Source organism: Parasphingomonas frigoris, from assembly GCF_036663815.1.
GTDB lineage: Bacteria > Pseudomonadota > Alphaproteobacteria > Sphingomonadales > Sphingomonadaceae > Sphingomonas.
Map to the genome: position 1 here is coordinate 55,926 of NZ_JAXOJQ010000006.1, position 188,099 is coordinate 244,024.

The following is a 188,099-nucleotide window of genomic DNA, read 5'->3' on the forward strand; positions in this document are numbered from 1 at the left end:
GGAACGCGACGCAACTGGCGATCTCGCTGCGGACGTTGGTCGAGGCGGAGCCGCTGATCGCGGTGCTCGATACGTTCGCCGAGCGCTATCAGAGTGCGGTATCGGCGGCGATCCTGTGGCGGCTCGGTGTGAAGCCGCGCGAACCCGACGGCGACCGCGCACTGGTCCAGGCGATCGAGCGCGGGTTGCGGACGAGTGGGCTGGGGATCGACCGCTTCTATTTCGACGCCTTTGGCGGCGTCGCCCCCGAAGGCGAAGCGTTCGCCGAGCTCCGCACGGCGCTCGAGCCCTATGCCCCGCGCAAGGCGCACGATCACGCCTATTGGCAGGGCGAACCGTGCGCGATGCTGATCGACGAGGTCGAGGCGATCTGGGCGGCGATCGACCAGCGCGACGACTGGGCGCCGTTCGTGGCCAAAATCGCCGGCATCCGCGCGATGGGCGAGGCGCTGCTGTAATCCTCCCCCCCGGCGGGGAGGCATTTGGGAAGTGGATTCCCGTCCCGATCTAAGGCAAAGACACCGGTAAATGTCCTCCGAACTCCTCTCTTTCGAGCCCGCCACCGGCGCCACGTTGTGGCGCGGCGTGGTCGGCGATGTCGATGCCGAAGTCGCCGCCGCGCGCGCCAGCTGGGCGGCATGGGCGGCGCGACCGCTCGCCTATCGCGTCGAGGCGCTGCGCCGTGTCGCCAATGTCGTGCGCGCCCGCGCCGATGCCTTTGCCGACCTGATCGCGCGCGAGACCGGCAAGCCGCTGTGGGAAGCGCGCACCGAAGTCGAATCGGTGGTCGCCAAGGTCGACATCTCGGTCTCGGCTTATGCCGAGCGCACCCCGCAACGCCGGCTCGAGGCACAGATGGGCAGCCGCATGGCGCTGCGCCACAAACCGCACGGCGTGCTCGCGGTGCTCGGCCCGTATAATTTTCCGGCGCATCTGCCCAACGGCCACATCGTCCCGGCCTTGCTCGCGGGCAATGCGGTGGTGTTCAAGCCGTCCGAAAAGACGCCGGCGACCGGCGAGTTCCTCGTTGCCTGCTTCCATGCCGGCGGTGTGCCCGAAGGCTGTATCCGCCTGCTGATCGGCGCCGCGGCCGAGGGCAAGGCGCTTGCCGCGCACGACGGGATCGACGGGCTGCTGTTCACCGGATCGGCGCATACCGGCATCGCGCTCAACCGCGCATTCGCGACGCGCCCAGAGAAGATCCTCGCGCTCGAAATGGGCGGCAACAATCCCATCATCGTGTGGGATTCGCCCGATCTCCACGCGGCGGCCGTCGTCATCGTGCAGTCGGCCTTCACCAGCGCGGGGCAACGCTGCACCGCGGCGCGCCGGCTGATCGTCGACCAGAAGCTCTACGACCCGCTGATGGCCGAGGTGACCAAGCTCGTCGCACGGATCATCGTCGACGAGCCGCACGCCAACCCGGCACCGTTCATGGGTCCGGTCATCGACAATGACAGTGCCGACCAGCTGAGCGAGAGCTTCTTCGAGCTGATGATGCGCGGCGGTCGCCCGATCTCGCATCTCGAGCGGCCGCTCGCCGATCGCCCGTTCCTGCGCCCGGCGATCATCGACACGACCGAGCTGAACGACCGCCCCGACATCGAGCTGTTCGGCCCGATCCTTCAGGTGATCCGCAAGACCAGCTTCGAGGATGCGATCGTCGAGGCCAACAACACGCGCTACGGCCTGTCGGCGTCGCTGCTCAGCCAGGATCCCAAGCTCTACGACCAGTTCTGGGCCAATGCCCGCGCCGGCATCGTCAACTGGAACAAGCCGACCAACGGCGCGAGCTCGGGCGCGCCGTTCGGCGGGATCGGCTGGTCGGGCAATCATCGGCCAAGCGCCTATTACGCGGCGGACTATTGCGCCTACCCTGTGGTATCGAGTGAAGCCGACCAGGCACGGGCCAGCATCGGGGTCGGATTGCGCGATGGATGAACATGCATCCGGCGTGCGCCCGTTGCGGGAGGATCCTGCGATCGCGGCGATGCTGGAGCAAGTTTGCGTCGCCACCGAGATGGGCTTTGCCGCAGTCGCGCACGTGACCGATACGCGCTGGATCGCGTGGCAAGTGCTCGACCGGATCGAGTTTGGGCTCGATGCCGGCGACGAGCTCGACCTGAAATCGACGATCTGCGACGATATTCGGCAGAGCGGCCGCGCGAAGATCATCGACCAGGTCTCGGGCGACGAGAATTGGCGGACGCATCCGACTCCAATACTGTACGGCTTCGAAAGCTATATCTCTTTTCCGATATTCCGACCCGACGGTCGCTTTTTCGGGACGCTGTGCGCGCTCGATCCGGCGCCGCGAAGGCTCGACACGCCCGCCATCGTCGCCATGTTCGAGCGCTTTTCCGACGAAATCGGGGCGTTGCTGGACTGAGCCAGGCGGTTGGTCGCAAAGCATTGGAACCGACCGCCTTCCAATGCTTTGGGCCTCGCGTGACCCATGACAAACATGCCGACGCTCCCAATCCCCGTGCCCGCAAACTCAAGCTCGAGTCGGACAATTGCCTCGCGATCGCGATCCGTGAGCGCGAGCCCGAAGTCGCCGCGATGCTGATCGACGAAGCCGCCAAGCTCGCGCGCCGCGTCAACGAATTGCGCGGCAAACGCTGATCCCCCACCGATCGACTGGGGAATAGTTTGGCTTCCCCGATCCAAAGCAAGCTTGAATTGAAGCGCGTGCTGGTCCAGCCCATCTGACAGCGATGGCCACACTGCTTGATCCAACCGCGCGCGGACGCGTCATTCTCGTCGGCGCAGGCCCAGGCGATCCGGGATTGCTGACGGTGCGCGCGGTCGAAGCGCTCGCCCAGGCCGACGTCGTCGTTCATGACGGGCTGATCGATCCGCGCGTGCTCGATCTCGCGCCCGCCGCGGCGCAGCGCATTTCGGTCGCCAAGCAGCGCGCCCGCCACACGCTGCCGCAGGAGGCGATCAACGCGCTGATCATCGCGCATGTGAAGACCGGCGCGATCGTCGTCCGGTTGAAGGGCGGCGATCCGTTCATCTTCGGACGCGGCGGCGAAGAGGTCGAAGCGGTGCGCGCCGCCGGCCTGCCAGTCGAGGTGATCCCCGGCGTCTCCGCTGCACTCGGCTGCGCGGCCGAGGCGATGCTGCCGCTCACCCACCGCAACCATGCGAGCGCGGTCAGCTTCGTCGCGGGCCAGTGCAAGGGGCTGACCGACCAGGATTGGTCTGGCCTCGCCGGCAAGGGCCGTACGCTCGTCATCTACATGGGCGTGGCGACCGCCGACGACATTGCCGACAAACTGATGCGCGACGGCGTGGCGCCCGAAATGCCGGTCGCAGTGCTCGAGCGCGGAACGCTTTCGGGCGCGCGCGCGATACGCACCTTGCTGGCCGATCTCGGCCATATGGTGAAGCGCGAAACCGTGGCGAGCCCGGCGATCATCGTCGTCGGCGAAGTCGTCGAACTGTCCGATGCCGAGGATAAGCTCGGCGCCTGGGCCAAGATTGCGGAGTCCGTTGCGTGAGACTGTTGACCGGGAACGATTTGCCGACGGGCGACGTGGTGTGGTGGACCGGCTCGGGCTGGTCGCGCCATATCGAGGATGCAGGCGACGTCGCCGACCAGGGCGAGAGCATCGCGCGCGCCGAGGAAGGCGCGCGGCGCGTCAACGTCCCCTATGTCATCGACGCGACGCTCACCGCCGAAGGCCCCCGCCCCGCCCACATCAAGGACCGCGTCCGCGCGCTGGGGCCGACCGTGCGCCCCGATCTGACGTTGAAGCCCGCCGATCCGACGGCGGGAAGCTGGGTAATCTGAAATGTACAAATACGACCAATACGACCAGCAGATCGTCGACACCCGCGTCGAGGAATTCCGCGACCAGGTAAAGCGCCGCCTCGCCGGCCAGATCACCGAGGACCAGTTCAAGCCGCTGCGGCTGATGAACGGGCTGTATCTACAGCTCCACGCCTATATGCTGCGCGTCGCGATCCCCTATGGCACGCTCGACAGCCGCCAGATGCGCATGCTCGCGCACATCGCGCGCAAGTACGACCGCGACTATGGCCATTTCACCACGCGGCAGAACCTCCAGTTCAACTGGATCAAGCTCGAGGACGCGCCCGACATCCTCGCCGAGCTCGCCACGGTCGAGATGCATGCGATCCAGACGAGCGGCAATTGCATCCGCAACATCTCGTCTGACCAATATGCCGGTGCCGCCGCGGACGAAGTGACCGATCCGCGCGTCTGGGCCGAGCTGCTGCGCCAGTGGAGCACCTTTCACCCCGAATTCACCTACCTGCCGCGCAAGTTCAAGATCGCGGTGATCGGCGCCGACGAGGATCGCGCCGCGATGCGCCTCCACGACATCGGCATCCAGATGGTCCGCCGCGACGGCGAGCTCGGCGGCAAGATCTTCGTCGGTGGCGGCATGGGCCGCACGCCGATGATCAGCCACGAGATCCGCGACTTCGTCGGCAGCGACGACCTGCTGAGCTATCTCGAGGCGTGCCTGCGCGTCTACAATCGCTACGGCCGGCGCGACAATATCTACAAGGCGCGGATCAAGATCCTGCTCCACGAGATCGGACCCGACGAATATCGCCGCCAGGTCGAGGAAGAGTTCGTCGCGGTCAAGGCACTCGGACTCGATCCGCCCAAGGCCGAGTTCGACCGGATTACCGCCTTCTTCGCCGACCCAGGCTTCGAGCCGGACGCGCCCGAGGCGATCGATCGCAGCGACCCCGATTTCGCTCTGTGGGTCGACCAGAACACCGCCGCGCACAAGCAGCCGGGCTATGCGATCGTCACGATCAGCCTGAAGCCGACCGGCGGCATCCCGGGCGACGCAACCTCGGCGCAGATCGACCTGATGGCCGATCTCGGCGAGCGCTACAGCTTCGACGAACTGCGCGTCACGCATGCGCAGAACATCGTCCTGCCGCACGTCCGCAAGGCCGATCTCTACACGATCTGGCAGCAGCTCGACGCGGCCGGCCTCGCGCCCGCCAACCTCGATTTGATCAGCGACATCATCGCCTGCCCCGGCCTCGATTATTGCAGCCTCGCCAATGCGCGCTCGATCCCGCTCGCGCAGAAGATCACCGAGCGCTTCGCCGATCCCGCACGACAGCGCGATATCGGCGAACTGAAGCTCAAGATCAGCGGCTGCATCAATGCCTGCGGACATCACCATGCCGGCCACATCGGCATTCTCGGCGTCGACAAGAAGGGCGTCGAAAATTACCAGCTCTCGCTCGGCGGATCGGGTGCGGAGGATGTCAGCCTCGCCAAGATCACCGGCCCGGGGTTCGACGAGGATGGCGTGGTCGATGCCGTCGAAAAGGTCACCGACGTCTATCTGGCGCAGCGCGAGGGCGGCGAACGCTTCCTCGATACCTATCGCCGCATCGGCATGGAGCCGTTCAAGGAAGCGCTTTATGGTTGAGGTCCAGCACGACGAACCCGCGGTGACGCTCGACGCGTTTCTCGATGCGCAAACCAACGCGACCGCGGTGCGGCTCGAGGCGGGCGACGATGCGCGCGCATTGCTCCCCTATCTCGACCGGATCGCGCTGGTCGAGGTGAGCTTCCCGAGCTTCCGCGACGGCCGCGGCTATTCGGCGGCGCGGATCCTGCGCGAGGCCGGCTATACCGGTGAGCTGCGCGCGCAGGGTGACGTGCTGGTCGACCAGATGCCGCTGATGCAGCGCTGCGGCTTCGACAGCTTCGCGCCCGAGTCGGAGATCGATCCGGCAACGCTCGAGGCATCGCTCCAGCGCTACGAGACCGTCTATCAGAAGGCCGCCGATGGCCGCGTGCCGATCTGGGCGCTGCGGCATGGGTAACGCGCTTCGCAAACCCGACCTGATCGACGTCGCGCCCTTCTCGCCAGCCGATGCCGCGGCAATGGAGGCGCGCTTCGCGGGCGTCGACACGCGCGACATGCTCAGCGAACTGCTGACCGGCGAGCTCAAGGGGCGCGTCGCGGCGGTCTCGTCGTTCGGCGCGGAGAGTGCGGTCCTGCTCCACCTGATCTCGCAGGTAGACAAGGATATTCCGGTCATCTTCCTCAACACGCAGAAGATCTTCGGCGCGACGCTCGCTTACCGTGACGAGTTGTCGGAAACGCTCGGCTTCACCGACCTGCGCGTGTTCCGCCCTGACCCGCGCCTGCTCGCGGCGAAGGACGCGACCGGCTTGCGCTGGAATTACGACCCCGACGGCTGCTGCGACATCCGCAAGGTCGAGCCGCTCCGGCGGGCGTTGGCGCCGTTCGATGCCTGGATCTCGGGCCGCAAGGGCTTCCAGGCGGGCACGCGCCAGGCGATGCCGCGCTTCGAGGAGGATGAGGGCCGGTTGAAGCTCAATCCACTCGCGGCATGGGACAAGGCGAAGCTCGACGCCTATTTCGAAGAGCACAAGCTCCCGCGCCATCCGCTCGAAGCCGAAGGCTATCCCTCGATCGGCTGCGCGCCGTGCACGAGCAAGGTGCTCCCCGGCGAAGACCCCCGCTCGGGCCGCTGGCGCGGGTGGGAAAAGGTCGAGTGCGGGATTCATGTGCCCGAGAAGCCGGGCGAGGAGCCGGTGTTTTAGGCGTCCGACCGCCTGCATCGAATGCAAACAACTCTGGCGAGACCGCCGTTCTGACTCCCCTCCCTGGAAGGGAGGGGCTGGGGGTGGGTTGGCCTAGGGCGGGTGTTAGGCTCTCCAACGGGCCGACCCACCCCCGCCCCCTCCCTTCCAGGGAGGGGAGGAACAACGCGGCGCACCGGCACTTTGACTGTCCGTGAGCCGGTCCTATGATTCGTCGCGTCCCCGCATGAATTCGCCTTACGAAACCCGCTCGAACTGCAGCGTCCGCGCCGCGGTATCCGCCGCCACCAGTCGCACCGAAATCGCCTCCCCCGGCTTGCCCTCAGTCTTGACGCTCGTCAGCACCGCAAGGTCGCACAACTGAATCCGCGCGCCATGCGCATCCGCATCGACGATCACCGCGGGGAAAACCTCGCCCTCGCGCCCCTGCAGCACCGCGGTCTCGGCAAGGTCGATCACCGCGCGGTCGATCCGCCCGGCGATCGCATCGGCGCGCGCCATCACCGGCGGCAGCGTCTCGAACGCCTGCGTCACCACCGCGGGCACCGCCCGCCCGTTGGCGATGGCCAGCGCCGCACGCACGACATAGCGATCCGCCAGCCGTCGCAACGGCGCAGTGGCATGCGCATAGGTCGCCGCCATCGCCGCATGCCACGGCACCACGCCGTCGCGATACGGCGTGTAGGTCGCCCCGCCCCCGCTCCGCCGTTCGGCGACCATGAAGGCCGCCTGCGCCGGATTGGACGCGGATAGCGTCGACGCGAACTGCGGCAGCGACACAGCCGCGGGCCAGTCGAGCCCGAGCCCCAGCGCGACATTGCGCAGCCGCTGGACGGCACGATCGTCGGGCCCGGCCATCACGCGGAACAATCCGGTGCGATGCGCCTGCAACAGCCCTGCGACCGCCAGATTGGTCGCCAGCGACAAGGCGGCGTTACGGTCTTCGGAGAGCAGCCGTGGTTCGAACGCCAGCCGATAGCCGCCCTTGCCATCGGCGATGACATCCTGCTGCGGCGGATCGACGCGACTCGCGCCGCGCTTGTCCTCGGCCGCCGCGATCCGATTGGCGAGCTCGGCGAAGTCGGGCGGCAGATCGGCGTCGGTCACGCTGTCATAGGCTAGCTTCGCGCGGCTGCGGATCACCGCGCGCTCCGCGCCATCGAGCGTCGGCGTTCCGTCGGGCGTGACACGGACCGTGAACACCACCGCCGGCCGCGGCCCGCTCGGCAGCAGGCTCGCCGCGCCTTCCGCCAGCACCGGCGGATAAAGCCCCGCCTTGCCGTCGGGCAGATACAGTGTCGTGCCGCGCTTCCACGCCTCGACGTCGATCACCCCGCCATCGTCGACGAACCAGGCGACGTCAGCGATCGCATAGTGCAGCAACAGATCCGCCCCGCTCCACTCGATCGCGAACGCCTGGTCGAGATCGGTGGAACTCGCCGGGTCGAGCGTGACGAACGGCATCGCCGTGCGGTCAACATGCGCACTCGGCACGCGTTTGGCGGCGTCCTCCGCCGCGGCGAGCACCGCTGGCGGAAACGATGCGGGCACGCCGAACTGCGCCCGGATCAGTGGCAGCCCCGCCGCGAGCACGGCATTCGTATCGACGAGCGTCTTCAAGCGAACCGACTCAATAGCCGCCGCCGCCACCGCCGACCACGACGTCGCTGAAGCGCGTGATGTGCGGCTCGAACTTGAGCATCACCTTGCCCGTCGAGCCGTGGCGCTGCTTGGCGATGATCAGCTCGGCCAGGCCGTCGACGCGCGACAGATGCTCGGACCATTGCGCATGCTTGTCCTGCACCCCCGCCGGGCTGTTCGCGCTCGGGATCTCGGGCTGCGCCATGTTGAGATAATAGTCCTCGCGGTAGACGAACATCACCATGTCGGCGTCCTGCTCGATCGAGCCCGATTCGCGCAGATCCGACAGCAATGGCCGCTTGTCCTCGCGCTGCTCGACCGCGCGGCTGAGCTGCGACAGCGCCATCACCGGCACGTTGAGATCCTTTGCCACGCCCTTCAATCCGCGGCTGATCTCCGAGATTTCCTGCACGCGCCCGTCGCCCGACGCCTTGGCCGAGCCCGACAGCAGCTGGAGGTAATCGACGATAATCAGCCCGAGCTGGTTGTTGTGCCGCCGCTGCAACCGCCGCGCGCGCGTATGCAGCGAGGCGATCGACAGGTTCGCGGTATCGTCGATGAACAGCGGCAGATTCTCGAGCTCGGCCGCCGTCGTCGCCAGCGCCTGAAACTCATGCCGGCTGATCTTGCCCGAGCGCAACACGTCCGAATTGATCCGCGCCTGCTCGGACAGCACGCGCCCGGCCAACTGATCGGCCGACATTTCCAAGCTGAAGAACGCGACCTTGGCGCCGAGCGACCGCTCGGGGTCGATCCCGTCGGCCATGTCGCGCATCCAGCGCTGCGCCGCGTTGAATGCGATGTTGGTCGCGAGCGAGGTCTTGCCCATGCCCGGACGGCCGGCGAGGATCATCAAGTCGGAGCGGTGCATGCCGCCGATCTTGGTGTTGATACTCTCGATCCCCGTGGTGATGCCCGAAATGTGCCCGCCCGAATTGAGCGCGATCTCGGCCATCTTGAGCGTCGTCTTGGCGGCCTGGAGGAAGCTCTTGGTCTGGCTCTCGGTCGCACCGTCGGACGCGACCTTGTAGAGCTCCTCCTCGGCCGCCTCGATCTGCGCGCGCGGATTGACCTCCTCGGAGGTATCCATCGCGCGATCGACCAGCCCGCGACCGACCGTCACCAACGTGCGCAGCATCGCCAGATCGTAGATCTGCTGTGCGAACTGCCGCGCGCCGAGCAGCCCCGCGCCAGAGCCGGTGAGCTGCGCCAGATAACCCGGCCCGCCCAGCTCGCGCATCCCCGCATCCTGCTCGAACAGCGGGCGCAGCGTCACCGGCGTTGCGAGCATGTCGTTGCCGCGCAGCGTCTTGATCGCGGTGAAGATGCGGCCGTGGAGCGGTTCGAAGAAGTGATCGGCGTCGAGTCGGTCCATCAGATCGTCGGCGAGTCGGTTGTCGATCATCATCGCGCCGAGCATCGCGGCTTCGGCTTCGACATTCTGCGGCAGCGAGACGGCTTCGGGAGGTGCGGGCGGTGTGGGGAGGAATGCTGTGGCCATGGCGCTCTCTTTCCACTCGCCGCCCACGCACTCAAGCGGATTGCGCTGGCCCGGGTGTGAAACCTGTGGAGCATGTTGTCGCCCGCGCTCGCCCCCGCTACGGCTGCAACAATGGCCGATCCGCGCATCATTGCCGTCACGCTCGACGAACGCACCATCCTGTGGCGGTCGGCCGATATCGAGCAGGAACGGCGGATCGCGATCTTCGACCTGATCGAGGGCAACCATTTCGCGCCGCAGAAGGTCTATCCCGACGGCTATGCCGGCCCCTACAAGATCGACCTGACGGTCGAGGAGGGCCGGCTCGGCATCGCGCTGCACCGCGAGGACGGCAGTCATCTCGAGACCTATGTGCTGGCGATGGGGCGCTTCCGTCGGCCGATCAAAGATTATTTCGCGATCTGCGACAGCTATTATCAGGCGATTCGCAACGCCACGCCGGCGCAGATCGAGACGGTCGACATGGCGCGGCGGGGCATTCACAACGAAGCCGCAGAACTGCTGAAGGAACGGCTGGCGGGCAAGATCGAGATCGATTTCGACACTGCCCGCCGCCTCTTCACGCTGATCTGCGTGCTGCATATCAAGGGCTGAGGGGCCCGGTCGGGATTGGCGTGTTGAAGTTTCGCCTGTGGGGCATTCGAATCGGGCTGTTCGCCACGATCGCGGCGACGTTCGCGCTGCTCGGCGTCGTCGGCTGGACGGTCGCGCGGCAGTGGCGGCCGAGCGACCGCTTCCCGTTCCAGGGCCTCGACGTGTCCGCCCGCGACGGCGAGATCGACTGGTGGGCGGTCAAGCGCGGCGGCGCCGACTTCGCCTATGTCCGCGCGACCAGCGGCGACCAGCGCGATCCACGCTTCGAGGCAAACTGGAGGGCCGTCGCTGAAACGGGCATGCGCCGCGGCGCGACGCATCGCTATTCGCTGTGCCGCCTCGCCGCCGACCAGGCCAATGCCTTCAACACCACCGTGCCGCGCACCGACGAGGCGCTGCCCGCCGCGCTCGAGCTCGACTTCGACGATGGCTGCACCGCCCGCCCCGGTCCGGGGATCGTGCGCGACGAGTTGCGGCGCTATATCACGATGGTCGAGGGGCACACCGGCAAGCCGCTGCTGCTCAAAGTGAGCAAGCGCTTCGATGCCGCCTACGGCGTAACGCTGGCGATCGCGCGCCCGGTCTGGGCGATGCAGAATTTCTTTCCGCCCGATTATCCGGCACGCCGCTGGCGGATGTGGCAGGCGAGCGACATGCGGCGAATCGACGGTGTCGATGGGCCGGTACACTGGGACGTAGTAGCACCATGAGCATGCAGAACACGTTGATCGCCGCGGCACGCGACGCCGCGCTGAAGGCCCACGCGCCCTATTCGCGCTTCGCGGTGGGCGCCGCGGTGTTGCTCGCCGACGGCCGGATCGTCACCGGCGCGAATTTCGAGAATGCCAGCTACGGCCTGTCACTCTGCGCCGAGACGGTTGCGCTGGCGACGGTCAACAGCGCGGGCGATTTCCGCGACGTCGTCGAGATCGGCGTGATCGGCGGCGCCATGGATGCGACGGGTCGGCCGACCGGCACTACGCCGGTCGGGCCCTGCGGCCGCTGCCGGCAGGTGATCAACGAAGCCGCCCAGATCGGCGGACGCGATATCGTAGTATGGTGCGGCGCGGCCGAAGGCGACGCGGTCGAACGGTATTTGCTGAGCGAATTGCTGCCGCATGCGTTCGGACCAGCGGACCTGGGGTTGGGGCCGCAAGGCTGAGGTGCAGAGTGCGCGGGCGTCTGCACGCGCTGTGTCGCTTCCCCACCGAAGGCTGGAGAAGACAAGCGTCGCCGCTACTCCCCCTTCTTCACCGCCGCAAAAACTGCGTCGACCGAGCCCCCCTTAGCGCGCAGCATCTCCTCGACCCGCTTGCGACCGTCAAAATAGAGCAATGCCGGAACCGTTCGATGCTCGGCCTTGAGTCGCGCGGCGTCGGCATCCGACAGGCTGCCGCCGCCCGCGACGACGTCGCAATACCCTTCGCGCAGCCACGCCGGATAGGCGAAGTCGGCGAACAGCCCGTAGCGCTTGCGGATCAGGCCGTGCGTGCGCTCGTGCGCGATCACCCCTGATAGTCCGCGCGTCCCCGCAACGAGCGCGCCGTTCGTCACGCGATCGCGCGCCACCTCGCTGCGATTGATCACGATCGTATCGCGCCCCGGCCACGACAGCGCGAACGCCCCCGATGATTGCAACGCAAGCACGCGCCAGCGCCATCCGCCGTCGGTAAGGAACAGCCGGTGCCCATAGCTGGGCCCGTAGATCGCGCTCTTGCGCAGCAACGCGTCCGAACGCGCCACCACCCCCGGCAGCGTCGCGGGGAGCGGCGCATCCGAATAGACCACCGTGTCGCCGATCACCTGGCGATGCGGAAAGGCGAGCACCTCGGGCGCCAGTGCCGTCGCCCCGATTGCCACCACCAGCATCGCCCCGGCCCAAACTCCCAAACGCCGCAACCGCACCATCCGTCTCCCGTTTCTACCGTGTTATGGTATTAGCACACCCCGGCGATTGCAACAGTGCTTGCCCGCTTCGGGATTTCCGGCGACACGCTGGCCGCAGGCACAAAGGGGAGTTTCTCATGGCGATCATGTCCGACCGCTGGATTCGCGAGCAGGCGCTCACCACCGGCATGATCGAGCCGTTCGTCGACGGGCAGAAGCGCGACGGCTGCATCAGCTACGGCCTGTCGTCCTATGGATACGACGCGCGGGTCTCAGACGAGTTCAAGGTCTTCACCAACATCGACAGCGTGATCGTCGACCCGAAAGACTTCGCCGCCAACAGCTTCGTCGACCGCAAGACCGATTGCTGCATCATTCCGCCTAACAGCTTCGCGCTGGCGCGCACGGTCGAATATTTCCGGGTCCCCCGCGACGTGCTGGTGATCTGCCTCGGCAAGTCGACCTATGCGCGCTGCGGGATCATCGTCAACGTAACGCCCCTCGAGCCCGGCTGGGAGGGCCACGTCACGCTCGAATTCTCGAACACCACCCCCCTGCCCGCCAAGATCTACGCCAACGAAGGCGCGTGCCAGTTCCTGTTCCTCGAAGGCAACGAGCCGTGCGAGACGAGCTATGCCGACCGCGCGGGCAAATATATGGGCCAGCGCGGGGTGACGTTGCCGCGGTTGTAGGCGCGCCACCACGGACGAGTGCCGCACAACGCGGGCGCGCGCGTCGGCGATGGTCCGTGGAATACGGCGCGTCGGCTTTCGAACGCCTGGCGCCGGAAAGCTGCCCTTCAATTCGAGTCGGGTGATCGACCGGCCAGCTTCACTGGATATTGACACCAACGACCGACACCGACCGGACGTCCCACATGATCGACCCTGATCGATCGCATCGCGCGATCACTGGACGAGGCGGGACGTCTGGAGCGCAGTAGAGAACAGCTGCTGGAGTGCGGTAATGATACTGTCGTTGGCGGTGACCGTCTGCACAAGCGCGGCTCCGTTGATCCCGGGCGATGCGCACTGCTGCAACGCGGTCAAGACCTGGTCGGAGGTTCCCGCACCGCCGGCCGAATACGGCGCCGGAGGGGGTGGCAGGTACTTCGCTACATTGGTTTGCGACCACGCGTCATTGGCTAGCGCCTCCGGCAGATACTGGGTGTAAAGGATCGCGATCTTGATGCCCTTTGCCTTGATCGCCGTACAAATGGTCTGATCACTGCTCCGCAGCGGTCCAAAATAGCGACTGGGCTGGTCCACCATGCCATCTGTCACCAGGAAAAGGATTTTCTGTGGAGTGACCCCAGGCGCGCCTGAGCCAGCCGTCGGGATGAGGCCGTTCATCGTCGTCAGCATGTTGGATATTTCGGTGGCTTGATCGTTGTTGCTCGTCGTGCTGGTCGGCTGGCTATTCTGCCACCATAAATCGTCGTTCGGAAACAACGAGGCTGCCGAGAAATTGTTGCCGTACGATGCGACATTGGTGAGAGTATTGAGCGTTTTGACGGGCGAGGTGTTTCCCGACCGCGTCCAGTCGAACGAGAACATCTGCGCTTGGTAGGTGACTTTGAACTGCTGGGCCTGACTTGCGGCGAACGGGATCAATTGGCTGGCAGCGGAGACGACGTCATCCTTGCGCAACGTAATGCTGGCGGGGGTCCCATAGAGGCGCCCGTAATTGTGCGTCAGCCAATAGCCATCCGCCCAATATGCCGTATCATAGGTGGAAGACGATTTGGAGGTACTTCCCGTCGTAGTGGTCGTCGTCGAGTTACCAAATTGCGGCGTGGTCTTAGTTACCGTCGTTGGCGTAGACGATGCGGTTTTCGTGATTGTCACCGGCCCGCTGTTACTGTCGGTGATTGAATAATTGACCGTTGTTACCGTCGTCACCGTCGTGGTGGTGGTCGTCGGGGTTGCCTTGGTCCCGCCGGTCGTATTCGGACCAGAGACCGATGATGTAGGCGCAGGATTTAGTGGGTTCTGCGAACTGTCGAAAAGTATTTTCGTCGTCGGATTGTAGAGATAGTAGACATTTTGATTCGACGCACCGGCGGTATAAAAGCTGGACGACAGCAAGACCTGCAGCCCTGCGCTGTTCGTGACATTGATCGAATCATTGTGCGGCAAAGATTCATGGCAGGAAAATGCACAGCCGGTAACCTTCTGGACCTTGCTGATTCCATCCGAGGTGGCCGGCAGCAGCATGGATGGGGAATTGTCCATCGCCAGGTAGAAATCGACATTGGGCGGCTGCGCTGCATTTGCCGTTGCGGTGCCACGCACCGTCAGCGTGCTCGCGCCGAGAATGCCGCCAAAAATGTTGGTCGATTGTGCGGTGTAGGCGACGGTTGCCGTGCGGAGCGCCGCCAGCGTCTGGCCGCTGCCCGAAGCGCTGGCCGTTATGGTGACGGTTCGTTGCATCCCCTGATAGCCGCCGATCGCCAAAGCTTGTGCGTCGAACATGGCATAGGCTGCATCGGAGGAATCAGTGCCAACGCGCAGGATCATCGCGGGTGAAACCGCCGCCAGCGCCGCCGCATCGGCCGCGGAGTTCAAATGCGTCTGGAGCCGCATGGCGCGCGCATAGTCGATGCCGAAACCCGTCGCGAAGGTCAGCGGAATGATCGCAAACCCCATGATCATGAGAACGCCGCCCCTTTGGTCGGCGCTCAGCCGACGAAAGAGTTGGACCACGACGAACCAGGGCTGGAACATGCGAGCTCTCTTAATCATCTTTATACCTAGTAAAGGCGAGGAGACATGTAGATGGTGTCGGTCAGCACCGTCGTCGGCAAAGACACGAAGCTCACGCCCGGCGTATAGCTGTAGTTGACGGTTCCAACGAACAACCAGCCGCCTGCAGTGCCGACTTGGGTCTTGGTGCTGGTGCTCGGCGAGAAGTTGGTGCACACGTTCGAGCCGTCGGGCGAAACGGGTACCAGCGGAGCCGTGACCATCGTCGTCGGGATTGAGACCACATTGCTGGCGGACTGCGTCTGGTTCGCGGGGACCGTCCCGGCGGTGTAGGTCGAGGTCACCGCCGACACGGCGCTGCCATCGACGGCCTGCGTTTGAGCTTGGGTCCAAACGACATAAGCGTGCGTCGCGTCGCAGATTCGCAGGAGTGAGATTTGCTCGGTCGCCTTGTTTAGCCCGTACGGCGCCAACGCAACCGCGCTCGCGCTGAGGTACGACGTCGCGCTCGCGTCCTGGGGGTTGTTGTAGATGATCGCTGGCGACATGGCTCGACTGACAAGGTCGACCAACGAGCGCGTCGCGGTGGTAACCTTCCGCGTCGACGAGATCATATCCATCGCGGCGTACCCGCCGATATACAAAAAGATGAGCACGGGCAGGCACATCGCAAACTCGACGAGGGCGACCCCGCGCGTGCTATCGGATAGACGCCTCAGCACGAGGTCTGCCCCGAATTGCACGAATACGCCTCGGTCGTTGATACAGACGTCGCCACGAGCATGCGATTGCCATTGGGCTGATTTGTAAGGTCCAGACCCAACGGGCCGACTCCCGTCGGCCACAGATAGATGAGCTGCAGGACAACGATCTGGCTTTGCCCGTCGCCGCCGGACTGGGTGTTGTAGCCGGTATTGGTCGACGTTATGACACCTTGGCTGTTGTAGGTGAACGTCGGAGCCGCCGTGCTCGCGACATTGTACGTGTTGGCGGTGCGGACGTTTACCGTGAGCCGACTGCAGGAGAGCATTGGCGGCAGTAGCCGCGGGATAGTGACGGCAGCGCCGCTGGCATTGGTGCCAGTGGCCCCGTTGCAGATCGCATTCTTCAAGTCGCTCGCGGACATTCCGACGGTGCCGTTGGCCAGCCGGATCGTTTGCGCGGATCCTGTCAGCAGCAAACGTGCCGAGGCCAAGGCAGCCGTCTCCAGCATCTGCTGCGCAAGAAATATCAGCGCAGTATACAGTATGGCGAGCAAAAGGGCGATGAAGGCCGGTCCGACGATCGCAAATTCGACCGCGGCAGTCCCATCACAGCTTTTTGCAATGGCCCTCACCCGCGAAAGCCCGCGTGATGGCGGCCTATCCGCGCGCAATAGCTTCACCGTTGGTCCCCTCGCCTCGTCAATAGGAGAGGGCGGCTTCAAAATTCGTTAATTGCATTGGAAAGACACAAAAAATGGCCGGGGGCCGCCTGTCTTGCCGGGATTGGGCCTGATTTGTGCCAGCCTCAACCAGCATTGATTTTTCGTTTCCCGATGCCGACGCCGGCAACCCGCTTGGCAGGAAGTGTGGCCGGGCCAGCTCCGCGACTGGCTGCTGGCTCCGGGCAACTTGGTTAAAGCGACAGTTCGGTCAAAATCCACGAACAGACGATTTCGCGAGGACAAAACGCTCCGCCCGCGCCCGTGCGGTTGACCGCGAAATAAGCGCTGTCCTCTATCGATCCGGTCGTGGACTTTTGCCGCTGTTCTGGCTTTTCGTCGATCTCGCAGGCGCAGCTCCCCGTCCGCGCCAATGGCGTAGCCTTGGGATCAGCGGAGATCTGGAAACAATCGACTTTGTGAAACACGCGTCTCGGGGTCAATCGAGCCGTCCGCTCGCCCCGCCACATGTCCGCTTGGCTGGGTATTCCCGCCGCTGGCCAGCGCTATAGCGGTTCGCCGTCCCGCCTCGTGGCGCTGCCCACTGGAGGCCGGTCACCTCCAGGCGCCCACGGTTAGATCGCCATCCGAATCCGCCACCCCGGTCCGCATCTGGAATCGGGATACCCGGCACCTTCTCGGCCTGTCGCCGCGCCCAGGCCAAAAAAAGGCGGCCCCGAAGGACCGCCCTGATTGTGCGTCGATGCTAACGAACGACTTAGAAGTCGTTGCGATACTGCTCGTTGCCGATGAAGCCGAGCTTCGAGACGTTCGACCGCTTGATGATCGCGAGGATCTGGTCGACCTTCTCGTACTTTGCCGCCGGGTCGGGCTGGAAGTGCAGCTCGGGCTCGGGGTTCAGCTGCGTCGTCTGCGTCAGATACTGCTGCAGCGTCGCCGGGTCGGTCGCGGCACCGTTCCACAGCACGACGCCGTCGGGCTGGATCACGATCTTGTTCTTTTGCGGATCGATCAAGGGCTTGGTCTGGTTCGGGTCATTGATCGGAAGATCGACCTTCACCGCGTGCGTCTGGATCGGGATGGTGATGATGAACATGATGAGGAGCACGAGCATGACGTCGATCAACGGCGTCGTGTTCATGTCCATCATCGGCTGGTCATCGCCACGGCCTGCGCTCATTGCCATGTCAAATACTCCCTGCGGCGAGGCCGCAAATCAAATGCGCTGCTACAGCAACGATCACGAAGACGGACCGCCCGTGGGAGGGGGTTCCGAAATGAAGCCAACCTTGGCGAAACCGGCCGACTGCATCGTGTAGATCGCACCGCCAATGCAGCGATACGGGGTCTCGACGTCGCCGCGGATATGCGCCTCGGGAAGATCGTCGGTCGTCAAGTTCGCGGCACCGCCGGCCTTGTCGACGATTTCCTTGAGCTTGTCGGTCGCACGCTTGAGCAGTTCCTCATGCGTGACCGGGGTCTGGCCCCAGAACACCGCGCAGCTGCCGTCGGGCTTGCGCGTGATCGAGAGCGAAACGTTCTCGGGCTTGGTCACGGTCGGATCGTAGCGCACGTCCGGGAGCTTCAGCTTGACGGTCTGCACGATCGCCGGGATCGTGATGAGGAAGATGATGAGCAACACCAGCATGACGTCGACGAGCGGCGTCGTATTGATGTCGGACATCGGGGCGTCATCGCCGCCGCCACCTGTACTAATCGCCATGAAAGGCCATCCTATTCGTATCGGTCAGGCCGCCCGACAAACCGGGCGGCGAAGGAAGCGGGGCCGCCGGCAGGCGGCCCCGTTCGGTACTCTTAGACGCGGGTCTGCACGCCGCCGGCCTGGCCGGCCGTCGTGGTCGTCACAGCGGGCTTCGCTGCAGCAACCGGAGCCTTTTTGCCCGGCGCATGCGGACGGACCGCACCGTTCGATGCAAGGTAGCCGAGCACGTCGTTCGAGAAAGCCGAGAGATGCTCGGCGATCGCCTTGTTGCGACGCTGCAGCCAGTTGAAGGCGAGCACGGCCGGAACTGCGACGACCAGACCGAATGCGGTCATGATCAGCGACTCACCGACCGGGCCTGCGACCTTGTCGATCGATGCCTGGCCAGCCTGGCCGATGCCGATCAGCGCGCGGTAAATACCGAGAACCGTACCGAACAGACCGACGAACGGTGCGGTTGCGCCGACCGTCGCGAGGAAGGCGAGACCGCCACCAAGCTGCGAGTTGATGATCGCTTCCGAGCGAGCGAGCGAGCCGTGCAGCCAGTCATGCGCTTCGACCGGATCGGTCAGACGCGAATGCTGCTCCTGGGCTTCGATGCCGTCGTCGACGATCTGCTTGTAGGCCGAGTTCTTCTCGAGCTTGGCAGCGCCTTCGCGCAGCGAGTTCGACGCCCAGAAGGTCGCACGAACGCGACGGCCCTGGTTGATGATCTTCTGCTGCTCGAAGATCTTGGTGAACAAGATGTAGAGCGTGAAGAACAGGAAGATGGTGAGGATGGCAGCGGTCGTCCAGGTGACGGGCCCGCCCTGCTTCATGGCGTTCATGAAACCGAAATTGTCTGCGGCAGAGGCACCGGCAGCGAGGATGATGGTGGACATTACGGTGACTTCCTTCTCGATAAAATGACCGCGGAGTCCCCTTCCTCGGGGCTCCGCGGCAGGATGGTTTATTCAGGCAGGCGCCAAACAACGCGACGTGTCTGGCCAACCGTCCGCATCGGCGCACCGCCCTGGTCGAGCGCTGGCGTGTAGCGTCCACGACGGGTCAGCGCGCTGCAGGCAGCCCGATCCAGCGACGAATTGCCGCTCGACGAGGTCACCGTGCAATTCTCGACGCGACCGTTGGTCCCGATGTCCCACCGAATCGCGGTGGTACCCTGGGCCTCGGCGCTCAGCGCATCCGACGGATAATCGTCGTTGGTGATCCAGTCGGCCGGATTGCCCTTGGGCCCTGCAGCCTTGCTGACGACGGCTGCCGGGGGCGCGATCACGACGACCGGGGCAGGTCGCGCGAGCACGGTCACCGGTGCCGCAGGCGGCGGGGTGACGACGGTGGCGATCGGCGGCGGCGGCGACTGCACGCGCACGATCGGCGGCGGCGACACGACCGGCGGGGTCTGCAGCTGCGGCTGTTCGGGCGGCGGGGGCGGCGGCTTGTCTGGCGGCGGGGGTGGCGGTTCGACGACGTCGAAGGTGTTAAGCTTCTCGGTCACCTTTTTGATATATTTGAAGGTCAGCCCGTTCACGAATCCCCACGCGAACAGCGCGACAATGACCGAAACGATCACGATCGACACTACTTTGCTGCCACTCGTATTGCGATCAGCGTATGCCATTCAGAAACGAAACTCCTCTATTCCGGCACGACGGTCCAAGCCGATCCGTAACGTCCGCTCGTTATCCGGCCTGTCATGGGCTAGTGTATCCTGGACAGACCACAACCTCTATCGCGCCAAAAACCACGACGCAAACGCTTTGTCTCACGCAACAAACGTACAACAGGACGATGGCAGAATTATTTCTGTATAAAATTGGTCGGCTCGGGTAATCGCTCCTGATGCCAAGTTTGATGAAATATACTCTCGCCGCGGCGTGCCTGGCGCTGCCCGCAACGCTGCCGGCAGGGCAGCAACCCCGTGCAAATCCTCCGGAAACGCCCGGCCCTGCCCTGCCCTATGCCGATTATGCCGATCTCGTCGTCGCCGCCCCGCTGATCGTCGATGCGACGGTGCGAAGCGAACTTCGGCTCAAGCCGGCCGAGGCGCCGGACCTGCCTGCAAACATTGCACGTCTCTATATCGAAGCCGATGTGACCGCGCTGATTCGCGGCACCGGCGCGGTTCCGCCGCGGCTTGGCTATACGCTCGATGTGCCGGTCGGCGCCAACGGTCGCCCGCCACGCTATAAAAAGAGCCGTGTCCTGCTGTTCGCCCGTGCGGTGGCGGGCAATGCCGGGCAGTTGCAGCTGGTGCGTCCCGATGCACAGCGCAGCTGGACCCCGGCGGGCGACGCGCTGGCGCGGCGAATCACCGTCGAGGTGCTGGCGCCCGACGCGCCGCCGACCGTTACCGGGATCGGGAATGCATTCCACACCCCCGGCGACCTGCCGGGTGCGGGCCATACGCAGATCTTCCTCACTACCGCCGATGCGCGCCCAATCTCGCTCAATATCGAACGCAAGCCCGACGCGGAACCGCGCTGGAGCGTGGCGCTGAGCGAAGTGGTCGACCAAGCCGTCCCGCCGCCGCCGCGCGACACATTGTTATGGTATCGGCTCGCCTGCACGCTGCCGGCCGCACTGCCCGATACGTCGGTAACGCAGGATGGCGACGATGCCCGGATCGCGCGCGAGGATTACGCGCTGGTGGTGCGCTCGCTCGGTCCGTGCGACCGCGGGGCACGCTCCTGAGCTAGGTGTCAGATCTAGGCGTCCGGGGCGATTCGCACGATCTGCCCCGTCGTCGAGGATGCAGTCAGCAGATAGTGCGCTGCAGCGGCGGCCGCGGCGGAGTCCGCATCGTCGGCCAGATCGAGCGCGACGAGCCGGGTCTGCGGCGCAAGCGCCACGGCCAGCGGGCCGATCGCGGCGCACAGCATCGCGCGATCGAGCGGCGCAACCGTCGCCTCAATCACCACCAGCACCACCCCCGAATCGCGCGGTGCCGCGGCAATCGCGTCGACGTCGCGTGCGGTGTCGACAAAGACCAGCGCCGCGCGCGCGCCGACCGCCGCCTGCAGCGCCGCCCTCAACGGCGGTTCCGCACCAGCGTGATGCCGATCGCTTCGCCTGCCTCGGAGATGGCAAGCTTGACGATCGTCACCTCGACCCGCGTGACGCGCTTGTCCTGCAAAAACAGCGTCTCGCAGATATGATCGGCGACCGCCTCGACCAGCTTGAAGTGCACGCCGGTCGGCAGCGCGGTCGTCGCGGCATGCTTGAGGTCGAGATAATTCTTCGATTCGCTCAGCGGCGTGTCGGGATCGAAGCGATCTGGTACGACCAGATCGACCGTCAACGAGATGCGCAGCGGCTGTGGCAGGTGCGTCTCCTCGGAATAGATGCCGGTCAGCACCATCACTTCGAGGTCGTGCACGTTGAGCGTCAAGCGGTCGGTCAAATCAGGCCCTATCTTGGTCGTATCGGCGCGCGCCATAGCAGATGTGCGCCGCCAAGAAAGCTTTGCCGCCCGGCAGGCCTTGCGTTCGTGCGGCGCGGGTCTAAAGCGCGCGGCCCGCCCGACGTCGGTGGCTGACGAGGATATGTGCCCGTGATCGAGTTCGTGCCGATTGCCGATATCGCCCCCGCCGCGGTCGAGCAGCTGCTCGATCGCGCGTTCGGAGCCGATCGGCACCGCCGAACCGCCTACCGCATCCGCGAGGGGATGGCAGCAATTCCCGCGCTGAGCTTCGCCGCGCGCGACGCCGGCGCGCTGGTCGGCACGATCCAGTGCTGGCCGATCCGCTTCGCCGGCGACGACGGGATCGACGTTCCGCTGGTGCAGGTCGGCCCGGTCGCGGTCGAGCCAGGCCGGCAGCAGGGCGGCATCGGCCGCGCGCTGACCGCCCACGCGCTGGCGGCGGCCGAGCGCGAAGGCCTGGCCGAGGCGATCACGTTGATCGGCGATCCGCAATATTATGGCCGCTTCTTCGGCTTCGATGCCAGCCGCACCGCCGGCTGGCGCGTTCCCGGCCCGGTCGAGCCGCACCGCCTGCTCGCGCGCGGCGCGCTGGTGCCGCGCGGCACCGGATTGCTCGCACCGCGGATCGCCGCGCTGGCCTGAGGCCGCTGCGGCTTTACGCGCGCGGTCGCCTGCCGTACCGGCTGCTGGATGCCGATGGAGCCGATCCCCGATCTCGCCGCCTTGTCGCTCGCCGACATCGCCCGCCTGGCGCAAGAGCGCAAACTGCCACCGGTCGACCGCTGGAACCCGACGCATTGTGGCGACAGCGAGATGCGGATCGCGCGCGACGGTACCTGGTATCATCAGGGCTCGCCGATCGGCCGGCCGGCAATGGTCCAACTGTTCTCGACGATCCTGCGGCGCGAGAGCGATGGCAGCTATGTGCTCGTCACCCCGGTCGAGAAGCTCGACATCGTCGTCGAGGATGCGCCGTTCGTCGCGGTCGAGCTCAAGGCGTCGGGCGTGGGTAACGCCGCGACGCTGACCTTCCGCCTCAACACTGGCGACCTGGTGACCGCCGACGCTGAGCACCGCTTGCGCTTCGAGCCGCGCGAGGATGGCCCCCGCCCCTATCTCCACGTCCGCGGCGGGCTCGATGCCGTCGTCGCGCGCACGGTCTATTACGAACTCGCGCAGCGTGCGATCGACGGCGGCGACCAGCCCGCCGGCGTGTGGAGCGCGGGCGCGTTCTTCGCCTTCGAGCCGGTGGCATGATGCTGCTCGAACGGCTCCGCCAGGCACTCGAGATCGGCCATGCCGACACCGTGTTGCTGACCGGCGACCATGTCGATCTCGATGCCGCGGTCTCGCCGTTGGCACAGGCCGCGGTGCTGATCCCCGTCACCGATCGCGCCGAGCCCGGCGTGATCCTGACGCTGCGCACCGATACGCTGTCGCGCCATGCCGGGCAGGTCGCGTTTCCGGGCGGCCGAATCGATCCGGGTGACGCCGATGCGGTCGCGGCCGCGCTGCGCGAAGCCGAGGAGGAGATCGCGCTGCCACGCGGCAGCGTGACGATCGTCGGCGAAGTCGACCGTTATCGCACCGTCACCGGGTTCGAGGTCACCCCGGTGATCGGCATCGTGCCCCCCGACCTCGTGTTCACCCCCGCCGCGGCCGAGGTCGCAGAGGTATTCGAAGTGCCGCTCGGCTTCCTGCTCGATTCGGGCAACCACACCGAGGCGAGTGTCGAGTGGCAGGGCCGCAACCGCCATTATTACGAGATTTACTGGGACGGCCACCGCATCTGGGGCGCCACCGCGGCGATGATCGTCAACCTGTCGCGCCGGTTGCGATGGAACGGCTGATCCTGCCCGACGCCGCGTGGCGCACGCGGCCGGGGCTGCCGGAATTGTGCGAGGTGCTCGGCGCCGCGCGCGGCGAGACGCGTTTCGTCGGCGGGTCGGTGCGCGATACACTGCTGGGAATCGACGTCGCCGACGTCGACCTGGCGACGCGCCACGCGCCCGAGGACGTGCTCGACCTGCTCGCCCGCGCGCGGATCAAGGCGGTTCCGACCGGTATCGCGCACGGCACGATCACCGCGGTGCTCGCCGATGGCGTGCCGATCGAAGTGACCACCTTGCGCCGCGACACGTCGACCGACGGCCGCCACGCGACGGTCGCCTTCACCGACGATTGGCGCGAGGATGCGGCGCGGCGCGATTTCACGATCAACGCGCTCTATGCCGATCCCACGACCGGCGAGATCTTCGATTATTTCGGCGGGCTCGACGATCTGGCGGCGCGCTGCGTGCGCTTCATCGGCGATCCGTTGCAGCGCATTGCCGAGGATCATCTGCGCATCCTGCGCTTCTTCCGCTTCTTCGCGCGCTTCGGCCAACAGCCCGACGCCGCCGCGCTCGACGCCTGCACACAGCGCGCCAACGACCTGATGGCGCTCTCGCGCGAACGGATTTCAGCCGAATTCCTCAAGCTGCTCGTCGCGCCCAACGCGGTGGCGACGCTGCGCCTGATGATCGCGCGCGGCATCCTGCTGCCGGTGCTGCCCGAAATCACCGAAGCCGGCGCGGCACGGCTCGCGCGGCTGGTCGGATACGAAACCCAGGCGGAGCTCGCGCCCGATCCGCTACGGCATCTCGCCGCGGTATTGCCGCGCGATCCGGCGCTCGGTGAGAGTGTCGGTGCTCGGCTCAAACTGTCCAACGCGCAGCGCAAGCGGCTGGTCTCGGCGCTGACCGATTCACGCGGATCGCCGCACCCGCTCGCCTATCGCCTGGGCCGCGACGGGGCGCTCGATCGCTGGTTGCTGACGGTCGAGGAACCGTTCGACGCCGTGCTCGGCGCGCGCGACATTTTACACTGGCCGATCCCGACTTTTCCGCTGACCGGCGGAGCCTTGGTCGCGCGCGGGGTCGGCAAGGGCCCAGACGTGGCGCGGTTGCTTAGGCAGGTCGAGGATCGCTGGGTCGAGGAGAATTTCCCCGATGCGGCGCGTGCCGACGCGATCGCCGACGCCGCGGTCGATCAGTGGCGGGCCTCTTCCAGCATCGCATAGGCCAACTCGGCCTCGAGCGGCCGCGCATAGAGATAGCCCTGGCCGAAGGTGCAGCCGAGCGCCGCGAGCGTCTGCGCGAGTTCGTTGGTCTCGATCCCCTCGGCGGTGGTCTTCATGCCGAGCGCCTGCGCGAGCGACAGGATCGCGCGGACGATGGCGATCTTGTCGCGGTCGGCGAGCATGCCCGTCACGAAGCTGCGATCGATCTTGAGCACGTCGATCGGCAGTTTCTGGAGGTAGGCGAGGTTGGAATAGCCGGTACCGAAATCGTCCATCGCGATCGTCGTGCCAAGATCCTTCAGCGCATGCATGATCCCGGCGATGCGATCGGGATCGGTGACGAGCGCGCTCTCGGTCAGTTCGAGCGTGAAGCGTGATCCCTCGAGCCCATAGGCCGTCAGCGCCGACTGGACGACGGGTGCGATCGTATCGCGCTGCAGCTGGATCGCCGACAGGTTGACCGCGAGCTTGACCCCGCAATGGCCGCCCATCCGCGCATCCCATTGCGCCAGCGTCGCTGCCGCCTCCTGGATCGCCCAGCGGCCGAGCGGGACGATCAGTCCCGATTCCTCGGCGACGGGGATGAAATCGTTGGGTGAATATTCGATGCCGTCCTCGTCGCGCCAGCGCGCCAGCGATTCGAACGCCACCAGCTGCCCGGTCGAAAGGTCGCGGATCGGCTGATAGGTCAGCCGCATCTGCCCGCGCTCGATCGCGCGGCGCAGCGCGGTCTCCATCCCGAACTGCTCGCGCGCAATGTCGAACGCCTGCGTCTGATAGGCCTCCGACTTGCCCGTCACCTTCGAGCGCTTGACCGCGAATTGCGCGTGGCGAATCAGCTCCTCGGCGTCGTCGATCTCGGGCGCGCCAAAGGCGATGCCGATCGAGCAGGCGACGCGAATCTCGAAATCCGACAGGCGGAACGGCGTCGACAGCGCGCCCTGGATCCGTTTGGCGACATGCGCGGCATCGCCCAGGCCGTCCTCGAGCGTGAGCAGGATACCGAATTCGTCGCCGCCGGTGCGCGCCAGCACGTCCTGCGCGCGCAGCGCGCCCTTCAGGCGGCGCGCGACGGTGATCAGCAATTCGTCGCCCGCCATCGAACCGAGGCAGGCATTGACCCGGCTGAAACGATCGAGATCGACCACCAGCACTGCGTAGCGAACGCGTTGCGCGGGATCGTCGAGCAGGCTTTCGAGCCGATCGCTGAACCCGGCGCGGTTGGGCAGCCCGGTCAGGCTGTCGGTCAGCATCTCGCGCCGCAGATTATGTTCGGTGCGCAACTCAGCGGTCTGATCGACCAGCGCGAGGACGCAGCGTTGCTCGCTATTGCGCATCAGGCGCGCCAGCGTTGCCTGGAAGTAGCGGCAATCGACGGTGTCGCCATATTCGACCGCGAATTCGCAGCGCAGCGAATCGGAACGGATGAACTCGGCGATCCGCCCTTCGATCTGCGCGACGAGCGAGCGCCGCCGGTCGACCATGCCAAGCCCGGCCAGTTCGTAGGCGTTATTCGCGGCCTGCACCGTGACGCCCGATTCGCCCAGCGTGACGAGAGCGGCGGGGATCGGCATCAGGTCGATCACGCGTGCCGCCATCGCCGTCGACGGTGAAAAGGATTCCACCTCGGCGAACATCGTCGCAGCGGCCGGGATGGCCAGAACGGGTTTGGGCTTCGGCACCATCGTCTCAGCGATAGCGGCGATAGGTTAAAATCCCTCTCAACCTACGAAAAACGCGGGCGCTTGCCGAAAGCCGAGGAATTGCAGCACGCTGCCCCCCCGACGCGCCTAGAAACGGTTGTCGCGCGGGAAGCCGTTGGGCGGCATGCGCCCCGCCGCGCCGCGCGCCGCGCGCCACGGCGCGAGGTCCGATTCGGTGCGCGTCCGCCCGCTGTCGCCGCCCATCGGCCAGCTCAGCCCCTCGGCGAAGACGAAGGTGGTCGCATCCGACAGGCCGCCATCGCGGAAGCGCATCAGTTGCACCCCCTGCCCGCGCGACAGCTCGGCCAGTTCAGACAAGGGGAAGACCAGCAGGCGCCGATTGTCGCCGATCGCCGCGACATAATCGTCCTGCGGCGCAACCGGGCGCACGAGCTTGAGCTTGGCGCCGAGTCGCGGCGTCACCACCGTCTTGCCCTTGCGCGTTTCGGCGACGATGTCGGCGGTGCGCACCAGAAAGCCGCGCCCGTCGCTCGCCGCGACGAGCAGTTTCTCGGCGATACTCGCGCGGAAGATGTGGACGATGCCGACATCGCCATCGAGATCGATCATCAGCCGCACCGGTTCGCCGAACCCGCGCCCGCCGGGCAGTCGGTCGGCGGCGAGCGTGTAGAAGCGGCCGTTCTCGGCCGCGATCATGATCTTGTCGGTGGTCTGTGCGGTGAAGTCGAACGCGGCGGCGTCGCCATCCTTGAACTTCACCGCCGCCACGCCTGCGGCATCGAGATGCCCCTTCATCGCGCGAATCCAGCCGCGCTGCGACAGGATCACGGTGATCGGCTCGCGCTCGATCATCGCTTCGAGCGGAATGTCGCGCGCCGGCGCCGCCTCGGCGACGGTGGTGCGGCGGCGACCGAGCTTGGTGTCGGGGCCGTAGCGCTCGCGCAGCTTGCCGAAGTCCTTCTTGAGCCGCGTGCGCTGGCGCGCTTCGCTGCCGAGCAACGCCTCGAGCCCCGCGCGCTCGCTTTCGAGCCCGTCGCGCTCCTTGCGCAGCTCCATTTCCTCGAGCCGGCGCAGCGAGCGCAGCCGCATATTGAGGATCGCCTCGACCTGACGGTCGTTGAGCTCGAACTCAGCCATCATCACCGGCTTGGGTTCGTCCTCGGTGCGGATGATCTCGATCACGCGGTCGAGATTGAGATAGGCGATGATATAGCCGTCGAGCAGCTCGATCCGGTCGCGGATCTTGTGGAGCCGGTGCGCGGTGCGGCGCTGGAGCACGATGAACTGGTGCGCGATCCAAGCGAGCAACGCCTGACGGAGACTCATCACGCGCGGCGTCCGGTCGGCGTCGAGCAGATTGAGGTTCATGCTGAAGCGGACCTCGAGGTCCGACATCTTGAACAGGCTCTCCATCAGCATGTCGGGCTCGACCGTGCGGCTGCGCGGCTCGATCACGACGCGGATTTCCGAATCCGATTCGTCGCGGACGTCGGCCAGGATCGGCAGCTTCTTGTCATTGATCAGCGCGGCGATCTGCTCGATCAATTTTCCCTTTTGCACGCCGTACGGGATCTCGGTGATGATCGCGTTCCAGCCGCCACCTTTCTCCTTCTCGATGCTCCAGCGCGCGCGCAGCCGGAAGCCGCCGCGGCCGGTGGCATAGGCCTCCGCGATCGCCGCGGGCGAATCGACGACGAGCCCGCCAGTCGGGAAATCGGGCCCCTGGATATGCTGCAGCATCGCGGCGTCGTCGGCCTCGGGCTGGTCAATCAGCATGATCGCCGCGTCGTAGAGTTCGGCGACATTGTGCGGCGGGATGTTGGTGGCCATGCCGACCGCGATCCCCGCCGCGCCATTGGCGAGCAGATTGGGGAAGGCGCCGGGGAAGAGCTCAGGCTCCTGCTCTTCGTTATTATAGGTCGGCTTGTAGTTGACCGCGTCCTCGTCGAGGCCCGCCATCAGGTCCATCGCGACCTGCGTCAGCCGCGCCTCGGTATAGCGGAAGGCGGCGGCGCCATCGCCGTCGATATTGCCGAAATTGCCCTGCCCCTCGACCAGAGGATAGCGGACCGAGAAATCCTGCGCGAGGCGGACCATCGCGTCGTAAACCGACGCATCGCCGTGCGGATGGTATTTGCCGATCACCTCGCCGACGACGCGCGCCGATTTCTTGTACGGCGTGCTCGGGTCCATCCGCAGCTGGCGCATCGCCCACAGCAGGCGGCGGTGCACCGGCTTCATCCCGTCGCGCACGTCGGGCAGCGAGCGCGCGGTGATCGTCGAGAGCGCATAGACGAGATAGCGATCGCTCAGCGCGCTATCGAACGGCGCGTCGACGATGGCGTTGAAGGGATCGGTCACATCGGTGGGCATCGCACGGCGATAGCAGCGCTATTCGCTGGTGGCGAGATGCCAGCGCGGCGTTTACAGGCGAGGCATGCTGCGTCTTCTCCCGCTCGCCCTGATCGCTGTATCGACAGCGTCTATGTCTCAGACCCCACCACCCCCTCCCGCAGCGCCTGCGCCCGCCCCGCTGCTGACCTGGCCTGATCTGAGCAAGCGGACCCAGCCGGTCGCCGATGCGACGATCGATTATGGCGCCGACGCCTTGCAGAAGGTCGACGTCTGGCTGCCCGCCGGGCATGGCAAGCATCCCGTCGTGGTGATGGTGCATGGTGGCTGTTGGACGACGAGCATCGCCGATCGCCGGCTGATGAACTGGATCGCGGACGATCTACGGCGCGGCGGCATCGCGGTGTGGAACGTCGAGTATCGTGGCGTCGACCGGACCGGCGGCGGTTATCCGGGGACCTTCCTCGATACAGGCGCGGCGGCCGACGCGTTGCGGACGCATGCGGCGGAGTTCCATCTCGACACCAAGCGGATCGTCGCCGTCGGGCATTCAGCGGGCGGGCACCTCGCTTTGTGGCTTGCCGGGAGGTCGCGGATCGCGTCGACCAGCCCGCTCTACACGGCACACCCGCTGAAGATCGCGCATGTGGTCAGCCTTGGCGGCTTGCCCGATCTCGAGGCGACCGCGGCGAGCCCCGACAATGGCTGCGGCGTCGAGGTGGTCGCAAAGCTCGTCGGCACGCCCGGTGCGCGGGCGGATGTCTATGCCGACACTTCGGTCGCACGGCTGTTGCCGCTCGGCGTGCCGCAGGATCTGGTCAATGGGCGCGAGGACAAGATCATCCCGGTGCGACTCGGCACGGGCTATGTCGCGGCGGCGCAGGCCAAGGGCGACACGGCGACGCTGCATCTGGTCGAACGCACGGGGCATGTCGAACTGATCGCACCCGAAAGCGCGGCGTGGGCGCAAGCTAAGGCGCTGATCAAGGCAGGGCTGAAGAAGTGAACGCATCATCCTCCCGAATTTCGACCCCCGCCCGCCGCATCGCGCCTCCCCTCCCTGAAAGGGAGGGGTTGGGGGTGGGTCGGCCCGTTGCCGCGGGCAGCACCCACCCTAGGCCGACCCACCCCCTACCCCTCCCTTCCAGGGAGGGGAGTCGGTTGCGCTTCGCTTCGCGTTCCCCGTTCAAAAAACACCTCTCCGCCAAGGCCCCCGCATGACCCGCGACGAAGCCCGCGCCCTCGACGCCGCCGACCCGCTCCGCGCCTATCGCGACCGCTTCGCGCTCCCCGCAGGCGTGATCTACCTCGACGGCAACTCCCTCGGCCCGCTCCCCCGCGCGACCGCGCCTGCACTGGCCGACATGGCAGAGCGGCAATGGGGCGAGCGGCTGATCCGCAGCTGGAACGAAGGCTGGATCGACGCACCGCAGCGCATCGGCGGCAAGATCGCCGCGCTGATCGGCGCCGAGCCCGACGAGGTGATCGTCACCGATTCGACCTCGGTCAACCTGTTCAAACTGCTCGTCGCCGCGGTCCGTCACGCGGCGCCCCGAACGACGATCGTCAGCGAGACCGGCAACTTCCCGACAGATCTCCACATCGCCGAGGGCGCCACAGGCTGCGTTCCGGGTGCGCGCCTCAACGCGGTCGCGCGCGACGCCCTCCCCACGGCGATCGACGGCGACACCGCGCTGCTAATGCTCACCCACGTCCACTACAAGACCGCCGAACGCTTCGACATGGCGGCCTGGACCACCCGCGCGCACGACGCCGGCGCGCTCGCTTTGTGGGACCTCAGCCACAGCGTCGGCGCGGTTCCGGTCGATCTCAATGGCGCCGGCGCCGATCTGGCGATCGGCTGCGGCTACAAATATCTCAACGGCGGCCCCGGCGCGCCCGCCTTCCTGTTCGTCTCGCGCAGGCTGCAGGAAAAGCTCGCCAGCCCACTGTCGGGCTGGATGGGCCACGCCGCGCCGTTCGAGTTCGGCGACGCCTATACCCCCGCCCCCGGCATCAAGCGCTGGCTGGCGGGCACGCCTTCGATGCTGGCGATGGCCGGGCTCGAGGCCGGGATCGACCTGTGGCGCGACATCGACCAGCAGCAGGTCGCTGCCAAGAGCGCCGCCTTGTTCAACGCGCTCGCCGCTATTGGGGCGCGCCTAGGTCTCGAATGCGTTTCGCCTGCCGACCCGAGCGCGCGCGGCAGCCATATCAGCTTCCGCCACCCCAAGGCCTATGCGCTGTGCCAGGCGCTGATCGAGCGCGGCGTGATCGGCGATTTCCGCGCGCCCGACGTCGTCCGCTTCGGGCTGACCCCGCTGTACCTCGGCTTCGAGGACATCTGGCAGGCGGGCGAAGTCCTGCGCGACGTGCTGGAAAGCGGCGCCGCTGACGATCCCCGGTTCGCGACGCGCGCCGCCGTCACCTGATCGCCCGCTAAACCCGAAACGCTCTCCTCCGATCCGCAGCAACCGTTGCAGCGGTAGGGACGGCGCTGTGCCGCGCCCAAATGTGGCGAGAATGTGGCAAATCGCTTGACCGGATTTCCTTCCAATGTGATGGTGTATCGAAATCACGGGAGAGCGACGATGCGGAAGCTGGCGGCGGTAACCTTGTGCCTTGGCGTGGTGGCCTGTTCCAAATCGTCCGAGTCGAGCGAGCAACGGTCTGAGGCGGTAATGGTCACCGACGTCGCCGCGCCGACCGGATCGGCGGCACCGGGCATTTCGCTCACCGCCGCCCCCGGCGTGGCATTCGCCTATCGCTATGCCTTCCGCATGCCTGCCGCGAAGATCGCGCATGCCCAGGAAGCGCATGCACAGGCGTGCGAGAAGCTCGGCCCGGCGCGTTGCCGCATCACCGGCATGCGCTATCGCCTGATCGGCGAGAACAATGTCGAGGCGATGCTGGCATTCAAGCTCGATCCCGGCCTCGCGCGCGGCTTCGGACGCGATGCGATCGCGAGCATCACCGCCGAGTCGGGCAAGCTGGTCGATGCCGAGATCAGCGGCACCGATGCCGGCGCGACGATCAAGCGGCTCGACACCGACGCGGCGCGACTCGACGAGCAACGCAAACGCAACGCGGCGCTGCTCGACAATCCCAAGCTCAAGGCAGACCAGCGCTCCGAACTGTTCGCACGGCAAGCCGAGCTCGACCAGACCGCTGCCGCGACACGCGACACCAAGGCCGCGGAGCAGGAGAGTCTCGCGGTCACGCCGATGGTGTTCGAATATGGCGCGGGCCCCGCGGTGCGCGGCTTCGACCCGAGCGCGCCGCTGACCAGCGCCGCCGACACCGCGATCGGATCGGCGCAGTTCACGCTCGCGCTGCTGCTCGGTGCGCTGGCGTTGCTCGGCCCGCCCGGGCTGGTGGCGATCGTCGTCGTGCTGCTGTGGCGCCGCTGGCGGCCGCGGCCGCGAAAGATCGTGCCGGCAAGCGATTGATTGCGTGCCCGGCTGCGTTCCGGTATGGCCTGCAGCTTATCGCCCCGGCCCGCGTTTGCCCGCGTCGCCGGGGCCGCTCATTTGAGGGTTGCTGCATTTATGGCACGTCGCCGCCAGATTTACGAAGGCAAGGCCAAGATCCTTTACGAGGGTCCCGAGCCGGGTACGCTGATCCAATATTTCAAGGATGACGCCACCGCCTTCAACGCCCAGAAAAAGGGCACGATCAGCGGCAAGGGCGTGCTCAACAACCGGATTTCCGAGCACATCTTCACGCTGCTCGGGCTGATCGGCGTGCCGACGCACTTCATCCGCCGGCTCAACATGCGCGAGCAGCTGATCCGCCAGGTCGAGATCATCCCGATCGAAGTCGTCGTGCGCAACGTCGCGGCGGGCTCGATCTCGACTCGCCTCGGGATCGAGGAAGGCACGCAGCTGCCGCGCACGATCATCGAATATTATTACAAGGACGATGCGCTCGGCGATCCGATGATCACCGACGAGCATATCGCCGCGTTCGGCTGGGCGGGCCAGGAGGAGATGCACGACATCGCCGACCTCGCGATCCGCATCAACGATTTCCTGTGCGGGCTGTTCGCCGGGATCGGCATCCGGCTGGTCGACTTCAAGCTCGAATTCGGGCGGGTGTGGGACAATGATTTCCCGCGCATCCTGCTCGCCGACGAGATCAGCCCCGATGGCTGCCGTTTGTGGGACATGACCACCAACGAGAAGCTCGACAAGGATCGCTTCCGTCGTGATCTCGGCGGCGAAGTCGAGGCCTATCAGGAAGTCGCGCGCCGGCTCGGCCTGCTGACCGAGGAGACCGACGGCGCGGTGCTCGATCTCGAGCAGCATCGTCTGAACAAGGGCAAGTAAGCGCGAATGCGCGCGCGGGCGCTGGCGCGGACGGCCTGGCCGTTCGCGGCGCTCGCGTTCGCCTACGGGCTGACGCTGGTGCGTGTCGCCGGGTTGCCCGCGCTGCGCGACCCCGCCTTGCTCTATTGGCGCGACTGGCAGGACCAGGGGCTCTACGTCCGTTCGGCGAACGCGCTCGCGGCGGGGCATCTCGACCCGGCGCTGCATTATTATCCTCTGCTCTACCCCCTGCTCGGCCTGCCCTTCCTGCAGGCGTGGCCGAGCCAGCCGTTCTTCGTCGCCAACCTGCTCTGCTATCTGCTGGCGTTCGCCGGATTTCGCAGCGTTGCGCGCGGGTTTGGCGTGCCGGTGTGGGGCGCGGCTGTGCTGTTCGCGGCGACGACGCTCGCGCAGTTCGGGATTGCCAAGCTGTGGGTCGAGCCGTGGACGACGACGCCGTCGGCGGCATTGTTGTGGCTGGCCTTGGGGGCGATGGCGCGGCTGTGGGAAAGTGCGCCCACTCTTGCCTCCCCTCTTTTTCTTCCCCGGCGAAGGCCGGAGCCCAGTCGCGATGTCGGCGGTAACGAAGCGCTGCCCGAGCTTGGCAGCCGCTCGCTCCCGGGCCCCGGCCTTCTCCGGGGAAGCGGAGAAGGAGAAAACGGAGAAGAGGGAAGAGAAGAAGCGCACGAACGCCACGCCCACCGCTGGCCAGCCTTCACCCTCGGCCTCGCCCTCGGCCTGATCCCGTTCGCGCGGCCCGGCGATGCGGTCATCGGCGCGATCATCGCGGTTGCCGCGGCGCTCGCGCTCTACCGCGCGCGCGACCTGCGCGCCGCAGGATACGCCCTCGCCGGCGTGCTCCTCGCCCTAGCCTCGCTCGGCACGCTCTACACCGCGATCTACGGCTTCGCGCCGAGCCCCTACATGCTCTATTCCGCGCAATACGGCTTCACCTTCGGCTGGCTCGGCTGGAAGGCCTATGTCCTGCTGGTCGATCCGAGAGGCTGGTTCGGCGACGGAATCGGGCTGCTCGAATATGCACCGTGGCTGCTGCTCGGTGGCGCCGGGCTGATCGCCGCCTGCGCCGCCACCCCGATCGCGCGCCGCCCGGTGACGATCGCCGTCGCCGCTGCCGGGCTGACCTACGTCGCGCTGATGCTCACTTATGTCGACCTGCTGCCGAGCGGCCTGTGGCGCTTCAACAACCTGCACTATTTCAAATGGGTCTTCCCGCTGTTCGGCCTGTTCGCGCTGCGCTTCCTGCTCGACGCGTGGCGGCGCCCGGTGCTGCTGCTGGCGATCGTCCCGATCCTGCTCGCGCTGACGATCCGGCTCGAGCCGGTGCGCGTCGGGCCGAGCGAGCCAGCGCGGCTGGTGATCTTCCCTGCCCCGAACGGCGCGACCTGGCTGCCGACCTATTTCGCCACCGCCTGGATGACCGATTCCACCGGCGAGCTGCGCAATTCGTTCGACTATCACCAGATCCTCGACGGCCCGCAGGTGCGCGCGGTCGCGTTGCGCCGCGCCTTCACCGGCAACGAGCAATGGCTCGGCGACGACCGCGTCCGCGCGCAGCTCGCCGGCAAGGATGTCGGGGCGTTTGCGCCGCTCTATCTCACCGGACCGTGGCCGAAAGCGGCGGTCGCGCGCTATGGCCTCGCCGTCTCGATCGGGCTGCCGCACTGGTTCGCCGGCGATCCGGCCATGCCACCCGCGCCCTGACCCGTCGCTTGATGCTTGCCCGCGCGGCGCAGCAAGGCCATAGGCTGCGCGCTCACCGATCGTAGCCAGGACAAGCCCCATGAAGCTCCGCATTTTCGTCACGCTGAAGCCCGGCGTGCTCGATCCGCAGGGCCGCGCGATCCACAAGGCGCTCGGCAACCTCGGTTTCGCCGGCGTCAACGACGTTCGCGCGGGCAAGCTGATCGAACTCGACGTCGCCGACGACACCACCGACGAGCGAGTCGACGCGATGTGCCGCGAGCTGCTCGCCAACACCGTCATCGAAAATTATCGGGTCGAGCGCGTATGAAGACCGCCGTCATCGTCTTTCCGGGGTCGAACTGCGACCGCGACATCGCCACCGCGCTCGAGGCCGTCAGCGGCACCGCGCCGACGATGGTGTGGCACGCCGAGACCGAACTGCCCGACGGCATCGGGCTGGTCGCCGTCCCCGGCGGCTTTTCCTATGGCGACTATCTGCGCTCGGGCGCGATCGGCGCGCGATCGCCGATCATGCGCGCGGTGAGCGATGCGGCGGGCCGCGGAATGCCCGTGCTCGGCATCTGCAACGGCTTCCAGATCCTGACCGAGGCGGGGCTGCTGCCGGGCGCGCTGATGCGCAATGCCGGACTCGACTTCGTCTGCCGCGACGTGCCGCTGATCGTCGAGAACAGCCAGAGCGTCTTCACCAGCCGCTACGATGCCGGCGAGCAGATCGTCTATCCGGTCGCGCATCATGATGGCAATTACTCGGCCGACGAGGAAACGCTCGACCGGCTCGAGGGCGAGGGCCGTGTCGCGTTCCGCTATGCCGGCGCGGTCAATGGCTCTGCGCGCGGCATCGCCGGCGTGCTCAGCCCGGCGGGCAACGTACTCGGCCTGATGCCGCATCCCGAACGGCGGATCGAGACCGCCGCGCATGGCGGCAGTGACGGACGGCGGATGTTCGAGGGGCTGTTCGAGACCGTCGCGGCCTGAGACGGGTGCGATAACGGAGGCCGTGCCGGTCGCGATCGCTGCGGGTACTGCGCTAACCTAACCCCGTTCGTGCTGAGCTTGTCGAAGCACTGTTCTTTTTTTCGAGCATGGTAAGAAGAACAGCCCTTCGACAAGCTCAGGGCGAACGGGTTTTGTGTGTCGGGCTTTGCGTCCGGCGCGCGAGCCGAGCAACGCAGCCCGTTACACCCGCGCCCGGAATGGCGAGAAGTCGGTCCCGCGATCGTACACGTCGACCCCTTCCCCGCGCTTGAGGAAGTTCACCACGAGATAGGTGAACGGCGTGAGGATCACCTCCCACGACACCTTGAGCAAAAACTGGCTGACCATCACCGCGAGCATCGCTTCGACCGGCCAGTCGGGCGCGCCGTAGAAAGCGAGCGGGTAGAAGATCAGGCTGTCGAACCCCTGCGCGACAACGGTGCTGCCGATCGTGCGGGTCCACAGCATCCGCCCCTCGGTCAGGATCTTGAGCTTGGCGAGCACGAAGCTGTTGGCGAATTCGCCGACCCAGAAGGCGGTGACCGAGGCGAGGATGATGCGCAGGCCGGTCGCCGCGGCGGGATCGACGAAGATCGAGCGGCCGAAGACATATTCGTATGCCGCCTGCCCGTTCCACGCGGGCGCCGGCGGCAGCGCGACGACGATCTGCTCCATCACGGCGAGGAAGATCAGCGCCGCGAAGCCCGCCCACACGCAGCGCCGCGCGCGGGCATAGCCATACACCTCGGTCAGGATGTCGCCGATCACATAGCTGACCGGGAAGAACAGGATCCCCGCACCGAACGGCCACGGTCCGATCCATGGCAGGTCGATCGTCGAGCGTTTCCCCGCGCCGACGACGTTCGACAGCAGCAGGATCACGACGAAGGCGACCATCACGAAATCGAAATAGCGGAATTCGCGGCCGCTCGTTTCGGCGGCGGTGATCGTCTTGAGTGTCGCCATGTCGTTTCGCCCCCTGATCGAAGCGCCGCTATGAAGCCGGTTTCGCGACCGCGCAATCCGCGCTAATGGCAGACCCAGCGCGCGCCCGTAGCTCAGTTGGATAGAGCAAGGAGCTTCTACCTCCTCGGTCGGGGGTTCGACTCCCTCCGGGCGCGCCAATATCGTCGGCTATGCGTCGCGCACCCGCCCCACTTCGCGCGTCAACACCGCTTCTCCTTGCGGTTCGATGCCGGCAGCAACCGCAGGCGACGCTTGCCCCAATAGCTCAGGTCCATCGAGACCCGCACCGCGACGCCCGGCTTGGTGTAGATGATCTGGTCGCCGCGCTCGCCGTCGCCGGTGCTGCAGTTGCGCCAGCCGGTGCGGTCGAGCACGTCGGTGATCTTGTAGACGGCATATTGGTCGCCGTCGTGCCACAGCGTGAGCTCGTCGAAACCGCCGCCATCGGGCAGGTCGACCGCGGCCTCGTAGGGCCCGGCGCCGGCGAGATAGACGCCGTGGCGGCGGCAACGCTGGCTGCCCCAATTGGGGCTGACGCAATCGATGAAGCCCGCGCGCTTGGCATCGGCGAGGCTGCCGCTGACCGGCAGGCCGCCAAAGCTCACGCTGGCGGGTGGCGGTGGCGGTGCGCTGCAGCCGGCGAACAGCAGCGCCAGCAGCATGGCACCCCGCGCGGTCATGCGAACTTGTCGGCGCGGCGCCGCCCGACGAGCAGCCCGCGCTCGAGCCGGACGCACAAGGCGGCGTAATAATCGGCGAGGAATTCGCGATCGTCGGCGTCGTCGGGCAAATCCGCCTTGCGCCGGATCGTCGCGGCGACGGTGGCGATCGCGTCGTCGCGGCCGCTGCGCAGCACCTCCTCGAGCGTCTGCAGTTCGTAGACGCCGTACAGGCCGAGTGCTGCCTCGCTGAACACGCGGCGCTGGCGTTCGAGCGGGACGACCAGATCGTGGCCGAGCTCGCCGCGCACCGTGCGCACCACCCACGTCCCCGCGAGCAGATCGCCGACGCGCAGCCGGTCGCGGTTGAACAGCGGGAAGAACAGGAAGATGCCGCTCCACGCGAGCGCGAGGATCGTCTGGACACTGTCGGCGAGGCCTTGTGCTGTCTGGCTGAACAGGAAGGTCAGCGGCAGGAACACCTCGATCTCGCGCATCGCATTGCGCGCGATCACCGCGCCGCCGGTAAGCCGCGCACCGTCGCGCGCGACGACGCGCAGCCCCATCAGCCGCTTGCCCGGCGTGGCGCCGCGGCCGCCCATCTCGAACAGCGTGAACCAGCCGTTGCGCAGCACGAAGAACCCGACCAGCCACAGGATCGCAAAGGCGCTCTGCCGGCTGGCGATCAGCAGATAGGCGATCGCGATGCTGGCGACGATCAGGACCAGCAGCATCGCCACCGCGTCGAGCAGGAACGCCGCCGCGCGCACCCCGGCGCCGCCGAGCTCAATCTGCAGATCGACCCCCTCGGGCGTGACGAAGCTGCGCCGCAGCGACGTGGGCGCGCTACGCTTGGACCAGGCCATCGCGGCTCCTCGGCAGATAGAAATAGAGTAGCCAGCCGACCAGCATCGCAAAGCCGATGCCGTAGCGCGCGAGATCGTTGGTGACGGTCTGCCGCCCGATCCCCTCGAGCAGCCCGGCGATCGACAGCATCACCACCGTCCCCGCCATCGCGGTCGCGCCGGTCTTGCCCGCCTGCACCGCCGCATCGCCGCGCGACCGGCGCCCGGGAAAGGCGATCGCGGTGCCGATACGGAAACCCGCCGCGCCCGACACCATGATCGCGAACAGCTCGGTCGTGCCGTGGATCATCAGCCAGCCGGTGAACTGGAAGCCCAGCCCCTTGGGAATGAACACCGCGAGGAAGGCGCCGAGCATCAGGCCGTTGTAGGTGATCAGCAGCACCGTCGGCACCGCGAAGGCGAAGCCCAGCGCGAAGGCGAAGATCGCGATCTGCGCGTTGTGCGTGAAGAGATAGGCCGCGAAGGTCGCGAGCATCCCCTCCTGCTTGCCGTAGAGCGTCGCCCTGAGCGTGGCGACCGAGGCCGACGGATCGCGCCCGCCCGCCATCCCGTCGCCGACGATCCCGAAGAACCAGCTCGGATCGCCGCGCACCAGCAGGTAGCCGACGATCCCGCCCGCGACGGTCAGCAGGAAGGCGACCAGCGTCTCGCGCCACAGCGCCTGCATCGCGGCGGGCCAGCTGTGCGTGAAGAAGCGGCGCAGCTGGCTGAGCGGCGAGCTCGGCACGCCGTAGAGCTGGAAATAGGCCCGCGTGCAGAGCTGTTCGAGATATACGATCAGCGATCGGTCGAGCGAGGTCTCGCGCGCCACCGACAGCGACGACAAGGCGGCGCGATACAGCAACGGAAGCGCCAGCAGATCGTCGTCGCTCAGCGCGCGGATCGAGCGCTTTTCGATGCGGGTGACGAGCGCCTCGAGCCGCTCCCACTCGGCGGCGTGCGCCGCGCGGAAGCGGCTGGCGTTGACCAACATCGGCGTGCCGCCGGGCTGGGTCGAGAGGATCGCGGTGGCCATCACAGCAGGTTCCTGCGTTTGAGCGCGACATAACCTTCGACGAGCCGTTCGCCCACCCGGTCATGCTCGCTCTCGATGACATGCACGCCGAGATGCTGCAGCCGCGTCAGCACCAGCTTGCGATCGCGCAGCAAGGCGGCGGCGGTGACGGCGCGCGTCACGTCGTCGGCGGTCCGCGGCGCGGCATCGGCGATCCGCTCGACTTCCTCGTCGCGCAGCACGACGATCAGCAGCAGATGCGTGTCGAGCAAGCGTGCAGCGGCGCGCACGAGGAAATCGGCCGAAGTGAGATCGGTGAATTCGGTGAACAGCACGATCATCGAGCGCCGCGTCAGCCGCGCGGCGAGCGTCGTCAGCGCAAAGCTGTAATTGCTCTCCTCGCCGCTATAGTCGATCGCGGCGGCGAGCCGCTGGAGGTTGGCGAAGGCGGGCATTCCCGACACCAGCCCGCTGGCGATGCGCGGGCGCGAATCGAACGCGTGGAGCGACACGCGGTCCCCCAGCTTGAGCGCGATCCAGGCGGTGAGCAGCATCGCCGAGACCGCGCGATCGACGCGCGGCAGGCCGGCGACGGGCTCGGACATCTGCCGCCCGGCGTCGATCGCGAAGACGATCTGGTTGTTGCGCTCGCTGCGATATTCCTTGGCGTGGAGCTTGGTCTGCCGCGCCGACTGCTTCCAGTCGATCGCGCGGCGATCCATCCCCGAGCGGAACTCGACCAGCGCGTCGAAATCGGTGCCGTCGCCGCGGTCGATCTGCGCGAGCAGGCCCGACAAGGCGTAGCGCTGGAAAATCTGCGCGCCGCGCGTCTGCAGCGCGCGAATGTCGGGGAGGATCGGCAGCGCGACCGCGACATCGATCGCGCGCTGCTGCCAGGCGAGCCCGAACGGCCCGCGCCAGCGCAGCCACAACCGGTCGATCCGCGCGGTGCCGCGGCGCAGCGTGGTCAGCGGGAGCAAGGCGGCGCCGCGCCCGCCGGTCAGCGCAATCCACAGCCGGCCGTCATTCTCGATGTCGAGCAGCGGCCCGGCTTCAAGCGCGACCTCGGCGCTGCGCGGCGGCTGCGCGCCGCCGAGCGTGACGCTGACGGTCGCGTCGATCGTCGCGCCGACCGGAGCGGTCGGCGGCAGCGTGATCCCGACGGTGCCGGGCCGCATCCCGCGGAGCGCGTCGAGCGCGGTCAAGGCAAGTACCGCGATCGGCCAGGCGAGGCCGACGAACCAGCGATCGGGGATGGCGACGGCGATGAGCAAGGCGACGGGTCCGCCTGCCGCCGCCACCAGCACCGCAGTGCGGGTCGGGTAGATCATGTGACCTCTCCCCCGCCGTTGGAGCAGGCGCACCGCGTTCCACCGCGTTTCCTCAGAAGGGAAGCGCTCGACCAGATCACCGCGGCGCTTCGATCGTCTCGATGATGCTCGTCACGACATCCTCGATCGCGCGGCCGTCGATCTCTGCCGCCGGCGACAGGATCAGGCGGTGGCGCAGCAATGCCGGCGCCAGCGCCTTCACATCGTCGGGGATGACGAAATCGCGCCCGTCGAGCGCCGCCCGCGCGCGCGCCGCACCCGCCAGCATCGCGCCGGCACGCGGCGAAGCCCCGCTCTCGAGATCGGCGACGTCGCGCGTGCCGCGGATCAAGGTGGTAATATAGTCGACCACCTCGTCGGCGAGCCGGACGCGCGCGACCATCGCGACCGCGGCGGCGATGATCGCGGCATTCGCCATCGGCGCGACGCCCCATTCGGCCGGCTCCATCGCCTGCGCGTTCGAGCCGTGCGTGGCGATGATCCGCCGCTCCTCGGCAGCGCTCGGATAATCGACCGTCTGCTTGAACAGGAAGCGGTCGAGCTGCGCCTCGGGCAGCGGATAGACGCCCTGCTGCTCGATCGGATTCTGCGTCGCCACCACCATGAAGCGCTCGCCGAGCGACAGGCTCTCGCCGTCGATCGTCACGGTGCGCTCCTGCATCGCCTCGAGCAAAGCCGCCTGCGTCTTGGGCGGGGTCCGGTTGATCTCGTCGGCGAGCAGAAGATCGGTGAAGATCGGCCCGCGGGTGAGCGTGAAGCTGCTGGTCTGGAAGTTGAACAGATTGGCGCCGATGATGTCGCCCGGCATCAGATCGGGGGTGAACTGGATCCGCCCGAAATCGAGCCCGACGACGCGGGCGAAGCTGCGCGCGAGCAGTGTCTTGGCGGTTCCCGGCGGGCCTTCGAGCAGGACGTGCCCGCCAGAGAACAAAGCGACGAGCAGGATCTCGACGGTTGCTTCCTGCCCGACAACCGCCTTGCCGATCTCCCCGCGGATCGCCTCGGCCAGCGCTGCGACATCTTCCACCGACTCAATCGTCACCGTGTCTTCTCCCATAACCAGTGGTGCAGCGCCTGCGCCGCCGCGAGCATAGCGCGCGGATCGCGCGCGGCCTTCGCCCGTTCGGCGAGCTCGGTGAACCGCGCCCGCCCCGTCAATCCGTCAAGATAGGCATCCGCCGCGCCATCGCGCAGCCGCGCCGGCACGCCGAACACCCCGCCCGCGCGTTCGCGGATCAGGTCGGCATAGCGGCCCCCGAGCCGCCCCTGGCGGCGGGCCTTGCGCACCAAAGCGGCGGCATTGTCGATCAGCGCCGCCTTGCCGAACGCGATCGCGCGTTCGCGGCGGCGCGGTGCGCCGAAGCGCGCGGTCGCCTGGATTCCGGCGAGCACCGCCGCGACCGCTAGCGTCAGCGTCAGCGCGAGGAAGGGCGGGTCGAACATCAGCTTGAGCGGACTCGGCGCGCGGCCGAAGCCGTTGAGCGTGACGTCGAACAGGATCGTCTTGCCGCCGGTCGAATTGAGCCAGTCGAGCAGGTCGAGCGCGGCGCGCGCCTGGCGCGCATCGCGCATGCCGATGTTCGACAGCAGATCGGGATCGGCGAGCACGTAGAACGGCCCGGCGCCGACCTGCCCGAGCACGACATGCCCCTCACCGTCGGTGAGGATCGGGCGGAGATCTAAACCGGTGATCGTCTGGACTGGACGCGGCGCGGCGAAGCGGATCGTGTTCGGCATCCACGACAAGGCGTCCAGCGGCAGCCCCGCGCTGCGATAGCGCGTCACCTTCAATTTCATTGCCGGGGCGAGCACCGCTTCCGGGTCGCTCGGCGGGCGGAACGCGACGAAGCGCGCCCAGCCAGCGCGCACCGGATCGGCGCTGGTGATCCATTTCGGCAGGATGACGAGCGTCGGCTTCACGCGGCGCTGCGCGATCATCTTGGTCATGTCGGTCGTCCCAGCCTCGGGGGTGAGCACGACCAGATCCTCGCTATCGAGCCGGCGGACATCGCGCACGATCTGTGGATTGCGCCCGGTCGCCTCGGCCAGCCGGACGAGGCCGCTATAGCCGGTCGCCGCATTCGACAAAGCGTGCGCGCCACCGTTGCGGCCCGAGCGGAGATCGGGCGCGTAGGCGCCGAGCACGAGCATGCCGAGGAAGGCGAGGATGCCGACCGCGACGAGAATCGCGACGATGCGCACGCTGAAACTGCCTTCGCCACCCGGCGCTGCGCTGATCGAAACGTCGCTCATCCGCGCCACGTCCCCGGCAGCGCGAAGTCGCTGTAGGCGGCGCGTGCGGTGCGCCAGTCGGCAGCATCGACCGGGCGCCCGCCGAACAGGCTGCGCTCGACCAGCCGCGCGATCCCGGCGAACAGATCGCGCGCCGAGGGCGGGATGGCATCGGCCGCACTCAGCTCGCGGCTGGTCAGCGCGGGGCGGACGAGGCGCGGGCGGCGCCGGGCGATGTCGTCGATCGAGCGACGCAGCAGGTGGTGCACAGCCTCGGCATAATGGCCGTCGGCCGCGAGCGCATCGGCCTCGCGCAGCCATTCGTGCGCGGGGGCCGCCTCGGGCGCCCACTCCTGCGCCTCGTCGAGCGCGACCTGCGTGGCGCGGCGCCCGAAGCGACGCGGCCAGCGCCATTCACCGTGGCGCACCCGCTGATAGACGACCCACAGCAATGTGGCGACCGCGACCACCAGCACCGTCCACAACAGGATTCGCGCGTAGGGCAGACGCGGGAAGAAGCTGTCGATCCACATCAGGAAGCGCCCGACCGGTCGCAGCGCCCAGACGAGCCATTCGGCGAACTGCTTCAGCCAAAGCGGCGGCTGCGGCGGCGGTGGCGCGCGCTGCAGGGTGAATTGGACGCTCGGATCGGCAGTGAGCGCGGCGTGGGCGGCGGCAAATCGATCGGGGGCGGCATCTGCCACCGGCTGCGATGTCCCCCCGCTCACACAACATCCCCCGGACAGCAGCATCGCTACGACCTTGAGAATAAACCAACTCGGCAGCGGCGCAATCGCCAATTGCGCTGGACAGCACGGGAACCGCCCGGCACTTTGCCTGCCACTGGCATATTCGGGGGAAGAACGGACATGGCGAGCATCGCAGGCGGAGCGGATCGACAGATGTCGGTTGGGCGCGTGTTTAACCGCGCGTTCGGCACGATCGGTGCCAATCCGGTGACGATGTTCGGCATCGCCTTCCTGTTCGGTGCATTGCCGAGCCTGCTGCTCGGAACCGTCCTCCCGTCCGCCCGCGTCCCGCAGAATGCCGTGTTTACCGCGGCGTGGGTGCTGTCGGCATCGGGCGCCGGGTTGCTTGCGGTCGCGTGCACCTTTCTGGCGCAGGGCGCGCTGGTGCGCGTGACGGTCGCGCACAGCGAGGGGCGCCGCGCCAGCTTCGGCGAGGCGTCGCTGGCGGGCCTGCGCAAGATCTTACCGTTGCTGGTGCTGGGTATCCTGCTCGGGCTTGGTGTGATGGTCGGCCTGCTGTTCCTGATCGTGCCCGGCATCATCCTGTATCTCGTCTGGTCGGTCGCCACGCCGGCGCTGGTCGAGGAACGGATCGGCATCTTCGGCGCTTTTGGTCGCAGCGCCGACCTCACGCGCGGCGCGCGCTGGAGCGTGTTCGGCGTGCAGCTTGTCGCGCTGTTGCTCTATTGGATCGTCGCGGCGGCGACCGGCGCGGTGATGGTGATGATCCTCGGCGTGCAGGGGATGGTCGCGGCGGGCGAAGGGACCACCGTCACGCCGCTCGTCCTGCTCATCTCCGCAGTGCGCTCGACGCTCGTGCTCGCAATCATCGCCGCGATCCAGACCTCGCTCTATGTCGAGCTACGCGACTGGAAGGATGGCCCGGCGACCGAGGCGCTTACGGCGATCTTCGACTGAGCGGCTTCAGCCGGGGTTCAGCGCGGATCGGCGATGCGCTGCGCCCCGCGCCGGTTCCATTCCTGCCCCAATCTGGTCTAGAGGGCCGCCATGCATCCCCTTCGCACTCGCCTGCCCCGGCTCCTGCTCGCCACCGTCCCGCTGCTCGCTTTGACCGCCGGCCAATCGTCGAGCGGGCTGCTCCATGTTGCGGTCGACAATGTCCGGGCGACCAGCGGGCACGTCCATGTCGACATCTGCACGCAAGCGCAGTTCCTCAAGGATTGCCCGATCGCGGCCAATGCGCCGGCGCGCGTCGGGCTGACGACGGTGACGCTCGCCGGGCTCAAGCCCGGTCGCTACGCCGCGCAGGTGTTCTACGACCAGAATGGCAACAACAAGGTCGATCGCGCCTTGTTCGGCGTGCCCAAGGAAGGCGTCGGCTTCTCGAACGACGCCAAGATCAAGCTCGCCCCGCCCAAATGGGAGGAAGCGGTGTTCGATTATGACGGGCAGGAAAAGACGATCCGGCTGAAGCTGCGCTACTTCATCGGCCCGAACGCCCCCGGCCAATGATCGCACGCGCGCTCCAGCAGCTCGTAGCGCTCGGCGTGCGGCGCCCGTTCGCGGTGCTGGCGCTGTGCCTCGCGCTGGTCGCGGGCGCGGCGGTCTATGCCGCCGGCCATTTCGCGATGACGACCGACACCGCGGCGCTGATCTCGCCCAAGATCGCCTGGCGGCAGAATGAGAAAGCGGTCGAGACCGCCTTCCCGCAGCTCTCCGACGTGCTGCTGGTGATCGTCGACGGCCAGACGCCCGAGCTGGCCGAGGCGGCGACCGCGAAGCTGTCGGCCGCGCTGGCCGAGGATAAGACGCATTTCCGCAGCGTGCAGCGCCCCGACGGCGGCGGCTATTTCGCGCGCGAGGGGCTGCTGTTCGGCTCGACCGCCGAGGTGCAGGCGTCGACCAAGGCGCTGATCGGCGCGCAGCCTTTGCTCGGCCCGCTGGCGAGCGATCCGTCGCTGCGCGGGATCGCCGGCGCCTTCTCCACGATGCTGACCGGGGTCGAGCGCGGCGACGTGCCGCTGTCGCGGATCGAGCGGCCGATGCGGACGATGGCGGCTGCGCTCGACGCGTCGGCGGCGGGCAAGCCGGCCTATTTCTCGTGGCAGGAACTGTTCGCCGAGCCCGGACCGGGCGCCGCCGCCCCGCGCCGCCGGCTGATCCTCGCCCAGCCCAAACTCGATTACGGCGCGCTCCAGCCGGGCGAGGATGCGGTCGCCGCGATCGTCGCAAAAGCCGCCAAGCTCGGGCTCGATCCGGCGCATGGCGTGAGCGTGCGCACCACCGGCGAAGTCCCGCTCGCCGACGAGGAATTCGCGACGCTCGAGGAGAATATCGGCTTCGTCGGGCTGGTGATGGCGGCAGCGATGCTCGTCACCTTGTGGTTCGCGACGCGCTCAGTGAAGATCGTCGCGGGGATCGTGGTAACGATCGTCGCGGGGCTCGTGCTGACCACCGCGCTCGGGCTGCTCGCGGTCGGCGCGCTCAACCTCATCTCGGTCGCGTTCATTCCCTTGTTCGTCGGGCTGGGTGTCGATTTCGGCATCCAGATCGCGGTGCGCTTCAATGCCGAGCGGCTCGACGGGGCCGGCACGGGAATGGCGCTCGAACGCGCCGCGACTGCGCTCGGCGCGCCGCTCGCGCTCGCGGCGGGCGCCGTTTTCCTCGGCTTCGGTGCGTTCCTGCCGACCGATTATATCGGCATCGCCGAGCTCGGCATCATCGCCGGGCTCGGGATGGTCGTCGCGCTGGTGGCGAGCGTCACGCTGCTGCCCGCGATGCTGATGCTGCTCAAGCCCGGCACGCCACAGCGCGAGGTCGGCTTCAGCGCGGCGGCGCCGGTCGATCGCTGGCTGCACACGCATCGCAAGACCGTGCTGTGGGCGTTCGCCGCGTCGATGGCCGGGAGCATCGCCTTGCTGCCGTTCGTCCAGTTCGACTTCAACCCGCTCCACCTGCGCGCCAAGGACGGCCCGGCGATGGTCGCGCTGACCGATCTGATGCGCGACCCGCTGCGCACGCCCAACACGATCAACGTGCTCGCGCCCAACGCCGGTGCTGCGACCGCGCTGGCGGCGAAGCTGAGCGCGCTGCCCGAGGTCGCCGAGGCGGTATCGGTCGACAGCTTCGTTCCCGCCGACCAGCCGGCCAAGCTCGCGCTGGTGCAGGATGCGGCGCTGCTGCTCGATGCGACGGTCAATCCGTTCGACGTGACGCCGCCGCCGAGCGATGCCGAATCCGCCGCCGCGCTGATGAAGACCGCCGGCGAGCTGCGCGCGAGCGCCACCGCGCATCCCGGCCCTGCCGCAGCGGATGCGCGCCGGCTGGCGGCCGCGTTCGACCGGCTGGCCGCGGGGCCAGCCGAAAGGCGTTTGCGCGCCACGACCCTGCTCGTCACCCCGCTCGGCACGATGCTCGACCAGATCCGCGCGACGCTGCAGGCCGAGGCGGTGACGCGCGACACGCTGCCGCCCGAGATCGCCGGCAACTGGCTGTCCAAGGACGGCCGCGCGCTGGTGCAGGTCTTCCCCAAGGGCGACAGCAACGACAATGCGGTGCTGCGCCGCTTCACCAAGGCGGTGCGCGCGGTCGCGCCGACCGCGAGCGGTTTGCCGGTCGCGACGCAGGAAGCCGCCGGGACGGTCGCCTGGGCTTTTGTCGAAGCGGGGATCTTCGCGCTGCTGCTCGTCAGCGGGCTGCTGTTCGTCGTGCTGCGCGATGTGAAAGAGGTCGCCTTCACGCTCGCGCCGGTCGTGCTGTCGGGCTTCCTGACGCTGGGCAGTTGCGTGCTGATCGGGCAGCCGATCAACTTCGCCAACATCATCGCCTTCCCCTTGCTGTTCGGCGTGGGGGTCGCGTTCCACATCTATTTCGTGATGGCGTGGCGCGGCGGCGCGACCGACCTGCTGCAATCGAGCCTGGCGCGCGCGGTGCTGTTCAGCGCGCTCGCGACGGGCAGCGCATTCGGCAGCCTGTGGCTGTCGCACCATCCTGGCACCGCGAGCATGGGCAAGATCCTGATGATCTCGCTGGCATGGACGCTGGTGTGCGCGCTGATCTTCGAACCCGCGCTGCTCGGCCCGCCGCGGGAGAAGAAGGCGTAGCGCTGCAAAGCTCCCCTCCCGCAAGCGGGAGGGGTTGGGGGAGGGAACGACCTGGATCCCCTGCGCTGCGCCCGCCGCACGCCCCTCCCCTGACCCCTCCCGCAAGCAGGAGGGGGATTCTCTCGAGCGAGCGGGTCGTGCCGAGCGCGGCGGCGCTACTCCTGGGCCCCGGCCTTCGCCGGGGAAGAAGCGGATGCAGACGCAGGCTGAGCCGTCGCCGCAGGCGGAGCAGGATCGGCCGGCAGATCATCCACCGCCGGAGTGCTGCCCACAAGTTGCGCAGCCGCAGGCGGCGCAGCTGCAGCAGGCGCTGCCGGATCGGTCAGCGGGTCCTCCGCCGGGTCGACCGGCGCCTGCCCACCAGCCTGCCCCGCCGCCGGATCCTCCAACGGATCATCGAGCGGACTTGCCGCCGCCGCCCCAGCGCCGTGCGTCGCGGCCACGCTCGCCGCGCGGTCCTGCAGATAGGCCGAGCGCAGCGTCGCGTAAGGATCGACCGCGCCGCCGAGCAGCGCTTTGAGCGCGCCATCCGATTCGACGCGCAGATCGAGCCCGGTCAGCACCACTTCCGACACGCGATATTCGGCGCGGTCGAACGGCGTGCCGATCGTGAAGGCATAGGTCTGTCCCTGCGCGATCCCGGCGCCGAAATCGCGCAGGTCGCTCGGGCCGACCAGCGGCAGGAAGATGTAGGGGCCAGGCCGAACGCCGTAATGGCCGAGTGTATTGCCGAAATTATTGTCGTGATGCGGCAGGTTGAAGTCGCGCGTCTTGGCGACGTCGAGGATCCCGCCGATCCCGACGGTCGAATTGACCAGGAAGCGCCCGGCGGTCTTGATCGCGCGCTTGGGCTTCAACTGCAGCATGTCGTTGGCGAACACCAACGGCTCGCCGACATTCGAAAAGATGTGCCGGAGACCGGTGCGGATCGGCTTGGGGAACACCGCCTTGTAGACCATCGCCAGCGGCCGGAACGCGATCCGGTCGAGAAACTGGTGGATCGAGAACATCGTCCGGTTGAAGCCTTCGAGCGGATCGCCCTTGGCGTGATGCCGCCGCGGCTTAGCCTCCGCCACGGCGGGCGCGGAGGGCGCCGCGACCGCCGCAGGCGCCACCGCGCTCGCCGGCGCTGCGGGGACGGCGCTGCCCTGCGCCATCGCCACCGGCGCGGCGAGCAGCGCAATCGCCACCGCCGCCGCGCTGCTCGTCCCCCGCCAGCGCAAGCTCAGCGTCCGCCCTTGGCCGAGAGATCGTTGAGATGGCCGATCAGCGCCTTCGCCCCGCCCTTGGCGAAGACGCCCGCAAAGTCGGCGCGGCGCGTCGCGAGCTGGCTGATCGCATTCTTGTAATAGACGTCGACGATCCGCCACTTGCCGCCGCTCTCGCGCAGGCGATAGCCGATCGACACCGGATCGCCCTTCGGCGCGGCGAGCGTCGTGCGGACGAGCTTGTCGGCACCGCGCACCTCGACCTTGGGGTCGATCGTGAAGCTCTCGCCGCCATAGCTGTCGAAGTTCGACGCATATTGCGCGACGGTCAGCCGCCGCATCGCCGAGACGAGCGCGGTCTGGTCGGCCGGGGCGACCTTGAGCCAGTCGGGCCCAACCGACAGCCGCGTGATCAGGCCGATGTCGAAGGTCTGGTCGACCACCGGGCCGATCCGCGCCGCGCGCCCCGCGGTGCCGAGCGCCTTGCCGCCCTTCATGATCGTCAGCAGCCCGTCGTCGAGCGTCTGCACCGGCGCGCGCGCCGGATCGCTGGCCTGGGCGGAGAGCGGCGCCGCAAGGCCGAGGGCCACGGCGGACACGATAAAGCGCGAGGGAAAGGTCATCGAAAGCTCCTATTGGGACATTCCGGGATGGCCCGCTTCGGCACGCCCGGTATCACCGCCGCCGCGCTAGCACAAACGGCTGTAGGCGCGATGAACGCCCCGACCGGCGCGCGGTTGCACCACGCTGATCCCGCCGCGACACCGGCCCATCGGCTTTTTTGCGTTTCCCTCATGTTGCAACGCGGCTAAGATCGCTATCTGGGTGGCGTAGATGACGAAATCGCGGTGATGCTGTATGGCGTCGGCGCTTGCTTCGGCATTGAGCGGACGGAAGGAACGGTGCTTGCAGGTCATTCTCGCCAACCCGCGCGGTTTTTGCGCTGGGGTCGTACGGGCTATCGAAATCGTCGAGCGGGCGATCGATCGCTACGGCGCGCCGGTTTATGTGCGCCACGAGATCGTCCATAACCGCCACGTCGTCGACACGCTGCGCGCCAAGGGTGCGGTGTTCGTCGAGGAACTGGCCGACGTGCCCGAAGGCGCGATGACGGTCTTTTCCGCGCACGGCGTCGCGCGCTCGGTTGAGGAAGAGGCCAAGGCGCGCAAGCTGCCGGTGTTCGACGCGACCTGCCCGCTCGTCACCAAGGTCCACCTGCAGGGCCGCCGCTATGCCAAGGCCGGCCGCACGCTGGTGATGATCGGGCATGAAGGCCATGCCGAAGTCGTCGGCACGCGCGGCCAGGTCGATGCGCCGGTCCACCTCGTCTCGACCGAGGCCGATGTCGCCGCGCTCGATCTGCCGCTCGACACGCCGCTCGCTTACATCACGCAGACCACGCTCAGCGTCGACGACACCAAGAATGTCATCGCCGCGCTGGGCGAGCGCTTCACCGACCTGATCGGCCCCGACGTTTCGGAAATCTGCTACGCCACGCAGAACCGCCAGACCGCTGTGCGCGACCTGTGCAAGGTCGCCGATCTGATCCTCGTGGTCGGCTCGGAGAACAGCTCGAACTCGAGCCGGCTGCGCGATCTCGGCGCCGACGAGGGGCTTCCGAGCTATCTCGTCGCCGACGGCAGCGCGCTCGATCCGGCGTGGTTCGACGGGATCGAGCGCGTCGGCCTCACTGCGGGCGCCTCGGCCCCCGACGAACTTGTCGAAAGCGTGATCGCGGCACTGCGCAAGCTCGGGCCGGTCGAGGTGACGCAGCTCTCGGGCGTCGAGGAATCGCTCGAATTCGGCCTGCCGCGCGAGTTGCGCGGCCCCGCCCCTACCAAATTCGCCACCGTCGGCGCATAGGAACAGCCATGACGCTTCCCCTCGCTCCGCTGATGCGCATCGGTGCCTACACGCTCAAGAACCAGATCAAGGGCGGCAAATATCCGCTCGTGCTGATGCTCGAGCCGCTGCTGCGCTGTAATCTCGCCTGCCCCGGCTGCGGCAAGATCGACTATCCCGACGCGATCCTCAACCAGCGCCTGAGCTACGAGCAGTGCATGGAAGCGATCGACGATTGCGGCGCGCCCGCCGTCTCGATCGCGGGTGGCGAGCCGTTGCTCCACCGCGACATGCCGCGCATCGTCGAGGGCTATCTCGCGAAGAAGAAATTCGTGATCTTCTGCACCAACGCGCTGCTGCTCAAGAAGAAGATCGACGACTACAAGCCGTCGCCCTATTTCACCTGGTCGATCCATCTGGATGGCGACAAGGGCATGCACGATCACGCCGTCGACCAGGACGGAACGTACGAGATCGCGATCGACGCGATCAAGCTGGCCAAGTCGAAGGGCTTCCGCGTCCAGGTCAATTGCACCGTGTTCGAAGGCGCCTCGGCTGAGCGGCTCGCCGGGTTCTTCGACATCATGGAAGAGCTCGGCGTCGAGATCACCATCTCGCCGGGCTATTCGTACGAGCGCGCCGCCGACCAGGAGCATTTCCTCACGCGCGAGCGAACCAAGAATTTCTTCCGCGACGTCTTCTCTCGCGGCGATGGCGCGCGCGCGTGGAGCTTCACCAACTCGCCGCTGTTCCTCGATTTCCTCGCGGGCAACCAGACCTATGAGTGCACGCCGTGGTCGATGCCGCTGCGCACCGTCTTCGGCTGGCAGAAGCCGTGCTACCTCGTCGGCGAGGGCTATGTGCCTACGTTCGCCGAGCTGATGGAAGGCACCGACTGGGATCAGTACGGCGTCGGCAAGTATGAGAAATGTTCGAACTGCATGGTGCATTGCGGCTTCGAGGGCACCGCTGCGGCGGACGCCGTGCGCAACCCGCTCAAGATGTTCACCGTCGGCCGCAAGGGCATCCGCACCGAGGGACCGATGGCACCCGACATCGACCTCAGCCATGCGCGCCCGGCCGAGGACGTCCACTCAACGCATGTCGAGGCCGAGCTCGCGCGGATCAAGGCGGCCGATCCCGACGGCTTCAAGCGCACCCAGCGCGCGGCTTAAACTGCGGAACGCCGCACCGGCATCGCGGCCGGTGCGGATGAGCGCGGGGAGCTGTTGCGGCTCCCGCGCGAGCGACTTGAGGATCGCGCCGAGGGCGACGCTGCCGTCCGGGTTCATGCCGACGAGCGCTGCCGGCGGGAGGGCGTGGTCGGCGCTATCGGAAATGGTGCGCAGTATTGCGAAGGGCAGATTGTGGCGCGCGGCGACGCGAGCGGCGACGTGCGATTCCATGTCGACCGCGATCGCGCCGGTTTCCGCATAGAGCGCGGCTTTTGCGGCGGCCGAGGCGATGATGCTGTCGGCGCCGACGACGGTGCCGCGATGCACGTCGAGCAAGTGCTGCGCCAACCACTCCACCAAAGCGCTTCCCCGGCGAAGGCCGGGGTCCAGGAGCGAAGGTGGCTGTGGTGAAGTGCTGCGCCCAGCAACAGCCGACGTCCCTACTGGGCCCCGGCCTTCGCCGGGGAAGGAAGCAGAATGAAGGTCGCCGACTAGGACGTCACCTGCGCGCAAAGTCGGATCGAGCGCCCCCGCCACGCCACACGACAGAACAGCATCGAATTGCCATCCCTCACTGGCATATTCGGTGATCGTATCCTCGAGCCTATTCTCCAGCGCCGCGGCGTTCCCGCCCCCGACAACCGGAATGAACCCGGCGCGTTTGATGATCGCCGCCTCGCGCGTCAGCCCGCAGGCGACGAGCAGGCTCACATCCCGAACGCCGGCCGGCCCGCATTCGAGCGCTTCAGATTGCGATACCGCGCCACCGCCCACAGCGGGAAATACGCCGGATACCCATGATAGCGCAGGTAGAAGACGCGCGGGAAACCGCCGCCCGTATACTTCTCCTGCCCCCACAGCCCGTCGGCCGCTTGCGTCGCGATCAAATGCTTCACTCCGCGCTCGACCGCAGGATGATCGACCTTCCCCGCCGCCATCAGCGCGAGCAGCGCCCACCCCGTCTGCGATGCAGTCGAGGGCGCGGGCGTGTAGCCCTTGTAATCGAGCGCATAGCTCTCGCAATCCTCGCCCCAGCCGCCGTCGAGGTTCTGGATATGGAGCAGCCAGTCGGCCCCTTTCCGCACCATCGGATGCTTGGGATCGAGCCCCGCGGCGTTGAGCGCGCACAGCACCGACCAGGTGCCGTAGATGTAATTCACCCCCCAGCGCCCGAACCAGCTACCGTCCGCCATCTGCTCCTTTTCGAGGAACGCCAGAGCCGCCTTCATCCGCGGCGAATCGGTCTCGCCCAGCTGCGCCAGCATCGACACGACACGTGCCGTCACATCGCTCGTCGGCGGGTCGAGAAGCGCGCCATGATCGGCGAACGGAATGTTATTGAGGTAATGATAGCTGTTGTCAGCATCGAACGCCCCCCACCCGCCGTCCTTGCTCTGCAAACCGACGGTCCATTCCACCCCGCGCGCGATCGGCTCGTCATAGGCCGGGCCGCCACGATCCTTCGCGCGGTCCATCGCCATCACGACGACCGCGGTGTCGTCGAGATCGGGATAATGCGCGTTGTTGTACTGGAACGCCCAGCCGCCCGGGCGGACGTCGGGCTTTTCCTCGGCCCAGTCGCCCTTCACGTCGAGCACCTGGAGTGGCTTGAGCCACGCCAGCCCCGCCATCGCCCGAGCCTCGGCCTCGTCCCCGCCTGCCTCGAGCATGGCGTGCGCGGCGAGCGCGGTATCCCACACCGGCGAGACGCACGGCTGGCAATAGGCCTCGTCGTCCTTGATCACGAGCAACCGCTCGACCGACTCGCGCGCGATCATCCGCATCCGGTCGTCCGCCGGGCAGCCCAGGCAATCGAGCATCATCACGCTGTTCGCCATCGCCGGGTAGATCGCGCCCAGTCCGTCCTCGCCGTTCAACCGCTCCGTCACGAAATCGAGGCACGCGCGGATAGCGCGCCGCCGCGTCCGCTTGGGCCAGAGCGGGTCGGCCGCCTTGAGCACGATGTCGAACCCGTTGAAGAACGTCGTCCAGGCGCGCTTGGTCCCCGCCGCGCGGCTCTCGAGCGGCGCGCGCTTGTGCGTGTAGAGTTCTTCGACGCGCACGCCCGATACGTTGCGCGCGACGGGCTTCTTCGCCGCAAGCACCAACAACGGCACGATCACCGTCCGCGCCCAATACGACATCTTCGACAGATGCACCGGGAACCAGCGCGGCAGCAGGATCAATTCCACCGGGAGCGTCGGCACGGTCTTCCAATCGGCGCAATCGAACAAAGCGAGCTGGATCCGCGTGAACACATTGACCGCGGCCGCCCCGCCCGCCTTGTGGATGGCGGCACGCGCCTGCACCATGTGCGGGGCGTCGACCGGATCGCCGATCATCTTCAGCGCGAAATAGGCCTTCACGCTCGCGCTCACGTCGAACGCGCCGCCATGGAACAGCCCCCAGCCGTGATGGCTCGCCGACTGGATCCGCCGCAGATAGTTGCCGATCTTGCGCTCGATCTCGGCATCGCGCGGTTCGCCCAGATAATGCTTGAGCAGGACATATTCCGCCGGGATCGTCGCATCGGCCTCGAGCTCGAACACCCAATGCCCGTCAGCGCGTTGCAACCCGCCCAAGGCCGCCGCGGCACGGCTAGCGCTTGCGTCGGCCTCGTTCACCAGGCTCGCGCGGTCGATCGTCTCGATAGTCATGCCCCGCCCTTAGCCGACAGCGGTGCCACGCGCCAAGCGGGCAGCGGTCTCGCCCGACCGCAAGGCGCCCTCGATCGTCGCCGGGAGACCAGTCTGCGTCCAGTCGCCCGCGAGGAACAGATTGCGCCAGCGCGTGCGCGCGGGCGGGCGCTTGGCGTCCTGCTCGGGCGTGGCGGCGAAGGTGGCCCGCTTTTCCTTGACGATCTGCCACGGCGGCAACGTCGCAGGCAGCTTGTGGATCGCGGCGATATCGGCCCAGAAGGTCGCCGCGAGTTCGGCGCGATCGGTATCGACGAGATGATCCGCCGCGCTGACCGTCACCGACAGCCGGTCCGGAAAGGCGAAGATCCACTCCGCCGTCCCGCCGATCACCCCGAGCATCGGCGCGACGCCCGCCGGCGGGGTGAAAGCGAAGTGCGCGTTGACGATCGACCGGAAGGCATCGGGCACGACGAGATCGGGCACCAGCGACTCGGCAACCCAGGGCGGCACCGCGAGGATCACCGATTCGTCCGACGCCAGAAGCTCCTCGCCCGCGCCGAAATCGAGCGCGACGACGCGGTCGCCCGCAAATTTCAGCGCGCGCAACCGCCGTCCGAGCGTCAGCCGCGTCCCCTGCCCCTCGAGCCACGCCAAAGCTGGATCGACGAACGCCGCGGCCAGCGTCGGTTCGGCGATCCGCGGCCGGCTCGCGCGCCCGCCCATGGCGAGCGATTCGCGCATCACCGCCGCGGTCAGCCGCGCCGAGCCATCCGCAGCCGCGGTGTTGAGCACCGCGAGCAGGATCGGCTCGATCAATTTGTCCCACACCGCGCCGCGCGGTGCGACGCGGTCGCCGACGGTCTGCCCCGCGCCACCGCCGAGCAGCCTGCCGAACCGCAGATAGTCCCCCGCCCGCGTCCCCGGCACGCGCCGTCCGTCGCGAAAGATCCACCACGGCAGCCGCCCGTCGTTGACGCGCACCGCCCAGCGCGCGCCGGTCTGGCGATCGACAAAGGCGAAGTCGGCGTGGAGCGGCCCGCTCAGCCGATCGCTCGCGCCGATCGTCGCGAGGTAATCGTTGACCGCGCGATTGCCCGACAGGACGAGATGGTTGCCATTGTCGATCGTCCGGCCGAGTTGCGGATCGTGATAGCTGCGGCAGCGCCCGCCGGCCTGCGCCGCGCCGTCGATCAGCTCGGCGGCGATGCCGGCGCGCGCGAGATCGACCGCGGCGCCGAGCCCCGCCATCCCCGCGCCGATGATGCGGACGCGCGCGCTCAACGGAACAGCATCAGCCGGAACACGGTGAAGATCAAAGCGGGCTTGTTGACCTTGATCCGGCTGCGCGGCGGCGCCCAGCCGATCGCCTCCATCCGCACCAGGATCGGCGCGTACACCGCCGCCATCAGCCGCGGCGCGATGAGGTGCCCGCGCGGACGCGCGTCGAGGATCGCCTGCGCGGCGGCGAAATGCGTGTGCGCCTTGGCCGCGAGCACGCGCGCCGCGGCATCGACGCGCGGATCGCCGACCACGGTGATCGGATCGAGCAGCTCGATCCCTGCCGCCTGCAGCGCCTCGGCGGGCAGATAGACGCGCCCGATCGCGGCATCTTCGTCGATATCGCGCAGGATGTTGGTGAATTGCAGCGCGAGCCCGAGATGATGCGCGAGCGCGAGTCCGGTGTCGTGCTCCATTCCGAAGATCTTGACCGACAACCGCCCGACCGCCGACGCCACGCGGTCGCAATACAGTTCGAGCTCGGCCATCGGCGGCCAGCGAACGTCGCGTTCGACATCCATCGCCATGCCGTCGATCACCGCGAGGAAATCGGCCTTGTCGAGCGCGAAGCGGCGCACCGCTTCCGCGACCAGCGCCGCGCGCCCCGGATTGCCACCGGCATAGAGCGACTCGATGTCGGCGCGCCACGCTTCCAGCGCCACGGCGCGCGCGGGCCGGTCGCCGACCTCGTCATCGGCGATATCGTCGACTTCGCGGCAGAAGGCATAGACCGCGTACATCGCCTCGCGCTGCACCTTGGGCAGCACGCGCATGCCGGCATAGAAGGAGCTGCCCGAGACTTGCGCCTGGAGCTGCGCGGGAGTCGCCTTGGGGTTCATGAGCGCCCCTTAACCGTTTGCGACACCGCCGCCAACGCCGCGAGACCGAGCGCTTCGTACGGGCGGTGGTGGACGCGCTGCGACAGCGGGTCGCGCGTCTCGAGGCGCTGCGTCAAGCTGACCGCGAGCCGGTGGATGATCGCGACTTCGACGGCGAGGCGGCGATCGCGGATCTGCCCGGCAAACCCCGCCGACTCGTCGAGCAACTGCGCACTGCGCGCGGCAAGATCGCGGATCGTCGCGAGCAGGCCTGGCGTGGCAACGGGCCTTTCGAGGTCTTCGAGCGTGGCGCCGTGCTGCGCCATCAGGTCGAGCGGGAGATAGACTCGCCCGATCGCGCGATAATCCTTCGCGCAGTCCTGCGTGTGGTTGATGACCTGCAACGCCGTGCACAGTGCATCGGACGCGACCCAGGTCGCGTGATCCTCGCCGTGCACGTCGAGCACGTAGCGCCCGACCGGCATCGCCGAATAGCGGCAATAGTCCATCAGCGCCGCCCAGTCGGCGCAGCGGTCGACGGTGCAATCGCGCTCGAACGCGGTGAGCAGGTCGAGCGCGTGCTGCGGACTGATCCGGTGCGACTCCATCGTCGTGCGCAGCGCCACCGAGGCGGCGTCGGCATCGCGCGTCCCCAGGATCGTCGCGCGCATCGCGCCGAGCAACGCGAGCTTTTCGTCGGCCGAGACCGCCGGATTATCCGCGACGTCGTCCGCCCCGCGCGCGAAGCGGTAGAAGGCCATCACGGGCGCGCGATGCTCGGGCTTGAGCAGCACCGAGGCGACGGGGAAGTTCTCGTCCTTATGCCCCTTGCCCGAGGCGAGCGCATCGGCGGTGGTCGCGCCGCTCATACCGCGAGATCCGCCTGGACACGGCCCTTCCACAGCCCGCCACGTCCACGGACATGCTGCCACGCCGACAGCAAGGTGCATCCGGCATAGAAGGTCGCGATGGCAGGCAGGAGCGGTCCCCAAAGTGGTGAGCGGCGGTAGAAGCGCAACATCGGCTGAAACGCCAGCGCCATCAGCGCCCACGCGGCGACAGCAGCATATTGCGCCGGCCCGCGCGCGGCAATCGCCAGCACGGGCGGCGCGAGATAGGTGAGCGCGAGACCGAGCGTCGTGCCGGCGAGCAGCAGTGGCGAATAGTGCAGCTGCGCATAAGCCGAGCGCGAGATCATCGCCGCGACCGAGCCCCATGTGTCGTAGCGCCGGATGCTGAGCGCGCGGTCGGTCAGCCCGAGCCAGACCGACCCTTGCGTCTTGAGCAGCGCGCCGAACGCGCAATCGTCGATCAGCGCCGAGCGGACGGCTGCGATGCCACCGGCGGCGGCTAGCGCGCGACGTTCGACCAGCATGACCCCGCCCGCCGCCGCGCCGAGCCCGCGCCCACGCCGGTTTGCCGTCGCGAACGGGTAGAGCATCTGGAAGAACCACACGAACGCCGGGATCAGCGCGCGTTCGGCGAGGCTGTCGCAGCGCAGCCGCGCCATCAACGAGACGAGCACGCGGTCATCCTCGACCGCGCGCGTGACGAGGCTGCGCAGCGTCTCGGGGGCGTGCGCGATGTCGGCGTCGGTGAGGAGGAGATAGTCGGGGGCGTCGCCGGCGGCGGTAATGCCTTGCGATACCGCCCAAAGCTTGCCGGTCCAGCCGGGCGCGAGCGGGGCGCCTTGCACCACGCTCAGCCGTTCGGAGCCGAGTGCGCGCGCGATGTCGGCGGTGCCGTCGCTGCTCGAATCATCGACCAGCACGATGCGGAAATCGCCGGGATAGTCCTGCGCGGCCAGACTCCCGATCGACCGCGCAATCACCTCCGCCTCGTCGCGCGCCGGAACGATCGCGGTGACCGACGGCCAAGCCTGGGCTTCTCCCCTCCCTGGAAGGGAGGGGTTGGGGGTGGGTCGGCCTAGGGCAGGCGTCGAGCTCTCCACGGGCCGACCCACCCCCGGCCCCTCCCTTTCAGGGAGGGGAGGAAGCGAGTCGCGTTCCTTTGTCAGCCAAAACCCATCGCGCGCAAACACCAGCACCAGCCAGATCGCGAGCGACAGCAGCGCCACCCCCAGCACGATCACGCCAGCATCCCCGCTTGCGCGAACCACGCGATCGCCTCCGCCAGCGCCTCGCGATACGGCCGCGCGCGATACCCCAGCTCGGCCTCGGCCTTGGCGCTCGAATAGTACATGTCATGCGCCGCCATCCGCAGCGAATCGAGCGTCAGGAACGGGTCCTTCCCCGTCACGCGCGCAACCTGCTCATTGACCCATGCCAGCGGAAACAGCGGGGCGCGGGGGATCCGCACCGTCGGCGGCTTGCGCCCGACGATCCCGGCCACCGTCGCCAGCATCTCGCGCAACGCGACATCCTGCCCGCCGAGCACATAACGCTCGCCGATCCGCCCACGCGCCATCGCCGCGATATGCCCGTCGGCGACGTCGTCGACATGGACGAGGTTGAGGCCACTCTCGACGAACGCCGGCATCCGCCCGCTCGCCGCCTCGACGATGATCCGCCCGGTCGGCGTCGGTCGCGCATCGCGCGGGCCGATCGGCGTCGAGGGATTGACGATCACCGCGGGCAGTCCCTGCGTAGCGACCATCGCCTCGACCAGCCGCTCGGCGACCACCTTGCTGCGCTTGTACGCGCCGACTGCCTGCTCGGGCGTGGCGGGGCGAGTCTCGTCGGACGGGCGACCATGATCCGGCAGCAGCGTGGCGACGCTGCTGGTATAGACGATCCGCTCGACCCCTGCGGCCAGCGCCGCCTCCATCACCGTCCCGGCGCTTGCGCGGTTGTTGCGGACGATCTCCTCGGGATCGCGCGCCCAGATGCGATAGTCGGCGGCAACGTGGTACAGATGCTGCACGCCGACCATGGCCCGCGCCATCGCGACGGGATCGCGCGCATCGCCCTCGACCAGCTCGCCCGGAAAGTCGGCAAGGTTGGTCCGCGCGCTGCTCGCCCGCACCAGCCCGCGCACGCGCGCGCCCGACGCAGCGAGCTTGAGCGCGACCGCCGAGCCGACGAAGCCGGAAACGCCCGTTACCAGTGTGATGTCCGCGTTAGCCACCGTATCTCCTTGCCGCCGCGCTGTAGAACGCCGCGGCGTCCAGTCAAACCTCCGCGGTGCGTCCTGCGGCTCGCCAACGGCAATCCTCCCCCGCCAGGGGGGGGTGGCGCGTATGCGCCGGAAGGGGGGGCAAGCGAGCGCTCTATGAGCGGGCGCCACGCTTCCGCCCCCTCCGTCAGCCTGCGGCTGCCACCTCCCCCTGCCGGGGGAGGATGAAAGGCCAGCACCTCCGCACGCCCCCCCAAACTCAGCGTCACCCCGGCCTTGTGCCGGGGTCCACCGCGCCGCGCGCGCATCGCCACACGTCAGGGCGCAGCGTCGTTGCCCGGTGGGCCCCGGCACAAGGCCGGGGTGACGAAGGAGGTACCGTGACATGACGCGCTTTTCACACGCCCGCCGCCTAGCCCGCCTCTATCGAGCAGCGTAAAGGCCATCCTCGTGCAGCCTTTCCTGATCCTTTTCGGCGCAGCGCTCGGCTGGCTGGCGATCCTGCTCGCCGCGTGCGGGGTCGGCTTTCTGCTCTTCGCTGCACGCACGCTTCGCGGCTTCTTCGCCGCTGCGCGCCCGCACCCCGTGCGTCGCGAAGCCGTCACCTTGCTCAAGCCGCTCTACGGCGCCGAGCCGCGGCTGTTCGACAATCTCGCGACTTTCCTTGCGCAAGCGCATGACGGCCCGCTCCAGCTCGTCCTCGGCGTCCAGCGCGCCGACGATCCCGCGATCGCGGTGGTCAAAGCGCTGAAGGCAGCACACCCGGACGCTCACATCGACCTCGTCATCGACGCAACCAGCCACGGCGCGAGCGGCAAGCTGTCGAACCTGATCAACATGGACCGCGTCGCACGCCATCCGATCGTCATCCTCAGCGACAGCGATATCGCGGTCGCGCCCGATTACGTCGCGCACCTGCTCGCCGTGCTCGACGCCCCCGGTGTCGGCGCCGTCACCTGCCTGTATCGCGGGCGCGGCGATGCCGGTTTCTGGTCGCGCATGGCCGCCGCCGGCGTGAGCTATCAATTCCTGCTCGGCGCGACCTTCGGTGTCGCCAAGCGGCTCGCCACGCCGTGCATGGGATCGACGATCGCGCTGCGGCGCGAAACGCTCGACGCGATCGGCGGCTTCGCGCGCTTCGCCGACGTCCTCGCCGACGATTATGCGGTCGGCGAAAGCGTCCGCGCGCTCGGGCTGACCGTCGCGGTACCGCCTTTCCTCGTTACCCATGCCTGTGACGAAAGCAGCTTCGGCGCGGTATGGCGCCACGAGCTGCGCTGGGGCGCAACGGTGCGCGACCTGACCTTCTGGCCTTACGTCGGCAGCGTCGTCGGCCTGCCGCTGCCGGTCGCCCTGCTCGCCGCGCTCTACTGGCCGGCAGCGGGTCTATCGCTCGCACTTGCAGCAATTTTCGCGCGCTGGGTGGTTGTGCGAAGCGTCGATGAGGCGGTAGGGAGACCGGTCGCGTCGTTCGGAATCGCGTTGCTGCATGATTTCGCCGCTTTTGCGGTCTATATCGCCAGCTTCGTCGTCCGGTCGGTTGATTGGCGCGGGGCGACCCTTACAATGAAGCAGGACGGCCGCATCGCAGCGGTCCCAAGCGTGACGGCGGAGCACTAAGACATGTTGCGGACCCTTTTTCTCCAGGCTCCCTCGTTCGACGGCTATGATGGCGGCGCGGGCGCGCGCTACCAGATGAAGCGCGAAGTGAAGTCGTTCTGGTACCCGACCTGGCTCGCCCAGCCGGCCGCGATGGTCGAGGGCTCGAAGCTGATCGACGCCCCCGCGCACGACCAATCGTGGGACGACATCAAGCATGAGATGGACGAGCGCGATCTCGTCATCCTCCACACCTCGACGCCGAGCTTCGGGCAGGACGTCCGCACCGCCGAGCTGATCAAAGAGCGCAACCCGCGCATCAAGATCGGCTTCATCGGCGCCAAGGCCGCGGTCGAATCGACCAAGGTACTTGAAACCTCGACCGCGATCGACTTCGTCGCGCGCAACGAGTTCGATTTCACGATCGTCGATGTCGCCAACGGCATGCCGCTGCGCGAAGTCGAAGGGATCAGCTGGCGCGACGACGATGGCGCGATCATCCACAACAAGGACCGCAAGGTCATCGAGGACATGGACAGCCTCCCCTTCGTCTCGCCGATCTACAAGCGCGATCTGCAGATGGAGAAGTATTTCGGCGGCTACCTGCTCCACCCCTATGTATCGTTCTACACCGGCCGTGGCTGCAAGAGCCGCTGCACCTTCTGCCTGTGGCCGCAGACCGTCGGCGGGCATAACTACCGCACGCGCTCGATCGGCCATGTGATCGAGGAAGTGAAGTACGTGATGGAGGCTTTCCCGCAGAACAAGGAAATCTTCTTCGACGACGACACGCTGACCGACAATCTGCCCCGCGTCGAGGAGCTCGCGATCGAGCTCGGCAAGCTGGGTGTGACCTGGTCGTGCAACGCGAAGGCCAACGTGCCGTACAAGACACTCAAGATCCTGAAAGACAACGGCCTGCGCCTGCTGCTCGTCGGCTATGAGAGCGGCAACCAGCAGATCCTGCACAACATCAAGAAGGGCCTGCGCGTCGACGTCGCGCGGCAGTTCACCAAGGATTGCCACGAACTCGGCATCGTCATCCACGGCACCTTCATCCTCGGCCTGCCGGGCGAGACCGAAGAGACGATCGAGGAAACGATCAACTACGCCAAGGAGATCGATCCGCACACGATCCAGGTGTCGCTGGCGGCACCCTATCCGGGGACGTTCCTGTACAAGCAGGCGGTCGAGAACAATTGGTTCGACGGTGGCGATCACCTGTTGACCGATGGCGGCACGCAGATCGCACAGCTGTCCTACCCGCATCTCCCCGCGGCGCTGATCTTCGACAAGGTCGAGGAGTTCTACAAGCGCTTCTACTTCCGCCCGTCGAAGATCTGGGACATCGTCCGCGAGATGCTCACCGACTGGCAGATGATGAAGCGCCGCCTGCGCGAGGGCGTCGAGTTCTTCGACTTCCTGCGTCGTCGCAAAGAGGCCGTTTAAGCCGTTTCCATGACGACGACGCTTGCTGGAATGACGGTCAACGAGCGGCTTGCCGCGACGGGCCGCACCGAACTGTGGGAACGCGCGGTGTGCGCTGGGGATCGCGACGCGATGGTCTCGGTGCTGCGCCGCATTGCCGTGCCCAGCCCGGGCAACGTCGCCGACGCCGTGCTCGCCGATCCCGAATTCTACGGCTTCCCGCTGCGGTGAAGACCGCGATCATCACCGCGGACGATTTCGGCGTCTCGACCGAGGTCAATGTGGCGGTCGAGCAGGCGCACCGCGAGGGCGTGCTGACCGTCACCAGCCTGATGGTGACGGGCGCGGGCGCGGCCGATGCGGTCGAGCGGGCGCGGGCGTGCCCGACGCTCGGCGTGGGGCTCCACGTCGCGCTCGCCGAGACGCCGCCGGCGCTGCCCCCGGGCGAGATCCCGGCCTTGGTCGATGCGCAGGGCACGTTCCGGATCGAATCGCTCCCGGTCGCGCTGAAGCTCGTCGGGCTGAAATCGGTGCGCCGCCAGCTCGAGGCCGAGATCGAAGCGCAATTCGCGCTGTTCGCGGCGACCGGCCTGCCGCTCGACCACGTCAACACGCACAAGCACATGCATCTCCACCCGGTGATTGCCGGCGTTTTGCTCGAGGTCGGCCTGCGCCACGGCATGACTGCGATGCGCGCGCCCGTTGAGGACCGTGCACCGCTCGCGAAGTTCGAACCCGTCACCGGCCTCGACATCGCCCGGCCGTTCGCCAAGCTCGTCCAGGTCGCGGCGCGCAAGCGCGGCGTGAAGGTGCCCGATCGCGTGTTCGGCCTCGCCTGGTCGGGCGCGATGCATGGCGCGCGCCTGCGCGGCGTGCTCGAGCATCTGCCCGACGGGGTGAGCGAAATTTATCTGCATCCCGCGACCGGCCCCTATCCGCTTTCGGCCCCGGGCTACCAATATGAGGCCGAGCTCGCCGCGCTGCTGGAACCGGAAGCGCGCGCGATCGTCGCCCAGCGTGGCATAACCCTGGCGCGTTTCGCCGATCTGTAATCCGGGAGAGACCCGATGAATTTCATCCCCAAATCTATGGCCCCGGCGGGCCCCGCCCCCGGCACGCGCGTCGCGCTCGGCAGCGCGGCGCACAAGACGCTGTTCTGCCGCACGATGCTCGACACGCACGACCCGTATCGCCCCGCGCTGATCGACTGGCCGGTGCTCGACGAGGAAACGCGCGACCGCATCGTCTCTTTGCCGATCTGGGATATCGCGGTCGCGACCGAGGGTCGCGCGGGCATGAACGTGAAGACCTACGGCCAGCAGATCGCGGATCCGCTGCTGCGCGACGCGATCGACATGAACGCCTATGAGGAGAGCCGCCACAAGATCGTGCTCGCCGACATGGTGACCTTCTACGGCATCGAGCTCCAGCCCGAGGAAGAGTATAAGGTGCCGCGCGACCCTGAATTCGCCTTTATGCGAACGGGCTTTTCGGAGTGCATCGACAGCTTCTTCGGCTTCGGGCTGTTCAAGGTCGCCAAGGATACCGGCTTCTTCCCCGACGAACTGGTCGACACGTTCGAGCCGGTAATGCGCGAGGAAGGGCGCCACATCCTGTTCTTCGTCAACTGGGTCGCCTGGCACCGCCGCACTATGCCGCTGTGGCGCCGCCCGTGGTTCGAGCTGAAGGTGTGGGCGGTGTGGATCGCCTTGATCTGGGAGCGGATCGACATGGCCAAGGGCATGGGCGAGGACAACACCAAGGCCCAGGAGAACAATTTCACGCTCAACGGCTCGAAGGAGCTCGGCGTAGAGATTGAATTCCCCGAATTGGCCGCGATCTGCCTGGCCGAGAACGACCGGCGCCTGTCGGTCTATGACGAGCGGCTGATCCGTCCGAAGTTCGTGCCCGGGGCGATCCGGCTGGTCTTGCGCTTTATGGGAAAGAAGAAAGCTGCCACAGCGGCTTAAATCTTTCGGGGGTGGCGATACGTGGCTGTGGTTGAAGGGTTCGCGCAGAGGCGCAGAGGCGCAGAGGGATCGCGCGCGTCGCGGAGCGCCTCTGCCCTTTCTAGCCTGAAAGAAGGCGCCTCGCGCAAAACACGCGCGCCTTCTCTGCGCCTCTGCGCCTCTGCGCGAACCCTAGCCCGGCCAGCCCCTGCGGGCCGCACCGTAGACGGCCACCCCGCCCCCCCACATTCGTCACCCCGGCCCCGTGCCGGGGTCCACCGTGCCGCGCCCGCTGAGCCCGCAGGACGCGCATCCCGGTGGACCCCGGGACAAGCCCGGGGTGACGGAGCGGGGCGGATGCGGGTCGGCCCCGCTCCAGTATCGGCCGCGCGATGAACCGCTCAGCCCGCATCGGCCTGCTCCTCGCGACGATCATCGGTCTCGCCGTCGCCGCCGGGACCGTCGGCACCGTTGGCCTCGCGCAAGTTCTCGCCGCGATGGGCTCGATCGGCTGGATCGGCATGGCAACCTTCGTCCTCTGGTCGGGCGGCGTGCTCGGCCTGCTCGGCATGGCGTGGCTCGCGGTCGCGACCGACCAGCCGAGCGAGCGGCTGTGGCTGTTCGTCTGGGCCCGCACCACGCGCGAAGCGGCGACCGATATCCTCCCCTTCTCGCAGCTCGGCGGCCTCGTCGTCGGCGCGCGCACGCTCGCCGCGTTCGGCGTGCCGCAACCGGTCATCTACGCCTCGATGATCGCCGACATGACGACCGAGATGGCGGCGCAGCTGATCTTCACGCTCGGCGGCGTCGCGGTGTTGCTGATGGTCCTGTCGCATGCCCCGGTCCAGCAAGGCCTCGTGCCACTCGCGCTAGGCGGGGTGGCGGCGATGGTCGCGCTGATGGCGCTGTTCGTCTTCGCGCAGAAGCCAGTGCTGAAACTCGCCGGGTCGCTCGGCGCGCGGATGCTGCCGGGATCGGTCGCGGCGATGGCGGCGGTGCGCGACCAGCTCGATGCGATCTATCGCGAGCCCAGGCGCGTCGTACTGGCCTTCGCGTTCAACCTCGCCGCCTGGCTGGCGAGTGCTGCGGGTGCGTGGATTGCGCTGCAGTTCATGGGATCGACCGTCCCGCTCTGGGCGGTGCTGATGATCGAGGCGCTGATCTTCACGCTGCGCAGCGTCGCCTTCGCGATTCCCGGCGCGATCGGCGTGCAGGAGGCGGCCTATGTGCTGATCGGCCCGCTCGTCGGCCTGCCGCCCGCGACCGCGCTCGCGCTGTCGCTGCTCAAGCGCGCGCGCGACGTGATCATCGCGGTGCCGGCACTGCTCACCTGGCAGATCGGCGAGGCGCGGCGCGTCGTCTCGTGAATTGCCCGGCTTCTCGGGCAATCGTATAGCCTGTGCGATCCTCCGGCCAAGGCGACCACCCGATGCGTTCCCTGTTCCTGCTGTTCGCTCCCGTCCTCGTCGCCGCCCAAGCGGCACCGATGGAGCATGCGCCCGAAAGCTGCCCGACCCCTGCCGCGCCGCTCCCCGCCGATCTCGCGGCGTGGAAAACCGGCCCGAGCCTCGCCGCCGCGACCGATCGCAATACGCTCACCCGCACGCGGCTGACGATCGGCCGCCGCACCGAGCTGATGCTCGCGCCGAGCGACACCGTCCGCTACCCGTTCACGCCATCCAAGCCGGGCGAGCCGACCAGCCTAGGCGGCATGGCGAGCTTCACGATCGCGCGCGCCGGGACCTACCGCGTGCTGCTCGGCACCCCGGCGTGGATCGACGTGGTCAAGGGCCGCAAGGCACAGACCTCGACGGCGCATTCGCACGGCGAAGCATGCAGCGGCATCGCCAAGATGGTCGACTTCAAACTCGCGCCCGGCCGCTACGTGCTCCAGATCGCGGGCAGCAAGGCGACCGCCGCGCCGGTGCTGATCACGCGTCGTCCCTGACCGGCGGCAGCGGCACCGACCGCAGCAGCGCGTCGAGCTCGGCCATCGCCCCGCTCCCCGCCGATTCGGCCAGCGCCGCCTCCAACGCGCGATAGGCGGCGAGCACCGCCACTCCGGTCGGCGTGAGCGAGGCCCCCCGCCCCGCCCCGCCACCGGCGACGGTCTCGACCAGCCGCTCTACGAAACAGCGGTTCATACTGTCGACCAGCAGCCAGCTGCGCCGATAGCTCATCCCCATCGCCCGCCCCGCCGCCGAGATCGACCCTTCGCGCGCGATCGCGTCGAGCAGATCTGCCTTGCCCGGCCCCATCGCGAGCTCGTCGCCGCAATAAAGCTGCGCCTTGATCTTGAGGCGGCCGATCCGGCTCATCGCGCCAGCCCGAGGCGCGCGCGTACGCGGATCTTCATTGTCGAACCTCCTGGTGATGGCCAACCGACCGTGCAGGGTGTCGCTTTCAAAAGCAAAGCCCGTTAAGCGCTTGCGAATGGCGAAGGCACACCCGTTCCATTCGATCCACAGCCACGGGCTGATCCGCGTCGGCGCAGCGACCCCGCGCGCAACCGTCGGCGATTGCGCCGCCAATGCCGCAGCGACCATCGCGCTCGCCGAGCAGGGCCATGCGCAAGGCGCCGACCTGCTCGTCTTCCCCGAGCTCAACCTCACCTCCTACGCGATCGACGATCTCCATCTGCAGACCGCGCAACAGCGCGCAACCGAGGCAGCGATCGCCACGGTGGCGGAGGCGACCGCCAAGCTCCGCCCGGTGCTCGTGCTCGGCGCCGCGCTGGTCCGCAACGGGCGGCTCTACAATTGCGCGGTGGTGATGGCGCGCGGGCGGATCCTCGGCGTCGTGCCCAAGACCTTCCTGCCCAATTACCGCGAATATTATGAGAAGCGCTGGTTCGCGAGCGGCGCCGGCCTGCCGGTCAGCGAGATCACGCTCGCCGGACAGACTGCGGCGTTCGGCACCGACCTGCTCTTCGCCGCCGACGATCTCGCCGATTTCGTGCTCCACGCCGAAATCTGCGAGGATTATTGGGCGCCGACCCCGCCCTCCACCATGGGCGCGCTGGCGGGTGCGCTGATCTGCTGCAATTTGTCGGCATCGAACATCGTCGTCGGCAAGGCGCGCGAACGCGCGATGCTCTGCGCCTCGCAATCCGCCCGCGCGGTGTGCGCCTATGTCTTCTCCGCCGCCGGTTCGGGCGAAAGCACGACCGATCTCGCCTGGGACGGCCAGGGCATGGTCCACGAACTCGGCGACCTGCTCGCCGAATCGACGCGCTTCGGGCGCGAATCGGAGCTCGTCCTCGCCGATGTCGATGTCGGCCGAATCGCGCAGGAGCGGATGCGCGTCGGCACCTTCAACGATTCGGCGCGGCTCGCCGGCGACCCCGAGACGCGCTTCCGCCGCATCGGCTTCACCCACCAGCCCGATTTCGCCGACATCGGCCTGCTGCGCGAGCAGCGCCGCTTCCCGTTCGTCCCCAACACGCCCGAAAAGCTCGACGAGGATTGCTACGAGGCGTTCAACATCCAGGTCGAGGGCATCCTCAAGCGCTTCGAAGCTGCCCGCGCCGAACGCCTAGTCATCGGCGTGTCGGGCGGGCTCGATTCGACCCACGCGCTGATCGTCGCCGCCAAGGCGATGGACCGGCTCGGGCGCCCACGCGACCATATCCTCGGCTTCACCATGCCCGGCTTCGCGACGAGCGACGGGACCAAGGAAAACGCCTGGGCGCTGATGCGCGCGCTCGGCGTGACCGGCGCCGAGATCGATATCCGCCCCGCCGCACGCCAGATGCTCGGCGACATGGGCCACCCGTTCGCGGATGGCGAACCGACCTATGACGTGACCTTCGAGAACGTCCAGGCGGGCCTGCGCACCGATTATTTGTTCCGCCTCGCCAATCAGCGTGGCGGACTGGTGGTCGGCACCGGCGACCTGTCAGAGTTGGCGCTCGGCTGGTGCACCTATGGCGTCGGCGACCAGATGAGCCATTATGCGGTCAATGCCGGCGTCCCCAAGACGCTGATCCAGTTCCTGATCCGCTGGTGCATCCGCACGAATCAGTATGACGCCGCGACCGACGCGATCCTCGAGGCGATCCTTGCCACCGAGATTTCGCCCGAACTGGTGCCCGCAGGCGCCGACGGCGCGATCCAGAGCACCGAGGCGCGAATCGGACCGTATGCGCTCAACGATTTCTTCCTGCATCACGTCGTGCGCCACGGCATGGCACCGTCGAAGATCGCCTTCCTCGCACTGCACGCCTGGCGCGACGCGAGCGCAGGGCGCTGGCCGCGCGATTTCCCGGCGGGTGGCCAAGTCGCCTACGACCTGCCGACGATCGCCGGCTGGCTCGAGAAATTCCTCCACCGCTTCTTCATGACAAGCCAGTTCAAGCGCTCGGCCATCCCCAACGGCCCGAAGGTCTCGTCGGGTGGCGCGCTCAGCCCGCGTGGCGACTGGCGCGCGCCGTCGGATGGCACGGCGCGCGTCTGGCTCGATGAACTGGCGCGCGGCCTGCCCTGAGGCTCAGGCCGCCGCCGCGCCCACCCGCGGCGCGTGGCGATCGACCAGGCTGGCGCTCGCCGCATTCAGGCCCGTGACGGAAACGGCGATGCCGTGGTCGCGCAGCTTGCCCACGACGTCCGCCAGCGCACCGACCGCGGTGATGTCCCACAGATGCGCCGCCGTCAGATCAATCCGCACGTTCGCCGCCGAATCGCGCAGGTCGAAACGCTCGCGGAACAGGTCGGCGCTCGCAAAGAACAGCTGCCCCGTCACGGTGTAGACCCGCGTATCGGTGCGCTCGACATAGTCGGTCTCGACGCGCAGCATCTTGGTGACCTTGAAGGCGAAGAAGATGCCGCTGAGCAGAACGCCGACCGCGACGCCGGCGGAGAGATCGTGCGTCGCCACCGTCACCACGACGGTCGCCAGCATCACGAAGCCCGACACCTTGGGATGGCGCGCGAGATCGGCCAGCGAGCTCCACGAAAAAGTGCTGATCGACACCATGATCATCACCGCGACCAGCGCCGCGACCGGCACCTGCGCGACCCATGGGCGCAGCGGCACCATGATGATCAGCAGGAACACCCCGGCGACCAGCGTCGATAGCCGGCCGCGCCCGCCATAGCGGACATTGCCGACGGTCTGGCCGATCATCCCGCAGCCGGCGATCCCGCCGAACAGCCCGGCCGCGACATTGGCAAAGCCGAGCCCGGTGCACTCGCGCGCCTTCGAGCTGGTCGTCTCGGTCAGCTCGTCGACTACATCGGCGGTCATCATCGATTCGAGCAGACCGACCGCGGCCATCGCAAAGGCGAAGGGCAGCACGATTCGCAGCGTCTGCCACGTCAGTGGAACGCCCGGAAAGGCGAAGGACGGCAGCGACGAGGGCAGCCGCCCGAGATCGGCGACGGTGTGGATCGGCATCGGGAAGGCGACGCTGATGGCCGTCAGCACGACGATGCAGATCAGCGGCGACGGGATCGCGGTGGTGATTCGCGGCAGCAGGTAGATGATCGCAAGGCCGCCCGCGATCATCGCGTAGGTATGCCAGCTGACCCCGAGCATCTGCGGCACCTGCGCCGAGAAGATCAGGATGGCGAGCGCGTTGACGAAGCCGGTGCGCACCGAGCGCGAGACGAAGCGGAGCAGCACGTCGAGCTTCACTAGCCCGAAGACGATCTGCAGCACGCCCGTCAGCAGCGTCGCCGCGAGCAGATACGGCAGGCCGTGCGCGTGGACCAGCGCGGCCGCGACCAGCGCGACCGATCCTGCCGCGCCCGAGATCATCGCCGGCCGACCACCGGCGAAGGCGATGACGATGCCGATCACGAAGGAGGCGAACAGGCCGACTTCGGGATCGATGCCGGCAACGAAGGAAAAGGCGATGACTTCTGGAATCAGCGCGAAGGTGCCGACCATGCCGGCGAGAACGTCACGGCGCGCGGCGCCAATGCCGCCGAACCACTCGGCACGATAGCGAGCCAAAGATTGCGTAATCATATGGTTTGAAAATCCGCAGCGATCGCACGGGCGCCGGTCGCGAAGAGCGGCGTCAAATCTAACAGTGCGAGATGCGTTGCCCGGCGGATCGGCGGCCAGGATAGCCACCCGGAATTGCACCGGGTCCTAACGAATGTTGGTCGTCTAATCGATCAAATGCCGCAACGCAACATCATCTGAGCGTGGGAGCGGCGGGATTGAAGCGGCGGGGATTGCGAATCGCCTGCTTATGCGTCCGCAAAGAGGCGGGACGCAGGCCGGAGCGGCGCCGCGGCGTGGTCCGCCGCGCGCCGCAACTCAACTCGGCTTACTTGCGGCTCTTGCGGGCGGCGTAACGCGCGTCGCGGGCTGCCTTCTTGTCGATCTCGGCTTGGATCGCGGCCTGCTCGGCATCCTTGATCGCCTGCTCTGCAGCGGCGGCCTTGGCGAGCTTGTCGAGCCGGGCCTGCTCGAGCGCGGCCTTCTTCTCTTCGCGCTTCTTGGATTCGGCGGCTTCCTTCGCTTCGCGCGCGGCGGCGCGGGCGGCGACGACGGCCGGATCGACCGGCGGCTTGGCCTTCAATTTCTCGAGGGCGCGCTGCTTCGCGTCGGCCGAGAGGGCGGCGCGGTCTTTGAAGGAAGGTTCTTTGTACGATGCCATGTGGCGGGCTTTAGCCTTGTCCAACAGATAAGGAAATGGCGGAGAGGGTGGGATTCGAACCCACGGTACCCGTGAGGGCACGCCGCATTTCGAGTGCGGTACATTCGACCACTCTGCCACCTCTCCGCGAGGTCATATGATGCCGTCTGTGAGGGAGACCCACGAAGCGGCACCGGTCGGTGAGCGGGGGCCACTAACGCAGTCGCCTGCCTTGCGCAAGGCTTTGCCGCAGCATTCTCTTGTGCAGCGCAGAACAGGCCTTACGTTAGACCCATGCACCGCTCTCCGATTACCTCCCCGCCCTTCTCCGCCGAGATCCCGCTGGCCCCGATCAGCCATGCGCGATTCGCGATCGGCGACGTCGTGCGCCACCGCATGTTCGATTTTCGCGGCGTGGTGTTCGATGTCGATCCGGTCTTCGCCAACAGCGACGAATGGTATGACGCGATTCCCGAGAACATCCGGCCGCGCAAGGACCAGCCCTTCTACCATCTGCTCGCCGAGAATATGGAGTCGAGCTACGTCGCCTATGTCAGCCAGCAGAATCTGGTGCGCGACGATACCGACGAGCCGGTCGATCACCCCGCGATCTCGGGGCTGTTCGGCGAGTATGAGGACGGGAAATACCCGCTGCGGCGCGAACACCGGCATTGATGCCCGCCTGCGGGTAACGAAAAAAGGGGCGGTGGATCGTGCGATCCGCCGCCCCTTTTCGTTCGTCGTATCGGAACCCAGGCGTCCGAACCTTAGTATTTGATGCGGAGGCGGGCGTAGTAGAACCCGCCGTTCATGCCGAACGGTCCGCCCGAGCGTGGGTAGACCTGCCCGTCGTTCAGCCCGCCCGAAAGCGCATAGATCGGGTTGACCGGCGATGCCTTGATCTTGTCGGGGAAGGTGTTGAACAGGTTGTTCGCGCCCAAGGTCAGCGTGAAATGCTTGGCAAAGGTGTAGCTGACGTCGAGATCGAACAACGCCTTCCCCCCGAAGATCTGCGACGGCGGTGCCGTTGTTGCGCCGGCGACCGGGTCGACGAGGTTGTATTCGAGCGCGTTCGACCATTCGCCGAAATAATTTGCGCGGGCGTTGATCGTGAAGTCGTCGATCTGCCACCCCGCCGAGGCGGTAATGCGGTGTCGCGGGGCGAGGTTGGCGATATTATACTGCTGCTGCAGGCTGACCAGCGGCTGTCCGGTGGTCGTCAGCTTGACGTTCTTCGCCTTCAAATTGTTGTAGCTATAGGCCAGCGTGAAGCTGATCGGCCCGCCCAGCAGATTGGTGCGATAGTTCGCCACCGCCTCGATACCCTTTGACGAGACGTCGAAGCCGTTGGTGAAATAGTTCACCACGCCGCCCAGACCAACCGACGCCAGCGCCGGCAGGGCCGTAATGTTCGCCGGGGTCACCGTGAAGTTCTGCGAAATGCCGATGCGGTTCTTGATCTGGATGATGTAGCCGTCGACCGTCAGCGATAGCGCGCTGGTCGGCTTCAGCACGATACCCGCACCATAATTGGTCGAGCGCTCGGGCTTGAGCAGCCCTGCGCCATAGAATTGCGCGATCGCGCTTGACGTTGGATAGGTGCCGGTCTGCACCTGGTTGCCGCCGAGGAAGTTCGTCGTCACGACCTGCGTGTTGTTCTGGCCTGGCGAAGGCGCGTGGAAGCCATTGCCGACCGTTGCGCGCAGCGAGACCGCGTCGGTCACGCGGAACAGCGCGTTCGCCTTCCCGACCACCACGCTGCCGAAGGTGTTGTAGTTCTCGTACCGGCCCGCAACGCCGACCGTCAGCGCCTTGGTGATGTCGGTTTCGGCACCAGCGTAGAAGGCGTAGCTTTTCTGGGTCGACACGCCCGCAAAATTCGGACTGGTGCCACCATAGCCACTGGCCGCGGGCGACTGGGTCGCGGTGACCGGCTGGACGGCGCCGTTGAGCAGGACCGGCGCTCCCGTCGCGTCGCGCACGATCGTGCGCTGATACACGCCCGGTGCGATCTGGTCATAGAGCGGCTGCGAGGCGAAGGGCCCTGCTCCATAGGATTGCAGGTCACCGGTCGTCTTCTCATACCGCTCGCGGCGATACTCCGAACCTGCCGACAGCACGATCGGGCTGTCGAAGCCGACTTCGAGCGGATAGGTGAAATCGGCATTCAGCGTGATTTCGCTCTGGATCAGCTTGCCGAATTGAAAGCTCGTCTGGCTCTGCGGACCGTAGGAGGGCGACAGCGAGTTGGTCATCGACAGGTCGAGCGAGTTGCGGCTCAACGTCCCCGACAGGTCGTAGGTAAAGCCGCTGCCGGTCTTGCCCTTGAAGCCCAGCGTTCCATAGATCTGATCGACCTTACCGATGAAGCGCGGGGTAAAGCCGCCCGGATAGAGGCTCGCGAAGCTGTAGGTCGTGCCGTTGTTGATGTTGGCGAACGTCGCGTTCGGACTGTTGACAAAGCCACCCGTCGGGCAGGTCGCATTCCCTGCGGGGCATGCCGTCGTGAAGATCGGGTTGAACGATCCGTTGCGGCTCAATGTCACCGTTGTGTTGGCAGTGCCATCGCTGCGGACGAACCCACCGTTCGTCTGCGACGGACGATAGTTGAAGCTCTGGTCGGTGTCGCTGTGCGCCAGGTTTCCGGTGAAATAGAGCTGGCTCTGCGCGCCGACGTCGAGCGCCGCATTGAGGAACAGCTTGTAGCCATGGCCGGGCGACGTTCCCCAGATCTGCGCCGGGTTCGGCACGGCGACCGTCGGGTTGTTCGCCTGGATGGTGATCGCGCTGGCGCGCGTTACGCCGCGGCTGGTCTGTCCCTGGTCGTAATATTCACCCGCAAGGCTGACGAAGCCGCGGTCGCCGAGCTTCACCCCGCCATATCCCGAAAAAATCTTGCTTTCACCGTCGCCGCGATAGGTCTGTCCGTAAAGGGCCTGCGCCTCGAAGCCGATGTCCTTGCGGATCGAATAGTTGAGCACCCCCGCCAAAGCGTCGGCGCCATATTGCGCGGTCGCGCCGTCGCGCAGCACCTGCAGATTGCCAATCGCGATCGCGGGGATGTTGCCGATGTCGGCGCCCTGCGACCCGAACGACAGCGCCGTGTCGGCACCGGTGTAGACGTTGACGAGCGCCGAACGATTGTAGCGCTTGCCGTTGATCATGACCAGGATCTGGTCCGCACCCAGGCCGCGCAGCGACGGCGCGCGCACGAAGGTCGATGCGTCAGAGATGGTGTTCTGCGGGACGAAGAAGGACGGAACGAGGTTCCTGACGGCGTCGAGCATGTTCACGGCCGGCTGCGCAGCCAGCTCGGCTGAGCTGATCACATCGATCGGGGAGGCCGAATCGGTGACCGATCGATCGGTCCGGCGCGTGCCGATGACGACGATGTCGCTCGGCGCTTCCTGCGCAACGACGGCTTGAGCTGCGGCGGGTGGCGCCGGCGCCGGCGCCGCGGGCGCCGCCGCGGGTGCTGCGACCGCAGGCGCAGCAGCCAGACCGGCAGCAAGCGCTAGCAACGAAATGGACTGTCTGAATATCACGGCTAATCCCCCATGTTTTGATAGCTGCCACTGAATTCAATCACGTAATTTGCGCCGCCCATATCGGACGAACACAGTTCCACCTGCCGCAAAGACCAGCATTTTCAGATTTTCGCCAAACATCAGACACGCACTTCTTCGGCAAACACAAACACGTCTGCGTCGAACCCTACGTCGTGGAAACTTCGCGCTGCTGAAGACTCTCCGGCGATCGCGCAACGCCAGATTGATCTTCGCCTCGTCTGTTCCGAATCGGATTGCGCCACAGGTGGTTTGGCGATGCAACATAAAGTTCGCAATCGGGCGCTATCGCGTATCAATTAGGGCGATTGCGGCCCTACTATTGCGTTTGAGCAACGCTTTTGCAGCTGGTCGAGCGCACCTCGACAGTTGACAGCGCGCCCCGTCTCGCATAGCTGGCGCTTCTTTCCCGCGCTCGGCTTGCCGTTGCGTGGAGCACAGGTATTTTTGAAGGTGATGAGGGCCATGTTCGCAATCGTGCGCACAGGCGGCAAGCAGTATCGCGTTGCCGCCGGAGACAAGATCGTCGTCGAGAAGCTCGACGGTGAAGCTGGGGCGTCGATTACGCTCGGGGACATTCTGCTCGCGGGCGAAGGCTCGGAGATGGCATCGCTCGAGGGCCTGACGGTCACCGCAGAGATCATCGCGCAGGCGAAGGCCGACAAGGTCATCGTCTTCAAAAAGCGTCGTCGCCACAACTATCGCCGCAAGAACGGCCATCGCCAGCGTCACACGATCCTGCGCATCACCGCAATCGGCGACCACAAGGCAGCCGACAAGAAGTCCACCGAAGCAGCGGCGCCCGAAGCGTCGGCCGCTCAGGCGTAAGGAGTAATCCCAGATGGCACATAAGAAAGCAGGCGGCTCTTCGCGCAACGGTCGCGATTCGGCAGGCCGTCGCCTTGGCGTGAAGAAGTTCGGTGGCGAAGCCGTCATTCCGGGCAACATTCTCGTGCGTCAGCGCGGCACCAAATTCTACCCGGGCGTCAATGTCGGCATCGGCAAGGATCACACCCTGTTCGCGTTGACCGAAGGTCGCGTGACCTTCCACCAGGGCAAGCTCGGTCGCAAATTCTGCTCGGTAGAGATGCCGCAAGCGATTGCTGCCGAATAACATCGGGTAACCGGACGGGTTGCCCACCAGGGCGACCCGGGACCGCGCAAGCGGACCGAACAAGGGAGACGGGTCGCCCCGGCTCCCTTTTTTCATGCTCCCTCCCCACCCATTGTCCTTCGTTCGTCACGCAAGACGGGCAAAGGGCGGCGACGAGGAGAGTATCAATGTTCGCTCGGACCCCGAGACTGACGCTGCGGCCCGGCTGGCCCGAGGACGCCCCTGCCCTGACGCGCGCGATCGCGCATGAAAGCGTGGCGATGAAGCTGGCGCGGCTGCCCTGGCCCTATACCGAGGCCGACGCTGCAAAGTGGCTCGAATTGCCCCGCGCCTCCACCGACGCGACCTGCCTGATCCTGAGCCATGATTACGCTTACCCAACGGTGATCGGGGCGATGTCGATCGAAGCGCGCCAGCACGACCATGGGAACGGACATGAACTCGGCTATTGGCTGACGCCCGACGCCTGGGGGCGCGGCTATGCGACCGAGGCGGGTGAGGCGATGGTCGGCATGGCGCGCCATGCGCTGGGGCTGAAGCGGCTGCAGTCGGGCTATTTCCTCGACAATCCGGCCTCGGGCAAGGTGCTAACCAAGCTCGGCTTCGAGCGGACCGGCGAGGAAATGCGCCATAGCGTTGCGCGCGGCCACGCCGTGCCCTGCGCCACGCTGGAGCTCGACCTCACGATCGCGGTGCAAACCCCGGCTTTTAGCTTGGCGGCCTGAACCTACCCGTCACCCCGGCCTCGTGCCGGCGTCCACCGTCGCCCGAAACCGTCAGCCGCAGATCGGGCGGCCCGGTGGATGCCGGAACAAGCCCGGCATGACGGGGGGTGGGGTCAGGCCGCGACCGCCACGCGCGGCAACACGGCCGCGGCATAGTCGCTCTCGGCGAGCGCGATCAGCGCGCGATCGTCATGCTTCCACGGGTGGAAACCCGGCAGGAAGAAAGCGATCCACGCGCCAAGGATCTTGCGCGCCATCCCCGGCTTGCCGAGCGCGTACCACAGGATCCCGCGATGCGCGCGCCAACCGGTGATGCCGTCCTGCCGCAGCAGTTCGAGCATCCCCTTGTAGCGCCCGGCGAAGAACTTCTGCGTCGTGCCGATCATCACCAGCGCCTTGATCTTCCAGCGCATCCAGCGGCTCCAGTCGCGCGTCGCATGTAGCCAGGTATCGTAGGCGACGCCCTTATGCTCGATCTCCTCGGCGGCGTGCCAGCGCCACAAAGCGGCGGCCTGTTCGTCCCCGCCCGCCAGATGGCGCGGGTCGGCAATCAGTTCGTGCGCCAGCATCGCGGTGAAATGCTCGAGCGCCATCGTCGCGGCAAGGCTCGCGATCGGCGGATGCCCCTTGGTCAGCGCGAGCGCCTCGTCGATATGCTTTTCGAGCAGCTTGGTGTCGTAGCCCTGGTCGGTGACATGCCGATTGAACGCGACATGTTCGCGCGTGTGGATCACTTCCTGCTTGATGAAGGCCTGGATCTCGGCGTGGAGCCGCGGCGGCGTGCCCTCGCGAAAAGTGCGGACGCTGTCGACGAAGAACCCCTCGCCTTTCGGAAAGGTCACCGACAGCGCGTTGTAGAAAGCGGTGGCGAACGGATCATTGTTGAGCCACCACCGCCGCATCTGGACGCCGCGACCGAAGCGCAGATCGCGCGGGGTGATGGTGAGATCGGCGGGCCTGGTTGCTTTCGCCACGAAAACCTCCAAACAGCGGGAAGAACTGCATTTGAACTAGGCCTTACTTACACTCGTGTCAATAGTCCGCAAACGCCTCAGTCCGGAAGAGTCGCGCGATGCCGCGATCGAAGCTGCCCGCGCGCTGCTGGTCGAGCAGGGCCCGCAAGCCGTCACGCTGAAGGCCGTCGCCGCGCGAATCGGGCGGACGCACGCCAATCTGCTCCACCATTTCGGCTCCGCGGCGGACCTGCAGAAGGCGCTCATCACCCACCTCGCCGACACGATCACCGCGCAGATCGGCGCCGCGGCCAAGCGGGCGCGCGCCGGCGAGCAGGATCCGCGTATCGTCGTCGACATGACCTTCGACGCCTTCGCCCAGGGTGCGGGCGCGATGGCGAGCTGGATGATCCTCACCGGCAACGAGGATGCGCTCGACCCGATCCTCGAGGCGATCCACCGGCTGGTCGATGATCTCGCCGCCGATCCTGACATGGTCGGCGGCAAGCCGATCCACGAAGAGACGCTCCAATTGGTGCTGATGGCGCTCGGTGATTCGCTGCTCGGCGGACCGATGGCGAAGGCGCTTGGCCTGCCGCTCGGGACCGCGCGCGAGCTCGCGCTCGAACAGCTCATCTCGGCGCGCGCACCCACGCTCGCAGCGACTGGCTAAAAATCGCGCCTTCGGCTAAGGGCCGCCGATGCATTTTCTAGACCAAGCAAAGATCTTCGTCCGGTCGGGCGCGGGCGGCCAGGGCGCCGTCAGCTTCCGCCGCGAAAAGTTCATGGAATATGGCGGCCCCGACGGCGGCAACGGCGGCAAGGGCGGCGACATCGTGTTCGAGGCCGTGCCCGGGCTCAACACGCTGATCGACTTCCGCTACACGCAGCATTTCCGCGCGCCGCGCGGGCATGGCGGGTCGGGCTCGAACCGCACCGGCGCCGGCGGCGATGACCTGCTCATCCGCGTGCCGGTCGGCACCCAAGTGCTGTCCGAGGACAAGGAGGAAGTGCTCGCCGACTTCACCGTGCCGGGCGAGCGCATCGTGTTCCTGCGCGGCGGCGATGGCGGGCGCGGCAATGCGACCTACAAGACCTCGACCAATCGCGCGCCGCGCCAGCACGGCACCGGCTGGCCGTATCAGGAGATGTGGGTCTGGCTGCGGTTGAAGCTGCTCGCCGATGCCGGCCTGGTCGGACTGCCCAACGCGGGCAAATCGACCTTCATCAACGCGGTGACCAACGCGCAGGCCAAGGTCGGCGCCTATCCCTTCACCACCGTGCGCCCGCAATTGGGCGTGGTGAGCCGCCACAATCGCGAATTCGTCATCGCCGACATTCCCGGCCTGATCGAAGGCGCGGCCGACGGCGCCGGGATCGGCGATCGCTTCCTCGGGCATATCGAGCGCTGCAAGGTGCTGCTCCATCTCGTCGATGCGACCGAGGAAGACCCTGTGGGTAACTACAGGATCGTCCGTGGAGAACTCGACGCGTACGGCGGTGGGCTTGTGGATAAGCCGCAGGTGATCGGGCTCAACAAGATCGACGCGCTCGAGCCGGCCGAGGTGAAGAAGCTCGTCACGAAGTTGAAGCGTGCGAGCAAGGCCGACGTGTTGCCGATGTCGGGCGCGGGCGGCACGGGTATCGAAGCGGTGGTCGAGCGGCTGATCGAGGAAATCGGTCCGCCCGAAGGCGCGCCGGCGCGCGACGATGACACACCGGGGGAATGGTCGCCTGTTTGAACCGGGTGAGAGGTCTGGTATAAAACGAACATGGCAACGCACCCCGTCTATCCGCTGCTGACCGCCGAGCAATTTCTCGAGATCGACTTCGGCGATCAAAAGGCCGAACTCGACAACGGGGTCGTCCGCATGATGGCGGGCGGCACCGCCCGTCATGCACAAGTACAGTTGAATATTTCGGCAGCCCTTCGCGTGCGTTTGCGGGGCAGCGGGTGCAGCGCCTATGCATCGGACATGGCGGCGCGGACGCACGACAGGTCGGTGCGATATCCTGACGTCAGCGTTTATTGCGGACGTGGCGGCCCTTCCAACGACCGTGCCACCGCCTTTGATGACCCGCGCGTGGTGTTCGAAGTTCTGTCCGATGGAACGTCTCGGACAGATCTGCGCGTCAAACTGAACGAATATATGGCACTGCCGAGCATCGACACGATCGTGTTTGTCGATATCGGTGTCGAACGCCTGCGGATCGTTCAGCGGACAGGGCCAAGCGGGTGGAACGACGTGACTCACGACGCCCCGTTCGACCTCCGCCTACCGGCGCTCGGTCTGACAATCCCGCACGACGAGATCTTCGCGCGCGACTGAACGCGGTTGGCGGGGACGCACCCGCACGCTAACGCTCACGGCAATGTCCGCTTTCTCCCCCGCCACGGCCCCGCGCCTGATCGTAAAGGTCGGCTCGTCGCTGCTCGTCGCGCCCGATGGCACGGTGCGACGCGCCTGGCTGGCGAGCCTAGTCGCCGATATCGCCGCGCGCGCCCGTGCCGGACAGGAGATCGCCGTCGTATCCTCGGGAGCAATCGCGCTCGGTGCGCGGCGCCTGAAGCTGCCCAAGGGCGGGCGCGCTAGCCTCGAGGACGCACAGGCCGCCGCCGCGACCGGGCAGATCGCCCTCTCGCAGGTGTGGGCCGAACTGCTTGGCGCCGAAGGGCTGACCGCGGCGCAGATGCTCGTCACGCTCGACGATCTCGAGGATCGCCGCCGCTACCTCAACGCCTCGGCGACGCTCGGCCGGCTGCTGTCGCTCGGCGTGGTGCCGGTGATCAACGAGAATGACAGCGTCGCCACCGCCGAGATCCGCTTCGGCGACAATGACCGGCTCGCGGCGCGCGTCGCGCAGGCGGCGGGCGCGCATGGCGTGATCCTGCTGTCGGACATCGACGGGTTGTACGACGCCAACCCCAACACCAACCCGCACGCGACGCTGATTCCGCGCGTCGAGCGGATCGACGCGCGGATCGAGGCGATGGCCGATGGCGGATCGGGCTCGGGCATGGGATCGGGCGGGATGGTCTCGAAGATCGCCGCCGCCCGGATCGCGACCGCAGCGGGGGCGCATCTCGCGATCGTGTCGGGGCATGTCGGGCATCCCCTCGCCGCCTATGATGCGAGCGGCCGCGGCACGGTGTTCGTCGCTGAAAAGATGGCGCCTGCGCGCAAAGCCTGGCTCGCGGGCGGGTTGACCGCCAAGGGCGAAATCACGATCGATGCCGGCGCCGCCGCCGCGCTGGTCGGCGGCAAGAGCCTGCTCGCGGCCGGCGCGACGGCGGTTTCGGGCGGCTTCGTGCGCGGCGATCTGGTCGCGGTGATCGGTCCCGACGGGCGCACGCTCGCGCGCGGCTTGAGCGAATATGACATGGCCGACGCCGTAGCGATTACCGGCAAGCGCAGCACCGATCACGCCGCGATCCTCGGCTACGCGCCCCGCGCGGCGCTGATCCATCGCAACCACATGGCGCTGCTGTGACGCGCCCCGCCCTGCCGAAGGAACCCACTTCATGAGCGTCCTGGCCCTTACCGGCGGCACCGGCTTCGTCGGATCGCACGCCATCACGCTCGCGCTCGCCGCCGGACACGACGTCCGCGCGCTTACCCGCCGCCCGCAGCCACCGCGCGCAGGTGTGACGTGGGTCGAAGGCGCGCTCGACACGCCCGACGCGCTCGATCGCCTCGTCATGGGGTCGGACGCGGTCGTCCACATCGCCGGCGTGGTCAACGCGCCCGACCGCGCGGGTTTTGCCGCGGGTAATATCGCCGGCACGCAAGCGATGATCGATGCCGCGACCCGCGCCGGTGTGAAGCGCTTCGTCCACGTCTCCTCGATCGCCGGGCGTGAGCCCTTGCTGTCCAATTACGGCTGGTCGAAAGCCGAATCGGAACGCGTCCTCGCCGCGTCGCAGCTTGAGTGGGTGGTCGTGCGCCCGCCCGCCATTTACGGGCCCGGCGACATGGAGATGCGCGACCTGTTCCGCATGGCCAAGCGCGGCGTCGCTTTGCTGCCGCCCGGTGGCCGCGCGTCGATCATCGCCGCCGATGACATCGCCGATCTGCTGATCGTTCTCGCCACACACCCAACGCCGCGGCTGATTCTCGAACCCGACGACGGCCGCCCGGGTGGCTGGAGCCATTCCGAGATGGTCCGCGCGATGGGCGTCGCTGCCGGGCAACACCGCGTGCTGCCGATCGCGCTCCCCAAGGCGATCCTGACGCTCGGCGCGAAACTCGACGGAGCGTTTCGCGGCAACGGTGCGAAGCTCACCGCCGACCGCGTCGGCTATCTCTCTCATACCGACTGGGTCGCCGACCCGGCGAAACGCCCCGACCCCGCTTTGTGGCGCCCCAAGGTCGATACCACGACCGGCTTTGCCGAGACGGTGGCATGGTATCGCGCCAACGGCTTGCTATAGGCTTGCTGCAAAGCTGCCGCATTTATGCGGCATCGACGATGAGAGTTATCAAGGACCGACCATGAGCGACCGCCAGGCCATTTACGATACCGTCACCGCACAGATCGAACCCTTCAACAAAAAGGGCGTGACGCTGAGCGATGCGACGACCTTTCAGGGCGATCTCGAATGGGACAGCCTGACGGTGATGGATTTCGTCGCCGCGATCGAGGACAAATTCGAGATCATCATCACGATGAACATGCAGGCCGAGATCGAAACCGTCGGCCAGCTGGTCGACGCCGTTGCCAAGTTGAAGGGGTGATTCGATGACCGATGCTGGCCTTGTCGCAGAGAAGCTGCCCGTCGATCCCGTCGAGGTCGCGCCGGAACGCGACCTGATGTCGAAATTCGACGCGCTGATCGCCGAACGCCAGGCGCTGATCGACACTGGCGTGACTGATCCGTTCGCGATCGTGATGGAGCAGGTGAAGTCGCCAACCGAGGCGGTGATCGCCGGTCGCGACACGATCCTGCTCGGCACCTACAATTATATGGGCATGACCTTCGATCCGGACGTGATCGCGGCGGGCCACGCCGCGCTCGACCAGTTCGGCTCGGGCACCAATGGCAGCCGGATGCTCAACGGCACCTTCCGTGACCATATGGAAGTCGAGGACGCACTGCGCGATTTCTACGACGTGTCGGGCGCGATCGTCTTCTCGACGGGCTACATGGCCAATCTCGGGATGATCTCGACGCTTGTCGGCAAGGGCGAATATGTCATCCTCGACGCCGACAGCCACGCCTCGATCTATGACGGCTGCAAGCAGGGCAATGCCGAGATCGTCCGCTTCCGCCACAACGACGTGAACGATCTCGACAAGCGCCTCGGCCGCCTGCCCAAGGACGCCGGCAAGCTCGTCATCCTCGAGGGCGTCTATTCGATGCTCGGCGATATCGCGCCGCTCAAGGAAATGGTCGCGGTCGCCAAGAAGCATGGCGCGATGGTACTGAGCGACGAAGCGCATTCGATGGGCTTCTACGGCCCCAACGGCCGCGGCGTGTATGAGGAGCAGGGCTGCGAGGCCGATGTCGACTTCATCATCGGCACCTTCTCCAAGTCGGTCGGCACGGTCGGCGGTTTCTGCGTGTCGAACCACCCCAAGTTCGAGGCGATCCGCCTGGCGTGCCGTCCCTATATCTTCACCGCCTCGCTGCCGCCGTCGGTCGTCGCGACCGCGGCGACCTCGATCCGCAAGTTGAAGCACGCGCACAAGAAGCGCGCCCAGTTGTGGGACAATGCCCGTTCGCTCCACGGCGGCCTCAAGGCGCTCGGCTTCGAGCTCGGTACCGAGAAGCCCGACAGCGCGATCATCGCGATCATCCTCGACGATCAGGAACAGGCCGTGACGATGTGGCAGGCCCTGCTCGACGGCGGGCTGTACGTCAACATGGCGCGCCCGCCCGCGACGCCGGCAGGCACCTTCCTGCTGCGCTGTTCGCTCTGCGCCGAGCATACGCCGGCGCAGATCGCCACCGTGCTGCAGATGTTCGAAGCGGCGGGGCGGGCGACCGGGGTTATCGGCTGACGCGATCGCGCGGCCCTGTTCATGGGTCGTGCCTTGGGATAGACCAACCCGATGAGCGGGACAGCGGGCGAGACGACCGGCGGCATCATGCCGGGCACGGTTTGGCGCACCATCACGCTGGTCGTGATGGCCGCGCTCGGCGTTGCCGTGCTTGTCGGCCTGATCCTCACGCTCGGCGAGGCCAATCGTCAGCGCGACCGCGCGCTGCAGGCGCAGACCCACAGCTATGACGTGATGATCCTGTCGGCCAGCCTGTCGGGAACGATCGCGCGTGCCGAGGCCTCGCTCGGGCGCTATGTCATCAGCGCCGACACCAATCTCGGCCAGGCCTATTCGGCGGACTGGCAACTGGCGGGCCAGCAAATCGCCCGGCTCGGCCAGATCACCCGCGACAACCCCGAACAGCAGGCGCTGATCAAACCGCTCCACCGCGCCTTCGATGCGCGCGGCAGCGAATTGTCGACCATCGCGCTCAACACCTTTTACAAGCGCAATGCGCAGGCGGTGCCGCTCTATTACCAGGCCCGCGACAGTGCCGCGCTGGGCGAGATCGATTCGTTGCTCGACAAGATCGGCGTGCAGGAGCGCGTCCTGCTCGCGCGTCGGGCCGGCGATGCCCTGCACTCGGTCACGCGCTCGAGCGAACTGGCCAGCGCGCTTTCCGTGCTCGGCATCCTGCTGCTCCTCGGGGTGGTGGCGCTCGGCTGGCTGACGGTCAGCGCGCTCGGCCAGCGCGCGGTTGCCCGCGCCGAGGCCGAGGCCGAACGCGATCGCGCGATCCAGCTCGAGGCCGCCGTCGCGCGCGCCTCGGCGGTGCTGCTGGCGCAGGAGAGCAAGCTGCGGCAGGTGCAGAAGATGGAGGCAGTCGGTCAGCTTACCGGCGGCATCGCGCATGATTTCAACAATATGCTCGCGGTCGTTCTCGGCGGACTCGAACTCGCTAAGCGGCAGCTCGGGACCGATCCGGAAGCCGCGCACCGCCATATCGACAATGCCACCGAGGGTGCCAACCGCGCCGCCGCGCTGACCCGCCAGCTGCTCGCTTTCTCACGCGAGGAAGCCTTGCGCACCGAACCGATCGAGCCGGTCGGCCTGGTGCGTGGCATGTCCGACCTGCTCGACCGGACGCTCGGCGACGGTGTTTCGGTCGAGGTCCGGGCCGGTCCCAACGCCGAATGGCTGGTGCGCTCGGATCGGCACCAGCTCGAGAATGCGATGCTCAACCTCGCGGTCAACGCGCGCGATGCGATGAACGGGCGCGGACAATTGACGATCACGGCGGCGGGGGTGACGCTCGCCGAGGGGGCGATCGGGACCTGCGTGGCGGGCGAATATGTCGCGCTCAGCGTCGCCGATTCGGGCTGCGGCATGGCGCCCGACCTGCTCGATCGCGTCTTTGAACCGTTCTTCACGACCAAGCCCGCGGGCAAGGGCACCGGGCTCGGCCTCAGTCAGGTGTTCGCCTACGTCCGCCAGGCCGATGGCCAGGTCGGGCTGCAGTCGGTGGTCGGCGAAGGCACGACCGTCACTCTCTACCTGCCGCGCCATTCCGAGGCCGTGCCGACCGCGCCAAGCCCCGAGTCCGTGCCGGCCGAACCCGTGGTGCAGGCCACGCTCGACATCCTCGTCGTCGAGGACGATCCGCGCGTGCTCGCGGCGACGATAGGCGCGCTAGAGGAGCTCGGCCACCGCCCGATCTCGTGTGACGATCCGCTCGCCGCCGCGGCGCTGCTCGACCGGATCGGGCACGTCGATCTGCTGGTGTCGGACGTGCTCATGCCGGGGCAGACCGGCCCCGAAATGGTCGCGGCGCTGCTGACCCACCGCCCCGACATGGCGGTGCTGTTCGTCACCGGTTATGCCGGCGAAGCCGGTGGCGAAGCCGAATTCGGCGGACATCATGTGCTGCGCAAGCCGTTCACGCTGGTCGGGCTCGAGCGCGCCGTCGCCAACGCGGTGAAAGATCGCCCGCCGCACCCCGCCAAGGGTGCGGCGCAGCCCAGCGTCGCGGCGGCGTGATTTGGTAGCTGACGGCGCGCCTGCCCGCCGATATAGGCGGATGATGCGGGTCACCCCTCCCCTCCGGCCAGAAGCGCTGCTCCCTCGCCCATGAAATCCATCGACCGCTATTTCGCCCGATTGATCGCGGTGCCGCTCTTCTCGACGCTGGTGATCTTCGCGATGCTGCTGGTGCTCGACCGCATGCTGCGGTTGTTCGACTTCGTCGCGACCGAGGGCGGCCCGGTGAGCGTGGTGTGGCGGATGCTCGCCAACCTGCTCCCCGAATATTTCGGGCTCGGCATCCCGGTCGGGCTGCTGCTCGGCACGCTGCTCGCCTTCCGCAAGCTCTCCACCTCGTCCGAGCTCGACGTGATGCGCGCGGTCGGCATGAGCTATCCGCGGATGCTGCGCGTGCCCTACATCTATGCGATCACGCTCGGCCTGCTCAACCTGGCGATCGTCGGCTTCGTCCAGCCCGACGCGCGCTACAATTACGAGAAGCTGCGCTTCGAGCTGCGCACCGGTGCGCTCGGCGCGTCGATCAAGGTCGGCGAGTTCACCCACTTCGGCAACAACATGACGCTGCGGATCGAAGAGAGCCACGACAACGGCCGCAAGCTGTCGGGCATCTTCCTGCGCCGCGACGACGGCAAGGGCGGCTCGATCGCGGTGACCGCGGCGAGCGGGCAGTTCTTCGCGACCGACAATCCCGACGAGATCATCTTCCGCCTCACCAACGGCACGCTGATCCGCACCGAGGCCAAGGTCGCCACGCCGCGCGTGCTGCGCTTCAGCATCAACGACCTGCCGATCCCGCTGCCCAAGACCGAGAATTTCCGTGTCCGCGGCGGCGAGAATCTCGAACGCACGCTGCCCGAGCTCGCGCGGATCGGCAGCGATCGCTCGGCCGACAAGGAATTGCGCGACACCAGCCGCGCCGCCTTCCACTTCCGCACCGCCGAAGTGCTGTCGATCCTGCTGCTGCCGCTGCTCGCGCTCGCGCTCGGCGTGCCGCCCAAGCGCTCGACCTCGGCGCTCGGCGTGTTCCTCGCGATCATCATGATCGTCGCCTATCACAAGGTGAACGAATATGCGCAGGCGGTCGGCGGGCTCGGCAAGATCGATCCGCTGGTCGCGATCTGGGTGCCGTTCCTGGTCTTTGCCGGGCTGACGCTGTGGATGTTCTACACGATCGCCTTCGTCCCCGGCGGGCAACCGATCGGCGCGCTCGAACGCGTCTTCGCCAAGCTCGGCAAGGCGCTCGGCAAGCTTCTTCCCGGCCGTCGCGACAAGGGCGCCAAGGCATGATCTCGCTCGAACTGTTCCCGTCGCGCACCGTCTCGCTCTACATGGGCAAGATGTTCCTGATCCGCACCTTCGCGGTGCTGGCGATGCTCGTGCTCGTGCTGCAGGCGCTGGATCTGTTGACCGAATCGGGCCACATCCTCGCGCATGCCGGCAACGGGCAGCCCGAGATCCTGCGCTATCTGACGCTGCGCATCCCCGAGATCATCGCGCAGTTCCTGCCCTTCTCGGTGCTGCTCGGCACGATCGTGACGCTGTCGACGCTCAACCAGAATAGCGAAGTGATCGCGCTCAAGGCGTCGGGCCTGTCGGCGCATCAGGTGCTCGCGCCGCTGCTGATCGCCAGCCTCGGCGTGGCGATCATCTCCTTTGCGTTCAACGACCGCATCGTCAGCCGCGCGACCGCGACGCTCAACCAGTGGCAGAAGGTCGAATATGGCCCGATGCCGATCGACCGCGGCGACCGCGCCAACGTGTGGGTGCGCGACGGCGACGACCTGATCCAGGTCGACCAGGTGCGCGGACATGGCACTGCCGCCAGGCTCGGCGGGATCACGCTGTTCGATCGCGAAGGCGGCAATCTCGTCGCGATCATCTCGGCCAAGACCGGGGTGCGCGATCCCAACGGCTGGAAGGTCGGCCCGGCGACGCGCTTCGACGTGGCGAGCGGCAAGCTCACCAAGCTCGCGTCGGTCGTCATCGGGCGCGACGTACAGCCCGACCAGTTCACGCTCGCCACCATCGACGCCAACGGGCTGTCGTTCGGCGCGCTGCGCGCGGCAATCGCTGACCTGCGTGCCGGCGGCCGCCCGACCAAGGCGCTCGAGGGCGCGATGTGGCACAAACTGGCGGGCCCGCTCTCGTCGATCCTGATGCCGCTGCTCGGCGCGGTCGCCGCCTTCGGCCTCGCCCGTTCGGGCAAATTGTTCGTCCGCGCGGTGATCGGGATGATGCTCGGTTTCTTCTATTTCGTCGCCGACAATTTCGCGCTGGCGATGGGCAATCTCGGCGCCTACCCGCCCTTCCTTGCCGCTTGGGCGCCGTTCCTGCTGTTCCTGATGATCGGCGAGGCGGTGCTGATCCGCACCGAGGAATAGCGTCCCGATACGCTGGGGAGGGCTGATGACTCAGCTTGACCCTGAACGACGCCAGCAGACGGCGTATCGCGCTGGGGATGACATCTTCGTTTTCGCGGGATAGCCCAAATCCGTTCGGGCTGAGCCTATCGAAGCCCTGCCCTCATCATGCGGGCCCGTCGCCTGCTGACAGGTGCCCTTCGACAAGCTCAGGGCGAACGGTGGGTGGTATGGCCGGGTGAAGCGACGCCAGTCTGCCGTGCAAGAGCCGGACGATGTGCGCCGATCAGGATCAGGAGAACCCGCCGCTCACGCTAGAGGTCACCCGATGGCCTGAGCGCCTAGCCCCGCGCGCCCATCGTGCTGCGCACCAGCCGCGCCACCAGCCCCGGCAACCCCGAGTAGCTCGCCTTGTGATACGGCGATTCGGGCGCCAGCGCCGCCGACAGGCGCCGATGCGCCTCGGCCAGGCCGTGATACGGCACTGCTGGAATCAGGTGGTGCAGCGCGTGATAGCGCAAGCCGACCGGTGCCCACAGCACCGGCAGCACGGCCGGCGGCGGCACGTTGACCGAGTCGAGATATTGCGCGGTGACCGTCATCGTCTCGCCCTCATTCTCCCACAGGTGCGCGACCAGCGTGCGGACCTGGTTGAGAACGTAGACGCACGCGACGATTGCCGCGAGGATCGCGACCTTGCCGAGCGGGAAAACCCCGGTCGCGATCAGCGTGATCAGCGTGATCGCCCAGATGCTGCACGCAATCTCGAGCCCGACCATCTGGCGCGCGACGTCGCCCTCGGGCATCCGGCGCCGGAAGGCGGGATTGATCGACAGCGACGAGTAGCGCTCGATCAGCGTGCGGCGCAGGCCGGGAATGACGAGCGACAGCGGGCTGAGCACGCCGTAGCGCAGCAGCAACGCGATCGGCGCGAGGATCGAGGTCAGCAGGAAGACCGGCAGCGTCCACGGCTTCATCAGCGCGAGCGGCAAATATTCGGGATCCTCGGCGGTGCCGTAGCGCGTGCGAGCGTGGTGCAGATTGTGCACGCCTTCGTACATGAAGCTCGGCACCAGCAATGGAACCCCCGCGATCAGGTTCCACCCGAGCCTGAAGCCGGGCAGCGACGCATGCCGCATATGGGTGATTTCGTGGATGAAGCTGCCCGCGCGATACAATGCGAGCACCGCGACCAACCCCGCGACGAGCCCCAATCCGAGCGAGCCCGTCGTCAGCGCGACCGCGAGCGCGCCATAGCCGAGCCCGGCCGACAGCAAGAGATCGGTCCAATATATCGTCGGGTTTGGCGCGGTCAGGTCGCGCGTAAGCTCGGCGACGGTGCGCAGCATCGCGCGATCGTCGGCGATGCCGGGCGCCACGACGCGCCCGGCAGTCTGGGACGGCGCGGCCATGCGCGGATCGAGCGAGAGCGAGGGTGTGGTCATCAAAGGTGCCATTGCAAGAAGATAGTGGCTAGATGGTGGCAGTAACAGGGGGCGAAATGCCCATGGCTTGACAGCGCTCGGCGCAAGCGAGAGGGCTCCTCGACGCTTCTCCGGGGTATTTCTCAATGGCCAGTGCCGCATTCTCTGTCCGCCCGATCGACAGCAAGGCCGATCGCAAGCGCTTCGTCGACCTGCCTTTTCGCCTTTATGCCAACGATCCCAACTGGGTCCCGCCGCTCAAGGGCGAAGCGCTCGGGCTGATCACCCCGGCCAAGAACGGCTGGTTCAGCCACGCCAAGGCGCAGCTCTTCCTGGCCGAGCGCGGCGGCGTGGTGGTCGGACGGATCTCGGCACATATCGACACGCTCGCGCTGACGATGGACCCGGCGCAGGGCTTCGGTCCGGGTTGCGGCCAATGGGGGCTGCTCGACGCCGAGGACGCGACGATCGCGCAGGCGTTGATCGCGCAGGCCGAGGATTGGCTGCGCAGCCAGGGCATGACCCGCGCGCTCGGCCCGATCAGCATGTCGATCTGGGAAGAGCCGGGCCTGCTGGTCGAGGGCTTCGATCACCCGCCGACGATCATGATGGGCCACGCCAAGCCCGAGTATCGCGGCTGGATCGAGGCGGCGGGCTATCACAAGGTCAAGGAACTGCTGACCTACGAGCTCGACATCACCAAGGATTTCCCGCCGCTGCTGCAGCGGATCATCGCCTCGGGCGAGAAGAATCCGCGGATCAAGATCCGCTTGGTCGACAAGACCAAGTTCGAGGAGGAAGCAGCGATCATCCTCGCCATCCTCAACGACGCCTGGTCGGACAATTGGGGGTTCGTGCCCCTCACCCCGCCCGAGATCAAGGACGTCGGCGTGAAATTGAAGCCGATCGTGTTCAACGACCTGATCCGCATCGCCGAGCTCGACGGGCGGCCGGTCGCCTTCATGATCACGCTGCCCGATCTCAACGAGGCGATCATGCCGCTGAAGGGCAATCTGCTCCCGTTCGGCTGGGCGAAGTTGCTGCTGTTTCTGCGCCGCCCCAAGGTCAAGACGATGCGCGTGCCGCTGATGGGCGTGCTCAAGGAACTGCAATCGTCGCGGCTGGCAAGCCAGCTCGCCTTCATGCTGATCCAGTATATCAAGGACGCCTCTGTCGCGAACTATGGCGCGACGCGCGGCGAGATCGGCTGGATCCTCGAGGACAATCAGGGGATGCGCTCGATCGCCGAGGCGATCCAGTGCGACATCAACAAGCGCTACTGGATCTTCGAAAAGACGCTTTAACAGCCTCCCGCCAGTGCCGTGCCCCAATCGGCACGGCACTGGGTGCGGATCAGCGCGTCGCAAGCGGATCGAAGCCGTCCTTCAGCCAGTCGGCGCGCGTCTGGCACACCCGCCGCGCGATGCGCGATCCGGTGACGTCCGAAACCACGCAATAGCGCTGCGCCGCGGGGGCAGCTACGCGCGAGGTCGGCATCTCGGTGCCCGCCGCGACGGTGGCTGCGGCCGGACGCGCATCGCGCGTTGCGGGTGCCACGGGGGCGAGGCTCAGCAGCGTCGATGCGATCAGGAAAAGGTTGGTCATGGTCGGTCCTCCACAGGGTTGGCGGGTCCGATTATGTCGCCCGCACCTGTAGCAGTGCATTACTCATGCCAAACACTAAAATCCTTGTTTTACAGGGACTTATGGATTTTAGGCTCGCAAAATAGCGGTGCGAGACACCACAGATCGGCGTCCCGCACCAAAGGCTGGCGTCAGAAGCGCCGCGACACGCCGAGATAGAGTTCGACCGTGGGCGCCGACCGGTTGAGCCCCGCGACTGCGCCGATATCGAGCTGCAAATCGTCGGTCGGCTGCCACGCTAGCGAGGGCGAGGCAAGCAGCTGCGTCGTCTTGCCATCGGGATCCTCGTCGCGCAGCGCCTGGACCTCGATCGTCCCCTGCAGCTGCCGCGAGAGCTTGATGCCGAGCCCGACGACCTGCGACGCAGCGAAGTGGCGGCCATGGCCATCCTCGTCGACCGCGGCGTCGATCTCGCTCGTCATGGCGAGGTTGAGCGTGTCGCTCAGGTCGTACGTGACGGGCACGAGCAACGCGGCCCCCCAATCCCCTGCCCCGACGGGTGTGCGACCGACCGGCAGCGTCAGCATCGGCAACAGCGCGATCGACAGCCCCTTTCCATCGGGGTTCTGCAGATTGGCCTTGAAGCCCAGCGTCACGTCGCCAACGCGCCCGGCGCGATCGACCATGCCGCTCATCGTGTCGCGCGTGCGGACATGGCCGTAGGGCGACCAGCCGACCTGCGCCTCGATCGTGTCGGTCACGCCGACGCGCACGATCGTGTCGGCGAACAGCACGGTGTCGGTGCGCATGTCGCTCTGGTCCTCGAGCGTCCAGTCGGTCAGCGCGGTCTCGACCGAGACGCGCTTGGGCGAGATCGTGCACGGCGTCGTGTTGAGGCCCGGTCGGGTCGGGCAATAATCGCGGTCCTGCGCGTGCGCCGAAGCGCTGGCCAGCAGCGCGCCGATCGCGCCGAGCCAGTGATGGATCTTCATGTGCCCCCCTTATGCTTCGCTAGCGCAACGTCACCCAGGTCGGGGCGTGGTCGCTGGCCTTTTCGCGTGCGCGATAGTCCTTGTCGACCGCAGCGTCGATCAACCGGTCCGCCGCGATCGGGCTAAGCAGCAGATGGTCGATGCGGAACCCGGCGTCGCGCTGCCAAGCGCCCGCCTGATAGTCCCAGAAGGTCCACACCCCGCCGCCGGGATGCCGCGTGCGCAGCGCGTCGGTCCAGCCCTGTGCGACGAGCGTGCGAAAGGCGGCGCGGCTCTCGGGCTGCATCAGCGCATCCTCCTGCATCGCGCGCACCGAATAGGTGTCGTCATCATTCGGGATGACGTTGTAATCGCCCGCCAGCACGACCGGCGTCTCCTGCGCCAGCAGCACGCGCGCACGCGCCGCGAGCCGCTCCATCCAGCGCAATTTGTAATCGAATTTCGGCCCCGGCCGCGGGTTGCCGTTGGGCAGGTAGATCGACGCGATCGTCACGCCGTCGACCTCGGCCTCGAGATAGCGGCTCTGCTCGTCCTCGGGCTCGCCCTCCAGGCCGCGCTGCGTCTCGACCGGATCCTGCCCCTTGGCGAGGATCGCCACGCCGTTCCAGCTCTTCTGCCCGTGCCAGACGACACCGTAGCCCGCATTGCGGATATCGGCTTCGGGAAAGGTCTCGTCGCTGGTCTTGAGCTCCTGCAGGCACACCACGTCGGGCTGCTGCTCGGCAAGATATTCGAGCAGGCGCGGCAAGCGCGCCTTGATACCATTGATATTGAAAGTGACGATCTTCACGCGTGCAAGTCCCCGAGCCGAAATGCGGCTTCGGGGCGGACGTTACACCGAGAAGCTGGAACCGCAACCGCAACCCGAAGCTGCCTGCGGGTTGGTCACCTTGAACGCGGCGCCGCCAAGCTCCTCGACATAGTCGACCGCCGAACCGCGAACGAGATCGAGGCTGATCGAATCGACGACGAGGCGCACCCCGTCCTGTTCGGCGACGGAATCGTCGGCATCGACCGAATCGGCAAAACCGAACTTGTACTGGAAGCCCGAGCACCCCCCGCCATCGACCGACAGTCGCAGGATGGCAGGCTTGCCCTGCTTGGCCGCGATCGCCGCGACGCGCGCGGCGGCCGACGGGGTCAGGGCGATTTCGGGAGCGAGGATGGTGGCCATGTCAGCAAGATAGGCCTTCGCTTGGGCAACGGCAACCGATCGCGAAACTCAGTCGGCGGCAGCAGGTCCGCCGACCGAGACCGGGATCGTAGTGATCGACTTGTCCTGCGCCGCGACGAGATAGTCGGCGGTCTGCAGGAACGGCACCGGATTGACCGCATGACCGTCGATCCGGACCTCATAATGGAGATGCGGGCCGGTCGAGCGACCGGTCGAGCCCATCAGCGCGATCAGCTGGCCGCGGTGGACGCGCGTGCCCGGCTCGACCAGGATCTTCGAGAGATGGCCGTAGCGCGTCTGGATGCCCTTGCCGTGGTCGAGCTCGACCATGTTGCCATAGCCGCCGGCGCGCTCGGCGCGGTCGACCAGACCGTCGGCGGTGGCGTAGATCGGCGTGCCGACCGGGCCGGGGATGTCGACGCCGGCGTGCATCGCCGCAGTGCCGCGGAACGGATCCGAGCGGATCCCGTAATTGCTGGTGTAATTGAGATGCGCGACCGGCTGTGCCGAGGGGATCGCGATGACGCCCTGCTGGAGCGTGTCGAGCTTCTTCCAGGTCATGAACAGCGAGCGGAACTGCGTGTCGGCACGCAGGTCGGCCTCGGTCGCGGCGCTGTCGGCGGCTTCGAACGGGCCACCCATCGCCGGCTGCTGCTTGGCAACGATCCGCGCCGGGTTGAGCCCGAGGCTGCGGACATGCGCGACCGTCTTGGCGAAACGCTGGTCGACGACGCGACGCGCCTGCGCGGCGACGGCGACCTGCTGCTGCTCGACCTTCTTGAGCGGTGCGACGACGTCGGCGGCGAGCGCATCGGCCTTCGGATCGACACTCGGGGTCGGCTTGGACAGTGCGGCGACATCGCCCTTGCCCGAAACGACCGCGACGAGCAGCGCCTGGCGCTGGTCGATCCGTGCGGCATGCGCCTGCGCGGCGGCCTTGATGGTGGCGACATCGGCCTGCATCTTGCTGACGCGGACCTGCATCTGCGCGACCTTGGCTTCTGGGGAGAGCGGCGCGCCGACGATGCCGCTGAGCGCTGCTGCGCCAACCGCAGCCTGCGCCACGCCATATGCCGAGAAGCAGAGGGTGACGCCGGCCACACCGGCCATCATCGCCTGGGCGCGCGCGCCGAGGCTGAAACGCTTGAGGTCGCGGCCGTCGTGGAAAATGAAATCCCGGGTCTTGAAGTAAGTCTTAACCTGCGACACGAGCCGCACACCAGACGCGATAGAAATTCGGTTCATTGGACCCCGACGATCAAATTGCGATTGCCGGAATATGCCAGCGCCCGCCCCTCTATCGCCCGGGTACAGCCCCCCTGCCCCGGACGGTTAGTGTCTGACGGATCGGGTGCGACTCACGCAAGGCTTAGTTCCGCCCGGCGCGGCCAAGCGGCAGGGTGACACGGCGAGTCGTTGAAAATGACGTCAGCGCCAGTCGTAAAATCCGCAGATCGCACGGAATCACTTAGGTTAGCGCCCTAACTGCGGCGAGTACCTCGTCGACATGGCCGGGCACTTTCACTTTGCGCCAACTGCGCGCCAGCACGCCGGCGGCGTCGAACAGGAAGGTCGCGCGCTCGATCCCCATATAGGTCTTGCCGTACAATTTCTTTTCGCCCCAGACGCCGAACGCTTCGAGCACGGCCCCCTCCTCGTCGCTCGCCAGCGGCACGGCGAGAGCATATTTGGCGATGAACTTCTGGTGCTTAGCCGGCGTGTCGCGCGATACGCCGAGCACATCGGCGCCGAGGGCCTGGAACTCGGGATAGAGCGCGCTGAAATCCTGCGCCTCGCGCGTACAACCGCTCGTGTCGTCCTTCGGGTAGAAATAGAGCACGAAGGGGCGCCCGCGTCGCTCGGCCAGCGACATGCGCTCGCCCGCCGGCAGGACCAGGTCGATCGCTGGAAGCGGGTCACCGTGTTCGATCGTCATGCCGTCCTCCGTTCAACCTGCGCCAGCCACGCCGCCACCTCCTGCCGCGTCGTCGCCAACGAGGCAATCACCGCCGCCCAATCGCCCATCCCGAGCGCCTGCGCGACCAGCTCCTGCGTCGCGGCCCCCGGCGGCTGCGCGTCAGGCGCGACGAGCCGCAGCGTGACGAGCAGCCGGGTCAGCACGTCATGCGCCGCCAGCATCGCCGATGGCGCGCGCCCGGCGGCGATCAGCGCGACGATCGCGCGGCTCAGATTGGGGTCGACCCCGAGCCCGGTCTCGAGCTGGACCATGTGCACCGCAAATTCGAGATCGACGAGCCCGCCCGGCAGCAGCTTGGCATCGAGCGGACCGAGCGGCGGCTTGTGCGCCGCCATGTCAGCGCGCATCGCGGTTGCATCGGCGATGACGTCGCGCTGCGGGCGATCGCCGCGCAGCACGCGATCGATGATCGCGCCGACCGTCGCGGCGGCGTCGTCCCCGCCGAACACGACGCGCGCGCGCGTCACCGCCATATGCTCCCACGTCCAGGCGCTCTCGCGCTGATAGCGCGCGAAGCCGTCGATCGAGACGCAGAGCGGCCCCTGCGTACCCGACGGGCGCAGCCGCGTGTCGATCTCGTAGAGCGGCCCCGACGCGGTCGGCACCGACAAGGCGGCGCTGATCCGCTGCGCCAGCCGGTTGTAATAGAGCACCGCGCCGAGCGGTTTCGGCCCATCGGATTCAGCGAGATAGTCGCCGGTGAACAGATAGATCAGGTCGAGATCGGAGGCATGCGTCAACGCGCCCCCACCCATCCGCCCGAGCGCGAGGATCACCAGTTCGCTGCCTGGCACGCGGCCGTGCGCGCCGGCGAATTCGGCGATCGTCGCGGCGGCGAGCACGCGGATCGCCGCCTCGGCGACGCGGGCATAGCCGGCCGAGACGTCGAGCGGATCGGCGGCCCCGGCGATAATCTGCGTACCGAGCGCGAAGCGTTTCTCGCCGACCACGCGGCGGACATGGTCGAGTCGCGCCTGATAATCCGCCCCGCCCGCCATTTCCGCTGCGAGCGACGCGACATCACCCACCGGATCGAGCGCGGTCGAATCGATCAGGCCGTCGATCAGTTCGGGGCGCCGCGCCAGCTCCTCGGCGAGCGTCTCGGCATGGCTGAGGATCAGACCGAGCAATCGCGCCAGCGCCGGCCGCGCCTCGAGCAAGCGGAAGAAATTCACCGCGCTCGACAGTCGCGCGAGCATCCGATCGAGCCGCACGATCGCCCCCGCCGGGTCGGGCGCGCCACCGAGCGCGGCGATCAGGCCGGGCAGCACCGCCTCGAGCGCCGCGCGCGCCGCCGGACTGCGCAGCGCGGGATAGCCGCCGCCACGCCATTGCTCGATCCGCTGCGCCGCCGCGACGGGCTCGCCAAAGCCCGCCGCGGCCAGTTGCGCGACGAGATGGTCGTGGCCGAACGACAGCGCATCGCCATCGTCGGGGTCGAGCGCGTCGTAGCTGCGCGCCGTCGCCGCGACATGCGGCCGCAGCATTTCGAGCAGCGCGCCGGCATCGGAAAGCCCGTGTAACCTGGCCACCCCGTCGAGCGCATCGCCGCTCGGCAATTGATGCGTCTGGCGATCCTCGATCATCTGCACGCGGTGCTCGATCGTGCGGAACAGCGTGTAGGCCGCGATCAGCGCGGTCGCCTCGGCGGGGTCGACCCACCCCGCCTGCGCCAGTGCCGACAGCGCCGCGCGCGTGGCGGGATTGCGTAAAGCCGGATCACGCCCGCCGTGGATCAGCTGGTGGATCTGGGTGAAGAATTCGACCTCGCGGATCCCGCCGCGCCCGCGCTTGAGATCGAAGCCGGCGCCAAACGCCTGCCCGCGCGCATAATGGTCGCGGATCCTTCGCGAAATGCCGCGGATCTCGCCAATCGCGCCGAAATCGAGCGCGCGGCGCCACACGAACGGCTGGATCGCGGCGAGGAACCGCTCGCCCATCGCGATGTCGCCGGCGGCGGCGCGCGCGCGGATGAAGGCGGCGCGCTCCCACGGCAGCGCGAGCGATTCGTAATAGGAAATGGCCGCATCGACCGACAGCGCGATCGGCGTGATCTCGGGCGACGGGCGCAACCGCAGGTCGACGCGCACGACATAGCCGTCGCCGTCGCGCGCCTGGAGAATCTCAACCACACGCTTGCCGATCCGCACCGCGGCTTCGTCCGCGCTCTCGCGGGGGCGGTGGGGCAGCGTGGCGGGATCGAACAACAGGATCGGATCGATGTCCGACGAATAATTCAGCTCGCGGCTGCCTTGCTTGCCGAGCGCGAGCGCCACGAAGCCGAGCGGCGCCGCGCCCGGCGTGCGCTCCTCGATCGCGGTACGGATCGCGAGATCGAGCGCGCGATCGGCAAAGTCCGACAGCGCATGCGTCACCGCGGTAAGATCGTCCGCTCCGGCGAGATCGCCGATCGCGACGCGCAGCGCGAGCCGACGGCGTTCGATCCGCAACCGCCGCGCTGGCGGCATCGCGGGATCGGTGATGGCGAGCGATGCGGGCGCAGGCAAAATGCCGGCCTCCATCTGGGCCGTCAGTTCTGGCTCGCGATCGATGAGGAGCGAAAGAAACGGCGCCCAGGCACGCGCACGCGCGATCGCATCCTGTAGTGTGGCCGAGTCGACAGCCGCGTTCACCGTTTGAGCCAGGGACTGTCAAGTCCAAACAAATACCTAGCAACCAACAGATAGTTTAACCGTTGTATAGCCATGTCAAAGCGACAGTTCCTTGCGGCGGAAAACGCCAGCTCGTCCACATATGTGGTCCGTGCACCATGCCGGTCCGACATGATGTCGACAAGCCTGCGTCGTGCCTATGCGGTCGTTGCCGAAGACAACGATCCGTTTGCAGACCTCATGGCCGCGCTAGACAGGATCGATCGGGACCCGCAGCGGGTGCGATGAGGCGCTCGCCGCGGTCAGCGGCGCTCGCGGCTCAGATCGTCGACTTCACCCATGATCGTGTCAAGCGCCGACATGCCCGGCTCGTTGCTGTGCGTGCGGCGTGAGGCGAGCGTGTTGTCGTTCATCACAGCCTCGAGCGCGACGCGGCCACGCGCGACGCGGCTCTTGATCGTGCCGACCGCGACACCGCAGATTTCCGCAGCCTCTTCATAGGCGAAGCCGCCTGCGCCGACGAGGATCAACGCCTCGCGCTGCGGCTGCGGGAGATGCAGCAAAGCGCGCTGCATGTCGCCCAGTTCGACGTGCTTGTCCTGGCTGGCCGGCGCGGCAAGGATGCGGTCGGCGACCAGATCGTCCCACTCGCCCTTGAAGCGCGCACGGCGCATCTGGCTGAGATAAAGATTGCGCAGGATGATGAAGGTCCAAGCGCGCATGTTGGTTCCCGCCTGGAACCGCAGGCGCGCGGCCCACGCCTTCATCAGCGTCTCCTGGACGAGATCGTCCGCGAGATCGCGATTGCCCGACAGCGATCGACCGAAGGCGCGCAGATGCGGGATTACCTGCGCCAGCTGCGCCTTGAATTCGGTATCCGACAGCGGGACATGCTCGACGACCGCGTCCGCGATATCCTGTTCGTCTTGGTCGATCGCGTCGGTCATGAAATCCAGTCTCGGCTTAACGAAACACAAATGGGGACGTTGGACCGCAAAGTCCATCATCCGGTTCGCGTCAGGGGATCAGCGTTGGTAATACACCAGCAGCGCCGCGAAGATCACCACGACCAGCGTGAGCGAAATGGCGAGCACATAACGAGTCACGTGGGGGGTGGCGCCGGCACGGGCTTCCTGGCCGGTCACTTCGATCTGATCGTCGTCGGCCATTCGCGCCCCCCTGTCGTTTTGGTTCCGTATCGTATGGAACCCAAACACATGGAGGCGCGAATGGGTTCCCTTACAGGACCGGGACGGTCGCCTGGTCGAAGAACAGCGCCTGCGCGATCGCCGCTTTGACGGTCGAACGCTGGAACGGCTTGGTGATCAGGAAGGTCGGCTCGGGGCGCTCGCCGGTCAGCAGGCGCTCGGGGAAAGCGGTGATGAAGATCACCGGGACTTCGAACTCGGCCAGGATGTCCTTGACCGCGTCGATCCCCGAACTGTCGTCGGCGAGCTGGATGTCGGCGAGCACGAGGCCCGGACGATCTTCCATCGCCAGCGCGACGGCTTCGTCGCGGGTGACGGCGACGCCGGTCACCTCATGGCCGAGATCACGGACGATCGTCTCAATGTCCATCGCGATGATCGGCTCGTCCTCGATGATCAGGACGCGCGCGCGCGTCTGCTTCTCGATTTCGGCGAGCGCCTCAGTGACGAGCGATTCGACCTCGCTGGTGTCGACGTCGATCAAATAGGCGGCGTCTTCGGGCGTAAAGCCTTCCATCGCGGTGAGCAGCAGCGCCTGGCGCGACAACGGCGTCATCCGCGCGAGCCGTGCGCGCGCGATCGATTCCTGGCCGTCACCGTCGTCCGCGCTCATATTCTCGGGCGTCTCGTCATAGTTGGTCGACGTCCAGATCGCGTGGAACATGCGATACAGGCCGAGCCGTGGATCAACTTCGCGCGGGAATTCGTCGGGTGCGGCGACGATCGCCTCGAGCGTGGCCCGCACATAGCGGTCGCCGTGGGTCTGGCTGCCGGTCAGCGCGCGGCCATAGCGACGCAGAAAGGGAAGATGGGGGGCAAGCTGCTGTCCTAGCGACATGACTGTCGGGGTCTCCCTGAGGTAATGATCGGAGGGCGTTGTGGAAGCGACCCCCCGGCAATGCAACGCGTTTCATCGCTCCGACGCCGCCGGAATTTAATTCGCATCGGGGGTGGAACCATCGAAGGACAATTTGGTTTCATGCTGGAATATGGATCGTTGCGATTACCCCGCAAGCGATCTACGAGCCACATTGTTACGGCAGCATATCAACTGTACCGGCGCCGCCGGTGTGTTCCAGGGGGACGGCATTGCGTTCGGGCGACGAATCTTCGAAAAAGCCGGGTGCGGCGCGCGCGTCCAGTTCCGGCGCGAAGGTTCAGAGCAAGGACCGCGACATGGGGGCGGCGCTCCGCACCGTGTATCAGCGCACGGTCGAGGAATCGATTCCGCCCGAAATGCTCGACCTTCTGGGCAAGCTAGACTGAGTTTTCGATGACGGACAGTGTCGGCGCGCCCGCTTCGCCCCCAGTCGCGTTCGGGCGGACGAACGGTTTTCTCGACAGGCTTCCGACCGGCGCCAAGGTCTTCCTGATCCTCAGCATCTGCTTGCTGCCGCTCGCCATCATCGCCTTCTTTGCGACGGTGCGTACCGCCGAACTCGCCGACGAGTCTGCTCGCGCCCAGATGCGCGTCACCGCCACCGAAAGCGCGCGCAAGCTGGCCATCGAACTGGTTGGCGACATGACCGCGCTGCGCGTCTCGCTGACCGCGCTCGAGGAAGATCCCGCCGACGCGCCGAGCTGTGCGCGCGCCCAGGGCGTGTTCGCCCCGCAGGCGGCCGAGGGTACGCGCTTCGTCATCTCGGATGCCCGCGGCCGCGCAATCTGCGGCGATCCGCTGCCGCGCTACGCCGCCCCGGCGCGTGCCGCGACCAGCGGCGCGATCACCGCGCGGCTGATCCCCGGCCAGGGATTGACGCTGTCGACCACCAGCCCGAGCGGACGAACCAGCGCCGCGGCCTTCTTCCCGACGCGCGTGCTCGCCGCAACCGCCGCGCCCAGCAGCACGGCCCAGCCCTATGAAGCAGCGCTGCTGCTCGACCAGGAGCAGCTCGTGCTGCACGCCTTGCCGCCCAAGGGCCCGCTCGAGCGGCGCTCGACGATCAATAGCGGCATCGGGCTCGCCAACGTCGTGCTGTCGACCCGCGTCCAGAGCGCGCCGATCACCTCGCCCGTACTAATCGCCCTGCTGCTGCCGATCGTGATGTGGGCGGCAGCGGCCGGCATCAGCTGGTTCGTCGTCGACCGGTTGCTGATCCGCTCCCTGCGCGAACTCCACACGCGCGTCGCCAATTTCGTCCCCGGCGAGGAAATCGACTCCGGCGTGATGCGCGCCCTGCCCGCGCAGGAAATCCGCGAGCTGGGCGAGACCTTCCGCGCGATCAGCCGGACGGTCGCCGAGCATGAAGCGGGCCTCGCGGAGGGCCTGGTGCGCCAGACCAAGCTGACGCGGGAAGTGCATCACCGCGTGAAGAACAACCTCCAGGTGATCTCAAGCCTGATCAATTTCCACGCCCGCGCCGCGCGCAGCGTCGAGGCGACGCAGGCCTATGCCTCGATCCAGCGCCGCGTCGATGCGCTGGCGGTGGTGCATCGCAACCATTTCGCCGAGCTCGAGGTCAATCGCGGCCTGTCGCTGCGGTCGGTGCTGGGCGAACTCGCCTCGAACATCCGCGCGACCGCGCCCGAGGATGCGCCGATCGGCATCCAGCTCGACATCGCGCCCTACCTCGCCAACCAGGACGTCGCGATCGCAATCGCCTTCCTGCTCACCGAGATCGTCGAGCTCGCCATGACGGTCAACCCGACCGCCCAGCTGCGCATCTCGGTCGCCGCCGGCGAGACACCCGAGCGCGCGACGCTGCGGATCAATTCGCCCGCACTGATCGACGACGACCGCATGCGCGTGCTGGTCGCCGAACGCTATGGCCGCGTCATCGAAGGCCTCTCGCGCCAACTGCGCTCGAAATTGCATTACGATCCGATGGTCGGCGCCTATGAAATCGCGGTCGCGGTCACCGGTCGCGACTGATCGCACCCGTGCCGACAAAAAAAACGGCGAATACGCATTTTTTTCGGAACCCGTCGTCGCGATCGCCGTTCTACTCTTCGGATAGCGAATTTATGCCCCCCCGCTCTCGCTATCCAAGACATGGGCCCGGACGACGCTACCTCCCCCCCCCCGGTAGCGCGCCCGGGCCCAATTACGTTCCGCTCCATCGCATCGCTTCGTCCCGTAAGCCGTTCGGCAGGCGGAACGAAACCGTGCGTCGCGCATTGGGATGGCGAGGCGCGCCCCTGGTTCGCGCCCGTGTTTTCAGGAGACATTCAATGCGTAAGATCACCCCGTTCGCGATCCTCGCCGCTGCGCTGCTGGTCGGCGCGTGCAACACCGTCGAAGGCGTCGGCAAGGACGTGAAGTCGGCGGGCGACACCGTTGCCAAGACGGCTGACAGCGCGAAATAACGCCAAGCGCCTGGCGCTACGACAAAGGCCGCTCCCGGATCCCGGGAGCGGCCTTTTGCATGTCTGCGCCGTTCGCCCCGCCGCCGCCGCGGCGCAGGATCAGCTTTCGACCAGCTCGGTCGACGCATCCTTGACGCGCTTGCGCTCGGTGAACCAGATCGCGATCAGCGCCAGTTCGTAGAGCGCGACCAGCGGCACCGCGAGCATGATCATCGACCCCGCATCGGGCGGCGCAAGCACCAGCGCCAGCGCGAAGCAGCCGACGATCGCGTAGCGTCGGCCAGCCACAAGCTGCTTGCGCGACACCAGCCCCGCACGCTCGACCAGCATCAGCAGGATCGGCAGCAGGAAGGCGAGCCCGAAGGCGAACAGGAACTGCATCACGAAATCGAGATAGGAAGCGACCGAGGTCAGCGCTTCCTGCTGGACGCCGCCGAGATTGCCCTGGAAGCTGAGGAAGAAGTGCAGCGCCGAGGGGATAGCGACGAAATAGGCCATGCTCGCGCCGACGATGAACAACACCGGAGTCGCGAACAGGAACGGCAGCAGCGCGCGCTTTTCCTTGGTGTAGAGCCCGGGCGAGACGAACGCCCACAATTGGTTGGCGATCACCGGAAAGGCGATCATCAGCGCCGCGAACAGCGCGACCTTCAACTGGACGAAGAAGCCGTCGAACACGCCGACCGTGACGACCTTGGTCTGCCCCGCCAGCAGCAACGGATGCACCAGCACGGTGAAGATCTCGCGCGAATAGACATAGGTGCCGATGAACACGACCAGCACCGCGACGATGCAGAAAAACAGCCGCTTGCGCAGTTCCACCAGATGATCGAGCAGCGGCGCGCGGCTGGCTTCGAGGTCGTCGACGGGTGCGTTCACGGATGCGCCTTGGATACGGGTTCGGCGGCTGCGGGCAGCGCAGTTGCGGTGTGCGTCGGGGCGGCGTCGGTCGCGCCCTGCGGCGCGGGACCAAACGGCTCGGCGGTCCTCGGCGTCGCGGTCAGCGCCGGTGTCTCGACCATCGTCGGCGGTGCGGTGCCCTCGGTGCCGTCATAGCCGACGTCGATCGCATCGTGCGACGCGGGCAAATGCGTCGATTCTGGCGGATGCTCGCGCATGATCCGCTCATTCTCCGCCGCCCACTTCTTTTCCATGTCCTGCAGCTCGGCCTCGCGCACCATCGTGTCGAAGCCAGAGCGGAACTGGTTGGCGACGCCACGCACCTTGCCGAGCCAATGGCCGGCAAAGCGCATCGCCTTGGGCAGGTCCTTGGGCGGGATCACCAGCAAGGCGACCACCCCCAACAGGATCACTTCGGACGAGGCGACATCGAACATGGCAGCGCGATGCCGCTAATCAGACTTCGGTGTCGCGGATGCGATTGCCGTCACGGTCGAACACGGGGTCCGCCGCGGCCTTGGCTTCGATCCGGCTCGGCTCGCGCTTGGGCTCGTCCTCTTCGGCCATGCCCTTCTTGAACGACTTGATGCCCTTGGCGACATCACCCATCATGTTCGAGAAACGGCCGCCGCCCAGGACGAGGATCGCGATCCCGCCGAAGATCAGCCAGTGTACAATACTCAAACCACCCATGATCGATCTCCTAAGGTCCGCCCTATCTAGTCCTGCTCGCCGGAAACTTCCACCTCCGCGTCCATCTCCCGGTCCACTTCGTTACCGACCTCGCCGTCGGCATCGATGCGATCGAAAGCGAGATCGACCGGATCGAGCAGCCCCGCCGCGCGAAGATCGTCGATCCCCGGCAAGTCGCGGCGGCTCGCCAAGCCGAAATGGCCGAGGAACGCCGGCGTCGTCGCATAAAGCAGCGGCCGCCCGGGCACCTCGCGCCGTCCGGCGGGCCGAATCCACCCCGCCTCCATCAATACGTCCAGCGTGCCCTTAGAGATGCCGACCCCGCGAATCGCTTCGATTTCGGCGCGCGTCGTCGGCTCGTGATAGGCGATGATCGCGAGCGTCTCGATCCCCGCGCGGCTGAGCTTGCGCGGCTCCTCATGCGTGCGGCGCAGCAGGTGCGCCATGTCGGCGGCGGTCTGGAAATTCCAGCGCTCGCCGCGCTTCACGAGCTCGACCCCGCGCCCGGCATAGTCGGCCTGCAGCGCGAGCAGGGCCGCGCGCACCTCGACCCCCTCGAGCTGCGTGCGGATCGCGTCGGTCGTCATCGGCTCGGTCGCGGCGAACAACACCGCCTCGACCGCGCGGACGATCGCATCGGGCGGCGTCATGCCCCCTGCCCCGCCGGCGCGCGCAGATAGAGGGGCGCGAAGGGCGAATGCTGGCGCAGTTCGGCCTTGCCCTGCTTGGCGAGTTCGAGCGCGGCGACGAAGCTCGAGGCGAGCGCCGATTTGCGGAACACCCCGGTCGCGCTTTCGGGCAGGAAGCTCTCGATCGTCCGCCACTCGAGCGTGATGCCGAGCAACCGCGCGACCCGCTCGAGCGCGGCTTCGAGCGTCATCACGTCGCGGTGCGCGACGACGTGCATCACCGGCCGCGTCCGCGCGGTGATGACGCCATACGCGGCGATCAGGTCGAAGATCTCGGCCTGCCACAGCGCCTTTCGGTGCGTGCGCAGACCTTCGGGCGCACCGCGCAGGAAGACATCGCGCCCGATCCGGTCGCGCGCCACCAGCCGCGCGCCGGCCTCGCGCATCGCGCTCAGCCGTTCGAGCCGCAGCTGCAGCCGCAGCGCGAGGTCTTCCGGGCTCGGTTCGACCTCGGGGTCGCGCGGCAGCAGCAGGCCCGATTTGAGGTAGGCGAGCCACGCCGCCATTACCAGATAGTCCGCCGCCAGCTCGAGCTTGATCGCGCGTGCCTGCTCGACGAAATGGAGATATTGGTCGACCAGGGCGAGGATCGAGATCGCCTTCAGATCGACCTTCTGGCTCCGCGCAAGCGCGAGCAGCACGTCGAGCGGGCCTTCCCAGCCATCGAGGTCGAGCGTCAGGGTTTCGGGGACGTCGGTCATTAGGGAGACGCTACCAAATCGCGGGCGGCGCGAGAACCATCTCAATCCTCCCCCGGGAACCGGGGGAGGTGGCAGGCGTAGCCTGACGGAGGGGGCCCTCTCCGCGTGCGCAGCGCTTGTGGCTACGCCCCCTCCACCACCAGCCCGAAGAAGGCTGGCGGTCCCCCTCCTCCGGTTCCCGGGGGAGGATTTAGGTGAGCGCGAGCAGGGCGTCGCGCTTGGCAATGAGCGCGGCGAAATCGCCCGCGGGTTTCACCCCCGCCACGCTTGCCATCGCCCGATCCAGCCGCGCCCTCGAAACAACCGACATCTCGCCAAGCCGTGCGGCGATGTCCTCCATTTCGTCCATCCGCCCCCAGCAATCGAGCACCAGGTCGCATCCCGCCACGATCGCACTCGCGGCCTTGTCGCCTGCGGTTCCCGACAGCGCCTTCATGTCGATGTCGTCGGTCATCAGCAGCCCGTCGAAACCGATGCGGCGGCGGATGATGTCCTCGACCACCACCGGCGACAGCGTCGCGGGCCGCGCCGGATCCCATGCCTCGAACACGATGTGAGACGTCATCCCCATCGGCGCGTCCTTCAGTCGTACGAACGGCGCGAGATCGACGTCGAGCTCGGCATCCGACGCGGTGACCGTCGGCAGATGATAATGCGTGTCGACCAGCGCGCGGCCATGCCCCGGCATATGCTTGACCACGCCGACCACGCCGCCGCGCTGCAACCCCTGCAGGATCGCGCGGCCGAGCGCGGCGACGCGCATCGGCTCGGAGCCGAGCGCGCGCGTCGCGATCGCGTCGGTGGTGTCGGGCTGCGACACGTCGAGCAAGGGCAGGCAGTCGACGTTGATCCCGACCTCGGCGAGCATCAGCGCGATCGCCTCGGCATTGGCGCGCACCGCCTCGATCGCCGAAATCGGCGCAATGTCGTAGAGCGCGTCGAAGGCGGGACCAGCGGGAAAGGCCGGCCATTCGGGCGGCCCCATCCGCGCGACGCGGCCGCCTTCCTGGTCGATCAGGATCGGCACGTCATCGCGCCCCGACAGCGCGCGCAGGCTGTCGGTCAGCGCGCGGACCTGCGCCCGGTCCGCGATGTTGCGCTTGAACAGGATGTAGCCGGCCGGCTCGGCGGCAGTGAAAAAGCTGTGTTCGGCGGGCGTGAGGGCGAGGCCGGACAGGCCGAAGATGACGGGCTTCATGCGGGCGGCTTAGCAACAAGTGCCCGCTAAATTAAGCCCCTCCCCTGAAGGGGAGGGGCGAAATCCGTCAGCCGCGCGGGACGAAGCAGGCCTGCCCGGCGGCGGCGAGCTTGGCGCACAGGCTGGTCGCCTGGCCGGCGCTGCCGGCATTCACGCGCAGCCGATATACGGTCTTGCCGTTGACCTGTGCTGCCTGGACCGACTTGCCGAGCGGTGCGAGATACGCCTGCCGCTTCGAGATCGTCCGCCAGTTGGCATCGGCTTCGGCTTCGCTCGCGAACGATCCGAGCTGGACGAGCGCGCCACCCGACGTGCCCGACTTGGCCGCCGGGATCGCGGTGACCGCCTTGCTTGCCCCTGCATCGACCTTCGCCGGCGGCGCTTTCTTGCCGGCGACCGGCGCCTCGGGCAGCGCCTTCATGTCGATCGCGGCATTGCCGGTCGCGGAACCATTGCTGGTCGCGATCGCGCTGTCGCCCTCGCCTTCGACCTTGACGCCGCCGGGATCGTCGGGCTTGACCTTATAGTCGCCTTCCTGCGCCGCGATCAGCGCGCCGTTGCCGTCGCTCCCCTGATGCTTCTTGTAATATTGATACCCAAAGATCGCCGCAGCGACGACCAGCAGGGCCAGCACGATCAGGCCGATGATCTTTACGACCGACGGGCCGTCATCATAGTCGTCCTCGACCGTTTCCAGCCAGGGAAGGCGATCCTCGTCGCGCATGTCATACTCGCCTGCCATCAGTTCATCTCCTGGACCGCCTGGACGCCCATGATGCCCAACCCGTTGCGGATAATCTGCCCGATTGCATCCGCCAAGAAAAGCCGCGCGCACGTCATCGCCGGATTATCGGGCAGCAGGAAGCGCCGGTCGGGCCGGTCGTTGCCGACATTCCACAAAGCATGGAGCGAAGCAGCCAAGTCATAGAGATAGAAGGCAATCCGGTGCGGTTCGCGCGCCGCCGCAGCGGTGTCGACGATGCGCGGGAATTGCGCAGCGAACTTCACGAGCGCAAGGTCCTCCGTGTCAAGTTGGGACAAGTCGATCGTATCGCACACAATTCCCGCCTCGGCCGCGCGGCGGTGGAGCGATGCGACACGCGCGTGCGCATAGTTGACGTAAAAGACGGGGTTGTCCTTCGACGCCTCGACCACCTTGGCGAAGTCGAAGTCCATCTGCGCGTCGGCCTTGCGTGTCAGCATGGTGAAGCGGACGACGTCCTTGCCGACTTCGTTCACCACATCGGCGAGCGTGACGAAATTGCCCGCGCGCTTCGACATCTTGATTGGCTCGCCAGCGCGCATCAGGCGGACCATCTGGACGAGCTTGACGTCGAAGCGCGTCTTGCCACCGGTCAGCGCCTGCACCGCGGCGACGATCCGTTTCACCGTGCCGGCATGGTCGGCACCCCAGATGTCGATCAGCGCGTCGGCCGACTGCGCTTTCTGGAAGTGATAGGCGAGGTCGGCGCCGAAATAGGTCCATTGCCCGTTCGACTTCCTGATCGGCCGGTCCTGGTCGTCGCCGAACTGGGTCGAGCGGAACAGCGGGAGCACGACCGGCTCCCAATCCTCGAGCTCCTGCCCCTTGGGGGCCTCGAGCACGCCGTCGTAAATGAGGTCGCGCGAGCGCAATTCGGCCTCGGCCTCCTCGGGCTTGCCGGCTGCCTGCAGCTCGGCTTCGGACGAGAAGAGGTCGTGATGGATGCCGAGCAACGCGAGATCGGCCTTGATCAGCACGAGCATCGCCGCGACCGCCTTGGTGCGGAACAGCACGAGCCACTCTTCCTCGGGCTTGCCGACATAGGCGTCGCCAAATTCGGCGGCGAGCGCCTGGCCGACGGGCACCAGGTAATCGCCCGGATACAGGCCCTCGGGGATCTCGACGGTCTCGCCGAGCGCCTCGCGGTAGCGCAGGTGGACCGAGCGCGCGAGCACGTCGACCTGCCCGCCCGCGTCGTTGACGTAATATTCGCGGATCACCTTGTGCCCCGCGAATTCGAGCAAGGCGGCGAGCGCATCGCCGACCACCGCGCCACGGCAATGCCCCATGTGCATCGGACCCGTAGGATTGGCCGAGACATACTCGATGTTCACCGTGGTGCCCGCACCGCGGTTCGAGCGGCCGTAATCGTCGCCCCCGTCGCGGATCGCCGAGAGTTCGGCGCGCCACGTATCGTCGGTCAGGCTCATGTTGATGAAGCCCGGCCCGGCGATCGACACCGTCTCGACTTCGTCCAGCGAACCCAGATGCGCGACGATCTTCTCGGCGAGCGCACGCGGGTTGGTCTGCGCCGGCTTGGCCAGCACCATCGCGGCGTTGGTGGCGAGATCGCCATGCGTCGTGTCGCGCGGCGGCTCGACCGTGATGTTCGCGCGGTTGAGCCCGGCGGGCAGATCGCCGCTGGCTTCAAGGGCATCGAGCACCGCATCGATATGCGCGGCGAAACGGGTGTAGAGGGTCATTGGGGCACGTCCGGTGGTGTCTGCGAGCGCGCGCCTTAGCGGATACGGAAGGCGGCTTCAAATCACCTTCGTCCCTCCCCGTGCCGCGGAGGATTTTCGGTGGTTGATCGCGGCACGAAACTGCGCCTACCAACGGCGCATCTCCCTTCCGAAAGGTCGCCCATGAATCGCACCGCTCTTCTGCTCGCCACCGCCGCCGCTGCGCTTACGCTGGCGCCGGTCCATGCCCAGCAGAAGGCGTCGACCGCCGCCCCCGTCGGTGGCGATATCCCCGCCAAGTTCAGCCCGCCCGAAGCCGATCGCGATTACGTCAAGCGCGAGGTGATGATCCCGATGCGCGACGGGACCAAGCTCTACACCGTGATCGTCTACGCCAAGGGCCTGACCAACGCGCCGATCGTGCTGACGCGCACGCCGTACAACGCAAAAGGCCGCGCCAACCGCATGGACTCGGCGAGCGAGCTGTCGACGCTGCCGCTCGCCGACGAGATGTTCGTCAAGGGCGGCTACATCCGCGTCTATCAGGACATTCGCGGCAAATACGGCTCTGAAGGCGACTATGTCGTCACGCGCCCCGTCATCGGCCCGCTGAACCAGACCAAGGTCGATCACACCACCGACGCCTATGACACGATCGACTGGCTGGTGAACAAGGCGAACCTGCCGGAATCGAACGGCCGCGTCGGGATGATCGGATCGTCCTACGAGGGCTTCACCGTGGTGATGGCGCTGCTCCATCCCCATCCCGCGCTGAAAGTCGCCGCGCCGCAGAGCCCGATGATCGACGGCTGGATGGGCGACGACTGGTTCCATTACGGCGCGTTCCGCCTGCCCAACATCGGCTGGCTCGGCTCGCAGACCGGCTACAAGGGCGAGGGCAAGGCGCCCCCGTCGGGCGGCTATGACGATTACGACAATTTCCGCACCATCTCGGCTGGCGATTGGGCGAAGAAGTCGGGCTACGACCAGCTTCCCTATTGGAAGCGGATGGTCGAGCATCCCGCCTATGACGGCTTCTGGTCGGGCCAGGCGCTCGACACTTTGCTCGCGGCGAGCCCGTCGAACGTCCCCACGCTGTGGGAACAGGGCCTGTGGGATCATGAGGACATGTGGGGCGGGATCCACAGCTATGAGGCGCTGGTCAAGGCTGGGCACCAGTCGAACAATTATCTGGTGATGGGCCCGTGGCGCCACAGCCAGGTCAATCGCGAGGGCCGCACGCTCGGGCCGCTGACGTGGAACGGCGACACCGCGCAGCAATATCGCGAAGACATGGTGCTGCCCTTCTTCAACCAGTATTTGAAGGACGGCCCCGCGGTCACGCTGCCCGCCGCCGCAATCTACAACACTGGCGCGAACCATTGGGACAACTTCCCCAAATGGCCGCTGTCGTGCGACACCGGCTGCGACACGCCGCTCACCCCGCTCTATCTGCAGGCCGACAAGGGCCTCGGCTTCGAGCGCGCCGCGAGCGGCGGCGACAGCTATGTGTCCGATCCCGCCAACCCCGTCCCTTATCTGCCGCGTCCGATCAATTTCGACGATGGCCGCTGGGGCGACTGGCTGGTGTCGGACCAGCGCTCGGTCGACGGCCGCACCGACGTGATGAGCTATTCGACGCCGGCGCTGACCAAGACCGTCAAGGTCTCGGGCGTGCCGTGGGCCGACATCTTCGCCAAAACGACCGGCAGCGACGGCGACATCGTCGTCAAGCTGATCGACGTCTATCCCGACGAGGTGGCGAGCAACCCCAAGATGGGCGGCTATCAGCTGGCGATCAGCCTCGACATCTTCCGCGGCCGCTATCGCGAGAGCTTCGCCAAGCCGAGCGCGATCCCGGCTGGCAAGACGCAGCAATATCGCTTCCGTTTGCCGGCGGTGAACCATGAATTCCTGCCGGGGCACAAGATCATGGTGCAGGTGCAGTCGTCGCTGTTCCCGGTCTACGACCGCAACCCGCAGACCTTCGTGCCGAACATCTTCCTGGCGAAGCCCGCGGATTACAAGAAGGCGACCGTCACGATCGAGCATGGCGCCGCGGGGGCGAGCGCGGTGCTGCTGCCGGTGGTGGCGAAGTAACGGCTGCCGCCTTTTCGGCACCCTCTCCCGCCGTTCGCCCTGAGCCTGTCGAAGGGCTGTTCTTCTTGCGACCCGCGACAAGAAGGACAGTGCTTCGACACGCTCAGCACGAACGGAGCTAGGGTCGCGCGTCGGTCACACCAGCCCGCTGACCGCCTTGGTCCCCTTGCTCAGCGGGAACAGCGCCGCCATCGCGCGCGCCGGCTCGACGCCGAAATGCCCCGCCACCGCGCCGGCGATGAAGGCGTCGAGCTGCAGCGTCGGCTTGAGGTCGCGCCCCTCGAACAAGGCCGCCTGTTGCAGCCCCGGCCAGTCCGCCAGCACCCGCCCGCCGCGCACCGCACCGCCGAGCAGCATCGCCGAGCTCCCCGTCCCGTGATCGGTCCCGCCGGTGCCATTCACCGCGACGGTCCGCCCGAACTCGGTCGCGACAAGCACCATCGTGTCGCTCCACAGCGGTCCAAGCCCCGCCTGCAGCGCGCCGATCATCGCATCGAGCCCCTTCAACTGCGCGCCGAGCCGCTGGCGCTGCTGGGTATGCGTGTCCCAGCCGCCGGTCTCGATCATCGCGATCCGCGCACCGTTGGCGGGCGCGAGCAGGCGCGCGGCAAGCGCCCCCGTAGCCGCCGCATTGGCACCGCCCCCCGCCGCCAGATCGCTGGTCAGCTCGCGCGTGCTCATCGCCTCGCTCCACAGCCCGTGGAGCTGTGTGTCGCCCTGATAGAGCATCGCCACACGCTGCATTAAATCGTCCGAGGCTTGCGGCAGGTTCGACGGCGCGTAGGACGACACGTCGTGCGGCCCGCGTAACGCCAGCGGCACCGTCGCCGACACCGCGATTGCCTTTGCCTGCGTCGGCGGCAGCACGCCGAGCAGCCGATTGAGCCAGCCGTCCTTGACCTGATAGGCGCTCAGCCCGCCGCTCTCGAGCACATTCTGCCCGTCGAAATGCGAGCGATCGCGGTACGGCGAGGCGACGGCGTGCGCGAACAGCACCTGCTTTCGGCCGTACAGCCCCTGCAGCGTCGTCATCGTCGGGTGCAGCGCGAACATCCCATCGAGCTTGCCCGCAGTGGCGAAGTCGGCGGCGAGATCACCGCGCGCGCCGACGAATGCCGGATCGCCGACCGGCGCAACGATCCCCATGCCGTCGGCCGCACCGCGCTGGATGATGAAGACGAAGCGTTTGTCGGTCTCGGCCTTGGCGAAGGCCATGCGCGGCGCCAGCGCCAGCGCGAGCGCACCGGCGCCCAGGAAGGTACGACGATCGAGAAAGGGCATGTCCATGGCTTATCTCCGCATGAATTCTGGCGCGACGAGCAGCAAGGCGAGTCCCTGCGCCGGGCTCTCGCAATTGGCGAGCGCGGCGGTCGTCGCCGGGCTGACCGCGCCGGGCAGCAGTTTGGGCGCCAGCGCGCGCGCGTCGACGTTCGCCGCGCGCGAGGCGAAGCGTTCGGCCGCCTCGACGCGGCGCAGCACCGCATCAGGCCCCGCCCAGCTGCCGGCGATATCATCGTAGCCGATCGGCTGGCCCGGCTTCCACGTCGGCTGGCCGAGCTGGTTGAGCAGGCCGACCATGGCCTGCGGATCGGCGGTCTTGACGTTCAGCGCGCGCATCGACGAGATCGTCCATTCCCACGGCGTCTTGAACTTGAGCGGCTGCTCGACCCACGCCTCGGGCGAGGCGATCAGCGCGCGGTATACCGTCGGCAGGTCGCCACCCGATTTGAGGAACGCCGCCTGCAACCGCGCGACCATCGCCGGCGGCGGGGCGTCGCCCGCGAAGTGGCGCGCGAGCTTGCTGGCGATGTGCGTCGCGGTGGCGGGCGAGACCGCGACGTCGGCGAGCACCGCACTCGCCTGTTCGACCCCGCCGGCCGGATAGGTCTTGCCGATCACCAGCCGGTCGCCGGGCTCATGCAGCGGTGCCGCGAACACGAAATCGCCGGGCAGCCCGTCGGTCCCGGCAGCGCGCGCGCCCGGCCCCTGCCCGATCCCGGCGACGGTCCAGCCGGTCATCGCGCGGGCGAATTCGGTGACGTCGGCCTGGCTGTAGCCGGTGCGCACGCCGAGCGTATGCAGCTCGAGAATCTCACGCGCGAGGTTCTCGTTGAGCCCGACCTTGCGATTGCCGCGCGCGGCGATCTTGAGGCCGAGCGGCGAATTCGGACCGACCGAGACCGCCTGGTCGAGATACAGCAGCATTGCGGGGTGCTGCTCGACCGCCATCAGCATGTCGTGGAAGCGGCCGAGCACGTGCGGGCGGATCGCCTCGAACTCGAGCGTGCCGGCGAGCCCGACGACCTGCAGCTTGTCGGCCGACACCGCGAAATGATTCGCCCAGAAATGCACCAGCCGCTCGACGAACGGCGTGTCGCTGATAAGCGCCTGCGTCACCCGCGCGCCGACCGCGCCGGCATAATCCTCGCGGCCCGTGCGCGCAGCGAACTGGCGCGCCTGCTTCATCGCATCGTCGCGCGGCGGCTTTGCCGGCATGCTTGGCGCCATCCCCGGCGGCTGCACCGATTGTGCGCCCATCTGCATCCCGGCGGGGGCGGCACCGGGCATCGGCGCGACCGCGCCGGTTGCCGCCGGCGGATTGGGCCGGTTGCCCTGCTGCGCGCGAAGCGCGCGCTGCTGGCGGAAATAATCGGCGAGCTCGCCCGCCACCGCCGCGCTGCTCGCCGCGCCGGCGATCGCATCGGGATGGGGATCATATTTGGCGAACTGTCCGGTCAGCCAACCGACCGGGTCACTCGGCACCGGCTGATCGCCGCGCGCGCCCAGGCCGAAGCGGTTGAGCGCGATACTTGCCTTGCTCATCAAGCCTTCCTCACAACGCCCCCGATGTGTGCCCCTGCAGCGCTATCGCAACAAACTGTCGCAAGATTATGCCCGATGCGGAGCGACGCGTTCGTTTCGTGCAACTGGTCGCGCGTTCTTTGCGCTTGGGCTTATGCTGCACTGCAATAAAGACACTCCCAACAGCACAATCCATCTTTGGGGAGAGGATGCGCATCGGCTTTCGACCTTCGAAAGGAACGATCATGCTCAAGACTTTCTTCGCCGCCACCGCCCTCCTCGCCGTTTCGGTTGCACCTGCCGTCGCCAAGACCGGCGTGACCAAGACCTTCACGCGCGATGGCGAAACCTACACCTACAAGACGATCGACAAGGGTGATCACATCCTGATCAGCGGCCGCCATCAGTCGGGCAGCGCGTTCGAACTCAACGTCCGTGGCGATCAGGTCACCGGCGTGTCGGGTGGCGTTCCCGTTGCCTTCACCGTCGCCAATGCACAGTCCAAGCTGAGCTCGACCGAGCTGGCTTCGCGCTGATTTGAGCGGGACCCTGCACAGGGTCTAGTCCTCACGACCGTCACCTCGGTACAGCGCCGGGGTGACGGCGGAGGACGCAGCGCGTTCGACGCTCCAGGGCGTCCTTCAAAACCCTTCGGGCAGATCGATCGGCCCGACCACCTCGCGATAGCGCGCAACCGCATAATGATCGGTCATCCCGGCGATGAAGTCGGCGATGTGGCGGCTGCGCCACGGCTCTCCGTCCGGCATACGCGTCGCCCAATCCCCCGGCATCAGCCGCGCGTCGGCACGATAGGCCGCGAACAATCCCCCCACGATCCCCTCCGCCGCGCGTGCCGCCTCGAGCTGGCGCGGGTGGTGATAGAGATTGGCGTACATGAAGCGCTTCAGCACGCGCTCATCCTCGCGCATCTCGGGCGAAAAACCGACCAGGCAGCGCCCCGCGGCGCGCACATCCTCGGCATCGCCGATCCCGGCCAGCCGCGTCCGCGTCTCCGCGATCAGATCATTGACCATCGCGCCGATCTGCGAGCGAATCAGCTCGCCGACCAGCCGCGCCGGCGCGACATCGGGGAAGCGGGCACGCACCGCATCCCAGCCGCGCGCGACCAAGGGCACGCTCAGCAATTGGTCGAGCGTCAGCAGCCCGGCGCGCAGGCCGTCGTCGATGTCGTGATTGTCATAGGCGATGTCGTCGGCGATCGCCGCGACCTGCGCCTCGAGGCTCGACCAGCGCGGCAGGTCGAGCGGAAACGCCGCATCGCATTCCGCCAGCGCCCAACGCGGTTTCTTGATCGGGCCATTGTGCTTGGCGAGCCCCTCGAGCGTCTCCCACGTCAGGTTGAGCCCGTTCCAGCGCGGATAGGGGCTGTCGATCGTCATCAGCGCGCGCAGCGTGTTGCCGTTGTGATCGAACCCGCCCTGCCCGGCCAGGGCCGCCTCGAGCGCATCCTCGCCGGCATGGCCGAACGGCGGATGGCCGATGTCGTGCGCCAGCGCCAGCGCCTCGGTCAGATCCTCGTTGAGCCCGAGCGTCCGCGCGATCGTCCGCGCGATCTGTGCGACCTCGAGACTGTGCGTGAGCCGGACGCGGAAATGGTCGCCGTCGGGCGCCATGAACACCTGCGTCTTGTGACGCAGCCGGCGGAAGCTGATCGAATGGATGATGCGGTCGCGATCGCGCTGGAAGGCATCGCGTGGGCCCCGCGCCGTCTCGGGCGTGCTCCCCTTTTGTTCTTCATGGAGGCGACCGCGGCTGCGCTCCGGGTGAGAGGCCCAGGGCGAAGTTACGGTCATGACGGTCGGTATTCCACGAATCGAAAGGTCATTTGCCGCCGAGCTTGCTGATCTTCTGCCCAGCATCGCTGACGAAGACGAAGCCCGACAGGCCGTCCTTGGCGATCTTGTTGACGAACGCCTGGGCTTCTTCGTCGGTCTTGAACGGGCCGGTCAGGATGCGGTTGGTCGCGCGCAGCGGCGTCGTCCAGCCGCTACGCCCGGCGAGCTGCTTGTTGGCGCTGCGCAGCTTCGACCATTGCTTGGGCAGGTCGTTCTCGTTCGCGCCGCCCGCCACCTGCACCCACACGCGCGACGGTTCGAGCAGCTTGGGATCGTTCTTGCGCTTTTCCTCGGCGGCTTTCTTGGCGTCGGCGATCTTCTTGTCGGCGGCAGCCTTCTTCGCGTCGGCCAGCTTCTTGTCGGCGAGCGCCTTCTTGTCCGCCAGCGCCTTCTTGTCCGCCGCCGCTTTCTTGTCGGCGAGCTTCCGGGCGTCCGCCTCGGCCTTGCGCTCGGCAGCGGCTGCCGCGACGGCGGGATCGACCGCGGGCGTGGCGATTGGCGCGCGGGAGACCACGGCGGGTGCGGGCTCGGCCGGCAACTCGTTCCCCGGCACCTTGATGTCGGAAATGATCGCCGCGAGGATCGAATCCTCGCTGCGCACCGGCGCCGGCGTAACGGGCACGACCGCGACGGAGGCCGCCGACGGCGCGGGATACGTCGGGGTGGGTGTCGAGACGGTCGCAGGAACGGCCGTCGCGGGAACAGTCGGCGCCGCGCCGAAGGTCGTCGACGCACCCGTAGCCGGCGCAGCGCTGCCAGTGACGACCGGCGACGCTTCCGCCACGGCGCTCAGCGGCGGTGCGACGGTGGTGGTCGGCGTGGTCTGCTGGAGGATCGGCGCGCGGGGTCCGAACACGGTCTGCGGCTGTGAGGTCGTGGCGGCCGGCGGCGTCACGGTTGCGACGCTGCTCGGCGCGGACTGCGAAGTCGCGGGGGCGGTGTAGGGCGAACGGGCCGCCGTGTTTGCCGCGAACGTGGAAGACGGTGCAGTGGGCGCGGTCGACCGAACCGAACGCTGCGGGGTGACGCCGGTCGATGCCACGCCAGCAGGCGCGGATTGCGCCATGGGCGGCGCAATCGTCGGAGTCGCGCTCGTCCCCGGCACGCGCTGGACATAGGTGACCGGCGGCACACTCGTCGTTGGACGTGCCGCGGTGGCGTAAGGCGAGGTCCCGGATGACGCCGGGGTCTGCGACGGAACACGGATCGCGTTCGACGCCAGCGTCACCCCACTCGCGGGCGACGCATAGGTCGGACGCGCATAGGTCGGCGCGGCGTAAGGCGGCGTGCCAGACGTCGGGGCAGAATAGGTCGGCGTGCCATAGGCGGTGGTGCCATAGACCGGCGGCGCCGGCAGCGGCTGCGGTGGCGGGGTGGTCGCCGCGGCGATCGCGACGCGCCCACGGTTGCGCCGCGCCTCGCGCGCCTTGCGCCGCTCCTCGCGCGCGTCGACCTTGACCGGCACGACCGGCTTGGCGACCGCGGCCACCTCGACCGGGGCGGTCGGATCGGGGCCCAGCGCGGCGAGCGGCGGCACCAGCCGGGCGTCGTTGACGCGATCGATGCTCGGCCGCACCTCGCCGAAATGCACCGCAAAGGCACGGTCGGCGGGCCGCAGACTCGGCAGGATGGTGAAGAAGGGTTGCAGGCCCTGCGCCATGCCGGCGGGCATCATGCTCGTCGCGATCTTCTCGGCGCCGGCCCGGTCACCGCCCATCGCCAGGATGAACGCGCGCGCGCGCCACGCGCCGCGATCGCTCTTGCGCAGCAGCAGGTCGATCTGCGTCAGCGCCAGCTCGCGCTTGCCCGAAATGCCGAGCGACAGCGCATAGCGGCGCAGCGTTTCGTCGTTCGGCCCGGCCCGCAGCGCGACGCGATAGTCGCGCTGCGCCCGCTCCTGCTCGCCGACCAGATCATAAGCGAGGCCACGATCGGCGGCGAAACTGCGTGGGTCGGCGCCGAGCCGCTCGGCTTCGGCGAAATGGCGCAGCGCGTCGCCGGGCCGCTCGGCCGAGACGAGCAGGCTGCCCTCGCCCGCCTTGACGCGCGCATTGCGCGGATCGATCCGCTCGGCACGCGCGAAGAAGGCGGCAGAGGCGGTATCGTCGTCCAGCTTGAGCGCGAGTTCGCCAGCCCGGATCAGCGCCTGCAGATCCTGCGGGTTGGCCGCCAGCAGCCGGATCTGGCTCGCGAGCAGGTCGGCGTCGGACAGCGGCTGCACCGTATAAGGTGACGGCACGCTGGCATAAGGCGACGGATAGGTCTGGGCGGTCGCCCCGCCGGCCAGCCCCAGCGCGAGCGCGGAAATCGAAACGGAGAGACCAACGGCGCGCATGGACAATCCTAGAGCGGGTTGCAACGGACGCGGCAAGCAAACAGACAAAGGTGCTGCGACCAACCGACACCCATCGGCGGCGAGCGGCGCACGCAGGCCGCTCGCCCGTCCGACAGGCCGCTGTCCGAACCGCTTACTGGTTGTTCTGGCGGTGCAGGAAGCGCGGAATGTCGAGCGGGTCCTTGTCGGGCGCAGGCTCCTCGTCGCGCGCGGCGCCACGCGAAACGCTCGACATGCGCTCGAACAGGGTGCCGCCAAGCTTGACGCGCGGTGCGGGTGCGGCGGGCTCGGGCGTCGGCGCAGGGGCCGGCGCCGCTTCGGCGGCCGCAGCGGGCGAACCCGGCGAGAGCCAGCGGCGGCGGGTTGGCGCTTCGCTCGGCGTATCGTCGGCCGCTGGCTTGGAAGGCTCGCGCTCGTCGCCGAAGGTCGGGATCGGCGCAGGTGCGGGCGCCGGGCTCGGCTCGGGAGCGACGGCGGTGTCGCTGTCGAGCACCAGCTCGTCGACTTCGGCCGGCGCCGGTTCGGCGGCTGGCGCCTCCGCGACGGGCTCGGGCGCTGCCGTGTCGGTGGGGACGGGGGCTGGCCCCTCATTCTTCTTGGCACCCGAGAAGCTGAACGCGCGCGAGACCGGCGGTGCGACCGGGAGCGGGCGCGCTTCGGCCTCTATACCGGTGGCGACCACCGACACGCGGATCTTGCCCTCGAGCTCGGGATTGAACGCCGAACCCCAGATGATGTTGGCGTCCTCGTCGACCAGCTCGCGAATGTGGTTCGCGGCTTCGTCGACCTCGAGCAAGCGCATGTCGTCGCCGCCGGTAATCGAGACGATGACGCCCTTGGCGCCCTTCATCGACACGCCGTCGAGCAGCGGGTTGGCGATCGCCTTCGACGCCGCCTCGATCGCGCGATTGTCGCCCGAGGCCTCGCCCGTGCCCATCATCGCCTTGCCCATTTCCTGCATCACCGAGCGAACGTCGGCGAAGTCGAGGTTGATCAGGCCCGGCATGACCATCAGGTCGGTGATCCCGCGGACGCCCTGCTGGAGGACCTCGTCCGCCATCTGGAACGCTTCCTTGAAGGTCGTGTTCGCGTTCGCCACCAGGAACAAGTTCTGGTTCGGAATGACGATCAGCGTGTCGACATACTTCTGCAGTTCCTCGATGCCCGCCTCGGCGCTCTTGGCGCGACGCGTGCCCTCGAAGGCGAACGGCTTGGTGACGACGCCGACCGTCAGGATGCCCATGTCGCGCGCCGCCTTGGCGATGACCGGGGCCGCACCCGTGCCGGTGCCGCCGCCCATGCCGGCCGCGATGAAGCACATGTGCGAGCCTTCGAGCATCTTGGTGACCTGCTCGATCGTCTCTTCGGCGGCAGCGCGGCCGATCTCGGGGCGCGAACCGGCGCCGAGCCCTTGCGTGATCTTCGCGCCGAGCTGGATCTTGTGGCTCGCGGTCGATTGCTTGAGCGCCTGCGAGTCGGTGTTCGCGACGAGGAACTCGACGCCCTGCACGTCGGCGCGCATCATGTTCGCGATAGCGTTGCCGCCTGCGCCGCCGACGCCGATCACGGCGATGCGCGGCGTGAGCTCATCGACTTCTGGCGGCAAAAATTCGATGCTCATGTCCGGTCTCCAACCAGCGCCCACACCCCGGCGCGAAACTAATATCAACTGTTCTTGCACCATCGCTTGCGGTCGTTCCAGCGCGAACCGCATGTTCGAGTAGCAAATCTTTAATAATTCGCGCGGGCCGCCGCGATTAGGCGTCGGAACAGCGCAAAACCCTTAGGACGATGCACGAGCTGCTGCTTGCTCGACAGGGCGCGCAGATCGACGGGGTCTGCCGCCGCATAGAAAGCCAGGCCGGCGAGGGTGGCAAAGGCGGGCCCCGAATGGGCTTCCGGCAACGCGGTAAGCCCGCGCGGACGCCCGATCCGTACCGACCGGCCGAGTGCCTGCTGCGCATAATCGGCGATGCCCTTGAGCTCCGCCCCGCCGCCGGTCAGCACGACCTGGCGCCCGACCGGCCCTTCGAACTTCAGCTCGGCAAGCGCCTTGCCGACTTCGCCGATCAGGTGATCGAGCCGCTGGCGGATCACCGAGATGAGCTGCGCCTTGGTGATGCGCGTGCCGTCATGCGCGTCGTCCTCGGCCGAGATCGGCGCGACATCGATCATCTCGTGATTGTCGCGCGGGCTGGCGTTGGCAGAACCGTGGACGCACTTCATCCGCTCGGCCTGCGCGCGCCGCGTGCCGAACGCCGAGGCGATGTCGTCGGTAATGTCCTGCGCGCCGATCGGGATCGACATCAGGCCGACGAGCATACCGCCAGCGAACAGCGACACGTTGGTGATCCCCGCGCCCAGTTCGACCAAGGCGACGCCGAGCTCGCGCTCCTCGTCCGACAGGCAGGCCATCCCGGTCGCGACGGGCGAGGCGATGATCGACTTCACCTCGAGATGCGCATTGGCGACGCACAGGCCGAGGTTGCGCACCGGCGAGCCGTCGGCGGCGACGACATGGATGTGGACGCCGAGCCGATCGGCATGGAGCCCCAGCGGGCGCTTGACGCCGGTCAGCCCGTCGAGCGTGTAGAGCGCGGGCTGCGCGTGGAGCACCATCCGCCCGGCCGGATCGATCGAATCGCGCCCGGCCTGCAACAAGGCATCGATGTCCGATTGCTCGACGCGGTGGCCGCCCAGCTCGAACTCGATCGAGGCAACGTCGGACACCAGCCCGCCGGCCGAGAAACTGACCCAGACATTCTCGATATTGGTGCCGGCGATCCGCTCGGCCTGCTCGACCGCCTCGCGCACCGCAACCTCGGTCGCCGCCGCATCGGCGATATAGCCGCGCTTCACGCCCCGACTCTCGCGCTGGCCGGTGCCGAGCACGATCAGCTCGCCGCCGTCACCCTTCTGCGCGATCATCGCCGATACCTTCGACGACCCGATGTCGAGTGCGGTAATGAGACCTTCCGGTGCTGTCTTCGCCATCTGCCTTACCCCTGTTACGCCCGTCCTACGCTATCCTTGGCCAGCTGGCCCCGATTGTTTCGCTTCGATGCCTCCGGCCTTGGCGGTCGGCGTCGTTTCCGCCGTGCTCGGCGTGCCCGCTGCGCCCCCCGCCCCCGGTGCCGCTCCCGCTGCCGCCGGATCGGTGATCGCCTTGTTGTCGACCAGCCCCGGCTTGCGTGCCACCAGCCGGCTCGGGTCGCGCATGTCGAAACCGAGCCAGCCCTTGCCGAGCAGCGGCTTGACCCCGTCGAGCTGCGCGAACTTGATCAGCGCCCGGCCTGCCGCCTCGTCGCCCTCCGGCAAAGCGAGCGTCTCGCCGCTTTCGAAAGTGAGCGTCCAGCGGCGATTGCCGACCCAGGTCGCCGCCTTGACCTGGCCGCGCAGCGCCGGCGCCACGTCGAGCAACTGCCGATAGCCGAGCTCCTGCTCATTGGCATGCGCGCCGATGACGAGCGGCAGGTCGGGCATCGCCTCGGGATCGACCGGCTCGAGCCACGTCCCGTTCGACGAGATCAGCGCGAGCTGCCCCTTATTCTGCCAGATCGCGCTCGGCTGGCGCTCGATCACGTTGACGATCAGCGTATCGGGCAGCCGCCGCGAGACATGCGCATCCTCGATCCAGCCGCTGTGCGCAACCAGGTCCTGGCGGATCTTCTCGAGGCTGACGAGCGGCATCGCCATCGACGGCTGGTTCGCCGCGATCTTGTAGATGACGTTGTGATCCATCCGGTTGAGCCCGGTGATCTGGATATTGGTGACGCGGAAACCCGCATCGCCAATCCCCTCGCCGACCGCCGAGCCGATCGCGGCGGGCACGCCGAGATAGGTCGCCGCGCCGAGCGCCGCCGCGCCGACCAGTCCCATGATTGACCAGGTCGCGATCTTGTGCAGCGTCGCCTCGCTGACCGGCAGCAACGCGATCATCCGGTCGATTACCGACGCCTTGGGTGGCTTGCGGCGCTTGGGCTGGACCGGCCGGCGCGCGGTGCCGCGCTTGATCGTCCCGCTGCTCATTGCGGCTTCCGGTCCTTCAGCGCCTCGTCGACGATCGCCTGGACGAGCTGCGGATAGGAGATGCCGCAATGTTTGGCCTGCTCGGGCACCAGGCTGAGCGGCGTCATCCCCGGCTGGGTGTTGACCTCGAGCAGGAACAGCCCGTCGACTCCGGCCTCGTCGTCCCAGCGGAAATCGGAGCGCGACGCGCCCTTGCAACCGAGCAGGCGATGCGCGTCGAGCGCGATCTGCTGGCACGCCGCGGTGATCTCGTCGGGGATGGCGGCGGGGAAGACATGCTCGGTCTTGCCGTCGGTATATTTCGATTCGTAATCGTACCAACCGCTCAGCGGCTTCAACTCGGTCACGCCGAGCGCAGTGTCACCGAGCACTGCGGTGGTGAGTTCGCGGCCACGGATATACGGCTCCGCGAGCAGCTCGTCGAACTCGCTCCACGGGCCGGGCGTGGTCCGCGCAATCGGGTTGCCGTAATTGCCCTCGGCGGTGACGATCGCCACGCCGACCGACGAGCCTTCGTTGACGGGTTTCAGCACGTAGGGGCGCGGCAGCGGGTCGGCGTCGTACAGCGTCGCGCTCTTCACGATCCGCCCGCCCGGCATCGGGATGCCGGCGGGGACGAGCAGCAGCTTGGTAAGCTGCTTGTCGATCGCGATCACCGAGGTGGCGAGACCGGAATGGGTGTAGGTCAGCCCCATCAGGTCGAGCATCCCCTGCACCGACCCGTCCTCGCCGGGTGTCCCGTGGAGCGCGTTGAACACGATATCGGGCTTGGCCTCGGTCAGCCTTGCCGCGACGTCATGCCCCATGTCGATCCGCGTGACTTGGTGCCCCAGCGACTCAAGGGCTTCCGCAACGCCGGCGCCCGACATCAGCGACACTTCGCGCTCGGCCGACCAGCCGCCCATCAGGACTGCGACATGCAAGCTCACTTCGCTTCACCCACGCGCTGGATTTCCCACTCTAACGTAACACCAGACTGCGCCTTCACGCGCGCAATCACATCCTCGCCCAGCGCCTCGATGTCGGCGCTCGTCGCGCTGCCGAGGTTGAGCAGGAAGTTGCAATGCTTCTCGCTGACCTGCGCGTCGCCGCGCCGCAAGCCCCGGCAGCCGGCGGCGTCGATCAGCGCCCACGCCTTGTGGCCTTCCGGATTCTTGAAGGTCGATCCGCCGGTCTTCGAGCGCAGCGGCTGCGACGCCTCGCGCTCGGCGGCGATGCGGTCCATCTCGGCCTGGATCACCGCCGGCTCGTCGGGATGGCCGCGGAAGGTGGCGCTCACCACGACGCAGCCTTCGGGCAGCGTCGAGTGGCGATAGGTGTAGCCGAGCGCCGCGACCGCGAGCGTCTGTTGCTCGCCCGAGCGCAAGACGATCTCGCACTCGACGAGCACGTCCTTGGTCTCGCGCCCGTACGCGCCGCCATTCATCCGCACGAAGCCGCCGACCGTGCCGGGGATCGAGCGCAGGAACTCGACCCCGCCGATGCCGGCATCGCGCGCGCTCGACGAGACCAGGATCCCGCTCGCGCCGCCGCCGCAGCGCAGGGTGGTGGCGTCGAGCGTCTCGACCTTGGCGAAGGGCTTGCCGAGGCGGATCACCACGCCAGGCACGCCGCCGTCGCGGACGATCATGTTCGAGCCGAGGCCGAGCGGGAGGACGGGGATGCTGGGATCGAGCGCTGCGAGGAAGCCGCTGAGGTCGGCGATGTCCTTGGGTTCGAACAGCCACTGCGCGGTGCCGCCGGATTTGAACCAGACGAGCGGCGCGAGTGGGGCATTGTTCGTGACCCTGCCTTCTATTCCCCTCCCGCCTGCGGGAGGGGTTAGGGGAGGGAATGACCTGGAAGCTTGGGCGACGCTCGAAGAAGAAGGCCCTCCCCCAGCCCCTCCCGCGAGCGGGAGGGGGGAAGAAGAAGAAGCAGGAGAAGAGACGCTCGCGCTCATCGCGCCGCCTCGATGCCAGCCGCGAGCCCGGCCGCCCACTTGGTAATATCCCCTGCCCCAAGGCACACCACCATGTCGCCCGGCTGCACCACCTCGGCCAGCCGCGTCGCCAGCGACTCCGGGCCGGCGATCGTCGCCGCCGAGCGATGCCCGCGCCGCTTCAAGCCCTCGACCAAAGCATCGGCATCGACACCCTCGACCGGCGCCTCGCCCGCGGCATAGACCGGCGCCACGAACACCATATCGGCATCGTTGAACGCGCCCTGGAACTCCTCCATCAGATCGCCCAGTCGCGAGAAACGATGCGGCTGCACCACCGCGATCACGCGATTCTCGACGCCCTCGCGCGCCGCCGACAGCACCGCGCGGATCTCGACCGGATGATGACCGTAATCGTCGATGATCGTCACGCCACCGGTCTCACCAACTTTCGTGAAACGCCGCTTCACGCCGCCGAACTTGGCAAAACCCTGCTGGATTGTCGCATCGTCGATCCCCAGCTCGAGCGCGACGCCGATCGCGGCGAGTGCGTTCTGGACGTTGTGGCGCCCGGGCATCGGCATCTCGATCCCTTCGATCGACCGGCTCGTCCCGTCGCGGTGGCGAACGATCACCTCGAAGCGGTTGCCGCCCGGGATCGGCGTCACGTTCACACCGCGCACGTCGGATTGCGCCGAAAAACCGTAGGTCACCACACGCCGGTCGCGCACGCGCGGGATGATGTTCTGCACCTCGGGATGATCGAGGCAGAGCAATGCCGCGCCATAGAAGGGCACATTCTCGACGAACTCGACGAACGCATCCTTGACCGCGTCGAACGAGCCGTAGTGATCGAGATGCTCGGGATCGATATTGGTGACGACCGCGATTGTCCCGTCCAGACGAAGGAAGCTGCCGTCGCTCTCGTCGGCCTCGACCACCATCCAGTCGCTCGCGCCCAGCCGCGCGTTCGAACCGTAGGAATTGATGATCCCGCCGTTGATCACGGTCGGATCGACCCCGCCGGCATCGAGCAGCGCCGCGACCATCGAGGTCGTCGTCGTCTTGCCGTGCGTGCCCGCGACCGCGACGGTCGATTTCAGCCGCATCAGTTCGGCGAGCATTTCCGCGCGCCGCACCACCGGGATGCGCCGTTCGAGCGCTGCCTCGACTTCCGGGTTGCCGCGCTTGATCGCGGTCGACGTGACGATCACCGCGGCATCGCCGAGATTGTCGGCATGATGCCCGATCGCGACCGGAATGCCCTTCGCGCGCAGCCCTTCGACGACATAGCCCTCGGCGACGTCGGAACCCTGCACGGCATAACCGAGATTCTTCATCACCTCGGCGATGCCCGACATGCCAATTCCGCCGATGCCGACGAAATGGATCGTGCCGATGTCGGTTGCGACGCCTCTCATGCGAATGCCACCTTGGCTGGTTGGGGCTTGCCGATCGGCATGTCGCCGAGCGGATTGCCGAGATTCTCGACCAGATCGGCGAGGTCGCGCGCCGCATCGGGCCGCCCGCAGGCACGCGCCCGCCCGGCCGCATTCTGCAGCGCTTCGGGATCGAGCCCGAGCTTCTGCATCTGCTTGGCAAGCTCGACCGGCGTGAAGCTGCGCTGGTCGATCGTCCGAGCACCGCCGGCCTGTGTCATCTCGCGCGCATTGGCGGTCTGATGGTCGTCGGTCGCCGAGGGCAGCGGCACGAGGATCGCCGGCCGTCCCGCGCAGGTCAGCTCGGCCAGCGTCGAGGCCCCGGCCCGCGCGATCACGAGATGCGCCCAGGCGAGCTGCTCGGGCATGTCGGGCAGATAGGTGGCCAGATCGGCGGCAATCGACAGTTCGGCATATTTGGCGCGGCATGCATCGATATCCTCGATCCGCGCCTGGTGCGTCACCTGCAGCCGACGCCGGAACGCCACCGGCAAAAGCGACAGCCCGTCGGGTACGACCTGCGACAGCACGCTCGCGCCCTGGCTCCCGCCGGTGACGAGCACGCGGAAGATGCCGTCCTCCTCGAGCAACGGATAGGGCTTCGCGCGCAGTGCCAGCACCGCATCGCGCACCGGATTGCCGACCAGCCGGGTCTTCGCCTGCAGCTTGGGGCCGAGCCGCGCGACCTCGGCATAGGACGTCGCGATCGCGTCGACCTTGCCCGCGACCAGCCGGTTGACGCGGCCGAGCACCGCATTCTGCTCATGCACCGCGGTCGGAATGCCTTGGTTGAACGCGCCGAGCAGTGCGGGCAGCGCCGGATAACCACCGAAGCCGATCACCGCATCGGGGCGGAAGCTGCGGTACAGCGCGATCGCCATCGCGCGCCCGTTGATCATCGCGCGCGCCGCCTTCGCCCAGCCGAGCGGTCCCCCGCTGAGCCGCCCGGCGGGCAGGATATGCGTCTGGATTCCCTCAAACAGGCCGGGGAAGCGCACGCCACGCTCATCGCTGATGAGCGCGACATAATGTCCGCGCTTGATCAGCTCGGCCGCCAGCGCCGCGGCCGGCACCATGTGCCCGCCGGTTCCGCCCGCCGCCAATACAAAATGCCCCGCCTTGAACCGTCCTGCCGTCATATGCCGCTCCGATGCGCGATATACTTTGATCGCGTAACGAACGGATTGCGCCGGGTAAACGCCAGCAGCAACCCCATCCCGATCGACAGCGCGACCAAAGACGATCCGCCATAGCTGATGAAGGGCAGCGTCATGCCCTTCGACGGAGCGAGCCCGGTATTGACCGCCATCGAGATCAGCGCCTGGATGCCGAACTGCGTCGCGAGTCCGGCGGCCGCGAACAGCCGGAATTCATCCTGCTCGTCGAGCAGCTTGACGAACACGCGCACCACGATCGCGAGAAACAGCATGGCGATGATCATGCACGCGATCAGCCCGAATTCCTCGCCGATCACCGAGAAGATGTAATCGGTATGCCCCTCGGGCAGCCGGAACTTCATCGCGCCGCCGCCCGGCCCCGTGCCGCGCCAGCCGCCCGCGGTGATCGTGTCGTGCGCGGCATTGGTCTGGAAATGGTCGGCCGCGCCGACGCCGTCGGTCTCGGGGAACAGGAAGGCGTTGATCCGCGCGCGCGCCGTCCCGTAGAACATGTAGGCGGCCCCAAGCCCCAGCGGCACCGCGGCGATCAGCCCGCCGATCACCTTGGGCGACGTGCCCGAGATCATCAGCAGCGCCATCCACACCGCGCAGAACACCACGGTCTGCCCGAAATCGGGCTGGAGCATCAGTAGCACGGCGACGAGCGCGGTCATCCCGCCGGTGATCGTGACGACCGGCAGCGCCTCGTCCTGCCCGCGCATCGACAGTACCCAGGCCGCGGTGACGATGAAGAAGGGCTTGAGGAATTCGGACGGCTGGAGCAGCGACACACCGAGGTTGAGCCAGCGCGTCGCGCCATTTTTCTGCACGCCGATGACCGGCACCAGCATCAACAGCACCAGGCACGCGACCGTGCCGATCAGCGCCATCCGCCGCGCAACCGGCACCGGCAGCATCGACACGACCAGCAATACTGGCAGCGAGACGCTGACCCAGGCGAGCTGCCACCAGAGATAGAAGAGCGGCGGGACGATATGCTTGCCGTCGGAATAGCGCGTGGCGGCGGCGGGCGACGCCGCGCCGACCGCGACCAGGCCGACCGCAACGAGCAGCAGCGTGAGCAGCAGCAGCATCCGGTCGATGTCCCAGAACCACATGCCGAGCGCGGACCGGTCACCGCGTCCGCCGCGATGCTTCATGCCTTTCCACAGCTTTGGTGGAGGGGTGCGCGGCTCGCTCATGCCAGCGCCTCGACGGCCCGGCGGAACTGGTCGCCGCGATCCTCGAAATCGCGAAACTGATCGAACGAGGCGCAGGCAGGCGAAAGCAGCACGGTGTCGCCGGGCTGTGCGTTGGCGGCGGCCTGCGTGACGGCGGTGGCGAGATCGCCGCTGACGGTGACCGGCAGCTTGCCGTCGAGCAGCGCGGCGAAGCGCGGGGCAGCGTCGCCGATTGCGTAGGCGCGGACAACATGCCCGAACGACGGCGCGCAGGCGTCGAGATCGTCCGACTTGGCCTGTCCGCCGAGGATCCAGTGGATGCGCGGGAAGGCCGCTAGCGCCGGCGCGGTCGATTCGGGATTGGTCGCCTTGCTGTCGTTGACGAACGCCACGCCGCCCCGGACGGCGACGCGCTCCATGCGGTGCGGCAGGCCGGTGAAGCTTTCGAGCCCGCGGTCGATCATCGCCTCGGGGACGCCGAGCGCCTGGGCAACGGCGATCGCGGCGAGCGCGTTGTGCGCATTGTGCGGCCCTTGCAGGCTCGGCCAGCGCGACTGGTCCATGCACACGCCCGGCGCGATCTTGGTGAGATGCTCGCCGCGCGCCGACAGGCTGCGCGCAATCAGCGCCGAGGGCGTGTCGCCGATGCCGATCACCGCCGCGTGCGTCTTGGATTGCATCGCGAACAGCCGCGCTTTCGAGGCAGCATAGCCGTCGAAGCCCTCATAGCGATCGAGATGATCGGGGGTGAGGTTGAGCAGCACCGCGACATCGCAGTCGAGGCTGAAGGTCAGGTCGATCTGGTAGCTCGACAGTTCGAGCACATAGACGCCCCCCTCCGGCAGCGGGGCCTGTTCGAGGATCGGCAGCCCGATATTGCCGCCCATCAGGCTGGGGATGCCCGCAGTTTGCAGAATGTGATGGACGAGCGCGGTAGTGGTCGACTTGCCGTTGGTGCCGGTGATGCCGACTACCTTGTGTGGCGGGAGCGATCCGCGGGCTTGAGCGAAGAGTTCGATGTCGCCGATGATCGGGATGCCGGCGGCGCGCGCCTTCGCCGCGACCGGGTGGCGGTTGAGCGGCACGCCGGGCGAGACGACCAGCGCGTCGAACCCGGCGAGGTCGATCGCTTCGGGATCGGCAAACGCAACAGTCTCCCTCTCCCCTTCAGGGGAGAGGGTCGGGGAGAGGGGCTGTGCTGCGTTACCAAGCGGTCCGCCCGTTGCGGCGTCCCCCTCTCCCCGACCCTCTCCCCGCAAGCGGGTAGAGGGAGAAGAAAGTGCGTCGCGCTTCGCCGCATCCGAATCCCACGCGGTCACCCGCGCGCCACCGCCAAGCAACGCGCGAACGGTCGCTGCGCCCGAGCGTGCAAGCCCCAGCACAGCGAAGCTCTTGCCGCGCCAGAGGGGCGAGACGATCACCGGAGCTTCAACGTCGAGAGTCCTGCCAGCGCGAGCACCAGCGCGATGATCCAGAATCGGATCACGACAGTCGGCTCGCTCCAGCCGAGCTGTTCGAAATGGTGGTGGATCGGCGCCATCTTGAAGACGCGCTTGCCGGTGCGCTTGTAGAAGAACACCTGGATGATCACCGACATCGCCTCGACCACGAACAGCCCGCCGATGATGCCGAGCACTATCTCGTGATGCGCCACGACCGAAATCGCGCCGAGCGCGCCACCGAGCGCGAGGCTCCCGGTATCGCCCATGAAGACCGCCGCCGGTGGCGCGTTGAACCACAGGAAGGCGAGCCCCGCCCCGACGATCGCGCCGCAGAAGATCGCGAGATCACCGGCATGCGGCACGTGCGGGATGCCGAGATAATGCGCGAAATCGGCGCGGCCGACGAGATAGACGATCAGCATGAACGCGACGCTCGCGATGATCACCGGCATCGTCGCCAGGCCGTCGAGCCCGTCAGTCAGGTTCACCGCATTGCCGAACGCGACGATCGTGAACGCCGCGAAGACGATATAGAAATAGCCGAGATCGATCACCGAGCCGGTGTAGAACGGCAGATAGAGATGCGTGCCATTCTGGTGGACGATCAGCGTGGCCGCGATCCCGGCGATGACGAATTCACCGACCAGCCGCAGCCGGCTCGACACGCCGGCGGTGCTCGCCTTGCGGACCTTGTCATAGTCGTCGAGGAAACCGATCGCGCCGAAGCCCAGCGTCACGAAGGTGCACGCCCAGACATAGGGGCTCGACAGGTCCATCCACAGCAGGATCGAGGCGACCATAGAAGTCAGGATCATCAGCCCGCCCATCGTCGGCGTGCCGCGCTTGGCGAGGTGCGATTGCGGGCCGTCGGCGCGGATCGGCTGCCCCTTGCCCTGGCGCAGCCGCAGCCAGCCGATGAAGCGCGGGCCGATCAGCAGCCCGAGGAACAGCGACGTCGCGACCGCGGCGCCCGTGCGAAAGCTCTGATAGCGAATGAGATTGAGCAGTCCCGGAAAGCCCAGATACTCGGCGATGAAATAGAGCATTACAGTGTCCCGCTGCGCAGGGTTTCCGGTATCCTGCTTCGCAGGTCGGCGACGATTGCCGAAAGCCCCACGCCGTTCGATCCCTTGATGAGCACCGCATCGCCCGGCGCCAGCATCTCTGTGAGCTTGGCGCGCGCCGCGGCGGCGTCGGCGACATGGACGAAATTGCCCTGCCCCTCAAGCGCGTTCGCCAGCGGCGCGATCGCTTCACCGACAAGAATGCCCGCTTCGACCCCCGCGGCGAGAATCGGCTCGACCAGCGCGGCATGATAGACGTCGGACCGCTCGCCGAGTTCGCGCATTTCGCCGAGCACGACGATTTTGCGCGCGGCGGGTTCTGCGGCCAGCACCGCGAGCGTCGCGCGCATCGACGACGGGTTGGCGTTGTAGCTCTCGTCGATCACCAGCGCTTCGCCCCGGCTCTCGCCGTTGCCCACCCGCACGCCGAAGCGTGCGCCGCGCCCGGCGAGGCCGCCCAGGTCGGCCAGCGCCAGCCCCGCCGCGACCAGATCGCCGCCGACCGCGTCGACCGCGGCGAGCAACGCCAGGCTGTTCGACACCCAATGTGCGCCGGGCTGGCTGATCGTGAAGCTCAGTTCGCGTGTCCCCACCACCGCGGTGACGAAGGTGCCCCCAGCCGCCGTGCGCATTGCCTCGATCGCATGGACGTCGGCGCCCTTGTCGAGCCCGAAGGTCACGATTCGCGCAGCATAGGGCGTGGCGGCGGCGATCAGCCGGTCGCGGTGCGGGCTGTCATAGGGAACGATCGCCACCCCACCCGGCTCGAGCCCGGCGAAAATCTCGCCCTTGGCGTCGGCGATCGCGGCCTCGTCGCGGAAGAAGGCGGTGTGCGCCGGGGCGATCGTCGTGACGATGGCCACGTGCGGGCGGACAAGTTGCGTCAGCTGCGCGAGCTCGCCGGCATGGTTCATCCCCATTTCGAACACGCCGAAACGTGTCGCGGCGGGCATCCGCGAGAGGCTGAGCGGCACGCCGGTGTGGTTGTTGTAGCTCTTGACCGAACGATGGGCCGCGCCGGGCGCGCCGCGATCGAGCGCGGCGAACAGCGCCTCCTTGGTGCCGGTCTTGCCGACCGATCCGGTGACGCCGATGATTTTCGCAGCGGTCCGCGCGCGGGAGGCCCGGGCGAGCGCGTCGAGCGCGGCGGTCGTGTCGGCGACGAGGACGTGCGGATGCTCGACCGGCTGCGATACGATCGCGCCGGCGGCGCCCTGCGCGAAAGCTTGCGGCAGGAAGCGGTGGCCGTCGGTCGCCTCGCCGGTCAGCGCGATGAACAGGTCGCCGGGGCCGACCTCGCGCGAGTCGAAGGTGACGCCGGTGGCGGTGAAGAGTGTCGATGCGGTGCCGCCGGTGGCGGCGGCGATGTCGGCGGAGGTCCAGAGGCTCGCGTTCACTGCTCCCCTCCCGCCTGCGGTAGGGGCTGGGGGAGGGCAGTGCCTAACATTGAGAGCGCGCGACTTGAGGCACGCCCCTCCCCTAACCCCTCCCGCAAGCGGGAGGGGGATAAGAAGAAGGAGAAGGTCGTCACGCGGCCATCTCGCGCGCGACGCTGACATCATCGAACGGCAGCACCAGATCGCCGACGATCTGCCCCTGCTCATGCCCCTTGCCCGCGATCATCACGATATCGTTCGGCCCCGCCGCAGCGATCGCCGCGCCGATCGCGTCGCGGCGCGCGCCGATCTCGGTCGCGTCCGGCGCGCCTTCGAGCACCATCGCGCGGATCGTCGCCGGGTCTTCCGAGCGCGGATTGTCGTCGGTGACGATCACCGTGTCGGCCATGCCGTGCGCCACCGCGCCCATCGCCGCGCGCTTGCCCTGGTCGCGGTCGCCGCCCGCGCCGATCACGACGATCAGCTTGCCCGCCGCATGCGGCTTGAGCGCTGCGATCGCCGCCTCGAGCGCATCGGGCGTATGCGCATAATCGACATAGACCGGCGCACCGCTCCGCGCGATCACCGCGCGCTCGAGCCGTCCGCGCACCGGCTGCAACCGCGACAACGCCGCCAGCGTCGTCGCGACATCGCCGCCCGCCGCGATCACCAGCCCGGCCGAGGTCAGCGCATTCGCCGCCTGATACGCGCCGATCAGCGGCAGGTTGATCTTGAAGGTCTTCCCTGAAGCCTCGATTTCGAGCCCCTGCCCGAGCAACGTCGGCACGCGCCCGACCAGCTTGAGCGTCTCGCCATGCGTCCCGACCGACAGCACGCTGATGCCGCGCGCACGCGCAACCTCGGCGACGCGCGCTGCGGCGGGATCGTCGGCCCACACCACCGCAACGCCATCCTCGACCAGCACTTCGGAGAACAGCCGCAGCTTGGCCTCGAGATAGGCCTCCATCGTGCCGTGATAATCGAGATGGTCGCGGCTGAGATTGGTGAACGCCGCCGCCGAGACGCGCAGGCCCTCGGTGCGGTATTGCGACAGGCCATGGCTCGACGCCTCGAACGCGACATGGCTCACGCCTTCGCGCGCGAGGCCCGCGACGTTCGACAGGAAAGTGACGATGTCGGGCGTGGTCAGTCCGGTCGAGACGCGATCGTCGGCGGTGGTGACGCCGAGCGTGCCGATCGAGGCGGCATGGAAGCCCGCCATCCGCCACAGCTGCCGCACCATCTCGACGGTCGAGGTCTTACCGTTGGTCCCCGTCACCGCGACCGCCGTCGTCGGGAACGGTGCAAAGAAGCGCGCCGCGAGCTCGGCGAACTTCCGCCGCGGCTCGACATCGGAGATGTGGAGCGCGCCTTCGACCAGCGCCTCGGGCCGCGCGACGACGGCAATCGCGCCACCAGCGACTGCAGCCGGCACATAGTCCTCGCCATTGACGACCGCGCCCTGGAACGCCCCGAACACCACGCCCGGCGCGACCTTGCGATGGTCGATCGCGAAGCCGGTGATCGTCGTGTCCGGCGCGCCGGGGACCAGCGCGGAAAGCTTCATTGCTCTTCTCCGCCGGTCGGCGGCGCGGCGCCCGCGACCAGCGTCAGCATCGGCCGCAGATCGCCGAGCGCAACCTCGCGCCGCGTGTCGGGCATCACGCCGAGGATCGCACCGGTGCGCGCGATCACCCGCCCGACGACCGGCGCCGCGTTCCACGCCGCGGTCTTCCAGCCGCCCGTTTCCTTGGTGCCCAAAGGCGAATCGAGCATCGCCAGCACGACATAACGCGGCGCATCCATCGGGAAGGCCGCGACGAAGGTCGCGACGTTGCGGTGATGGTCGTACCCGCCGTTCGACGCCGCCTCGGCCGTCCCGGTCTTGCCGCCGACGCGGTAGCCCGGCGCGTCGCCCTTGCGCCCGGTGCCGTAGAGGCAGACGAGCCGCAGCAGCTGGCGCATGCGCGCGCTGGTCTGTTCGCTCAGCACGCGCCGACCGGCGGGCGCCTGGCCCGGCGCGACCTTCAGCAGCGTCGTCGGGCGCCACACGCCGCCATTGACCATCGTCGCATAGGCATTGGCGAGATGCAGCGGCGTCACCGCGATGCCGTGGCCGTAGGCCGTCGTCATCACCGTGGTGCGGCCCCAATAGCGCGGCCAGATCGGGCCGGCGCGCTCGCGCAGCTCGATCGACGGGCGCTCGCCAAAGCCCATCGCGGTGAACATCGCCGACAGCTTTTCCTTGCCGACTTCATCGGCGATCCGCGCGGTCGCGACGTTCGACGAATAGATCAGCGTCTCGGGGATGTTGAGCCAGCGCTTGGGATCGCCGCGTTCGTCGTGGATCGTATAGCTGCCGACCTTGAGCGGCGCGGTCGCATCGAAGCGGCGCGCCATCGAGGTGATCGTGCCCGTCTGGATCGCGGTGGCCATCGTGATCGGCTTGAAGGTCGAGCCGAGCTCATAAACCGACTGCGTCACGTTGTTGCGCAGCGCCTCGCTGCTCGTGCCGGTCAGCTTGTTGGGATTGTACACCGGCAGCGACACCATCGCGACGACCTCGCCGGTCTGCACGTTGAGCACGAGTCCGGTCGCCGCCCGCGCCTGGAAGGTCACCATCGCGCGGCCGAGTTCGCTTTCCATCGCGCCCTGCACGCGCGCGTCGATCGACAGCGCGATCGGCTCACCGCGACGGCGCGGGTCGGTGAGGCGTTCCTCGAAGGCGCGCTCGATCCCGGCACGGCCAAGGATCTTCTGGTCGGTGGCGGTCGGCCCGATATAGCCGAGCACGTGCGCCGCCATCGTCGATTGCGGATAAAGCCGCTCGGGCTCGCGCGCGAAGACGATGCCGGGCTCGCCGAGCGCGTGGATCTGGTTCACCATCGCCGGCGAGGCGTGCTTGTCGAGATAGGTGAACTTGGCCTTCATCGTCAGCCGCTCGAGAAACCAGGCGGCATCATGCTCGGGCATCAACCCCGCCAGCCGCGTCGCCAGGTCCTGTCGATCGCCGAGCAGTTCGGCCGGGCGCACGCCGATCGTCCACGCCTCGATCGTGCGCGCAAGCGGCTGGCCGTTGCGGTCGAGAATGTCGCCGCGGACCACCGGGTTGACGGTCAGCGTCGCCGCCCCCGCCGGTGCACCGAGCAGGCCGAGCAAGGCGAGCCGCCCGATCACCAGCACGAACCCCGCCGCGATCAGCAGCATCAGCATCATCAGTCGCACATGCGCCACCGCGACCAGCGCATGGCGCTGATCGTTCGAGCGGCGTGCCGGCAGCGGACGTGCGACGAGCGTGCTCATCGACCCGACTTGGTCTCGGCCCGGGCGGAACTGCGCAGATCACCGATCACGCTGTCGTCGAGCAGCGCGCGATCGAGCAGCGCGACCGCCGCGCGCGGACGCTGCGATGAAACTGCGGCCATCGCGGTGCGGGCGACCGGGGCGACACTCGGCTTGGCGACTGCGGCCGGCGGCGCCGACGGCGCGCGGACGACGGTCGGCAGTTTGGGCTGCGCGGCGACCTGCTGGCTGGTGATCGCCGCGACCGGACCGGCCGGAACGAACGACGCCAGCTGCGGGCCGACGCCGCGCTGCGTCGGCTCGATCGCGGCGAGCGCGGTCTCGTCCCCGACGAACTGGTCCGCCGCCGGCGCGACCAGGCCGAGCGATTCGGCGTTCCACTTGTCGAGCTGCGCGAGGTTGGCACGCGTGTCGAATTCGGTCTCGAGCGCGCGGATGTCGCGCCGCGCGCGCTGGATCTCGGCCGCAGTCCGGTCAAGCTTCTTGCGCTCGGCCGCGACCTGCAGCGGCACCAGCAGGAAGCCGAGCGCCACCGCGACACCGGCGAGAAACCATCCGAGACTCTTGCCCGCAAGACCAAGCATTACAAACTTCCTTCTGACCATGCGGCGGCACCGGTCCGTCGTGCCGTCCGCAACGTTGCCGATCGCGCGCGGGGGTTGCGCTCGATCTCGTCCTCACTCGCCTTCACCGGCCGCCCGACCGCTTCGAAGCTCGGGGCGTGCTTTGCCGCCACTTCGGGCAGATGCCGCGAGCCCGCCGGAAGCGATCCCGAGCGTTCCCGCAGGAAGCGCTTGACCATGCGATCTTCCAGACTGTGGAAGGTGACGATCGCCAAGCGTCCACCCGGTGCCAGCGCACGCTCGGCCGCAGCCAGGCCATCCTCGAGCTCACCGAGCTCGCGGTTGATGTGGATGCGAATCGCCTGGAAGGTCCGCGTCGCGGGATCCTTCTTGTCATGCGGCTTGTAGCCGAGCGCCTTGCGCACGATCCGCGCGAGTTCGCCGGTGCGGGTGATCGGCCGGTTGTAGACGATCGCCTGCGCGACACGGCGGGCGCGCGGCTCTTCGCCATATTCCTTGATGACATCGGCAATTTGCGCTTCGTCGGCGGTGTTGAGGAAATCGGCGGCGCTCTCGCCTTCCTGGCTCATCCGCATGTCGAGCGGCCCGTCCGACTGGAACGAGAAGCCGCGCTCGGCCTGGTCGAGCTGCATCGACGACACACCGATGTCCATCGTCACGCCCTCCACCGGCAGCGCGTCGCGCGCGGCGAGCTCGGCATCGAGCGCCGAGAAGGTCGCGGGAACGAGCGTCAGCGCACCGTCGGCCGCCGAGACGATCGCGGCGCCCGCGGCGATCGCATCGGGGTCGCGATCGAAGGCGAACACGCGCGCGCCGCGCGCCAGCATGCCCTGCGTGTAGCCGCCCGCGCCGAAGGTCGCATCGACATGCGTTTCGCCGGCTTCGATCGCGAGCGCGTCGAGCACTTCGGCGAGCAGTACGGGGATGTGCGGGGCGTCGCTCACAGCGCGATCCCCTTGACCTTGCAGTGATAGCGGCACGCCGCCTGCATCGCTTCGTCGACCCCGACCGCGTCGAGCAGGGTGCGCGGGTCCCAGATGTCGATCCAGTCGAACGTGCCCCAGAAGAAGGCGTTCTCGGCGATATTGGCGTAGTCCCGCGGGAAGCCGGGCATGATGAAGCGGCCCGAACCGTCGAACGGCACGGCCTCGCCGCTCGCGTTGCGGCGCTTCAGGTTGAAGTCGGGCTTGCCATGCTCGGCGATGTAGCGCGCCTGGAGCAGTTCGACCTCGGCCTTGAGGATCGCGACGTAGCCGGGATCATACGCGCGCAGGCATTTCTGCTCGGGATGGACGCCGATGATGACGGTGCCGCCATCCTTGCCGTCGGCGCGCGGGCTGTTGGTGGCGAGCGCCTGGCGCAGCGATGCAGGAATCGCGACCCGGCCCTTGTCGTCGACAAGTCCCAGTCCCTCCCCCTGATAATCGCTCCGGTCTTCCACGCTTCCCCCGCACACGGCGGACAAGCCTCTCCCGAACCGAGAATCGCGCAGTCGCGAATTTCGGTGCCCGTAGTGTCAGCGCATGACGCGCAGGCGAGATGAGTCTGTCCCTGTGAAGGACAGTTACCATGGGCTCGTTCGGGGACACAAGGGGAAATCCGGGGATTTCAGGGGAAACCCTTATCGAAGGCGGTCTGGCGGCCGCGTTTTGGGCATCATGTCGCGATCGTTCCCGATGCGTTCGGCAACGATGCGCCGCGGCGCGTTGAATTGGGGATCGAGAATCGGGTGGTGGGGCATTTTCCCCGGCAATCCCCGGCCGGCACGCTCATCGCGGAGCGGCGGTCGGCGCGGGCTTGGCGGTCGGCCCTACTTTGGCGGCGAGAGGAGCGACCATATTCTCGTCGGTGGTCGCAGCGCTCGGCGCGACGCCCAATTCGGCGAGCGGTTCCTTGGCGGTCGCCGAGGCGGCGTCGGTCGCATTATCGGAGATCATGTTGGCGACCACGTCGGGTCGCGCACTGCCGATCGCGGCGACCTGGCGATCATGATTGGCGGTCGCGAAGATCGCCGAAGCGAGCCCGATCAGGAGGAGCACCGCGGCGAGACCGATCATCCCGACCTTGGCTCGCTGGGTCGTCTGTGTTGGGTCGTTTGCGATGATTTTCATAAGCTGTGGTATAAATGTAACGTATTAAAGCGACGTTGTCGATTCCCACGCTCAATCGTGTCGTAACCACGCTGGAACGACCAGCCCCTTCGCCTCGAGCCATGCCCGATTGTAGAGCGTTGAGAGATATCGGAAACCGGTATCGCACAGGATCGTCGCAACGCGGCTTCCGGCGCCGAGCTGCCGCGCGAGCCGCACGGCGCCCGCGACGTTGATGCCCGACGACAGGCCCAGGCACAGCCCTTCCTCGGCGAGCAAACGCGTCACCCACTCCATCCCCTCGGCATCGGAAATGCGGAACTGCGTGTCGATCGGTGCGCCTTCCAGATTGGCGGTGATTCGCCCCTGCCCGATCCCTTCGGCGACCGATGACCCTTCCGACTTCAACTCGCCGTGCGCATAATATTCGTACAGCGCGGCGCCGTGCGGGTCGCTCAGCGCGATGCAGACCTTTTCGTTCCTCGCCTTGAGACCGAGCCCGACCCCGGCGATCGTCCCGCCGGTTCCCGCCGCGCAGGTAAAGCCGTCGATCCGCCCGTCCATCTGCGCCCAGATCTCCTCGGCGGTGCCGGTGATGTGCGCCTTGCGGTTGGCGGTGTTGTCGAACTGGTTGGCCCACACGGCATTGGGCGTCTCCTCGGCGATGCGGCGCGAGGTGTGAACGAAATGCGCGGGGTTCGAATAAGGCGCCGCCGGCACCAGCACGAGCTCGGCGCCGAGCGCCCGCAGCGTGTCCATCTTTTCGCGGCTCTGCGTCTCGGGCATGACGATGATCGTCTTGTAGCCCTTGGCATTGGCGACGAGCGCGAGCCCGATGCCGGTGTTGCCAGCGGTCCCCTCGACGAAGGTGCCGCCCGGCGCGATCGCCCCGCGTGCCTCGGCATCCTCGACGATCCCGAGCGCAGCGCGATCCTTGACCGAGGCACCGGGATTGGCAAATTCGCATTTGCCGTAGATTTCGGCACCGGCTGCCTCGCTCGGGCCCTTCAGCAGGACGAGCGGGGTGTTGCCGATGAGCGCGAGCGTGTTGGGGGTGGTGTGCATCGCGCAGACATAGCGTGCCTGCCCGCCCCTGCAATGGATGCGCGGCTCGGCCGACGACAAATCGCGGCGCGCTAGGCGACTCCCGCCGCGCGCAGATGCGGCCGCAGCCGCCCACTCAGCCACAAGAAGAACATGCGATAATCGCTCGCCAGCGACCATAGCGGATAGGTGAAGGTCGCCGGGCGATTCCGCTCGATGCCGAAATGCGCGCCCCAGGCAAAGCCGTACCCGGCGATCGGCAGCGCCAGCCACCACCACCCGCCCCGTTGCAGCGCGATCGCCAGGAACAGGAAGGTCAGCGCGGTGCCGGCATAATGCAGCGCGCGCGTCTCGGGCCGGGCATGTTCCCGCAGATAATGGGGCCAGAAATCGGCGAAGCGGGTGATCGGATGCGCCATGCTGCCGATGCTATCCCTCCCATCGCCCGTTGCAAGCCCCGTCCGGCGCCCCATCTTGGCGGCACCACAGGGGGAATACGCCATGTCGACGTCGCTCTACGATCTCACCATCCCGATCTTCATCCGAAATCTCGAGTCGCTCGACGCGATCCTGGCCAAGGGCGAGGCGTTCGCGACCGAACAGGCGATCGCCGAGTCCGACTTGCTCGACGCGCGGCTGTACGAGGACATGGCGCCGCTGGTCAGCCAGGTCCAGCGGGTGAGCGACAGCGCCAAGGGCACCGCAGTGCGGCTCGGCGGGATCGAGAATGTCGCGATGGCCGACGAGGAGAAGACCTTCGCCGATCTCCACGCGCGCATCGCCAAGACGATCGCCTTCCTGAAGACCGTCCCGCGCGACGCGATCGACGGCAAGGAAGAAGCGAAGGTCACGCTGCAGACGCCGCGGCAGACCTTCGATTTCACCGGACTGGGCTTCGTCCAGACTTTCGCTCTGCCGAATTTCTATTTCCACATGACCACCGCCTACGGCCTGCTCCGCATGAAGGGCGTTCCGCTCGGCAAGCTCGACTATCTGGGCGGGATCTGACTCGCCGCAGGCGGGGGGCGCAAGCGCTGGCGTCCCCCGCCCCGCGCTGATATGTTCCTGTCATGTTCTCACCGCCTCCCGAGTCGGCCGGCTTTGGCGCCGCCATATCCTATGGTGCGGAGCAGCAGCCCATCCCTGCCCAGGACCCGCAGAACGGCGACCAGCACCCCTTCCCACCGCGCCCGCTCCGCTGGCTGTTCCTCGACCTCAACAGCTATTTTGCCGCGGTCGAGCAGCAGCTCGCTCCCGAATTGCGCGGCAAGCCGATCCTGGTCGCGCCGGTGGACAGCGACACCACCGTCGCGATCGCCGCCAGCATCCAGGCAAAGCGCTTCGGCATCCGCACGGGTACCCCGGTATGGGAAGCGAAGCGCTTGTGCCGCGAACTGATCGTCGTCCCCGCCCGCCACGACAAATATGTCGAATGTCACGAAGCGATCGTCGCCGAGATCTGGAAGCATGTCCCCGTTACCAAGGTCTGCTCGATCGACGAGGTCGCCTGCCGCCTGCTCGACAATGAGAATAGCGTCGTTGCAGCGACCGCGCTCGCTCGGCGGATCAAGGCGGGGATCCTCGCCAACGTCGGCGAATGCCTGACGAGCTCGGTCGGGATCGCGCCCAACCGCCTGTTGGCCAAGCTCGCCTCGGACATGCAGAAACCCGACGGGCTCGTCGTGCTCGAGGCCGCGGTGCTCCCGCAGCGGCTCTACAATCTCCAGCTGCGCGACATCAGCGGCATCGGCGCAAAGATGGAGCGCCGCCTCGCGCAGGACGGGATCAACGACATCCGCCAATATTGCGAGCGCCGACCGCGCGACGCCGGCACCGCATGGGGCGGCACCAACGGTGACCGGCTCTGGTATCTGCTGCACGGCGTCGACCTGCCCGAGAAGGCGACGCAAAGCCGCAGCATCGGCCACAGTCACGTCCTTTCGCCGGGCAAGCGCGGCGTCGTGCCGGTCCGCCTCACCGCGCGCCGGCTCGCCTTCAAGGCGACCAGCCGGATGCGGCGCAAACAGTGTCGCGCCCGCCTGCTGGTGCTGCATGCACGCTTCGAGGACGACAAGTCGACGTGGCGCACATCGGTCAAGCTTCCCGCGACGCAGGACAGTTTCGTCGTGCTCGCCGCGCTCGAATCGCTGTTCCCGCGGCTTATCGCGGCCGGGCGGATGCGGCCGGGCGATTTCCAGATCCGTATGGTCGGGGTGACGCTTGCCGAGATCGAGCCCGTCGCTGGCGAGCAGGACTCGCTCTTCGCCTTGCTCGATCCCGACGATCCGCTTGCGCGCGAGACCCGCACGCTCGCGCTCAGTCGCGCGATGGACCGGATCAACGAGAAATTCGGCCGCAACGCGGTCAGCCTCGGGCCGCAACATGGCGCGCGAATAGACCGGATCGGGACCAAGATCGCCTTTGGGCGCATCCCAGATCTCGACGAATTCCATGAATGAACATGAACCTCAGATGACCGGTTTATTGCAACGCAAGAAAGTGAACGCCGCAGTTCCACTACCCTCTTGACGCAGAATGTTGCGTGCGCGAAGCCTCTGGCATGACCACTCGACTCTTCCCCGCCGCCGCGCTTGCGCTCCTCGCTCTCTCGGCCTGCGACAGCAAGCCGACCGAAGTCACTTCGGTCACGCCCGACCCGATGGCCTCGGTCCTCGCCAACAAGGCGCCCGTCGAACTACCGCCGGCGATCCGGTCGGAAGCGACGCTGCGCTGCAAGGACAACAGCCTCGTCTACGTCACCTTCTTCGAGGGCGACAAGCAGGTACTGGTCAAGAACAAGCCCGACGCGACCCCGGTCAAGCTGACCGCCGACAAGGCGGGCGATCCGCTCAAGGCCGACGGCTATGTCCTGACCGGCAATCCCAAGGCGGTAACGCTGACCCAGCCCGGCAAGCCTGCGCAGCTCTGCGACCTGTAAATTTCTTCCTTAAGCCCTTCCCCTTCAGGGGAAGGGGTTGACGTCTCCCCCCACACCTTGCCTCTCCCGCGGCGATTGGCCACGATGGGTCGTTCGATACGAGAAGGACCCTCCATGTCGACGATCGCGATCTACAGCCTCAAGGGCGGCGTCGGCAAAACCACGCTGACGGTCAATCTCGCCTGGTGTGCCGCCACGCTGTCGTCGCGCCGCACCTTGCTGTGGGACCTCGACCCGCAGGCCGCCTCCAGTTTCCTGCTGTCGACCCCAGCCGCTCGCGGCAAGGCGCGCGACCAGGCGCAATCGGTCTTCGCCAAGGATGTCGAGCCCGAGAAACTGATCGAGCGGACCACCGTCGAACGGCTCGACCTGCTCGCCGCCGATGCGTCGCTGCGCGGGCTCGATCTGCTGTTCCACGAACTCGACAAGAAGAAGCGTCTGCAGAAACTGCTCGTCGGCCTGCGCAAGACGTATGATCGCGTCCTGCTCGATTGCCCGCCCGGGCTGACCGAGACGAGCGACCAGGTGATGCGCGCGGCCGATCTCATCGTTGTGCCCGTCATCCCCTCGCCGCTCTCCGAACGCGCGCTGGCCGAGGTCACCAAGCATCTCGGCAGCAAGGTCCAACTGATGCCGGTGCATTCGATGGTCGACCGCCGCCGCAAGCTCCATGCCGAGGCGCTCGCACGCCATCCCGACCGGCCGGTGATCCCGATGGCGAGCCAGGTCGAGCAAGTCACCGTGCGCCGCGCCGCGGTCGGCAGCTTCGCCCCGCGCTCGGCCGGCGCGCAGGCCTTCGCGCAGCTGTGGCAGGCGATCGAGCGCCGCCTCGCCGCGTGAGCCCAGGCACGCCCGCTTCCACCGCGTTCGAGCCGCTCGATCCCAATTTGGTGCTCGGTGCCTATTCGGTCGGCGTCTTCCCGATGGCCGATGGCCGCGACATCGACGAAATCTATTGGGTCGAGCCGAGCGATCGCGCGATCCTGCCGCTCGACGGCTTCCGCCTGTCGCACTCATTGCGCAAGACGATCCGCGCCGAGCGCTATCGCGTGACCGCCGACCAGGCGTTCGGCGCGGTCCTGCGCCTCTGCGCCGAGTCGGTCGACAATCGCCCCGATACCTGGATCAACGGCCCGATCGAACAGGTGTTCAACACGCTCCACACGCTCGGGTTCGCGCATTCGATCGAGGTATGGGACGGCGATCGGCTCGTCGGCGGGCTCTACGGCCTCGCACTCGGCCGCGCCTTCTTTGGCGAGAGCATGGTCAGCCGCGCGCGCGATGCATCCAAGGTCGCGATGGCATGGCTGGTCGCACGGCTGCGCGTCGGCGGTTTCACCCTGCTCGATTGCCAGTTCATGACCGATCACCTTGCCACGCTCGGCGCGATCGAAATCAGCCGCGAGGCCTATCTGGCGTTGCTGTCGCCCGCCGTGTCGGGTGCGATCACGGTGTCGGGCGCATCCTCGGGCGAATCATCGGACGTCGGCGACTTCTTCGCGCTCGACCGGGGCGCGCTGGACCCATTGGACGCGCCGCCCGCCGCGATCGAATCGGGCCCACCCTCGGGGAAGGTCATCGCGCAGCTCTTGACCCACACGTCATAGATCGGGTGCTGCACCACGTTCAGCGCGGGCCGCTCCTTGAACAGCCAGCCCGAGAAGGGCCGCCGCCACACCTTGTCGGTGCCGAGCACGTCGACCTGGACGAAGGCGCCGGTGTAATGCTCCTGCTCCCACGGCGCGGTCTGCTCGCACGCCTTGAGGCGCAGTACGACGTCACCGACGCGGACCGACATGCCGGGCCTGAGCACGACGTCGCGCGTCGCGCTATTGCGCTTGTTGAGCAGGCCGAGCGTCGCGACGCGCTGCGCCATTGGCGTCGCGCCGAAGCTCGGGTCGACCCCGCCGGCGACATCGACGGTCATGATGTTGCTGGCGCTGGTATCGGTGTCGAGCGCCGTCTCGGGCGTCGGCTTGGCAGCCGGCGCGGCGGTCTTGTTCGGGCCGCAGCCCGCGACCAGCACGACCGACGCCAGCAGCACGCTCCACAGCGCGCTCCGTTTCACGCGTCGGGCGTCCACGCTTCGTAGTCGCCGGTCGCGGCGGCGCGCACGCCGCCCTTTTCAAGCGCACCGCTCGGCCGATAGGCGGCGACCGTCCCGGTCAGGTTGGGCTCGGCCGGAATCTGCCAGGCGCGCGGCGCAGGGAGCGCGCGCGACGGCACGTCGGCGACCTGATGGTGCAGCCAGCCGAACCATTCGGGCGGCACGCGGCTGGCGTCATTGACGCCATTGTAGATCACCCAGCGCCGCGGATTGCCGGCGGTGTCGCTACCGCCTTCGTAATAGACGTTGCCAAGCGCGTCCTCGCCGACCCGCGCCTTGCCGCGCAGGCCGAAGGCCGTTCCCCAGCTCGCGCCGGTCCACCAGGTGAAAGGATTGAGATTGATGCCCATGGCGTAGCGCTTAGCGTGCGCGCGCGCTGCCTTCAACCGCGATCACGGCCCCGATCACGGCTGGGCGCGCGCTTGCGGAAAACCCGCCCACGACGCACGGTCGCCCTCGGCGATGCCGAGATCGAGCGCGCGTCCACCGCGCAGTTCGAGCACCGCCGCGACCGGCTCGCCCGATCGCACCCGCGCTTCGGACTGCGGCACGGTGTTTTCGGCGATATGCGCGATCGTCCCGTCGGCGCGGATGAACAGGATGTCGAGCGGGCTCGGCGTGTTCTTCATCCAGAAGCTCGCCTCCCGCGGCGGTCCCTTCGACGGATAGGGTGCGAACAGCATGCCGCCATCACGCGCAATGTCGGTGCGGTACATCAGCCCGCGCTGCTGCGCCGCTGCGGTCGACGCATGCTCGACCGAGAAGACCCGTGGCCCGGCGCTGGTGACGATCGTCACCGCGATCATCGTCGGCTGGGCAGCGGCGTCCGGGTCGGCGGCGTCGGCCGCTGCCGTGCCCGACGGAGACGATAGAGCGTTGCAGCCGCCTGTCGCAGCGAACACGGCAAGACTGGCGACAAGCGCGACGCGCGATCCACGGCGGCGTTCGGAACGACGGGCGCCTTTACCCGCCACACGCCCTCGCATCACTGTCCTCAACCCTCCGTCGAGACCGCGACCGCAAGCGGTCCCTTGTCTCCCGCGACCATTCTGGCCCGCAACGGCTGCCCCGGTTCGACCTCGATCAAGCCAGCGCGACGCAGCGTTTCGATATGCACGAAGATATCGATGGCGTCGCTGTCGCGCATCAAGAACCCATAGCCCTTGAGCCGATTGAACCATTTGACGGTTACCGATTCGAACGGTCCGGCCTGGTCGAGCAGCATGCTTGCGTCGCTGCGCGCGGCGTCGACGCGCGGGCGCTGGAGCGGTTCGATCGCGTTGGTCAGATCGATCGACAGGATCTCTGTTGCCTGGAGGCCGCGCTCGCGCGGCTCCGCGATGCATTCGAGCCGCGCGCCCTCGGGTAGGCTGCGGCGATTGTGCGGCCGCAGCACGGAAAAGTGGATTAGGATGTCACCGACCGACGGATCGTCGCCGACAAGAAAACCAAAACCGCGCGTCATATCGAACCATTTGAGCACGCCGGTATAAATTCGGGCGGAATTCGCCACACAATTGTTATCGATTGCCTGTGCATCGTCGCGATCAGCGGCGGTGCGCGGTGAGATCGTCTCATTACGCATCTTAAACTACCCCCGTAACGATTATTAGCACGAAGTAATCGCAAGGAAAAGTCCGCTGCAATCAGGCGCGCTTCGGTTTTTATCTACTGGCCGAGCATTCAAGCGAGAATGTCTGAGATATCGTCGCCCGGCGCCATCGCCGCGATCCGCCGCGCCAGCGCAAAATCGTGACCGCCGCGGATCATCGCCGCGATCTGCTTCTCGCGCTCGGGGCGTTCTGCCTGGACGAGCGCATAGGGTCCGATCCGTTTGCGCCGCGCTAAAGCCAACGCGGTCTCGAGCGCGCGCGCCTCGACCCCCGGGACGATCGCCGCGCTGTCGCTCTCGTCGATCCCGTCGTGGCGCAGCGCGCCGGTCACGCGCCGCTTGCCCAGCCCGCGCCGCCCCATCGCCGCCGCGCGCGCCTCGCCGAACGCGCGGTCGTCGATATAGCCGAGCTCGGCAAACTTTTCGGCCAGCGCCTGCGGGTCGGGCCCGGTGCCGCCGCCCTCGATCTCGCCGTCCCAGCCGCGTTCGCGCAGCTTGCGGACAAGGTAGCCGACCAGTCGGGCGCGTGTCGTCGCGAAGCGTTCGACATAGCGCAAAGCGAGCCGTTCGAGCGCCGCTGCATCCAATGGCGGCGGTGCGCGTAGCTCTTTTCGAGCCGCACGGTTAGGAGAGGGTTCTCGCATGGCGCCATCATTGTGCCATAGTCGCCCCCGATTTTGAATGCTTGGCATAAGCAGGGGTGCGTGCTGAGAGTGAGAATTAGAGGCGCGGCCAAAAAAGGCGGCCGCGATCAAGGGCGCAACGACCAATGAATATCAACGTTACGGGCGACATCATAGGAAAGCAGGAGGACGCGGCGCAATCGCTTGAGCCGATCGCGACGCCGACCGAAGATACGCTGGCGCGCCGCTTCGCCGATTTCGAGACGCTGGGGGCAGCGCTCGATTATGCGGCCGACGGACAGCGCGGGCTCAACTTTCACGATGCGCGCGGCACGCTTTCTCGCGCGTATCCGTTCGCCGAATTGCGCCGTGATGCGCTGACGATGGCGCGCCGGCTGATCGCCGCCGGGATCAAGCCTGCGGACCGTATCGCAGTGGTCGCCGAGACCAGCCCCGATTTCGCCGCGCTGTTCTTCGGCGTGGTCTATGCCGGCGCATGGCCCGTCCCGCTCCCGCTGCCGACCTCGTTCGGCGGGCGCGATTCCTATATCGAACAGCTCCGCGTCCAGTTGGCGAGCTGCGATCCGGCCTTGCTCATCTACCCGCCCGAACTCGCGCAGATGGGCGCCGATGCCGCCACCGCGGCCGGCGTGACCGGCGTCGACTGGTCCGAGCTCGTCGCCCGCCCCGCGCCCGACGTCGCGCTGCCGCAGGCGAAGGGCGACGACATCGCCTATCTGCAATATTCGAGCGGCTCGACGCGCTTCCCGCACGGCGTCGCGATCACCCACCATGCCCTGCTCAACAATCTCGCTGCGCACGCCTATGGCATGCAGCTGATCGACGGCGATCGCTGCGTTTCGTGGCTGCCCTGGTATCACGACATGGGCCTGGTCGGCTGCTTCCTGTCGCCGATCGCCAACCAGGTTTCGACCGATTATCTCAAGACGGAGGATTTCGCGCGCCGCCCGTTGGCGTGGCTCGACATGATCAGCCGCAATCCCGGCACCTCGATCAGCTACTCGCCGACCTTCGGCTACGACATTTGCGCGCGCCGCATGTCGAGCCAGACCAAGGCATCCGAGCGGTTCGACCTGTCGCGCTGGCGGCTCGCCGGCAACGGTGCCGACATGATCCGCCCCGACGTGATGCAGGCCTTCGTCGATTCCTTTGCCGACGCCGGCTTCAAGGCGAGCGCCTTCCTGCCGAGCTACGGCCTCGCCGAGGCTACGCTGGCGGTGTCGATCATGCCGCCGACCGAAGGGATCCGGGTCGAACTGGTCGAGGAAACCCAGCTCTCGGGCGTCGCCGCGGGCGAGGACCGGCCGCAGCGCTACCGTGCGATCGTCAATTGCGGCAAGCCGGTCAAGGACATGAAGGTCGCGATCCGCGAAGAGGATGGCACCCCGCTCCCCGAGCGCGCGATCGGCAAGGTGTGGTGTTCGGGCCCGTCGGTGATGGTCGGCTATTTCCGTGACGAGGCCTCGACCGAGGCGTGCCTGGTCGATGGTTGGCTCGACACCGGCGACATGGGCTACATGAGCGACGGCTATGTCTACATCGTCGGCCGCGCCAAGGACATGATCATCATCAACGGCCGTAACCACTGGCCGCAGGACATCGAATGGGCGGTCGAGCAGTTGCCCGGCTTCAAGGCCGGCGACATTGCCGCCTTCGCGATCACCACGCCGGGCGGTGAAGAGACTCCCGCCGTGCTCGTCCAGTGCCGCAGCTCGGACGATGCCGAGCGCGTCCGCCTGCGCGAGGAAATCCGCGAGCGCGTCCGCTCCGTCACGGGCATGAACTGCGTGATCGAACTGATCCCGCCGCGAACGCTGCCGCGCACGAGTTCGGGCAAGTTGAGCCGTGCCAAGGCGCGTAATCTCTATCTCAACGGCGACATTAAACCCTACGATCTCGCCGCCTGAGCGTCGACCGGGCCAGCCCACCCGATCGGCGAGCGGGGTGGCCTGGACTGCCCCAAACCCACGGTGAAGGGCCCGAGAGCTGGCCTAACCTTCCAGTAACGCTCCTTGCGCTATAGCGGCGGCGTGAGCATCGAACCCACTTCGCAATTCGCGGCGCCGCGGATCGACGCCCGAGCGCTGCTCGGGCTCTATGATCCCGCGGACACCACCGACTGGGCGCCGATCCGCGCCGCCCAAGTCCATGCTGGCGGCCAGCTCGCCCTCTTCCTGCTCGGCGCCAACGTCATTGGCGCGGCGCTCGTCACCCTGATCCTCGCCCGAGTCGCGCCGGTCTGGATGCTGGCGAGCTGGAGCGCGATGGTCGCGGCGATCTCGGTGGCGATCACCTTCCGCCGCCTCGCCGCCAAGCAGCGCGCGCGTACCGTCGCAACCCTCGCCGACGTGCGCGATACCGTGCTCGAGGGCGTCGCGCTGGCGACGATCTGGACGATCCCGCCACTGGCCTTCGGGGTGCGCGCCGACATGCAGATCGCGCTGGGCTTATGGATCGTGCTGTCGGTTCTGATGGCGGCGTCGGCGGTCGCGATGGCGGCGTTGCCGCTCGCCACGCTCAGCTTCCTCGGCATCCTCGGCACCGCGATCGCCGCAATGGTGCTGCTCGTCGGCGGCCCCGTGCTTGCCGCCGCCGTCCTGCTGTTCACCCTCCTGCTGATGATTGGCTGCTTCACCCGCGCGCGCTCGCTCGTCGTGATCCGCGCGGGCGAGATAGCGTTGGCCGAGCGCGACGAGACCGTCAGCCTGCTGCTGCGCGAAGCCGAACAGAATGACGCCGCCGACTGGCTGTGGGAAACCGACGCGGCGCGGCGCGTGGTGCGCGCCTCGCCGCGCTTTGCCGAAGCGGTCGGGCTTGATCCGGCCAGCGTCAACGGCAAGTCGCTGCTCGAAGTGCTCGCCGGAGACAGCTGGCAGGGTGGCACGGTCGCGCCGGCGTTGCGGACGCTGGGCGAGCACCTCAAGACGCGCGCTGCGTTTCGTGGCATCGTCCTGCCGGTTTCGATTGGCGAGCAGCACCGCTGGCTGGAGGTGGCGGCCAATCCCCGCCACGACGAACGCGGCGCGTTTCTCGGCTTCCGCGGCGTGGGTGCCGACGTCACCGAACAGCGCGCCTCGGCCGAGAAGATCAACCGCATGGCGCGCTTCGACGTGCTGACTGGTCTGCCCAATCGCCTGTCGATCAACGAGGCGCTGGCGCAGGCAATGGCCGCAGCCGAAAAATGGGGCAGCCGCTGCGCCTTCCTGATGATCGATCTCGATCGCTTCAAGGCGGTCAACGACACGCTCGGCCATCCGATCGGCGACCGCCTGTTGGTGCGAGTGGCCGAACGGCTTGCCACAGTGATGAGCGCGAACGAACTGATCGGCCGGCTCGGCGGCGACGAATTCGCCGTCGTGGTGCGTGACGCGACTGACACGCAGCGGCTCGAACGGCTGGCGCAGGCGATCGTCGACGCGCTCGCCCAGCCCTTCACGCTCGATCATCACACGCTCTACACCGGTGCCAGCGTCGGGGTTGCCACCGGCCCGCGCGATGGACGCACCGCCGAGATGCTGATCCGCTCGGCCGACCTCGCGCTCTATCGATCGAAAGATGCCGGCGGCGGCAAATATCACCATTACGAGCCGCAGCTCCATGTCGCCGCGGAGGAGCGACGCGTGCTCGAGCAGGCGCTGCGCTCGGCGCTGAGCAGCGACCAGCTGCATCTGACGTATCAGCCGGTGGTCGACGCCGGCAGCGAGCAGCTGACCGGGTTCGAGGCGCTGGTGCGCTGGACGCATCCCGAGCTCGGGCCGATCTCGCCGGCCAAATTCATCCCGCTCGCCGAGGATGCGCGGCTGATCGGCGCGATCGGCGAATGGGTGCTGCGCTCGGCCTGCGCCGAGGCAGCGACCTGGCCCGGCGATACGCGCGTCGCTGTCAACGTCTCGCCCGAACAGTTGCACAATCCCGGCTTCGTCGCGGTCGTCGCCTCGGCGCTCGCCAATAGCGGGCTTCCCGCGTCGCGGCTCGAGCTCGAAGTGACCGAGAGCGTCTTCCTGCGCGACGATTCCGGCGCGATGAAAGTGCTCGAGCGAATCCTCGCGCTCGGCGTCCGTCTCAGTCTCGATGACTTCGGGACGGGCTATTCCTCCCTCGGCTATCTCAGCCGCACGCGCTTCTCGACGATCAAGATCGATCGCAGCTTCGTCAGCGGCGCGGCGCAGAACGTGCCCGAGGCGGTCGCGATCATCCGCGCAGTGGTCGCGCTCGCGCAGAGCCTCGGCATGGCCACCACCGCCGAGGGTGTGGAAACCGCCGAGGAGCATCGCCTGGTGCACGAGCTGGGCTGCACCAAGGTCCAGGGTTACTATTTCGGCCGCCCGCTCCCGGTCGACGAAGCCCGCGCAATCGCCCATCGCGCGGTTCTCGGTCGCGAGGCGGCATGAGGTGCTTGCAGCAAAGCTGAACAAGGGCGCTTGCAGCGCGGGCAACCTCTCGCTAAACGAGCACACCTGATAGGGGTGTAGCTCAGTTGGTTAGAGCGTCGGTCTCCAAAACCGAAGGCCCTCGGTTCGAGTCCGAGCTCCCCTGCCAGTTTTTCCGCCATTTCTTTAGCCTGATGCCTTCCGCGAAAAACGCGGTGCGGCGGTGGATAAGCACAGGATAAGCGCCGGGCGACGATTCGCGGTTGGCGTGCCGATCTTGATCCCGGCTTGCATGGCGCATGCCCTCGCCGCCCCCTAAACTGCCTGCATTTTACTGTATCAGTCGCGCGCGGCCCGCGGGGCTTTCACCGCGGCGTTGGTCAGCATAGGTGTGCTTCAGGGGTGGGACGCGGTGGTTCAGTGGTACATCGACACGATCGGGAAACTCGGTCCTGGGATCATTGCCTTGCTCGTTCTCTTCACGACGAGAGGCCAAAACAGATGGCAGAACACTATCAGCATGCGTGCTGCGATGGTCGAGGACCAGAAGTTTCGCCTGGCACTTCTCGAACGCCGCAATGTGGCGATCGAGAAGGTCCGATTTGCGGTGCAAAACTTCTGGATTGAAGGTGCTTTGCGAAGGGAGGTCGCCGTCGCGACGGGGGATGCGCTCGAGATCGCAGAACTTGTCTTTGACGATGCCGAACGAGCGGCGATCGAAGCATTTTTACAGCAAATCTGGAAGTGGCAGTCGCTAGACCGCCGCATCACCTCGATGCAGAACAGCCGCCGAGAGGATGACAAAGAGCGCTATCTAAAGACCGTCGACGAAATTTCCGATCTCGAGGATTCGATTCTTCGTACCGTTGAGCCGTTGATTAAGGGGTTGCGCGAAGCAACGCGCGTGAGCTCAATCCCTGCGCTCTCGAAAAACCCTATCAGGCTAGGTTGGCCCTTGAGACGGAAGAAGGAAGATTGATCGCTGCCGCGAGTGGGTTGGTCCCCAATATACGGCTGGATCGTGACGGAGGCACCCTCTGGGCCGGTTGGTTGTCAAGCGCAGAATGCTGTCTGCGCGGCTTTACAAATGAACCGCCCATACCTGCGTCGCCCAAAGATCTGGCGAATTAGGAACGTCGGGAATTGGTGGTTAGCGGACGTTGAGCATAGTCGCTTCCACGACGCGGTAGTTGGGTTATGGTGCCTGCGATGAGCCCTTTGTCCCGCTTCTACGCCGCCACATTCGGCCCGTTCCTACTGATCCCAGTCACAATCTTAATTGCCAGCTATAATGATCACATCGGGCAGTTTTTACTATGGGCAACACTCGGGATTTTCGCGGGCTCGACCATCTAAGCTCAACTCTTCGCGCGGTGCCCAAAATGCGGATGGAGGATCGCTTCCTTCGGCAAGCGTTTTGTGCGCTCTCTCCCACCTCGCGAATGTCCTCGGTGCGGCACTGACTTGGCCCGCCCCACTTAAAGTCCGCTACTGGCGAATGCGGTCATCGAAACAGCACTATGAGCATCCCAATGGCGACGCCGATCCCTGCGACCAAAGAGCCTATTCGCCGCCCGCGCGCCGACCGATCCCACCAGCGATTGCCATAGCCGAATGGTTCGTATGCCATGCTCGAACTCTGTTCGCTTTCGCAGTTACCTTCAAGGGTGAGAAACGTCCGCAACTGGGCGTTTCCGGACACCAATACGGGCGTGTACTGGTCGCAAAACCGTGCGCGCCCTTTAGGGCACTACAAAAACTCCCGCCGCGCTGAGCTGTAGCGAAGCCCTGTGTTAGTCGATCGACATTGCGTCGCACCAATTGCGCGGGCACGATGCCTGTGGACACACGGGGGCAAGGCATGCGCGGACCAGTTAAGTTGGATCGAGAACTCGACAAGCGCTTCAGCGAGGAAGGCCGTTGTTTCTTTCGCGGAAACAACGGAGAGACCTCGGTCGTCGTGTTTATGTCTGCAACGCGATGGCACGAGATCCTCGCCGCACATACAGGGTCGGACAAAGCAGCGCTTGATCGGTTAGAGCATATGGCTACCGGTGCGGCACGCGCACTTCTCGCCGATGACGACGGAGTCCTATACGTTCCTATCCCTTAACACGCCGACGTTCCGTCATGCTAATCGCCAGGGATTTTTCGCAGCGGCGCTGAATCCGCAAGATAATTGAGGCTTTGCACCTTTTAGCGCTTCTGATCAACGCGGAGCCTTGACTTAATGCCGAAAGTTTATAGGTACACAATACTTGCAGCTTTCGTTGGGCTAGTTTGCACCCCTCTTTGGTTCATAGTACATTACCAAAGCCTGATTGTTTCGCATAAAGAATGGTATCAGCCTTATCGTAGCGCACCCGATAAGATACCTGATCTTGAATCTTCTATCACCCCCAGGAGCAAAGCTGAAGCTCTCAAGGAGCGACGGCCATGCGACAAACCGCGAGGCAAAGAAGAGAGCGAATTATGTGCTGAGTGGAAGGCAGCGCTGGCGGGCGAAGAGGCGGCCCTTTGGGCAGCGCGCGGGTTCTATCTCTCGCTCGCCTCCTTAGCGCTCAGTGGGTTTGGCCTTGTCGCTCTGTTAATCACGATACGCCAAGGACGTACCGGACTGAGAAGCGCGCGAAAAGCCAACAAGATTTCCCGGCAAACGCATGTCGCGGAGACGCGGCCATGGATCGCTATTGAAAATGTCGAAGCGACAGTGACGCTCGCTGAGTGGGATAACATGCCAGCTTTCCGGGTTGGCATAAAATTTAAAGCCACGAACTATGGAGTATCCCCAGCCGTCAAGGTTTTTGGACACCCTGAATTTTTAAGGTATGATTTTTTTGGCAAGGAACAGGAATCTGTTCGCGCTCTCCACGTCAAACTTCAATCCGACTATGAATTTGGCGAAGTAATTTACCCAAATCATCATTCATTTATAGAACGCGAAGGATACGTAACGCTGGAAGACTCTGACGAACGTTACGGCGTAATATTAGCAGTTGTTGTTGGCGTACGATACACGATGCCGTCTTATAAAAAATGGTTTTACACTGGTAGAATGTATCTTGTAGCCGGACAGGTACCGACATCCCCGACCATGAAAATTGGGATAAACCCTAGATGCATTGGCCTCACCAAAATCTCCCCCGAAGAACGCGGGGATTTTATTATTTAAAAACCAGAGCCAAATGGTGATAGCTATAAGGTGCAACGCAACCTCGAGAACCGGGTGATGTGCGCACCATCGCCTATCCCAGATGGACAAGGAAGCGTCATGGTTCGAGCCGATCTCATCAGACTTCTAGCAGCGGAGTGGCCTGATCTGGCGCTCAGCGATGTCGAGAAGACCGTTGCCGCGTTCTTCGATGCTATTACCACGCGGTTAGCGGCCGGCGGGCGCGCAGAGATACGCCGCTTTGGTTCGTTCTCAACCCGAGCGCGTGACGCTCGTCCTGGCCGTAATCCGCGCACTGGAGAGACTGTCGCATTGAGCGACCGGCGCGTTCCCTGGTTCAAGCCGGGAAAGGATATGTGCGAGTTGATAAACGGCCTCGACAGGAACGAGCTTGGCAAGAAGGGCATGGCCAAGAACGCCGCTACCAAGACGCGGGCGGGGTAAACCATTTCGATCGGGCACACGAAAGATGGCGACGCGCGGGGTCATAGCGGCACGCTGGATCGCGGGCAGTAGGAGCAAACTCAAAGTATCGGGCTGGCCCTTGAGCCTAACTATACCTTGCAGACTGTTGTTCGACGCTGATTGGTGCTGTCGTAGCCGCGCATTCGCTGGCAGAGTCGCGGGTGCGCATGTACGTGCGTATGATGGCTATCACACCTGAACAGATTGATGTCTGGCGAGCAGCGCCCTCCGAAAGCGAGCATCTCGAGTTCAAGGAGGCAAAACTAAATCTAGATACCGACACCATCTGTGAATATGCAGTGGCTCTTGCAAACGAAGGGGGCGGCCATCTCCTTTTAGGCATCCATAATAAGCCGCCGAGAGCAGTTGTAGGAAGTCATGCCTTTCCTAAAATCGGAGAAATTAGCCACAGAGTGCATCAGAAAATTGGAATTCGTGTCGATTTTGAGGAGGTAATGCACCCAGACGGCAGGGTCGTTGCGATTAGTATTCCAAGTCGTCCCCGTGGCGTGCCGCTACATTTTAACGGCAGGTATCTTATGCGAGTTGGTGAGTCGTTGGTGGCTATGACCGGAGATCGGCTCCACGCGATCTTCAATGAGGACCGTCCAGATTGGCTGGAAGAGCCGGGATCCTTCGTGGTCGACGCCCAGGCTGTTATTGATCAGCTCGATACCCAGGCATTTTTTGAATTAATGCAGGTTCCGTATCCCACAACGCGAGACGGGGTGATCGAGCGCTTGCTCGGCGAGCGGCTGATTGATCGGCGTTCTGGTGGATTTACCATTCGTCGGCTTGGAGCCCTGCTCCTGGCGAAGCGCCTCAATTCGTTTCCCGATGTGCGCCGCAAAGCAATGCGCGTAATCGTGTATGCGGGTGACTCGAAGCTTGACACAAAGTTAGACGAGATAGCGAGCCGTGGGATAGCGGTAGGCTTTGCAGCATTGATCGATTTTGTGATGGCGCAACTGCCTCAGAACGAGGTCGTCGCACACGCTTTAAGAGAGCGTGTGACGCTCGTGCCCGAAGTGGTTGTGCGAGAACTTGCCGCGAATGCGCTTGTGCATCAAGATTTTGCGATTACAGGCGCGTCTCCAACTATCGAAATTTACGCTAACCGAGTGGAATTTTCGAATCCCGGGAAGCCAGGCGTCGCTACAGATCGATTTATTGACGACTATAGATCGAGGAACGATCGTTTAGCTGATCTGATGCGGCGCATGCGCATATGTGAGGAGAAAGGGAGTGGCGTGGACAGGGTGGTTCACAACGCAGAAGCCTTCCAACTCCCAGCCCCATTATTTCGAGAAAATGTTGAACGCACGGTGGTATCGATTTTCGGCGTCCGACCGTTCGAGGATATGGATCGCGACGACCGCGTACGAGCCTGTTATCAACATTGTTCTCTGCGTTGGGTGACAGACCAGCGGATGACGAACCAATCGTTGCGTGAGCGGTTCAATCTGCCCGACTCGCGAGCGTCTGTGAGTTCGCAGATTATTGCGGCGACGATCGAACAAGGGCTGATCAAGCTGGACGAGGCAGTGGGTGCATCCCGAAAATATGCCCGTTATCTGCCCTATTGGGCCTGATCTTATTTCAACCAAAAGTTGAATCCGGTCCGCTAATGCGGCGGAACCCCGGAATCCTGCGGGTTTCTTATTTAAGCTTATCCGATGCGATGATCGCAGCGATCACATTGCGATCATCGCAGCGACCACATTTTGAAGCCACCACTGCCGCGTTGCGTCGATGCGCATCGCACAGCATAAACGGCAGGATAACGACACGAACATGGCTTCAACCATCGCCTGCATCAACACGCCCCGCGGTACGGGCACGGTTATCTCGTTGGCGGGCCAGCCCATCCCAAATCTCTCGATTAACGACGCTGACAGGCTGAAAGCGATCATGCGTGGATAGCACGCAGCACCGATCGGCTAAGCCAGACCGAGAGCCGCCACCGTGACGCCCCCGACTGACCGGACCGATCCGATCGCCAAGGAAGTCGAAAATGACGAATTCCAAGATCATCGTCGCCCGGATAGCGGAGCTATGCGCCAGGCTTATCAAGCGAGAGTCTCAGTCGTCGATTAAGCGCGAAATGGGAATGCATGGGAAGAGCGTGCAGACCGCTATAGACACCTTGCGCGCCCATGGCGTCGAGATCGAGACGATAGCGCCAAGCCGATTTAGCCCCGAACAGGAAGCACGCCTGCACGATATGTTCAGTTCGACGGAGCTATCAAATAGAGCGATTGTAGCGAGGACAGGCCTGCAACTAGATACGGTCAACAAGTCTCGGCGGCGCTTCAATGCTGGGGTGGTCCGCTCTGGCGGCGTATTGCCCAAGTGCGACTGCGGCCAAGATCTTCACCACGCCCGCATGTGTTGGGTAAGGCACCGCCAGCACATGAAGGATCGCGGCATCCGTTCGGTCGTAACCCTGAGCATTGATGATCAGGGCGAAGTTCGGAATCGACTTCTCGCCGGGGAGGCCGTGCGGTTGGTGGCCGAGCACTTCGGATTGCCGAAAATGTCGGTTGGCGGGTTCCTGCGTTCGCTTAACTCCGATGATCGGCGAGTCCGAGAAGATACATTCCTCGTTGCAACCGCCCGCCGGCGTGCCGCGAAGCTCGCAAATGCTATTAGCAATCCGCAAGCCACCAATCCGACCGCCGATCCCCTCTATGCTGAGATTGCGAAGTCAGTTTCCCGTCGCATCGATCCGGCGCTGAGGGACGATATGATAAGCCAAGCCTACCTTGAGGTGCTGGAAGGGCGCCTCGACCCTCAGCATCTGCGCGAGGGAATGCGCAAGGTCCGGGGTCGGGTATTCAGCGCTTTTGCCAACCCTTGGGGGAACATGAGCATCGACGCGCCGACGCGAGAGGACGGCTCAGGGAGTTGGGTCGAGAATATTCCCGATGAGCGAGCGCTTCAGGCGTTCGACGAGATCGCATAAGTACTGGCATCGCGTCCCCGGAGGGAATGGACCGAGGACGCGATGCCGATCGCGACCAACGCTAACAGCCAAACTGCTGCAACGAAGTAGCAGCAGGCGCATAATGAACTGATGGATTTGCAATGTCAGTGCGTACCTTCGCGAGGCATCCGGCCGAAGAACAGCGAGAACGACATTCCAAACCCTTCGAACGCCAGGCAGCGGCAAGGCCCCTCCCCTTTGCCGTCCCAGCGCTCGATGCCTTGGGCGTCGTACTGGTAGGAGACAGCCGGGGCCATTTCCTCCCACAGCGCCGCGAGCTGGGCAGCGATCTGGCGGGCGGTGGCGGCGCTCACGACGGCAACGCCACGTATGCGAGGGCGAAAATAGGCCAGAAGGCCAGCCCAACCGCCAGGGACGCCGCAGCGCCCCCAACGGTCAAGCCGTTGCCCATGAACGGGCGCGCGAGGCGATTGGTAAGCGCCACGGTTCATGCCCCCGTCGTGCCGGTGCGATACCGGCGGGCATAGAAGACGGTGTCTCGTGCCGCCCGCATCTGTTCCCCCGCATCGAACCTTTCGAATTGGGTTTCGCACGCCATACTATCGAACAAGGTGTCGATGGCGATTTGAAGGACCGCCTTGCGCCCCACACTCGGCGGTGCAGACGAGTGCGCGTTAGCCTGGGCGTCCTGCTCTATGCGGATGTGGAACAGGAGAATAAGCGCGTCGGGTGAACTATCCGGCACCTGCGTCAAAATCGCGAGCCGCAGAGCGTCCGCCTCGTATTCGCTGGCGCTGGTCGCGCGGTCTATCTTGCCACGCTCGGCCCAATCGTCGCCGGCCGGCCGAGCCGCCTCGATCGCGTTATACTCAGCGTTGTTTGCTTCAAAGCGGGCATGTAGCGCTTGCATGAGCGAAGCAGCGGCGGGGTTAGGCTGACTGGTCATCGCTCAACCCTCCATCGCCGCGAGGCGGCGAACGTCAGTCACATAGGCGGCGAGAATGTCCGCGCGCCAGGAATAGCCGTCCTGCCCCTTGTCCGACGTGACCCCGAAGAGATATTCAGCCTTCCAAAGCAAGGCCGCGTTATCCGGCGCCGGTATCACCATCAAATCGGACATAGCTTCGCCGTACCGTTCGTGCGCGTCGTTCGACGCGTCGGTGTCTTCATCGTCCGCGAAGCCATCCGACAGCGCCTTAGCCGCTTCCATCTTGGCAAGGCCCGCGTCCCAAGCTGCCCCACCATTGGCGAGACGCGCGGCGTGCTGGTCGATCGCGATGCGCTGTAGATCCTCGACCGCGCCCCAAAACATGCGGGTGTAGAGGTCAGCCATGCGCAGGCCCTCGGCGAAGGCTGGGGGCCGATCATCGAACACGGCGAAGTCTGACCACGGCTCCCCGACCGTGCCGAGAAACACGCGCCGGAGCTTCATAACTGCCCCCGCAGCTGTACGCGCCGGATTGGCGTTAAGCACCTCGTCGGCGGCGTCCATCACCGCAAATAGCTTGTCGTCGGCCTCCCCACTCATTTTGGCCTCGGGATCATTCCGCATCACGCGGGCGGCAGCGCAATACTGATCGAACGCCGCGACTAGCGTCGGGTTCTCCCCTGCTGTTGCGGGAGCGTCTGGCGAAGCGATGCGCAACACGTCGGCAATGATCGCTGCGCAATCGGCACCGTCCAGAATGTCTGTATCGGGATACTCGGCTTTGACGAGCGCGCACTTTTCAGCGAGCTGCGCGAGCTTTGTGACGGGGTACTTTGTGACGAGGCTGAGCGCCGCGCTCGCCCGATCGACCAGTTTTTCCCATGCGGCCTCTTGCGCCGCGTCTTTCCAGTCGTTCGGGGAAGCGGCGTCGCGTTTGTCCGCTGCTTTGCGGTATGCGGAAACCGCAGCGTCCCAATCGGTGACCTTGGCAGATGTTACGGGGGCGCTATGAGCGTGATTAGCCATAATCGATCCTTCCGAGATCGTGGGTGGTTAGATCGGGAGAGAGGGGCCTAATCCTCGCTCCCGATCGCTTTTGGTGAAAGCGTCACCATTAACCACGTTTCACACAGTTGCGTCAACCCTTTTGCGGTGATAGTTTCACCAAATGACCATCACACCTCAACAATGCAAAATGGCGCGCGCAGCCCTAGATATGGGCGGCGGCGAACTCGCAAAGGCGGCCGGCGTTGGCATCAACACGGTCTCGAGATTTGAGCAGGGTGGCGACGCTCGCCAATCCAGTGTGATTGCGATGCGGGCAGCGCTCGAGGGTAGAGGCGCGGTTTTTGTTGGTAGCGGGGAGGTGTCGCTGAGCGGCGGAGCCGGCGTAAGATTGACCGACCCCGCCTAATTCTTGAGATCATCCCGCCAGCTTCGCCGGGAAGTTCGCCTCGATCTCGTCATCCACCAGCGACCAGTCGCAAAAGCGGCGGAAGAGCGGCGCTTTAGCCAGTTTTAACGCACGACTACTGCATTGGCGAATGGCACGGTCGCCACCACAGCCCCTGAGTCATCGGCGATCGTGATCGACCATCCAATTGGAACTCTGCCGTCTCTAGCTTCTTCTGCAATCAGAGAGCGGGCAAAGCGCGTCGCAAGAGCGATCGCTGCCTCGATGTCGGGAAGTTCGATACCCTCATCGTCTAGCAGCAAATCGTCATCCGCGATGAGGTTGAAGCCATACAACATTCTCGAATTTTACACGGATTGTTAGCGCGCGTCACTCACACGTATCGATCTGGTTGACGCCAACCTATGGCAAGGCAAGGGATCCGCACCTTCCTTAACCCTCGGCGCGATCCTCCCAGATTGCTTCGCCCATCGCATCGCCCCTAATTCTGTTACCCGAGTGAAGCGAAGCGGATCCAGTCCCTTGCGTCAAAGGCAGGTCTAATGTCGTGGCGCTTCCGCGATCATCGTCATCTTATCGATCAACTCCAGCCAGTGCTTGGATTTCTGCTTATCAACGGCGTCAACAGCCCTTAAGCTAGCAAAGGCCTCATCAGGCCATCTCTCCCCATGGACATCCATAAAGCGAGCGGCCTGCATCCAGTGGAGCACCTCGGTGCTTTCATCAAATCGATCGTCTGCCAACGGGCGCCCTCACTTCCTTTTGCCGTGTAGCAGCGTAGCGGCTGCGAGCATGTCGGCAAGTCGCATGTCTCCCCAATCTGCGCGAGTTCGCGCCGACGGTTCATGCGCGCTTCCTGGTTATAGGCGCTGACACTCCGCGAGCAGCTCAGCGTCTGACACCTCGACGGGATCGTCGTTCCATTCGGGCGGGTCGGGCTGCTGCATTCGCGGACGGTCTCACGAAAAATCCATCTGCTCAAGCGCGGGAAGGCTCCCACGGTAGCCGCGAGCGTGGCGCGAATTGAGCGTCTATTGACGCACACTGTCGATAATGACCAATGAGCCGAAGCCCACGCATTGAACTGGTCGTTATCGGAACAGCGCTCGGCGGCATGCCTGGATTGGGAAGCAGACATTCCGCTTCCGCCCACTTGCAGACATTCCAGTCGGGCGTAGAACCCGGGGCTTGCTTGCAGTTTAGGGACGGCGATGAAGCAGGGTAGCGCTGGAGCGATATATGAAATGCCATCTGAATGTGGCTCGCTCTACCTTCAGCACATTGGTTCGCATCCGACATTCGGGAGTGCAGTAGCGGTCTTCGCTGATGTCGAGCTATCGGATTTCAGATTTAGCATCGTATTTCCGGTGCAATCGGCAGTTCGACAAAAGGCTATCAGACGGGTCGGTCGCTCTGAAATAGCAGAGCAATATAAGCCTCTTCGGTTCCGATACCCAGTCGGGCGCTCGGGCAGTGAGACCGGCTGGATGATAGTAGACGACCAAGGCCAAAACCGCGTTCAAAATTTATCAGCGGAGCAAGTCAGCTTTGTTCTGGGCTTCGCCGTGAATGACAAAGCACTCGCCGAGCTTTTCTGCGCTGGTTGGGTCCAGGGCGAGAGTTTTCCCAGTCTGGCCGGGTAAGGGCAGAACGGCAGCTAACCACCAACTATCGCCGTTTGAAAGCCACCAGCGCGATCACTTTCCCGAAAGCCGACTGTCCGCTATCGGGCGAAAAAGCGGACCGGCGGAAATCGACCAAAAGCGGTCTTAAGCGCGGTGCGGCCCAAAGAAGATCACGGCGGCTCCGAGAAGGCATATAGCGGTGCCGCCAAGGTCCCACCGGTCGGGACGCACCCCCTCAGCGAGCCAAAGCCAGAACACCGCTGCTGTGATGTAGATGCCGCCATAGGCTGCATACGCGCGACCGGCATCAGAGACCTCAACGCGGGTAAGCAGATAGGCAAACACGATCAGGGAAGCGCAGCCGGGGATCAACCAGAGCGGCGACTTTGACATCCGGAGCCACGCCCAAAAAGAAAAACAGCCCGCAATTTCTGCGAGTGCCGCGAAGGAGTAGATAATGATCGACTGCATGTTGGTCGAATATCAGGCCGATGCGCCGATGTCTGCTTTCCACGAGGTCATGCCATTCATCCGCGAAATTGGTCTGCCTGAAACCGGCCGTTGACGGGGTGAACGAATGGCGGAAGTTTGGGGGCGCAAATGGCGGCCTGAGCGTCCACAAATGGGTCAATTCGCGTTTTGGCGAGGTCGTGTCAGATACACAACGCTCGTCAATCGGACGCATGAGCCACCAAACGATCAACGCCCCGTAGCTACCCTTGCGGACGGGCAAATTCGCTGGTTGAGAGCAGAAGGGCTGGTTTCGAACGGTAATCCGCGTCGCCTGGTCCTTGCCCAATTGGACGAACTCGCGGACGAGCGTCCGCCATGAGCGCAGCGGGTCGTACGACCAAGAAAAATGCAGAATACGGCAAGTGCCTCGTCGCAAAGACGAGCCTGCAGAGATCTGCGGAGCAATATCTAACGGGCCGGATACCGTGTCGTTCGATCTAAAATTGGGACTCCGGTGCGTATTTCGGGTAAGGCGGCCTACAGCGAAAGGACCGTCATGTTCGAACTCGCAGTTTCAACCACGCCGCCTCAGATTCGATGCGCAATTTACACACGAAAGAGCAGTGAGGTTGGACTTGAGCGTGAGGTGAACTCTTTGGACACGCAACGCGAAATGTGCGCTGCGTATGTTAAGTGCAACGAACACAAAGGCTGGCGAGAGCTGCCGACACATTACGACGACGGTGGTTATTCTGGCGGAACGCTCGAAAGGCCAGCGTTGCATCGCCTCTTCGCTGACGTCGAGGCAGGCGAGATCGATGCAATCGTCTTTTATAAGATAGACCGACTAACGCGCTCACTCGCTGATTTTGTACGCCTTATGGAAAGTTTGAAGCGCTTCAGCATATCTTTCGTGAGCGTCACTCAGTCTTTTGATACGTCGGAAAGTATGGGCCGAATGGTGCTGAACGTACTCATCACGTTCGCCCAGTTTGAACGCGAGATGCTAAGCGACCGTATCAAAGACAAGCTTGCTATGATGCGACGCAAGGGTCTTTTTGTGAATGGGCAGCCCCCGATCGGCTATGACAAGATAGATGGCCGTCTCGTCGTCAACGAGACCGAGGCCGAGATCGTCCGCGGCATCTTCCGCCGCGTCGCGGATTATCCCACTGTCTTTCAGCTAATGAAGCAGTTGCAGGAAGAGGGTGTGCGAACGAAGGCATTCGTGAGCAAACACGGCCGACAGATCGGCGGCACTCCGATGCATGCCGGATCGATCTACAGGTTACTACGAAACCCCCTTTATATCGGCTTTATCCAAGACGGCGATGAGTGGCATCAGGGTCAGCATACGCCGATCGTCGAACGCGAACTATGGGATCGTGCACAAGCGCTTCGGGCAGTTCGCGCGCAACCTCGAGTTGCTTGGGATGTATCGCGCAATCTGCTTCATGGGTTGATTTGGGACGAGTCCGGCCGACCGCTGTGCACCACCACCGGCGGATCTGGAAAACGGCGGTACCGATACTACGATTCAGAAGCTAAGTCTCCTGGAAGGCAAAAGCATCTATCCAAGGTGCGGGTTCGCGCAGACCGGGTAGAAGATTTAACATTCACATCAATCTGCTCATTTTTTGAAGATCTTTCCAAAATCAGAAAAGTGTTTCTGATTTTGGGGCGCTTTGAGATCGAAGCGCAGCAACTTCGAGCGCAGGCGAACGCCGTTGCAAAGCGGGTAGCGCATTCTAACGCCGGTGAGCTCAGGCGTCTGTACGAAGCGTTGTTCGTTCGAGTAGAGGTAGCAAAAACCGAGCTTCGGCTGATGCTCAGATGCCGCGAGGTCGCCCGTTTGCTCACCACAGGGCAATTTCCAATCGACCGGGTTGGCGCAGACGAAGGTTCGGCTCCGCGGACGTACTTGCTATCAGTAAACGCAAATTTGATTTGCGCCCATCGAGATTTCACCCTGCCGATCGAAATCGCACCACGGCGTGGAACACCCGACAAAAAGCTTGTTGATCTTCTTAGTCGAGCGTTCGCAGCGCGTGCGCTCGTGATGGCGAACAGAGGCAAACCGATCTCCGAACTTGCAAAGGCCTTCAAGCTCGGCCCCAGCAAATTCGCACGATTGATCCGGCTGACGTATCTGGCTCCCGACCTTCAGGCTGCTATCATCGATGGAAACCATCCCGTTGAACTCACTGCCCATAAATTAATCTACAGTACCCTGCCGCTCGATTGGCGGCAGCAAAGATTACTTCTTGGGTTTGACAAGGGACTAGAAAATCTCTTATAATAATCAAAGATTTAGCGCTCAGCGAGCGGGCCTCCGAATAGCCTCGGCGGCGCTGATACCGATGCGCAAATTATTGAAGCAGCAAACTGATCCCCCGCCAGCCCAGGCGAGGGCTCTAGCTTTTGCAGTAAGATCAGCAGCCGCGACGGTGGCGGGTATGTGCCTTATCGAGATGACGGCCAAGCAGGCCACCGCCGACCCCGCCGGCAACTGTGCCCAGAACGCCGCCGCCGAGCGCATTTCCGATTAGCGCGCCGCCGACACCGCCCGCAATTGTGCCAACAGCGCCGTTTCCGCCACCACAGCGATGCCGATAATTGCTGTGGCCATGATAGGTACGATGACGCGCAACCGCGGCGGTCGGCATCACAGCTGGTACGGCGACCATGGCCATCATCGCGGCCAGTGCAAACTTGCTCTTCATTGCATTCTCCTCGAGAGGGTCGGAACGGACGGCTCGGTCCAGGACTTGTACTAAGCATAGCCGGTAAACGGTGCCTAATTGAATTGGCGGCTTTCCGTGAGGCTCACCGCCTCGCTTCATTCCTGATAGCGTCGCCTAGGGAACGCCCGCCCGTGGTTAAGGCGATCTCAAGGCGAATTTGCCCGGTCCACAGCTTAATGCTGATGCAACCCGATGCTCGGTCGCCCCAGCGCAAGCTATGTTATTTTAATGCTATCACCGGCTTCGATCACTACCAGTGACTGAGGGTATGCTCCCGCCGATGACGAGAGAATGACGTGACAGAATTTACCCTACATCGTTTGCTGAACAAGTTAAAACGGAGAAGCTTATTCACCCCGGACGACGAAGCCGCGCTGTTAGCACTTCCTTTTTCGGTAAAGTCATTCAAACCCGGCGGCTATCTCGTACGGCAGGGAGATCGCCGCGACTTCGCCAGCGTGCTGTTCAACGGCTTCGCATATCGCCAGAAGGTCGTTGGTAACGGTGGCCGCCAGATCGTTGCGTTGCACGTAGAAGGCGACGCGGTCGATCTGCAGAACTCGCTGCTCAAGACGGCTGACCACAGCGTACAGGCACTCGGCGCGGTAGATGTAGGCCGCATCCCCTGCGAGGCGTTGCTAGCGATTGCAGCGGCCCGTCCTGTGATCGCGCAAGCACTCTGGCTCGATACGCTGGCCGATGGAGCTATAGCGTTGGAATGGATTACGAACATCGGACGCCGCAACGCGCTGTCGCGGCTTGCGCATTTGCTATGCGAAATTGCGCTGCGGCTCGAGGCGATCGACCTTTATGAAGATGGATCGCGCCTGCTGCCTATGACTCAGGTCCAAATGGGTGATTCGCTGGGTCTCACAGCCGTTCATGTCAATCGAATGTTCGGACAACTCGAAGAGGTCAGACTCATCGCGCGCAAAAATCGTGCCGTTATTATATTAGATTTGCAAGGACTTCGGTCGATTGCTGACTTTCAAACAGCCTATCTGCACCTCGACTTGCTGGACAATTAGACTTGCGCCTGCTCGAGGCCGCGGTGCGCGTAGCGCGCCCCTCCGGCCCTGGCGACAACGATAGAAGCGAGCTGGGACGGCTGCGAATGGGACTCGTGGTTGCAGCGTTAGCGCAAAAATCGGCGCGCACAGGTGGTCTCGATGCGGCCCTTGACCCGTTCGAACACTGTGCGAAATGTACCCCGTGATCAAGCCGCGCCCCGGTGGGGAGGCGCTGGCTCTCACAACCGTCGTATGTGCCCTCCGCTAGTTTATTGGGGGGGAGGCCAGCGGAGGGAACGATACGCGTGGAAGACCCCTTCCACGGCGCAGTGATTATCACGAACGTATTAAGATCTTCTCATTATGGCGGGTTGAGCATAAAATTGGCGTGCGCCTCAACGCAAGTTGCCGGTTTGGGAAGCGTGGAACTGGGCTCGTCGCAGGTCTCGCACGACGGAAATATTCTGCCGTACTTACAGACCACCCGATGTCGCGCCGAGTGATCAGCGCTATAAGCAACGCTATAAGTGCCTGGGCAAAGGACCCTAGCTTGATGGTCTGCTTACGCAGCTAACGCTTCGCTAACCGAGCAGCGTGACTCCGCGTAAATCTTACCATGAAATGGGGTGAAGTATCTGTGTAAAGGCGTAACCTTTATGACCGTTTTATCTCTTAAACTTTCGCGGGCCCTTAACCGAGGTCGCAGACGAGCAGAAGCGCCCGACAGCCGAGAGTCGATTCTCGCGGCGTTGCTTCGCAAGCGGGCAACCGCGCACGTCATTGGCGCCGAGGAGTTAGAGGCGTTATTACGCGACCAAATTCGATGGGCGCTTCCCATGCGAAAACTCGCAAGCGACTCGGGGTAGGTTTCGCCAGCCTAGCCTTTCGGCGCGGTTTGCGGGGCTGCGCCTTAGCGAAAAAATAGTGGCGCCACTGCCATTGCCCACAGCAGAGCTGAGATCGGAAGTGCGAGCAACATACCGTGGGCTCCAAACCGGTGCCGGTTGATCCGCCGGGCATTGGAAACGTCATAATTGGTTTGGCGCAATTCATCTCTCCAGGCGATCAAGTCCAGCCGTTACAGGACAATCCCTTGAACGCCCCAAATCGGGACGAAGATCAATAGGTAAAATACCCCGTTTACGAATTGTCGGGCCTGCGCCGCAACGTGACGCGCACGCGCACGCGCCCGCAGCGGGAGCAGCGGGAGACCAGCTTGTCCGACCGCAGGGTCGCCGCCCGAGAGACCCACTTGTGGATCTCAAAACTGCAAAGCATTTGCGCTGCCCCCCATCTTGCCAATCTCGAAATACCTGATCGACCGAGCGGACGGTAAAGGGTCGACCGCATGAGTTCGGTTAACGTCCGGTTATGCTGTGGATGCGGAAATCCGTTAGCACCAATATCTTCTGCCGAAATGCAAAACATTGCAGCCTCTCGATAATCACGGTCGAAGAAAGTTCTTTCCTATCTCACACTCGCCCTATCGATAATATGCGATCCACCAGCAAAGGCTTCACCATGACTCGTCCTTTCGAATTCCAGCCTCGCACGGCCGAAGAGAAAGCTGAACACGCGCTGCGCATGGCAGGGATCGAGCCCTATGGATCGCCGCGGAAGGTTTGGGTCGAAGACGGTCACGTGCTTGTCGAGAGTTATGACGGCAAGATTGTCAGTATGACGCCGGAAGTGGCAATCGACCTGGGCCGCACGATTAGCGAGGCTGGCACCGAATCGTTGATCAACAAGGTCCTGGAAAAGTCCGCCGATGCGGAAGCTGACGTATCAGTCGAAGCGGATCGAGAGCCTTAATCCGCCCGGCAGTTTGCTCGACGGCTTTCAGGCCATATGCGGCGGACGGCGACGGCTTCGGCCCAGCGTTCCCGCACGGGGTGGATGAAGTCGGGCTTGCCCCAGATTCGCACGGCTGAAGGGTATACGTCACCGCACCGCTCAAACTTCCACGGCACCCCCACTTCGACACTGAAGGAGTTTGCAGGACGGTTGATCGAGCGGGCCTCCTAGATGCATAACGCGACCCGCCCCCGAGACCGAGCGAAGGCCACGCCATGTACTTAATCGCAATGCTTCTTGCCGCCCAGGCGCCCGCCGACGCCACCGCCTGGAAACTGGTTATGACGGGTCCGCAAGGCGGAATGACGGTAATTGACTATCCGACCGAACAGCGCTGCCGGCGTGGACAAGCCGCAATCGAACGGGAGGCACAGCGCCAACAAAGCGAAAACGCCCGGCGAGCGACCCTCAGCGGTGGCGTTGTGATTGGTACACCGCGGCTAGCTTCCGGAATGTGCATCCCCGGCTAGGCTGGCACGACACAATGGCGCGCCAGCCTTAGGGGCTTCAGTTCGGCGACCCGCCCGACGCGATCCAACCTGCGCCAGCGGCCCCGATCGGAGCCCCTAGGCGAGTGCCACTTGCTCGCACGTATTCCTGATACAGCTTCGAGGCGTTCGCGAGGTCCGAAAGCGTGGCCGCGGAAGCTGCGGGATCTGGATTAAGCAATAGCTCGGCAATGCTGTTTGCCTTCCGCGCTGCCCCCTCCCCTACGCCCATAGCGATGCGGTCGCGCAAGCCTGCCCCAGCTACGCGCGCGGCGGTGACGGGGATTGACGCACCATGCGTTGCCATTGCGGCCCCTGCGTGCATCGCGCTTTCCACCATGGGGTTTGCGAACTCCTGGTCAGCGATCGTCCTAGCTGCGGTTTCGGAGTTGCCCAAAATCTTGGCATGCGAGCGGGCAAGCTGCGCCTCTAGGTCGCGCTGGCGTAGAAGGTCCGCATTGCCGGCGTTGTCGGGATACAAAGCCCCCAAACGCTGTTCAGCGGCAGGCGTGCCCAGCGTCGCATCGAATGGGTTTGCATTGAAGCGCGCCGCGTTTGCTCTGGTCATCAGCGCGTCACGATAGCCAAGCTGCATCTGCGCAAGATGTTCCGGCGATTGGTTGCCAACCTGCATTGCCAACTCGTCGGGGTGCAGCGAATAGGCATCCTGCCCCCGCGCCATAGCGTCGCGCGCATGGACCGGCCCCGCATAAGCGTTGCGAGCGTCAGCATATGCGGGGTTGTGGCGGTCAACCTCGCTTAAAAACTGCTGCCGCACTTGGTTCTGCGCGCGGCCGGCTTCGTCCAGCACAAGACGCCCGGTAAGTTGGCTACGCTTATCCTCTAGCACGTCGTCCATACCGCGCTTCACATAGTCGAGGGTCTGCGTGGTATAGTTGGGAACGCTGGCGGCGGTGGCGGGATCTGGAGCGCCCGCTAGCGCGCCCTCTGTACGGCGCAAGGCATCGCGTGCCATCACAATGCGCTGCTGCGCCTGGACCATGTCACCCGCGCCATTGCGGGCCATGCGGTAGGCGTTCTGTGCGTCGTCCAGTTCCGCACGCGCGGCAAGGTGGTCAGCGATCTGCTGATTGGGCTGGGGGTTAAGCAAGGTGTTGCCCTCCGCATCCTGTGCAAAACCCAGCTCGCTCGGCGCGCGCCGTTCATTGGCCGCGATAGTGCGCGCCCTGTTGAGAGCATCCCGCCCGAACGGCGTATTGAGCGTGCCTGCCAATTCAGGCGTTCCGGGCACCGGGTCAGCATAGGCGGCATCGTACAGCGGACCCGCTGCGGTTCGCGCCTGCTCGGTCATGTCTGCGCTGATCTGCGGGATATTACCGATAGGCCCAAGGTCGCGCTCGACAGCACTCCCGAGCCGGTCAATCTGGCCACGAGCGCGCGGCAATAGTGCGCCCTCTGCGGTGGCCGCAGCGTCAGGCGATCGGCGCACTGCGGCACCCGTCAGCGAGGTCAACGCGGGGTGGGTATCGGCAAGCGCCATCGGCACCCCCAAGCGCTGCGCTTCTGCAAGCTGGGCCGCGATGCCATCGACACCGGCGTTGCCCGCCTTTTTCATAATCAGCGCCTCGGCGACGGACGGCTTAGGCGGTGCAACCTTAGGGGCTACTTCCGGAAGGTTGAGCGCGCGCCGGCCTGCGTTGCCGACTTCGTTTACTGCCCCGGTGACGGCTTTTCCTGCTCTGGTACGGGCAAGCGCCGCCGCGACAGGTGAGACAACGTTGCGGCCGATCGTGCCGCCGCCAGCGCCCAACACCGCGCCGAACAAAGCGCCCGCAACCCGATTGTCTGGGCTGCTCCCGGCGCCTGCGTATGCGCCGCCTACTAGATCGGCGGTGACGGGCTTTGCCAGCAAGGCCGCGACCCTCGAGCCGCCAACGCCGCGGGCTGCTAGGCCAGCAAGGCCCGCCTCTGCGCCGAGGAAAGCCGGAAGGGTGCCGACCAGCTCGCCAACGCCCTTTGCGAACGGATGCGCCTGCCCCGCGGCGTGCGCGGCAAGCTCAGACTGCCCCGGCTTGCCAGAGAGATAATCCGCCGCGTTGCCCAGCTTCCCGAACGTAAGGGAGTTCAAGCCGTCATATGCGCCGATCCCCGCAGAGCCCAAGGTGCTAAGCCCGATTTCATTGCCGGCGCGCGTGTTCGCCCCCTGCTCAACGTATTGCATCGCATCGCCGTAACTGCCCTTGTAGGTCGGATTATTCCGGTGATGCTCCTGCGCCAGCGATACGGACCTTTGATCCACGCCAGGATAGCCGAGCGGCTGCAAAACACTGTTGATCTCTGCAGCCGACTTGCCCGCGCGAATCATGCCGTCGATTTGCTGCGCAACTTTTGGATCACTCTGATTGATATAATGCGCCGTTGTCGCCACCATTTCACCGGCGGCAGGTGGCGGCGTGTCATTCCCGCTCCCCCGCCACGGGTGCGAGGGATCATTGCTCCCCGGCTTGCCGCCAGTGGCGAGTGCGATGAAAGCGGGGTCAACGTCCTTCGGAATTGGCCCCTCTGACCCGTTCTCCTGCAACCGCATCATATGCAGCAACTGCGCCGCCTGTTCCTGCGAAAGCGCGTTGGGGATATGCGTGCCCATCGTCCGCATGAAGCCTTGGTCTGCGTCGCGGTACTTCTGGTAATTCTGGATAGCGCCGACGCGCAGCGCGGCCCGCTGGGCATCGATCGGCATATCTGCGGAAATGGCCCGCTCAGCGTCTTGGCGATCTGCCAGCGCGCTACCGCCACCGGCCGAGCCGACGTTGCCGACGATACTTTTGACCTGTTCGCCCGAATAAACGCGGTTTGCCTGGTCGAACGCCGCCCCAGCTGGCCCACCCTTGTTGACGAAATAGTTATGGGCCGCGGCACCGCCCCAGCGACCATACAAGCCACCGGGGTTGCCGAGACGCTCAATTGCAGCCTCTTCCTCGCGCGAGTGATCGATATTGGCGGCAAGCGACGTGAGATAGCCGCCCGTCGATTTCATGTCGGCAAGCTGCTTTACCGCCGCCGCCCGCGCTGGAAAAACTGCGGCGCTGAAATTGGGGTCAACGTTGATCGCCATTTGCAGATAGGGCAGCATCTTCGGCGACGTGACGGACCGAGCCCCCACGGGAAGGTTGCCCGCGAGCATCGCCCGCACGATCGGGCGCGCAGCTGGTGGCACGTCCTCAATCCACATTTTGCCCGTGGGCTTCATCGTTGACGCAGCCGCGTCCGCCGCCGCTTCCGCATTGGCGCGCTCGATCGCATCCGCCTGAGCGTTTTTGATACGCGCGTCAGCCGCCTGGATGGCTGGCGCGTTCCTTGCGTCCGCTTCCGCCTTCGACGCATTCGCCGCTGCCGTGCGCTTGTCGTAAGGCGTGACGGCGTTGTCAGCGCGCAGCTTGTCCAGCCGCTCGCGCTCCATCTGAGCGGCATACGGATTAGGCCGGCCGATTACGACGCCACCGGGCGGGTTTGCGGCTTGCGTGCGATACTTGTCCCAAGGGCCGGCCATTATCGTGTTCCATTCTTGCCGAAGAGTGGCACGCGCCCATAGCCGGGCAGCGTGACGTGAACGTGATTGCCTTCGTCTAGGAAGCGGGCAGGCGTTCCCGAATAGTAGCGCTCGAGGTCGTGAAGGCTCGCGCCGGCGTAATCGACCGCATCGCCGTCGAGATGGTGGCTATGCGGAGCGCCACCGACAGCCGCGTTGCCCGCTACGGTCCTGCGTCCGCTGGTGACAGTGCCGGGGGCCTTCATCGGATCGGGCCAATTAGCGAAAGGTGGCGGTCCCGCTGGGGGCCGCACCTCCCGGCGCCACGGCTTGCCAGTTGCTTGGGACCGAGGGGTCGCCGCCCATGAACCGGTGGCCGTCCTCTACGGTGCCGACCGCGGGGACAGAGGGTACCGCCCCCATAGCCGGCGATCCCTGAATACCCGCGCCAATGGGCCTGCCATCGGGTCCGACTTGGTAGAGGGTTTTGGTTTGGTCGCCGTTATCGACTGCGATCGTCGTGATTTTAGGCGTCGGGTCTTGATAGACGATAGCGGGCTTTCCATCGGCCCCGACCATGCCGAGCGATCCGTTATTGGTTTCCCAATAGTGCGGCGCGGTGGCTTTCGAGTGGTCGGTGTCGTACCTCTTACCACCCAGACCAACCAGCGATGGGTTGCCAGACGTATAGGCGGCGCTAATCGCTGCGTTGCCGCCAGTACCGTCTAGCAGCGCCTGAGCGACCGCCGACTGTTGCGCCTGCTGCGCCACAGCTTCCTTGCGGTTCGCCCGCGTGTCGATCGCCCCGCGCACGTTGTCCACCACACGGCCCAGCCCCTGCCAGACCGACGACACAGGAGAGTAATCCGACCGCGATAGCTGCGCCGCCTGCTGCTGCTGGAGGAGCAACTGCGCGGGGGTCAGTTTGGCGCCGCGTTGACCCCAGACGAACGGAGCAGGGGCTGGCTGCGACGGAGCAATGCCGGTCATCCCGCCAAGCCGGTCTTGCCCCGTGTACCCCGTAAAATCGCCCTGTAGGCCGGGATTAGTGCGGCCGAAGAAAGAACCCATCCCTGCCATCATTCCGCTTCCTGCTTTTCGAGGGGGCCAGCTAGGCCAATCATTCCCCCAAGCGTCGGCAAGGGAGTTCGGAATAATTCGGCCGAAGGGTGTTGCGCGAGCAATTCCGCCACCGTCTTAATGGACGACGCGGAGGCAAGTGGGGGCCGGTTCGGCTCCATCTGTTTTCCCCTGGAGAGAGTAATTCTTCGCCATCGCGACAACTTCAGCGGGGACCGAGGCCATGATCCCCTTGGCTGTCTCGACCGCCTCGGCATTGCCCGCAGCGCCTAGGCGTTCGTACAGGCTCAGCGCTTCGGCGACGCACTCCCAACCAATCGAGAACCGGCCCCGCTCGCGGAACCGAAGCCCGACGTTGAACAAAAGCATTGCCAACATTGTGGCGTCCGTCGCGTCGCCATTCGCGGCACACAGCCGGGCCATAAGCAGCCCGCCAGCGTCCGTTAGATCGGAGTCGGGGCCTTGCCGCTCCGGGGCGTAGAGGTTGGCGGACCAATCATCGCGGATATAGCGTTGCGCGCTCAAGTCGCCGGTCGCGGAACCGAGCAAGGCCAGGGAGGCCACAAGCCCTACGCCGGCATTGGCGTCGAATTGCGGAAGCTCGAGGCCTTCGATCGTCAAGACGTCGTGCGTGCCGTCCATCTCAGTTGCTACCATGCGAAAGCTCGCGCCGAAGCGCGCCGCGCACCAACTCAGAGAGGCTAACCCCCTCCTGTCGCGCCTTCGTCGTCGCGTCCGCAAGCAAGCCATGCGGGAGGCGCAGCGCAGTCGCCGAATCCTGTTGTGCAATACCGCGTGACATAGATCACACTCCGCTTTGAGAAATATCAACATCGCCGGGGTGGGGTTCAACGGCGGGAAGCGCAGAGCCCCTTAGGGTCAACCGCGAAAGGGCGCGGAGGGCTTCAACCGCGCAAAGGTGCGTGAAGATCGATCAACCGCACGCCTTGTTGTATAACACTTAAGAGCAATTGCATAGTATTTTCTCGCGCGCGTGCGCGTATTGCTCCCATAACGCGCGCGTATTGGTCCGGAAACTGCGGGACTTCCGTAGCAACGCCGTTAAATGCCCATTTTTTAACGGGGCAGGATCTGAGACGGTACTAGAGGCCCGGCCCCTTTACGGCATCGGTTTACTGCGGAACGTCCGCCCCCCAACGTTCCGCGGCTGTGCGCGCGGCTCGCTCGATTAGCGCCGGGTCCAGCTCGATCGCGGCGACCAGTACCCGCAGCGCTCCGGAAGGTGCGACGCGCGCTTGCTCCTGGTCCTTGACCATTCCCAAGGACAGGCCGAACCGATCGGCGAAGGCGGTTTGCGAAAGCCGCAGGCGGCGGAAGCGAAGCCAGATTAGATCGCGGGCAAAGGCCGTCTTGCCGAATATGCCATCGCGTACCGAGGTCGGCGCATTCCGGATCTGCGCCATATTTGCGGGGGTAGCCATGCTGTTTCCTTCCTGTTGTTTCAGATCCGCGGCGAGCGTGGCGCGCGAGCTATTGGCACTATTGACACTATTGGCATTGGCCCATCAGCGCCCGGTCGGTCTTTTCCGAGATAGATAGATAGATGTCTTTTTTAGCTTACGCCCCGCGAGGGCGCTGGGGGGCAGATTGAGAGCGGGAAACCCCGTGCCAATAGTGCCAATAGTGCCAATAGGTCCGGTCATCGCCCGAACTCCCAAAGCATCACAGGCACCACAACCGGCATCCGCCCACGGCGCGGCCCGCCCCGCTCGAATATGTCCCAAGGGCGATCGGTGCCCGCCAGGCATATGCGTTCATCAAGCGCCACGATCGGGCGCCCGCGCAGCCATGCCGCTAGCCCCTCAAAATCCCAGCTATCGCGCTCCCCGACGCCGTAGAGGTCTGCCACAGTCCAGCCGAGCGACAGCGCGGTTGCGGCCCATCCTCCGCGCGCGATCCGCAGCGCGTCTTGCACCACCTCCCGCCAATTCGAGTCCGCGGACAGCTTGGCCGGCGGCGGCAGTTTGGCGAGCTGGGCAAGGTTCCGGTATAGCTCAGCGTCGAGCCCGTACCGATCAACCACGGGGGCCGCTTCCCCTTGCTCAGCGAGGACCCTAGCGGCAACCTCTCGCCAGCTATCCACGGCTGGCCTCATACACCGCAGGATTGACGATAAAGTCCTTGCGAGGCTTGCCCGGCGTGTCCCCCTCGCGTTCCTTCGCCGCCCTAAGCCATCCCGCTTCCGCTAACGCCTCGGTGGCGGCGTCAACGTCCTGCGCCTGCTTAAGCGTCGCTATGCCGCTCGTCCGTCGAATGTCGCGGGCGTTGATCCGCTGCGCCTTGGTCTTGAGAATGTAGCGGGCAAGCGCGGCGGCGTTCCGCTCGGCTTCCGGCAACGCCGCGTCACCAAATACCCGCAGCGCGCTTGCCTTGGCGTAATCGTCCACAAACTCCAGAACCGCCGCCAGCGTCCTAGCGCTGATCACTTCCGGTTCACGCCCGCCGACACCCGCCCAGGTCATCAATTCCACGACCAGCGCCAGCCGCAGGACCGTGCCGCGCAGCTTGCCGACAAAGCCCTTATACAGCCCCGTGGCTTCCCGCACGGCCACGTCATTGTTGCGTATCCAAGCCTCGAACACGTCGGCCGCGCCGCTATCGAGGTAAAGAGTTTCGGGAGCGATTCTGCCGCCCTCCAGCGTGTCCGCGCGCAGTTGGTGCAAGCGGCGATAGATCGTCTCGAGCTGGCTAACGTCGGCGATCGAATCGGGGCGCCTATATTCCTGCGCGTCGGGCCATACCCAAAGGAAGCGCGGCACAAGGCCGTCATCTGCGGAGTTTAGCAGGCACTCGCGCAGCTTGTCGGGCTGGATACCGCCAAGGACCGACACCCCGTTAAACGGGATTGTCACGGTCCCCGTTTTGCTCCCCTTGCGGTCAACCGAATGCTCGCGCCCGCCATAGGCTTCTAGCCAGAACTCGCGACCGCCAGGCGAATAGCGTTCGAAGCTCATCAGCCACGCCGCCAGCTCGTCGCGCTTGTGCAACGTCCCGTTCGGGTTGCCGGCGAGAATGTCGCAAAGCGCTTCCGGCGTCGCGTCCTGCACCACCAACCGGACGCGCTGGGGCTCGGTCGGTTCAACCGCCGCCTCTGGCATCGGTGGCGTAGCGATGCCGTCTTTTGTCGCGGTCTTGACTTGGGCTTGCCATTCGGAACGCTCTTGCCGCGCGCGCTCGGCCACCGTCTGAAAACCGATAAGCCGGTTCTTGTGCTGCTCGGTTAGCTCGCTTTCCATCGCACGCAACGGGCCGGTGGCGGCATCGATCGCGGGAGACTTGTTGGACGATGGATCGCCAACCGGGGCGACCCACAAGATGCACGGTTCTTCCCAACTCGAAGTCGTGAACGGCTTAACGCTGCGCTTCGCCCCAATGAGGGAAGCCGCGACGCTCAGCACACCAACCGCGACGTAATCGACTGGCGAGCCCGCCCCCTTGGCAAGATCGCTGATAAGCGGCCACAGGTCCCCGAAGATCCCGCGCGGCATAACTGGGGGCGTGGTGCGGCCACCGGCTAGGATCGACATATCGGGGGTCTCCCAACTCGTCACCGGTTCGGCCGCTTCCATGCGGCTCCTGAATGCTGCGGCGTTCATGCCGCACGCTCCCGCACGATGCCGCGCAGCTCATCGTTCCAATCGGCAAAGGCTGGCGCCGGATACATTGCCCGAACCGACAACCCCCGACTTTCGAAGGCGTGCGTTGCCGCCGCCACGGCGATCCGGCCGGGCTCGTCACTGTCCCCGGCTAGAACGACCGAGCGGACAGCGGCGGGCAGGCTTACGCGCGGCATCAAGTCTGCCCCACACGCTACATAGATCAAGGCGTCGGGGAGCCCCTGCGCGAGCGTAAGGCCGTTCTCGGGCCCCTCGCAAACCACCACCTCGGCACAAGCTGCGCGCGACGCCATGCCGCTCGCCAGGAAGGCGGAACCGATGATTGCGCCATAGCTCAGCTTGGCCTTTGCCTTGGTGCCATCCTGCCGCGGGCGATCGTATTTGCGGCGCCCCCCATCGGCCAGGAACACGCATTGCACCCCGACCACTTCCCCGGTGGCGTCGTGCAGCGCACAGGCCATCGCCGGATAGTCGCGCCCTACTTCGCCGGTCTCAGCGTCCCGCCAGCGCGGCGTCATCACAAAGCGCACGGTGTCTGGAAGCGGCGCGACAATGCCCCTCGAGCGCGCATAGACTTCGGCCGGCGTGCCGATCGGATCGACCGAACGCGCCCAAATCTCCCGCCCGATCGCAATGCGCTGCGCGATGATTGCCGCATCCTCGGCCTTGCGCTTCGCCCGCTCCGCTTCCGATATAACCGGGAAGGCGTCGCCAGTCAGGGCGCGATAGGCTTCCATGAATGTCAGGCCATCCGCCCGCATCAGGAACGACATAGCGTCACCGCCACCGCACCCGCCCCAGCAATGCCAAGTGCCCTTGCCGTCGTTCACCTCGAAGCTCGGCGACTTCTCGGCATGGAAGGGGCAAAGCCCGACCATTTCGCGCGCGCCGCGGCGCTTAAGGGCCGTATGCCGCCCGACAATATCGGACAGGTTGTGGCTTGCCTTGGCTTCATCGACCAGCCGGCGGAACTCGTCCGCGCTTGCGTATGTCCGGGCGTTCATGCTGGATCCCCTGCCGGTTCGTTCCGGCCAAAGAGAAAGGGGCGCAAGCGGGTGTCGCTCGAGTATGACCAGCACACCGGGAGCCGGTATCGCTGCCAAGCCTGGAGCGTGACGCCGTGCGCTTCATCGAAGGGCACCGACTTGCAGAGCCATTCGGGCTTTTTCCATTTGCCGAAGCGCCATTCGCAAACGGCCACCGTCCAAGATCCGTTCGGCGCTTGCCGCATCAGGATCGACCGCCGAACGGCTAGGCGCGGTGCCTTGCCCTTCAAGGCCCGTTGATTGCGAGCGCGCCACCAAGCCACGGCGGGGTAAACCCGCGCTGTCATCGCAAGCCCTCCCATTCCGAAGGCCCGCTAAGGCCTAGGATCTCGTCTAGGGTCTGGCGGCGGTTGAAAGGCGGGCGCGTGGTGTAGGGGGCAACGTGCTGCACCTCGCACAAAGCGCGGCGCGGCTCCCCGTAGGCATCGACCAGCACGGGCAGGCCCGTTACATCGGCCACCGACAGCGCGTAGGACACGGCTTCCGCGTAACCGCAGACTCCCGACCCGTTGCCACCTATCGCGCCCTCGGGCAGTGCCCAGCCTTGCGGTACGGTATGCCACTGGTCCGGGTTGAGCTGCTCGACCACAAGCGCGCGGGCGATGCTCGGTTTGAGCCTGGCAATGGCACTCACGACGCACCGCCCGTCGCAACCCAAACGATCGCGCTCTTGCCGTTGGCATTTGGGCGCCGCCGGCCACTGTCCGCAATCATATGCTGGCGGCGTAGCTCGCTGGTCCTTGGTTGTGCCGAGCCGCGATCAATCCCCGTGCAGGCGGCGATTTCATTGGTCGTGAGGCCATGCGTTCCGGCCAGTTGGATCGCTCGCAAGACGGCGCGTTGCAGGGGGCCGAGGCAATGCGCGATGGCGTCCGCCGCGGCGATCGACGTATCAACGCCGCGGTGGCCGGGTGCGTCGGGATAGCCGCAATGGGGGCTGTAAACGTTCACTGCGCGTCCTCCCAATCGAAGGTCGGCAGGCCGTGGCGCTCCAGAAGTCCAAGCAGCCAATCAAGCTGCTTTGTCGTCAGCGTGTTGGCGTCGAAGCTCAGTCCCCCAAGGAATTGACCTTCTTTGGGGCGTAGCGTGCCGGTGCCGTTCAGAACGGCGCGCAGGATCGCGCGGGCGGCTTCCCGGTGATCGGTAAAGGCGGTGGGATTAGCCATTGTGCGCCTCCCCCCAAGCGAGGGCCGCAAGCAGGCTGGCACGCTGCCCGATGATGCCGAGCAACCGAAGGCGTTGCATCCGAAGGGCTAAGGCGTTATCTATCGGGGTGTTGCTGTTGCCGATGTAATTCGTGGTGGCCCGTCCCTTTGCCGAGGGGCGGGTTGCTTCGTTATAGGGCCGAAGCGCGACCCGTGCCGTTGTTGCCACCGCGCTTCACGCCGCCGCTTTTTCGGAAGTCGAAGAGACGACCCGCTCGGCAATATATGCCTCGAGGTCGGCGATCCGATAGCGCACCACGCGGCCCAGCTTCACAAAGCGGGGGCCGGTCCCGTGAGTGCGCATCTTTTCGAGCGTGTTCGGCTTCAGGCTAAGGTGCCGCGCGGCTTCCTCGGTATCGACGGTAAGAGCGTTCATTGTCTGCCTCCATCGTGTCGTCGCACAACTGCAACGCCACTGGAGGAAGGTTGAAGCGTTAGCCGCCTTGCGTCGGCCGATAGGGCTAGCAATCAGGCCAGCGGCTAGGCCTGTAATTAGGGCCTTTTATTGGCCTCTTCTTCCCGGCGGTGTTGAACCGTGCCCTCTACGTGCGTCCTCACTAGCGATTCCGAAGGCTCTAGACCGCGATCGGAAAACCAGCTCGCTACGAATTGCTCTAAGGTAGACTGCGGGGCCTTGCCCATGACGACGGGGCCGATAACGTCGTTCATTTCATCATGGCTTAAAAGAGCGGCCATTGCTGCGGGCCAATCGTATTTGCCCTTTGGTCCTCGCGCCTTGGCGATCGGGGGCGGTGGCGAGACATTTTGCGCGATGCCCATAGCGCGGCATCCTTCCAAATCGAAGCTAACCCTAAAGAGGTTGTAATGGTCTATTGGCAAGCTCAATGGGCTGTTGTTGCGCAAGGCCTTTAGAATCGCACCGTCCGGAAACTCGCGATGCACGCCCGCGGAAAAGTCCCCAAGCGCCCAATCGCTGTAGGTAATCCAGCTCCACACCTCCAAGGGCACCATCTGGCAAATCGCGCCGTTGCACGTTGCTCGCTCCACCGAAAAGCCGAGCATCCCATTTGTGGCGCGCTGGTATACCGCCCGTTGCAATCGCGGTTCGTATTCGGCGCCATGGACCGCTAGCAACTGCCGCCGCAATTCCCCGGCCAATATCCATTCGGTCATGCCCGCGCACTCGCCAGGGGAATGACATTGCCGGCAGCACCGACAGCGCCGCTCACAACCGCTTCGACGTGCCGCGCCCATGCTTCGAGAGCCGCGCGCTTTTCCGCCTCATAGCGATAGGTCTGATAGACCCCGACGATGCCCGCGCGCGTCCCGCTGATATGGTTGATAACGGCTTCGGTGATCTCGGTTGCGAAGCCCAGACGCTGGCATCCCGTAGCGAGCGTGCGGCGCAAGTCGTGGAGGGTCCACGGGGCTACCGCCAGCTTGTCCACGTCCTCGGCGTCCTGTCCCGCCTCACGCGCTTCCTTGCGCATCAAAACCAGCATAGCGGCGTCGAGCCGCGCTTTGACCTTGGAAAAGCCCGATACGGCGGTTTCGCCCGTCGTGGTGAATAGGAGGCCCGCCTTGCTCTTGACGACGGGGAGGTCAGCGAGAGCCGCCAGCGCCGAAGGGGCAAGCGGCACAAGGTTTGGATACCCGTTCTTCGAGCGCTCGCCAGGCAGAAGCCATAGCTTATTGCCCTTGTGCAATTCGGCCCAGGCCATGCCGGCTACTTCGTCCCGACGCTGCCCTGTCAGGACCAGTAGCCGCACGATCGGCGCAAACGGCCACCCCAGACTGCCAGCCGCCAGCCACACCAACCGCAATTCGGCGTCGGTCAACGTGCGCTCGCGCTTGCCAGCCTTCGAGGGCGGCTTGATCCCCAGCATGGGGGACCGGCTCGGCGGAAGGTGCCGGCGTTCCTTGTCGCACGCATAGTTGAAAATGCTGCGCAGGGTCTTGTAGGCTTTGAGTGCCGCAGAACGGCTGCGCTCCCCGATCTCGTCCAGACGCTCGGCAATGTCGGCGTCTGTGATCTCGGTAAGCGGCTTTTCGCCGAACGCCGGCTTTAGATCCCGCGCAATGATGCCCTCGGTTTCCTTCCAGCTTCGCGGCTGCTCGATCTGGGCATACTTTTCCACGTAGCGGGTTGCGAACGTCGAGAACCCCAGCCGCGCCGATATATGCTGCTGCGCTACGTCTAGCTCCTTGGCAGCGCCTGCTGCCTCCAGCATGGCCCTATCGGCGTCCACGGGGTCTATCTTGCGGCGGACCTGTTCAAGCAATTCCTCTGCCCGCTCCCGCGCCCGCTCAGCGGTCCAAGGCGAGCCGTGCTGCCCGATCGTATAGCGCCGGGTCGGGGCGCCCCTGCCGCCAATACGGTATTGGATGAGATAGGAGCGCGCAGCCTTATGCGTCACCATCACGCCAAAGCCTTTTAGCGTCTCGTCCCACAGGTACGATCGCGCGCCGATTACCGGCAGCGGGATTGCGTCGACTGAGCGTTTTGTGATGCGTCCTGTTGCCACGCTTGGACAATAACCGGATAAGCACGCTTAAGCAAACTCCATCCAACCCCGTGCTATGTCAGTCCAAGAATGCCTTAGGGATACGCGGGGTTGCGGAAGCTTGGGCAAGCTTCAGCAAGTCCGGAGCAATGGGTAGCTTGGAACTCCAAAACCGAAGGCCCTCGGTTCGAGTCCGAGCTCCCCTGCCAGCCTTTCCGCCATTTTAGACTTTCGACCGACCGCGGAAAACGCGTTGCGGTGGCGGATAAGCACGGGACGATGATCCGCGTCGCCCTCTGTGACCTCGAGCCTTACCTCGCTGTCGCGTACCTGCCTCAGACCCGCGACAACGACATATCCCCAGCTTTATTACGACCCCACTCTTTCGAGCAAACGGATATATTCGCCGGCGAGCATCCTCATATTTAAATGTTCCTCGACATATTCTCGTGGACGGAATTTTTGTCTCTCTCTCCAAAATCTATTGAAGCTCTCTTCCATGGTCGTTTCTCTAAACTGAATACCGCAGCGGTCGTCGAAATAGGGAACGGAGCTTACGCGAAGATCCGGCGCGGCGAGTGGGCGCTGGCGAGGATCGGCCAAGAAGCCTTCGTCCCACGCTAGAATTGGTACATTCATCGCCATTGCTTCCTCACATGCAAGGCCTTGAGTCTCATGTTCGCACAGGAATGCGAGAGACCTGCTGCGACGAAGGACGTCAAAATATTCGGGCTGAGTGTGCGCTCCGTAGCGAAGCGTCACGTGCGACAAGCCCAACCCGTCCAGATGCGTTTTCAGTCGGTCAACAACCCTCGGCACAACCTCTGCGCGATTCCATCGCACTTTGTCGTATATCGCAACGTCTACGCTTTTTTCACATAAGAGTGTGTCAGGTATAACCGACGTATCAATGCCTGCTGGCCAGCGAACAACGATATCTCCACAATATCGACGGTAGAAATCGACATACCAGTCGCTGGGCTGTATCATCAACCTTACGTTCGCAGTCTCGCGAATGCTTGCGACCTCATCGGGAAATCCTGGGTCGCCAGGCCCAAATAGCATAGGATTTGGCAGGAGTGCTGTTTTCGTAATGACTGATGGGTAGCCTGAGATGCCAATCGGATATCGTGGAAATTTCAGCGCCAAGGAAAAATCATTAATCCGGACGTCACAGCCGACCTTTTTGAGCGAATCAACAAGACTCAGAAAAGCAACATAAAAACCAGTGTTAACCTGCTTTCCTTGCATTCTTCTATAGATGGAACGCAGTCGCCCTCGGATATTTGACCTAATTTTACCATACGCTCCACAATCGGCTTGTTTTTCAAAACCATCGTAGAAAAGCAGAACTAGCGGGCCACGCCCCAAATCCATCAACCCACCGTTCGCCATTTTTTCCCCACGAAATCGACTATTGTGACTTAGCCCAAACAGGCCCGACACGAGATCCGACCATCATATGCCTAAGCATTCAACAAAGCCCTTAAGCTCGCTCTAGCGATCTTTCGAGCGCGTCTCACACCAGTTCGCGTGATGGCTGACTCATGAGAAATCCCCTAGCAGGGTAAAGTTCAATTCGATGCTCGCGAGTCTTAAAAAGGTTTTGCGATGGCATCCGCGACTTCGCTTCGATTGAGTTTTACGGCGGCGAGGGTCCGGGCGCAGGCGCCATCATGCCGCGATGCCTAATAGGTGCGTCGGCTGCCGGCGCTGGCGACGATTTTACGAGGGTGAGACACGCAGCACGGCAGCGCAGCTTGGCGGCGTTGGCCTTCAGACAGATCGCGACTGCGTGTCGCGGTTCAATGCCGCCGGGCCTGACGGGCTGATCGACGTGGTGCCGCCAGCCGGTGTGCCCCTGCTCGATGACGTGCAGCGTCGGGCACTCGCGCAGATCGTCGAGAGCGGCCCGATCCTGGCTTTGCACAGTGTCGTGCGCTGGCGGAATTGATCTGGCGCCGTGGGTGTGGGACACGTTCGCCATCAGCGTTAGCAAGCAGACGTTTCGCCGGGAGCTTTGCGCAATGGGCTATTGCAAGCTGTCGGTGCGCCCACGCCATATACCAGGCGCCGCCGGGGGTAATCCTGCACGAAAGCGTGCAGGCTGCTCAGCACACCCGTCAGAAGAGTCGCCGACTCGCTCCGGCGACCGCCCTCCTCGCCCGCGCTTGATTTAGTTATGCGCACGCGCTACGCCCCACCCATTCCGAAATTGGGAATTCTCGTCATCGGGCCTTGGCAGGTCCGGACGGCGGGCCCATGTCCGTTTCGGCTAAAAAGAACATGAGTGCACAGACCGTGGCGAAGACGACCCCCCTCGAATTCATCCGACAGGTCCAGGCCGAGACCAAGAAGGTCGTGTGGCCGACCCGGCGCGAGACGATCATGACCGGCGTGATGGTCGTCATCATGACGACGCTGCTCGGCCTGTTCTTCTTCATCGTCGACACCGGCTTCGAGGCAATCGTCCACCTGCTGCTCAGCCTCGCCAAATAATCTAGGTAAACAGACACATGGCACGCTGGTACATCATCCACGCTTATTCGGGTTTCGAGGGCAAGGTCCGCGATTCGATCATGGCCGAGGCGACCCGCATGGGCCTCGAGCAGCTCGTCGAGCAGATCGAAGTCCCGACCGAGACGATCACCGAGGCGCGCCGCGGGAAGAAGATCCTCGTCGAGCGCAAGTTCATGCCGGGCTACGTGCTCGCCAAGCTCAACATGAACGACGATGTCTATCACCTCGTCAAGAACACCCCGAAGGTCACCGGCTTCCTCGGCCCGAACGGCAAGCCGCAGGCGATCCCGGAATCGGAAGCTGCGCGGATGCTCAGCACCAAGGACGAAGCCGCCGCCGCTGCGCCCAAGCAGAAGGTCAAGGTCGATTTCGAGATCGGCGATTCGGTCAAGGTGCTCGACGGCCCGTTCGCGAGCTTCAACGGCATCGTCGAAGAGCTCGATTTCGATCGCAGCCGCGTCAAGGTGTCGGTGTCGATCTTCGGTCGCGCCACCCCGGTCGAGCTCGAATTCGAGCAAGTCGAGCGCTCCAAGTAAGATGCGATCGCCAGCCGGCGCTGCGCCGGCTGGCGGGTCAGCCCGCCTCGCCGTGCGCGACCCCGCCCCCGCTCAATTTCATACGATAGAGCGCATGGTCGGCAAGCGCGATCAGGGGCTCCAGGTCGAGCGCGCCCGGCAGAGCGACGGCATAGCCCAGGCTGACCCCGATCTCGACGTCGAGCGTGCCGATGCGATATGGCGCCGCCACCACCCGCGCCAGCCGGCGTGCAAACAGGTCGGCTTCGGCCGCTTGCCGGATCGGCCCCTGCACGACGACGAATTCATCTCCGCCGATCCGCGCCGCGACGTACCCGTCGAGCAGCAGGCCTCCTACGCGCTCCGCCATCGCCTGAAGCACGAGATCGCCGACCGCATGGCCGTAGCGATCGTTGATCGGCTTGAAGCGATCGAGATCGAAGCAATGCACCGCCAGCATCGGCTCGTCGTAAGTGGAGGTGATCTCGCGATAGGCCTGCCGCAGCCCGAGCCGATTGCGCAGCCCGGTCAGCGGATCGTGCTGGGCCAACACCGTCATGTCGAGCCGCAACCCGATTTGCCGCGCGGTGGCGCGGTGGAGGTGCCAGATGGTCTCGATACCCGCGGCAAGGAACAGCGCGAACATCCCCATCAGCATCCAGTGCGCGCGTTCGTGGTCGAGCGCGGTCGCCAGGATCACCGGCAGCGCGGCAACGAGCAGGAATAGCGTCGCGGCGCGCGGTCGCACCGAAACCCGCCCGACGATCCCGGCACAATAGGCAAACAGCAACCCGGTCGCGAGCATCTGCAGCGCATGGTCGTGACTGGCGAAGATCATCGCATCGAGCGTGCCGAGCGCTGCGGCAAACCCGAGCCCCGACAGCGCGTGCAGCCGATCCCAGCGCTGGACGACATCGCGGTCCGCGGTCGCGCCGGTCCCGCGGTGACGGACGATCAGCGTCAATTTGGTGAGCGCGAACAGCGTACCGAGCGCCGTCACCAGGGAGAGCTGCGTAGACGCCAGCGATGCGCCCGCAAAGACACCGACCGAGACGAACGCGCCCGCAACCACGACCGACGGCCAGAAGTTGTTCGCCAATTCGTCGACCAGCACGGCCTTGACGTCGCTCGGCTCTCGCCGCGCCCGCAGTGCATCGCGCACCCGCCACAAAGCGCCGCGCGGCTCCGGCGTCGGCGTTTCGACCGCCCAGGCCGGCGCCGCGGGCGCGCGTTTCCCGCGCAAGCGCATCACCCGCCCCGCCCCACGGCGTCACCGAGGACGCCAGCGGGCGAGCGGATCGGCCCAAACTGAACCTCCGTCGCGACGCGCGGCAGTATCCCGCAGCGGTAAACTTCAAAAAAAGCTAAAAACATCGCGGCTTCGATCGTTGGGAGGAAACGCTTCTCAAACACCCCAAGTACGATCGGTGGTGAACGATGGATGTATTGCCTTGCCCACACATCAGGCTGGGCGCCGCAACGCCCCGATTAACGTCTGCACCACATGTTCTGGTCGCGCGGGCTTCATGATCACCGGAACATCGGCCAGCACCTCGTCGAGCGCATCGGGCATCCCGGTCGCGGTGTGCATAACGAACGGAACCGCCTGCGCCGCGAGCATGATCGCGACCGGCGTGACGATCCCATCGAGCAGATTGGCATCGATCACCGCGGCATCGATCCCGCCGTTCTGGAGCAGGGCCAGCGCGTCGCTGACGGTCGCCACAGGTCCCACGACGAGCGCCCCGGCATCCTCCGCCGCCAACGCGAGGCCGAGCGCGATCAGGCTCTCATCCTCGACGATCAGTATCGCAATTTGGGGCATGGGCATAATCCGCTTCAGAGCGGGAGCGCCAAGTCTCTCAGCCGCTGATGCTCGATATCTCGCCAACGGTCTCCACTAACAAACATGATCTGGATTAGTTGCACTACACACAATACGCATGACGTTCTGAAGATCGCGCGTCCGATACGCGACCTGTTTTCGCAGCTTCACGCCGATTTTGCCGGCATCCCCGCGGGCACCGATTCGCGACATCCGGGCCGCCGCGGTGGCCCTGCCGGTCGGTCGCGGTTCAATCTTCGACCAAGTTCAAATGCAGATATGCCGACTGGAAATCGGCGACCAGACGCAACTGCTCGGAATCGAGAATGGCGACGGTGCGGTTGCGCCGTGCGATCAGGCCTTCGCTCTCGAGCTGCTTGAGCATGCGGCTGACGTGAACCGTCGTCAGACCGAGGGCATCGCCGATCTGCTCCCGGGTCATCGGCAGCATCTTCGCCTCGCCCGGCTGGAACCCCACCACTTCGAGCCGCACGGCGCACTCGCACAGCAGATGCGCCAGTCGCATCAGCGCCTTGCGGCGGCCGATATTGGCGATCCATTCCCACGCGATCGAGCCGTCGACCAGCGTATCGAGCCAGAAGGCGTGCGCGATCGCAGGATAGGTCGCGGCAAGCTCGAGCAGCGCCGCGCGCGGGATGCGCGCCATCGTGACCGGGCCGAGCGCCTGGACGCTATGATCGGCAATCTTGAGCAGCGAGTTTTGCAGATCGACCGCGTCGCCAGGCACTTGTAACGCGACGATCTGCCGGCCGCCGTCGCCGACGATCTTCTGGCGATAGGCAAAGCCGTCCATCAACACGCAGGTGAAATCGGCGCGCTCGCCCTGCCGGACGAGATAGTTGCCGGGCTCGAGCGTGCGGACCGTGAACGGCAGCGCCAGCAGCGCCGCCTCATCCTCCGGCGCAAGCCGACTGCGCCGTTTCAACTTGGTCAGCAGGCGCTGCAACGTCATTTCTTGCATGGATTGGTCCCGATCTCGGCGGGAGCGCAAAACTCTCAGTCATCGGAGGCCAGAAAAGGCCGATGATATGAGGAGCATAACACAGATCATAGTGGTGGCGCAGAACAACTGTTGGGTCGGTCGTGCGGCCGCAACCCACAGTCGTGTCAATCCGCCAGCCAGCGCAGCGCCTCCTCTTCGGCGTCGAACACCGCGATATTGTCGCGCACCGCCAGCAAACGGCGCGATTGCATCCGCGAGAGCGGTCGGCTGGTCCACAACGCCAGTTTGTGCGCATGGGTCGGGCCCGCGGCGATCAGCGCCTGGAAACGCTTGATCACGTCTTGCGACTGGATCGCGGCGAACGAGACGTCGCAGCATAGGCGATGTTCGCCCGGCTCGCGGCCCAGCGCACCGATCGCCTCGCGCAGCGCGATCGCAAAGCTATCCACCATCGCCTCGTTCCAGAAGCCCGAGATCGTCAGGCAGACCAGATTGCGTGCAGGGTAGATGCGAAAAGTATACGGATGTTCGATCCGCAATTCGGCCGAAGCGGCGGGAACGCCGCGTACGCCCGGTCCCATATCGGGGAAATGTACGCTCATGGCAGGCCTCGCTTAGCGGAGCCGTCAAAGTGCCTGCACGCGCTTAACAAGTTTGCGCCGCCCTGCGGATCGACAAATGCAGATAATTCGATCTTTCGGCGCAGGCGACGGCGGGTTTGCGTGGTGCGCCACTTTGCGCTATGCGCCGCGCCTTCTGCGACACCTCGTCGTGGAATCGCGGGAGGCGGAGCTATGGCCCCGCCGCATGGACCGCTAAACTTGAAAGAGAGTGAGACCGCCACATGGCAAAAAAGATTACCGGCTATATCAAGCTGCAGGTTCCTGCAGGCAAGGCCAACCCATCCCCGCCGATCGGCCCTGCGCTGGGTCAGCGCGGCGTCAACATCATGGAATTCTGCAAGGCGTTCAACGCATCGACCGGCGACCAGGAAGTCGGCACGCCGCTGCCGACCGTGATCACCGTCTATGCCGATCGTTCGTTCTCGTTCGAGACCAAGACGCCGCCGGCATCGTACCTCATCAAGAAGGCTGCCAACATCAAGTCGGGCTCGAAGGAGCCGGGCAAGGTTTCGGGTGGCAAGATCTCGCGCGCCCAGCTCGCCGATATCGCGACCGCTAAGATGAAGGATCTCAACGCCAACGATCTCGAAGCCGCGACGCGGATCATCGAAGGCAGCGCCCGCGCGATGGGCCTCGAAGTGGTGGAGGGCTGAGCTCATGGCATTCGTAAGCAAGAAGCAGAAGGCCATCACGCTCGATCGTGAGAAGCTCCACGGCATCGACGAAGCGATCTCGCTCGCCAAGTCGGGCGCAACCTCGAAGTTCGACGAGACGATCGAAGTCGCGCTGAACCTCGGCGTCGATCCGCGTCACGCCGACCAGATGGTCCGCGGCGTCGTCACGCTGCCCAAGGGCACCGGCAAGACCGTCCGCGTTGGCGTTTTCGCCAAGGGCGCAAAGGCTGACGAAGCCCGTGCGGCTGGCGCCGACGTCGTCGGTGCGGAAGACCTGATGGAGCTCGTCCAGGGCGGCACGATCGATTTTGATCGCTGCATCGCGACCCCGGACATGATGGGCATCGTCGGTCGTCTCGGCAAGATCCTGGGTCCGAAGGGCCTGATGCCGAACCCGAAGCTCGGCACCGTGACGATGAACGTCGCTGCGGCGGTCGAAGCTGCCAAGGGCGGCCAGATCGAATATCGCGTCGAGAAGGCCGGCATCATCCACTCAGGGATCGGCAAGGCGTCGTTCCCGGCGGAAGACCTGCGCGCGAACTTCGACGCACTCGTCGACGCGATCGTGAAGGCCAAGCCGACCGGCGCCAAGGGCAAGTATGTCAAGAAGGTCGCCGTCAGCTCGACGATGGGCGCCGGCATCAAGGTCGACGTTGCCGAGGTTTCGGCGGCGTAAGCCTTTCCGACTTTCGGATGAGAATTGAGGGCCGGGGGAAACCCCGGCCCTTTTTCGTTCTGTCTTCTCCCTCTCCCCCCCTGGGGGAGAGGGTCGGGGAGAGGGGGACGTCTCAACAAGCGTCACGCTCCGTAACGCAGCACTGGGCCCCGCCCCCCCCCCCACCCCCCCCGCGGGGCGGGGGGGGAGAACGGGCCGGCGGGCCCCCCCCCCCCCCGGATTGTGTATTTAGCGGGAACGCGCCCCGAGCGCCCGC

General features: G+C 65.9%; 188 protein-coding genes, 3 tRNA genes, 1 pseudogene and 1 other annotated feature (1 of these 193 only partly in view). Of the genes and pseudogenes, 80 read left to right on the forward strand and 112 right to left on the reverse strand.

Going from position 1 to position 188,099, the window contains the following annotated elements; genetic code table 11:
• The 9 genes from U1872_RS17385 to U1872_RS17425 all read left to right on the forward strand — a co-directional run.
• A protein-coding gene (locus U1872_RS17385; RefSeq protein WP_332794183.1) for a protein adenylyltransferase SelO crosses the window boundary here: on the forward strand, positions 1-458 show its 3' portion. It extends 901 nt beyond the left edge of the window; 458 of the gene's 1,359 nt are visible here — the last part of the coding sequence; the start codon falls outside the window, past its left edge; the stop codon is at positions 456-458.
• 70 nt (positions 459-528) lie between these two features.
• Positions 529-1,941 carry a succinylglutamate-semialdehyde dehydrogenase gene (astD, locus tag U1872_RS17390; protein WP_332794184.1) on the forward strand — a complete coding sequence of 471 codons (1,413 nt, stop codon included), beginning with the start codon at positions 529-531 and terminating at the stop codon, positions 1,939-1,941.
• Positions 1,934-2,389, forward strand: coding sequence for a GAF domain-containing protein (locus U1872_RS17395; RefSeq protein ID WP_332794185.1), 456 nt, complete (start codon positions 1,934-1,936; stop codon positions 2,387-2,389). Before astD ends, U1872_RS17395 begins: the two co-directional genes overlap by 8 nt.
• Before the next feature lie 59 nt (positions 2,390-2,448).
• Entirely contained in the window at positions 2,449-2,625 is a 177-nt protein-coding gene (locus U1872_RS17400) for a hypothetical protein (RefSeq protein WP_332794186.1), read from the forward strand.
• 92 nt (positions 2,626-2,717) lie between these two features.
• Positions 2,718-3,506, forward strand: coding sequence for a uroporphyrinogen-III C-methyltransferase (cobA, locus tag U1872_RS17405; protein ID WP_332794187.1), 789 nt, complete (start codon positions 2,718-2,720; stop codon positions 3,504-3,506).
• Positions 3,503-3,799 carry a DUF2849 domain-containing protein gene (locus U1872_RS17410; RefSeq protein ID WP_332794188.1) on the forward strand — a complete coding sequence of 99 codons (297 nt, stop codon included), beginning with the start codon at positions 3,503-3,505 and terminating at the stop codon, positions 3,797-3,799. The genes cobA and U1872_RS17410 overlap by 4 nt, the downstream gene beginning before the upstream one ends.
• A 1-nt stretch (position 3,800) precedes the next feature.
• Positions 3,801-5,432, forward strand: coding sequence for a nitrite/sulfite reductase (locus U1872_RS17415; RefSeq protein ID WP_332794189.1), 1,632 nt, complete (start codon positions 3,801-3,803; stop codon positions 5,430-5,432).
• Positions 5,425-5,832, forward strand: a complete 408-nt coding sequence (locus U1872_RS17420) for a DUF934 domain-containing protein (protein ID WP_332794190.1) — start codon at positions 5,425-5,427, stop codon at positions 5,830-5,832. The genes U1872_RS17415 and U1872_RS17420 overlap by 8 nt, the downstream gene beginning before the upstream one ends.
• The gene (locus tag U1872_RS17425) at positions 5,825-6,580 is read left to right on the forward strand and encodes a phosphoadenylyl-sulfate reductase (RefSeq protein ID WP_332794191.1); all 756 of its coding nucleotides are present in this window, start codon (positions 5,825-5,827) and stop codon (positions 6,578-6,580) included. The genes U1872_RS17420 and U1872_RS17425 overlap by 8 nt, the downstream gene beginning before the upstream one ends.
• A 237-nt stretch (positions 6,581-6,817) precedes the next feature.
• Here U1872_RS17425 and U1872_RS17430 read toward each other — a convergent pair whose 3' ends face one another.
• Positions 6,818-8,200: an RNB domain-containing ribonuclease gene (locus U1872_RS17430; RefSeq protein WP_332794192.1), complete on the reverse strand. Its 1,383-nt coding sequence runs from the start codon at positions 8,198-8,200 to the stop codon at positions 6,818-6,820.
• A 10-nt stretch (positions 8,201-8,210) separates the two neighbouring features.
• Entirely contained in the window at positions 8,211-9,722 is a 1,512-nt protein-coding gene (locus U1872_RS17435) for a replicative DNA helicase (RefSeq protein ID WP_332794193.1), read from the reverse strand.
• A 111-nt stretch (positions 9,723-9,833) separates the two neighbouring features.
• Here U1872_RS17435 and U1872_RS17440 point away from each other — a divergent pair, with 111 nt between their 5' ends.
• From U1872_RS17440 to U1872_RS17450, 3 genes are read left to right on the forward strand one after another with little or no spacing between them, the layout of a single operon-like run.
• Positions 9,834-10,316, forward strand: a complete 483-nt coding sequence (locus U1872_RS17440; RefSeq protein ID WP_332794194.1) for a UPF0262 family protein — start codon at positions 9,834-9,836, stop codon at positions 10,314-10,316.
• A 20-nt stretch (positions 10,317-10,336) separates the two neighbouring features.
• Positions 10,337-11,026, forward strand: a complete 690-nt coding sequence (locus U1872_RS17445; RefSeq protein WP_332794195.1) for a glycoside hydrolase family 25 protein — start codon at positions 10,337-10,339, stop codon at positions 11,024-11,026.
• The gene (locus U1872_RS17450; protein ID WP_332794196.1) at positions 11,023-11,478 is read left to right on the forward strand and encodes a cytidine deaminase; all 456 of its coding nucleotides are present in this window, start codon (positions 11,023-11,025) and stop codon (positions 11,476-11,478) included. Before U1872_RS17445 ends, U1872_RS17450 begins: the two co-directional genes overlap by 4 nt.
• A gap of 74 nt (positions 11,479-11,552) precedes the next feature.
• On the opposite strand, the gene U1872_RS17455 is transcribed toward U1872_RS17450, so the two are convergent.
• On the reverse strand, positions 11,553-12,185 hold the full coding sequence (locus U1872_RS17455) for a hypothetical protein (protein ID WP_332794197.1): 633 nt from the start codon (positions 12,183-12,185) through the stop codon (positions 11,553-11,555).
• A 155-nt stretch (positions 12,186-12,340) separates the two neighbouring features.
• Here U1872_RS17455 and dcd point away from each other — a divergent pair, with 155 nt between their 5' ends.
• A complete protein-coding gene (dcd, locus tag U1872_RS17460) occupies positions 12,341-12,895 on the forward strand; it encodes a dCTP deaminase (protein WP_010185242.1) in 555 nt (184 codons plus the stop codon).
• A 216-nt stretch (positions 12,896-13,111) separates the two neighbouring features.
• Here dcd and U1872_RS17465 read toward each other — a convergent pair whose 3' ends face one another.
• From U1872_RS17465 to U1872_RS17495, 7 genes are all read right to left on the reverse strand, one after another.
• Positions 13,112-14,929 carry a TadE/TadG family type IV pilus assembly protein gene (locus U1872_RS17465; RefSeq protein ID WP_332794198.1) on the reverse strand — a complete coding sequence of 606 codons (1,818 nt, stop codon included), beginning with the start codon at positions 14,927-14,929 and terminating at the stop codon, positions 13,112-13,114.
• Positions 14,930-14,955: 26 nt separating this feature from the next.
• Positions 14,956-15,528 (reverse strand): hypothetical protein, encoded by a 573-nt coding sequence (locus U1872_RS17470; protein WP_332794199.1) that lies wholly within the window; start codon positions 15,526-15,528, stop codon positions 14,956-14,958.
• A gap of 95 nt (positions 15,529-15,623) precedes the next feature.
• Positions 15,624-16,292 (reverse strand): TadE/TadG family type IV pilus assembly protein, encoded by a 669-nt coding sequence (locus U1872_RS17475; protein ID WP_332794200.1) that lies wholly within the window; start codon positions 16,290-16,292, stop codon positions 15,624-15,626.
• 757 nt (positions 16,293-17,049) lie between these two features.
• Positions 17,050-17,478 carry an ExbD/TolR family protein gene (locus tag U1872_RS17480; RefSeq protein ID WP_332794201.1) on the reverse strand — a complete coding sequence of 143 codons (429 nt, stop codon included), beginning with the start codon at positions 17,476-17,478 and terminating at the stop codon, positions 17,050-17,052.
• Between the two features lie 54 nt (positions 17,479-17,532).
• Positions 17,533-18,015 (reverse strand): ExbD/TolR family protein, encoded by a 483-nt coding sequence (locus tag U1872_RS17485; protein WP_165954502.1) that lies wholly within the window; start codon positions 18,013-18,015, stop codon positions 17,533-17,535.
• Positions 18,016-18,107: 92 nt separating this feature from the next.
• A complete protein-coding gene (locus tag U1872_RS17490) occupies positions 18,108-18,896 on the reverse strand; it encodes a MotA/TolQ/ExbB proton channel family protein (protein WP_332794202.1) in 789 nt (262 codons plus the stop codon).
• Between the two features lie 68 nt (positions 18,897-18,964).
• Positions 18,965-19,633, reverse strand: coding sequence for an energy transducer TonB (locus U1872_RS17495; RefSeq protein ID WP_332794203.1), 669 nt, complete (start codon positions 19,631-19,633; stop codon positions 18,965-18,967).
• A 221-nt stretch (positions 19,634-19,854) separates the two neighbouring features.
• On the opposite strand from U1872_RS17495, the gene U1872_RS17500 reads away from it, so the two are divergent.
• The gene (locus tag U1872_RS17500) at positions 19,855-20,706 is read left to right on the forward strand and encodes a hypothetical protein (RefSeq protein WP_443025405.1); all 852 of its coding nucleotides are present in this window, start codon (positions 19,855-19,857) and stop codon (positions 20,704-20,706) included.
• Between the two features lie 14 nt (positions 20,707-20,720).
• Here U1872_RS17500 and U1872_RS17505 read toward each other — a convergent pair whose 3' ends face one another.
• Both U1872_RS17505 and U1872_RS17510 read right to left on the reverse strand, forming a co-directional pair.
• Positions 20,721-21,047 (reverse strand): Rossmann fold domain-containing protein, encoded by a 327-nt coding sequence (locus U1872_RS17505; protein ID WP_332794205.1) that lies wholly within the window; start codon positions 21,045-21,047, stop codon positions 20,721-20,723.
• The gene (locus tag U1872_RS17510) at positions 21,044-21,415 is read right to left on the reverse strand and encodes a dihydroneopterin aldolase (RefSeq protein WP_332794206.1); all 372 of its coding nucleotides are present in this window, start codon (positions 21,413-21,415) and stop codon (positions 21,044-21,046) included. Before U1872_RS17510 ends, U1872_RS17505 begins: the two co-directional genes overlap by 4 nt.
• A 150-nt stretch (positions 21,416-21,565) precedes the next feature.
• Here U1872_RS17510 and U1872_RS17515 point away from each other — a divergent pair, with 150 nt between their 5' ends.
• Genes U1872_RS17515 through U1872_RS17530 form a run of 4 tightly spaced genes read left to right on the forward strand, consistent with a single transcriptional unit; the run spans position 21,566 to position 24,497 of the window.
• Positions 21,566-22,078, forward strand: a complete 513-nt coding sequence (locus U1872_RS17515) for a GNAT family N-acetyltransferase (protein ID WP_332794207.1) — start codon at positions 21,566-21,568, stop codon at positions 22,076-22,078.
• A 48-nt stretch (positions 22,079-22,126) separates the two neighbouring features.
• On the forward strand, positions 22,127-22,693 hold the full coding sequence (locus tag U1872_RS17520; RefSeq protein WP_332794208.1) for a DUF1285 domain-containing protein: 567 nt from the start codon (positions 22,127-22,129) through the stop codon (positions 22,691-22,693).
• On the forward strand, positions 22,690-23,286 hold the full coding sequence (locus tag U1872_RS17525) for a CoA pyrophosphatase (protein WP_332794209.1): 597 nt from the start codon (positions 22,690-22,692) through the stop codon (positions 23,284-23,286). The genes U1872_RS17520 and U1872_RS17525 overlap by 4 nt, the downstream gene beginning before the upstream one ends.
• The gene (locus U1872_RS17530) at positions 23,274-24,497 is read left to right on the forward strand and encodes a CCA tRNA nucleotidyltransferase (protein WP_332794210.1); all 1,224 of its coding nucleotides are present in this window, start codon (positions 23,274-23,276) and stop codon (positions 24,495-24,497) included. The genes U1872_RS17525 and U1872_RS17530 overlap by 13 nt, the downstream gene beginning before the upstream one ends.
• On the opposite strand, the gene U1872_RS17535 is transcribed toward U1872_RS17530, so the two are convergent.
• On the reverse strand, positions 24,467-26,134 hold the full coding sequence (locus tag U1872_RS17535; protein WP_443025411.1) for a putative bifunctional diguanylate cyclase/phosphodiesterase: 1,668 nt from the start codon (positions 26,132-26,134) through the stop codon (positions 24,467-24,469). The genes U1872_RS17530 and U1872_RS17535 overlap by 31 nt on opposite strands.
• Positions 26,135-26,287: 153 nt before the next feature.
• A complete protein-coding gene (parC, locus tag U1872_RS17540; protein WP_332794212.1) occupies positions 26,288-28,534 on the reverse strand; it encodes a DNA topoisomerase IV subunit A in 2,247 nt (748 codons plus the stop codon).
• Positions 28,535-28,646: 112 nt separating this feature from the next.
• Here parC and U1872_RS17545 point away from each other — a divergent pair, with 112 nt between their 5' ends.
• From U1872_RS17545 to purQ, 7 genes are all read left to right on the forward strand, one after another.
• Positions 28,647-29,519: an alpha/beta hydrolase family protein gene (locus tag U1872_RS17545; protein WP_332794213.1), complete on the forward strand. Its 873-nt coding sequence runs from the start codon at positions 28,647-28,649 to the stop codon at positions 29,517-29,519.
• Between the two features lie 211 nt (positions 29,520-29,730).
• Positions 29,731-30,945 carry a kynureninase gene (gene kynU / locus U1872_RS17550; RefSeq protein ID WP_332794214.1) on the forward strand — a complete coding sequence of 405 codons (1,215 nt, stop codon included), beginning with the start codon at positions 29,731-29,733 and terminating at the stop codon, positions 30,943-30,945.
• Positions 30,946-31,104: 159 nt separating this feature from the next.
• Positions 31,105-31,962 carry a hypothetical protein gene (locus tag U1872_RS17555; protein WP_332794215.1) on the forward strand — a complete coding sequence of 286 codons (858 nt, stop codon included), beginning with the start codon at positions 31,105-31,107 and terminating at the stop codon, positions 31,960-31,962.
• A 99-nt stretch (positions 31,963-32,061) separates the two neighbouring features.
• Positions 32,062-32,841: a phosphoribosylaminoimidazolesuccinocarboxamide synthase gene (purC, locus tag U1872_RS17560; RefSeq protein ID WP_010185226.1), complete on the forward strand. Its 780-nt coding sequence runs from the start codon at positions 32,062-32,064 to the stop codon at positions 32,839-32,841.
• Between the two features lie 6 nt (positions 32,842-32,847).
• A complete protein-coding gene (locus U1872_RS17565) occupies positions 32,848-34,542 on the forward strand; it encodes a hypothetical protein (protein ID WP_332794216.1) in 1,695 nt (564 codons plus the stop codon).
• 79 nt (positions 34,543-34,621) lie between these two features.
• Complete coding sequence (gene purS, locus U1872_RS17570; RefSeq protein ID WP_332794217.1) at positions 34,622-34,852, forward strand: phosphoribosylformylglycinamidine synthase subunit PurS; 231 nt, start codon at positions 34,622-34,624, stop codon at positions 34,850-34,852.
• The gene (purQ, locus tag U1872_RS17575; protein WP_332794218.1) at positions 34,849-35,520 is read left to right on the forward strand and encodes a phosphoribosylformylglycinamidine synthase subunit PurQ; all 672 of its coding nucleotides are present in this window, start codon (positions 34,849-34,851) and stop codon (positions 35,518-35,520) included. The genes purS and purQ overlap by 4 nt, the downstream gene beginning before the upstream one ends.
• 201 nt (positions 35,521-35,721) lie before the next feature.
• Here purQ and U1872_RS17580 read toward each other — a convergent pair whose 3' ends face one another.
• Entirely contained in the window at positions 35,722-36,486 is a 765-nt protein-coding gene (locus tag U1872_RS17580; RefSeq protein WP_332794219.1) for a queuosine precursor transporter, read from the reverse strand.
• Positions 36,487-36,567: 81 nt separating this feature from the next.
• Between U1872_RS17580 and U1872_RS17585 the strand changes: the two genes are divergently transcribed.
• Positions 36,568-36,644, forward strand: a tRNA-Arg gene (locus U1872_RS17585).
• 42 nt (positions 36,645-36,686) lie between these two features.
• Here U1872_RS17585 and U1872_RS17590 read toward each other — a convergent pair.
• From U1872_RS17590 to U1872_RS17620, 7 genes are all read right to left on the reverse strand, one after another.
• Positions 36,687-37,166: a hypothetical protein gene (locus U1872_RS17590; protein ID WP_332794220.1), complete on the reverse strand. Its 480-nt coding sequence runs from the start codon at positions 37,164-37,166 to the stop codon at positions 36,687-36,689.
• Positions 37,163-38,011, reverse strand: coding sequence for an RDD family protein (locus tag U1872_RS17595; protein WP_332794221.1), 849 nt, complete (start codon positions 38,009-38,011; stop codon positions 37,163-37,165). Before U1872_RS17595 ends, U1872_RS17590 begins: the two co-directional genes overlap by 4 nt.
• The gene (locus U1872_RS17600) at positions 37,992-39,026 is read right to left on the reverse strand and encodes a stage II sporulation protein M (protein WP_332794222.1); all 1,035 of its coding nucleotides are present in this window, start codon (positions 39,024-39,026) and stop codon (positions 37,992-37,994) included. Before U1872_RS17600 ends, U1872_RS17595 begins: the two co-directional genes overlap by 20 nt.
• Positions 39,026-40,336 (reverse strand): DUF58 domain-containing protein, encoded by a 1,311-nt coding sequence (locus tag U1872_RS17605; RefSeq protein ID WP_332794223.1) that lies wholly within the window; start codon positions 40,334-40,336, stop codon positions 39,026-39,028. Before U1872_RS17605 ends, U1872_RS17600 begins: the two co-directional genes overlap by 1 nt.
• 76 nt (positions 40,337-40,412) lie before the next feature.
• Entirely contained in the window at positions 40,413-41,393 is a 981-nt protein-coding gene (locus U1872_RS17610) for an AAA family ATPase (RefSeq protein ID WP_332794224.1), read from the reverse strand.
• Positions 41,375-42,589, reverse strand: coding sequence for a DUF4350 domain-containing protein (locus U1872_RS17615; protein ID WP_332794225.1), 1,215 nt, complete (start codon positions 42,587-42,589; stop codon positions 41,375-41,377). The genes U1872_RS17610 and U1872_RS17615 overlap by 19 nt, the downstream gene beginning before the upstream one ends.
• Entirely contained in the window at positions 42,586-43,272 is a 687-nt protein-coding gene (locus U1872_RS17620) for a DUF4129 domain-containing protein (protein WP_443025406.1), read from the reverse strand. The genes U1872_RS17615 and U1872_RS17620 overlap by 4 nt, the downstream gene beginning before the upstream one ends.
• Positions 43,273-43,437: 165 nt before the next feature.
• Here U1872_RS17620 and U1872_RS17625 point away from each other — a divergent pair, with 165 nt between their 5' ends.
• From U1872_RS17625 to hpnN, 3 genes are all read left to right on the forward strand, one after another.
• Positions 43,438-44,235, forward strand: a complete 798-nt coding sequence (locus U1872_RS17625; protein WP_332794227.1) for a DUF7847 domain-containing protein — start codon at positions 43,438-43,440, stop codon at positions 44,233-44,235.
• 90 nt (positions 44,236-44,325) lie between these two features.
• Complete coding sequence (locus U1872_RS17630) at positions 44,326-44,790, forward strand: DUF2141 domain-containing protein (protein ID WP_332794228.1); 465 nt, start codon at positions 44,326-44,328, stop codon at positions 44,788-44,790.
• Positions 44,787-47,381 (forward strand): hopanoid transporter HpnN, encoded by a 2,595-nt coding sequence (hpnN, locus tag U1872_RS17635; RefSeq protein ID WP_332794229.1) that lies wholly within the window; start codon positions 44,787-44,789, stop codon positions 47,379-47,381. The genes U1872_RS17630 and hpnN overlap by 4 nt, the downstream gene beginning before the upstream one ends.
• A 155-nt stretch (positions 47,382-47,536) precedes the next feature.
• On the opposite strand, the gene U1872_RS17640 is transcribed toward hpnN, so the two are convergent.
• Positions 47,537-48,604 (reverse strand): MlaA family lipoprotein, encoded by a 1,068-nt coding sequence (locus tag U1872_RS17640; RefSeq protein WP_332794230.1) that lies wholly within the window; start codon positions 48,602-48,604, stop codon positions 47,537-47,539.
• A 2-nt stretch (positions 48,605-48,606) separates the two neighbouring features.
• Positions 48,607-49,212 carry an ABC transporter substrate-binding protein gene (locus U1872_RS17645; RefSeq protein WP_332794231.1) on the reverse strand — a complete coding sequence of 202 codons (606 nt, stop codon included), beginning with the start codon at positions 49,210-49,212 and terminating at the stop codon, positions 48,607-48,609.
• Between the two features lie 235 nt (positions 49,213-49,447).
• Here U1872_RS17645 and ispH point away from each other — a divergent pair, with 235 nt between their 5' ends.
• Both ispH and hpnH read left to right on the forward strand, forming a co-directional pair.
• Complete coding sequence (gene ispH, locus U1872_RS17650) at positions 49,448-50,452, forward strand: 4-hydroxy-3-methylbut-2-enyl diphosphate reductase (protein WP_332794232.1); 1,005 nt, start codon at positions 49,448-49,450, stop codon at positions 50,450-50,452.
• An 8-nt stretch (positions 50,453-50,460) separates the two neighbouring features.
• Positions 50,461-51,606, forward strand: a complete 1,146-nt coding sequence (gene hpnH, locus U1872_RS17655) for an adenosyl-hopene transferase HpnH (protein ID WP_332794233.1) — start codon at positions 50,461-50,463, stop codon at positions 51,604-51,606.
• On the opposite strand, the gene U1872_RS17660 is transcribed toward hpnH, so the two are convergent.
• The 7 genes from U1872_RS17660 to hpnA are packed head-to-tail and all read right to left on the reverse strand — an operon-like array spanning position 51,526 to position 59,428.
• Positions 51,526-52,317 carry a phosphorylase family protein gene (locus tag U1872_RS17660; protein WP_332794234.1) on the reverse strand — a complete coding sequence of 264 codons (792 nt, stop codon included), beginning with the start codon at positions 52,315-52,317 and terminating at the stop codon, positions 51,526-51,528. The two genes, hpnH and U1872_RS17660, sit on opposite strands and share 81 nt — an antisense overlap.
• Positions 52,314-54,263 (reverse strand): squalene--hopene cyclase, encoded by a 1,950-nt coding sequence (gene shc / locus U1872_RS17665; RefSeq protein WP_332794235.1) that lies wholly within the window; start codon positions 54,261-54,263, stop codon positions 52,314-52,316. Before shc ends, U1872_RS17660 begins: the two co-directional genes overlap by 4 nt.
• A gap of 9 nt (positions 54,264-54,272) precedes the next feature.
• Complete coding sequence (gene hpnE, locus U1872_RS17670; RefSeq protein WP_332794236.1) at positions 54,273-55,526, reverse strand: hydroxysqualene dehydroxylase HpnE; 1,254 nt, start codon at positions 55,524-55,526, stop codon at positions 54,273-54,275.
• Positions 55,523-56,362: a presqualene diphosphate synthase HpnD gene (gene hpnD / locus U1872_RS17675; protein WP_332794237.1), complete on the reverse strand. Its 840-nt coding sequence runs from the start codon at positions 56,360-56,362 to the stop codon at positions 55,523-55,525. The genes hpnE and hpnD overlap by 4 nt, the downstream gene beginning before the upstream one ends.
• A complete protein-coding gene (hpnC, locus tag U1872_RS17680) occupies positions 56,359-57,210 on the reverse strand; it encodes a squalene synthase HpnC (RefSeq protein WP_332794238.1) in 852 nt (283 codons plus the stop codon). The genes hpnD and hpnC overlap by 4 nt, the downstream gene beginning before the upstream one ends.
• Positions 57,207-58,460 carry a glycosyltransferase gene (locus U1872_RS17685; protein WP_332794239.1) on the reverse strand — a complete coding sequence of 418 codons (1,254 nt, stop codon included), beginning with the start codon at positions 58,458-58,460 and terminating at the stop codon, positions 57,207-57,209. Before U1872_RS17685 ends, hpnC begins: the two co-directional genes overlap by 4 nt.
• Positions 58,430-59,428 (reverse strand): hopanoid-associated sugar epimerase, encoded by a 999-nt coding sequence (hpnA, locus tag U1872_RS17690; protein ID WP_332794240.1) that lies wholly within the window; start codon positions 59,426-59,428, stop codon positions 58,430-58,432. Before hpnA ends, U1872_RS17685 begins: the two co-directional genes overlap by 31 nt.
• Before the next feature lie 438 nt (positions 59,429-59,866).
• On the opposite strand from hpnA, the gene hpnI reads away from it, so the two are divergent.
• The 7 genes from hpnI (at position 59,867) to U1872_RS17725 (ending at position 66,340) form a co-directional block, all read left to right on the forward strand.
• Positions 59,867-61,036, forward strand: a complete 1,170-nt coding sequence (gene hpnI / locus U1872_RS17695) for a bacteriohopanetetrol glucosamine biosynthesis glycosyltransferase HpnI (protein WP_332794241.1) — start codon at positions 59,867-59,869, stop codon at positions 61,034-61,036.
• 3 nt (positions 61,037-61,039) lie between these two features.
• Positions 61,040-62,464, forward strand: a complete 1,425-nt coding sequence (gene hpnJ, locus U1872_RS17700) for a hopanoid biosynthesis associated radical SAM protein HpnJ (RefSeq protein WP_332794242.1) — start codon at positions 61,040-61,042, stop codon at positions 62,462-62,464.
• 9 nt (positions 62,465-62,473) lie between these two features.
• Positions 62,474-62,674 carry a hypothetical protein gene (locus tag U1872_RS17705; protein ID WP_332794243.1) on the forward strand — a complete coding sequence of 67 codons (201 nt, stop codon included), beginning with the start codon at positions 62,474-62,476 and terminating at the stop codon, positions 62,672-62,674.
• Positions 62,671-63,495 (forward strand): hopanoid biosynthesis-associated protein HpnK, encoded by an 825-nt coding sequence (gene hpnK, locus U1872_RS17710; protein WP_332794244.1) that lies wholly within the window; start codon positions 62,671-62,673, stop codon positions 63,493-63,495. The genes U1872_RS17705 and hpnK overlap by 4 nt, the downstream gene beginning before the upstream one ends.
• Before the next feature lie 15 nt (positions 63,496-63,510).
• Complete coding sequence (locus tag U1872_RS17715; protein ID WP_332794245.1) at positions 63,511-64,413, forward strand: ferritin-like domain-containing protein; 903 nt, start codon at positions 63,511-63,513, stop codon at positions 64,411-64,413.
• 371 nt (positions 64,414-64,784) lie between these two features.
• Positions 64,785-65,759 carry a lysylphosphatidylglycerol synthase domain-containing protein gene (locus U1872_RS17720; protein WP_332794246.1) on the forward strand — a complete coding sequence of 325 codons (975 nt, stop codon included), beginning with the start codon at positions 64,785-64,787 and terminating at the stop codon, positions 65,757-65,759.
• Positions 65,760-65,821: 62 nt separating this feature from the next.
• Positions 65,822-66,340: a hypothetical protein gene (locus U1872_RS17725; protein WP_332794247.1), complete on the forward strand. Its 519-nt coding sequence runs from the start codon at positions 65,822-65,824 to the stop codon at positions 66,338-66,340.
• On the opposite strand, the gene U1872_RS17730 is transcribed toward U1872_RS17725, so the two are convergent.
• Positions 66,324-66,710 carry a winged helix-turn-helix domain-containing protein gene (locus U1872_RS17730; RefSeq protein ID WP_332794248.1) on the reverse strand — a complete coding sequence of 129 codons (387 nt, stop codon included), beginning with the start codon at positions 66,708-66,710 and terminating at the stop codon, positions 66,324-66,326. The genes U1872_RS17725 and U1872_RS17730 overlap by 17 nt on opposite strands.
• A 115-nt stretch (positions 66,711-66,825) precedes the next feature.
• Between U1872_RS17730 and U1872_RS17735 the strand changes: the two genes are divergently transcribed.
• Positions 66,826-68,877 (forward strand): NAD(+) synthase, encoded by a 2,052-nt coding sequence (locus U1872_RS17735; protein ID WP_332794249.1) that lies wholly within the window; start codon positions 66,826-66,828, stop codon positions 68,875-68,877.
• Between the two features lie 3 nt (positions 68,878-68,880).
• Here U1872_RS17735 and U1872_RS17740 read toward each other — a convergent pair whose 3' ends face one another.
• The 3 genes from U1872_RS17740 to U1872_RS17750 form a co-directional block, all read right to left on the reverse strand.
• Positions 68,881-70,359 carry a SulP family inorganic anion transporter gene (locus tag U1872_RS17740; protein WP_332794363.1) on the reverse strand — a complete coding sequence of 493 codons (1,479 nt, stop codon included), beginning with the start codon at positions 70,357-70,359 and terminating at the stop codon, positions 68,881-68,883.
• Positions 70,360-70,436: 77 nt separating this feature from the next.
• Positions 70,437-70,492 (reverse strand) — a sequence feature (sul1 is cis-regulatory element that is thought to sense ions involved in sulfur or methionine metabolism; They are found in Alphaproteobacteria).
• A gap of 177 nt (positions 70,493-70,669) precedes the next feature.
• Positions 70,670-71,002, reverse strand: coding sequence for a DUF6481 family protein (locus U1872_RS17745; RefSeq protein WP_332794250.1), 333 nt, complete (start codon positions 71,000-71,002; stop codon positions 70,670-70,672).
• A gap of 36 nt (positions 71,003-71,038) precedes the next feature.
• A tRNA-Ser gene (locus U1872_RS17750) sits at positions 71,039-71,128 on the reverse strand.
• Positions 71,129-71,275: 147 nt separating this feature from the next.
• Between U1872_RS17750 and hspQ the strand changes: the two genes are divergently transcribed.
• Positions 71,276-71,656, forward strand: coding sequence for a heat shock protein HspQ (hspQ, locus tag U1872_RS17755; protein WP_332794251.1), 381 nt, complete (start codon positions 71,276-71,278; stop codon positions 71,654-71,656).
• Positions 71,657-71,748: 92 nt separating this feature from the next.
• On the opposite strand, the gene U1872_RS17760 is transcribed toward hspQ, so the two are convergent.
• Entirely contained in the window at positions 71,749-74,526 is a 2,778-nt protein-coding gene (locus U1872_RS17760) for a TonB-dependent receptor plug domain-containing protein (RefSeq protein ID WP_332794252.1), read from the reverse strand.
• Between the two features lie 486 nt (positions 74,527-75,012).
• On the opposite strand from U1872_RS17760, the gene rplU reads away from it, so the two are divergent.
• The 3 genes from rplU to U1872_RS17775 all read left to right on the forward strand — a co-directional run bounded on the left by rplU (position 75,013) and on the right by U1872_RS17775 (position 76,386).
• Positions 75,013-75,375 (forward strand): 50S ribosomal protein L21, encoded by a 363-nt coding sequence (rplU, locus tag U1872_RS17765; protein ID WP_133189923.1) that lies wholly within the window; start codon positions 75,013-75,015, stop codon positions 75,373-75,375.
• A 13-nt stretch (positions 75,376-75,388) separates the two neighbouring features.
• Entirely contained in the window at positions 75,389-75,661 is a 273-nt protein-coding gene (gene rpmA, locus U1872_RS17770; protein WP_010185182.1) for a 50S ribosomal protein L27, read from the forward strand.
• 167 nt (positions 75,662-75,828) lie between these two features.
• Positions 75,829-76,386 carry a GNAT family N-acetyltransferase gene (locus U1872_RS17775; RefSeq protein ID WP_332794253.1) on the forward strand — a complete coding sequence of 186 codons (558 nt, stop codon included), beginning with the start codon at positions 75,829-75,831 and terminating at the stop codon, positions 76,384-76,386.
• A 113-nt stretch (positions 76,387-76,499) separates the two neighbouring features.
• Here U1872_RS17775 and U1872_RS17780 read toward each other — a convergent pair whose 3' ends face one another.
• On the reverse strand, positions 76,500-77,360 hold the full coding sequence (locus U1872_RS17780; RefSeq protein ID WP_332794254.1) for a metal-dependent hydrolase: 861 nt from the start codon (positions 77,358-77,360) through the stop codon (positions 76,500-76,502).
• A 55-nt stretch (positions 77,361-77,415) separates the two neighbouring features.
• Here U1872_RS17780 and U1872_RS17785 point away from each other — a divergent pair, with 55 nt between their 5' ends.
• From U1872_RS17785 to lptG, 10 genes are all read left to right on the forward strand, one after another.
• Positions 77,416-78,012, forward strand: a complete 597-nt coding sequence (locus tag U1872_RS17785; RefSeq protein WP_332794255.1) for a TetR/AcrR family transcriptional regulator — start codon at positions 77,416-77,418, stop codon at positions 78,010-78,012.
• A 28-nt stretch (positions 78,013-78,040) separates the two neighbouring features.
• Complete coding sequence (gene obgE / locus U1872_RS17790) at positions 78,041-79,081, forward strand: GTPase ObgE (RefSeq protein ID WP_332794256.1); 1,041 nt, start codon at positions 78,041-78,043, stop codon at positions 79,079-79,081.
• Positions 79,082-79,111: 30 nt separating this feature from the next.
• Entirely contained in the window at positions 79,112-79,669 is a 558-nt protein-coding gene (locus U1872_RS17795) for a Uma2 family endonuclease (protein ID WP_332794257.1), read from the forward strand.
• 43 nt (positions 79,670-79,712) lie between these two features.
• Positions 79,713-80,831, forward strand: a complete 1,119-nt coding sequence (proB, locus tag U1872_RS17800) for a glutamate 5-kinase (RefSeq protein WP_332794258.1) — start codon at positions 79,713-79,715, stop codon at positions 80,829-80,831.
• Between the two features lie 31 nt (positions 80,832-80,862).
• Positions 80,863-81,771, forward strand: a complete 909-nt coding sequence (locus U1872_RS17805) for an NAD-dependent epimerase/dehydratase family protein (RefSeq protein WP_332794259.1) — start codon at positions 80,863-80,865, stop codon at positions 81,769-81,771.
• Between the two features lie 61 nt (positions 81,772-81,832).
• Positions 81,833-82,075, forward strand: coding sequence for an acyl carrier protein (locus U1872_RS17810; RefSeq protein WP_332794260.1), 243 nt, complete (start codon positions 81,833-81,835; stop codon positions 82,073-82,075).
• Between the two features lie 4 nt (positions 82,076-82,079).
• Positions 82,080-83,342 carry a serine palmitoyltransferase gene (spt, locus tag U1872_RS17815; protein WP_443025407.1) on the forward strand — a complete coding sequence of 421 codons (1,263 nt, stop codon included), beginning with the start codon at positions 82,080-82,082 and terminating at the stop codon, positions 83,340-83,342.
• A 51-nt stretch (positions 83,343-83,393) separates the two neighbouring features.
• Positions 83,394-85,361 carry an ATP-binding protein gene (locus U1872_RS17820; RefSeq protein ID WP_332794261.1) on the forward strand — a complete coding sequence of 656 codons (1,968 nt, stop codon included), beginning with the start codon at positions 83,394-83,396 and terminating at the stop codon, positions 85,359-85,361.
• 90 nt (positions 85,362-85,451) lie between these two features.
• The gene (gene lptF, locus U1872_RS17825) at positions 85,452-86,651 is read left to right on the forward strand and encodes an LPS export ABC transporter permease LptF (protein ID WP_332794262.1); all 1,200 of its coding nucleotides are present in this window, start codon (positions 85,452-85,454) and stop codon (positions 86,649-86,651) included.
• Complete coding sequence (gene lptG / locus U1872_RS17830; protein ID WP_332794263.1) at positions 86,648-87,745, forward strand: LPS export ABC transporter permease LptG; 1,098 nt, start codon at positions 86,648-86,650, stop codon at positions 87,743-87,745. The genes lptF and lptG overlap by 4 nt, the downstream gene beginning before the upstream one ends.
• A 320-nt stretch (positions 87,746-88,065) precedes the next feature.
• Here the strand turns inward: lptG and U1872_RS17835 are convergent, their stop codons facing one another.
• Complete coding sequence (locus U1872_RS17835) at positions 88,066-89,169, reverse strand: fatty acid desaturase family protein (protein ID WP_332794264.1); 1,104 nt, start codon at positions 89,167-89,169, stop codon at positions 88,066-88,068.
• A gap of 125 nt (positions 89,170-89,294) precedes the next feature.
• On the opposite strand from U1872_RS17835, the gene U1872_RS17840 reads away from it, so the two are divergent.
• Positions 89,295-90,452: an N-acetyltransferase gene (locus tag U1872_RS17840; protein ID WP_332794265.1), complete on the forward strand. Its 1,158-nt coding sequence runs from the start codon at positions 89,295-89,297 to the stop codon at positions 90,450-90,452.
• Positions 90,453-90,501: 49 nt separating this feature from the next.
• On the opposite strand, the gene U1872_RS17845 is transcribed toward U1872_RS17840, so the two are convergent.
• The 10 genes from U1872_RS17845 to U1872_RS17890 all read right to left on the reverse strand — a co-directional run bounded on the left by U1872_RS17845 (position 90,502) and on the right by U1872_RS17890 (position 99,534).
• A complete protein-coding gene (locus tag U1872_RS17845; RefSeq protein WP_332794266.1) occupies positions 90,502-90,753 on the reverse strand; it encodes a hypothetical protein in 252 nt (83 codons plus the stop codon).
• A gap of 170 nt (positions 90,754-90,923) precedes the next feature.
• Positions 90,924-91,724 (reverse strand): transporter, encoded by an 801-nt coding sequence (locus U1872_RS17850; protein ID WP_332794267.1) that lies wholly within the window; start codon positions 91,722-91,724, stop codon positions 90,924-90,926.
• A gap of 19 nt (positions 91,725-91,743) precedes the next feature.
• On the reverse strand, positions 91,744-92,514 hold the full coding sequence (gene xth / locus U1872_RS17855; RefSeq protein ID WP_332794268.1) for an exodeoxyribonuclease III: 771 nt from the start codon (positions 92,512-92,514) through the stop codon (positions 91,744-91,746).
• A 42-nt stretch (positions 92,515-92,556) separates the two neighbouring features.
• Complete coding sequence (gene erpA / locus U1872_RS17860; RefSeq protein WP_332794269.1) at positions 92,557-92,898, reverse strand: iron-sulfur cluster insertion protein ErpA; 342 nt, start codon at positions 92,896-92,898, stop codon at positions 92,557-92,559.
• 48 nt (positions 92,899-92,946) lie between these two features.
• Positions 92,947-94,143 carry a M23 family metallopeptidase gene (locus U1872_RS17865; protein ID WP_332794270.1) on the reverse strand — a complete coding sequence of 399 codons (1,197 nt, stop codon included), beginning with the start codon at positions 94,141-94,143 and terminating at the stop codon, positions 92,947-92,949.
• A 223-nt stretch (positions 94,144-94,366) separates the two neighbouring features.
• Entirely contained in the window at positions 94,367-94,834 is a 468-nt protein-coding gene (locus tag U1872_RS17870; RefSeq protein ID WP_332794271.1) for a peroxiredoxin, read from the reverse strand.
• Positions 94,831-97,509 carry a [protein-PII] uridylyltransferase family protein gene (locus tag U1872_RS17875; RefSeq protein ID WP_332794272.1) on the reverse strand — a complete coding sequence of 893 codons (2,679 nt, stop codon included), beginning with the start codon at positions 97,507-97,509 and terminating at the stop codon, positions 94,831-94,833. The genes U1872_RS17870 and U1872_RS17875 overlap by 4 nt, the downstream gene beginning before the upstream one ends.
• Positions 97,510-97,790: 281 nt before the next feature.
• A complete protein-coding gene (locus U1872_RS17880) occupies positions 97,791-98,435 on the reverse strand; it encodes a sigma-70 family RNA polymerase sigma factor (RefSeq protein WP_332794273.1) in 645 nt (214 codons plus the stop codon).
• A gap of 78 nt (positions 98,436-98,513) precedes the next feature.
• Positions 98,514-98,657 carry a hypothetical protein gene (locus U1872_RS17885; RefSeq protein WP_332794274.1) on the reverse strand — a complete coding sequence of 48 codons (144 nt, stop codon included), beginning with the start codon at positions 98,655-98,657 and terminating at the stop codon, positions 98,514-98,516.
• A 70-nt stretch (positions 98,658-98,727) separates the two neighbouring features.
• Positions 98,728-99,534, reverse strand: a complete 807-nt coding sequence (locus tag U1872_RS17890) for a response regulator (RefSeq protein ID WP_332794275.1) — start codon at positions 99,532-99,534, stop codon at positions 98,728-98,730.
• Positions 99,535-99,785: 251 nt separating this feature from the next.
• On the opposite strand from U1872_RS17890, the gene U1872_RS17895 reads away from it, so the two are divergent.
• From U1872_RS17895 to U1872_RS17905, 3 genes are all read left to right on the forward strand, one after another.
• Positions 99,786-99,962 carry a hypothetical protein gene (locus tag U1872_RS17895; RefSeq protein ID WP_332794276.1) on the forward strand — a complete coding sequence of 59 codons (177 nt, stop codon included), beginning with the start codon at positions 99,786-99,788 and terminating at the stop codon, positions 99,960-99,962.
• 7 nt (positions 99,963-99,969) lie between these two features.
• Positions 99,970-101,568, forward strand: a complete 1,599-nt coding sequence (locus U1872_RS17900) for a sensor histidine kinase (RefSeq protein ID WP_332794277.1) — start codon at positions 99,970-99,972, stop codon at positions 101,566-101,568.
• Between the two features lie 299 nt (positions 101,569-101,867).
• Positions 101,868-102,002: an entericidin A/B family lipoprotein gene (locus tag U1872_RS17905; protein ID WP_332794278.1), complete on the forward strand. Its 135-nt coding sequence runs from the start codon at positions 101,868-101,870 to the stop codon at positions 102,000-102,002.
• A 99-nt stretch (positions 102,003-102,101) separates the two neighbouring features.
• Here the strand turns inward: U1872_RS17905 and tatC are convergent, their stop codons facing one another.
• From tatC to argS, 8 genes are all read right to left on the reverse strand, one after another.
• Complete coding sequence (gene tatC, locus U1872_RS17910; protein WP_332794279.1) at positions 102,102-102,881, reverse strand: twin-arginine translocase subunit TatC; 780 nt, start codon at positions 102,879-102,881, stop codon at positions 102,102-102,104.
• Positions 102,878-103,339 (reverse strand): Sec-independent protein translocase protein TatB, encoded by a 462-nt coding sequence (gene tatB, locus U1872_RS17915; RefSeq protein ID WP_332794280.1) that lies wholly within the window; start codon positions 103,337-103,339, stop codon positions 102,878-102,880. The genes tatC and tatB overlap by 4 nt, the downstream gene beginning before the upstream one ends.
• Positions 103,340-103,358: 19 nt before the next feature.
• On the reverse strand, positions 103,359-103,595 hold the full coding sequence (locus U1872_RS17920; RefSeq protein ID WP_332794281.1) for a twin-arginine translocase TatA/TatE family subunit: 237 nt from the start codon (positions 103,593-103,595) through the stop codon (positions 103,359-103,361).
• 26 nt (positions 103,596-103,621) lie between these two features.
• Positions 103,622-104,245 carry an SMC-Scp complex subunit ScpB gene (scpB, locus tag U1872_RS17925; protein WP_332794282.1) on the reverse strand — a complete coding sequence of 208 codons (624 nt, stop codon included), beginning with the start codon at positions 104,243-104,245 and terminating at the stop codon, positions 103,622-103,624.
• On the reverse strand, positions 104,242-104,985 hold the full coding sequence (locus U1872_RS17930) for a segregation and condensation protein A (RefSeq protein ID WP_332794283.1): 744 nt from the start codon (positions 104,983-104,985) through the stop codon (positions 104,242-104,244). Before U1872_RS17930 ends, scpB begins: the two co-directional genes overlap by 4 nt.
• A 190-nt stretch (positions 104,986-105,175) precedes the next feature.
• The gene (locus tag U1872_RS17935; protein ID WP_332794284.1) at positions 105,176-106,183 is read right to left on the reverse strand and encodes a glycoside hydrolase family 3 N-terminal domain-containing protein; all 1,008 of its coding nucleotides are present in this window, start codon (positions 106,181-106,183) and stop codon (positions 105,176-105,178) included.
• A 67-nt stretch (positions 106,184-106,250) separates the two neighbouring features.
• Positions 106,251-106,925, reverse strand: coding sequence for an SPOR domain-containing protein (locus U1872_RS17940; RefSeq protein WP_332794285.1), 675 nt, complete (start codon positions 106,923-106,925; stop codon positions 106,251-106,253).
• Positions 106,925-108,649 (reverse strand): arginine--tRNA ligase, encoded by a 1,725-nt coding sequence (gene argS, locus U1872_RS17945; RefSeq protein WP_332794286.1) that lies wholly within the window; start codon positions 108,647-108,649, stop codon positions 106,925-106,927. Before argS ends, U1872_RS17940 begins: the two co-directional genes overlap by 1 nt.
• Before the next feature lie 162 nt (positions 108,650-108,811).
• Here argS and U1872_RS17950 point away from each other — a divergent pair, with 162 nt between their 5' ends.
• The gene (locus tag U1872_RS17950; protein ID WP_332794287.1) at positions 108,812-110,728 is read left to right on the forward strand and encodes a CocE/NonD family hydrolase; all 1,917 of its coding nucleotides are present in this window, start codon (positions 108,812-108,814) and stop codon (positions 110,726-110,728) included.
• A 135-nt stretch (positions 110,729-110,863) separates the two neighbouring features.
• On the opposite strand, the gene U1872_RS17955 is transcribed toward U1872_RS17950, so the two are convergent.
• Both U1872_RS17955 and U1872_RS17960 read right to left on the reverse strand, forming a co-directional pair.
• On the reverse strand, positions 110,864-112,015 hold the full coding sequence (locus U1872_RS17955; protein ID WP_443025408.1) for a DUF1501 domain-containing protein: 1,152 nt from the start codon (positions 112,013-112,015) through the stop codon (positions 110,864-110,866).
• Between the two features lie 3 nt (positions 112,016-112,018).
• Entirely contained in the window at positions 112,019-113,551 is a 1,533-nt protein-coding gene (locus U1872_RS17960; protein WP_332794288.1) for a DUF1800 domain-containing protein, read from the reverse strand.
• Positions 113,552-113,775: 224 nt separating this feature from the next.
• Here U1872_RS17960 and U1872_RS17965 point away from each other — a divergent pair, with 224 nt between their 5' ends.
• Complete coding sequence (locus U1872_RS17965) at positions 113,776-114,066, forward strand: hypothetical protein (protein WP_332794289.1); 291 nt, start codon at positions 113,776-113,778, stop codon at positions 114,064-114,066.
• A gap of 105 nt (positions 114,067-114,171) precedes the next feature.
• On the opposite strand, the gene U1872_RS17970 is transcribed toward U1872_RS17965, so the two are convergent.
• From U1872_RS17970 to U1872_RS18070, 21 genes are all read right to left on the reverse strand, one after another.
• Positions 114,172-115,344: a deoxyguanosinetriphosphate triphosphohydrolase gene (locus U1872_RS17970; protein ID WP_332794290.1), complete on the reverse strand. Its 1,173-nt coding sequence runs from the start codon at positions 115,342-115,344 to the stop codon at positions 114,172-114,174.
• Between the two features lie 28 nt (positions 115,345-115,372).
• Positions 115,373-117,721: an SPOR domain-containing protein gene (locus U1872_RS17975; RefSeq protein WP_332794291.1), complete on the reverse strand. Its 2,349-nt coding sequence runs from the start codon at positions 117,719-117,721 to the stop codon at positions 115,373-115,375.
• Between the two features lie 133 nt (positions 117,722-117,854).
• Entirely contained in the window at positions 117,855-119,342 is a 1,488-nt protein-coding gene (gene ftsZ, locus U1872_RS17980; protein ID WP_332794292.1) for a cell division protein FtsZ, read from the reverse strand.
• 110 nt (positions 119,343-119,452) lie between these two features.
• On the reverse strand, positions 119,453-120,715 hold the full coding sequence (gene ftsA, locus U1872_RS17985; protein WP_332794293.1) for a cell division protein FtsA: 1,263 nt from the start codon (positions 120,713-120,715) through the stop codon (positions 119,453-119,455).
• Positions 120,716-120,745: 30 nt separating this feature from the next.
• Complete coding sequence (locus U1872_RS17990) at positions 120,746-121,750, reverse strand: cell division protein FtsQ/DivIB (RefSeq protein WP_332794294.1); 1,005 nt, start codon at positions 121,748-121,750, stop codon at positions 120,746-120,748.
• Positions 121,747-122,679, reverse strand: a complete 933-nt coding sequence (locus tag U1872_RS17995) for a D-alanine--D-alanine ligase (RefSeq protein WP_332794295.1) — start codon at positions 122,677-122,679, stop codon at positions 121,747-121,749. Before U1872_RS17995 ends, U1872_RS17990 begins: the two co-directional genes overlap by 4 nt.
• On the reverse strand, positions 122,676-123,692 hold the full coding sequence (gene murB, locus U1872_RS18000) for a UDP-N-acetylmuramate dehydrogenase (RefSeq protein ID WP_332794296.1): 1,017 nt from the start codon (positions 123,690-123,692) through the stop codon (positions 122,676-122,678). The genes U1872_RS17995 and murB overlap by 4 nt, the downstream gene beginning before the upstream one ends.
• Positions 123,689-125,092, reverse strand: coding sequence for a UDP-N-acetylmuramate--L-alanine ligase (murC, locus tag U1872_RS18005; protein ID WP_332794297.1), 1,404 nt, complete (start codon positions 125,090-125,092; stop codon positions 123,689-123,691). Before murC ends, murB begins: the two co-directional genes overlap by 4 nt.
• On the reverse strand, positions 125,089-126,249 hold the full coding sequence (gene murG, locus U1872_RS18010) for an undecaprenyldiphospho-muramoylpentapeptide beta-N-acetylglucosaminyltransferase (RefSeq protein ID WP_332794298.1): 1,161 nt from the start codon (positions 126,247-126,249) through the stop codon (positions 125,089-125,091). Before murG ends, murC begins: the two co-directional genes overlap by 4 nt.
• Positions 126,246-127,469: an FtsW/RodA/SpoVE family cell cycle protein gene (locus U1872_RS18015; RefSeq protein ID WP_332794299.1), complete on the reverse strand. Its 1,224-nt coding sequence runs from the start codon at positions 127,467-127,469 to the stop codon at positions 126,246-126,248. The genes murG and U1872_RS18015 overlap by 4 nt, the downstream gene beginning before the upstream one ends.
• Positions 127,466-128,869 carry a UDP-N-acetylmuramoyl-L-alanine--D-glutamate ligase gene (gene murD / locus U1872_RS18020; protein ID WP_332794300.1) on the reverse strand — a complete coding sequence of 468 codons (1,404 nt, stop codon included), beginning with the start codon at positions 128,867-128,869 and terminating at the stop codon, positions 127,466-127,468. The genes U1872_RS18015 and murD overlap by 4 nt, the downstream gene beginning before the upstream one ends.
• On the reverse strand, positions 128,866-129,936 hold the full coding sequence (mraY, locus tag U1872_RS18025) for a phospho-N-acetylmuramoyl-pentapeptide-transferase (protein ID WP_332794301.1): 1,071 nt from the start codon (positions 129,934-129,936) through the stop codon (positions 128,866-128,868). The genes murD and mraY overlap by 4 nt, the downstream gene beginning before the upstream one ends.
• Entirely contained in the window at positions 129,936-131,351 is a 1,416-nt protein-coding gene (locus tag U1872_RS18030) for a UDP-N-acetylmuramoyl-tripeptide--D-alanyl-D-alanine ligase (RefSeq protein WP_332794302.1), read from the reverse strand. The genes mraY and U1872_RS18030 overlap by 1 nt, the downstream gene beginning before the upstream one ends.
• 130 nt (positions 131,352-131,481) lie before the next feature.
• Positions 131,482-132,897, reverse strand: coding sequence for a UDP-N-acetylmuramoyl-L-alanyl-D-glutamate--2,6-diaminopimelate ligase (locus tag U1872_RS18035; protein ID WP_332794303.1), 1,416 nt, complete (start codon positions 132,895-132,897; stop codon positions 131,482-131,484).
• A complete protein-coding gene (locus U1872_RS18040; protein ID WP_332794304.1) occupies positions 132,894-134,633 on the reverse strand; it encodes a peptidoglycan D,D-transpeptidase FtsI family protein in 1,740 nt (579 codons plus the stop codon). Before U1872_RS18040 ends, U1872_RS18035 begins: the two co-directional genes overlap by 4 nt.
• Positions 134,630-135,217 (reverse strand): hypothetical protein, encoded by a 588-nt coding sequence (locus U1872_RS18045; RefSeq protein ID WP_332794305.1) that lies wholly within the window; start codon positions 135,215-135,217, stop codon positions 134,630-134,632. The genes U1872_RS18040 and U1872_RS18045 overlap by 4 nt, the downstream gene beginning before the upstream one ends.
• Positions 135,217-136,161 carry a 16S rRNA (cytosine(1402)-N(4))-methyltransferase RsmH gene (rsmH, locus tag U1872_RS18050; protein WP_332794306.1) on the reverse strand — a complete coding sequence of 315 codons (945 nt, stop codon included), beginning with the start codon at positions 136,159-136,161 and terminating at the stop codon, positions 135,217-135,219. The genes U1872_RS18045 and rsmH overlap by 1 nt, the downstream gene beginning before the upstream one ends.
• On the reverse strand, positions 136,158-136,658 hold the full coding sequence (locus U1872_RS18055; protein ID WP_332794307.1) for a division/cell wall cluster transcriptional repressor MraZ: 501 nt from the start codon (positions 136,656-136,658) through the stop codon (positions 136,158-136,160). The genes rsmH and U1872_RS18055 overlap by 4 nt, the downstream gene beginning before the upstream one ends.
• A 328-nt stretch (positions 136,659-136,986) precedes the next feature.
• On the reverse strand, positions 136,987-137,328 hold the full coding sequence (locus U1872_RS18060; protein ID WP_332794308.1) for a hypothetical protein: 342 nt from the start codon (positions 137,326-137,328) through the stop codon (positions 136,987-136,989).
• 51 nt (positions 137,329-137,379) lie between these two features.
• On the reverse strand, positions 137,380-138,372 hold the full coding sequence (locus U1872_RS18065; protein WP_332794309.1) for a cysteine synthase A: 993 nt from the start codon (positions 138,370-138,372) through the stop codon (positions 137,380-137,382).
• Between the two features lie 71 nt (positions 138,373-138,443).
• Positions 138,444-138,770 (reverse strand): Mpo1-like protein, encoded by a 327-nt coding sequence (locus U1872_RS18070; protein ID WP_332794310.1) that lies wholly within the window; start codon positions 138,768-138,770, stop codon positions 138,444-138,446.
• 82 nt (positions 138,771-138,852) lie between these two features.
• On the opposite strand from U1872_RS18070, the gene U1872_RS18075 reads away from it, so the two are divergent.
• The 5 genes from U1872_RS18075 (at position 138,853) to aat (ending at position 142,896) form a co-directional block, all read left to right on the forward strand.
• Positions 138,853-139,359: a DUF1993 domain-containing protein gene (locus tag U1872_RS18075; RefSeq protein WP_332794311.1), complete on the forward strand. Its 507-nt coding sequence runs from the start codon at positions 138,853-138,855 to the stop codon at positions 139,357-139,359.
• A gap of 62 nt (positions 139,360-139,421) precedes the next feature.
• Positions 139,422-140,810 (forward strand): Y-family DNA polymerase, encoded by a 1,389-nt coding sequence (locus tag U1872_RS18080; protein WP_332794312.1) that lies wholly within the window; start codon positions 139,422-139,424, stop codon positions 140,808-140,810.
• Between the two features lie 101 nt (positions 140,811-140,911).
• Positions 140,912-141,289, forward strand: a complete 378-nt coding sequence (locus U1872_RS18085; protein WP_332794313.1) for a hypothetical protein — start codon at positions 140,912-140,914, stop codon at positions 141,287-141,289.
• 114 nt (positions 141,290-141,403) lie between these two features.
• The gene (locus tag U1872_RS18090; protein WP_332794314.1) at positions 141,404-142,129 is read left to right on the forward strand and encodes a ParA family protein; all 726 of its coding nucleotides are present in this window, start codon (positions 141,404-141,406) and stop codon (positions 142,127-142,129) included.
• Positions 142,126-142,896, forward strand: a complete 771-nt coding sequence (gene aat, locus U1872_RS18095) for a leucyl/phenylalanyl-tRNA--protein transferase (protein WP_332794315.1) — start codon at positions 142,126-142,128, stop codon at positions 142,894-142,896. Before U1872_RS18090 ends, aat begins: the two co-directional genes overlap by 4 nt.
• 35 nt (positions 142,897-142,931) lie before the next feature.
• On the opposite strand, the pseudogene U1872_RS18100 reads toward aat, so the two are convergent.
• The 5 genes and pseudogenes from U1872_RS18100 to U1872_RS18120 all read right to left on the reverse strand — a co-directional run.
• Positions 142,932-143,216 (reverse strand): annotated as a pseudogene (locus tag U1872_RS18100) (DUF2155 domain-containing protein); the annotation flags it as partial.
• A gap of 137 nt (positions 143,217-143,353) precedes the next feature.
• On the reverse strand, positions 143,354-143,746 hold the full coding sequence (locus tag U1872_RS18105; protein ID WP_332794316.1) for an NADH:ubiquinone oxidoreductase subunit NDUFA12: 393 nt from the start codon (positions 143,744-143,746) through the stop codon (positions 143,354-143,356).
• 54 nt (positions 143,747-143,800) lie between these two features.
• Positions 143,801-144,298, reverse strand: coding sequence for a DUF192 domain-containing protein (locus tag U1872_RS18110; protein WP_443025409.1), 498 nt, complete (start codon positions 144,296-144,298; stop codon positions 143,801-143,803).
• Between the two features lie 92 nt (positions 144,299-144,390).
• On the reverse strand, positions 144,391-144,981 hold the full coding sequence (locus U1872_RS18115; protein WP_332794317.1) for a cold-shock protein: 591 nt from the start codon (positions 144,979-144,981) through the stop codon (positions 144,391-144,393).
• 98 nt (positions 144,982-145,079) lie between these two features.
• A complete protein-coding gene (locus U1872_RS18120; RefSeq protein ID WP_332794318.1) occupies positions 145,080-145,595 on the reverse strand; it encodes a regulatory protein RecX in 516 nt (171 codons plus the stop codon).
• A gap of 182 nt (positions 145,596-145,777) precedes the next feature.
• Here U1872_RS18120 and U1872_RS18125 point away from each other — a divergent pair, with 182 nt between their 5' ends.
• The 7 genes from U1872_RS18125 (at position 145,778) to U1872_RS18155 (ending at position 155,251) form a co-directional block, all read left to right on the forward strand.
• A complete protein-coding gene (locus U1872_RS18125) occupies positions 145,778-147,559 on the forward strand; it encodes a fatty acyl-AMP ligase (protein ID WP_332794319.1) in 1,782 nt (593 codons plus the stop codon).
• Positions 147,560-147,682: 123 nt separating this feature from the next.
• Positions 147,683-150,043, forward strand: coding sequence for a putative bifunctional diguanylate cyclase/phosphodiesterase (locus U1872_RS18130; protein WP_332794320.1), 2,361 nt, complete (start codon positions 147,683-147,685; stop codon positions 150,041-150,043).
• Positions 150,044-150,114: 71 nt separating this feature from the next.
• A tRNA-Trp gene (locus U1872_RS18135) sits at positions 150,115-150,191 on the forward strand.
• A gap of 243 nt (positions 150,192-150,434) precedes the next feature.
• Complete coding sequence (locus U1872_RS18140; protein ID WP_332794321.1) at positions 150,435-151,001, forward strand: hypothetical protein; 567 nt, start codon at positions 150,435-150,437, stop codon at positions 150,999-151,001.
• Positions 151,002-152,252: 1,251 nt separating this feature from the next.
• Positions 152,253-153,194, forward strand: a complete 942-nt coding sequence (locus tag U1872_RS18145) for a hypothetical protein (RefSeq protein ID WP_332794322.1) — start codon at positions 152,253-152,255, stop codon at positions 153,192-153,194.
• A gap of 99 nt (positions 153,195-153,293) precedes the next feature.
• Positions 153,294-153,638, forward strand: coding sequence for an HU family DNA-binding protein (locus U1872_RS18150; RefSeq protein WP_332794323.1), 345 nt, complete (start codon positions 153,294-153,296; stop codon positions 153,636-153,638).
• A 200-nt stretch (positions 153,639-153,838) separates the two neighbouring features.
• Positions 153,839-155,251 carry an ATP-binding protein gene (locus tag U1872_RS18155; RefSeq protein WP_332794324.1) on the forward strand — a complete coding sequence of 471 codons (1,413 nt, stop codon included), beginning with the start codon at positions 153,839-153,841 and terminating at the stop codon, positions 155,249-155,251.
• 102 nt (positions 155,252-155,353) lie between these two features.
• On the opposite strand, the gene U1872_RS18160 is transcribed toward U1872_RS18155, so the two are convergent.
• Entirely contained in the window at positions 155,354-155,572 is a 219-nt protein-coding gene (locus U1872_RS18160; RefSeq protein ID WP_332794325.1) for a hypothetical protein, read from the reverse strand.
• Between the two features lie 101 nt (positions 155,573-155,673).
• On the opposite strand from U1872_RS18160, the gene U1872_RS18165 reads away from it, so the two are divergent.
• A complete protein-coding gene (locus U1872_RS18165; RefSeq protein WP_332794326.1) occupies positions 155,674-156,624 on the forward strand; it encodes a hypothetical protein in 951 nt (316 codons plus the stop codon).
• Positions 156,625-156,749: 125 nt separating this feature from the next.
• On the opposite strand, the gene U1872_RS18170 is transcribed toward U1872_RS18165, so the two are convergent.
• From U1872_RS18170 to U1872_RS18195, 6 genes are all read right to left on the reverse strand, one after another.
• The gene (locus tag U1872_RS18170) at positions 156,750-156,959 is read right to left on the reverse strand and encodes a hypothetical protein (RefSeq protein ID WP_332794327.1); all 210 of its coding nucleotides are present in this window, start codon (positions 156,957-156,959) and stop codon (positions 156,750-156,752) included.
• A 134-nt stretch (positions 156,960-157,093) separates the two neighbouring features.
• Complete coding sequence (locus tag U1872_RS18175; RefSeq protein ID WP_332794328.1) at positions 157,094-157,552, reverse strand: hypothetical protein; 459 nt, start codon at positions 157,550-157,552, stop codon at positions 157,094-157,096.
• A 3-nt stretch (positions 157,553-157,555) separates the two neighbouring features.
• Positions 157,556-158,560, reverse strand: coding sequence for a hypothetical protein (locus tag U1872_RS18180; protein ID WP_332794329.1), 1,005 nt, complete (start codon positions 158,558-158,560; stop codon positions 157,556-157,558).
• Between the two features lie 492 nt (positions 158,561-159,052).
• Positions 159,053-159,286: a DUF6894 family protein gene (locus tag U1872_RS18185; protein ID WP_332794330.1), complete on the reverse strand. Its 234-nt coding sequence runs from the start codon at positions 159,284-159,286 to the stop codon at positions 159,053-159,055.
• 201 nt (positions 159,287-159,487) lie between these two features.
• Positions 159,488-159,691 carry a hypothetical protein gene (locus tag U1872_RS18190; protein ID WP_332794331.1) on the reverse strand — a complete coding sequence of 68 codons (204 nt, stop codon included), beginning with the start codon at positions 159,689-159,691 and terminating at the stop codon, positions 159,488-159,490.
• Positions 159,692-160,717: 1,026 nt separating this feature from the next.
• Positions 160,718-161,044 carry a YnfA family protein gene (locus U1872_RS18195; RefSeq protein WP_332794332.1) on the reverse strand — a complete coding sequence of 109 codons (327 nt, stop codon included), beginning with the start codon at positions 161,042-161,044 and terminating at the stop codon, positions 160,718-160,720.
• A gap of 538 nt (positions 161,045-161,582) precedes the next feature.
• Here U1872_RS18195 and U1872_RS18200 point away from each other — a divergent pair.
• On the forward strand, positions 161,583-163,325 hold the full coding sequence (locus U1872_RS18200) for a recombinase family protein (RefSeq protein WP_332794333.1): 1,743 nt from the start codon (positions 161,583-161,585) through the stop codon (positions 163,323-163,325).
• A 133-nt stretch (positions 163,326-163,458) separates the two neighbouring features.
• On the opposite strand, the gene U1872_RS18205 is transcribed toward U1872_RS18200, so the two are convergent.
• Entirely contained in the window at positions 163,459-163,749 is a 291-nt protein-coding gene (locus U1872_RS18205; protein ID WP_332794334.1) for a hypothetical protein, read from the reverse strand.
• A gap of 317 nt (positions 163,750-164,066) precedes the next feature.
• Here U1872_RS18205 and U1872_RS18210 point away from each other — a divergent pair, with 317 nt between their 5' ends.
• The gene (locus tag U1872_RS18210) at positions 164,067-164,798 is read left to right on the forward strand and encodes a Crp/Fnr family transcriptional regulator (RefSeq protein WP_332794335.1); all 732 of its coding nucleotides are present in this window, start codon (positions 164,067-164,069) and stop codon (positions 164,796-164,798) included.
• Between the two features lie 1,503 nt (positions 164,799-166,301).
• Positions 166,302-166,592 carry a hypothetical protein gene (locus U1872_RS18215; protein WP_332794336.1) on the forward strand — a complete coding sequence of 97 codons (291 nt, stop codon included), beginning with the start codon at positions 166,302-166,304 and terminating at the stop codon, positions 166,590-166,592.
• 549 nt (positions 166,593-167,141) lie between these two features.
• Here the strand turns inward: U1872_RS18215 and U1872_RS18220 are convergent.
• The 16 genes from U1872_RS18220 to U1872_RS18290 form a co-directional block, all read right to left on the reverse strand.
• Positions 167,142-170,633, reverse strand: coding sequence for a hypothetical protein (locus U1872_RS18220; protein ID WP_332794337.1), 3,492 nt, complete (start codon positions 170,631-170,633; stop codon positions 167,142-167,144).
• Positions 170,633-170,878, reverse strand: a complete 246-nt coding sequence (locus tag U1872_RS18225) for a D-Ala-D-Ala carboxypeptidase family metallohydrolase (RefSeq protein WP_332794338.1) — start codon at positions 170,876-170,878, stop codon at positions 170,633-170,635. The genes U1872_RS18220 and U1872_RS18225 overlap by 1 nt, the downstream gene beginning before the upstream one ends.
• 13 nt (positions 170,879-170,891) lie before the next feature.
• A complete protein-coding gene (locus U1872_RS18230) occupies positions 170,892-171,695 on the reverse strand; it encodes a hypothetical protein (RefSeq protein ID WP_332794339.1) in 804 nt (267 codons plus the stop codon).
• A 114-nt stretch (positions 171,696-171,809) separates the two neighbouring features.
• Complete coding sequence (locus U1872_RS18235) at positions 171,810-172,334, reverse strand: hypothetical protein (protein WP_332794340.1); 525 nt, start codon at positions 172,332-172,334, stop codon at positions 171,810-171,812.
• A gap of 1 nt (position 172,335) precedes the next feature.
• The gene (locus U1872_RS22885) at positions 172,336-172,494 is read right to left on the reverse strand and encodes a YlcI/YnfO family protein (protein WP_443025410.1); all 159 of its coding nucleotides are present in this window, start codon (positions 172,492-172,494) and stop codon (positions 172,336-172,338) included.
• 331 nt (positions 172,495-172,825) lie between these two features.
• Positions 172,826-173,134 (reverse strand): helix-turn-helix domain-containing protein, encoded by a 309-nt coding sequence (locus U1872_RS18240; RefSeq protein ID WP_332794341.1) that lies wholly within the window; start codon positions 173,132-173,134, stop codon positions 172,826-172,828.
• 218 nt (positions 173,135-173,352) lie between these two features.
• Positions 173,353-173,736: a hypothetical protein gene (locus tag U1872_RS18245; protein WP_332794342.1), complete on the reverse strand. Its 384-nt coding sequence runs from the start codon at positions 173,734-173,736 to the stop codon at positions 173,353-173,355.
• 52 nt (positions 173,737-173,788) lie between these two features.
• Positions 173,789-175,309, reverse strand: coding sequence for a DUF3987 domain-containing protein (locus U1872_RS18250; RefSeq protein WP_332794343.1), 1,521 nt, complete (start codon positions 175,307-175,309; stop codon positions 173,789-173,791).
• Complete coding sequence (locus U1872_RS18255; RefSeq protein WP_332794344.1) at positions 175,306-176,409, reverse strand: CHC2 zinc finger domain-containing protein; 1,104 nt, start codon at positions 176,407-176,409, stop codon at positions 175,306-175,308. The genes U1872_RS18250 and U1872_RS18255 overlap by 4 nt, the downstream gene beginning before the upstream one ends.
• 250 nt (positions 176,410-176,659) lie before the next feature.
• Positions 176,660-177,010, reverse strand: coding sequence for a hypothetical protein (locus U1872_RS18260; RefSeq protein ID WP_332794345.1), 351 nt, complete (start codon positions 177,008-177,010; stop codon positions 176,660-176,662).
• A complete protein-coding gene (locus U1872_RS18265; RefSeq protein ID WP_332794346.1) occupies positions 177,007-177,327 on the reverse strand; it encodes a hypothetical protein in 321 nt (106 codons plus the stop codon). Before U1872_RS18265 ends, U1872_RS18260 begins: the two co-directional genes overlap by 4 nt.
• Positions 177,324-177,542 carry a hypothetical protein gene (locus tag U1872_RS18270; RefSeq protein ID WP_332794347.1) on the reverse strand — a complete coding sequence of 73 codons (219 nt, stop codon included), beginning with the start codon at positions 177,540-177,542 and terminating at the stop codon, positions 177,324-177,326. The genes U1872_RS18265 and U1872_RS18270 overlap by 4 nt, the downstream gene beginning before the upstream one ends.
• A gap of 214 nt (positions 177,543-177,756) precedes the next feature.
• Positions 177,757-177,957, reverse strand: a complete 201-nt coding sequence (locus U1872_RS18275; RefSeq protein ID WP_332794348.1) for a helix-turn-helix domain-containing protein — start codon at positions 177,955-177,957, stop codon at positions 177,757-177,759.
• 116 nt (positions 177,958-178,073) lie between these two features.
• Entirely contained in the window at positions 178,074-178,715 is a 642-nt protein-coding gene (locus U1872_RS18280; RefSeq protein ID WP_332794349.1) for a hypothetical protein, read from the reverse strand.
• Positions 178,712-180,067, reverse strand: coding sequence for a tyrosine-type recombinase/integrase (locus tag U1872_RS18285; protein ID WP_332794350.1), 1,356 nt, complete (start codon positions 180,065-180,067; stop codon positions 178,712-178,714). The genes U1872_RS18280 and U1872_RS18285 overlap by 4 nt, the downstream gene beginning before the upstream one ends.
• A gap of 348 nt (positions 180,068-180,415) precedes the next feature.
• Entirely contained in the window at positions 180,416-181,441 is a 1,026-nt protein-coding gene (locus U1872_RS18290) for a glycosyltransferase (RefSeq protein WP_332794351.1), read from the reverse strand.
• A gap of 400 nt (positions 181,442-181,841) precedes the next feature.
• On the opposite strand from U1872_RS18290, the gene U1872_RS18295 reads away from it, so the two are divergent.
• From U1872_RS18295 to nusG, 3 genes are all read left to right on the forward strand, one after another.
• Positions 181,842-182,000 carry a hypothetical protein gene (locus U1872_RS18295; RefSeq protein ID WP_332794352.1) on the forward strand — a complete coding sequence of 53 codons (159 nt, stop codon included), beginning with the start codon at positions 181,842-181,844 and terminating at the stop codon, positions 181,998-182,000.
• A 347-nt stretch (positions 182,001-182,347) separates the two neighbouring features.
• Positions 182,348-182,545 carry a preprotein translocase subunit SecE gene (gene secE / locus U1872_RS18300; RefSeq protein WP_029625164.1) on the forward strand — a complete coding sequence of 66 codons (198 nt, stop codon included), beginning with the start codon at positions 182,348-182,350 and terminating at the stop codon, positions 182,543-182,545.
• 17 nt (positions 182,546-182,562) lie between these two features.
• Positions 182,563-183,102, forward strand: coding sequence for a transcription termination/antitermination protein NusG (nusG, locus tag U1872_RS18305; protein ID WP_332794353.1), 540 nt, complete (start codon positions 182,563-182,565; stop codon positions 183,100-183,102).
• 37 nt (positions 183,103-183,139) lie between these two features.
• Here nusG and U1872_RS18310 read toward each other — a convergent pair whose 3' ends face one another.
• From U1872_RS18310 to U1872_RS18325, 4 genes are all read right to left on the reverse strand, one after another.
• A complete protein-coding gene (locus U1872_RS18310; RefSeq protein WP_332794367.1) occupies positions 183,140-184,330 on the reverse strand; it encodes a diguanylate cyclase domain-containing protein in 1,191 nt (396 codons plus the stop codon).
• A 213-nt stretch (positions 184,331-184,543) separates the two neighbouring features.
• Positions 184,544-184,906, reverse strand: coding sequence for a response regulator (locus tag U1872_RS18315; RefSeq protein WP_332794354.1), 363 nt, complete (start codon positions 184,904-184,906; stop codon positions 184,544-184,546).
• 250 nt (positions 184,907-185,156) lie between these two features.
• Positions 185,157-185,888, reverse strand: a complete 732-nt coding sequence (locus tag U1872_RS18320) for a Crp/Fnr family transcriptional regulator (RefSeq protein WP_332794355.1) — start codon at positions 185,886-185,888, stop codon at positions 185,157-185,159.
• A gap of 146 nt (positions 185,889-186,034) precedes the next feature.
• Positions 186,035-186,472, reverse strand: a complete 438-nt coding sequence (locus U1872_RS18325; RefSeq protein WP_332794356.1) for a hypothetical protein — start codon at positions 186,470-186,472, stop codon at positions 186,035-186,037.
• Between the two features lie 242 nt (positions 186,473-186,714).
• Here U1872_RS18325 and rplK point away from each other — a divergent pair, with 242 nt between their 5' ends.
• Together rplK and rplA are read left to right on the forward strand one after the other, a co-directional pair.
• Positions 186,715-187,146 carry a 50S ribosomal protein L11 gene (gene rplK, locus U1872_RS18330; protein ID WP_133190050.1) on the forward strand — a complete coding sequence of 144 codons (432 nt, stop codon included), beginning with the start codon at positions 186,715-186,717 and terminating at the stop codon, positions 187,144-187,146.
• 4 nt (positions 187,147-187,150) lie between these two features.
• A complete protein-coding gene (rplA, locus tag U1872_RS18335) occupies positions 187,151-187,843 on the forward strand; it encodes a 50S ribosomal protein L1 (protein WP_332794357.1) in 693 nt (230 codons plus the stop codon).
• Positions 187,844-188,099 lie beyond the last annotated feature (256 nt).

What these genes read in the sequence shown, in the direction of transcription:
- astD (WP_332794184.1), top strand. Translation starts at nt 529, where the DNA reads ATGTCCTCCGAACTCCTCTCTTTCGAGCCCGCCACCGGCGCCACGTTG.
- U1872_RS17395 (WP_332794185.1), top strand. Translation starts at nt 1,934, where the DNA reads ATGGATGAACATGCATCCGGCGTGCGCCCGTTGCGGGAGGATCCTGCG.
- cobA (WP_332794187.1), top strand. Translation starts at nt 2,718, where the DNA reads ATGGCCACACTGCTTGATCCAACCGCGCGCGGACGCGTCATTCTCGTC.
- U1872_RS17415 (WP_332794189.1), top strand. Translation starts at nt 3,801, where the DNA reads ATGTACAAATACGACCAATACGACCAGCAGATCGTCGACACCCGCGTC.
- U1872_RS17420 (WP_332794190.1), top strand. Translation starts at nt 5,425, where the DNA reads ATGGTTGAGGTCCAGCACGACGAACCCGCGGTGACGCTCGACGCGTTT.
- U1872_RS17425 (WP_332794191.1), top strand. Translation starts at nt 5,825, where the DNA reads ATGGGTAACGCGCTTCGCAAACCCGACCTGATCGACGTCGCGCCCTTC.
- U1872_RS17435 (WP_332794193.1), bottom strand. Translation starts at nt 9,722, where the DNA reads ATGGCCACAGCATTCCTCCCCACACCGCCCGCACCTCCCGAAGCCGTC.
- U1872_RS17440 (WP_332794194.1), top strand. Translation starts at nt 9,834, where the DNA reads ATGGCCGATCCGCGCATCATTGCCGTCACGCTCGACGAACGCACCATC.
- U1872_RS17450 (WP_332794196.1), top strand. Translation starts at nt 11,023, where the DNA reads ATGAGCATGCAGAACACGTTGATCGCCGCGGCACGCGACGCCGCGCTG.
- U1872_RS17455 (WP_332794197.1), bottom strand. Translation starts at nt 12,185, where the DNA reads ATGCTGGTGGTGGCAATCGGGGCGACGGCACTGGCGCCCGAGGTGCTC.
- dcd (WP_010185242.1), top strand. Translation starts at nt 12,341, where the DNA reads ATGGCGATCATGTCCGACCGCTGGATTCGCGAGCAGGCGCTCACCACC.
- U1872_RS17465 (WP_332794198.1), bottom strand. Translation starts at nt 14,929, where the DNA reads ATGTTCCAGCCCTGGTTCGTCGTGGTCCAACTCTTTCGTCGGCTGAGC.
- U1872_RS17470 (WP_332794199.1), bottom strand. Translation starts at nt 15,528, where the DNA reads ATGGATATGATCTCGTCGACGCGGAAGGTTACCACCGCGACGCGCTCG.
- U1872_RS17480 (WP_332794201.1), bottom strand. Translation starts at nt 17,478, where the DNA reads ATGGCAATGAGCGCAGGCCGTGGCGATGACCAGCCGATGATGGACATG.
- U1872_RS17485 (WP_165954502.1), bottom strand. Translation starts at nt 18,015, where the DNA reads ATGGCGATTAGTACAGGTGGCGGCGGCGATGACGCCCCGATGTCCGAC.
- U1872_RS17490 (WP_332794202.1), bottom strand. Translation starts at nt 18,896, where the DNA reads ATGTCCACCATCATCCTCGCTGCCGGTGCCTCTGCCGCAGACAATTTC.
- U1872_RS17495 (WP_332794203.1), bottom strand. Translation starts at nt 19,633, where the DNA reads ATGGCATACGCTGATCGCAATACGAGTGGCAGCAAAGTAGTGTCGATC.
- U1872_RS17500 (WP_443025405.1), top strand. Translation starts at nt 19,855, where the DNA reads ATGCCAAGTTTGATGAAATATACTCTCGCCGCGGCGTGCCTGGCGCTG.
- U1872_RS17520 (WP_332794208.1), top strand. Translation starts at nt 22,127, where the DNA reads ATGCCGATGGAGCCGATCCCCGATCTCGCCGCCTTGTCGCTCGCCGAC.
- U1872_RS17525 (WP_332794209.1), top strand. Translation starts at nt 22,690, where the DNA reads ATGATGCTGCTCGAACGGCTCCGCCAGGCACTCGAGATCGGCCATGCC.
- U1872_RS17530 (WP_332794210.1), top strand. Translation starts at nt 23,274, where the DNA reads ATGGAACGGCTGATCCTGCCCGACGCCGCGTGGCGCACGCGGCCGGGG.
- U1872_RS17535 (WP_443025411.1), bottom strand. Translation starts at nt 26,134, where the DNA reads ATGTTCGCCGAGGTGGAATCCTTTTCACCGTCGACGGCGATGGCGGCA.
- parC (WP_332794212.1), bottom strand. Translation starts at nt 28,534, where the DNA reads ATGCCCACCGATGTGACCGATCCCTTCAACGCCATCGTCGACGCGCCG.
- U1872_RS17545 (WP_332794213.1), top strand. Translation starts at nt 28,647, where the DNA reads ATGTCTCAGACCCCACCACCCCCTCCCGCAGCGCCTGCGCCCGCCCCG.
- kynU (WP_332794214.1), top strand. Translation starts at nt 29,731, where the DNA reads ATGACCCGCGACGAAGCCCGCGCCCTCGACGCCGCCGACCCGCTCCGC.
- U1872_RS17555 (WP_332794215.1), top strand. Translation starts at nt 31,105, where the DNA reads ATGCGGAAGCTGGCGGCGGTAACCTTGTGCCTTGGCGTGGTGGCCTGT.
- purC (WP_010185226.1), top strand. Translation starts at nt 32,062, where the DNA reads ATGGCACGTCGCCGCCAGATTTACGAAGGCAAGGCCAAGATCCTTTAC.
- U1872_RS17565 (WP_332794216.1), top strand. Translation starts at nt 32,848, where the DNA reads ATGCGCGCGCGGGCGCTGGCGCGGACGGCCTGGCCGTTCGCGGCGCTC.
- purS (WP_332794217.1), top strand. Translation starts at nt 34,622, where the DNA reads ATGAAGCTCCGCATTTTCGTCACGCTGAAGCCCGGCGTGCTCGATCCG.
- purQ (WP_332794218.1), top strand. Translation starts at nt 34,849, where the DNA reads ATGAAGACCGCCGTCATCGTCTTTCCGGGGTCGAACTGCGACCGCGAC.
- U1872_RS17580 (WP_332794219.1), bottom strand. Translation starts at nt 36,486, where the DNA reads ATGGCGACACTCAAGACGATCACCGCCGCCGAAACGAGCGGCCGCGAA.
- U1872_RS17590 (WP_332794220.1), bottom strand. Translation starts at nt 37,166, where the DNA reads ATGACCGCGCGGGGTGCCATGCTGCTGGCGCTGCTGTTCGCCGGCTGC.
- U1872_RS17595 (WP_332794221.1), bottom strand. Translation starts at nt 38,011, where the DNA reads ATGGCCTGGTCCAAGCGTAGCGCGCCCACGTCGCTGCGGCGCAGCTTC.
- U1872_RS17600 (WP_332794222.1), bottom strand. Translation starts at nt 39,026, where the DNA reads ATGGCCACCGCGATCCTCTCGACCCAGCCCGGCGGCACGCCGATGTTG.
- U1872_RS17605 (WP_332794223.1), bottom strand. Translation starts at nt 40,336, where the DNA reads ATGATCTACCCGACCCGCACTGCGGTGCTGGTGGCGGCGGCAGGCGGA.
- U1872_RS17610 (WP_332794224.1), bottom strand. Translation starts at nt 41,393, where the DNA reads ATGGGAGAAGACACGGTGACGATTGAGTCGGTGGAAGATGTCGCAGCG.
- U1872_RS17615 (WP_332794225.1), bottom strand. Translation starts at nt 42,589, where the DNA reads ATGAGCGACGTTTCGATCAGCGCAGCGCCGGGTGGCGAAGGCAGTTTC.
- U1872_RS17625 (WP_332794227.1), top strand. Translation starts at nt 43,438, where the DNA reads ATGGCGAGCATCGCAGGCGGAGCGGATCGACAGATGTCGGTTGGGCGC.
- U1872_RS17630 (WP_332794228.1), top strand. Translation starts at nt 44,326, where the DNA reads ATGCATCCCCTTCGCACTCGCCTGCCCCGGCTCCTGCTCGCCACCGTC.
- hpnN (WP_332794229.1), top strand. Translation starts at nt 44,787, where the DNA reads ATGATCGCACGCGCGCTCCAGCAGCTCGTAGCGCTCGGCGTGCGGCGC.
- U1872_RS17645 (WP_332794231.1), bottom strand. Translation starts at nt 49,212, where the DNA reads ATGACCTTTCCCTCGCGCTTTATCGTGTCCGCCGTGGCCCTCGGCCTT.
- ispH (WP_332794232.1), top strand. Translation starts at nt 49,448, where the DNA reads ATGGCGTCGGCGCTTGCTTCGGCATTGAGCGGACGGAAGGAACGGTGC.
- hpnH (WP_332794233.1), top strand. Translation starts at nt 50,461, where the DNA reads ATGACGCTTCCCCTCGCTCCGCTGATGCGCATCGGTGCCTACACGCTC.
- shc (WP_332794235.1), bottom strand. Translation starts at nt 54,263, where the DNA reads ATGACTATCGAGACGATCGACCGCGCGAGCCTGGTGAACGAGGCCGAC.
- hpnD (WP_332794237.1), bottom strand. Translation starts at nt 56,362, where the DNA reads ATGAACCCCAAGGCGACTCCCGCGCAGCTCCAGGCGCAAGTCTCGGGC.
- hpnC (WP_332794238.1), bottom strand. Translation starts at nt 57,210, where the DNA reads ATGAGCGGCGCGACCACCGCCGATGCGCTCGCCTCGGGCAAGGGGCAT.
- hpnJ (WP_332794242.1), top strand. Translation starts at nt 61,040, where the DNA reads ATGTTGCGGACCCTTTTTCTCCAGGCTCCCTCGTTCGACGGCTATGAT.
- U1872_RS17705 (WP_332794243.1), top strand. Translation starts at nt 62,474, where the DNA reads ATGACGACGACGCTTGCTGGAATGACGGTCAACGAGCGGCTTGCCGCG.
- U1872_RS17715 (WP_332794245.1), top strand. Translation starts at nt 63,511, where the DNA reads ATGAATTTCATCCCCAAATCTATGGCCCCGGCGGGCCCCGCCCCCGGC.
- U1872_RS17720 (WP_332794246.1), top strand. Translation starts at nt 64,785, where the DNA reads ATGAACCGCTCAGCCCGCATCGGCCTGCTCCTCGCGACGATCATCGGT.
- U1872_RS17725 (WP_332794247.1), top strand. Translation starts at nt 65,822, where the DNA reads ATGCGTTCCCTGTTCCTGCTGTTCGCTCCCGTCCTCGTCGCCGCCCAA.
- U1872_RS17730 (WP_332794248.1), bottom strand. Translation starts at nt 66,710, where the DNA reads ATGAGCCGGATCGGCCGCCTCAAGATCAAGGCGCAGCTTTATTGCGGC.
- U1872_RS17735 (WP_332794249.1), top strand. Translation starts at nt 66,826, where the DNA reads ATGGCGAAGGCACACCCGTTCCATTCGATCCACAGCCACGGGCTGATC.
- U1872_RS17745 (WP_332794250.1), bottom strand. Translation starts at nt 71,002, where the DNA reads ATGGCATCGTACAAAGAACCTTCCTTCAAAGACCGCGCCGCCCTCTCG.
- hspQ (WP_332794251.1), top strand. Translation starts at nt 71,276, where the DNA reads ATGCACCGCTCTCCGATTACCTCCCCGCCCTTCTCCGCCGAGATCCCG.
- rplU (WP_133189923.1), top strand. Translation starts at nt 75,013, where the DNA reads ATGTTCGCAATCGTGCGCACAGGCGGCAAGCAGTATCGCGTTGCCGCC.
- rpmA (WP_010185182.1), top strand. Translation starts at nt 75,389, where the DNA reads ATGGCACATAAGAAAGCAGGCGGCTCTTCGCGCAACGGTCGCGATTCG.
- U1872_RS17775 (WP_332794253.1), top strand. Translation starts at nt 75,829, where the DNA reads ATGTTCGCTCGGACCCCGAGACTGACGCTGCGGCCCGGCTGGCCCGAG.
- obgE (WP_332794256.1), top strand. Translation starts at nt 78,041, where the DNA reads ATGCATTTTCTAGACCAAGCAAAGATCTTCGTCCGGTCGGGCGCGGGC.
- U1872_RS17795 (WP_332794257.1), top strand. Translation starts at nt 79,112, where the DNA reads ATGGCAACGCACCCCGTCTATCCGCTGCTGACCGCCGAGCAATTTCTC.
- proB (WP_332794258.1), top strand. Translation starts at nt 79,713, where the DNA reads ATGTCCGCTTTCTCCCCCGCCACGGCCCCGCGCCTGATCGTAAAGGTC.
- U1872_RS17805 (WP_332794259.1), top strand. Translation starts at nt 80,863, where the DNA reads ATGAGCGTCCTGGCCCTTACCGGCGGCACCGGCTTCGTCGGATCGCAC.
- U1872_RS17810 (WP_332794260.1), top strand. Translation starts at nt 81,833, where the DNA reads ATGAGCGACCGCCAGGCCATTTACGATACCGTCACCGCACAGATCGAA.
- spt (WP_443025407.1), top strand. Translation starts at nt 82,080, where the DNA reads ATGACCGATGCTGGCCTTGTCGCAGAGAAGCTGCCCGTCGATCCCGTC.
- U1872_RS17820 (WP_332794261.1), top strand. Translation starts at nt 83,394, where the DNA reads ATGAGCGGGACAGCGGGCGAGACGACCGGCGGCATCATGCCGGGCACG.
- lptF (WP_332794262.1), top strand. Translation starts at nt 85,452, where the DNA reads ATGAAATCCATCGACCGCTATTTCGCCCGATTGATCGCGGTGCCGCTC.
- lptG (WP_332794263.1), top strand. Translation starts at nt 86,648, where the DNA reads ATGATCTCGCTCGAACTGTTCCCGTCGCGCACCGTCTCGCTCTACATG.
- U1872_RS17835 (WP_332794264.1), bottom strand. Translation starts at nt 89,169, where the DNA reads ATGACCACACCCTCGCTCTCGCTCGATCCGCGCATGGCCGCGCCGTCC.
- U1872_RS17840 (WP_332794265.1), top strand. Translation starts at nt 89,295, where the DNA reads ATGGCCAGTGCCGCATTCTCTGTCCGCCCGATCGACAGCAAGGCCGAT.
- U1872_RS17845 (WP_332794266.1), bottom strand. Translation starts at nt 90,753, where the DNA reads ATGACCAACCTTTTCCTGATCGCATCGACGCTGCTGAGCCTCGCCCCC.
- U1872_RS17850 (WP_332794267.1), bottom strand. Translation starts at nt 91,724, where the DNA reads ATGAAGATCCATCACTGGCTCGGCGCGATCGGCGCGCTGCTGGCCAGC.
- erpA (WP_332794269.1), bottom strand. Translation starts at nt 92,898, where the DNA reads ATGGCCACCATCCTCGCTCCCGAAATCGCCCTGACCCCGTCGGCCGCC.
- U1872_RS17865 (WP_332794270.1), bottom strand. Translation starts at nt 94,143, where the DNA reads ATGAACCGAATTTCTATCGCGTCTGGTGTGCGGCTCGTGTCGCAGGTT.
- U1872_RS17870 (WP_332794271.1), bottom strand. Translation starts at nt 94,834, where the DNA reads ATGACGATCGAACACGGTGACCCGCTTCCAGCGATCGACCTGGTCCTG.
- U1872_RS17880 (WP_332794273.1), bottom strand. Translation starts at nt 98,435, where the DNA reads ATGACCGACGCGATCGACCAAGACGAACAGGATATCGCGGACGCGGTC.
- U1872_RS17885 (WP_332794274.1), bottom strand. Translation starts at nt 98,657, where the DNA reads ATGGCCGACGACGATCAGATCGAAGTGACCGGCCAGGAAGCCCGTGCC.
- U1872_RS17890 (WP_332794275.1), bottom strand. Translation starts at nt 99,534, where the DNA reads ATGTCGCTAGGACAGCAGCTTGCCCCCCATCTTCCCTTTCTGCGTCGC.
- U1872_RS17900 (WP_332794277.1), top strand. Translation starts at nt 99,970, where the DNA reads ATGACGGACAGTGTCGGCGCGCCCGCTTCGCCCCCAGTCGCGTTCGGG.
- U1872_RS17905 (WP_332794278.1), top strand. Translation starts at nt 101,868, where the DNA reads ATGCGTAAGATCACCCCGTTCGCGATCCTCGCCGCTGCGCTGCTGGTC.
- tatB (WP_332794280.1), bottom strand. Translation starts at nt 103,339, where the DNA reads ATGTTCGATGTCGCCTCGTCCGAAGTGATCCTGTTGGGGGTGGTCGCC.
- U1872_RS17920 (WP_332794281.1), bottom strand. Translation starts at nt 103,595, where the DNA reads ATGGGTGGTTTGAGTATTGTACACTGGCTGATCTTCGGCGGGATCGCG.
- scpB (WP_332794282.1), bottom strand. Translation starts at nt 104,245, where the DNA reads ATGACGCCGCCCGATGCGATCGTCCGCGCGGTCGAGGCGGTGTTGTTC.
- U1872_RS17930 (WP_332794283.1), bottom strand. Translation starts at nt 104,985, where the DNA reads ATGACCGACGTCCCCGAAACCCTGACGCTCGACCTCGATGGCTGGGAA.
- U1872_RS17935 (WP_332794284.1), bottom strand. Translation starts at nt 106,183, where the DNA reads ATGAAGCCCGTCATCTTCGGCCTGTCCGGCCTCGCCCTCACGCCCGCC.
- U1872_RS17940 (WP_332794285.1), bottom strand. Translation starts at nt 106,925, where the DNA reads ATGGCAGGCGAGTATGACATGCGCGACGAGGATCGCCTTCCCTGGCTG.
- argS (WP_332794286.1), bottom strand. Translation starts at nt 108,649, where the DNA reads ATGACCCTCTACACCCGTTTCGCCGCGCATATCGATGCGGTGCTCGAT.
- U1872_RS17950 (WP_332794287.1), top strand. Translation starts at nt 108,812, where the DNA reads ATGAATCGCACCGCTCTTCTGCTCGCCACCGCCGCCGCTGCGCTTACG.
- U1872_RS17955 (WP_443025408.1), bottom strand. Translation starts at nt 112,015, where the DNA reads ATGGACATGCCCTTTCTCGATCGTCGTACCTTCCTGGGCGCCGGTGCG.
- U1872_RS17960 (WP_332794288.1), bottom strand. Translation starts at nt 113,551, where the DNA reads ATGAGCAAGGCAAGTATCGCGCTCAACCGCTTCGGCCTGGGCGCGCGC.
- U1872_RS17965 (WP_332794289.1), top strand. Translation starts at nt 113,776, where the DNA reads ATGCTCAAGACTTTCTTCGCCGCCACCGCCCTCCTCGCCGTTTCGGTT.
- U1872_RS17970 (WP_332794290.1), bottom strand. Translation starts at nt 115,344, where the DNA reads ATGACCGTAACTTCGCCCTGGGCCTCTCACCCGGAGCGCAGCCGCGGT.
- U1872_RS17975 (WP_332794291.1), bottom strand. Translation starts at nt 117,721, where the DNA reads ATGCGCGCCGTTGGTCTCTCCGTTTCGATTTCCGCGCTCGCGCTGGGG.
- ftsZ (WP_332794292.1), bottom strand. Translation starts at nt 119,342, where the DNA reads ATGAGCATCGAATTTTTGCCGCCAGAAGTCGATGAGCTCACGCCGCGC.
- ftsA (WP_332794293.1), bottom strand. Translation starts at nt 120,715, where the DNA reads ATGGCGAAGACAGCACCGGAAGGTCTCATTACCGCACTCGACATCGGG.
- U1872_RS17990 (WP_332794294.1), bottom strand. Translation starts at nt 121,750, where the DNA reads ATGAGCAGCGGGACGATCAAGCGCGGCACCGCGCGCCGGCCGGTCCAG.
- murB (WP_332794296.1), bottom strand. Translation starts at nt 123,692, where the DNA reads ATGAGCGCGAGCGTCTCTTCTCCTGCTTCTTCTTCTTCCCCCCTCCCG.
- murC (WP_332794297.1), bottom strand. Translation starts at nt 125,092, where the DNA reads ATGAGAGGCGTCGCAACCGACATCGGCACGATCCATTTCGTCGGCATC.
- murG (WP_332794298.1), bottom strand. Translation starts at nt 126,249, where the DNA reads ATGACGGCAGGACGGTTCAAGGCGGGGCATTTTGTATTGGCGGCGGGC.
- U1872_RS18015 (WP_332794299.1), bottom strand. Translation starts at nt 127,469, where the DNA reads ATGAGCGAGCCGCGCACCCCTCCACCAAAGCTGTGGAAAGGCATGAAG.
- mraY (WP_332794301.1), bottom strand. Translation starts at nt 129,936, where the DNA reads ATGCTCTATTTCATCGCCGAGTATCTGGGCTTTCCGGGACTGCTCAAT.
- U1872_RS18035 (WP_332794303.1), bottom strand. Translation starts at nt 132,897, where the DNA reads ATGAAGCTTTCCGCGCTGGTCCCCGGCGCGCCGGACACGACGATCACC.
- U1872_RS18040 (WP_332794304.1), bottom strand. Translation starts at nt 134,633, where the DNA reads ATGAGCACGCTCGTCGCACGTCCGCTGCCGGCACGCCGCTCGAACGAT.
- U1872_RS18045 (WP_332794305.1), bottom strand. Translation starts at nt 135,217, where the DNA reads ATGCTTGGTCTTGCGGGCAAGAGTCTCGGATGGTTTCTCGCCGGTGTC.
- U1872_RS18060 (WP_332794308.1), bottom strand. Translation starts at nt 137,328, where the DNA reads ATGAAAATCATCGCAAACGACCCAACACAGACGACCCAGCGAGCCAAG.
- U1872_RS18065 (WP_332794309.1), bottom strand. Translation starts at nt 138,372, where the DNA reads ATGCACACCACCCCCAACACGCTCGCGCTCATCGGCAACACCCCGCTC.
- U1872_RS18070 (WP_332794310.1), bottom strand. Translation starts at nt 138,770, where the DNA reads ATGGCGCATCCGATCACCCGCTTCGCCGATTTCTGGCCCCATTATCTG.
- U1872_RS18075 (WP_332794311.1), top strand. Translation starts at nt 138,853, where the DNA reads ATGTCGACGTCGCTCTACGATCTCACCATCCCGATCTTCATCCGAAAT.
- U1872_RS18080 (WP_332794312.1), top strand. Translation starts at nt 139,422, where the DNA reads ATGTTCTCACCGCCTCCCGAGTCGGCCGGCTTTGGCGCCGCCATATCC.
- U1872_RS18085 (WP_332794313.1), top strand. Translation starts at nt 140,912, where the DNA reads ATGACCACTCGACTCTTCCCCGCCGCCGCGCTTGCGCTCCTCGCTCTC.
- U1872_RS18090 (WP_332794314.1), top strand. Translation starts at nt 141,404, where the DNA reads ATGTCGACGATCGCGATCTACAGCCTCAAGGGCGGCGTCGGCAAAACC.
- U1872_RS18105 (WP_332794316.1), bottom strand. Translation starts at nt 143,746, where the DNA reads ATGGGCATCAATCTCAATCCTTTCACCTGGTGGACCGGCGCGAGCTGG.
- U1872_RS18115 (WP_332794317.1), bottom strand. Translation starts at nt 144,981, where the DNA reads ATGCGTAATGAGACGATCTCACCGCGCACCGCCGCTGATCGCGACGAT.
- U1872_RS18125 (WP_332794319.1), top strand. Translation starts at nt 145,778, where the DNA reads ATGAATATCAACGTTACGGGCGACATCATAGGAAAGCAGGAGGACGCG.
- U1872_RS18145 (WP_332794322.1), top strand. Translation starts at nt 152,253, where the DNA reads ATGCCGAAAGTTTATAGGTACACAATACTTGCAGCTTTCGTTGGGCTA.
- U1872_RS18150 (WP_332794323.1), top strand. Translation starts at nt 153,294, where the DNA reads ATGGTTCGAGCCGATCTCATCAGACTTCTAGCAGCGGAGTGGCCTGAT.
- U1872_RS18155 (WP_332794324.1), top strand. Translation starts at nt 153,839, where the DNA reads ATGATGGCTATCACACCTGAACAGATTGATGTCTGGCGAGCAGCGCCC.
- U1872_RS18160 (WP_332794325.1), bottom strand. Translation starts at nt 155,572, where the DNA reads ATGATCGCTTTCAGCCTGTCAGCGTCGTTAATCGAGAGATTTGGGATG.
- U1872_RS18165 (WP_332794326.1), top strand. Translation starts at nt 155,674, where the DNA reads ATGACGAATTCCAAGATCATCGTCGCCCGGATAGCGGAGCTATGCGCC.
- U1872_RS18175 (WP_332794328.1), bottom strand. Translation starts at nt 157,552, where the DNA reads ATGACCAGTCAGCCTAACCCCGCCGCTGCTTCGCTCATGCAAGCGCTA.
- U1872_RS18180 (WP_332794329.1), bottom strand. Translation starts at nt 158,560, where the DNA reads ATGGCTAATCACGCTCATAGCGCCCCCGTAACATCTGCCAAGGTCACC.
- U1872_RS18185 (WP_332794330.1), bottom strand. Translation starts at nt 159,286, where the DNA reads ATGTTGTATGGCTTCAACCTCATCGCGGATGACGATTTGCTGCTAGAC.
- U1872_RS18195 (WP_332794332.1), bottom strand. Translation starts at nt 161,044, where the DNA reads ATGCAGTCGATCATTATCTACTCCTTCGCGGCACTCGCAGAAATTGCG.
- U1872_RS18200 (WP_332794333.1), top strand. Translation starts at nt 161,583, where the DNA reads ATGTTCGAACTCGCAGTTTCAACCACGCCGCCTCAGATTCGATGCGCA.
- U1872_RS18205 (WP_332794334.1), bottom strand. Translation starts at nt 163,749, where the DNA reads ATGAAGAGCAAGTTTGCACTGGCCGCGATGATGGCCATGGTCGCCGTA.
- U1872_RS18215 (WP_332794336.1), top strand. Translation starts at nt 166,302, where the DNA reads ATGACTCGTCCTTTCGAATTCCAGCCTCGCACGGCCGAAGAGAAAGCT.
- U1872_RS18220 (WP_332794337.1), bottom strand. Translation starts at nt 170,633, where the DNA reads ATGGCCGGCCCTTGGGACAAGTATCGCACGCAAGCCGCAAACCCGCCC.
- U1872_RS18225 (WP_332794338.1), bottom strand. Translation starts at nt 170,878, where the DNA reads ATGAAGGCCCCCGGCACTGTCACCAGCGGACGCAGGACCGTAGCGGGC.
- U1872_RS18230 (WP_332794339.1), bottom strand. Translation starts at nt 171,695, where the DNA reads ATGATGGCAGGGATGGGTTCTTTCTTCGGCCGCACTAATCCCGGCCTA.
- U1872_RS18235 (WP_332794340.1), bottom strand. Translation starts at nt 172,334, where the DNA reads ATGGACGGCACGCACGACGTCTTGACGATCGAAGGCCTCGAGCTTCCG.
- U1872_RS22885 (WP_443025410.1), bottom strand. Translation starts at nt 172,494, where the DNA reads ATGTCACGCGGTATTGCACAACAGGATTCGGCGACTGCGCTGCGCCTC.
- U1872_RS18240 (WP_332794341.1), bottom strand. Translation starts at nt 173,134, where the DNA reads ATGGCTACCCCCGCAAATATGGCGCAGATCCGGAATGCGCCGACCTCG.
- U1872_RS18250 (WP_332794343.1), bottom strand. Translation starts at nt 175,309, where the DNA reads ATGAACGCCGCAGCATTCAGGAGCCGCATGGAAGCGGCCGAACCGGTG.
- U1872_RS18270 (WP_332794347.1), bottom strand. Translation starts at nt 177,542, where the DNA reads ATGGCTAATCCCACCGCCTTTACCGATCACCGGGAAGCCGCCCGCGCG.
- U1872_RS18275 (WP_332794348.1), bottom strand. Translation starts at nt 177,957, where the DNA reads ATGAACGCTCTTACCGTCGATACCGAGGAAGCCGCGCGGCACCTTAGC.
- U1872_RS18280 (WP_332794349.1), bottom strand. Translation starts at nt 178,715, where the DNA reads ATGACCGAATGGATATTGGCCGGGGAATTGCGGCGGCAGTTGCTAGCG.
- U1872_RS18290 (WP_332794351.1), bottom strand. Translation starts at nt 181,441, where the DNA reads ATGGCGAACGGTGGGTTGATGGATTTGGGGCGTGGCCCGCTAGTTCTG.
- nusG (WP_332794353.1), top strand. Translation starts at nt 182,563, where the DNA reads ATGGCACGCTGGTACATCATCCACGCTTATTCGGGTTTCGAGGGCAAG.
- U1872_RS18310 (WP_332794367.1), bottom strand. Translation starts at nt 184,330, where the DNA reads ATGCGCTTGCGCGGGAAACGCGCGCCCGCGGCGCCGGCCTGGGCGGTC.
- U1872_RS18315 (WP_332794354.1), bottom strand. Translation starts at nt 184,906, where the DNA reads ATGCCCCAAATTGCGATACTGATCGTCGAGGATGAGAGCCTGATCGCG.
- U1872_RS18320 (WP_332794355.1), bottom strand. Translation starts at nt 185,888, where the DNA reads ATGCAAGAAATGACGTTGCAGCGCCTGCTGACCAAGTTGAAACGGCGC.
- U1872_RS18325 (WP_332794356.1), bottom strand. Translation starts at nt 186,472, where the DNA reads ATGAGCGTACATTTCCCCGATATGGGACCGGGCGTACGCGGCGTTCCC.
- rplK (WP_133190050.1), top strand. Translation starts at nt 186,715, where the DNA reads ATGGCAAAAAAGATTACCGGCTATATCAAGCTGCAGGTTCCTGCAGGC.
- rplA (WP_332794357.1), top strand. Translation starts at nt 187,151, where the DNA reads ATGGCATTCGTAAGCAAGAAGCAGAAGGCCATCACGCTCGATCGTGAG.